Genomic DNA, 225,443 nt, shown 5'->3' with positions numbered 1-225,443 from the left:
TGTTGTAGCGGTGCAGCGTGGTCGGGTTCGACACATAGGCCTCCATGGTCACCGTGTGGGTGCCAGTGGTCACCGCAATGCCGGTCTGGTAGGTCATCACGGTGAAGCTGGTGGTCGACACCGGGGTGTTGAAGGGCGCGTTGATCGTCGCGCCGTCCACCTTGATCACGATGGCCGAGGGGTTGACGGTGGCCACACCGGCCACCTGGGCGTTGGCGTTGACCATGATGAAGCAGCCGGCCGTGGCAGTGCAGTTGACGGTCTGCGTGCTGCCATAGGGGTTGAAGCCGGAGACCAGCGCGGTGCCATTGGCATTGTTGGTCTCGAAGTAGGTCTTCAGCAGCTTCAGGCCGGCCGTGAAGGCCTGGGGCTGCACATTGGCCTTGGCGCTGGACACATCGGAGCCGGCCCAGGCGGACAGGCTCAGCAGGGCGGTGGCAGCCACCAGGGCGGGGGTGAAGGTCTTCATGAGGGTACTCCTGGAAACATCGTGGGTAGGGCTCGCCGCCGCGCTGAAAGCCGCAGCGGACGGCCGCAGTCTGTGCCCGCAGTGCGGCGGCGCCAAGGCCACAGTCGTGGGGGGGCGGATGGTCGCGGCCTTCCGTCTCCCTGGGAACCGGGCCTGGCGATCTGGCTTCGATCTAGGGGGGCGTGAGCCGCTGGGGTGACGGATCCGGCGTGAACCGGACACAAGGAGTCCACCATGCGCACCACCCGCTCTTCCTGGCAGTTCGACGCCAACGGCCTGTTCGGCGCCGCCGATGTCGGTCCCATGGACAACATCGTCGGCACCGAGGACGACAACTTCCTGGGCGACACCTCGGGCAACGACGTCATCTGGGGGCTGGGCGGCAACGACACCCTGCTGTCCACCCAGGGCTTCGACGTGCTGCTGGGCGGCAGTGGCGACGATCAGTACCTGACCAGTTCGGCCAGCTACACGCTGATCCAGGACGAGTCGGGTGACGATCTGGCCGGATTGGCGCTGGCCAACTCCGACACCGGCTTCACCCGGCTGGTGGTGCGCGACGGCGCGGGCGACCAGATCGCCGACCTGACCTGGCAGTCCGACCGCGCCACGATCGAGGCGGCCGACGCGGCCGGCGTGCGCTTCGACTTCATGCGCTGGAGCGGTGGCTCCTGGAACATCCAGCACCAGGTCGAAGGCGTCGAGCACTTTCAGGTCACCGGCAGCGACTCGAATGACCTGCTGCTGGCCCGCGGCAGCAAGGGGGTGGCCTTCGACGGCCGTGGTGGCTTCGACACCTTCGTGGCCAACTGGTCCAGCGCGACAGACGACATCAGCTGGGTCAACACGCCCACGCTGACCCAGACGGTCAACGGCATCCAGGTCGCCGGCGTGGAACGGCTGATCCTGCGCACCGGCAGCGGCAATGACACGATCGACAACCGCGGCAATGGCTCCAGCGCCGACGACCTGATCACCGGCGCCGGCAACGACTGGGTGGCGATCGACCAGGGCACGGTCGACACCGGCAGCGGCGACGACACGATCACCCAGGCCTGGGGCAGCGTGGATGGCGGGGACGACAGCGACACGCTGCACATGGGCGGCATCTACAACTCCGACACCGGCATCACCCGCCTGCTGGCCTATGACGCCAGCAACACCCTGGTGGGCGATCTGAGCACCAACAGCAGCCGCGCCGACATCGAGAACGCGCTGACCAGCGCCACCCAGTTCGACTTCACCAGCTGGTGGAGCGGCGGCTGGCGCACCCAGCTGCACACCGCCAACATCGAGCACTGGACGGTCAACGGCAGCAACACCGCCGACCTGATCGTCGCCCGGGGCGACGGCGACAGCTACGCCGGCAATGGCGGTTTTGACAGCTTCTACGCCGACTGGTCCGGCGCCAGCAGCGACATCAGCTGGGTCAACACGCCCGCCAGCGCGCAGACCGTCAATGGCATCAGCGTGTCGGGCTTCGAGCGCCTGATCCTGCGCACCGGCAGCGGCAATGACACGATCGACAACCGCGGCAATGGCTCCAGCGCCGACGACCTGGTCACCGGCGCCGGCAACGACTGGGTGGCCATCGACCAGGGCACGGTCGACACCGGCAGCGGCGACGACACGATCACCCAGGCCTGGGGCAGTGTGGATGGTGGCGACGACAGCGACACGCTGCACATGGGCGGCATCTACAACTCCGACACCGGCATCACCCGCCTGCTGGCCTACGACGCCAGCAACACCCTGGTGGGTGATCTGAGCACCAACAGCAGCCGCGCCGACATCGAGAACGCGCTGGCCAGTGCCACCCAGTTCGACTTCACCAGCTGGTGGAGCGGCACCTGGCGCACCCAGCTGCACACCGCCAACATCGAACACTGGACGGTCAACGGCAGCAACACCGCCGACCTGATCATCGCCCGTGGCGACGGCGACAGCTACGCCGGCAACGGCGGCTTCGATACCTTCTATGCCAACTGGTCTGGCGCCAGCAGCGACATCAGCTGGGTCAACACGCCCGCCAGCACGCAGACCGTCAACGGCATCAGCGTGTCGGGCTTCGAGCGACTGATCCTGCGCACCGGCAGCGGCAATGACACGATCGACAACCGGGGCCATGGCTCCAGCACCGACGACCTGGTCACCGGCGCCGGCAACGACTGGGTGGCGGTGGATCAGGGCACGGTGGACACCGGTGACGGCGACGACACCATCACCCAGGCCTGGGGCAGCGTGGATGGCGGCGCCGACAGCGACACGCTCGCCATGGGCGGCGTCTACAACTCCGACACCGGCTACACCCGACTGATCGCCTACGACGCCAGCAACACCCTGGTCGGCGATCTGAACTACACCAGCAGCCGAGCCAGCATCGAGAACGCGCTGGCCAGCGCCACCCAGTTCGACTTCACCAGCTGGTGGAGCAGCGGCTGGCGCACCCAGCTGCACGCCGCCAACATCGAACACTGGACCGTCAACGGCAGCAACACCGCCGACCTGATCGTCGCCCGTGGAGACGGTGACAGCTACGCCGGCAACGGCGGCTTTGACAGCTTCTACGCGGACTGGTCCGGCGCCAGCAGCGCCATCAGCTGGGTCAACACGCCCGCCAGCACGCAGACCGTCAACGGCATCAGCGTGTCGGGCTTCGAGCGCCTGATCCTGCGCACCGGCAGCGGCAACGACACGATCGACAACCGGGGCAACGGCTCATCCACCGACGACCTGGTCACCGGCGCCGGCAACGACTGGGTGGCCGTGGACCAGGGCACGGTGGACACCGGCAGCGGTGACGACACGATCACCCAGTCCTGGGGCAGTGTGGATGGCGGTGACGACAGCGACACGCTGACGATTGGCAGCCTGTACAACTCGGACACCGGCTACACCCGGCTGCTCGCCTACGACGCTGGCGGTGCGCTGCTGGGCGACCTGAACTACGGCAGCAGCCGCGGCGACATCGAGAACGCGCTGGCCAGCGCCACCCAGTTCGATTTCGTCCGCTGGAGCAGCGGCTGGCAGACCCAGCTGCATGCGGCCAACATCGAGCAGTGGAGCATCACCGGCAGCGCCACCAACGACCTGATCGTCGCGCGCGGTCAGGGCGGCAGCTACGCCGGCAACGGCGGTTTTGACAGCTTCTACGCCGACTGGTCCGGCGCCAGCAGTGGCATCAGCTGGGTCAACACGCCCGCCACCACGCAAACGGTCAACGGCACCAGCGTCTCGGGCTTCGAGCGCCTGATCCTGCGCACCGGCAGCGGCAACGACACGATCGACAACCGGGGCAACGGCTCATCCACCGACGACCTGGTCACCGGCGCCGGCAACGACTGGGTGGCGGTGGACCAGGGCACGGTCGACACCGGCAGCGGCAACGACACGATCACCCAGGCCTGGGGCAGCGTGGACGGCGGCGCCGACACCGACACGCTGACGATCGGCAGCCTCGCCAACTCGGACACCGGCTACACCCGCCTGCTCGCCTACGACGCTGGCGGTGCGCTGCTGGGCGACCTGAACTACGGCAGCAGCCGCGCCGCCATCGCGGCCGCGCTGGCCGGCGCCACCCAGTTCGACTTCGTCCGCTGGAGCAGCGGCTGGCAGACCCAGCTGCATGTGGCCAACGTCGAGCAGTGGAGCATCACCGGCAGCGCCACCAACGACCTGATCGTCGCGCGCGGTCAGGGCGGCAGCTACCACGGCGGCGGCGGCATCGACACCTTCTATGCCGACTGGTCGACCAGCACGAGCGCCGTGATCCTGGGCAGCACCGAGCTGCCCAACAGCGTGCAATGGAGCGGCTTCGAGCGCAGCCTGATCACCGGCAGCGTGTGGCGCGACCAGCTGGACCTGTCGGCCAACAGCGGCAGCGACGACGTGATGGCCGGTGCCGGCAACGACACGATCAGCGGCATCGGCGCGGGCGACACCGTGACCGGCGGCACCGGCAGCGACGTCTACCAGGTCACCGCCAGCGGGGCGGTGCTGGTGGAGGACGCGGGTGGCGGCATCGACGAGGTCTGGAGCACGGTCAACTTCACGCTGGGCGACAACTTCGAATCACTGCGCCTGCAGGGCAGCGCCGCGCTGGAAGGCACCGGCAATGCCCGCGCCAACGAGATCAGCGGCAACGTGGGCGACAACCTGCTGCGCGGCATGGCCGGCAACGACCTGCTGCTGGGCAACGCCGGGCTGGACCAGCTCAACGGCGGCGCGGGCGCCGACACCCTGCGCGGCGGCGCCGACAACGACCGGCTGGTCGGCGGCGCGGGGGTCGATCAGTTCGTGCTGGAAGCCAGCGCGGCGGCCAACGGCCTGGACAAGGTGCTGGACCTGCAGGCCGGCATCGGTGGCGATGTGGTCGACCTGAGCGCCTTCTTCGGGCCGGCCGGCGCCACCGCGCTGGACGGCAACCCCGGCGGCGGCACCAGCCTGGATGCGCTGGCGCCCCCGCTGACGCTCAGCGGCCAGCACCTGTTCGCCGTGGCCGGTGATTTCGGTGCCGATGGCCCCAGCGCCAAGGAGCTGGCCACGCTGCTGCAGGGCACGCGGGTCGACGACGGCAGCCACCAGGTCATCCTGGTGCAGGACCTGCTGAGCGGCCAGGGCCACCTGTTCTTCGTCGAGGAGCGCACCGGCGACGGCAACAACCGGCTGCAGGCGAGCGAACTGCACGAGGTGGCCCAGCTGACGCTGGAGGGCGGCCTGCCCAGCAGCGCGCTGTGGGCCGAGAACTTCCTGCTCCCCGCCATCGGCGGCTGAGCATCGGCCGGGCTCAGGCCGCGGCCGGCGTGCGGATCAGGTGGTCGAAGGCCGACAGCGCGGCCTTCGCGCCCTCGCCGGTGGCGATGATGATCTGCTTGTAGGGCACGGTCGTCGCGTCGCCGGCGGCGAAGATGCCGGGCACGCTGGTGTGGCCCTTGGCATCGACGACGATCTCGCCGAAGCGGCTCAGCTCGATCGTGCCCTTGAGGAACTCGGTGTTGGGCACCAGGCCGATCTGCACGAAGACGCCGGCCAGCGCGGGCGCATGCTCCTCGCCGCTGACGCGGTCCTTCCACTTCAGGCCGGTCATCTTCTGGCCGTCGCCGGTGACCTCGGTGGTCTGGGCGTTGAGGTGCACCGTCACATTCGGCAGCGAGCGCAGCTTGTCGACCAGCACCTGGTCGGCCTTGAGCTGATCGGCGAACTCCAGCAGGGTGACGCTGCGCACCACGCCGGCCAGGTCGATCGCGGCCTCGACACCCGAGTTGCCGCCGCCGATCACCGCCACGTCCTTGCCCTTGAACAGCGGGCCGTCGCAGTGCGGGCAGTAGGCCACGCCCTTGGTGCGGTACTCGGCCTCGCCGGGCACGTTCATGTTGCGCCAGCGCGCGCCGGTGGCCAGGATCAGGCTGCGGCCCTTGAGCGTGGCGCCGTTGTCCAGCGTCACCGTAGCGTAGCCGCCAGGCTGCGGGGCGGGGTCGATGCGCGCCACGCGCTGCAGCGTCATCACGTCCACACCGTACTGGCGCACATGCGCTTCCAGCGCAGCGGCGAACTTCGGGCCGTCGGTCTCCTGCACCGAGATGAAGTTCTCGATCGCCAGCGTGTCCATGGTCTGGCCGCCGAAACGCTCGGCGACGATGCCGGTGCGGATGCCCTTGCGCGCCGCATACACCGCGGCCGCGGCGCCGGCCGGGCCGCCGCCGATGATCAGCACCTCGTAGGGGGCCCTTTCGCTGAGCTTGGCGGCCTCACGCTTGGCGGCGCCGGTGTCGATCTTGGCCAGGATCTCGGCCACTTCCATGCGGCCATTGCCGAAGGGCTGGTCGTTGAGGAAGACGCTGGGCACGGCCATGATCTGGCGCTGCTCGACCTCGGCCTGGAACAGGCCGCCGTCGATCGCCACCGCACGGATGCGCGGGTTGAACACCGCCATCAGGTTCATCGCCTGCACCACGTCCGGGCAGTTGTGGCAGGTCAGGCTCATGAAGGTGTCGAAGGCGAAGTCGCCATCGATCGCGCGGATCTGCTCCAGCACCTCGGGCTCGACCTTGGGCGGGTGGCCGCCGGCCCACAGCAGCGCCAGCACCAGCGAGGTGAACTCGTGGCCCATCGGCACGGCGGCGAAGTGCACGCCCATGTCGTGGCCGACGCGGGTGATCTGGAAGCTGGGACGGCGCGCGAACTGGCCGTCGAAGCGGGCGCGGATCTTGTCCGGCGCGATGGCGGCGATCTCGGTGATCAGCTCGCGGATCTGCTGAGCGCCTTCGGAGTCATCGAGGCTGGCGATCAGCTCGATCGGCTGGCTGATGCGCTCGAAGTAGGCGGCGAGTTGGCCGGTGGTGGTGTCGTCCAGCATGGGGGCGCTCCTGGTGTGCGAGATGTCAGGGTGAGGTCGTCCGGACCCCGTTGACAACCCCCGCCCGGGCGTCCTGCCGGGGAGGCTGTCAACGGGGCCTGATCCGGGGATCGGGCCGGGGGGAAGAAGCGGGCCGCCGGCCCGCTTCGTCTGGTCGCATCAGGGGGTCAGATCTTGCCGACCAGGTCCAGCGACGGGGCCAGGGTCTTGGCGCCTTCCTTCCACTTGGCCGGGCAGACCTGGCCGGGGTTGGCCGCGGTGTACTGGGCGGCCTTGAGCTTGCGCAGGGTCTCCGACACGTCGCGGGCGATCTCGTTGGAATGCACTTCCATGGTCTTGATCACGCCGTCCGGGTTGACGATGAAGGTGCCGCGCAGCGCCAGGCCTTCCTCGGCGATGTGCACGCCGAAGGCGTTGGTCAGCGTGTGGGTGGGGTCGCCCACCAGCGGGAACTTGGCCTTGCCGACGGCCGGCGAGGTCTCGTGCCACACCTTGTGCGAGAAGTGGGTGTCGGTGGTGACGATGTAGACCTCGGCGCCGGCGGCCTGGAAGGCGGCGTAGTTGTCGGCGGCGTCCTCGATCTCGGTCGGGCAGTTGAAGGTGAAGGCGGCCGGCATGAAGATCAGGACCGACCACTTGCCCTTCAGGCTCTCGTCGGAGACGGTGATGAACTCGCCCTTGCCGGCGCGGTTGACGAAAGCCTGGGTCTTGAACGGCTGGACGGTGGTGTTGATCAGCGACATGGTGTTCCTCGTGGTTTCGGAATGTGCAGTGGTTTTCTGCGACGGGATGAATCTTAGTTGCGCCGCAGCATTCTGTGGATTGATTGATCGAATCTGGGCAATAGCAGTCGCCTATTGCCCGGTGCGTGCCACACTGGCGCCATGCTGCCCCCTGTCGTGCCCCCGCTGTCCACCGACCGCTGCCCGCGCTGCGGCGGCGGCTTCCATTGCGGGGCCCAGGACCCCGGCCCCTGCGCCTGCACCCGCCTGCAACTGACCCCCGAGGTGCTGCAAGCGATGCGCGCACGCTGGACCCGCTGCCTGTGCCTGGCCTGCCTGCAGGCCTTGTCCGAGGGGGCTCCGACCGATCCGCAGACGGCATCACGACCGACCCAGGGAGACTGAATGAGACGATTCGCGCGCTGGCTGGCAGGCCCCTGCCTGGCCCTGTGCATGGCCGGCAGCGCCCCGGCCCTGGCCCAGAACGCCCCGGCCAAGCCGGGGGTGGCGGCCAAGACCATCAAGGACGCCCGCAGCGGCTTCAGCTACCGGATCGAACCGGTACCGGCCTGGGTCGTGCCGGCGGTGGAACGCAGCGGCGTGACGGTGGCGCCGGCGGCCATGCACTACCGCGTGCTCGACGAGCAACTGCGCATCGACGAGCGCAGCCAGGAGGAGTCGGTGCACGTGGTGCGGGTGGTCAACGAGGCGGCGGGGCTGCAGGCCGCCTCACAGATCGAACTGGAGTTCGATCCCGGCTACCAGACCCTGGCCCTGCACCATGTGGACGTGATCCGCGCCGGCCAGCGCAGCACCCGGCTGAATCCGCAGCGCATCCAGCTGCTGCAGCGCGAAACGCAATTGGAGCGGCGCATGATCGATGGCCGCGTCACGCTGACGCTGCAGATCGAGGACCTGCGCAGCGGTGACCAGCTGGACTACGCCTACACCCTGCGCGGGCGCAACCCGATCTTCGGCGCCCGGGCGCTGCATGCCACCTGGATGGGCTCGTGGCGTGCGCCGGTGGCGACGATGCAGCTGCGCGTGCTGGCGCCCGCCGGGCGCCGCCTGGCCCGCAGCCCGGCACCGGCCGGCACCCAGGTCAGCGAGCAATCGTTGCGCGGCTGGCAGGAAACCCTGCTGCGGCGCGAGAACGCGCCTCAGATCAGCGTTGACGAGGGCGCCGGCTACGCCGCGGTGCTGGACCAGCAGGTGCAGCTCAGCGAGTTCGGCGGCTGGGCCGAGGTGGCCGAGTGGGGCCGCGGGCTGTTCGCCATCGACCCCCGCCAGCCGGCGCTGGAGCGCCTGGCCGAGTCGATCCGCAGCGCCCATGCCACGCCGGCCGAGCGGGCCCGCGCGGCGGTCGATTTCGTGCAGCGCGAGGTGCGCTACTTTGGCACCGAACTGGGCGTCAACAGCCACCTGCCGGCGCCGCCGGAGCAGGTGCTGGCCCAGCGCTTTGGCGACTGCAAGGACAAGACCGGCCTGCTGGTGGCGCTGCTGGGGCGGCTGGACATCCCGGCCCAGCCGGTGCTGGTGTCGCAGTCCTTGCGGCGCGACGCCGAGCGCTCGCTGCCCTCGCCGATGGCCTTCGACCACGCGATCGTGCGCGCCGAGGTCGACGGCCAGGTGCTGTGGATCGATGGCACGCGCCACCACCAGAGCGGGCCGCTGGCCAAGCGCCAGACGGTGGCCTTCCAGCGCGGCCTGGTGCTGGCGCCGGGCAGCCAGGCCCTGGCCACGCTCCCCGCGCCCTGGGACGAACTGCGCGCCCAGGTGCAGGACCTGTGGCGCGTGGAGCGCTTCGACCAGCCGCTGCAGCTGCAGGCCCGCATCACCTGGCGTGGCGAGATGGCCGACGGCTGGCGCGAGGCCCTGGCCACCCGCCAGGCCAGCGAGCTGCGCGAGGCCCTGGCCGAGCCCTACCTCAAGGCCTACCCCGGCGCCACGCTGACCGCGCCGCTGGGCATCGAGCATGCCAGCGACGACGACGCCGTGACCCTGGTGCTGAACCTGTCGGTGCCCGGCTTCTTCCGCTTTCCGGAGCAGCGCGCGATGGTCGGCGAGGTTCTGCTGTGGGCGCCGCTGCAGGCGCTGATCTGGCCCAAGGCCAGCAGCCGCCGCCAGCCGCTGATGGTGAGCCTGCCCGGGCGCTACGTGCAGGATGTGCGCATCGATTTCCCGGACGACATCGTGCGCGAGCCGGTCCAGCAGCGCTTCGAGGATGGCGTGGGCGGCGTGCGTCTGGAGACCCGGCTGCAGGTCACGGCACGTCGATTCGAGATGCACGGCGAGGTGCGCCTGGGCATGGACCGGGTGGAGCCGGCCGACTGGAGCGAGCACATCACCCGGCTGGCCAAGCTGACGCCGCGGCTGGGCGGCACGGTGTCGATGCTGCCCTTCAGCCTGGCCCGGGCACAGGCCCTGCAGACCCGGATGCGGGAGCTGGAAGAGGATATGAAGCGCGGCAAGCTGCCGGTGCGGACCAAGCGCCAGGCCGAGGCCCGCTTCCTGCGCGCGGTGCACGACGCCCAGGTCGATGGCGGCCGGCTGCCGCCCGCGCTGCTGGCCCAGGCGCTGCACCAGCGGGGCATCCAGAACGACCACCTCGGCGAGATCGAGGAGGCGCGCGCCGATTTCGCCCGCGCCCTGACGCTGCAGCCCGACGATGGCGAGTTCCTCAGTGCCGCGGCCACCAACGCCCTGGCCCGCGGCCGCCCCGACGAAGCCAGCGCGCTGGCCCGTCGCGTGCTGGAGCGCCAGCCGCGCCAGCCCGGCGCCCTGATGCTGCTGGCGCGCGCCCAGTTCGCCCAGCGCGACTACGCTGCGGCCGCAGGCACGCTCGAGCCGCTGCTGCAGGACGGTCCGTCCCTGCAGCGCGGCTACAGCCTGGTCTGGTGGGCGATGGCCCAGCGCCACCTGGGCCAGGCCACCAGCGCGCTGCTGGAGAAGCAACCCAGCAGCGGCTGGCCGCAGGACTGGCCGCGCCCGCTGATCGAGCATGTCGCCGGGCAGATCGACCTGGAGGCGCTGCTGGCGGCCGCGAAGCGCCAATCCCAGCCCCCCGAGGCGCTGACCGAGGCCCACTACGTGGCCGGCGAGCTGCTGGCCGCCGCCGGGCAGCGTGACGCCGCCCGCGCCCAGTGGCGCCGCGCCACCGACCTGGGCGTGGTCGAGTACGTCGAGTACGCGGCCGCCCAGCGCCGGCTGGCCGAGTGAGCGCTCAGGGCGTCTCGCGCACGTAGAGGTCGATCGACGAGCCCGGATCGCGCGGATCCAGGTTGGTGCCGGCCGACGAGAACACCACCACGCCGGGGTTCAGGCGGGCGATCACCGGGTCCATCGAGGCGCCGTTGGCGACCGTGCCGGCGTTGTTCTGCGACACCAGGCTCAGCTGGCCGGTGACGCGGTCGCGCCGGTAGACCTGCTGCTGCGTGCCGCTGCCGGCCACCAGGTTGGTGGCGAAGGAGTCGAACACCAGGAAGCGGCCGTCGTGGCTGGCCGAGGCCAGGAAGCTCATGCCGTTGCTGCCCAGGCCATTGGCATTGACCGACTCGATCGCCAGCGCGCCGGTGCCCAGGTCGCGGCTGAACATCGCCCAGCTGCTGAACGCCACCGGCGTCAGGCTGCTGTCCCAGGAGGCGAAGAACACCGTGCGGCCATCGCCGGCCAGCACCGGCACATCCGCCTGGGTGCCCACGCGCACCGTGGTGCCGGCCGCCAGGTCGCGCACGAAGGCGTCCTGCTGGCCATTGCCGTCGCCGTCGACCAGGTCATTGGCGGCGCTGACGAAGGCGATCTTCTGGCCGTCGGCGCTGAGGCTGGGCGGGCGGGTCATCAGGTAGGGCACGCCCTGGCTTTGCGCGCCACCGGTGTGCACCGAGACGCGCTGGGTCTGGCCGCTCTGGCGGTCGAAGGCGAACAGGTCGGCCGCGCCGTTGGTGTCGCCGGCCACCAGGTTGCTGGCCTGGGACACATAGGCGATCCAGCGGCCATCAGCGCTGATGTTGGGCGCCCGGCTGTTGCCGTTGCTGCCGGTGGTGACCAGGCTGGTCGTGCCGCTGCGCAGGTCGCGCACGAAGATGTCGGCGAAGCCATTGCCGTCGCCGGCCACCAGGTCGGACGCGCCCGACTCGAAGACCACGCTGCGGCCATCGCCGCTGATCGCGCCCCACATCGACAGGCCGTTGCCCGACACCCCGGCCGGGTTGGTCGAGACCAGCGTAAAGCTGTTGTTCAGGCGGTCGTGCAGGTAGACGTCGTAGACACCATTGGTGTCGTTCGAGACCAGGGTGGCTGCGGTGGTGAAGACCACATAGCGGCCGTCGGCACTGACCGAGGGGCCGCTGCCGCCATAGGCGCGCAGCAGCACGCTGGTGCTGCTGTCCAGGGCCAGCACGCTGCGGCTGTTGCCGGCGCGGCCGGGCGCGCCGGCGCCGTCGATGGCGCGCAGCGCATAGTGGTAGGTGGTGCCGGGCACGACGCTGGTGTCGACCCAGGCGGTGGCCTTGCCCGGGAGCGTGGTGAGCTGGCCGCCCAGGCTGGCGCACTGGCCGACGTCGGGCACGGCCACCAGCGCGCGGCAGACTTCGTAGCTGGCGGCCTTGTTGACGGCCGTCCAGTTCAGCTGCACCCGGCGGGCGCCGGCCTGCAGCTCCGGCGTGACCGGCGGCAGCTGCGGGACCAGCCACAGCGACAGCAGATCGGTGCTGGTGGCGCCCTGGTTGTCGGTGGCCAGCACCTGGAACACCACTTCCTTGAGGCTCTTGACGCCCGGCACGGTGTAGCTGATGCAGGTCTGGCCATCCTGCAGCACCAGGTTCTTCAGCGTCGGGCCGCTCAGTTGCGTCCACTGGCGCGAGACGATGGTGCCGTCGTAGTCGAAGCCGCTGGCGCAGCTCTGGCCGTTGGCGTACTTGTAGACGCTGCGGTTGGCACCGATGCTCAGCAGCGGCGGCATGTTGGACGCCGTGGCCCGCACCCGGATCACCACCTCGTCCGACTGCGTGGCGCCCTGGGCATCCACCGCCTGGAAGCGAAAGCGCAGGTCGGTGTCCTGCGTCACCGACGGCGCCACAAAGGTGGGGTTGGGCACCGTGGTGCTCGACAGCGTGACGGTCGGCCCGGCCAGCTGGGTCCACTGGGTGCCGCTCATCGGCAGGTTGTGCAGGTTCAGCGCACTGCCGGTCAGGCGGGTGGTCTGGCCGATGTTGACCTGCTGATCGATGCCGGCGTCGATGACAGCCGCCTTCACGGCGGCGGGAATCAGCAGCGCCAGCGCGGTGGCGCGAAGAAAGGCTCGGGGCATGGGCAAGGGTCCTGCGGGGTGATCCGGGGCGGGGCCCCACGCCCCGCACCGTCACCCGCTAACGCCAGCGTCGCCCGCCCGGAGGCTCACGCCGCCCGCCCCTTGTTCAAGGGGGTCAGCCGCACTGCCCCACGTAGCCGCAGGCGGTGCAGAAGTCGCAGCCGTCCTTGTGGATCATCGTGGCGTTGCCGCACTCGGGGCAGGGCTTGCCGGCCATCGGGGCCACCGTGACGGCGCCATCGGCCTTGGGGCGCGGGGCCTCGAGGATGCCCATCTCACGCAGCGGGAAGCCCTGCTCATCCAGCACACCCAGCATCGCGTAGCGGTGGATCACCAGGCGGGCGATGTAGGCCACGGTGGACGGCCAGGTCTGCTGGCGCTTCTCGCCGGGCACCGGTGCCATGAAGTGGCCCAGCGGCTCGCCGACGTTGAGCAGCTTGCGCAGCTTCATGCCGATCCAGGCCGGGTCGATCACCCGCATGTCCAGCGACAGCAGGCGCGCCAGGCCGTCGTAGGCCTTGGGGTAGTTGCCCGAGAAGCCCACGGCACAGGGCCGGGTGACATAGCCGGTGCCGACATCGGGCGCCGCCAGGGCCACCTCCTTGAGCGTCATCGTGAACGACTCCTGGGTGCCGGGGTTCTCGATGTCCACCGCCCAGGCCAGCGTGCCGGCCGAGCTGGTGCGCGGCTCCTCGCGGCTGAACATGGCGTCGAGCACCGGGGTCGGGCCGCCTTCTTCCAGCGCGCCGAGCTGTTCGCAGCGCCAGCGGATCACGCTGCCGGTGGCCGCCACCACGCCGGGGAACAGGCGCTTCTCGCCATGCGGCGGGAAGGCCATCTCGAAGCTGCGCTCCTCGGCCACGGTGGCCAGCGCATCCAGCTTGAGCTTGAGCCAGGCCGGGTCGTTGACGCGCATGTCCATCGACAGGGTCTTGGCCAGCGCGCCCAGGCCGCGCGGCTGCTCGGCGCCGTTGACCCACACCTCGAAGGGCAGGTTCTTGCCGAACAGGCCGCCGTCGGGGCCCTCGGCCGGCAGCTCGCCCACGAACAGCGCGAAGTCGCCGTGCGGGTGCTGGATCATGTAGCTCCAGGCCGGGTTGCCGCCGCGCAGTTCCGGCCGGCCCGGCCAGCGCAGCGAGGTCAGCACCGGCTTGGGCAGCTTCTCCAGCTTCAGGCGCTGGTTGGCGTGGTCGGCCACCAGCGGCGCCGGCTGGGCGGTGGTGGCGGGCTCGACGCTCAGCACCGAGCCCAGGATGGCGTTGGGCCGGTAGGTGGCCAGGCCCTTGAGGCCGCTCTTCCAGGCGGTGGTGTAGAGGTCCTGGAAGTCGGCGTAGGGGTAGTCGGCCGGCACGTTGACGGTCTTGGAGATCGCCGTGTCGATGCACGGCGCCACCGCGGCCACCATCAGCGCATGGGCCTCGGCGCTCATCTCCAGCGCGGTGACAAAGGCCTCCGTCAGCGGCGCGTTGTCGCCCTTGAGGTGGCGGTACAGGCGCCAGGCGTGGTCCTCGACCGCGTACTCTTTGAAGCTGCCGTCGGGCATGCGCTTCTTGCGGTTGTAGGTCCAGCTGAACGCGGGCTCGATGCCATTGCTGGCGTTGTCGGCGAAGGCCAGGCTGATCGTGCCGGTGGGCGCGATGGACAGCAGGTGCGAGTTGCGCAGGCCGTGTTCGCGGATGCGCTCCTTGACCGCCGCCGGCAGGCGGGTGGCGAAGCTGGCGCCACTGAGGTACATGTCGGCGTTGAACAGCGGGAAGGCGCCGCGCTCCTGGGCCAGGTCGACACTGGCGTTGTAGGCGCCGTCGCGCATCACCTCGGAGATATGGCGCGCCATGTCGCGGGCGGCGGGCGTGTCATAGCGCAGGCCCAGCATCACCAGCGCATCGCCCAGGCCGGTGAAGCCCAGGCCGACGCGGCGCTTGTTGGCGGCCTCTTCGCGCTGGCGCTCCAGCGGCCAGACGGTGACGTCGAGCACGTTGTCCAGCATGCGGGTGGCCACCTTGACCACGTCGGTGAAGGCAGCGTCGTCGAAGCTGGCGTCGGCCTCAAACGGGTTGCGCACGTAGTGCGTCAGGTCGATCGAGCCCAGGCAGCAGCAGCCGTACGGCGGCAGCGGCTGCTCGGCGCAGGGGTTGGTGGCGCTGATGGTCTCGCAGTAGGACAGGTTGTTGTCCAGGTTGATGCGGTCCAGGAACAGCACGCCGGGCTCGGCATGGTCGTAGGTGGAGCGCATCACCTGGTCCCACAGCGTGCTGGCCGCCACCTTGCGGTAGACCCACATCCCGTCGGCGCGCTGGTAGGCGCCGGCGGCCTTCTGCTTGTCGCCGGGCTCGGCGCGGTGCACCAATTCCACATCCGAGCCGGCCTGCACCGCCTGCATGAAGGCGTCGGTCACGCCGATCGAGATGTTGAAGTTGCGCAGGTCGCCTTCGTCCTTGGCGTGGATGAAGTCCTCGATGTCCGGGTGGTCGCAGCGCAGCACGCCCATCTGGGCGCCGCGGCGGGCGCCGGCCGATTCCACCGTCTCGCAGGAGCGGTCAAACACCCGCATGTAGCTGACCGGGCCCGAGGCGCTGGACTGGGTGGAGCCGACCCAGGCGCCCTTGGGCCGGATGCGCGAAAAGTCATAGCCCACGCCGCCGCCGCGGCGCATGGTTTCGGCGGCCTCGGTCAGTGCGGTGTAGATGCCGGGGAAGCCCTCTTCCACCGAGGCGATCGAGTCGCCCACCGGCTGCACGAAGCAGTTGATCAGGGTGGCGGTCAGGTCGGTGCCGGCGGCCGAGTTGATGCGCCCGGCCGGCACGAAGCCGCGGCGCTGGGCCTCGAAGAAGCGGGCCTCCCAGTGGGCCCGGTGCTCGGGCGCCTCGACCGCCGCCAAGGCGCGGGCGACGCGAGCGCGCACTTCGTCTACCGTGCGCTCGTCGCCTTTGGCGTATTTCTCGACCAGCACCTCTTCGCTGATCGGTTGGGCGGGCAGGCTGTCGAGCAGCGAGGGCTGGCGGGGGGCGGTGCGGGTTCGGCTCATGGGCGCAGGGGGGCGGTGGTCGCAAGACTGGAGAAATTCACAGCCCCGCATCATCCTCGAATTTGCCCGCGATGCAATCGGGGTGGCAACGACCGAAGGGCCATCCCCACCTGGGCTTGACACGTCGCAAACGGGAACGATGGAGCAGATCGGGATAGACCCGGATGATCGAGCGATTGGGGCCGCCGGGCACGACGCACAGTCGGATGGGTCCCCGTCCCTGGGTCGGGGTTAAATGTTTGCGTGCACTCACTTCGAGCAATGCCACCATCCGCACTGCCCATGACTGCTCCCCAAGCCTTCGCCCTGTCTCTGGCATTCGCCCTGGCGCTGCTGGCGTTGGCCCACTTCAGCGTCTGGCGCGCGATGCGCCAGGGCTGCTGGGCCGCGTTCGCCGCCACCTGCGGGCTGGCCACGCTGTATTTCCTGCTGGATCATCGGATGCCGGTGGTCGGCGACCGACCGAACCTGGTGGGCACGGTGGCCGGTTTCCTGCTGATGATGCTGGGCTGGTTGTCGGTGGGGGCCTACCTGGGCCTGCCACGCCGCGCCCTGATCCGTCTGGGTGCGCTGCTCGTTGCCCATGGCACGGTGGTGGCGGTGGCCGTGGCCGGCGGCTGGCTGAGCCGGCTCGGGCTGTTCGCCAACTATGCGCTGATGGCCTGGCTGGTGCTGGCCGCCGCCTGGCGCACCGGTGGCGATACGCGCCGGCAGTCGCGCGGCGTGGTCGCCAGCGCGGCGCTGCTCTACCCGGCCGTGGTCAGCGCAGCGGTGCTGGGTTGGCTGGAACCCCTGCACCTGCGCTATGCGATGTCGCTGCCGATGGTCATCGTCGGCACCGCGATGCTGGTCGAGGGCACGCTGATGGCCCAGCGCCAGGCGCAGGCCGCGGTCGAAGCCACACGCGCCGCGCAGGACCGCCTGCAGGCGGTGGTGCAGGCGCTGGCCGAGGGCTCGGGCCGGGTGGCCAGCACGGGCCAGACGATGTCCGAGGGCGCCCAGATGCTGGCCATGCGGACCGACGAGCAGACCAGCCACATCCGCGAGACCGCCGACGCGGTGCGCGGCGTGGTCACCCAGGTGCAGCTGACCAGCGCCCACGTGAGCGCCGTGGACGCCACCTGCCAGGCGCTGGAGCAGCAGGCGCGCCAGGGCAGCCAGGAGGTGCAGGACACGGTGGGCTCGATCGAACGCATCGACCAGCGCACCCGCGAGATGGACGAGGCGATCGTGCTGATCGAGGCGATCGCCTTCCAGACCAACCTGCTGTCGCTCAATGCGGCGATCGAGGCTGCGCGCGCCGGTCAGGCCGGGCGCGGCTTCGCGGTGGTGGCGTCCGAGGTGCGCACACTCTCCTCCCGCACCCGCGACGCCGCGGCCCAGGTGCGCGCCTTGATCGAGCGCGCGCGCCAGCAATCGGGCGACGGCGTGCAGCGCGTGCTGCATGTGCGCGAGACGCTGCAGCGCATGACCGGCTCGGTGCAGGACGTGGCGGCACGCATGCGCGAGGTCGCGGAGGATGCCAGCCGCCAGCGCGAGGCGCTGGACGGGGTGCTGGGTCACCTGGACGCACTGACCACGCTGACCGACGCCAACGCCAGCATGGTGGCACACAGCGTGATGGCCTCCGACGACATGAACGCCAGCGCGCGCCAACTGACCGAAGTGGTGGCGCGTGCCCAGGGTCAGGGCAGCGCGCCTCGGCCAGTTGTGGCGCCTGTGACGGCAGAGGCGGAGCCCGCGATCGAGTTCTTCTGAGCCCTCAGGGCTGGCAGATGCCCCGCTGCCGTGGCCGGCGCCGCGGCGCGCCGTCAGGTCCTGTCACCCGGCCACCACCACCCGGTCGCGTCCCTCCGCCTTGGCGCGGTACATCGCCCGGTCGGCGCGGTCGATCAGCGCCTGCGGTGAGGCCTCGCCCGGCAGCACCTGGGCCACGCCGATGCTCACCGTCAGCGGCTCGCCCAGCGTCTGCTGCGCGGCCTGGCGCAGGCTCTCGCGCAGGCGGTCGCAGGCCAGTTGCGCTGCGGCCAGGCTGCTGCCCGGCATCGACAGCAAGAACTCCTCGCCGCCCCAGCGGCCCAGGGTCTCGCCAACGCGGATGCGCGATTGCAGGTGACGGGCCACGAAGACCAGCACCTCGTCGCCGCGCGCATGGCCGTGGCGGTCGTTGATCGACTTGAAGTGGTCGACATCGATCAGCGCCAGTGACAGGCCGCTCATCTGGCGCTGGTGGCGCGCCCAGTCGACCGCCAGACCGTCCTCGGTGGCGCGGCGGTTGGGCAGGCCGGTCAGGTGGTCCTGCCGCGCGCTGGCGCGCCACTGGCTGATCAGACGACCCAGCAGCAGGAACAGGTAGCCGAAGTTGAACACCGCCGAGGCCACCAGCGAGGCCAGCACCTGCGGCACCCGGGCCGCCTGCTGCATCTGGCCCAGCGCCGGCGCGCCCAGCATCAGGTGCATCACGCCACTGGCCAGACCGGTCAGGCCGGTCAGTGCGCTGGGCAGCAGCACCGCCAGCGCGGCCAGCGTACCGGCACGCCGGCGCAGCGGCCGCCACAGCAGCGCCACGCTGGACAGCAGCAGCACGCCCAGGCCAAACGCATACGGCGTCTCCTGCCAGCGCCGCCGCAGGGCGGGGTCCTCGACCCACAGCGCGCTGAGCACGATCGGCAGCAGGGTCAGCACGGTCAGGGGCAGCAGCCAGCGGTCCAGCGTGGCGCGGCCGCGGGTGAACAGGTCGATGCCGCGGGTGGCAGCGACAAAGCCCAGCACCGACAGCACCAGGCTGGCCATCGGCGGCCGCAGGCCCTGCGCCATCGGCTCGGCAGCCAGCCAGGCAGAGGCCGCCTGCATCAGCGCGTAGGCCGCCCAGTGGGACAGCGCCGCCCGCTCCTCGGCCAGGTAGACCGCGGCCAGGGCCCAGCCCAGCCCGTAGAGCGCCAGCTGCAGTCCGGCAATCGCTTCGATCGGCACGCGGCCCCTCCCCGCCCCCGGCAGGCGGCGAAGGCCGCCCGAGCCCGGCGCGTCGTCAGGTTATCGGCGGCGCGGCTCGCGGGCTTGAGCTCAGGCGTACTCGAGACGCTCGGCCAAGCGGTCGCTGCGGTACTCGACGAACTCGAACTGCACACTGCCCTCGTCCACCAGGTAGGCGCTGCGGCGCACCGCGCTGCTACCGCCCCAGTGGTCGAGCGGCCAACCGGCGGCCTGCAGCCGCGCCACCACCGCCTCCACATCGGGGACGATAAAGCCCAGGTGCTTGACGCCCACCGCATGGCCCTGCCAGTCCAGGGCCTCGCCGTCGCCCTGCGATTGCAGCGCCAGGTACTGCTGCTCATCGCCCACATGCAGCCAGCGGATGCGGCGGCCGGACCAGTCCATCGTGCCCTCGCCGCGCACCCGCCAATGGGGCAGCGCGGTCAGGATGAAGTGCAGCGTGCGGTCCAGGTCGCGCACGGTGAGGTTGGCGTGTTCCAGGGTGATCATGGGGTCTGTCCTTTCAGGTTGCAGGGTGGCCGGCTTGCAAAGCGCCGGGGGCTGGCGCTATTCTCAAAGTTCAAGTGAACTTCAAGTCAAGAGGTGCGGCATGGCCACGAGCCCGGAGGACGGCTGGCTGACGATCGGCGAGCTGGCGCGACGCGCCGGCGTGGCGGCCAGCACGCTGCGCTTCTACGAGGCCGAGGGCCTGATCCGCGGCGGCCGCAGCAGTGGCAACCAGCGCCGCTACGCCAAGGACACGCTGCGGCGCGTGGCCTTCATCCGCGTGGCGCAGGGCGTGGGTCTGGGCCTGGCCGAGGTGCGCCAGGCGCTGGCCACGCTGCCCGACGCCCGCACCCCCACCGCGGCCGACTGGAAGCGCCTGTCCAGCGCCTGGCAGCCGCTGCTGCAGGCGCGCATCGACGCCCTGTGTGCGCTGCGCGACCAGCTCGAGAGCTGCATTGGCTGCGGCTGCCTGTCGCTCAAGGCCTGCCGGCTCTACAACCCCGGGGATGGCGCTGCCCGCTGGGGGGCCGGCCCGCGCTACCTGATGGGCAACCGCTCGTCGGATCTGGACAGCGCCGCCACCGAGTCTTGACGCCCATCAAGACCCCTGGTCGCGCGGCCACGACGCCTGGCTTGACAGTCCTCAAACATGCGCGTGGAATTCAGGTTTTGCCGCCGTCGCCGACCATGTCCAGCCGCACCATCCCGATCGCCGCCGCCTGTGAGCCGGGGGCTGAACCCAGCCGCTGCCAGGCCTGCGGTGGCGGCGAGATCGCGCCGCCCTGCGGTGCCTCGGTGCGCGGCCTGCCCTGCGCGGCACCGCGCCTGGAAGGCCCCAGCGACCTGCTGCAGCGGGTGATGGGCGAGCTCACCGAGGCCCTGGACCGCGAGAGCCGCGGCTGCGTCGCCGCCCGCGATTTCGTCCATCTGTTGCGGGTGCAGGACGGCGAGGCCGAACTGCGCCTGGGTGTGCACCCCGACCACGCCGGCATCCAGCTGATGGACACCGCCTTCCAGACGCTGCGCCGCCTGCTGCCCGACACCGACATCTACGTGCAGCAACTGGCCTGACGTCCGGCCAGCGCCGGCCGTAAGATCGGGGCAGGCCGGGGTCACCCGACAGCGGCCAGCCGCACTGGGAGCCAACGGTTGTTGTCCGCGCGCTTCGCTGAATCGGTCCACGGCCGCGTCACGGCCTGGGTCGTGCTCGCCGTCTCGGTGCTGATGACCGTGCTGGCCTGGCGCGCGGCCGAGCGCTACCAGGCCGACGATGCGCGCGGCCGCTTCGAGGCCGCGGTCGACGCCACGCAACTGCGCATTGTCGAGCGCCTGCGCAACTACGAACTGGTGCTGCGCACCGGCGCCGGCCTGTTCGCCGCCAGCCAGGAGGTCAGCGCCGACGAGTGGCGCGCCTTCACCGCCCGCATCGACCTGCAGCGCAGCTACCCCGGCCTGCAGGGCCTGGGCTACGCGGTGCTCACCGCGCCCCCCACACCCCAGGCGGCCGAGGGCCGCAGCGCCATCATCTACCTCGAGCCCCAGGACTGGCGCAACCAGCGCGCACTGGGCTTCGACATGCTGTCCGAGCCGGTGCGCCTGAGCGCGATGGCCCGCGCCCGCGACGAGGGTGGCGCCGCGCTGAGCGGCCGCGTCACGCTGCTGCAGGAAACCGTGGAGGACATGCAGCACGGCACGCTGATGTACTGGCCGGTCTACCGCAGCGGTGCGCCGCTGGACAGCGTGGCGGCGCGCCGTGCCGCGCTGCAGGGGTGGGTGTACGCGCCGTTTCGCATGCGCGACCTGATGGACGGCATCCTGCCCGCCCAAGGCCAGCAGGTGGCGTTCGCGCTGCACGATGGCGACCGCGTCGACCCGGCCCGCCAGCTGGTCGCCAGCGGCACCGCCCAGCCCGGCACCCGCTACCGCGCGCAGCGGCAGATGATGATCGCCGGCGCGGTCTGGACGGTCGATTTCTTTGCCACACCGGCCTTCGAGGAGGCCGCGCACAGCCTGCAGCCGGCGCTGATCGGCCTGGGTGGGCTGCTGGTCGACCTGCTGCTGTTCGGCGCGCTGCACGCGCTGGCGCGCAACGGGCGCCTGCTGGCCGAGCGCAACCTGGAGCTGCAGCGCAGCCGCGAGGCCCTGTCGCGCGAGCAGGCCGCGCTGCGCGAGCGCGAGCGGCGCTACCGCGGCGTCGTCGAGTCCACCCGCGAGGGCTTCCTGATGGCCGACCACCAGGGCCGCATCACCGAGGTCAATGACGCCTACCTGGCGCTCAGCGGCTTCCCGCGCGAGGCGCTGATCGGCCAGCCGATCGGCAGCGTCGATGCACAGCTGGACGCTGCGGCGCTGCAGGAGATCGCCCACCGTGTGCAGCTCCAGGGCCACCTGCGCTTCGAGACCCGGCACCGGCGCGCCGACGGCCCGCCCTGGCCGGTCGAGGTCTCGCTGAGCCGCCAGGCCGAGGACGGCGCGGTGTTCGCTTTCGTGCACGACCTGGGCGAGCTCAAGCGCCTGGAGGCCGAGCGACAGCAGGCCACCGAGCAGATCCGCCGCCTGGCCTTCCACGATGCGCTGACCCAGCTGCCCAACCGGCGCCTGCTGCTCGACCGGCTGGGGCAGGCGCTGTCCGCCGCGCGGCGCACGCGCCAGCACGGCGCGCTGCTGTTCATCGACCTGGACCACTTCAAGGCGCTGAACGACACCCACGGCCACGCCGCCGGCGACGAGGTGCTGGTGCAGTGCGCCCAGCGCCTGCAGGCCTGCACCCGTGCCGAGGACACGGTGGCACGGCTGGGCGGCGACGAGTTCGTGCTGATGATGGCCAGCGGCCTGCCCGAGGACCCGGCCGAGGCCCTGGCCCAGGTGCGGGTGGTGGCCGACAAGCTGCTGGCAACACTGGACCTGCCCTACGCGGTGGCGGACACGCAGCACCACTGCTCGCCCAGCATCGGTGCCACGCTGTTCCGCGACCAGGCGGCGGCCGAAGACGTCTTGCGGCAGGCCGACGACGCGATGTACCGTGCCAAGCGCGAAGGCCGCCGCGCGCTGCGTTTCGCCACCCTCTGACCCTGCCCTGCATGAGCACAGCGATCACCGACCTGCTGCACCGCCACGGCCACCGCCGCGATCGCCTGGTGCAGCTGCTGCACGACGTGCAAGCCCTGCAGGGCTGGCTGCCGCGCCCGGCGCTGGCCGAGCTGGCCGCCGGCCTGGGCCTGAGCGCCGCGGTGGTCGAGGGCGTGGCCGGCTTCTACCGCTTCTTCCACCTGCAGCCGGTGGGCCGCTACCACCTGCTGTTCGCCGACAACGTCACCGACCGTTTCGCCGGCAGCCGGGCGCTGGCCGCCGACCTGTGCCGCCGGCTGTGGCTGGAGCCCGGGCGCACCAGCGAGGACGGCCTGGCCCGGGTGGGCTTCACCTCCTGCACCGGCCTGGGCGACCAGGGCCCGGCGCTGCTGCTCAACCAGCAGCGGGTGATCACCCGGCTCGACGGCGGCCGCATCGCCGAGATCGCCGAGCTGGTGCGCGCCCAGGTGCCGGTGGCCGAGTGGCCCGCGGAGTGGTTCGTGGTCGAGCCCGGGGTGCGCCGGCCCGGCGTGCTGCTGAACGCGCCTGCGCCGCGCGGCGAGGCCATCGTCGCCACCCGCGCCCGCGGTGCCGCCGCCGCGCTGGACGAGGTGCAGGCCAGCGGCCTGCGCGGCCGCGGCGGGGCCGGCTACCCCACGCATGCCAAGTGGCGCGCCTGCCTGGCCGCGCCGCTGGCCGCCGGACAGACGCGGGTGGTGGTCTGCAATGCCGACGAGGGCGAGCCCGGCACCTTCAAGGACCGGGTACTGCTGATGCAGCACGCCCACGCGGTGTTCGAGGGCATGGGCGTGGCCGCCGAGGTGCTGGGCGCGCGCCAGGGCCTGGTCTACCTGCGCGCCGAGTACCGTTTCCTGCTGGAGGGCCTGCAGGCGGTGCTGGCCGAGCGCCGGGCGGCCGGCCTGCTGGGGCCGCACTTCGACATCGAGATCCACCTGGGCGCCGGCGCGTACGTCTGCGGCGAGGAGAGCGCGCTGATCGAGTCGCTCGAGGGCAAGCGCGGCACGCCGCGCATCCGCCCGCCCTTTCCGGTGGAGCGCGGCTACCTGGGCCAGCCCACGGTGGTCAACAACGTCGAGACCTTTGCCGCGGTGGCCTGGATCGCCCGCCACGGCGCCGCCGCCTGGGCGGCGCTGGGCACGCCCGAGAGCCGCGGCAGCAAGCTGCATTCGGTCAGCGGCGACGTGTCGCGCCCCGGTGTCTACGAGCTGCCCTTCGGCACCCCGCTGGCCGAGCTGCTGCGCGAGGCCGGCGCCCATGACGTGCAGGCGGTGCAGCTGGGCGGCCCGTCGGGCCTGCTGCTGGCGCCACCCGACTTCGAGCGCCGCCTGGGCTTCGAGGACCTGCCCACCGCCGGCGCGCTGATGGTGTTCAACCGCCAGCGCGACCTGCTGGAGGTGGTGCGCGGCTTCGCCCAGTTCTTCGCCCACGAGAGCTGCGGCTTCTGCACGCCCTGCCGCGTGGGCACCGAACTGGTCGTGCGGCGCCTGGACAAGCTGCATGCCGGCCACGGCTCGCCCTTCGACGAACGCGAGCTGCGCGACCTGGAGGCGCTGATGCACGGCACCACCCACTGCGGTCTGGGCGCCAGCGCCACCAACCCGCTGCGCGACCTGCTGCAGCGCTTCCCCGAGGCGCTGCGCAGCCGCTCGCCGCATGCCGGCTTCGTGCCCGGCTTCGACCTCGACGCCGAGCTGGCCTCGGCGCGCGCCGCCACCGGCCGCGACGACCGCCACGCCCACCTGGACCAGGTTCCCCGATGAGTGCCACCTTTGACCTCGACGGCCAGCCGGTGCCCTTCGAGCCCGGCGACACGCTGATCGCCGCCGCGGCGCGCGCCGGCCACCCCATCCCGCACCTGTGCTGGGACCCGCGCCTGGGCCCCAGCGGCGCCTGCCGGCTGTGCACGGTGGAGGTCGACGGCCGCCCCGCCGCCGCCTGCACCACCCGCGCCCTGGCCGGCCTGCGCGTGGCCTGCCGCACCGACGCGCTGCAGGCGCGGCGCCGCCAGCTGCTGCAGATGCTGTTCGTCGAGGGCAACCACTTCTGCCCCTCGTGCGAGAAGAGCGGCGGCTGCGCGCTGCAGAGCGCCGCCTACGACGCCGGCATGACCGGGCCACAGTGGGAGGAGTTCTACCCGCAGCGCGCGGTGGACGCCAGCCACCCCGAGCTGTGGCTGGACACCAACCGCTGCATCCTGTGCAAGCTGTGCGTGCGCGCCAGCACCGAACTCGACGGCAAGGGCGTCTTCGCCATCGGCGGCCACGGCATCCACACCCGGCTGATCGTCAACTCGCCCAGTGGCCGCCTGGCCGACAGCCAGCTCGCCCCCGGCGACGAGGCCGCGCAGATCTGCCCGGTGGGCGCGATCCTGCCCAAGCGGCGCGGTTTCGCGGTGCCGATCAGCGAGCGTGCGGAAGACAAGGGATGAAGCCCCCAAGCTCGCTGGCGCTCGCTCCCCCCCGAGGGGGCCGCCCACCAGCGGCCCGGCAGAGCCGGTTCCGCGGCGGGAACCCTGGTCTGACCCGCTCCGCCGCGGTTGGTGCGATGCACTTCGGAACACGAACATGAGCAAACCGCGGATCGCAACGGTGTCGCTGGCCGGCTGCTTCGGCTGCCACATGTCGCTGCTCGACATCGACGAGCGGCTCTTCGCGCTGGCCGAGCTGGTCGAGTTCGACCGCAGCCCGCTGACCGACCTGAAGGAGGTGGGTCCCTGCGACATCGGCCTGATCGAGGGCGGGCTGTGCAATGCCGAGAACGTCGAGGTGCTGCGCACCTTCCGCCGCCAGTGCCGCGTGCTGGTGGCCGTGGGCGCCTGCGCGATCAACGGCGGCCTGCCGGCACAGCGCAACGGCCGCGACATCGGCCGCCTGATGGCCGAGGTCTACCACGCCCGCCCCGGCCTGGCCGAGGGCAGCGGCATCCCCAATGACCCCGAGCTGCCGCTGCCGCTGGCGCGCGTGCACCCGATCCACGAGGTGGTCCACATCGACCACTGCCTGCCCGGCTGCCCGCCCTCGGCCGATGCGATCTGGGCCTGCCTCACCGCACTGCTGGATGGCCGCGATCCCGCCCTGCCCCGCCCACTGATCCGCTATGACTGAGCCCCTGCCCAGCGGCTTGCGCCGCGTCGCCATCGATCCCGTCTCGCGCGTCGAGGGGCATGGCAAGGTCACGCTGCTGCTCGACGATGCCCACCGCGTGCGCCAGGCGCGGCTGCACATCGTCGAGTTCCGCGGCTTCGAGGCCTTCATCGTCGGCCGCCCCTACTGGGAGGTGCCGGTGATGGTGCAGCGCCTGTGCGGCATCTGCCCGGTGTCGCACCACCTGGCGGCCAGCAAGGCGCTGGACGTGGCGCTGGGCCTGCAGGCGCCGCCCGCCGCGCAGGCGCTGCGCCGGCTGATGCACCACGCGCAGATCATGCAGTCGCATGCGCTGCACTTCTTCCACCTGTCCTCGCCCGACCTGCTGCTGGGTTTCGACAGCGAGGTGGCGCGGCGCAACATCGTCGGCATCGCCCAGGCCCACCCGGATGTCGCCCGCCAGGGCGTGCTGCTGCGCGCCTTCGGCCAGGAACTGATCCGCCTGACCAGCGGCAAGAAGGTGCACGGCACCGGCTCGATCCCCGGCGGCGTCAACCGCCAACTGACGGCCGACGAGGTGGCCCAGGCCCGCGCCCAGGTGCCGCAGATGCTGGCCTGGTGCGAACAGGCGGTGGACCTGGCCGAGCGGCTGTGGGCCGCCAACCGGCCGCTGCACGAGGGCTTCGGCGCGTTTCGCTCGTCCTTCATGGGCCTGGTGGCGCCCGATGGCACGCTGGACCTGTACGACGGCGCGCTGCGCGTGCGCAGTGCGGAGGGCGCCCGACTGCTCAATGACGTCAGCGTGCAGCAGTACCTGGACCACATCGAGGAGGCCAGCGAGCCCTGGAGCTACATGAAGTTCCCCTACCTGAAGGCGCTGGGCCGCGAGGCCGGCAGCTACCGGGTGGGCCCGCTGGCGCGGCTGCAGGTGGCCGATCGCCTGTCCACGCCGCGCGCCGAGGCGCGCCGCCAGGCCTTCCTGGCCGAGGCCCGGGACGGCGGCGTGTTCGGCTCGCTGGCCTACCACCGCGCGCGGCTGATCGAGATGCTGCATGCGATGGAGCTGATCGCCGACGGCCTGGACGACCCGGCGCTGCTGGGCGGCGAGCTGGCGCAGCCGATGCCGCGCCCGCAGCCCGGCCAGCGGCGCGAGGGCGTGGGCGTGATCGAGGCGCCGCGCGGCACGCTGATCCACCACTACGTGCTGGGCGACGACGACCTGGTGCAGTGGTGCAACCTGATCGTCAGCACCACCCACAACAACGCGGCGATGAACGAGGCGATCCGCCAGGTGGCCGACACCTATTTTGACGGCCGCGAACTCAGCGAGGGTCTGCTCAACCACGTCGAGGTGGCCGTGCGCGCCTACGACCCCTGCCTGAGCTGCGCCACCCATGCGCTGGGGCAGATGCCGCTGGCGCTGGACCTGGTGGGCGGCGACGGCACGCTGCGCCAACGCCTGGTGCGCGACAGCGACGGCCGCATCACCGACGCCGCGCCCGCGTGAGGCCGCCGCTGCTGATCGGCATCGGCAACCCGGCCCGGGGCGACGATGGCCTGGGCCCGGCGCTGGTCGAGGCGCTGCAGACCGAACCCGGCCTGGAAGCGATCGCCGTCTTCCAGCTGCAGGTCGAGGACGCGCTGCTGCTGGCCGACCGGCCGGCGGTGCTGTTCGTCGACGCTGCCCGGCCCGGCCATGCCGGCGACGGCGTGCAGTTGCGGCCGATCAGCGCGCAGCCGGACCGCGCCCCGATCAGCCACGCGTTGCAGCCCGAGGCGCTGCTGGCGGTGGCCCGCGACGTGCTGGGCCAGGCACCGCCGCCGGCCGCGCTGCTGGCCATCGAGGGCGAGCACTTCGGCCTGGGTGAAGGTCTCAGCGGGGTCGCTGCCGCCCGGATGCCCGTCGCGCAGGCGCTCGTGCGCGACTGGCTGACCCGCGCTGTGGCCTAATCTCGTCTTGCCCTGCGGCCCAACTTGCCGCCAGCAAAGACATGCCCCCAAGCTCACTTCGTTCGCTACCCCCCAAGGGGGCCGCCAGTCCCTTCGGAACGGCCGTGCGGGACTGACATGCTTCGCATCACCGAACTGCGCCTGCCGCTGAACCACGCCGAGGACGCGCTGCGCCCGGCCATCGTCGCCCGTTTGCGGCTGCCTGACGACGCCCTGCTCGGGTTCGAGGTCTTCCGCCGTGGCTATGACGCCCGCCGCAAGAGCGACATCCAGCTGGTCTACACGCTGGACTGCACGCTGGCCGACGAGGCTGCGGTGCTCAAACGCCTGCACGGCGACCACCACATCCGGCCGACGCCGGACACCCGCTATCGCTTCGTCGGCCACGCGCCGGCCGACTTCTACACGTCCGGCGAGCGGCTGCGGCCGCTGGTCATCGGCTTCGGGCCCTGCGGCATCCTGGCCGCCCTGATCCTGGCGCAGATGGGTCTGCGGCCGATCGTGCTGGAGCGCGGCAAGACGGTGCGCCAGCGCACCCAGGACACCTGGGGCCTGTGGCGGCGCAGCGAGCTCAACCCGCAGTCCAACGTGCAGTTCGGCGAAGGCGGCGCCGGCACCTTCTCGGACGGCAAGCTCTGGAGCCAGATCTCCGACCCGCGCCACCTGACGCGCAAGGTGCTGACCGAGTTCGTCAAGGCCGGCGCGCCGGAAGAGATCCTGTTCGTCAGCAAGCCCCACATCGGCACCTTCCGCCTGGTCAGCATGGTCGAGAAGATCCGCGCCGACATCGAGGCCCTGGGCGGCGAGATCCGCTTCGAGCAGCAGGTCACCGATCTGCTGATCGAGCGCGGCGCCGACGGCCAGCGCCATGTGCGCGGCGTCACGCTGGCCAGCGGCACTCAGCTGCGCGCCGACCACGTCATCCTGGCGCTGGGCCACAGCGCGCGCGACACCTTCGCGATGCTGCATGAGCGCGGCGTGCAGATGGAGGCCAAGCCCTTCTCGATCGGCTACCGCATCGAGCACCCGCAGGGCGTGATCGACCGCGCCCGATTCGGCCCCAGTGCCGGCCACCCGCTGCTGGGTGCGGCCGACTACAAGCTGGTGCACCACGCGAAGAACGGCCGCTCGGTCTACAGCTTCTGCATGTGCCCCGGCGGCACCGTGGTGGCCGCCACGTCCGAGCCGGAGCGCGTGGTCACCAACGGCATGAGCCAGTATTCGCGCAACGAGCGCAACGCCAATGCCGGCATCGTGGTGGGCATCTCGCCCGAGGACTACCGCCAGGACCGGGGCGGCAGCGGCCCGGTCAACCCGCTCGACGGCATCGCCTTCCAGCGGGTGTGGGAGTCGCGCGCCTATGAGCTGGGCGGCGGGCGCTACATCGCCCCGGGCCAGCTGGTGGGTGATTTCATCAAGCGCCAGCGCGGGCCGGCCGCGGGCTTCGGCACGGTGATGCCCTCGTACAAGCCCGGCGTGCACCTGACCGACCTGAGCGAGAAGGGGCGTGAGAGCCTGCCCCCCTACGCACTGGAAGCCATCCGCGAGGCCCTGCCCGCCTTCGAGCGCCAGATCAAGGGCTTCAGCATGGCCGACGCGGTGCTGACCGGCGTCGAGACCCGCACCTCCTCGCCGCTGCGCATCAACCGCGGCCGCGACTACCAGAGCCTGAACACCCGCGGCCTGTACCCGGCCGGCGAGGGCGCGGGCTACGCCGGCGGCATCATGAGCGCGGGCGTGGACGGCATCGAGGTGGCCGAGGCGCTGGCGGCCGCGGTGCTGGGCGTCCCGGCACCGGGCGTGAAGACGGCGGCTTGACGCCAGCGCCGGCGGGCGCGACGATCAGCGTTTTCAAGGCGCCGCGTCGGGCGCCCCGTCTTTGCCTGTCCCCGGTGTCCACCCTGCCCCCGTCGATGTTGCCGAACGCCTCCGGCAGCGGCCCCAATGCCGAGTTGCGCATGCTGCGCAACCTGCTGCTGGCCGGCTGCGTCGCGGTGCTCGTCAACGCGCTGCTGGAGTTCTCCCACGGGCGACTTTCGCCCTGGGACCGCTGGGCCTATCCGCTGATCACCGTCGTGTTCGCCTGCGGCGCGGCGATGCTGCAATGGCGACCGCGCTGGGAGCGGCTGGTGCGCCGGGTCACGGTGGTGACGCTCAACGTCTATCTGGGTGCCGCGCTGTACCTGGTGCTGCTGGCCCAGCACGGCCCGCCGGACCTGTACCAGTTGGTCAGCAACCTGTACTGGCTGCCGCTGACCTATGGCTGCGCCTTCATCTTCCTCAGCCGGCGCGACGCGCTGATCGTCTCGGCCTGCATGTACGTCACGCTGTTCGGCGGCATCTTCTGGCTGCTGCAGCACGGGGTGATCGACCCGGGCCCGGTGCCGCTGGGGGTGATCCTGTCCAACGTGGCGATCGCCCAGCTGATCTACGTGGTGCTGCTGCTGGCCATCTCGAACCTGCGCCTGGACTACCTGCGCACCCGCGAGCGCGCCGAGTGGATGCAGCAGATCGCCGCCTCCGACCCGCTGACCGGCGTGGCCAACCGCCGGGCGCTGAATGAGCGGCTGGTGGGCTCGATGGCGCTGCTGGAACGCCACGGCCAGCCGCTGTCGCTGCTGCTGCTCGACATCGACGAGTTCAAGCAGATCAACGACCAGCATGGCCACGCCTGCGGTGACGCGGTGCTGGTGGAACTGGCCGGGCTGATGTCCGAGCAGTTGCGCGTGTCCGACCAGCTGGGCCGCTGGGGTGGCGAGGAATTCCTGGTGCTGGCCGCCAGCACGCCGCTGGAGGCCGCGGTGGAGCTGGCCGAGCGCATCCGCAGCGCCACCCAGGCCCACCGCTTCAGCCACGGCCAGCCGGTGACGGTGAGCATCGGCGTGGCGCAGGCGGTCGCGGGCGAGCGGCCTGAACAGCTGGTGGCGCGGGCCGACGTGGCCCTGTACGAAGCCAAGCGGCGGGGGCGCAACCAGGTGCGGCTGCACCGCCTGGACACGCAGCCGGACACGCGCGCCGGCACCGACACGCGCTGACCCGGACCGGGCTGCGCCGGCGTGAGCGGCCTCAGGTCTGGAGCTGCCGGTGCGGGTGCGCCAGCACCTGCTCGACCATCTCGCCCCAGGCGCCCTGCGGGCTGCGGCGCAGTTCTTCCTCGCGCTGGCGCATCATCTCGATGAAGGCGTCGGAGGACTTGTCGGGATGGGGCGCCGCCACGCGGTCGGTGGCGCGGCGCTCGCCGCCCTGGACATGGGCCACCGCGCGGCGCACCACGGCGTGGTAGATCTGCGAGACGCGCGACGGCGTCACCTTCAGCGACTGGGCCACCTCGACCGGGGTCAGGCCGACGCCCAGGTAGGCGTCGATCACCATGCGCTCGCGCTCGGGCAGCTCGGCAAAGAACTTCTCCAGGCGGCGCAGCACGATGCCGGTGTCCACGCGGGCCTCGACCTCCTCGCGCGGCGTGGCCGGATGGAAGTGGCGCTGGCCCTCGTCGTCGGTCTCGTCCACCTGGACCTGGTGGCGGCCATGCTGGTCGGCCTGCAGCAGCGAGCCGATCTCGTCGGCGTCGATACCGGTGCTGCGGGCCAGCTCGCCCAGGCTGGGCTCACGGCCGCTGTCCTGGCGCAGGCGCTCGCGGGCGATCTGGATGACCTTGATCTTGCGGCGCTCGCCGCGGGTCAGGAAGTCCATCTGGCGCAGCTCGTCGAGCATCGCGCCCTTGACCCGCATGCGCGCGTAGCGCACGAAGGCCTCCTGGGCCTCGGCGGAGTCGCGGTCGCCGTCCCACTCGAAGCTCACCGCGGCCTGGGCCACGGCGATCAGACCGACCTGGATCAGATCGGCCCGCTCGACATTGGCGGGCAGGTGGCGCACCAGCGCCTGGGCCTGCTTGCGGACCCAGCTCTGGTTGCGGGCGATGAGGACTGACGGCACGCCGTCCATGGAAATCATGCGACGATCTTAGGAAGCCGGGCGCCTGGCCATGGGTTTTGAAGGCCTGCTTTTGGGCCCGATATCTGCGCCTGGGCGTCCCCCGCCCGGCTTGACAGCCCCGCCGGGCGCTGTCAGGCCGCTGCAATCCGGCGGTCGCACACTGGCCGCGTACCCCCGACAACCTGGATCTGAGGAGACTTCCATGACCGCTTCCCGTGACGTTTTCGTCGTCGGTGCCGCCCGCACCGCCATTGGCACCTATGGGGGTGCCCTGAAGGATGTGGCGCTGGCCGACATCGCCACGCTGGCGGTCAAGACCGCCGTCGAGCGCTCAGGCGCCGGTGCCGAGAGCGTCGGCCACCTGGCCATGGGCACGGTGGTGGTCACCGAGCCGCGTGACGCCTACCTCAGCCGCGTCGCCGCGGTGAACGCCGGCATCCCCAAGGAAACGCCCGCCTTCAACGTCAACCGCCTGTGCGGCTCGGGCCTGCAGGCCATCATCTCGGCCTCGCAGGCCATCCTGCTGGGCGACTGCGAGATCGCGGTGGGCGCCGGCGCCGAGAACATGAGCCGCGGCGCCTACCTGCTGCCGCAGGGCCGCTGGGGCGCCCGCATGGGCGACACGCCGATGATCGACATGGTGGTGGGCGCGCTGCACGACCCCTTCCACAAGATCCACATGGGCATCACCGCCGAGAACGTGGCCGAGCAGTACGGCATCACCCGTGAGCAGATGGACGCGCTGGCTGCCGAAAGCCACCGCCGCGCCGCCGCGGCCATCGCCGCCGGCTACTTCAAGGAGCAGATCGTCCCGGTGGTCACCGCCAGCAAGAAGGGCGACATCGTCTTCGACACCGACGAGCACGTGAAGGCCAGCACCACCGTCGAGTCGCTCAGCAAGATGCGCCCCGCCTTCAAGAAGGACGGCCATGTCACCGCCGGCAACGCCTCGGGCATCAATGACGGCGCCGGCGCCGTGGTGCTGGCCAGCGGCGAGGCGGTGAAGGCCCGTGGCCTCAAGCCGATGGCCCGCCTGGTGGCCTACGCCCACGCCGGCGTCGAGCCCACCATCATGGGCATCGGCCCGGTGCCGGCCACCCGCCTGGCGCTGAAGAAGGCCGGCCTGACGGTGGCCGACCTCGACGTGATCGAATCCAACGAGGCCTTTGCCGCCCAGGCCTGTGCGGTGGTCAAGGAACTGGGCCTGGATCCGGCCAAGGTCAACCCCAACGGTTCGGGCATCTCGCTGGGCCACCCGATCGGCGCCACCGGCGCAATCATCACCACCAAGGCCCTGTACGAGCTGCAACGCGTCGGCGGCCGCTACGCGCTGGTGACGATGTGCATCGGCGGCGGCCAGGGCATCGCCGCGATCTTCGAACGGGTCTGATAGGGCACCCGGCGCCGGGGGTACCCGGCGCCACCCGCCTGGCGGGTGGGCCGGGCGGCTTGGGGCGGCCCGGCGCTCGCCCGGCCACCCCGCCGCAACGCTCTTCGTCCCTCTGACCAGAGCCTCCCTCTCGGAGGGAGGCTGGAGGGAGCCCATGCCCATGCTGGAGCCCCTTCCCGGAGGGTGCTCGGGGAAGCCCAACGCATCGGCCGCAGGCCGGAACCGGGTGTGCGGCTCAGCCGCACACCCGGTTCCGGCCTTCGCGCTTGGCGCGGTACAACTCGCGGTCGGCGGCTTGCACCAGGTCCTCGGCCACCGGGTCGGCGGCATCGCCGGCCACGCCGATGCTCACCGTCACCCGGTTCAGCGTCGGGTGCAGGCCTTCCACATCCATGGTCGCCACCAGCCGGCGCAGCTTCTCGCACACGCCGCGCGCCGCCGCCAGCGGCGTCTCGACCAGCACGACCAGGAACTCCTCGCCGCCGTAGCGGCCGACCAGGTCGCCCTGGCGGCAGGTCTGCAGCAGCAGCCGGCCGATGCGGCGCAGCACCTCGTCGCCCACATGGTGCGAGCAGCGGTCGTTGATCGCCTTGAAGTGATCCAGGTCGATCATCGCCACCGCCAGCGGGTGGCCGTGGCGGCGGGCGCGCTCGCGCTCGCGCATCAGCATGCTGTCGAGCCAGCGTCGGTTGGCCACGCCGGTCAGGCCATCCTCGCGCGCCAGCTGGCGCAGCAACTCGGCCTGGTGGCGCAGCGCCCGCACCAGCTCGTCCTTGTGGCGGTCGCTGGCACGGGCGATGTCCAGCGCCTCGGCCAGCGCATCGCCGCGGCGGCGCTGGTGCTCGGCGTCGCGGTGCACCACCTTCAGCTCGCTGCCTGCCAACAGCGTGCGCAGGCGGCGCTGCACCGCCTGGCCCTGAACCCGCTGCAGACAGTCATGGAAGGCCTGGTGGTGGCGCAGCGCCGCCTCGAAATCGCGCTGCTGCTCGTGCCAGCGCGACAGCGCACGGTGCACCCGGCCGGCCAGGTGGTCGGCCTGCAGCCGCTCGGCGCCAGACAGGGCCTGCAGCAGCAGCGGCCGCGCGTCGCTGCTGTCGCCCTGGCGGCCGCGCAGTTCGCCCAGGCTCAGCAGCACCTCGGCCTCGGCCAGCGGCTGGCCGCCGCGGCGCGCCGCGGCCAGGGCCTCGTGCAGCAGCCACTCGGCGCGCTGCGGCTGGGCCAGGCCCTGGTGCGCCTGGCCCAGTGCATGCAGCGCCGAGGCCAGGTCGTCGATGCGGCCGCTGCGGTGGGCCACGGCCAGCGCGCGTTCCAGGTGGGACAGCGCCTCCTCGGGGTGGCCGGTGCGGGCCAGCAGCCGGCCCAGGCCGGTGCGGGCCGAGGCCTCCAGCGCCGGGTCGGGCCATTGCTCCAGCACCGCCAGCGCGCGCAGGTGGAATTCGGTGGCGCGGCCGGTCTCGCCCAGCTCGGCCAGCACGGTGCCGATGCTGGCCAGGGCATGCGCCGTGGCGCGCTCGTCGCCCAGGTCCTCGGCCAGCTCCAGGCTGGCGAAGAGGCAGGCCAGCGCGTCGGCGAACTGCGCGGTGTCGCGCAGCAGCAGGCCGATGTTGTTGAGCACGCCGGCTTCGCCGATGCGGTCGCCCAGGTCGCGCCGCACGCTCAGGCTGCGGTGGTACAGCGGCAGCGCCTGGGCGTGGGCGCCGCAGGCGGCATGCAGGTTGGCCAGGGTGTTGGCCGCCTCGGCTTCGCCGTGGCGGTCCTCCAGGCCGACGAACAGCTCCAGCGCCTGGCCCAGCCGCTCATGCGCCGCCTGCTGGTGCTGCTGGCGCGTGCCGCCGGCCGGGGCCACGGCCAGCGCGCTCAGACACTGGCCGGCGCGCAACAGGGCGCGCGCCAGATCGCCCTGTGAATCGAGCGCCCGCGCCAGCACCTCGGCCTGTTCGCACAGCGCCAGCGCCTCGGCGGGAAAGCGGCTGCGCAGGCTGCCGGCACGGGCCAGGTGCTGGGCCAGCTGGGTGCGCGCGTCCGTCGGCAGCGGGGGCAGGGGGGCCGTGGACGCGTCGTTCATGCTCAGCGGGCTGGCCGGTCCAGGGGTTGGCTCTGGGCCATCTGCTCGCGCCGGCGGTCGATCCAGCCGCGCAGGTCGGTCCACATCGCCGCCATCTCGTTGCCGGACACCTGGCGCGCGTTGCGCAGCTCCAGCGTGACCACCGGCACGCGGCGCACCACACCGCCATAGTTGCCCAGCGAGCCGGGGTAGATGCCCACCTGATCCAGGTGCAGGCTGCCCAGCTTCTCGGGCGGTGGCGGCGGGCCGTCGAAATCGAGCACGCCGTAGGGCGCGTGCACCGAGACGATCAGGTGCGGCTTGAACTGGTCGACCTGGGCCTGGACCCAGCGGGTCTCGGGCTCGGACATCGCGCTCGGGCCGGGAAAGCGGCGCGGGTCCTTGCCGGTGCGGCTGGCCCAGTAGGCCTGGGCGGCACGCTCCCACTCGGGCGTGGGGAAGTTGCGGTTGAGGTCCACGCCGCGCGCATTGACCCGGGTCGAGGGCTTGCGCATCAGGCCGTCGGGGTTGACCAGCGGCACCATGCGCCAGTGGATGCCGGGGTCGGCCGCCTTGACGGCCCGGTCCAGCCAGTCGAAGACGACATTCACGCTGGCCATCTCGTCGCCGTGGATACCGCCCAGCACCAGCACGCGCAGGCGTGGCGGTGCGGCCGGACGCACGTCACGGAACCACAGCGGCACGCCACGCACCGAGCGGCCATCGCCCGGCAGCAGCGCCGCCTGCTGGCAACGCGCCGCCGTCAGATCGACCAGGAAGCTGCTGACCTGGCGGCACCAGGCGGCGGCGTCGGGCGGCCGGGGGGCATCGTTGCGCGGCGCCGCGCTGGCCGCCGATGCCGCCGCCGCCGCGAGCACCGGCGCCGCGGCCTTGGCGGCGATCGGGGCCGAAGCCGCTGGCGCGGGGGCGGGCCGCGGCGCCGGTTTGGCTGCCGGCTTGGCCGGCGGCTTGGGCGCGGCCTTGGGTGCGGCCTTGGGCGCGGACGCCGAGGCGGATGGGGGCGCTGCCTTGGGCGCTGGCTTCGGCGCAGGCTTCGGCGCGGGTGTGGGCACCGGCTTCGGCGCCGGTCTGGGCGCCGAACCGGACGCTGACGCCGACGCCGGCGCCGCTGACGGCCCGGGCGCCGGCATCGCCAGCGGGACGCCGGCACCGCAGGCCAGGGCCAGCGCCAGGCAACCGTGGCGGATTCGTTGGCGGGTCGCGGAATTCATCTGTCGCGAGTGTAGGCGGCGCCCGCGACGGCCTGAACGCCGGGCTTGCCGAAGATCATGACTTGTCATCACCGGGGGCCACAATCGGTGCATGACGGACGCCCCCTTCTCCCCCCGCCAGTCCTTTGACGATGCCGACGCCGCACTGGCCTGTGTGCAGTCGCTGTACCAGACCCAGGTGACCCACCTGCGCCAGCAGTTGCAGGCCTACGTGCAGGGCCAGACACCGCCGCGCCGGGTGCGCGCGCTCTACCCCAGCGTGCGGGTGCACACCCACACGGTGGCGCGCGCCGACACCCGGCTGAGCTTCGGCTTCGTCGCCGGCCCTGGCGTGTTCGAGACCACGCTGACCCGCCCCGACCTGTTCGCCGACTACTACCGCGAGCAGTTCCGCCTGCTGCTGCGCAACCACGGCGTGTCGCTGGAGGTGGGCCTGGGCCACCAGCCGATCCCGGTGCACTTCTGCCTGGCCGAGGCCGACCACGTGGAGGGCTCGCTGAGCGCCGAGCAGCGGCTGCGCCTGCGTGACTTCTTCGATCTGCCCGACCTGGCGGCAATGGACGACGGCATCGCCAACGGCACCTACGAGCCCGGCCCGCGCGAGCCGCAGCCGCTGTCGCTGTTCACCGCACCGCGGGTGGACTACTCGCTGCACCGGCTGCGCCACTACACCGGCACCGCGCCCGAGCACTTCCAGAACTTCGTGCTGTTCACCAACTACCAGTTCTACATCGACGAGTTCATCCGCCTGGGCCATGCGCTGATGCAGGACCCGGCCAGCCCCTACGAGGCCTTCGTCGAGCCCGGCAACGTGCTGACGCCGCGCAGCGGCAGCGCGCGCAGCGCCGGCGGCACGCCGCCGGCGCGGCTGCCGCAGATGCCGGCCTACCACCTGGTGCGCCCGGGCAGCGGCGGCATCACGATGGTCAACATCGGCGTCGGCCCGGCCAACGCGAAGAACATCACCGACCACATCGCCGTGCTGCGCCCGCACGCCTGGATCATGCTGGGCCACTGCGCGGGCCTGCGCAACAGCCAGCAGCTGGGCGACTACGTGCTGGCCCACGGCTATGTGCGCGAGGACCATGTGCTCGACGAGGAACTGCCGCTGTGGGTGCCCATCCCGCCGCTGGCCGAGGTGCAGCTGGCGCTGGAGCAGGCGGTGGCCGAGGTCACCCAGCTGGCCGGCTACGAGCTCAAGAAGATCATGCGCACCGGCACCGTGGCCAGCACCGACAACCGCAACTGGGAACTGCTGCCGCACCCGGGTCCCGAGCGCCGCTTCAGCCAGAGCCGGGCGATCGCGCTGGACATGGAAAGCGCCACCATCGCCGCCAACGGCTTTCGCTTCCGGGTGCCCTACGGCACGCTGCTGTGCGTCAGCGACAAGCCGCTGCACGGCGAGATCAAGCTGCCCGGCATGGCCAACCACTTCTACCGCGAGCGGGTGGACCAGCACCTGCGCATCGGCATCCGCGCGCTGGAACTGCTGCGCGAAGCCGGCGCCAGCCAGCTGCACAGCCGCAAGCTGCGCAGCTTTGCCGAGGTGGCCTTTCAGTGAGCGACGGGGCGCGTCAGGGCGCGGTGTGCACCAGCAGTTCGCCCACCGAGTACAGGCCGTCGCCGTTGCTGGCGCTGATCCGGAAGTAGCGCACCGGCCCGGGCTGGAAGCCCAGGCCCTTGACGCGGTCCGGGTCGCCCTTGACGGTGGAGATCGTGTCCATGCCGAAGTTGATCTCGCTGTCGGCGGCGCGGATGTTCAGCACGCGGGTCCAGGTCTGGCCGTCGACCGAGGCCATCACCTTGTAGTCGTCGTTGTTGTCGACAGAAATGGTCAGGCCGGTCATGTCGACCACCTCGCCCAGGTCGATCTTCACCTTGGCCGCCGCGTCGCGCCACCAGGCGGTGTTGGTGGTCCAGTCCTGGCCTTGCGCGGGCCAATCGCCGTCGTAGGCGAACGAGCAGCCGGTGACCGGGGCGCTGCAGCTGACGGTGGCCGCCGCCGCCGGGAAGGCCAGGCACAGACCCAGGCCCACGCCCAGGAGAGAAGTGAACACGCGCATCAGGCATCCTCAGGTTGTTCAGGGTGGCCTGGAGTGTGGGCAGGCACGCCGGCTCCGCCCATCCCACATCGCGCTGTCCGGATTCGGGGCCGCAGACCGTTTTCCGGCGCGGATGCCTGATCTGTCTCAAGGGTCGCGCGACGGCGCTTGCGACCCGCGGGCCGCAGGCGTAGGCTGATCCGCACGAAAGATCCACGGCCCGCCCCTTCCGCGGCGCCATCGCGCCCCGGCGGGCCCGGACGAGGAGATGCCTCATGTCAAGCGCATCCTCGGCGGCCGCACTGGCCGCCATGCACGCGATCCGTACCCTGGCCCTGGTGGGCCCCGCCGCCGCCGGCAAGACCAGCCTGAGCGAGGCGCTGCTGGCCCAGGCCGGCGCGATCGGCGCCCCGGGCTCGCTGGAGCGCGGCACCACGGTGTCCGACTTCGACCCGATCGAGAAACGCCTGCAGCACTCGCTGGCCAGCAGTGTGATGCACCTGCAGCACCTGGACACCCGCCTCCACCTGATCGACACCCCGGGAGCGGCTGAACTGGCCGGTCAGGCCCTGCCGGCGCTGGAAGCGGTGGAGACCGCCGCGGTGGTGATCAACGCCGCCGCCGGCATCGAGGCCGGCGCGATCCGCATGATGGAGCACGCTGCGCGGCGCCATCTGGACCGGCTGATCATTGTCAACAAGATCGACGCCCCCGGCGTGGACCTGCAGGCCCTGCTGGGCCAGATCCAGGCCACCTTCGGCAAGGAATGCTTGCCGCTGAACCTGCCCTCGGCCGGCGCGCTGCGGGTGGTGGACTGCTTCTACAACAAGACCGGCTCGGCCGACTTCTCCAGCGTGGAGGCGGCCCACCGCGCGCTGGTGGAACAGGTGGTGGAGGTCGATGGCGACTTCGTCGAGCGCTACCTGAACGACGGCGATATCGACGCCAGCGAGCTGCACGCCCCGCTGGAGGAAGCGCTGCGCCAGGGCCACCTGATCCCGGTGTGCTTCGTCTCGGCACGCAGCGGCGCTGGCGTGAAGGAACTGCTCGACGTGATCGTGCGCCTGCTGCCCGATCCCACCGAGGGCAACCCGCCCGATTTCCTCAAGGGCGAGGGCGCCGAGGCGCAGCCGATGCACGCCACGCCCGATCCGTCGGCGCACGTGCTGGCCCATGTCTTCAAGGTGACCAACGACCCCTTCGTCGGCAAGATGGGCCTGCTGCGCGTGCACCAGGGCACGATCACCCGCGACAGCCAGCTCTACGTGGGCGACGGCCGCAAGCCCTTCAAGGTGGGTCACCTGTTCCGCCTGCAGGGCAAGGAGCACCAGGACGTGGACCGCGCGCTGCCCGGGGACATCGTGGCCATCGCCAAGGTCGATGCGCTCCACTATGACGCTGTGCTGCACGACGCCGCCGAGGACGACCACATCCATCTGGCGCCGCTGGCCTTCCCGCTGCCGGTGCACGGTCTGGCGATCGAACCCAAACGCCACGGTGACGAGCAGCGGCTGTGGGAGATCCTGCAGAAGCTGATCGACGAGGATCCCTGCCTGCGCATCGAGCAGCATGCCGGCACCCACGAGACCGTGGTCTACGGCCTGGGCGAGCTGCACCTGAAGCTGCTGCTCGAGCGCATGAAGGAGGTCTACCGCTTCGAGGTCGACACCCACCCGCCCAAGGTGGCCTACCGCGAGACCATCGGCGGCCGCGCCGAGGCGCAGTACCGCCACAAGAAGCAGACCGGCGGCGCGGGCCAGTTCGGTGAGGTGCACCTGCGGGTGGCGCCGCTGGGCCGCGGTGAGGGCTTCCGCTTCATCGACGCGGTCAAGGGCGGCACCATCCCGACCAACTTCATGCCGGCGGTGGAAAAGGGCGTGCGCGAGGCGCTGGACGGCGGCGTGCTGGCCGGCTACCCGGTGGTCGACATCGAGGTCACGGTCTACGACGGCAAGCACCACAGCGTCGACTCCAAGGAGATCGCCTTCGTCACCGCGGCGCGCAAGGCAACGATCGCCGCCATCCTGGAGGCGCAGCCGGTGCTGCTGGAGCCGATCGTCGATGTCGAGATCAGCGCGCCCGGCCACGCCACCGGCGACATCACCGGCGATCTGTCGTCGCGCCGAGCCCAGGTGGCCGGCACCGATGGCGGCGTGGGCCAGATGATGGTGGTGCGCGCCCAGGCCCCGCTGGCCGAGCTGACCGGCTACCAGACCCGCCTGAATGCGCTGACCGCCGGCCAGGGCCACTACACGCTGGCCTTCAGCCACTACGAGCCGGTGCCGCCGGCGCAACAGGCCAAGCTGGCGGCCAGCTTCAAGCGCATGGATGACTGAGCGAGTGCCCACACCCATCTGAGGCTTGATGCTGACACGGCCGCCCCGGGGGGCTCCCCTGGGGCGGCCGTGTGCTGTGGGCAGCTTGATCGGGGCTTGGCGGGGCCTGGCGGGGCCTTTCAATTGCCATTGCGAATCATTCGTATTTGTTATACGATGTGATCCAACGCCCCTCCTGCCCTGCCCGCCATGCCCACCACCGCCCCGGTTTCCGCCGCCGTCCTGCCCGACCTGGGCGGCGTGCTGCGCCAGGCCCAGCGGCACACCGGCCTGCCGCCGGCCGGCCGCCGCACGCTGGTGCTGGGCGTGCTGGCGGCCCATGGCGCGCTGGCCTGGGGTCTGTGGCAGCTGGACGGCGTCCGCCAGGCGGTGCAGACCGTGCTGCCGCTGCAGGTGAGCTGGATCGCGCCGCCCGCCCCGGTGCCGGTGCCGCCGCCACCGCCGTCGCCAGTGACCCCCCGGCCACTGCCGCGCCCGACGCCGGTGATCGCCGCGGCCCCCTCGCCGGCACCGGCGCCGGCGGCGGCCATCCGCGTGGCGCCTGAGCCGGCGACCGCCGAGCCTGCACCGCCTGCCCCGCCCGCCCCGGCTGCGGTGGCCGCCCCGGCGCCGCCGCCACCGGCCGCACCGGTCGCGCTGCCCAGCTCGGCGCTGCGCTACCTGGTGCCGCCTGCCCAGGTCTACCCGCTGACCTCGCGCCGCTTGCGCGAACAGGGCACGGTGCTGCTGCGCCTGGTGGTCGATGCCCAGGGCCTGCCGCAGCAGGTCAGCCTGCACCGCAGCAGCGGCTTCGCGCGGCTGGACGAGCAGGCGCTGCAGGCCATGCGCGCCGCCCGCTTCGCGCCCCACACCGTCAACGGCACCGCCGTCCCCTGGACCGCGCTGGCGCCGCTGGCCTACGAACTCGAGTGAACCCAGGACCTCAGATGGACACCCCCACCCCCTCCCTCGGCTTCGGCCACTTCCTTTCGCAGTCCGACGCCGTCGGCCAGACCCTGCTCGCGCTGCTGCTGCTGATGTCGGCCGCCTCGTGGGTGATCATCGTCGCCAAGGCGCTCAGCCACCAGCTGCGCCAGCGCCGGGCCAACGGTTTCCTGAACCACTTCTGGAATGCCAGCACGCTGGACGAGGTGCGCCACGAGCTGCAGACCCACGGTGCACGCGACCCCTTCGCCCACCTCTCGGCCCATGCGCTGCACGCCCAGGCACACCACGCGCGCCACGGCGCGGCCAAGCTGTCCGAGGCCGGCACCGCCAGCGAGTTCATCACCCGCACGATCAAGAAGGTGCTGGACGAGGAGACCACCCGCCTGGAAGCTGGCCTGACCACGCTGGCCACGGTGGGCGCCACCGCGCCGTTCGTCGGCCTGTTCGGCACCGTCTGGGGCGTGTACCACGCGCTGCTGGCGATCGGCCTGAGTGGCGCCGGCACGCTGGACAAGGTGGCCGGCCCGGTGGGCGAGGCGCTGATCATGACCGGCCTGGGCCTGGCCGTGGCCATCCCCGCGGTGGTGGCCTACAACGCCTTCACGCGCAGCAACCGGGTGCTCACCGGCCGGCTCGACGCCTTTGCGTTCGAGCTGCACAGCTTCCTGACCATGGGCGAAGCGCCGGGCGCGCAGACCCAGGCGCCAGCGCCGGTGCGCCAGCTCAAGCCCGCGGCCTGAGCCGGGAGCCCGCCATGGCCTTCGCCTCCTTCGACAAGCAGCGCGGCGCCGCCCCGCTGGCCGAGATCAACATGGTGCCGCTGATCGACGTGATGCTGGTGCTGCTGGTCATCTTCATCGTCACCGCGCCGCTGCTGACGCACGCCGTGAAGCTGGAGCTGCCGCGCGCCGACACCGCCACCAACACGCTGCTGCCCCAGACGATCGAGTTCGCGATCGACGCTGCCGGCCAGCGCTACTGGAACGGCGAGCGCATCGACCGCGCCGAGGCCGCACGCCGCTTCAGCCAGGCCGGCGCCACCGACCCGCGCACCGAGGTGCAGCTGCGCGCCGATGGCGACAGCGCCTACCGCAGCGTCGCCGAGACGCTGGCCGATGCCTCGCGCGCCGGCCTCACCCGCATCGGCTTCGTCAGCCAGCCCGACAGCCGCTGAGCGGCCCGTCCCACCCTGCCCACGCGGCCCTGCCAGGCGGCCGCGCGGGACCACGCATCCCCACGAATCCACATCGTCCACGGAGAACCCCATGCATGACCTGACCCGCCACACCCTGTTGCCGCTCGGTGCCCTGGCCGCCGGCTTCGGCGTCGCCAGCCTGGCGGTGGCCCAGACCGCCCCGCCGGACGCTGCAGCCAGCGAGACCGTGCTGCCCGTTGTCAAGCTCAAGGCCGCGGCCGAGCCCACGGCCAAGGACTCGGTGCAGGCCACCACCACCTCGATCGGCAAGGGCACGCAGGCGCTGCGCGACCTGGGCCAGTCGATCACCGTGGTCACCGAGAAGCTGATCGACGACCGCCACCTCGACACGATGAAGGACGTGCTGCGCAACACCGCGGGCATCACCTTCCTGGCGGCCGAGGGCGGCGAGGAGGACATCCGCCTGCGCGGCTTCCCGCTGCAGAGCACCGGCGACGTCTTCGTCGATGGCCTGCGCGACCCCGCCTTCTACGACCGCGACACCTTCTTCCTGGACCGGGTGGAGGTGCTGCGCGGCTCGGCCTCGATGCTGTTCGGACGCGGCTCCACCGGCGGCGCGGTCAACCAGGTCACGAAGACGCCGCGCCTGATCGACGAGCACCAGGTCGACCTCACCGTCGGCAGCCACGGCTATGTGCGCGGCGTGGGCGACTTCAACCTGAAGATGGGCGACAACGCCGCGCTGCGCCTGGGCACCATGGTCACCCAGGCCGACAGCAACGGTGCCGGCAGCGCGATCAACAAGACCGGCGTCGCCGCCGCCTACCGCTGGGGCATAGGCGAGCGCGACGAGTTCCTGGTCAGCGCCAGCGTGCTGGACAACCGCAACGGCATGAACTACGGCCTGCCGTGGATCCGGCCCAGCGCCAGCGCCACGGTCGACCGCACCACGCTGCTGCCGCTGGACCCCGACAGCTACTACGGCCTGGCCAGCGACTACAACGCCAGCGCGGCCACCCAGGTCACGCTCAGCCACACCCATCGCTTCGCGCCCCAGGTGCAGTGGCGCACCCAGCTGCGCAGCGGCCACTTCACGCGCGACCAGCGCGCCGGCACCGTGCGCCTGTGCGGGCCGCGCGCGGTCACGGCACCGGATGGCAGCGTCAGCTACACGCCCAACGCCGCCTGCCCCGACCAGCTGGTGCCGGTGACGCTGGAGAACTTCAGCGCCTCGACCGCCCTCACCCGCGGCACCAACCTGAAGATCCAGAACGTCGACACGCTCGCCCTGCAAAGCGACCTGAGCGCAGCCTTCGAGGCACTGGGCCTGCGCCACGAGCTGACCGCCGGCTTCGACGCGGCCCAGGAGCGCAAGCGGGTCTACGCCGCCCGCTCGGCCGCCCAGGGCGGTGTGACGATCGACAAGCCGGTGACCACGGTGGGCACACCCGACGATGGCGCCAGCGTCGACGAGTCCAGCCGCGTGCTGCGCCTGGCCAGCGCCTACACCTCGCAGGCCCTGGGCGTCTATGCGCAGGACCTGCTGCAGCTGGCGCCGAGCTGGAAGCTGCTGGCCGGCCTGCGCTACGACCACCTGCAGGGCGACTACACGCTCAACACCCTGCCGGCCAACGCCGCCGGCCCGCTCACCACCACCGCGTACCAGATGACGGTGTCGGAGTGGAGCCAACGCCTGGGCCTGCTGTTCCAGCCGAACGACCGGATGAGCTTTCACCTCTCGGGCGCCACCTCGTTCAACACCTCGGGCGACGCCTACTCGCTGAGCGCCGCCAACGCCGATGTGCCGCCCGAGCAGTCGATCAACCTGGAGCTGGGCGCCCGCCTGGAGTCGGCCGACGGCCAGTGGAGCCTGCGCACCGCGGCCTTCCGCTCGACCAAGCTGCACGAGCGCAACACCGACCCGGACAGCCAACTGGTCACGCTGTCGGGCCGGCGCCATGTGGCGGGGCTGGAGATCGACGTGGCCGGTCGGCTGACGCCGCAGTGGGAGGTGTTCGCCTCCTACATGTGGATGCCGGTGGCCAAGATCGACGAGGGCGTGGCGGGCTCCGAGGGCGAGGGCACCCGGCCCTCGCTGACCCCGCGCCACTCGGGCACGGTGTGGACCACCTACCAGCTCACGCCGCGCTGGCGCGTGGGGGGTGGCCTCAACGCCCGCTCCTCGCAGTCGCCCAACCGCAACCCGGGCTGGACCGCGCCCGGCTACATCACCGCCGACCTGATGGCCGAGGTGGTGGTGGTGCCCGAGCGCTTCACCGTCAAGGCCCACCTCACCAACGTCACCAACAAGCTCTACGCCGAGTCGCTCTACAGCGGGCACTACATCCCGGGCGCCGGCCGCCTGCTGATGCTGACCGGCAGCCTGAAGTTCTGAGACGGAGAGTCCCGATGCTGATCCGCATTCCCGGCCTGCTCGGCCCCGCCGCCCTGGCGCAGGCCCGGGCCCTGCTGGCCGACGCGCCCTGGGAGCCCGGCGCGGCCACCGCCGGCACCCAGGCGCGCCAGGTCAAGCACAACGAGCAGCTCGCGCCCACCGGCGCGCCGGCGCGGCAGATCCAGGCCCTGGTGCTGGGGGCGCTGCAGGGGCACCCGCTGTTCTTCTCGGCGGCACTGCCGCGCAGGATCTTCCCGCCGATGGTCAACCGCTACAGCGGCGCCACCAACCACTACGGCGCGCATGTCGACAACGCGGTGCGGGTGATCCCCGGCAGCGACGGCGAGCGGGTGCGCGCCGACATCAGCGCCACCGTCTTCCTGGCCGAGCCGCACGAGTACGACGGCGGCGAGCTGGTGATCGCCGACACCTACGGCGAGCAGCGCATCAAGTGGGCCGCCGGCGACATGGTGCTCTACCCGGCCAGCAGCGTGCACCGCGTGGAGCCGGTCACCCGCGGCGCCCGGCTGGCGGCCTTCCTGTGGGTGGAGAGCATGGTGCGCAGCGACGAGCAGCGCCGCCTGCTGTTCGACCTGGACCTGTCGCTGATGCGCCTGCGTGAGCGCCACGGCGATGACGAGGACACGGTGCGGCTGGCCGGCACCTACCACAACCTGCTGCGTCAATGGGCCAGCACCTGAGCCCCGCACCGGCGATGAGCGCCGACGAGTTCGCCCGGCGCGCGGCGGCGCGGCTGCCGTCGGCCTGCCGGGACTACATCGATGGCGGCGCCGCCGACGAGCTGACCCTGGCCGCCAACCGCGCCGACTGGGCCGCGCTGCGCCTGTGGCCGCGCGTGCTGCGCCCGCTGGGCACGGCCGACACCCGCACCCGCATCGGCCCGCATGCGGTGGCCCACCCGATCTGGCTGGCCCCGGTGGCCTTCCAGCGCCTGGCCCACCCGGATGGCGAACTGGCCAGCGCGCTGGCCGCCGCCGCCCAGGGCGCCGGCATGGTGCTGAGCGGCCAGAGCAGCGTCGAGGTCGAACGTGTGGCCGCCGCCTTCGCCCGCGAACCCGGGGCCGGCCCGCTGTGGTTCCAGCTGCACGCCCAGCCCGACCCGGGCCTGACCCGTGCACTGGCCCAGCGCGCCCAGGCCGCCGGCTGCCAGGCGATCGTGCTGACGGTGGACGCGCCGGTGCACGGCGTGCGCGACCGCGAGCGCCGCGCGGGCTTCCGGCTGCCCGCCGGCGTGCGCGCGGTGCACCTGCCCGAGGGCCCTGTGGCGCAGCACCCGATCGACGCGCTGCTGCAGGCCGCGCTCACCTGGGAGCAGCTGGACACGCTGCGCGCCGCCACCGGCCTGCCGCTGTGGCTCAAGGGCGTGCTGCACCCGGACGATGCGCGCCGCGCGCTGGACGCCGGCATTGCGGGCCTGATCGTCTCCAACCACGGCGGCCGCACGCTGGACACCGCGGTCTCCACCGCCTGGGCGCTGCCGCACATCGCACGCGCGGTGGACGGCCGCCTGCCGCTGCTGGTGGACGGCGGCATCCGCCGCGGCACCGATGTGCTCAAGGCGCTGGCGCTGGGCGCCCAGGGGGTGCTGATCGGCCGCCCGCAGGTGCATGCGCTGGCCGCCGAAGGGCCGCTGGGCGTGGCGCGGCTGCTGCGGATCCTGCGCGACGAGCTGCAGGTGGCGATGGCGCTGACCGGCTGCGCCCGCATCGCCGACATCACGCCGGCGCTGCTGGCCCAATAGCCCCAAAATCTGTCGGGACAAACCGTCCTGACGCAGAATCCCGGCTGTCGAAAGGGGAGTAGCCGGCACCGATCCCCTTGGTGTCGCGGCCCCCCGTCAGTACGGAGCACCGGCGCCTTGCCGGATCGCTCCCGGGACCGCACAGGGCGCCTGAGCCCTGGCAAGACCTTTCGGCGCGAACCCATCCACCCTTCCTTCCAGGAGAGTCCATGGACACCATCGCGCCGATCTGGCTGTGGTCTGTCTTCGTCGCCACCGTGCTGGTGGCCCTGTTCGTCGATTTTGTCGTGCTCAAGAAGCAGGGCGCGCACGCCGTGGGCGTGCGGGAGGCGGCCTGGTGGTCGCTGATCTGGGTCGCCGTCAGCCTGGCCTTCAACGGCCTGCTGTGGTGGGCCGTGCAGCAGGACCACGGCACCGCGCTGGCCAACGAGAAGTCGCTGGAGTTCCTCACCGGCTACCTCATCGAGAAGAGCCTGGCGGTGGACAACATCTTCGTCTTCCTGATGATCTTCACCTACTTCGCGGTGCCGCCGGCCTACCAGAAGCGGGTGCTGATGATCGGCATCATCGGCGCGATCGTGCTGCGCACGCTGATGATCCTGGCCGGCGCCTGGCTGATCCAGGAGTTCCACTGGCTGCTCTACGTCTTCGGTGCCTTCCTGGTGCTCACCGGCGTGAAGATGTGGTGGGCCGCCGGCCAGGACAACAGCCTGGACGACAACCCCGCGCTGAAGCTGCTGCGCCGCGTGCTGCCGGTGTCCAAGGGCTTTGACGGCGAGAAGTTCTTCACCGTCGAGAACGGCAAGCGCATCGCCACGCCGCTGATGCTGGTGATCGCGCTGGTGGGCCTGACCGACGTGATCTTCGCGGTGGACTCCATCCCCGCGATCTTCGCGATCACCACCGACCCGTTCATCGTGCTGACCTCCAACGTCTTCGCGATCCTGGGTCTGCGCGCGATGTACTTCCTGCTGGCCGCGGTGGCCGAGCGCTTCCACCTGCTCAGCTACGGCCTGGCGGTGGTGCTCGTCTTCATCGGCACGAAGATGATGCTGATCGACGTCTTCAAGATCCCGGTGGCGGTGTCGCTGGGCGTGGTGGCCGCGATCCTGGGCGTGACGATGTGGCTGAGCATGCGCACGGCGCCCAAGCCCAAGCTCAGCAGCCCGCAGGCCTGAGGCCGCCGCGGTCCGGTGCCGTGCTCACTGCTGACGCGGGGGCACGGGCCGGATCGCAGCGTCCAGCGCCGAGCGCGCGGCATCCCCCTCACGGGCCGCCTGCTCGGCGCTGCGGCAGCGGGTGACCGGGATGTTGCTGCCCAGGGGCGCTTCGCGGGTGCAGATCTGCTGCGACGCGCTGCCCGCCGGCGTCTCGGGGCTGGCACAGGCGGCCAGCAGGCCGGCGACGGTGATGGCGATCAGGACCTTGTCCATGGGACGTCTGCACCCCCTGCTGCATGCGTTCAACGCACTATAGCCTTCGGACGCCGCCGTGCCAGCCTTGGACCGTCTCGCCGTATCATGAGGGCATGACCGCCGTACGCGACGTGGCCGCGATCCGCCTCGACAACGCGCTGCTGCTGTTCGACGAATTCGTCCAGGCCACCGTCAAGCATCCCGATGCCGCCACGCTGCGCGGCCTGGAGCGCCGGTTCGCCGAGCGGCTGCAGATCCAGCCAAGCTACTGGAGCCAGATCAAGAGCCGCTCGCGCCAGATCGGCGAGCGGCTGGCCCGTCAGTTCGAACAGTGCAGCCACAAGCCCGCCTTCTGGATGGACGAGCCGCATGCGGCCGCGCCGGAACCGGTGGCCGCCGACGACCGCCTGGAGCCGCGCAACGACGACGAGCGCTTCATCACCGGCCTGGTGCTGGCCTACTACCGCCGCAACCCGCAGCGCGCCCGCACCAAGCTGATGGACCTGCTGGGCGAGGTGCTGGCGCCGCCGCCACCGGCGACCCAGCCGGCGCCGGTTGAACGGCCGCCGCGCCCCACCGCCGTGGCCAGCGCCCCGGCGGCCCCGGTCGCTGCGCCCGCGGCCGACCCGATGGCGCTGTGGCGCGCCTCACAGGCGGGCGTGGCGCCGCTCAAGAAGAAGCGCTGACGCCCATCGTGGGCCGGCCGCGGCCAGCAAGGCGCGACGGCGCGCAGCGCCTGGCCTGGGGGCCCACCGCGGGCCGCCGGGCCGCCCCAAGGCCCGCGGAGCCCCCTTGGGGGGCGAGTCCGGACGGGCGTCGTCCAGTGGACGAGGCCCGCCTGACGAGCGGGACGGCCGTCAGGCCGGCCGCGGCCTGCAAGGCGCGACGGCGCGCAGCGCCTGGCCTGGGGGCTCACCGCGGGCCGCCGGGCCGCCCCAAGGCCCGCGGAGCCCCCTTGGGGGGGCGAGTCCGGACGGGCGTCGTCCAGTGGACGAGGCCCGCCTGACGAGCGGGACGGTCGTCAGGCCGGCCGCGGCCTGCAAGGCGCGACGGCGCGCAGCGCCTAGCCTGGGGGCTCCAGTGTCATGCAGTGGCCATCACACTGAGACCCAGCTCCCGCATCATCAGCTCGCGCATGATGAATTTCTGCGGCTTGCCGGTCACAGTGACCGGCAGGTCGTCGACGAAGCGGATGTAGCGCGGCACCTTGTAGTGGGCGATCTGTTCACGGCACCAGTCGCGCACCTCGTCCTCGGTGCAGGACTGGCCCGGGCGCACGATGATCCAGGCGCACAGTTCCTCGCCATAGCGGCTGTCGGGCACGCCAAAGACCTGCACCGCGGCCACCTTGGGGTGGCGGAACAGGTATTCCTCGACCTCGCGCGGGTAGATGTTCTCGCCGCCGCGGATCACCATGTCCTTCACCCGGCCGACGATGTTGCAGTAGCCCTGGGCGTCGATCGTGGCCAGGTCGCCGGTGTGCATCCAGCCCTCACGCAGCGCGTCCGCCGTGCGCTCCGGGTCGTCCCAGTAGCCCAGCATCACCGAGTAGCCGCGGGTGCACAGCTCGCCCTTCTCGCCCACCGGCACGATGCGGCCGTCGATGTCGACCACCTTGACCTCCAGGTGCGGCAGCACCCGGCCGACGGTGGTGACGCGCTTGTCCAGCGGGTCGTCGGTGGCGCTCTGGAAGGACACCGGGCTGGTCTCGGTCATGCCGTAGGCGATGGTGACCTCGGTCATGTGCATCAAGGACTGCACACGGCGCATCACCTCGATCGGGCAGGGCGCGCCGGCCATGATGCCGGTGCGCAGCGTGGACAGGTCGAACTGCGCGAAGTCGGGGTGGTCCAGCTCGGCGATGAACATGGTGGGCACGCCGTGCAGCGCGGTGCAGCGCTCGGCCTGCACCGCGGCCAGCGTGGCGCGCGGCTCGAAGGCCTCGCCCGGGAACACCATGGCCGCACCGCTGCCCACGCAGGCCAGCACCGCCAGCACCATGCCGAAGCAGTGGTACAGCGGCACGGGGATGCACAGCCGGTCGGCCGGACCCAGCTGCATGCAGCCGGCCACCGCCAGCGCGTTGTTGACGATGTTGTGGTGCGTCAGCGTGGCGCCCTTGGGTGCGCCGGTGGTGCCGCTGGTGAACTGGATGTTGATCGGCTGGTGGGCCTCGAGCGCCGGCACCTCGGCCAGCACGGTGCGGTGCTGCGCCCCGTCGGCGCACAGCGCGGCCCAGTTCAGCATGCCGCGTGTGGGCTCGTCGCCCAGGCGCACCACCCGGCGCAGCGCCGGCAGGCGCGGCGCGCCGCCGCTGTCGCCCCAACCCAGGTTCTGCAGCAGGCCCAGGTAGTTGCTGGACTTGAAGGCCGCCGCCGTGACCAGCACGCTGACACCCACCTTGTTCAGCGCGTACTCCAGCTCGGCCAGGCGGTAGGCCGGGTTGATCGTCACCAGGATCGCGCCGATGCGCGCGGTGGCGAACTGGGTGACCAGCCACTCGGCGCGGTTCGGGCTCCAGATGCCCACGCGGTCGCCCGGCCGCACACCCAGGCGCCACAGGCCAGCGGCGGCGTCGGCCACCTGGGCGTCCAGCTCGGCCCAGGTCCAGCGCAGGCCCTGCTCGACGAAGACCGCCGCCTCGGCCGACGGCGCCTGATCGACCGCGCGGCGCAGCAGCTGGTCCACCGTCAGGCCGCTGAGCGGCTGGTCGGTCAGGCCGCGGACCAGGGAGCGGCCGGCATCGGGCAGGCGGGGATCATCCATGGGTGTCAGGGAACCAGTTGGTGCTGCCGCAGCGTCTGCGAGGGCAGCTCGTCGAACATCGCCTTGTAGTGGCGGGTGAAGTGGCTGGCGCTGGAAAAGCCCAGCATCGACGCCAGCTCGGTGATCGGCTTGCTGGCCGGGTCGCCGCACAGCTTCAGCGCGCGGCGCGCCTCGTTCAGGCGCAGTGCGCGCAGGTAGGCCTGCGGCGTGGTGTGCATGAATTCCTCGAAGCAGTACTGCAGGCTGCGCCGGCTGGCAAACGCCGCGGCGCAGATCTCGCCCACGCCGATGTCCTGCTCCAGGTGGGCACGCATGAAGTCGATCGCGCGCTGCACCACCTTCAGCCGGCTGTCGGCGCGGCGCGGGATGGTGCTGCCCTGCGGACCGCTGCGGTCGCCGCCCATGGCCAGCAGCACGGCCTGGTTCAGCGCCATCGCCAGCAGCTCGGACTCGCGCTTGTCGCTGGCCGGCTGGCCCAGGGCGTCCTCGGCCTCGCCGCAGACCGCCAGCAGCATCTGGCGGATCGCCTGCGCCGAGTCGGGCGACAGGCCCAGGTTGCGCTCGTTCTCGGCCTGCTGCAGCCATTCGCGCTTGGCCGGGGCCAGCGTGCGCTCAAGCATCTCGCGGTGCACCGCCAGGCCGATCAGGTCGAGCTCACCGGCCGAGACCACATCGACCTCGCGCCCGCCGGGCAGCACCATCAGCGTGTCGCGGTCCAGCGCGCGCCCGGCGTAGACCGAGCCGGGCTGCACCGCCAACGGCAGCGCCAGCACGACATGGTCATCGGGCGGCGCGATGTGCTCACGCAGCTGGCGGTTGGTCTGCTCGCGCACCAGAAAGCCGTCGCGCAAGGCCAGGTGCCACAGCTCGCCGCGGAAGCGGCCGCAGGACAACTGCTCGTAGTGCTGGTCCCAGCCGGTCAGGGCCTCGGCCTGGTCGTCGACGTCGTGCGCCGTGTGTCGGGTCAGTGCAGCCATTCGATCCTCCTCGATCTCCGGCATGTCATGTGCAGATGCTGTGCCAGCCGCGGCCGCTCGGCTAGCCCGGGATCACCCGCACGCCGGCGGCCCCGGCCAGCGCCAGCCGGCCATCGGGCAGCGGCACCGCACCGGTCAGCGTGCTGCGGTCGTCCAGGCGGCGGAAGTCCATGGCATCGGCGCTGGCCGCGCCCTGCAGCTGCGTGCCGTCGCCGCCCACCATCAGCACGCGCCCGGCGGCCAAGGGCACCACCGCGGTGATCGAGCCGGCCTGCTCGGCACGGTGCTGGGTCCAGCTGCGCCCGTCATCGGTGCTGCGCACCCAGTGGCCGCGCATGCCGCCGGCCAGCAGCGTGCCGCCGATGTCGGCGCCGCTCCACAGCGAACCGGCGTAAGCGGTCTTCACCGCGGCCCAGGTGTCGCCCTGGTCGGTGCTGCGCAGCACATGGCCGGATTCGGCCGCAATCAGCCAGGTGCCTGCGGCCGAGACGAAGACCCGGTTCAGGTGGCGCTCGCCCTCCTCGCCTTCGAGCAGCGTGGCGGGCTTCCAGCTGGCGCCGCCATCGCGGCTGGCCAGCGCGAAGCCGAAGCCACCCACCGCCAGACCGCGGCCGCCGGCGTCGACGCGGATCGACAACAGCACGTCCGGGCTCCTGGCCTCGCCGGCCACGCGCTGCCAGTGCTCGCCGGCGTCGTCACTGCGCAGGATGGTGCCGCCATGGCCGCAGGCCCACAGCTGGGTGGCGCTGCTGGCATGCAGTGCGGTGAGGGTCACGCGGGTGGGCACCGCCTGGGCCTGGCGCCAGTGGGCGCCCTGGTCGTCGGACAGCAGCACATGGCCGCGCTCGCCCACCGCCACCAGGCGCTGGCCGGCCAGCGTCAGGTCCAGCAGCGGCCCGCGGGCGGCCAGCGGCATCGTGCGGGCGGCGCCATCGGGCGCGAAGGCGGCGCTGGCGCGGCTGCCGGCCAGCATGGCCCCGGCCAGGGCCAGCCAGTGGCGTCGGTTCATCAACGGGTGCATCAGGGGGTGCATCAGGGGGTGCATCAGTGGGCTCCGAACGGACGGTGCACCGGCCCGCGGCGCGCGATCAGCAGGTCGATCACCACCGCCAGCGCGGGCAGCAGCGTGATCGCCATCACCATGTTGAGCATGAACATGAAGGCCAGCAGCAGGCCCATGTCGGCCTGGAACTTCAGCGGCGAGAAGACCCAGGTCGCCACGCCCACGCTCAGCGTCAGCGCGGTGAAGACGGTGGCGATGCCGGTCTCGGTCAGTGCGCGGTGGAAAGCCGGCACGATGGTCTGGCCCTCGGCCAGGTACATCTGCAGGCGGTTGTAGATGTAGAAGGCGTAGTCCACGCCGATGCCCACCGCCAGCACCATCACCGGCAGCGTGGCCACCGTCAGGCCGATGTCCAGCGCCTTCATGAACCAGTAGCCGACGAAGGTGGCCACGGTCAGCGGCAGGCAGCAGGCCAGCACCGCGCGCCAGTCCCGGTAGGTCAGGAAGACCAGCACCACGATGGTGGCGTAGACGTACAGCATCATCGGCAGCTCGGTGGCCTCCAGCACTTCGTTGGTGGCCGCCTGCACGCCGGCGTTGCCGCTGGCCAGGCGCACCTTCAGGCCATCGAAGGCGTTCTCGGCGCGCCAGGCCTTGACGGTTTCCACCGCGCGGTGAATGGTCTGCGCCTTGTGGTCGGACAGGTAGGCATGCACCGGCAGCACGGTGCAGCGCGGGTCGTACAGGCCCGAGCCCTCGCCCACCAGGCCGATGAAGCTGGCCATCGAGCGCTTGTCGCGCGGCAGGTCGCCCCAGCGCGGGTTGCCCTCGTTGAAACCCGCGGCGCCCAGCTTGACCAGCGCCGGCAGACCCGCGGTGCCGATCACGCCCTCGGTGTTCTGCAGCGACCAGGCCAGGTCGTCGATGGCGCTCATCGTCGTCCAGTCGTGGCAGGCGTCCTCGGGCGTCTCGCCCACCACGGTCAGCACGTCCAGGCCGACGGTGAACTTCTCGGCGATCGACACCGCGTCCAGGTTGTAGCGCGCGCTGTCGCGCAGCTCCGGCGCGCCCGGCTGCACATAGCCCACATGGCGGTCGCGCGAGCCCCACACCGCCAGGCCGAACAGCAGCACGCCCAGCAGCACGGTCCAGCGCGCGTTGCGCGGATCGGCCACGCGCGAGATCAGCGAGATCTGGCTCTCGCGCCGCGCCCGCATCACCTGCATGCGCTGGCCCCAGCCGCTGTCGAGCTTCACATAGGACGCGACGATCGGCAGCATCACCAGGTTGGTGACGATCTTGTAGGCCACGCCCAGCGAGGCGGTGATCGCCAGCTCGCGGATCATCGGGATCGGGATCACCAGCAGCGTGGCGAAGCCGACGAAGGCGGTGATCAGCGCCATCGTGCCCGGCACCAGCAGGCCGGCGAAGCTGGCGCGCGCGGCGTCGTGGACGCTTTGGCCCAGGCCGATCTCGCGGGTGATGTAATTGATCTGCTGCACGCCGTGCGACACGCCGATCGCGAACACCAGGAAGGGCACCAGCACCGCCAGCGGGTCCAGCCCGTAGCCCAGGATCTGCAGCGAGGCGAACTGCCACACCAGCGACACCAGCGAGCAGAACAGCGCGGTGGCGGTGAAGGCCACGCTGCGGCAGTACCAGTAGACCGCCGCCGCGGTCAGCACGAAAGCCAGCGCGAAGAACACCACCACGCCCTTGGCGCCCTCGGCGATGTCGCTGATCTGCTTGGCAAAGCCGATGATCTGCACCTCGACCTGCGCGTCCTCGAACTTGCCGCGGATCTCCTGCTCGATCTTCGGGCCCAGCGCGATGTAGTCCAGCGGCGCGCGGGTCTGCGGGTCGGCGTCGAGCAGGTCGGCGGTGACCATCGCACCGCTGAAGTCCGCCGCCACCAGCGAGCCCACGTAGCCGCCCTGCACCACGTTGTCGCGGATGCGGCCGATCACCGTGGCGTCAAGCTTGTCGGGGGTGACGTCGCCACCGATCACGTCGCGCGCCTCGTAGCCCTCCTCCGTCACCTGCATCACGCGGGTGTTGGGGGTCCACAGCGAGCTGACCGAGCGGCGGTCCACGCCGGGCAGGTACATCACCGCCTGGGTGACCTCGTTCAGGCGCTTGAGCGTGGCCGGCTGCCAGATGTCTCCCTGGCGCGCGCGCACCACGATGATCAGGCGGTTGGCGCCGAACAGCACGTCCTTGTACTGGACGAAGGTGTCGGTGTATTCATGGCCCAGCGGCAGTTGCTTGCCGAAACCGGCCGTCATGTGCAGGCGGGCCGCGAACACCGCCATCAGCGCAGTGGTCGCCAGCATCACCGCCAGCACCTTGGCGCGGTGGCCGAACAGCAGGCGCTCGGCCGCCTGCACGAGTTGGGTGAGCAGCATGGAAGAACCCGTCAGGGACGCGCCGCCCGCAAGGGCGGCGCGCCGGGGTCAGAAGTTGTAGGAGACGCTGGCCGAGACGTTGTCGCGGTCACGCAGCATGTTGCCCAGCCCGCCGCCGAAGAAGGCGGTGTAGCCCAGCTGCACCCGCCAGACGGCGCTGTTGTCGAACAGCGCGCCGACGAACAGCGACTTGCGTCCCTCGACGAAGGGCAGCGTGTTCGGCGAGATGCCCTTGACGTCGTGCGTGAACACGGTGGACTGGGTCAGGTTCCAGTCGCTGCCCCAGACGCGCGGGTAGCTCAGGTCGAACTCGATCGCGTAGCCGAAGGAGCTCTTGGTCGGGTTCTTGTACGAGGGGAAGATCAGGTAGGGCACCTGGCCGATCTTCAGGCTGGGGTAGTGGGTGAGGGCCACCTCGGCCAGCACCGTGCCCTCGGCCGCGCCCAGCGCCTTGACCAGCGCGCCCATCGGCGAGTTGACCTCGGTGAAGTACAGGCCGGTCAGGTGGGCCTGGATCTTCTTCTCTTCGGTGTAGCCGCGCACCGTGATGCGGCCGTTGGCGTCGGCATTGGCCGGGTCGAAGATGCTGTACTTGCCGGCGAAGGGCACGCTGCCGTCGATCGCCACCGAGTCGCGCGGCCGGTACGAGATCTCGCCCCCCACCGCGACCGGGCCGGCCTTGGTGTTGAAGCTGGCGCCGAACAGGTCCTTGTCGCGGCCGAACTCGTTGTAGTAGCCGATGCTCGCGACGTTGTGGGCCGCGTAGGCCGGGTCGGTGAACAGCGTGGTGAAGGGCAGCTTGTCGTGGTAGCGCTCGTAGTACAGCGCGAATTCCGTCTCCAGGCTGGCCGGCTTGAAGCGCATCGCCAGGCCGTACTGGCCACCGGTGGGCGGGCGCTTGTCACGCTCGAAGGGCACGACGTTGATGCCGGGCTGGATGCCGGTGCCGATGTCGCCGCAGGGCGTGGGCGCGGTGCACAGGCCGAAGGCGCTCAGCGACGAGCTGGGGATGTAGGCCGGGCGCTGGCCGGCCCCCGCCACATCGGCCGCCGAGAAGAAGGTGCCCACCGGGTCGAAGCGGAAGGCGTTCCAGGCGATCTGGTAGTAGGCCTCGGCGCTGACGCTGCTGCTCAGGCCGGTGTTCAGGCTGATCATCGGCGCCGGGCGCAGGATCTCCTTGACCTGGGTGCCGGGGGTGTGGAGCTTGCGCAGGTCGAAGGCGTTGATCGAGTTGATGCCGCCGATGACGAAGATGTCCTCGCCCCAGCTCAGCACCTGGTTGCCCAGGCGCACGGTGGCGGTGCGGTCGTCCAGCCACTTGAAGTCCTTCGAGACCCAGGCATCCAGCAGCGTCGCGTTGTGCACCGCGATGTTGCGCGCGGCCGAGGACAGGTCGGTGCGCTTGGTGTTGTCGGCAGCCGGGTCGTAGACCCAGGTGCCGCGGGCCAGCGCGCGCCAGCCGTCGGTGGTCTTCAGGCCGAACTCGTGGGTGCCCTTGACGGCGCTGGAGACCAGCTGGCCGCGCTTGTAGTTCAGGTTGCCGTCGTCGCCGTTGAGGACGTTGAAGTCCGGGTTGGCGGCGCCGTCGTTGCCGGCACCGTTGAGCTGAGAGCCCAGTGGCGCGCCGGTGGGCACCTTGCCGCCGTTGTCGTTGCCGATGGCCAGCGGATCAGGCTTCTGCAGCCGCCACTGCAGACCGAAGCTCAGCGTGGTGTTGAAGTCGATCTCGGTGCCGCCGTCGGTGGTGGTGCGCCAGGCGTGGGCCGGCGCGGCGGACAGCAGGGCCGCGGCGGCGGCCGCGGCCAGCGCGGTCTGGCGCCGCGCTGCGTGACGTGGGGTGGGTCGCATATGTACTTCTCCTCGCCGTGGGTCAGCGGGCGCCGGCGCGGCGCAGTTCGTCGGGGTTGAACTTGTTGGCGTCGATGCGGCCCTCGCGGCCCGCCAGCCAGTCGGTCTTGCCTTCCTGGGGCATGTTGTCGGCCATGTAGCGGCCCACGTTCAGGTCATAGACCGTGTAGCCCTGGTAGACGCAGGCCGGCAGTTCCCAGGCCACGTAGGGGTAGCTCTCCTGCACGCGCCAGACCTTGCCCTGGGCGTCGTAGATGTCGGCCGCGACCATCATCCAGCTGTCCTCGTCCAGGTAGATGGTGCGCTTGGGGAACTGGTGGCGCTGGCCGGCCTTGACGGTGGCCTCGATCTTCCAGACGCGGTGCGCCTCGTAGCGGATCAGGTCGCGCTTGGGGTACTCGGGGCCGAAGATGTCGGCCAGCTTCTTGCCCTGGTCATTGAAGCGGAAGGTGTTGTAGGGCACCACCAGTTCCTGCTTGCCCACCAGCTTCCAGTCGTAGCGGTCCAGGCGGCCGCCGAACATCGGGTACTGGTCCACCGCCAGCAGGTTCTCGTAGCCCGGCACCGGGTTGTCGTAGCTGAAGGTGGGGGCGCGGCGCACGCGGCGCTGGCCGGGGAAGTACAGCCAGGCGTCGTTGTCCTTGGCCAGGAAGTAGTGCACCAGGATCAGCTCGCCGGTGCGGGCGGCCGGGGCCACCACCTCGTTGAGCAGCTTGTACTCGGCGCCCTCACCGTCGGGGATGGGCTTGCCGCCCAGGTCACCGCCGGGCGTCACCGTCCACTGGTCCTGCACCAGCGGCACGAACTTGCCGTCGCCCGGTTGCGAGAAGACGGTGGAGTAGCGCTCGATGCGGCCCTCGCCCAGCCAGCGCAGCTTGTAGTTCCACATCGCCTCGGCGCCATTGGCCGGGATCGGGAAGGGGATGCCGCCGCTGACGGCCTTCTCCAGGTCGTAGCCGTTGGCGGCCAGCTTGGCGGTGGTGGCGTTCTTGCGGGTGTTGGTGTAGACCGCCTCAGGGTAGCCGCAGGTGCGCCGCGTGGGGTAGACCTCCATGCGGTAGTCCTTCTTGCCCTTGAGCAGGGCCAGCTGGCCATCGCTGAGCTTGTCCTTGTACTTGTCGGCGTTGCTGGCGTCGATGGTGAACAGCGGCTTGTCCGACGCGTAGGGGTCGGGGCGCGCCTGGCCCGGCTTCCAGCCCGGCGGGGCCTTGGTGTCGCCGCCGGTCCAGGCGGGGATGCTGCCGTCCTTGTTGGCGGCCTTCTCGCCGCCCAGCGGCGTCAGGTCCTTGCCCAGGGCCTGGGCCTGGGCGTCGGTGGCGGCGTGGGTGGCCGGTCCGCCGGCCAGCGCCAGCAGGGCCAGCAAGGCGGCCTGGGCCACGGGGTGGCGCATGCTCGTGGGGATCATCGTGGGGGCTCCTTCTCGTCGTACGGCTGTGGGTTGCTTCATGGCAGGGGCAGGCCCTGGGTGCGGGCCTGGGCCACCAGGCGATCCCGCGTGGCGGCCACGTCCAGCGGCGGGCTGGTGCGGGCGCGGCGGACCTCGTCGGCGGTGTAGGGCTGGTGCTGCGCCGGCACCGAGGGCGCGGCCAGCGTGGCCAGCACCCAGTTCGTGACCTCGGCCACCTGCGCGTCGTCCAGGCCCGAGCCCATCACGCCCGGCACCTGGATCAGAAACTGGCGGCCGCCGTCCAGGCGCAGGAAATGGCCGGCGCCGCGCATGTCGGGCACGCGGCCGACCTCGGAGCCGGCGCCATCGCGCCCGTGGCAGCCGGCGCAGTGCACCACGTAGAGGCTGCGCGCGCTGGTGGCGGTGGAGAGGACCTCGGCGTTGCTGCGCGGCGGCGGCATGCGGCCGGTGACCTGGGCCAGCGCCGGGACGGCGCACAGCAGGGCAGCGAACAGGACGGTCGGGCGCATGGCGGTCAGGGCAGCAGCGACTGGCGCTTCAGGCGGGTGGCGGGCGGGCTGCCGGCGGCGGCGCGCGCGGCGGTGAAGTCGGCCGCTGTCAGCGGTGCCGCATCGGCTGCGCCCTGCAGGCCGCGCAGGTGGTTGGCGATCAGCACCAGTTCCTCGTCCGGCAACTGGGCACCGAAGGCCGGCATGCTGCCCACGAAGCGCAGCGCGCCCACCTGGATCGGGCCCGACAGGCCGTGCACCAGCACCGTGGGCAGGTAGCTGCGATCGGCGCCCAGCCGGGTCCAGTGCTCGCCCTTGAGCGGCGGCGCCAGGCCCACGGTGCCCGAGGCATCGGCCTGGTGGCAGGCGGCGCAGTGGCGCTCGAACAGCTTGGCGCCATCCTCGGCCGCCAGCGCCAGCGTGGGCGCCAGCAGCGCGGCAGACAGCCAGGCACGCAGGATCACGCGGCCCCCACGATGATCGAGGTGGTGCAGTGGAACATCGAGCTGGTGTTGGCCATGCACCAGTTGATGTCGTTGTGCGCGCCGAGGCGGTAGCCGGGGCGCTCGCGCTCGTTGTTGTTGCACAGGCACTCGCCGCAGGCGCCCTTGCCGCAGCAGTCGTTGTAGGACACCAGGTAGTGGCGGCCGTCGGCGGGGTTCAAGCAGGTGCCGACCCAGCTGACCTTGGAGGCCTCGGTGCCCGGGGGGCAGGTGGTCAGCGAGCCGCCGCAGCAGGTGCACAGGTAGCCGTCGAAGGCGCAGTAGCGCCAGTACTCGCACTGCGTCGGGTCTTCCTTGGCGGGGGTCTTCTTGGCCGCCGCCGCGCCGCCATGGCCGGCGGCGTGCGCGGTGCCGAACTGGCCGCTGCGGTCGAAGGGCAGCATCGGCAGCACGGCGCCACCGACCATGGCCACGCCCAGGCGGGTCAGCAGGCTGCGGCGGCCGTGCTGCTGGGCGACGGTGCGCACGCGGCGCTCGGTGGCGCGGTCGATCAGGGAGGTGAACCAGGACATCGTCGGGCTCCCGGGGCTCAGGCGTGGGCCTGATGGTCGAGGAACTGCTGGATCGTGGGCGTGCCCATCTCCAGCGCGTTGAGCAGGCTGTCGAGCTGCTCGCGGGAATTGACCAGGCCCTTGGCGCGCACGATGCCCTGGTCGTCCAGCAGCACCGCATAGGGCAGGCGCGAGACGCGGTAGCCCATGCCCAGCTCGGGCGAGAGCAGGTAGGGCATGGCCTCCAGGCCCTGCTCACGCACGAAGGCCAGGTGCTGTTCGGGCGTGGCGCCGTCGCTGGCCAGCAGCACCCGCACGCGGGCGCCCTCGTCGCGGTTCAGCGCCTTGAGCACCGGGATCAGCTTCTTGCAGACCGGGCAGGTCGGTGCCAGGAAGAACACCAGCTGCGCGCGGCCCTGCGGCCCGCCGATCTCCACGCTCTCGGACTGCAGCCCGACCAGCGAGTAGTTCGGCGAAGGCGAACCCACCGGCGGACCGGCATCGGTCACCAGCGCGCCCATCGGCGCCACGCGCTCGAACAGCACGCCCACCTGGCGCGACAGCGCCCACAGCATCACGCCCAGGGCCAGCACGGCCAGCCACAGCAGCACCATCGAGATCGTCATCGCGTCCATCTCAGATCCTCCTCATGCGCACACCCACCTGGTGGCGCAGCAGTTCATTGAAAGCGGCGTAGAGCAGCGCAGCCAGCGGCACGCTGGCGGCCACCACCGCGAAGTCCCCCAGGCCCAGCGCGCGCTCGGCGTGCGGCGTGGCGGCGACCCCGGCCAGCAGGGCCAGCGCCGCATTGCGGGCCACCAGCGCCCAGGACACCGGCAGCGGCTCGCCGCCGCAGCCGCAGTCCAGCGCCAGGCCGCGGGCCAGGTGCCAGGCCATCGCGGCGGCATAGGCCAGCAGCAACGCAGCGGCCAGCGCCGCGCCGGCCCCCCGCCAGGGCGACAGCAGCGCCGCGGCGGTGACCAGTTCCAGCGCGGGCAGCGTGCGCAACAGCACGGTGCGCAGCGCATCGGGCAGGTGGTAGGCCGCCAGGTGCTGCTCGAACAGCGCCAGGTCGCCCCACTTGGCCACGGCCGCGTGCGCGAACAGCACGGCCAGCCAGGCGCTGGCGATCCAGCCAGCCAGCGGATCGGCGAGCAGGGCCTCAGTCATGGCTTTCCAGGTGCAGCGAGGCCTCACCTGCCTTGGCGACCTTGGTCATCAGCGTCAGCGCCGGCTTGGCCGGGTTCCACTGCCACACGTTCAGCGCGCCGGTCATGCCGTCCAGCGCCTGCAGCCGCTGGCCGTTGTGCGAGAAGGTCAGCGAGGCGCTGGCGTGGCCGGGCAGGCGCGCGGTGCGCTGGCCGGTGGCGGTGTCGACCACCCACAGCGACTTGGCCGGCATCTTGTGCGTGCCCTCGCTGCCCTTGTCGTGCATGGCCACCACCATCTGGCGGCCGTCGGGCGTGACCGCGAAGGCCTGGTAGCCGCCCGGGCGCCAGCCGGCCTTGGCGGCCGCGGCGTCGACAAAGGACTGCGAGCGCAGCAGCCGGGCCGCCGGACCCGACAGGTCCAGCTCGTTGAGCACGCCCTTGAACGACACATAGAACATGCGCTCGCCCACCACCTCGGCATGGTGGAACCAGGGGTCCTGGTCGGCGTCGAAGAGCTTGTCGCTGGCGGCACGGTCGGTGGCCTGGCCGGCATCGTCCAGCGTGATCGTCACCATCTTGCCGTCGCCGCACAGCGTGGCGAAGCGGTTGCTGTTGCCGATCGGCCAGACGCCCCAGCAGCCCGGCGTGGCGATCTCGCTGGCCACCTTGCGCTGTGCCAGATCGACCACGGTGACCGAGGTGGCCGGCGTGGCGTTCTGGACCAGCACGAAGCGGCCGTTGGTGGTGGCGCGCACCAGGCCGCGGTAGTTCAGCGCCTGGGCGCGGTGCGGCGGCAGCAGCACCTCGTACTTCAGGCCCAGCGTGCCGCTGTCCCACACCTCCAGCACGTCGGCGCGATCGCCCCGGCCGCCGCGGCTGAGGTAGGTGGTGGCCACGTAGACCTCGTCCGAGCGGGCGCTCAGCGCGAAGTTGCCGGCGAAGCCGGTGTTGACCATGCCCAGCAGCTTGCCGTCGCGGGCGCCGAAGACGCGCAGGCGGCCGTCGGTGATGTGGGCGATGGCCACGTCGGCCACGTAGATGCGCTCGCTGGGCGCGCTGGCCAGCGTGGTGCCGGTGAGCGTCTCGGCCGGCAGCTCGGGGGGCGGCGCCTTGGGCGCCGCAGGGGGTTTGGCGGCCTGTGCGGCGCCGGCCACCACGGCCAGCGCGCAGAACCACCTCAGGCGGTGTGTCATCCGTGAACTCCTCGAACGCCAGACCTTGGCGACGGTGTGGTGATGGGGCGCGAGTATGGAAACCGGCGACCGGTGGCGATAGCAAAAATCGGCAAGAAAGACTTGATCCGGGTTAGCCCTCAGCGACCCCCGACGGGGCGAACCAGCGCTGGTGCATGACCATGCCCACCCACAGGGCGCCGATCACCGCGACGAGGCCCAACACCCCCGCCAGCGCACCGAAGATGGGCGCTTCCAGCTCGGGCGCCGGGGCGGCGTGGGCGATCACCCAGCCCAGTCCGGCGATGGCCAGCAGTTGCAGCCATGGCGCCATCGGCGCCTTCCAGGGCCGCGCGGCGGACGGCGCCAGCCGGCGCAGGCGCAGCAGGCTGGCGTGGGCCAGCATGTAGCTGACCAGCCAGGCGCTGGCTGCGGCCACCAGCAGCGGCAGGATGCGGGTGACGTCGCCACCCGACCACAGCAGGCCCACCACCGGCAGCGCCGCCACGAACAGCGTGGCCACCCAGGGCACGCCATGGCGGTTCAGGCGGGTGAAGACCGGGAAGGCCTCGCCCGCGCGGGCCATGTCGCACAGCATGCGCGGCACCGCCGCCAGCACGGTGTTGATCAGGCTGGCGGTGGCGACGATGACCACCGTGGCGAACAGCAGTTTCACGCCCGGCCCGCCGATGGCCAGCGCGACGTCCAGGTGCGGCAGCGGCGCGGTGGCCAGCACCTCGCGCCCCACCAGGCCGGCGGCGCCCAGGCAGTACAGCGCGTTGACCACGGCCACCACGGTCAGGCCGATGAACATCGCGCGCGGCACGTCGCGCTCGGGCCGCGCCGCCAGCGCGGTCATCGGCGTGACGAACTCGGTGCCGATCAGCGAATACATCACCAGCGCCACCACCCCCAGCACGCTGGCATCGGCGCCCATCGCGGCAAAGCCCGCACGCGCCGGCGCCGCCACCGGGCCACCCAGCGCCCAGGCGCCACTGAGCGCCAGGAAGACCAGCATCGCGAAGGTCAGCACCGTCTGCACGCGGGCGAAGACATCGGTGCCGCGCAGGTTCAGCGCCACCAGCACCGCCAGCACGATCGCCGCCCAGCCCAGCGCCGGCAGCGCCTGCGGCAGCACCTGGTCCAGCACCGCGTCCACCAGCAGCAGCTCGGCCGCCGGGCCAAACAGCGCCGGGACGATGTAGCCGGCAAACACCGCGAAGATCGCCGGCAGCGGCCCGAGGCCGGCGCGGATGTAGGCGCTGATGCCTTCGGCGCGCGGCATCATCAGCGCCAGCTCGGCGTAGGTGGCGGAGTTGGCCATCATCAGCGCCCAGCCCAGCGCCATCGCGCCGATGAAGCCCCAGCCGGCGATGCCGGCGGCCTGCAGCAGCGAGACGATGGTGCTCTGCGCAACGATCACGCCGATCGCCACCGCAAAGAGCGGCGCCAGGCCCAGACGGGGGGAGTCGTTCATGCCAGGGCTCCTTCGATCACAGGTTCAGCCAGACCCAGCGCGCGCAGCGCGCGGCGGTAGGACCCGGCGGGGTCGCGCACGTCGAACGCCACCGCGGTCCAGCCGGCGCGCTGGGCGCCGGCGATGTTGCGGTCCTGGTCGTCGACGAACACGCAGTCGGCGGCGGCCAGGCCCAGCGCGTCCTGCACCGCGGCGTAGGCGCGCGCATCGGGCTTGAGGATGCCAGTGTGGGTGGCGTCGACGATCACATCGAACGCCTCCAGCAGCGGCAGCCGGGTGCGAAAGTCGGCGCCGTAGAACAGGTCCAGTTCGTTCGACAGGATGGCCAGCGGACAGCCGGCGTGCTTCGCGGCGGTGATGGCCGCCACCGCCTCGGGGCGGATCACCGCCGCCGGCTCAGCGCCGCGGGCGCGCTGCACGAACTGCTCCATGCGTGTCCAGCGCTCGCCCACCAGCGCGCCCACCTCCTGCGTGCGGGCCAGCCAATAGTCGCGCTCGCCGATCTGGTCGGCCTGCATGGCGCGCCACAGCGCGTCGGTGGACGGATCGAAGGGGCCGCGCCAGCTGAGTGTGCCGGCGGGCAGACCCAACGCGGCTTCGGTCATCGCATGGGTTTCAAAGAGCGTTCGGCTGATCACGCCGCCGAAGTCCAGGATGAGTGCCTTGGTCATGCCACCGCTCTGTGGATCAGGCCGCGTTCCAGCCAGTCGTCGAACACCGCCAGCGCCGCATCGGCAAACGCAGCATCGTTGATGTGGGCCGGCACCTCACGCAGGTCGATGCGGCCGGCGCCGGCGCGCAGCGCGCGCTGGAAGGCGGCCAGGCCCTCGGGGTCGTGCAGCGCCTCGCCGGGCCTGTCCCAGGCCTGCAGACCGGCGGTGGGCAGCAGCACGCAGGCCGGGCCGGTGGCGCCCGCGACACGGTCGATGATCTCGGCGGCGATGCGCTCGCGCAGCGCCGGTGTGGCCACAGTGCTGGCGATCAGGCGGTTGTGCGCATGCGCGGGCGCCGTCTCGTAGCCGGCGGGGGCGCCGGCCCAGGTGGGGAAGTCGATCATGTCGGCGGCGCCGGGGGCGACGATCTGCGGCACGCCGGCGCGGCCGGCGCCGCGCAGCCGGTCGGGGCCGGCGGTGACGCAGGAGCCGCCCACCTGGTTGGCCAGTTCCTGCAGGCTGAAGTCCATCACCGCGGCGAAGCGGCCCTCGGCGGCCAGGGCCTCGAAGGCGCGGCCGCCCATGCCGGTGGTGTGGAACACCGCCACCTCGAAGCCGCGCGCCTCCAGCGCGGGCTTGAGCCGCACCATGTAGGACAGGCAGCTCTTGCCCAGCGAGCTCATGCCCACCAGTGGCCGCTCAGGCCGCGGCGGCTCGGCCACGCGGGCCGCGCCCACCACCGCGCCCGCGGCCTGGCTGAGCGCCGAACGGCACAGGCTGTTCAGGCCATACAGACCGCCGGCCCACAGCACCATCATCAGGTCGGGGGCGATGCGCTCGGGCGGGATCAGGTGCGAGTAGGCCACCGTGGTCAGCACCAGCTTCGGGCAGCCCAGCGGCAGCGCCGCGGCCACGTCCAGCGCCAGGTCGGTGCCCATGGTGCCACCCAGCACCAGCAGGCCCTGGATGCGGCCGGCGCGCTGCAGCTGCGCGGCCAGCCTGGCCGCACCGCGCGCCATCAGCGCCATCGCGCTGTTCTCGTCGCCGCTGTCCAGCACCTGTTGCAGCGTGCAGCCGGCGGCGGCGGCGACCTCCGTGTTGGCGATGGCCGGTGCATAGGGCCCCGGGGCCAGCACGCCCACGTCCATCAGCAGCGGCGTGCCGCCCGCGGCCGTGATGCGCTCGCCCAGGTAGCGCAGCTCGTCGCTCTTGGTGTCGGCGGTGCCGACCAGCAGGATGGTCGGGTTCACAGCGACGCGCCCACCTCGTCGAACGAGGCCTCGAGCACCTCGCAGAGAAAGTCGATCTCCTCGGCGCTGATCGTCAGCGGCGGCGACAGGATCAGGTTGGGGCCGGAGATGCGCACCATCAGGCCACGGCGGTAGGCGGCGCGGGCCACGCGGGCGGGGATGTCGCTGGTCCGCGGCATGGGCGCGCGGCTGGCCTGGTCGGTGACCATCTCGATGCCGATCATCAGGCCGATGCCGCGCACATCGCCGACGAAGGCACAGCGCTGCGGCAGCCGGCGCAGCCGCTCCTGAAGGCGCGCGCCCACGCGGGCGGCGTTGCCCACCACGTCCAGCCGCACCAGTTCGTCGAAGGTGGCCAGCGCCGCGGCCGCCGCCACCGGGTGCGCGCTGTAGGTGTAGCCGTGGCTGACGGCGCCCAGGCCGCTGGTGTCGCTGAGGAAAGCGTCGGCCACCTTGGCGCCGATCGCGGTGGCGCCGAGCGGTACATAGCCCGAGGAGATGCCCTTGGCCAGGCACCAGATGTCCGCGTTGACACCCCACAGCCGGGTGCCAAAGAGCTCGCCGGTGCGGCCGAAGCCGGTGACCACCTCGTCGGCGATCAGCAGCACGCCGTGCCGGTCGCAGATCTCGCGCACCCGGGGCCAGTAGCTGGCCGGCGGCACGATCACGCCGCCGGCGCCCTGCACCGGCTCGGCGATGAAGGCGGCCACGGTGTCGGGGCCCTGGAAGACGATCTCGCGCTCGAGCAGTTCGGCGCAGATCTCGCTGAGGCGCTCGGGGTCGTCGGTGAAGGGGTTGCGGTACAGCCAGGGCGTGTCGACATGGAAGCAGCCGGGCAGCAGCGGCTCGTACGCGCGGCGGAAGTTGCTGTTGCCGTTGACGCTCATGCCCCCGAAGTGCACGCCGTGGTAGCCCTGGCGCAGGCTGATGAACTTGCTGCGGTCCTTCTGGCCGCGCAGCTTGTGGAACTGGCGGGCGATCTTCAGCGCGCCCTCCACCGCATCCGAGCCGCCGTTGCTGAACACCACGGCCTGCACGCCCTCGGGCTGCATCATCTCGACCAGGCGCGTGGACAGCTCGATCGCCTTGACATGCGTGGTGCCGCGGAAGGCGTTGTAGAAGGGCAGCGTGTCCATCTGCGCGACGATGGCGTCGCGCACCGCGCGGTTGCTGTGGCCCAGGTTGGCGCTCCACAGGCCGCCCACGCCGTCGAGCATCTTGTGGCCGTCGATGTCCCAGACCCAGCTGCCCTCGCCGCGGGCGATGATGTCGGGCGGGGTGTCGCGAATCGCCTGCGGATGCGCCATCGGGTGCCACAGGTGGCGGCCGTTGTGCTGCTTGAGTTGGTCGATGTCCATCGTCGTGGTGTTCAGTGCGTGGATCCGTCGGGCGTACCGACATAGACGGTCTTCAGGTCGGTGTAGGCCAGCAGGCCCTCGGCGCCCATCTCCTGGCCGTGGCCGCTGTCCTTCCAGCCGCCGAAGGGCATCTCGGGCTGCGAGATGCCGAAGTGGTTGATGCCCACCATGCCGGCCTCGATCTCCTCGGACAGGCGGTGCGCGGTGTGCAGGTGGGCGGTGAAGGCGTAGGCGCCCAGGCCGTAGCACGAGTCATTCGCCAGCGCGATGGCCTCGTCCAGCGTGTCGAAGCCGGCGATGGTGGCGATCGGGCCGAAGGGCTCGGTGGTGGCCAGGCGGCAGCCGGCGGGCACATCGGCGATCAGCGTGGGCTCGAAGAACCAGCCGGGGCGCTCGGCGCGCTGGCCGCCGCACAGGCGGCGCGCGCCGTGGTCCAGCGCGTCGTCCACCAGCGTCTGCATCTCGACCACGCGGCGCGCGTGGGTCAGCGGGCCCATCTGCGTGGCGGCATCCAGGCCCGGGCCCAGGCGCAGCGCGCGGGCGGCGGCGGCAAAGCGCTCGCTGAACGCGGCCAGCAGCGAGGCGTGCACATAGAAGCGGATCGGCGAGGCGCAGATCTGCCCGGCGTTGCGGTACTTGGCGGTGACCGAGGCCTTCACGGCAAAGTCCAGGTCGGCGTCGGCGCAGACGATCACCGGCGCATGCCCGCCCAGCTCGGGCGTGTAGCGCTTGACGCCGCGCGCGCACAGCTCGCCCAGGTGCCGCCCCACCGCCACCGAGCCGGTGAACGAGACCTTGCGGATCGCGTCGTGGCCGATCAGGAACGAGGATACCTCGGAGGGCTCGCCGCACACCAGGTTCAGCACATCGGGCGGCAGGCCGGCGTCCAGGAAGCACTGCACCAGCGCCATCGCGGTGGCTGGCGTCTCCTCGGCCGGCTTGAGCACCACGCTGCAGCCCGCCGCCAGCGCGCTGCCCAGCTTGCGTGCCGGCAGGTTCATCGGGAAGTTCCAGGGCGTGAAGGCCGCCACCGGGCCCACCGGCTGGCGCAGCACGGTCTGGCTGAGGAGGCCCGGCACGCGCGGCGGCACGGTGCGGCCGTAGAGGCGCTTGGCCTCCTCGGCCTGGAAGTCGATGATGTCGGCCGACAGCGTGACCTCGCGCAGCGCCTCGGCCAGCGGCTTGCCCTGCTCCAGCGTCAGCACGCGGGCGATGGCCGGCGCGCGTTCGCGCAGCAGATCGGTGGCGCGGCGGATCAGCGTGAAGCGCTCCAGCGCGCTGGTGCGGCGCCAGCTGGCAAAGCCGCGCTGCGCCGACTCGGCGGCTGCGGCCAGCTCGGCGGCGCCGGCCAGCGGCAGCTCGGCCAGCACCGATTCGTCGGCGGGGTTGATGACCGGGCGCTGGCCGCCGCTGGCCTGGGTGATCCAGCGGCCGGCCACGTGCAGGGCCAGGCTCGGGTAGTCGGGTGTGTGCATGACGCCGCCAGTCTGCGGCGCCAGGGGCTGCAGGCGTTATCGAAAAACGCTCACAGCGGGGGCAGGGTGAACCTCAGTCCGGCTCGGGCGGCCGCCGCGCCAGCAGCTCGGGCACCCGCTGCTCGTAGGCCGCGGCCACCTGCAGCAGCAGGGCCTCGCCCTGCGGCGGGCCGATCAGCTGCAGGCCCATCGGCCAGCGCCCGGTGGGGTCGAAGCCGGCGGGCAGGCTGAGGGCCGGCAGGCCGGCAAAGGTGGCGTAGAGCGTGGCTTCCATCCAGCGGTGGTAGGTGTCCATCACCCGCTCGCCGATGCGCTGCGGCCAGCGCCATTCCACCGGGAAAGGCCAGACCTGGGCCACCGGCAGCGCCAGCACCTGGTGGCGCTGCAGCGCGGCCAGCATCTTCTGGGTGAAGGCGCTGCGCGCCTGGCTGGCGGCCATGAAGTCGGCAAAGCTCAAGCCCACCGACTGGTCGTGTTCCCACAGCGCCTCGGGCTTGATCTGCTCGCGCGCGCCGGGGCGCGCCAGCAGCGGCGTCAGCCGGCTGCCGGTGAGCGCGCGGCGCCACACCAGCCAGGCGCGCCAGACCGCTTCCAGGTCGGTATCGAGCGCGGCCGTTTCGACCACGGTGCCGCCGTCCTCGAACACCCGCAGCGCCTGGGTGCAGACCTCGGCAATGCCGGGCTCCAGCGCCAGGTGGCCGCCCATGTTGCCCAGCCAGCCGATGCGCAGGCCACGCAGCGCGTGCGGGCGCACCGGCGCAAAGGCCGGCACCGGGCCGGCGATCGACAGCGGCTGGCGCGGGTCGTGGCCGCTCTGGGTTTGCAGCAGGCGCGCCAGGTCTTCAACGCAGGTGGCCATCGGGCCTTCGGTGCCCAGCTGGTCGACCCAGACATCGGCGACCGGCCAGAACGGCACCCGGCCCTGGCTGGGGCGCAGGCCGAAGACATGGTTCCAGCCCGCCGGGTTGCGCAGCGAGCCCATGAAGTCGGAGCCATCGGCCACGCTCAGCAGACGCAGCGCCAGCGCCACCGCCGCCCCCCCGCTGCTGCCGCCGGCGCTGACCGCCGGGTCCCAGGCATTGCGGGTGGCACCGAACAGCGCATTGAAGGTGTGCGAGCCCAGGCCCCACTCGGGCATGTTGGTCTTGCCGATGACGATGCAGCCGGCCGACTTCATGCGCGCCGCCATCAGCCCGTCGGTGGGCGCCACCGCATCTTTCAGCAGCGGGCTGCCGAAGGTGGTGGGAAACCCGGCGGCGTTTCCGGTGTCCTTGATCGCCTGCGGCAGGCCATGCATCCAGCCGCGCGAGCGGCCCTCGGCCAGCTCGGCATCGAAGGCGCGGGCCTGGGCCAGCAACTCGCCGTCCGGCGCCAGGTTGACGATCGCGTTGTGCAGCGGGTTGAAGCGATGGATGCGCGCCAGCGTGGCCTGCATCAGCTCATGGCAGGACAGCGCCCGCGCGTGGATCAGGCGCGAGAGCTGGTGCGCGGGCAGATCGGTCGGGTCGCTGGCGTCAGGGCTCAACGGCGGGGAGACTCACTGGGGTTGCAGGTTCACCGATTTCGCGATGGCGGTGTAGCGGGCGATCTCGGCGGTGTAGAAGCGCTGCAGCTCGGCCGGGTTCATCGGCTTGCCGACCACGTTGCCGGTGCCCTCGTAGGCCTTGCGGATGTCGGGATTCTGCAATGCCTGCAGCGCCGCCTTGTTCAGGGCTTCTACCGCTGCGTCGGGCACGCCGCGCGGCACTTCCAGGCCGGCCCAGAGGTCGAATTCGAAGTCGTCCAGCGCCTTGGTGCTGGTCAGCGTGGGCAGGTTGGGGAACAGCGGGTGGGGCGCCTTGGATGCCACGCCGAAGGCCTTGACCTTGCCCTCCTTGATCAGCCCCGGCACCGGGCCCGACAGCGGCATGAAGACGATGTCGATCTGGCCGCCCATCAGGTCGGTGATCAGCGGCGCGGCGCCCTTGTAGGGCACGTGCAGCATCTTCAGGCCGGTCTGCTGCGAGAACTTCTCGGCCACCAGGTGGTAGAGCGAGCCCGGGCCCACGCTGCCGAAGCTCAGCTCCTTGGCGCCGGGCTTCTTTTCCATGGCCACCAGTTCGTCCACGCTGGACGCGGGCAGGTCCTTGCGGGCCAGCATCACCATGGTGGTGGTCACCAGCAGCGCCACCAGGCGCATGTCCTCGGGCTTGAACTTCACCGCCGACAGGCCCAGCGGCGCCAGCACCAGCTCCATCGGCGAGGCCATGGTCAGCGTGTGGCCGTCGGGCGGCGCGGCGATCGCCTTCTGGATGCCCAGCGCACCGCCCACGCCGCCGACGTTCTCGACGATCATCTGCTGGCCTAGCAGCCGCGACAGCTCGGGCTGGATCTGGCGGGCGATGAAGTCGGACGGGCCGCCCGCCGGGTAGGGCACGATCATCGTCATCAGCTTGGACGGGAAGGCGTCGGCCGCGTGGGCGCCCAGGACCGCCGGACCGGCGGTGGCGCCCAGCAGGGCTTGCAGGATCTGGCGGCGGTGCAGCATGGTCGTCTCTCCGTGGGGTGGGTGTGGGCGTGCGGGCGAGCGGGCAAAGGTGGCCGGCAGGCTACGCGCCGCGCAGGCGGGGCGACTATCAGTTTTGCGCAAAAGGGGCCCGGTGTTTGTACCAGGGGCCGCACCGCGGCCGGGGTGCGGCGCGCAGAATCAGCGCCACCATGAGCGCCCTGCCCCGCCCGCCCGGCGACGCCCCGCCGGCCTGGCACCACCTGCTGGAAACCTCCGATCTGGACGAGCTGGCCGAGGGCCAGCCCGACTGGCAGCTGCGCTACCAGCAGCTCAGCGCCGGCAGCTTTCGCGGTGCGGTGCAGCACCTGCAGCTGCCCGGCCTGCGCCTGGTGCGCGAGCAGGTCAGCCAGGCGGTGCACCAGAAAGGCCACCTGGGCCAGGGAAACTATGGCTTCGCGATGATGCCGGCGCTGCAGGGCGAGGCCATCTTCAACGGCCAGCGCCTGGACGCCCAGGCCATCATGGTGGGCCGCAGCGACGACCTGGACCTGCTCAGCCCGGCCGGGTCCACCCTGATCGGCGTGGTGGTCAGCGAGGCGCTGCTGAACCCGCTGTGGGAGCGCATGTACCAGAAGCCGCTGGCGCGCTGGCTGGACAGCCAGATCGTGCTGCGCACCCGCCCCGCCGCCGCCCAGGCCGTGCAGCAGCTGCACCTGGCCACCATGGCCCACCTGGCCGAGCGCGGCACCGACGCCCTGGACGACACCACGCTGAAGCAGGCCCGCGACGCCGTGCTGATCGAATGGATCGAGGCCCTGCCCGCCACGGTGGACACCACCGAGCTGAAAACCGTGGGCGCCCGCCGCCGCGTGGTGGACCGCGCCTGCGAGCTGATGCTGGGCAACACCGCTGAACCCTTGAGCGTGCTGGAGCTGTGCCGCCAGGTCGGCGCCAGCCGCCGCAAGCTCAACTACTGCTTCCAGGACGTGCTGGGCACCAGCCCGCTGAAATACCTGCGCCTGGTGCGCCTGAACGGCGCCCGCCGCGAACTCAAGACCGGCCGCGACCGCGGCCTGACCGTGCAGGACGTGGCCAGCCGCTGGGGCTTCTGGCACCTGGGGCAGTTTGCGCTGGACTACAAGAAGCAGTTTGGGGAGTTGCCGTCGGTGACCTTGAGGGGCTGAGGACCGGACGCCACATCCCTTGGAAGAAGGATGTCCAGAGGCTGCCCTGGCCCTTGGCAGCCCCCACGCCGCGCTGCAGAATGGTTTGTAACAGGCGCCGGTTTTCGCGCCGAATTTAATACTGGATAAATATCCAGCACATCAGGGAGAAATGACAGATGCGACAGGCACTTGCGACTGCCAGTGGCAGCCATCTTAGGGCGCAGTGGTCCAATAGTGGCGCAGGCTGTTGATCCCCAAAACACGTTAGCCGCCTCAGGAGATCTCCAGTGGCAATCGAGAACGCACAGCAACTTAGAGAGGCCGCAGAGCGGGCTGGCGCATTGCTGCAGGAGATTCAAGATTACCTGGCAGCTCGCGACTTGCACCACACGGAGCGTCCCGAGGCCAAAGTGCGATTTCCGCGGGGCTTCATTCGGAGGGCCACCGAGCAACGTGCTCGGGTGCCCTTCATCGCTGACCGCGCCCTCAAGGACAACTTGGCCTACACGCTCATCCTTACCGATACCATCTTGTGGCTTCGCCTTCGAACAGATCTTTGGGGTACGCCCAAGGAAATGCTCACAAAGCTCTACGTCTTCTTGGTCGGAACGCTAGTTGAGAGCATCACCAAGGTGTACCTTGACGGTATCTGCGGCAAGAACTTCAAGAAGAGAAACGAGTACTTGGTCGCCAAGGGAATCATCACCGAGGAGTTGCAAGCGGATCTAGACTGGTTGTGGGATACCCGGAACAAGATGCACTTGTTCCAACTGGAGGAAGGCGAGTACGAGAATGAGTACAACCAAGAGTGCCATCGACATGCCGTCCGCACATTTCGTTCCCTCCTTGCTGCTCTCTCTGCTCAAGGTCACATCGGAGGCGGCTAACCCCTCCGTCAAGGGGACGTCCTGCGGCAAGCCGCAGGCCGCCCCTTACGTCGAACGTTGAGCGTCACCCCTCTCCCCTCTATGTCCGCTCCCACCAATCAACAACTCACACTCCGCGGCGTTGCGGCTTCAATCTTCGGGGCAACACTCGGCGTATATGCCGGCGCGAACGTTCTGGTCCCGGCAGTCGGAAGTGGTGCCGTTTGGTACATCGGCAGCAAGTTGCTGAAGCCAACCGACCCCAGATACCTCGGCGCAATGTCTGTCCTCGCGGGCCACACCCTTTGGCTTCTGGCGGGTATGGCCCTGCTCAATCAATGGGGCCTCAATACCATTGATCTCATAGTCTTTGGGGTTGGTGCGCTGTGGCTGTGGATGCGCCCCGGCCTAAAACCAGTCGTCGTGCTCACGGTTTTCGAGCTCATCGCTCTTGTCACGAACGCCTCGACCATCGCGTCTGAACAGCTTGGGTCCGACATGCACAAGGCGCTCGTGGTTCACATAGCACTTCGGGTCGCCGTCCTCGTTCTGCTTTGGGGCGCCTGGCTCAAGGCGCGACGCGACGTACCCAGTGGCACCTAACCACTCGGTCAACGCGACGTCCACGAGCTACGCACCAGGGCCGCGAGGCAGCCAGACATATCATTTCCCTCGCGGCCCTGGCGCTCCGCTGGCGGCTGCGCGTTACCTCCAACGTGAGGCGCCAATAACATCAACCTCGCTATGCACCGACTCCTGATTCCTATCTTGGCGCTCTTGTTGTCTGCCTGCGACCAACAGGCCATGTTCGATAGGTTTGTTCCAAAGGAAGAGGCTGCGCTCGCGAAGCAAGTGGTCTCGCAACTCGCGGCACGCGACTACGCGTCGGTCGAGGCGCAGCTGGATCCAAGCCTTCGGTCACCTGATCTTCGGAGCAAGCTGGAGGCGATGGCCGAACACATTCCTTCAGGCGAACACATCAGCGTCCGTACCGTGGGGGCGCATACGAACATCACCAACTCAGTCACAAGCTTCAATCTCACGTTCGAGTATCAGTACAAGGACTCCTGGCTGCTTGCCAATGTGGTTCTGGAGCGCCGCAATGGCAAGGTCCTGGTGCAGGGGATTCACGTCACGCCACGGTCGACCTCCCTGGAGGCGGAGAACGCATTCACGTTCGACGGCAAGAGTGCGCTGCACTACGCTGTGCTTGTCCTTGCGGTGGGCATTCCTCTCTTCGTGGTCTACGCGCTCATCGCATGTGTCCGAACCCAGATTCCAAAGCGCAAGTGGCTATGGCTGCTCTTCGTCGCTGTTGGCATGGTGCAGTTTCGATTCAACTGGACAACAGGTGCGTGGGGCGTCCACCCCATCAGCTTTGCGCTGCTGGGCGCAGGCTTCGCCAAGGCGGGGCCGGTGGCTCCGTACATCTTCACCTTGGCATTTCCGCTGGGAGCGTTCGTCTTCCTGATGAAGCGCCGTTCGTTTGCACAGCGCGCTGACGCCTGAGGAAGGTCTGTACATTGCCTGCGCGAACTGCTCCATCCACCACGCGAGCCGCGGCATGGCACGCTTGACCGACAGTCGCTGTTGTCTAGCCTCGGCCCCACGGCCAGGGCGCCATACCGCGTCGCGACGGTCAACGCTGCGTTAGGCGTCACACTGTGCGGTCGCATCTGCTCTTGGCTGTCCTCGTCGTCGCACTTGGTGCGTGTTCTGAAGCCACCAACGGCACGGGCGGCATCAGCAAGCACATCGGTGCCGCGGCTCGCGACCCGTCCGCCTCGGAAGTTGACCTTGGCAAGCTGACCAGCTTTGGCTGGGACAGGTTCTATGTGTTCAAGCCGGGCACCAGTCGCGAGCAGGTGTGTGCGTTCATCGGCGCGAATCGGAACCAGTGTGGTCGGATCATTCGCGTGCCCGAGCCGCCCGAGGGCCACGTCTTCATGATCTTTGGTCTCGGAAGCCAGCTCACGCATGTGGAGATGCACGCCCTGGCCAACGGCGAGTTCGACGTCGACTTCCCGGATGCCGGCATCTCCAAGGCCGCTGCCATCTTCAGAATCAGGCGCAGCACTTCTGGCAACTCCGAGCTCATTCGCCTGGAACCCAAGTGACGCCTCACCCGCTCATCGGGCGGACGTCCAGACGGCGCAGCTTGTTGGACGATGCTCATGTGGAACACCCACTCTCAGGGGCAGGCATGAAGCGTTCCGACCTGCGCGAACACATTCGAGCCGCCGCCGATCCTTCCAACTGAGGATGCACCTGAGGGCTTGATGACCTACAAAGCCGGCTCGTTCATCGGACAGGGGAGCCGGTCATGGGCATCAAGGCATCGATCGTTGCTGCCGCGCGCAGCGAGTGGGACCACTGGGGCCAGTCGGTCTGGGACCTGGTCAACCAGCGGCTGTCGATCCAGCACACCGATGACGAGAGTGCCTACGCGCAGTACGTGATCGACCGCTACTGCGCGGTGGGCGGCGGCCATCCGAGCCTGCACGATGTCATGGACGACCGCTATTACTGGTCGGCCGTGGGCATGTCGGCGATCATGAAGGCTGCGGGGCTGACCAAGGCGAGGTTTCCGTTTGCGCAGGCGCACTCGGTGTGGATTCGCCAGTTCATTGCGGCGCGCAAGGCTCAGGACAGCTCTGCGCTTTTCTGGGGCTACCGGGTTGGCGAGGCCGGCGGGGCCCCGCAGGTGGGCGATCTGGTGGCCTACAGCCGCGTGCCGGGCAGCAACCCGGCCAAGGCGGCCAAGCTGTTCGATGCAACGACCAGCTACCCCAGCCACTCCGACGTGGTGGTTGCCACCGGGCCCGGCTATGTCGAGGTCATCGGCTGCAACGTGCGCGACTCGGTGACGCTCAAGCGGCTGCCGGTTGACGACGCCGGTCACCTGCGCGACCCGGTTCACCCCTGGTTTGCGGTGCTGAAACTGCGCACCGACTGACTCGCAACGGGCCGGTCAGCGGGCCGGCCTTCCCTGAGGCCAGGGCGTGGCAACACGTCTCTGGGTTGACAGCATGAACCACCCGATCGCGCCTTACGAACGCCTCGTCCCCAGCCTGGATGGCTCGCCGCGGCTGCAGCGGCCGCTGGTCTACATCCTCGAACACCGGGTGCTGCCAAAGGCCGCCCACGAACGTCACCCGATGCTGTGTGAGGCCCTGGCCGGTGAGACCTTGTCGGCACTGAGCTTCCAGTACCTGTTCTTCCTCGCCGAAGCGCAGTGCGGGAGCATTCCGGGCTGGCCGGTCGGGCGTGACAAGCCAGCGTCCTGGCCCACCTACCTCGCCGATCTGATGGGGCAGGTCAGTGCCCGGCGCTACGCGCATGGCGAGCAGGTCAACTGGGTCATCCGCATGCCCACGCCGCTGGCCTCGCCGGAGGCCCATCTGGTGGCCATCTGGGGCCTGACACCGCGGGCCACGGAGCAGGCTGAACCGCCGCGCTACTTCGCGCTGGAGCGGGGCACGGCCCCGGACTCCTGCTACCTGTGCGAATGGGCCGACGGCAAGCACCTGAACCTGGGCGAGTCGCCATTGCTGAGCTCGGAGGCGTTCGACCAGCGCGTCGCGGAGATCGTCGGCGCGCCAGCGCGCGGCTGATTCCACCAGCGACCGCGCGGGCCTGCTGTTCAGGCCTGCCCTTCAAACCCGGCCAGGGCGCGGTCCAGGACTCACCACAGCGCCGTTGCGACGGCGCCCAGGCTGGTGAAGCCTGTGATGCCTCCCAGCAATCTGACGTCGCGCCGGTCGTTGCCGATGCGCCAGGCCTGGACCGTCGCGCCCAGAAGGGCAGCGGCCAATACAAGGAGCGACAGGGTAGCGAGGTCCATGGGTGGGCGAATGAATTGATCTGCACGCATGGTCACGGCGGGACGGCTTGGCATCAACCAGGTTGGATCGGGCAATGGGTGCGGGCTTTGCGAAGCTTGCCTGAACACGACGACGTCAGCACACTTGTGCCTGGGCACCGCGGGCCGCCCAGGCCGCAGCGCCGCCGTGACCGCGCAACGACACCCTTCCTCACCATGCCCCGTATCGCCTTGCTGGCGCCGGTCTTCGCCGCGCTAATGTTTCACGCAGCCGCCCACGCCGCACCGGTGAATAAGTGCGTGATCAACGGCAGCGTCACCTTCCAGGAAGCGCCCTGCCCGGCCACGCAGCCGCGGCGCGACCCGACGCTGGCGGAGCTGAACGCGGCCGAGAAGCAGCGCCGCGCGGCGGCAGCGTCGGCACCCGGCGCGGGGGCCAAGGTGCCCTGGCCGTCCACCGCGCCCTCACCCTCGCCGGGGCCTGCGGCGGCGCCGGCCCCGGCGCCCGGGGCCGCGCCGGGCGCCTTCCACTGCGACGGGCGCCAGTACTGCTCGCAGATGCGCTCATGCGCCGAGGCGCAGTACTTTCTGACGCATTGCCCGGGGGTCAAGATGGACGGCGACCACAATGGCATCCCCTGCGAAAAGCAGTGGTGCGGCCGTTGAACGCGGCCCGGCGGTCGGGCGCCCTCCGCAGACACGAACCCTCAGCGCCATGAAGATCGTCTTCACCAAGGGCTCCGCCAAGCACGACCTGATGGAGGTGTTCCAGGCCAGCGGCGCGCCGCAGCGGGTGGAGTGCCCGAAGCAGGGGATCATCCCGCACGACATGGTGCACTTCGCGGTGGAAAGCACGCTGCAGGCGCGCGGCTTTCTGGGCCGGGTGCGCGACGGCGAGACCGCCGGCTTCCGGATGGCGGCCGAGGCCGAGAGCGACGGGGTGGAGCGGTTGGTCGAGGTGATCCAGGGCGATGCCTGGTCGGGCGGCCAGACGCCGGCCACCGAGCTCCTGGCGATGTACCAGGTGACCTGCGCAGCGCGGCAGTGCCCCATGCTGGCCCTGGATGAGGCGGCGGTGGACGCGGTGCGCGCCTGCATGACCGATCTGTCGGCGCGCTGGGCGGGCCTGCCGGTGGGCGGGCGGCTGGAGCTGGTGCTCTGAGGCTGGCGTTTCTTGGCTGGCGCTTCATGGCTGACGCTCCAGGGTCAGCGATCAACGCTAACCCCTGGCCGCTTGTGCCAGCGCAAACATGCGGCGCGCCATCGTTCTACTGTGAAGACGTGGCCGCTGGGCGCCACGCCTTTGACGGAGACCATGATGCTGAAGACACCCGCCACGATCCTCGCGTGCTGCGCCCTGTGGCTGGGCCTGCCGGGACCGGTGCAGGGCCAGACCTTGCCCCGCTCGTATGTGGCTTCGCCCGATATCTACCAGGTCATTGCGCAGAACGAACAGTTCAAGGTGATCGCGGTCACCTGGAAGCCAGGGCAGCGTGACGTGCTGCATGCGCACCCGGCCAACGCGGTGTACTACCTCAGCGACTGCAGCCTGCGCATCCATGCGCCCGACGGCAGCACGCGCGACGCGCAGCCACGCGCCGGCGCGGCCATCGTGCAAGCGCCGATTCCGGGCCATGTGCTGGAGAACATCGGCAGCGCCGACTGCCGGCTGGTGATGTTCGAGCCGTCCTGAGCGCGCGCCGACTCTGCGATCATCGGCGGACTGATCGCCACGTGGCTGCTGGATCCGGCGGCCCGCCAGTCCACGTGCGCCCCTGCATCGCCGCCCGCCATTCGCCAGGACCCGCATGCTGCTCACCACCACCCCCAGCGTCGAAGGCCACCGCATCACCCGCTACTGCGGCGTGGTGACTGGTGAAGCCATCCTCGGCGCCAATGTGTTCAAGGACCTGTTCGCCGGCATCCGCGACATCGTCGGCGGTCGCTCGGCCACCTACGAGAAAGAACTGCAGCGCGCCCGCGACATCGCGCTGCGCGAACTGGAGGAGCGCGCCACCCAGCTGGGCGCCACCGCGGTGGTCGGCATTGACCTGGACTACGAGGTGCTGGGCCAGGGCAATGGCATGCTGATGGTGTCGGCCAGCGGCACGGCCGTGGTCATCGAGTAGCCACGATGCCCGACGCCGCTGTCCGCTTCGAGATCTGCATCAACGACCAGCCGCTGGCGACGATCGGCCTGGAGGACTGTGGCGTCCTGACGGCCCTGGTCAGCCGGGTGCGCCGCAGCCCGGCGCGGATCACCGAGGCCCATCGCCAGCAGCCCGGGTTCGACGAGGCCGAGTTCCTGCAGGACCGCTGCGAACTGTCGATGTCGGGGCTGGACTCGGGACGCGACCTGCACTGGCACTGGGGCTCGCGCGCGCTGGCGCCCGGCGACGTGGTGACGGTCCGCGTGCTCCCCGCCGGCCCGTGCGACCCGCCCCAGCAGGTGCAGACGGACGGTGCCGGTCCGCCGCGCTGACGGCTGGGCGGCGCGTGGGGTGGGTGTCGGCTGAGGCCATCGCGACCATCCTTCCTGACCGGGCGGCCCCCTGCGGGTCGTTGCATGCCGCGCTCGCGGGTCGGCCGCACTCCCCCGTGCTCGGCGACCATCAGGCCTGCGGCCAGGGGCATCGTGAACGACCTTGGGATGCCAAGGCGCGTCCATACAATCGGCGCACACAACAAGGAGGAGCGCTGTGCTGTTGTCGAGATGTGCCGTACCCATGGCGGCGGTGGCCCTGCTGGCGGGCTGCGCCACAGGCTATCAGGATGCCAGCCAGCCGCTGGTGGGATGGACCGGTGGGTACTGGGAGCAGAAGGGACCGGGGGAACTGATCAAGGTCGGCTTCAGCGGCAATTCGATCGTCACGCGCGAAAAGGTGGGAACCTATCTGCTCTATCGGTGCGCAGAGATTGCCCAGCGTGAGAGCAAGACCTACTTCGCCTTCTACCAGAGCCTCCCTGATGCCGTGATGGACAAGCGCAGCGCCGAAAAGACGGTCACCACGATCGTCCACAAGCCGGCGGTCTACGCCTACGTCCTGTTCTTTGATGCCCCCGGCCCGGGACTCCTGAGCAGCCCCGACCTGCTGGCGCGCCTGGCGCCGGAAGTCAAGGGAGGCGCGGAGAAATGAACACGTCCCGTCTCGCCCTGGCCCTGGCGGCCATCACCCTGGCCTCCGGTTGCGCCGTGGTGCCGGAATACCGCGCGCCGCAAGGCGCTGCCGTGGCCAGGCTCAACCTCAAGAGCCCAGGCAACAAGTGGATCTGCCTGGCCGGACAACGCCAGAGGCTTGTCGCGGATTCGACAGGTTATGCCGACATCCCGGCTGGCAACCGGGTGACCATCGGGTCCAGTTACTACAACTATGTGTACGGCGGCGTCTCCACGTCATGCAGCCCCAGATCCAGCATCATTCCGGAAGCGGGTCAGCGGTACTACATCGACTTTGAGATCGAGGCCGAGCGGTGTTTCGCCTTCATCTTCAAGGAGGACGCCACCCACAGAACCGGCTTGGCGCTGGACCCCACCTTCGGGCAATCGACGGATTGCTTCGGGAAGTGAGCCGGTCAGCGCGCAGGGCCACGCGGTCGGCATCGTGGACGACGGTGGCGGTGGGCCGGGTCCCGAGGCTGCTCGTGCCGATGGGCGCTCACTGAGGAGGTCAGGTCGATGGTGCACCCAGAGCGGATGACCGCGCGGATGGACGGCGAATTCGCCGTGTTCCTGATCGGCATGCGGGTCAACCGCCTGTGGGCCGTGCACCAGTGGCTGCCGGTTGCTGCGGCGATGCCGCGCATGCTGCGCGAGCTGTACGCGCGGCCCGAGCTGGGTCTGCTCAGCCACGAGATGTGGTTCTCGCGCACCGCGGTCCTGGTGCAGTACTGGCGCAGCCTGGACGCGTTGCTCGCCTACGCCACGGCGCGCGACTCGGCGCATCTGCCCGCCTGGCAGGCGTTCAACCGCGCCGTGGGCGTGGATGGCCGTGTCGGCATCTGGCACGAGACCTACCTTGCCCGACCCGGCAGCTATGAGAATGTCTACGTCAACATGCCCGCCTTCGGGCTGGGCAAGGCGGGAACCCTGGTGCCTGCCCGGGCCGGCTGGCAGTCCGCCAGGGGGCGGTTGCATGGCGGTGAGGGATGAGGTCCGCGCAGCGGCGCGGTCTCGCGGCGGCTCGCCGGCCGGCGCGTGCCCGTCAACGCCGATCTGGACAGAGGAACACCGTGCAGCGCACCACCGCCCCCAGCCATGAAGGCCACCGGATGACCCGCTGTGGTGGCGCGGTCGCGGGCGAGGCTCTCGCGGGCACCCAGGTCGTCCAGGACCGGGTCGCCGGCCTGCGCGGCATCGCACTGGGCGCGGGCAGCGGCATGCTGAGGCTGTCGGCCAGCGGCACGGCCGTGGTCACCGAATAGGCGCCGGCGCGCCAGCACGCGGACCAGCCCGACCCGATGCGCCCGCCGATCGAGCCCGACACCCCACGCCTGCGTCTGCGGGTGTGGCAGCCGCGGCACCTGGCGCCGTTCGCGGCACTGAACGCCGACCCGCTGGTGATGCGCTACTTCCCGGCCACGCAGACCGAGGCCCAGACGCGCGACACCGTGGCCCTGTGGAGCGCGCAGTTCGCCGAGCAGGGCTGGAGCAACTGGGCGGTGGAGCGGCGCGACAGCGGTGAGTTCATCGGCTTCATCGGCCTGACGGTGCCGCGGCGCACCCTGCCCTGCTCGCCCTGCGTGGAGGTGGGCTGGCGGCTGGCCCGGCAGCACTGGGGCCAGGGCCTGGCCACCGAGGGCGCGCGCGCCGCGCTGGCGGTGGCCTTTGGTGCGCTGGGGCTGGCGCAGGTGGTGTCGTACACCGCGCTGGTCAACCGGCCGTCGCGGGCGGTGATGGAACGCCTGGGCATGCACGACACCGGCCAGGACTTCGACCACCCGGCGCTGCCCGAAGGCCATGCGCTGCGGCGCCACTGCCTGTACCTGATCACGCGCGAGGCATGGTTGCAGGCCGGTGGCGTACCGGCTCCGGGACAGACGCCTTACCATGGCCCACCGTCTCCTGCCATGTGACCCAGACATCCTGCCTGCCATGCGCACCCTGGTCTTCACCCTCGGTAGTCTGACCCTGGCCCTGGCCGCCGCCTGGCACTTCGGCGCCCTGGCGCCACTGATGCCGGCGCTGCGCGGCGCCGCCGCATCGCTGACAGGCACACCGACGGCCGACCCGGCCCGCCCGGCCGCCACCACCGGGCCGGGCGGCCTGCGCAAGTGCGTGGCTGGCGAGCGGGTGCTCTACACCGACACCGCCTGCCCGCCGGGCTATGCCACCGCCACCGTGCAGGGCCATGTCAACGTGGTCGCGCCCGTCGCGCCGGTGGCGCCGGCCTCGGTGCCGGCCGCCAGGCCAGCGCCGGGCACCGCGACCGAGGGCACGCTGCGTGACCAGATGATCGACCGCGTCGTGAACCGCTGAGGAGCCACTGATGACCACCCCTGACATGTCCATTCCGGTGCTGCCCAGCCGGTCACTGCCGCGCACGATCGCGTTCTACGAACGGCTGGGCTTCGAGGGCGAACTGCTGGCCGGTGGCACCTACGCCATCCTCACCCGCGGCGCGCTGGAGCTGCATTTCTTTCCGCACCCGGCGCTGGACCCGGCCGAGTGCTATGCGGGCGCCTACATGCGCGTGGCGGCGGTGGACCCGCTGCAGGCGGCCTTTGCGCCGCTGGGCCTGCCGACGCAGGGCATTCCGCGCCTGGTGCCGGTGGAGGACAAGCCCTGGGGCATGCGCGAGCTGGCGCTGATCGACGAGGACGGCAACCTGGTCAAGTTCGGCCAGGTGCTGTGACGCAGGCGGCCTCTTCGCACCACGCGGAGACCCCCGATGACGATTGAGCGCATCTTCACCAGCCCGGCCGCCGGCGCGCCGCAGGTGGCGCACGAACGCATCACGCTGCGTGCCGGCCGGGGCGTGCTGGGCGACCGCAACGACGGCCAGGCCGACCACCCCGGCCAGAACCTGACCCTGGTGGAGGCTGAGGAGATCGAGCGCTTCTGCGCCCAGCACGCTCGCGCGCCGGACCTGTCGATCACCCGGCGCAACCTGGTGACGCGCGGCGTGCGGCTCAACGCGCTGGTGGGGCGCACCTTCACGGTCGGCGGCGTGCGGCTGCGCGGCGTGGAGCTGTGCGAGCCCTGCGCGGGCCTGGGCCAGGCCCTGGGCAGCGACACGCTGCCGCCAGCAGCGGTGGTGCGCCACTGGGTGGGGCGCGGCGGCCTGCGGGTGGATGTGCTGAGCGATGGCGAGATCCACCTGGGCGACCCGCTCGGGCCTCCGGACGCCGGATGAGCCAGGCCCTGCCGGCGCGCCGGCAGGACATCGAGGCGGTGCGGGTGCTGGCCGCCTTCGGCATCGTCTGGTTCCACGCCCATGCGCCGCAACTGGCGCTGGGCTATGCGGGGCTGGTGGTGTTCCTGGTGCTGTCGGTGTGGCTGTCGGCCGGCTCGCGCCAGGGCTGGGCGGCGGTGCGCCAGCGCGCGCGGCGGCTGCTGGTGCCGTGGGTGCTGTGGTTTGTCGTCTATGGCTGGTATGTGCACACGCTGCATCTGCCGGTGGTGGACACGCGCCACGGCCTGCTGGCCGGTGTGCTGGCGGGCAGCAACATCCACCTGTGGTACCTGCCCTTCATGTTCGGCCTGCTGCTGGTGGTCGACGCGCTGCGGCGCGTCCTGCCTGCACGCGGTCTGGCGCTGGCGGCGGGCCTGCTGGCCACCGCGCTGGCCCTGGGCATTCCGCTGTGGCGCCCGCTCACGCTGGGCACGTTCTACCCCCTGCGACAGTGGGCCGATGCGGCGCTGCCGGTGAGCTATGGACTGATGCTGCTGGGCGTGGGGGCATTGACGCCCCGGCAGCGCGCGGCGGCGCTGGCCGGGCCGGTGCTGGCGGCGGCTCTGGTGGCGCCGCTGGAGAGCTTCGGCCTGACCTGCGCCATCGGCCTGGGGGTGTGCGCCTGGCTGGCCTGGCGGCCGGCGCCGGCGCCCGGCGGCTGGTCAGTGCAGGGGCTGTCGGACCTGTGCATGGGCATCTACCTGGTGCACATCCTGGTGCTGGAAGCGCTGCTGCTGCGCACCCCGCTGCGCGGCGCGCTGCTGGCGGTGGCGGTGTTCGTGGTGTCGGCGCTGCTGGTGGCGGGCGGGCGGGCGCTGGCGCCGCGCTGGCGCGGGTGGTGGTCCTGAGCACCACCGGCGGGGGAGGCCGATCCGGGATACTCGGCGCATGACCCTGCTGTTTGTCTACGGAACCCTGAAGCAGGGGTTCCCGAACCACCACTTGAACACCGGCCGTCGCGTGCCGGGCGAGTACCGCACCGTGCAGCCACTGCCGCTGTATGTGGTACGCCTGCCGCAGGAGGAACGCGCCCCTTGGCTGATGCACCTGCCCGGCCAGGGCCACTGCGTCAGCGGCCAGCTGTTCGAGGTGCCGGACGATGCGCTGCCCTCGATCGACGCCTTCGAGGAGGTGGGCCTGCCCGATGGCTACGAGCGGGTGGCGTTGACGGTGGTGTCGCTGAGCGACGGCCAGCCGCTGCAGGCCTTTGCCTACCTGAAGCCCGAGCACCAGATGCACCGTTGCCTGGCGGTGGAAGGACCGTTTCCCGAGTACACGCTGGCGCTGGCCGAGGGCTACTGGATCACGCGCGGCTGAAGGCTGCCAGGCGACCCGGCATGATCAGCCGCCGTGCGCCTGCACCAGCGCCGCATGAAAGGCCGCGGCCAGCCGTGACGGCGCCGGCGAGCGCCGCTGCACCACGCTGAACTGGCAGGCGTAGTTCAGCACCTGCGGCGACACCGCCCGCAGCCGCCCCGCGCGCACGAAGGGCTCGGCGTAGTGATCGGGCAGGAAGCCCAGGTAGCGGCCCGACAGCACCAGCGTGGCCACCGCCTCCTGGTCGGACGCGGTGGCGCGGCGCTCCAGCCGGCGCGCATGGGTGAGCATCAGGTTGGGTGACTGGTAGCCCAGGCCCACCAGCGCCTCGCGGCGCAGCGCGTCCCACGATGGTGGCTTGCGCTGCGGGGCGAACCACGGGTGACCGCGGCCCGCGTAGAGGTACATGGTCTCGCCGAACAGCGGCGTGTAGTCCAGGCTCTCCGAGCGGCGGTGTTCGGGCACGATGCCCAGTTGGAAGCTGCCGTCGATCACGCCGCGCTCGATCATCGCGATCGTGCCCACGTGCATGTGCAGCGTGGCCTGTGGCGCGCGCGCCTGGAAGGCCGCCACCGCCTCGGCGATGCGCGCGTCGGGGTTGCTGGCGGTCTTCTCGAACACCGCCAGGTGCAGGTCGCCGGCCAGGCGGCGGTGGATCTCGTGCAGCTGGCCACGGAAGGCATCGGTGGCGCCCAGCAGCTGGGTGGCGGCGGCGTGCAGCTGCTCGCCCTCGGGGGTGAGCGCAAAGCCGGCGCGGCCGCGGCGGGCCAGCGTCAGGCCCAGGCGCTGCTCCAGGTCCTTCAGGTGGCGGCTGATGGTGGACAGCGCAATGCCCAGCTCGCGCTCGGCCGCCGCCAGGCCGCCGCAATCGGCCACCGCCTTGAACACGCGCAGCAGGCGCAGGTCGGCGTCACCGATCTGGCCGGGCAGCGGGGCCTCGTTCAGCTGCATGGATCGTCAAGTGACTGCGCAGAGACGCTCATTCTATTCAAGCGAGTTCTGAGGCACCATCCACGCTCTTGCGCCCCCAGGAGAGCCGCCGATGAACGCCCCCGAGATCTGGACCACCACCCACCCCGCCTCCACCGACGCCGGCTGGATGGACGCGCACTGGATGCCCTTCACCGGCAACCGCGACTTCAAGGCGAATCCGCGCCTGATCACCTCGGCCGAGGGCGTGCACTACACGATGGCCGACGGCACGAAGCTGTTCGACGGCCTCTCGGGCCTGTGGTGCTGCGGCCTGGGCCATGCGCGGCGCGAGATCGCCGAGGCCGTGGCGCGCCAGGTGAGCACGCTGGACTACTCGCCCGCGTTCCAGTTCGGGCATCCGCTGTCGTTCGAGCTGGCCAACCGCATCGTCGAGCGCATGCCCGCCGGCCTGAACCGGGTGTTCTTCACCGGCTCGGGCTCGGAGTCGGCCGACACCTCGCTGAAGATGGCGCGCGCCTACTGGCGTGCCAAGGGCCAGGCCAGCAAGACGCGGCTGATCGGCCGCATCAAGGGCTACCACGGCGTGAACTTCGGCGGCATCTCGGTGGGCGGCCTGGTGGCCAACCGCAAGACCTTCGGCCAGGGCGTCGAGGCCGACCACCTGCCCCACACCCAGCCGCCCGCCGGCAGCTTCTTCGCCGGCCAGCCGCCGGCCGAGGGCCCGCACGGCGTGGCGCTGGCCGATGAACTGCTCAACCTGATCGCGCTGCACGACGCCAGCAACATCGCCGCGGTGATCGTCGAGCCCTTTGCCGGTTCGGCCGGCGTGATCATCCCGCCGCAGGGCTACCTGCAGCGCCTGCGCGAGATCTGCACCGCGCACAACCTCCTGCTGATCTTCGACGAGGTGATCACCGGCTTCGGCCGCGCGGGCGCCTGGACCGGCGCCGAGGCCTTCGGTGTCACGCCCGACATCATCAACATCGCCAAGCAGGTGACCAACGGCGTGCAGCCGCTGGGCGCGGTGATCGCCAGGACCGAGATCTACGACACCTTCATGCAGGCGGGCGGCCCCGACTACATGCTGGAGTTCCCGCACGGCTACACCTACTCGGCCCACCCGGTGGCCTGCGCCGCGGGCGTGGCCGCGATGGACCTGCTGGCCCGCGAGGACGGCCCCGGCCGCGTGCGCGCGCTGGCGCCGCACTTCGAGCGCGCGGTGCACAGCCTCAAGGGCGCAAAGCACGTGGCCGACATCCGCAACTTCGGGCTGGCCGCCGGCATCACCGTGGCCAGCGCGCCCGGCGAGCCCGCCAAGCGCCCCTACCAGGTGGCGATGCGCATGATGAAGAAGGGCTTCTACGTGCGCTACGGCGGCGACACCATCCAGCTCGCCCCGCCCTTCATCAGCACGCCGGCGCAGATCGACAGCCTGGTCAACGCATTGGGCGAGACCTTCAACGAGGTGGAGTGACCCCCGGCGGCTTCCTGCCCACAGCGGCCGTAGGCCGCTGTGGGCAGAGCCCTCTTCCGTTGAGCTCCCCCCAGCCCCCCTCCAAGAAGGGGGCTCCAGCATGAGCTTCGGGCCGGCCTGCCGGCCGGCGTGGCGCTGGCACGCTTGGCGCACCACCTTTTGTGGTTCTGACTGGAGCCACCCTCTTGGAGGGGGGCTGGGGGGAGCCCAACGTTCGGGGCCTTGGCCCACAGCGGCCTACGGCCGCTGTGGGCAGAGCCCTGTCCTTCATCGCTTCGCCATCGCCCGCACCTTGTCACCGCCCGCCACCGAATAGGTCATCGGCACCTTGCGGGTGGCCAGGAACTGCGCCAGCGTTTCGCCGCGGAAGGCGGCGTAGACCGCGGGGTTGGGCACGCCCAGCACGGCCGCCATCTTCTCCAGCACGAAGAAGCTGACGCCGCGGCGGACCATCTCGATCCAGCGGCGCTCGCGGATCAGCGCCTGCTCCTCGGCGCTCAGGCCGTGCTCGGCGGCCAGGGCGTCGAAGTCGCTGAGGAAGCGCGCGCGGTGCGCCGGCTTCACCAGTTCGTGCAGGAAGCTGTTGAGGCGCAGGTTGGCGTGGCTGCGCTCGTGGGTGAAGGGGTAGGTGCCGGGCAAGGCACCGGCGCCGTCCAGTTCATGGCTGATGTGGGCGCGGTAGGCGGCCACCGCCGCGGGGTCGGGCTCGCCGCCCAGGTCCTCGAAGACCAGGGTGCAGATGTTGGTCACCGACGGGGCGTAGGTCTGCTTGTGCACCAGGCGCACCTGCTCAGAGAGAGCGCCGCGCATGATCAGCCACATGATGACCTCGGCGCCCTCCATGCCGCCCTTGGCGGCGTACTCGGCGATGCGCATGTTCACCAGTGTGTCGGGCGAGTGCTCCAGCAGGTCCAGGAACTCGCTGTCCCAGGCCTCGTTGAGGAAGCCCGCGCGCTCGCCATGCACCTGGTGCGACAGGCCGCCAGTGGCCATCACCGCCACGCGCAGGTCCTCGGGGTAGCTCTCAACAGCCTGGCGAAGCGTCTGGCCCAGCTTCCACATGCGCCGGGCGCTGGGGATGGGCAGCTGCAGCACACCCACCTGCAGCGGCACCACCTGGCCGGGCCAGGGGCCCTGCGCGTCGGCCAGCATCGACAGCGGTGACAGCAGCCCGTGGTCGACCGGCTTGCCCTGGAAGAAGGACATGTCGAACTCGTCGGCCACCAGCGACATCGCGATGTGCCGCGCCAGCCCCAGGTGGCCGATCGCCGGCGCCACCTCACGCGGGCCGCCACCCTCGTCGGCCGCCACATAGCGGTCATCGATGCCCAGCGCAAAGGCCGAGTAGTGGTCGAAGAAGAACGAGGTGATGTGGTCGTTGTAGATCACGAAGATCACGTCGATCTGCTGCGCCTTCACCCAGCCGCGGATCGCGTCAAAGCCGTCAAAGATCGGCTTCCAGGCCGGGTCCTGCTGCTTGCCGGTGTCCTTGGCGTAGCCGATGGTGGGAGAGTGCGAGGCGCCGATGCCGCCAATGATGCGAGCCATGGGGGGTGTCCTGTGCAATGAGGGGTGAAGTTCAGCGTGGCGCGGGTGTGCCGAAGGGCAGGCCGGGCGGGTCGCAGACCAGGCGGCCGTCGCGGGCCTGGCACTGCGCCTGGTATCCGCTGGCGAACAGCGGCGCGCCCAGCCAATCGGGGGTGGGCTCTTCCGGGCCCGGGTCGACCGGCGCGAAGTTCGCTGCCAGCGTGGGATCGCCGCCCTGGAAACGCGCCACCAGCGGGTACGGATACACCGGACGGGTGCGCGTGGTCACGCCGCTCGCCACCTGGGCCGTCATCAGGGCCTGGGGCGCCTGCCCGGTCTCGACCCAGGCCATCACCGGCGTCAGCAGGTCCACCTGGTCCGGGCCGTCGCCACCGCCGCAATGGCCCACGCCGGGCAGCAGATACAGCCGGGTGAAGGCATCGGCGGCGGCCGCGCCCATCTGTCGCCGCAGCGCCTGTGCGTAGGCGATGGTGGTGGTGGCCGCGATGTGCTCGTCACTCCAGCCATGCCACAGCAGCAGCTTGCCGCCGCGCGCCTGGAAGCGGCTCAGGTCGGGGTCCATCGCCGACAGGTAGACGGAGGTCTGCACCGTCTGCCAGAAGGCCTCGGCGGTGAAGCGCAGGTCGTCCACCGTCCAGGCCGGCAGCGCCTGGTTGAAGTGGGCCAGGTAGCGCACGAAGGGCGCGGCGGCGATCTGCTCGCTGAAGTTGAACGCGGCCTGCGGCGTGGGCGGCACGAACAGTGTCCACAGCCGCTCCGAGCCCAAGGGATGGGCGCCAGGGACTTCCAGGTAGTGGCCCTGGTCATCACGCGCGCCATCGTGCAGCGCCTGCACCGCGGCCACCGCTTCGGGGCTCAGGCAATGGGCCGGGTCCTGGCCGTCACGGCAGAGCAGGCGGCGGGGCTCGAAGGGGCAGCGCCGCGGGTCCTCGATCAGGCCATCGACCAGGCCGTCCAGACCATCGCAGGCGTCCAGCACCGCGGCGTGCAGCATCGGCAGCTGGCCGGCCAGCAGGCGGTAGCGGCCGCTGGCGTCGCGGTTGGCGCGCACGTTCCAGGCGTGGTGGAAGCTGTTCTGCACCACCATGTTGAGCGCCGGCGCGCCGGCCACGATGCCATCAAAGTCCTGCGGGTAGCGCTGCGCCTCCATCAGCGCCTCGCGCCCGCCATCGGAGCAGCCGATGAAGTAGCGGTGGCGCGCCGGCTGGCCGTAGAAGCGCGCCACCAGCGCCTGGGCGAGCTGCGCGGTGGCGTGCACGCCGCGGTAGGCGAAGTCGATCTGCGCCTGCGGCTGGCCTGCTGCCCAGGCGCCGGCCGGCGTGCCGCTGCCCTGGTGGCCCATGTCGGTGGTGGCGATGGCCACAGTGCCATCGCGCACCGGGACGCAGTCGGCGCCCTGGCCGGGGTCGATGCGGGCCGAGCCGCACAGGCCGCCGCAGCCGGTCTGCACATAGCGCTGCGTCCAGCCCTGGGTGGGCAGGCGCAGCACGAAGCCGATGGCCGGCGCGATGCGGCCGCGCACCTCGCAGTACGGCGCTGCGCCAGCCACCACCACGGTGGCGGCGCTGATCTCGACGGCGCCGTCGGTCACGCCGTCCAGCCGCAGCGCGGCCAGGTCGGCGCAGGCCATGACCGGCGGCAGCGCCGGCAGCGGGGCCAGACCGGTGGGCGCGGTGTCGGCCCGGGCGGGAACGGCACCCGCCAGCACCAGGGCCGCGACCACGCCACAGCGCAGCCAGGAATGGAACCGCAGCGCGAACAGCGACATGGCAGGTCTCCTCGCGGCCTCAGCCGCCCAGGGTGTTCACCAGCACCAGCGAGATCGCCGGAAAGCTCAGCAGCAGCACGATGCGCAGCAGGTCCGAGGCCAGGAAGGGCATCACGCCCTTGAAGGTCTCGACCAGCGGCACGTCCCTGGCCAGCCGGTTGATGATGAAGACGTTCATGCCCACCGGCGGATGCACCAGGCCGATCTCCACCACCATCAGCGCCAGGATGCCGAACCAGATGCTCTTGTCGGTGGCGCCCAGGCCGTGGAACTCCAGGCCCATGACCATCGGGTAGAAGATCGGGATGGTCAGCAGGATCATCGCCAGCGAGTCCATCACGCAGCCCAGCCCGATGTAGATCACCAGGATCGCCACCATCACCACCATCGGGTGCAGGCCGCTGTCCTTGACCCAGGCGGCCAGCTCCACCGGCATCTGGCTCAGCGCCAGCGCGGTGTTGAGCATGTCGGCGCCCAGCAGCACCAGGAAGATCATCGCCGTGGCCTGGGCGGTGCCCAGCGCGCTGTCAATCAGGCCCTTCAGGCGCATGCCGCCGCTGGCCACGGCCAGGACGCCGCAGGCCGCGGCGCCGATCGCCGCCGCTTCGGTCGGGTTGGCCCAGCCGCCGTAGATGCCGATGATCACCACCGCGAACACGCCCAGCACCGGCAGCACCTGGGCCAGCGCCTTGAGCCGCTCGGGCCAGGGCACGCGCGGGCCGGCGGGGCCGGCCTCGGGGCGCAGCGTGACGATGATCTTCACGACGACCATGTAGCCGACCATCGCGATCAGGCCCGGCAGCACCGCCGCCATGAACAGCTTGCCGATGGATTCCTGCGTCAGGATGGCGTAGATCACCAGCGGCACCGACGGCGGGATCATGATGCCCAGCGTGCCGCCGGCCGCCAGCGCGCCGGTGGCCAGCGCCCCCGAGTAGCCGTAGCGGCGCAGCTCGGGCAGCGCCACCTGGCCCATCGTGGCCGCGGTGGCCAGCGAGGAGCCGCAGATCGCGCCGAAGCCCGCGCAGGCGCCGATCGAGGCCATCGCGATGCCGCCCTTCAGATGCCCCATGAAGGCCGCGACGAAGCGGAACAGCGCGGCGCTCAGGCCGCCGTGGGTGGCGAACTGGCCCATCAGCAGGAACATCGGGATGACGATCAGGTCGTAGTTCGACAGCCGCGCATAGCCCACGTTCTTCCACACGCTCAGCAGCGGGGTGAGGCTGCCGCTCAGCCAGGCATAACCCAGCGAGCCCATCGTGAACATCGCCACGCCGATCGGCACCCGCAGGGCCAGCAGGCCCATCAGCAGCGCGAAGATCCACAGCCCGGTGGCGATGCCGCTCATGGCGTCACCTCCTGCACCGCGCCCACCGCCGGGCTGCGCAGGTGCGCGCCCACCATGTACAACCCGGCCAGCGCCATCAGCACGAAGCCGGGGATCATCAGCGCCTGCGCCAGCCAGATCGGCCAGCCCAGGATGATGCTGGTCTCGCCCGAGTCCTTCATCGCCAGCATGCCCGCGGTGCCGCGCCAGGCCAGCGCGGCGCCCATCAGGCCGAACAGCAGCGAGCCCAGCGCGTCCAGCGCATGGATGGTGCGAGCCGAGGCCTTGGCGGTGAAGAAGTCGACCTTCACATCGCCGCCGATCAGGTGGCAGTAGGCGAAGAAGCAGGCGCAGGCGAAGGCGGCGCTCATCTGCAGCAGCTCCACATCGCCCGGCACCGGCGCCGCGGCCAGTTTGCGGCCGACGATGCTGACGATGCTCATCGCCACCAGCACCACGAAGACCAGGCCGCCCGCCATGGCCAGCGCCTTGGACAGGGCCAGCAGCCGGTAGCCCAGCGGGCCGAAGCCAGGCAGGGTGCCCGCGACACGGGCCCCTGGAAGAGGTTCGTTCATCAGAGGTCTCCCAGGCGCACCGCCTCCCGGCGGGCGCCATCACATCAGGGGATCAGTGCCGGCTCACTGGCCAGCCTGGTACTTGGCGATCAGCGCGCGCGCAGCGTCATGGAGCTGCTTGCCGTTCGCGCCCTTGGCGTTGACGTCGGCGATCCAGCCGTCCACCACCGGCTGCCCGGCCTTCTTCCAGGCTGCCAGTTCCGAGGCCGGGATCACGTTGGTGGTGTTCTTGGCGGTGAGCTTCTTGCCCTCGGCATCGGCCGCCAGGAAGACCTTGCCGATCTGGCCCGACAGCGCCAGGCCGCTGTTGGCGTCGATCACCTTCTTCAGCTCGGGCGACAGGCTGGCGTACCGGTCCTTGTTCATCACGAACAGGAAGGTCGCGGTGTAGAGCGCGGGCTCGGCCGGGTCGGTCTCGGAGTGGTACTTGACGATCTCCTGGATCTTCACCGACGGCACCACCTCGTAGGGCACCACCGCGCCGTCGATCACGCCCTTGGACAGCGCCTCGCTGACCTGCGGCACCGGCATCGCCACCGGCGTGGCGCCCAGCGCGGCCAGGAAGCGGTTGGTCTGGCGGGTGGGGGCGCGCACCTTCAGGCCCTTGAGGTCGGCCATGCTGCGGATCGGCTTGTCGCGCATGTGGAACACGCCGTCGCCGTGCACATGGAAGGCGATCGGCTTGACGTCCTTGAACTCGGCCGCCGCGTAGGTGTTCGCGTACTCCCACAGCGCCTTGCTGGTGGCCTCGGGGCTTTGCATCATGAAAGGCAGCTCGAAGACCTCCATCAGCGGGAAGCGGCCGGCGGTGTAGCCCGACAGCGTCCAGACCACGTCGGCCACGCCGTCCTTGACCTGATCGACCAGCTGCGCCGGGGTGCCGCCCAGTTGCATCGACGGGTAGATCTGGCACTTCAGCTTGCCGGCCGAGTCCTTGGCGATCTTGTCGCACCAGGGCTGGATGAACTGCTGCTGGGCGTAGGAACCGGCCGGCAGGAAGTGGTGCACCTTCAGCACCACGGCGTCCTGCGCCAAGGAGGGTGTGGACAGCACGGCGGCAGTGGCCAGCGCGAGCAGGCGGTGGACGGTCTTCAAGGGCTTGTCTCCGGTCTGGGTGAAAACATCTGGTGTTGATCCAGCGCAAATCGCGGCCGCAGTCTAGGAATCCGCCCCCAGGCACCGGAAGATGCCGCCGGGCTTGGCGCGATAACGCTTGGTTATCATCCGGCCATGAAGCTCAGCGCCCTGCAGGCCCTGGTGGCCGCGGTTGACGAGGGCAGCCTGCGCGCCGCCGCGCGCCGGCTGGGGCTGACGCAGCCGGCGCTGACCAAGCAGGTGCGCGAGCTCGAGCGCGAGCTGGGCGCGCCGCTGCTGGAGCGCAGCACCACCGGCGTCACGCCCACCGCGCAGGGGCGCATCCTGCATGCGCGGGCCAAGGCCGCGGTGTGGGAGCTGGACGAGGCGGTGCAGCAGATCGGCCAGATGGGCGGCCGCATGGTCGGCCAGCTGGCCGTGGGCGCGGTGCCGCTGGCGCTGCTGCTGCTGATCCCTGAGGCGGTACGCACCTACAGCCGCGCCTTCCCGGCGATGATGCTGCAGCTGCGCGAGGAGCTCTACATCGGCCAGCTCGAGCTGCTGCGCCAGCGCCAGGTGGACCTGGTGGTGGGCCCGATCCCCGACGACCTGCCACCCGGCGAGTGCCAGGTCGAGCCGCTGATGCCCATCGAGATGGCGGTGGTGGTGGGCCGCGGCAACCCCAAGGCGCGCGCCCGCTCACTGCGCGAGCTGCAGGACTCGCGCTGGGTCTACACCAGCCTGAGCGGCCAGTCGGGCTACGCCAAGCTGCTGTTCGAGCGCCACGGCCTGCAGCCGCCGGCGCCGGCGGCGGTGGTCAACTCCACGCTGGGCCTGCTGTCGCTGATCAGCCATGGCGATTGCGTGGGGCTGATGCCGCTGCCGATCGCCCACCACCCCGCGGCCGCACCGTTCATGCAGGTGCTGAAGCTGCGCGAAGGCCCGCTGCCGCTGACGCTGGGCGCCATCGCGCTGAGCAGCGTGGCCGTCAAGCCGGCGGTGCAGCAGTTCATCAACCACCTGCACCGCGCGGCGGCGCAGGTGGGCGCGGCCTGAGTCAGGTGCGCGCGCCCCAGCGCAGCGCGCCCGGCAGCGGCACCGCACGGCGCAGCACGTCCTCGGCCAGCCAGCGTGCGCTGGCGCGGGCCCGCTCGGCGACAAAGGGCAGCGGCAGCTGCTGGTAGTCGTCGTTGAAGACCTCGAAGCTGTAGTCGCCGCGGTAGCCCATCGCCCCCAGGCGGCGCACCAGTTCGCCCAGCACCTCGGAGTGCACGCCCTCGCCCGGGAAGACGCGGAAGTGGCGCGCGGTCTCCAGCCGTTCCTCGGGCGTGCGGGTTTCCTGCCACAGGAAATCGGACAGCTGCACCAGGAAGATCTTCGCCGGGTCGATCTCCTCCAGGAGGTCCAGCGCGGTGGCCGTGGCCAGGAGGTGGTACGAGTCGATGCCGATGCCCAGGTTGGGCATGTCGGCGCGCGCCACCGCCTCCCAGGCCTGGTGCACCTCGCTCAGGTGACGGCCCCAGGACAGCGCCTCGAAGGCCACGCGCAGGCCATGCGGCAGCGCCAGCATCGCCAGCTGGCGCAGGTCGCGTGCGATGTGGTCGGCGTCGTCCGACGCGTGGCGCGAGGTGGAGCTGCAGGCCAGCAGCACGCGCGCACCCAGCGCGCGCGCCATCAGCACCATCTGCTGGGCGATGTCGACCTTGTAGCCGTGCAGGTGGCCGGACAGCCCCTCGAAGTCGCGCAGCACCTGGAAGCCGGTGACGCGCAGGCCCGAGGCCCGCACCGCGGCCACCGCCGCGTCCACGCCCTGCGGATGGCCGACGATGTCGCGCGCGGACAGCATCACCTGGATGAAGCCGGCCGCCTTCATCGCCGCCAGCTTGGCCTCCAGCGGGCCGGCCAGCGTGATCGTGTCCATGCCGAAGTCGGCGATGCGGGCGTCGGCGGCCTGGCGCAGCAGGGTCTTCATCGCGGGCTTTCGTCAGCGCGGGTCGCGCACGAACTCGAAGCTCGGGCCGGTGTCCGACGGGCGGGTCACCGCGCCGGCACGATCGGTGCGTACACCGCCGCTGGATTCGACGAACTCGACGCCGCGCGCCTTCAGCGCGGCCACGGTGGCCAGCACATCGGGCGTGGCGAAGGCGATGCGCTCGAGCATTTCCTCGGTGTCGACGTCGACCGCATCGATCGCCGGCTCGATCAGCTGCCAGTGCAGCGTGCCGCAGGGACTGGCCAGGATGCGGCCCTGGGTCAGCACGCCGAAGTGGGCCTCGGGCGGTAGCTCGGCAAAGCCCAGCAGCTCGGCGTAGAAGGCCGACCAGTCGGCCAGGCGCTCGAAGCCGATGTACTGGACCACGCCGAACAGCTTCATGTCGCCCAGCGCCGGGGGCCGTGGGTCGACGCCGGGGATGGGCACGAAGTCCACGTCATAGATCGAGAACTCGCCCACCCGGTCGACGAAGTACAGGCGGCTGTCGCCGACACCATGGATCGCCGGGATGTTCAGCTCCATCACCTCCACCTGCGTGGGCACCGCCCAGGCGCCGCGCTCCAGCGCCCGCCGGTAGGCGCTGGCGGCGTCGCGCACACGCAGCGCCACCGCGGCGATGCGGGCGCGATCGGGCAGGGGCGGCGCCTCGGGCGGACGGTGCGCGTTGACGACGATGTTCATGTCGCCCTGGCGGTACAGCAGCACCTCGCGCGAGCGGTGGCGGGCCACCGGGCGAAAGCCCAGGCGCTCCAGGCTGTGGCCCAGCGTCTGCGGGCGCGCGGTGCTGTACTCGATGAACTCGACGCCCAGCAGGCCCATCGGGTTGGGCAGCTCGCCCAGGGCCTCGCGGTCGGGGGTGGCGGTGGTCGGCATGGTCACCTCGGCAGGGGAATCAGCATTCGCCGCGCTGGCGCAGCGCGACCAACTGGCGGAAGTGGTGTTCCACGCGGTCGGCATCGGCGGTCAGTCCGGTGAACAGCTCGAAGGCGCCCAAGGCCTGGCCGACCGCCATGCCGCCGCCGTCGGACACGGCGCAACCGCGGGCGCGGGCCTCGCGCAGCAGCGCGGTGTCCAACGGGAAATACACCACCTCCGAGACCCACTGGCCGGCGTGCAGCAGGCCCGCGTCCAGTGGCAGACCGGGCAGCTTGGCCATGCCGGTGGGCGTGGCGTGGATCAGGCCGGTGGCCCCGGCGAGCGCCTGGGCCGCGTCGGCGGCCGCGCGGGCGCGCGGGCCCAGCTCGGCCGCCAGCGCGGCGGCGCGGGCCGGGTCGGCGTCAACGATGCGCAGCTCGTCCGCCCCCAGCCGCAGCACCGCATGGGCGATGGCCGCGCCGGCGCCGCCGGCGCCCAGCAGCGCCACGGCGCCCAGGTCGGCCTGGGGCAGCGCGCGGCGAAAACCACGGGCCCAGCCCGAGCCGTCGGTGTTGTGACCGATCAGGCGGCCGTCGCGGATCACCACGGTGTTGACCGCGCCCATCTCGCGCGCCTCGTCGGACAGCTCGTCCAGGTGCGGGATCACCGCCTGCTTGCAGGGGTAGGTGATGTTCAGGCCGCCGAAGCCGATGGCCCGCACGGCGCTGAGCAGCCAGGGCAGATCGGCGGCGCTGCCGCCAAAGCGGTCGAGGTCGATCAGCTGGTAGTGCAGGCGCAGCCCGTGGTGCCCCGCCTCCTGCTGGTGCAGGGCCGGGGTCAGCGACTGGCCGATGCCGCTGCCGATCAGGCCCAGCAAGCCTTGCGGCGTGGCCGGGGTGAGCAGCGTCAGCGCCGGGTCCGAGACCGTGGCGTTCATCGTGGTGACTCCTTGCGTCCTGGCGCGGACGGCTTACTTGCGCAGCTTGGCCAGCTCGGCCTGCAGCTCGGCCACGGTGGCGGCGATGGCCGCGCCGTGCTTCTCGACCACCGGCTTGAGCTTGTCGCGCAGCTTGGCCTGCTCGGCGGGCGAGAGTTCACTGACCGTCATGCCGGCGCGCTTGAGTTCGTCCAGATCGTCGGCCGACTTGTCGCGGTTGACCTTGCGCTGGAACGCCGAGGCCTCGACGGCGGCGTCCTTGATCAGCTTGCGGTCGGCGTCAGTCAGGCTGTCCCAGACCTTGCGGCTCATGATCAGCGACTGCGGGTTGTACTGGTGGTTGGTGACCGTCAGGTACTTCTGCACCTCGTAGAACTTGTTGGCCAGGATGACCGACAGCGGGTTCTCCTGGCCGTCGATCGCCTTCTGCTCCAGGCCGGCGTAGACCTCGGGGAAGGCCATCGGCGTGGGGTTGGCGCCCAGCGCCTTGACCCAGTCGATGTTGATCGCGTTGGGAATGACGCGCAGCTTCAGGCCGGCGATGTCATCGACCGTGCTGATCGCCTTGCGGCTGTTGGTGATGTTGCGAAAGCCCAGCTCGACGAAGGCCAGGCCGACGATGCCCTTGTCCAGCAGGCGCGCATGCAGCTTCTGGCCGAAGGGGCCGTCGACCACCGCGTCGGCCTCCTTGGCGTTGGCGAACATGAAGGGGAAGTCGAAGACCTCGAAGTCCTTGATCTGCGAGGCCAGGATGCCTGAGTTCAGCTGCACGAAGTCGATCGTGCCGCCCTGCAGCGCCGACACGTTGGGCGCGTCGCCGCCCAGCGTGCCGCCGGGGAAGACACTGACCTTGAAGCGGCCCCCGCTCCTGGCAGCCACCAGCTCGGCGAACTTGCTGGCACCGATCTCCAGCGGGTGGCCCTTGGGGTTCTGCAGCGCCAGCTTGAATGTGCGCTCCTGCGCCTGGGCGGGCAGCAGCGCGGTGCACAGGCTGGCGGCGGCCAGGGCAAGGCCGAGCGCGCGGCGGGTCAGTCGGGTCATGGCAGGTCTCCGGGTGTCGTTGGGGGGGAACGGGGGCGTCAGTGGCTGAACCAGCGGGCCGGCACGGTGACCAGCTCGGGCACCAGCACCATCAGGAACATCACCGCGAGCTGCGCCAGCATGAAGGGCAGCACGCCGCGGGTGACGTCATCCATCTTCATCTTGCCCACGCCGGCCACCACGTTGAGCACGGTGCCCACGGGCGGCGTGATCAGGCCGATCGCGTTGTTGATGATGAACAGCACGCCGAAGTAGACCGGGTCGATGCCCGCGGCCTTGATCACCGGCATCAGCACCGGGGTCATGATCAGGATCGTGGGCGTCATGTCCATCGCCGTGCCCACCGCCATCACCAGCACCATGATGGCGATCAGCAGCAGGGTCTGGTTGCCCATGAAGGGCTCGAGCAGCGCGATCATCTTGCTGGGGATGTCGGCCACGGTGATCAGCCAGGCGCTGACCATGGCGGCGGCCACCAGCAGCATGATCACCGAGGTGGTCTTGGCCGCGGCCACGAAGACCTCGTGCAGCTGCTTCCACTTCAGTTCGCGGTAGACCAGGGTGGACACCAGCAGCGCGTAGACCGCCGCCACCACCGCCGCCTCGGTGGGCGTGAACACGCCCATCTTCAGGCCGACCACCACGATCACCGGCAGCACCAGCGCCCAGGTCGATTCCTTCAGCGCGTGCAGGCGCTGGGCCAGCGTGGCCTTGGGCGGCGGCGAGATGTTCTCGCGCTTGGCCACCCACCACCACGCCGCAGCGATCGCCAGGCCCATCAGCAGGCCCGGCACGATGCCGGCGAGGAACAGCTTGGAGATCGACACGCCACCGGCCACGCCGAAGACGACGAAGCCGATCGACGGCGGGATCACCGGCGCGATGATGCCGGCCGAGGCGATCAGGCCGCCGGCACGTGCCTTGTCGTGGCCGGCCGCCACCATCATCGGCAGCAGCAGCGAGGCCAGCGCGGCGGTGTCGGCCACCGCCGAGCCCGACAGCGCCGCCAGCAGGCAGGCGGCGACGATGGCCACGAAGCCCAGGCCGCCGCGCAGGTGGCCCACCAGCGTCAGCGCCAGGTGCACGATGCGGCGCGACAGGCCGCCGACGTTCATGATCTCGCCGGCCAGCATGAAGAAGGGCACGGCCAGCAGCGGGAAGCTGTCGGCACCGTTGACGGTGTTCTGCGCCAGGATCTGCGCGTCGAACATGTCCAGATGCAGCATCAGCGCCACGCCCGACAGCAGCAGCGCGTAGGCGATGGGCACGCCCAGGGCCATCACGGCCAGCAGTGATCCCAGGAAGATGAAGACGGTCATGACAAACGCTCCCGGGGTGGATCAATGCTTCTTGAAGGTGTGTGAGCGGTCGAGATGCAGGTCCTCGATCTGCGCCAGGTCCTCGCTCTCCTGGACCATCACCAGGTCCTGCTCGCTCAGCTGGCCGCTGAGCGTGCGCCACAGCTCCAGCAGCAGCATGACCCCGGTGGAGACGGCAAAGACGACCCCCGCGGCGTAGAAGAGGCCCACCGACGCGCCAGTCACCGGGGCTTCGACCTCCAGGTTGATCTGCACCTGTTCCCACGAGCCCTTCAGCAGCAGCCAGGTGGCGAAGAGCATCAGGCCCTGACCCAGCGCCAGGCAGACGCGCTTGCCCAGCGGGCCCAGGCGGCTGACCAGCATGTCCGAGCCCAGGTGGGCGCGCTCACGCAGGCCGACGATGGCGCCCAGGAAGGTCAGCCAGACGAACAGCCAGCGCGAGAGTTCCTCGGACTCGGTGATGCCGCTGTTGAAGCCGTAGCGCGCCACCACGTTGCCGAACACCAGCAGCACCATCAGCGCCAGCAGTGCCACCAGCAGCCACTCCAGCAGGCGGCAGTAGCGACCGAGCAAGTTGTCCATGTCTGTGTCTCCTTCGAGGGGCCACGCCGGCTGTGCAGGCCGCGCGGACCGAATAATGTACGAACTGGTTAGTTTTTTTATCGGGTCAAACCCTGATCCATCGGGTTCGACCGCGCCTCAGCGGCGCACGTGCCGCACGATCATCTCGACGATGCTCTCGCGCCGCGCCGCAACAGCGGCCGGCGAGTCCAGCTCGCGGCCGAAAATCAGCGAGAAGGTGTGGCGGTTCGAGACGTTGAAGAAGCACAGCGCCGAGATCGACATGTGCAGGTCCACCGGATCGACATCGGGCCGGAAGGCACCGCTGGCCACCCCGCGGCGGTAGACCTCCTCGACCGCCGCGATCGCCGGCACGTTGAGCCGGCGGATCGTGGTGGAGCGCGCCAGGTACTCGCCGCGGTGCATGTTCTCGTTCATCACCAGGCGGATGAAATCGGGGTTGGCCAGCTGGTAGTCGTAGGTGAACGCGACCAGCGTGCGCAGCGCCCGCTCGGGCTCGAGGTTCTCCAGGTGCAGCTCCGACTCGATGCGGCGGATGCGCGCATAGGCCGCTTCGAGCACGTGGACGTACAGCCCTTCCTTGCTCTCGAAGTAGTAGTAGATCATCCGCTTGCTGGTGCGCGTCAGCGCGGCGATCTCGTCGATGCGGGCACCGGCCAGGCCCTTGGCGGCGAACTCGGCGGTCGCCACCTCCAGGATGTCGGCCATCGTGCGCTCGGGGTCGTTGGTGCGCCCGCTGTCGGCAGCGTCGGCCGGCACGGCGGCGGGGCGGCCGCGCTTGCGGGCCGGCTTCGGGGCGGGATGTACTGTCTGGTTCATCAAGGCGCGAGCATACGCCGGGAAACGCGTGGCCGGCTGGGCGGCAGCCCGGCCGGCCCCTGCGCGCGCAGGTCCGCTCAGAGCAGGCCGGTCTCGTCGACGTGGCTGCCGTTGAAGCGGTCGTCGCGGCTGCTCCACTCCAGCTTCAACAGGCCGTAGGCCAGCGTGGCCTGCGGCGGCAGCACGATCTTCTGCACCTGGCCGCCGCCCACACCGCCGCCGATGGACACCGACAGGATGCCACCCACGTCGACGCTGGCGTTCACGCTGGCGCTGGCGGTCAGGCCCTCGGCCAGGCTGGCTTCCAGCGCGATGATGATGCTGTGCACGATGCGGCCATCCGAGCCATAGCCGTGGATCGCGTCACGCGCCTTGGGCGCGCCATTGACAGCGTCGACCATCGGCGTCTCCAGGACGTAGAGCTGGACGAGCTTCAGGTGGCCGACCTTGAAAGCGTCGTACATCGCGCTGGTCGAGCCGGAGAAGCCCGCCACCACCAGGTTGGCCGCCACGCTGCCGGTGAAGTCGGCCTTGGTGGTGCTGGCAGTGTCGAGCAGATAGGGGCCGGCGCTGCGGATCTTGTCCTCGAAGCGGTCCTGCGCCAGCTGCCCCTTGGGCTCGAGCTTGCCGACGCTCCCGATGAGCCCGGCCTTCTCGCCATGCGTGCCCAGCTTCACCAGCTGTGCGTTGTCCATGAAGTAGCCGCTGCCGTTGAACTTCAGGGCGTGCTTCTCGATGCTGATACCGGTCATGGTGATCTCCCGTGGTCAGGAAAAGGGGTGGATGAATCGGGCGGCTGCTCGCCACCCACCCTGGAAGACGGACTGCAGCGCCGCCATCCGGACCGCCAACATCGGGAGATCGTCCCCCCATGGTGAGGGAGTGCCTGCGCGTCAGCGCGCCGCCAGCAGCCCCCACAGCCGCGCCAGGTCGGCCACCGGGCCGGCGGGGCCGGCGGCCAGCGCGCGCCACTCGCTGCGTGCGGCCTCGGCGTGGCCGGCCTGCCAGCGCGCCACCGCCAGGCGCAGCCGCGCCTCGTCGGGCTGGCGCAGGCCGCCGCGGGCCAGGCCCTCGGCCATGCGCTGCAGGCCGGGCTCGGTCTGGCCCATCGAGACCATCGCCTGGCCGAGGCTGAACAGCGCCTGGCCGTCGGGGGCGCGGCGCGCGTCGGCCTCGCTGCCGGCCAGTCCGGCCTGGTCTTGCGCCAGCGCCCGCTGCAGCGCCGGGCGGCGCGCGACCTCGGCCGAACTGGCGCTCAGCAGTCCGCGGCTCTGCGCCTCGTCCAGCACCGCCAGCGCCTCGCCCGGCAGGCCGGCCTGCACCGCCAGCCGCAGCAGCTCGGCAGCGTCGTCCGCATCCAGCAGCGCGCCGGCCTGGCGCGCCAGGCGCCAGGTGTCGAGCAGCAGCCGTGGCGGAAAGCCCGGCGCGGCGCGCAGCCGCGCCAGCCGGTCGGCCCAGTAGGCGGGCTGCGGGTGGTGTCGCAGCAGGTGCTCCAGCGTGGTCGCATAGCCAGCGGCGTCGACCTGGCGCAGCTGGGTGGCGGCCAGCAGCTTCAGCGGCGCCTCGGCCGTGGGCCGGCTGGCGGCCTCGTCGTCGGCCACCAGGCCCTGCAGCGCCTGGACCACGCCGGCATCGTTCTTCAGCGTGGCCTGGGCCTGGGCCAGGGCCAGCCACAGGCGCGGCTCGCGCGCGCCTTCGACCTGCTGGGCACGGACCACGCGCACCACGGCGGCGGGGTCGTTGGCGCGCTGCGCGGTCTGCAGCAGCACCTGCCACAGCGCCGGGCGCTCGGCCGCCGGCAAGCGGTCGCTGGCCAGCACGGCCTCGAAGTCCGCCACCGCCTGGCTGTGTTCGCCCGCCAGCGCCGCGGCCGGCGCGCGCAGGCGCAGGATCAGGTAGCGCTCCTGCGCGTTGGGCTGGGGCACCGCCTCGGCCTCGCGCACGCGGGCCAGCGCCTGGGCGCCCTGGCCGGCGCGGATGGCCTCCTGCGCCGCCTGCAGTGGCTTGGCCACCTCGGGGCGCAGCGGTTCGGGCGCGGGCTGCGCCGACAGCGCCGACGCGCCCAGCAGCCAGGCCAGCGCGAACAGGCGCGCAAACACACGCAGACGCATCAGCACCTCCGATTCAGACGAAACGGTTGACCAGGTTCTCGAGCCGCTCCTGGCGGCCCGAGCGCGGCTGCGGCGACAGGTCCTGCGCCTGTACGCGCTGGGCCAGCGTCTCCAGACTGGCGCCGCCCAGGATGGCCTGGCCCAGTTCGCCCTGCCAGCCGGCATAGCGCTGCTCCACCGCGCGTTCCAGCTCGCCCGAGGCCTGCAGCTCGGCCGCGCACAGGAAGGCGCGCGCCAGCGTGTCGATGCCGCCGATGTGGCCGATCAGCAGGTCCTCGGGGTCGATGCTCTGGCGGCGCACCTTGGCGTCGAAGTTCATGCCGCCCTGCCCCAGGCCGCCATGGCGGATGATCTCCAGCATCGCCGGCACCAGCTGCACATGGTTGTTGGGGAACTGGTCGGTATCCCAGCCCAGCTGCTCGTCGCCGCGGTTGGCGTCGATCGAGCCCAGCAGGCCCAGCGCAGCGGCGGTGGCCACCTCGTGCTCGAAGCTGTGGCCGGCCAGCGTGGCGTGGTTGACCTCCAGGTTGAGCTTGACCTCGCCCTGCAGGCCGTAGCGGCGCAGGAAGCCATCCACCGTGGCGCTGTCGTAGTCGTACTGGTGCTTGGTGGGCTCCTGCGGCTTGGGCTCGATCAGGATGGTGCCGGTGAAGCCGATCTTGTGCTTGTGCTCGACCACCGCCGCCAGGAAACGGCCGTACTGGTCCAGTTCGCGCTTCAGGTCGGTGTTGAGCAGGCTCTCGTAGCCTTCGCGGCCGCCCCACAGCACATAGTTGGCGCCGCCCAGGCGGTGCGTCCACTCGATCGCATGCTTGACCTGCGCGGCGGCGTAGGCGAAGACCTCGGGATCGGGGTTGGTGGCGGCACCGCTCATGTAGCGCGGGTGGCTGAACAGGTTGGCCGTGCCCCACAGCAGGCGCACGCCGCTGTCCTGCATCTGGCGCGCGGCGCGCTCCAGCACCGCATCGAGCAGGGCGTTCGATTCGCTCAGCGTGGCGCCTTCCGGGGCCACATCGCGGTCATGGAAGCACCAGAAGGGCAGGCCCAGACGGCGGAAGAAGTCGAAGGCGTTGTCCAGCTTCAGCTGCGCTGCGGCCAGCGGCGCGCCGCTGAACCAGGGGCGATCAAACAGCGGGCCACCCAGCGCGAACGGGTCCTGCCCGCCCCAGCAGAAGCTGTGCCAGTAGCAGACCGCCGGGCGCAGGTGCTCGGCCAGGGTCTTGCCCAGCACCACGCGCTGGGCGTCGTACCAGCGGAAGGCGAAGGGGTTGGTGGAGGACGGACCTTCGTAGCGGACCGTCGGCAGTTCCGAAAAGACAGTGGACATGGCATCTCGCCCTGGGGGCGCCTCGCAGAGGGGTGCGGCAGCTCAGCGCGACTGGCGCGCATCGCGTTCGCTGGCCAGCTGGGCCTGGATGGCCTGCATGATGGACAACACCTCGGCGCTGGCCTCGACCGGGTGCAGCGGATGCCCGGTGGCACCCGCCAGGATGGCGGCATTGACGGCGCGGAACATGGGCACATAGCCGGCGCCCTCGCGCGGGAAGTCCAGCTGCTCCACCTGGGGCGGCGCAGGCGGCTGGCCAGTGATCAGCTTGAAGCCCGCCGGTGAGAACAGCGGCTCCAGGAAGTCGATCGCGCCCCGACGGCCGCTGAGCCAGCCGCGCGGCGGGATCAGCGACGTGATGGAGGTGCTCAGCTGGGCCAGCGCGCCACCGGCGTAGCGCAGCGTGATGGCCTCCTCCAGGTCCACGCCGTCAGGGCGCATCGTGCCGGTGACCGAAATCTCGGCCAGCTCGCCCAGAAACATCTGCGCCAGCGTGATCGTGTAGACACCCATGTCATACAGCGCGCCGCCCCCCAGCGCCGGGTCCCAGAAGCGCGCCGGGCCATCGGGCGGCACCGGGTAGCCCAGGCCGGCCTGCAGCAGCCGCGGCTCGCCGATGGCGCCGGCGGCGACCAGCTCGACCGCCTTGCGCATGGCCGGGCTGAACTTCATCCACATTGCCTCCATCAGAAAGGCGCCGTGCGCCCGCGCCAGCCGGCCGAGCTCGCGGGTCTCGTCGGCGGTCATCGTCAGCGGCTTCTCGCACAGCACATGCTTGCCGGCACGCAGCGCCTGGCTGGCCAGTGCGAAGTGGGTGGCGTGCGGGGTGCCGATGTAGAGCGCGTCGACCTGGTCGCTGGCGCACAGCTGCGCGAAGTCGTCGAAGGCCAGCGGCAGGCCATGCGCCTGCGCGAAGGCCTCGGCGCGCTCGCGCGAGCGCGAGCAGATCGCCACCACCTGCGCCCCGTCGCACAGGCGCAGGTCGCCCACGGTGCGGCGGGCGATGCCGCCGCTGCCGACCACGGCCCAGCGCACGGGCGTGTGTTGTGTCATGGCCTGTTCCTCCTGGTTCGTCAGTGCGCCGCGGCGGGCACGGGGGTTGGCGGCACGGCGGGCAGCCGCCAGGCCAGGCCCATGCTCAACAGCAGCAAGCCCATCAGCACCGGCAGCGCCTGCAGCAGCGTGCGCGGCGTGAAGGCCTGGCCGGGTCCGCTGGGCAGCAGCGCCGCCACCAGCGCGATCGCCAGCACCGCCGCGAACTGCCGGCCCGCGTTGACCGCCCCCGAGGCCCCACCGGCCTGCGCACGCGGCACCGACTGCAGCGTGACCGCGGTCAGCGGCGGCCCGATGAAACCCACGCCCAGGCCCAGCAGGCCCTGCGCCAGCAGGCCCAGCGGGGCCAGCACCTGCTGCACCGGCTCGCCCAGCCCGCCGGCGCTGATCACCGCCATCAGGGCGATGCCCAGCGCCTGGATGCCCAGGCCCAGGCCGATGCAGCGGCCGCCCAGGCGCTGGAAGGCGATGCGGCCCAGCGTGCTGACGCTGAGCATCACGCCCAGCGCAATCGGCATCGACAGCAGCGACATCTGCGTCGCGCTGAGGCCGGCGCCCAGCTGCCAGGCCAGGGTCATCACGAACAGGTAGGCCGGCAGCACACCGGTGCACAGCAGCGACAGCCCCAGCCCGAGCCGGTAGCCGCGGTCCTCCAGCAGCGAGGGCTGCACGATCGGCTGCCCGCCGCGGGCCTCCAGCCGGCGGCAGTGCTGCCACAGGCCGAGCGTGAAGCCGGGCGCACAGGCCAGCAGCGCGAACAGCGGCAGCGTCCAGCCCTGCTCGGGCCCCTGCACCAGCGGCACCGCCCAGGCCACCGCCGCCGCCAGGCACCACAGCGTGCCGCCCAGGTCGAGCACGGTGCCGGGTTGCGGAGGGTCCTGCGGCAGCAGGCGCAGCGCGCCGGCGATCGCCAGCAGCCCCACCGGCAGGTTGATCAGGAACACCAGCCGCCAGCCCAGCCCCGCCAGGTTGGCGTCCACCATCAGCCCACCGACCACCGGCCCCAGCGCCGACGACACGCCGCCCAGCAGACCGAAGATGGTGAAGGCGCGCATGCGTTCGTGCGGCGCATACATCGCCTGCATCAGCGTCAGCACCTGCGGCACCATGATGGCGGCACAGGCGCCCTGCGCCAGCCGCGCCAGCACCAGCGCATCGGCCGAACCCGCCAGGCCACAGGCCGCCGAGGCCAGCGTGAAGCTGCCCACGCCCCACAGGAACATCGTGCGGTGGCCGTACAGATCGCCCAGCCGGCCGCCGATCACCAGCAGCACGGCAAAGGCCAGCGCATAGCCGGCGACGATCCAGGCCACCTGCGCCTGCCCGGCCTGCAGCGACCGGCCGATGGCCGGCAGCGCCACGTTGACGATGGTGACGTCCAGCAGGTCCATCACGAAGGCGATGGCGACGATGGCGAAGGCCCAGGTGCGGCGCCGGCCCACCAGGGGCGGCGCAGTGCTGGACAGGTTGGGCAGGCTCATGGATCAGGCAAAGGCGTGGCCAGCCCCCGGCCGCAGCCGGGAGGCCAGGGACATTCAGCAGGGACGCCCGCTCAGCGCGCCGGCACCAGCATCGCGCGCCGGTGGCTCAGGCCCTGGCTCAGCGCGATGACGATGCAGATCAGGCCGCAGACCACGAAGGTGTTGAGCAGGCTGCCGGCCCAGCCGCGCACGAAGGTCACGAAGAAGGGCGAGACGAACTGGCCCAGGAAGAAGGCGCTGCACCACCAGCCCATGCCGCGGCCGCGGAAGCGCTCGGGCAGCTCGCGCAGGCTCCAGCTGATCAGCACCGGGATCACCATGCCGGCGCCCAGCTGCTGCACGAAGGCGCAGGCGATTGCCGGCTCCAGGCCCAGGTTCAGGCCGATGCCCACCATGCCCAGGCCCAGCAGCGAGAAGACGACGGTGAACTGCGCCGCGTTGCTGCGCTTGGAGACCAGTTTGAACAGCAGCGCTCCGACCGGCACGCCGATGCTGGCCACCGCCGTGTAGTTGCCCAGCTCGCTGCCCTTCTTGACGCCCATCTCGTCAAGCGCCAGCGAGAACTGCAGCGTGTAGACGAAGTACAGCGCCGACAGCGCGAACGTGGACGCCGCGATGCGCACCATCAGTCCGCTGGGGAAGGCCATCATCGTCGCCGTGCCCGGCTCGTTCACCGCCTGTTGGCCGCTGCGGTCGGGCTCGTAGGCGGTGAAGAAGGCGAAGAAGGCCAGCAGCAGCGCCAGGCCGTAGATCAGGAAGGGCAGGTTCCATTCCAGCATCGACAGGCGGCCACTGGTGGTGACCAGGAAGACGCCGGCGGCCGGGCCGGTCAGGCTCTGCCACATCAGCCACTTGGCGCGCTCTTCCTTCTCGAAGTAGTCGCCCAGCAGCGCGTTGCCCACGGTCAGGATGAAGGCCTCGCCCACGCCCAGCAGCAGCCGGCCGGCGAACAGCGCCTCGAAGCTGGTGATGAAGTAGGGCAGCACGCCGCCCAGGCCGTAGAGCGTGGTGAAGATCAGCAGCAGCCGGCGTCGCCCGATGCGGTCGGTCAGCGTGCCGGCGAAGGGCGAGAACAGCGCCACGCACAGGCCCGGCGCCGACAGCACCAGCGGCGCCAGCGTCTGGATGCCCTGCACATGCTGGAAGTTCTTCACCAGCGCGGGGACGATGGGCATCAGCGTGACGATCGCCATCATCGGCAGCAGGCCGATCAGGATGATCACCAGCCCTTGGGCGATGCCGGCGCGGCGTGGCGTGTTCATGGCTGTCTCCGTTCTATGGGTCTCAGGCGCGCAGCTCGGCCGAGTGGCCGTACTCGCTGGCAATGTAGGCGCAGGCGCGCGCGGTCAGCGCCATCGTGGTCAGCGTCGGTCCGCAGGTGCCGTTGGTGACGAAGCAGCTGCTGTCGGTGACGAACACATTGGGCGCGCCCCAGACCTGGTTGTGCGCATTGAGCACCGAGCTGGCCGGATCGCTGCCCATGCGGGCGCCGCCGCACTCGTGGATCGCGCCGCCCACCGCCACGCTGCGCTTGTAGGCCAGGCGGAACATCAGCCGCTCGTACCACTTGTTGTTCGGCATGAACGGGCCGTCCGAGCCGATGCCCAGCGGGCTGATCAGGAAGTCGGGCGACAGGCCGGCCTCCTGCATCATCGCCTTCTGCGTGTCGACCTGGTCGCGCAGCAGCTTCAGGTCGTTGTCGCGCAGGCGCACGCTGACCGAGGGGATGGGCACGCCCAGGCGGTCGCGGCGGGCGGCCAGGCGCACCTGGTTTTCGGCGTGCGGCAGGATCTCGCCGTGGCCGGTGAGGCCGAAGACCGAGTCCATGTGCGGCGGCAGCATCGGCCGACCGACGATGCCCTGGATGTTGAAGCCGCCGGCATAGCCCAGCTCACCGGGCTGGCGCAGTTGCCGGAAGCGAGGGATGTAGACGCCGCCGTGGTTGTCGGCCGGCGAGGTGCCGTCCACCAGCTCACCGCCCTTGAAACCCGGCACGGTGCCGAAGCCCAGCGTCAGCATCTGGTCCATGAAGTAGCGCCCGACCAGACCCGACGCATTGCCCAGGCCGTGCGGGTGCTGGCCGCCACCCGAGTTCAGCAGCAGGCGGATGCTCTCGATGGTGGAGGCGCACAGCATCACCACGTTGGCACGCGCCTCGTGGCGTGTGCCGGTGGCCTTGTCGATGTAGGTGACGCCGGTGGCGCGGCCGGTGCGTGCGTCGGTGTTGACGCGCTCGACCGGCGAATGGGCGCGCAGCGTCAGCCGCCCGGTGGCGGCCGCAGCGGCCAGGGGCACGGTGGTGCGGTGGCCCTTGGCATCGACCGGCGTGGCTTCCTTGCGCACATAGCGCCAGGCCATGACCTTGGCATCGCCCCAGCGCGCCTCGACGCGCTGCTTGAACTGCTGCTCGGCGCGGCTCAGGCCGGCGGCCTTGGCATAGCTGCCCGACGGGCAGTAGTCGATGCCGTCGTCGTTGCCCACCACGCCCAGCGTGCGCTCGACCCGCTCGTAGTAGGGCGCCAGGTCGGCGTAGCTGATCGGCCAGTCGAAGCCCTGCCCTTCATGGCTCTTGAACTTGAAGGTGTAGTCCGACATGCGCAGCGCCACCCGCCCCCAGGACAGGAAGCGGCCGCCCACCTGCTTGCCGCGCAGCCACAGGTAGAAGTCCTGCGGCGACTCGTAGGGGTGCTCGTTGTCGTTGACGAACAGGAAGGCCTTCTCGGGCGAGTAGAACGAGGTCAGCGCCTGCTTGTGCTGGCCGCTCAGGCCGGCCTTGATGCGGGCCCAGGAGCCGATGGCGGCGAACTGGGCCTTGGCGGCGGCTTCGAACTGGGCCTCGGGCAGCGGGCCGCCGGCTTCCAGCACCAGCACGTTCAGACCGGCCTCGGTGAGTTCCTTGGCGGCGATGCCGCCGGTGGCGCCGGAGCCGACGACGATCGCGTCGAAGTGTTCTTGGGTCATGGGCAACAGCCGTTCAGGCGGCGGGGGTCTCGGGGTCGGTGTCGTAGGGCGCGGGCGGACGCGGCACCACGGCCTGCGCGGTCTGGGTGCTGTAGGCCTGGTAGAAGTCCTCGGCGGGCCGGTCGGTGTCGGGCAGCCACACCGGCTTGCCGTCGTGACCGAAGTAGGCCAGGTTCTCGTGGAAGCGCTGGAAGTCCGGGACGGCCTCGGTGCAGGCGGCAAAGTCGATCCAGTTGCGGCCATAGGGCGCGCGGAAGACCTCGAAGCAGCGGAAGCGCCAGATCTTCCAGACGCCGTCCTGCAGCAGCGCATGCATCTCGTACTTCATGGCCACCCAGTGGGCCCAGACCTTCTGGCCGTTGACCAGGTCCTTCTCGTACAGGAACTCGGGCGCGTTGGCGGCCTGGGCGGGATCGGTCAGTCCCGACTCCACCCCACCGACGATCCAGATGCCGCGCGCGCTGCGGCCATCGGCCGCCACCTGGATCGACGGCGTGGTGCTGTAGTGCAGCAGCAGCTTGCCCACCGGCGAGGGGCGGCCGCGGTGGTATTCGGTGATCGTCTCCCAGCTGGTGTAGATGCCCTTGTTCGAGTACTGCGCGCGCATGCCCGGCGTGCCGGGCTTGACCCACATGTCGATGATCCGGGCGTCCTCGTAGCCGTTGTGCAGGTGCATGTAGTTGGAGAACAGGTTCTCCACCTCGCCGCGCGCTTCGGCGCGGGCGACGCGGGCTTCCAGGGCGGCGATGTGGGCGGCCAGATCGGCGCTGGCAGGCAGGGGCGTGTTCATGCGTGGGTGTTCCTTGGCGGGCTCACAGGCCCAGGTGGCGGCGCGTCAGCGCCAGTGATTGATCGATCGGCAGCGTGGGCAGGTACTCCAGCCCGATGGCGCCGGTGTAGCCGCGCTGGCGCAGCAGGGGCAGCAGGCCCAACCAGTCCAGCTGGCCGGTGCCGGGTTCGTGGCGGCCTTCGACATCGGCCACCTGCACATGGCTGATGAGTTCGGTGCGGTCGGCGAAGGCCTGGGCGAAGGTCTCGCCACTGACAGCGCCGTGGTAGACGTCGGCCAGCAGGCGCAGCGCCGGGTGGTCCACCGCCTCGACGATGTCCAGGCCCTGGCGCACGGCGTGCACCGCCATCAGGTTGCCGCCGATGACCATGTGCACCGGCTCCAGCAGCAACTCGACGCCGCCATCGGCGGCGATGCGGGCGGCCTCGCGCAGCACGCCGACGATGTTGGCGCGCTGCTCGGCCTCGGCCAGGCCAGGCACCGAGAAGCCCGAAGCCAGGATGATGCGGGCGGCCGGACCGGCACCCTTCAGTTGGCTATTCACGCGCCGGGCCACCGGCACCGCATCACGCACCGCGCCCAGCACGGTGGCGTGCTCGGCCGGTTGGACCAGGCTGGCGCGCGGGTCGGCGCACAGGCTGAACACCTGCACGCCGGTCTCGGCCACCACATCGACCATGGCATCGATCGGCTTGTCGCGCCACAGCCAGGTGTCCACGGCGTCGAAGCCGTCGGCTTGGGCCGCGCGGAAGCGGTCGAGGACGTCGGGATGCTCGGCCTTGTAGAGCATCTCGATGCAGGGGATCAGCTTCACGCCGCGGCCCCCGCGATGCCGAAGACCTCGCGCGTGCGCTGCAGCGAGGCCAGGGTGCCGTTGCTCGGGCGGTACTCCAGGCCGATGTCACCGGTGTAGCCGGCGGCCTTCAGGTCGGCCAGCCAGGTGGCCCAGGCGATGGAGCCAGTGCCGGGTTCATGCCGGCCGTTGGTGTCGGCCACCTGCACATAGCCGATCAGGTGGGCGCGCTGCAGGATCTGGCGGTGGTCCTCGCCCATCACTGCGGCGTGGTAGGCGTCGTACAGCAGACGCACCGCCGGGTGGTTCACGGCTTCGACGATGTCCAGGCCCTCGATGGCCGAGGCCATGAAGAAGCCCGGGTGGTCGACGCGGGTGTTCAGCGGCTCGAGCAGCAGGCGCATGCCGGCCGCGGCGGCGACCGGGGCCAGGTGCTTCAGGTTGTGCACCATCGCATCATGCTGCTCGGCGGCCGACGCGTCCTTCAGCGCCGGGCCACCGGCAATCACCATGTCGGTGGCGCCCAGGCGCCGGCAGGCGACGATGGTGCGCTCCAGCGCCTCCACGATGAAGTCGGTCTTGCTGCGGTCCACGCAGCCCACCCGCGGGCCCACGGTGATGCTCTTCAGCTGGACGCCGGTCTCCTGCAGCGCAGCCGCGACCGCGTCGAGGTCGACCTGGTTCCACATGTGGAACTCGACCTTCTTCAAGCCGGCCGCAGCGGCGGCGCGGATGCGCGCCGGCAGGTCACCGGCCTCGTTGAACATGTACAGGTCTTCAATGACCGCGCAGAGTTGCATGGTGTGTTCTCGTTCGTGAAGGTGTCAGGCCAGCAGCGGCTGCAGCACATGCCGCACCGTCCAGGCGTTCTGCATCATGGCCGCGGCCTGGGGCGCCGGGCCCTTGTCGCTTTCGACGATCAGCCAGCCGGCGTAGCCGGTCTCGCGCAGCGCCGTCATGAAGCCGGTCCAGTCCACCAGGCCGCTGCCCAGTTCGCCAAACCAGCGGGGAACAGCGCGCTGGCCGCCAGCCAGCATCAGCGCGCGCTCGGCGTTGGGGGCGCGGTATTCGCCCTCGGTGTCGACCGCCAGTGCATCCTTCAGGTGGATGTGCCAGACGCGCGCCTGGAAGCGCCGGTACCAGGCCGTCACGTCGTGCCCGGCGATGGTCAGCTCGGCGGTGTCCAGCGCCAGGCCCACGGTGGCGGGGTCCAGCTGCTGCAGCCAGCCCTCGACCTCGTCCATGCTGCGCAGCGCCGACAGCGCGTCCAGGTGCAGCACGGTCTTCACGCCCAGCGCGGCGGTCATGGCCCCCACCGCGTTCCAGCAGGCCGCGGCGGCTGCTTGCTGTTCGGCGCTGAGGCCGCCATGACGACCAAAGGGCGGCAGCGCGCGCACCACCAGCACCTCGCCACCGACCTCGGCCAGGAAGCGGGCGAACACATCGGCCTGCTGCAGCAGCAGCGCCTGGTGATCGGGCTCGCTGCAGTCCAGGCCGTGGTGCAGCTCCTCGAAGCTCATCTGCAGCGGGTCGAGGAACAGGCTGGCCACACGGCGGATGCCCCAGTCGCGCAGCTTCAGCTTGAAATGGTCAACCGAGCCGAAGTTGATGACGATGTTCTCGGGCCGGCCCATCGGGTCCCAGCGGCCGGTGCCGGCGCTGAGCTCGATGGCGTCGAAGCCGCAGGCAGAGGTCACCTTCAGCGCCCGTTCGTGCTGTTCCAGCCGGGCGAAGCCGGTGAAGCCGGCCTTCCACTGGTTGATGGCGTAGGCCCAGCGTGGGGTGCGTGGTTCAGTCATGGATGGGCCTCAGCACGTTGCGCAGGTACCAGGCCGCTATGGCCGTGCTCTCGGGGTAGTTGCCGCCGCCGACGTCGGCCTTGTCGTGCTCCACGCCCACCCAGCCGGCCCAGGCGGTGTCCTTCATCGCGCCATACAGCGCCGGGAAGTCGACCAGGCCGCCCTCGGTGCCCATCTCGTAGAACCAGCGGTCGGTGGTGGGCGCCATCACCTCGGCGTCGGGCTTGCGGCGGTAGTCGCCGTTCAGATCGACGTGGTGGGTGTCCTTCAGGTGGAAGGCAGCCACGCGCTCGCGGCGCTCGATGAACAGCTGGACCGGGTCGACGCCAGCGATCACGTGCTGCGCCGTGTCCAGGCACAGGAAGACATAGCGCGGGTCGGTCCAGTCGTAGAACTTGCGCAGCTGCTCGGCGCTGCGGATGCCGCAGAAGAACTCGTGGTGGCAGCAGGTCTTGACGCCGTAGCCCTCCAGCGTCATCTGGCCGATGCGGTTCCAGAGTTCGGCGCAGGCGCGGATCTTGTCGTCGGTGACCGGCTCCACGTCGAAGTACAGGCCAGCCGGCATGACGATGAAGTTCTGCACGCCCAGGCCGGCGCTGCTCTTCATGATGTACTCGGCATAGCCCGCCATGCGGTCGTGCGTGGCGCGCACGTGCGGCGTGCTCTGGCGCGCGTCGTACATCACCGCATGGAACAGGCTCAGCACGCGGTCGATGCCGCGGCTTTGCATGTGGGCGCGCGCGGCCTCGAGCGAGCCGAACAGGTCGCGCAGCACCGGCAGGTGGAAGTCGAAGGTCTCGATGGCCTCGTAGCCCACGCCGGCGATCTGCTTCAGGAAGGCATCGAAACGCTCCACCGAGCTGTACTGCGACAGCGGACCCTGGGGCGTGTCGACGCGCCAGTGGTCCATGTACGCATAGCGCAGCGACCGCCCCGCGAGCGGTACTCCTATCTGGCTCACGCGGCGGCTCCGGTGTGCTTGGCGATCACGCGCCGCGCCTGCGCCTGGTGCTTGGCCACCATCTCGAAGGCATCGACGTTGCGCATGTAGAGGTGGCCCTCCCACTCGCTGGACATGAAGCCGGTGAAGCCGCCGTCGTGGAACACCGGCAGGATGCTGTTGTAGTCGATCGAGGCCTCGTCGCCGTTGTCGTCGAAGTCGTAGAACTTGCCGTGCACGTGCACCACCTGCGGCATGATCTCCTTCCACATCTCGGCGGTGCCGGGGCTGAGGATGTTGAACATCACCGCCAGCGCGCTGACATCGGCCGGGTCGGCGTTCAGCGGCTCCACGCGGCGGGCGAACTCCTGGCGCTTCCAGCCGGCGTCCTTGGGCAATTGCCACACCTCCAGCGCCAGCTGGATCAGGTCTTCGGGCAGCTCCTGGCGGCGCAGGTTGGCGATGTAGGTGGCGGGCAGCCGGCTGGCGCAGCAGCCGAAGTCGGGCACGAAGCCCAGCAGCGGCGAATTGGCCTTGGCATAGGCCTCGCGCCAGGCCATCACCGGCGGCGAGCTGGGGTTCAGCGGCGCGTGCACTTCCGGGCCGATCTTGATGCCGTGCTTCTCCAGCAGCGGCAGCAGGCGGATGATCACCTCCACCGGCGCGGCGAACTGGCAGCGGATGGTCGGGAAGCCCATCTTGGCGGCGGCCTCGATCTGCGGCGCGTGGTAGGCCACGGCCTCGTCGATGCTCATCATCGTGCCGCGGCGGATGGCCATGTCGGCGTTGATGCTCAGGCAGCTGGGCGTCAGGCCGTACTTCGCCATCAGGTCCTTGAAGCGCGCCGCGAAGTCGTCGCTGACGTTTGGAAAGCCGCGGATGCTGGAGAAGCCGATCAGCTCCAGGCCTGGGCCCAGCTGGCGCTTGGCCACTTCGGCGATCAGGTCCTCGAAACCGTAGCGGCGCTCATGCCACTCGTTGGTGAAGCTGTACAGCGTGGAGCCAAGCTGGAAGCCCTTGGGCGCGGCGGTGGTCTGGGGTGCGTTCATGGTCAATGCGTCTGTGCGGTGGAGGTGGCGCGCCCTCAGGCGGCCTGGACGTGTGCGTCACCGCGGGTCACATGGGTCAGCATCGGGATGTAGGGCGGGTACAGGTTCAGCGTGACCACCACGTGGTGCGGGCCGCTGGCCAGCGGCTGGGGCGTGGGCACATGCAGCAGCACCGAGTCCTGGATGAACCAGGACACGCCGGTCTGCTCGGGCAGCTCGGCCAGCGTGTAGCGCCGGCCTTCATATTCGACGGTGGCGCCGTCCAGCGGCACGGTCTGGCCGTCGACCAGCAGCTGGGTGGGCATCACCACCGACAGCGGCAGCGAGCGGTACCAGGGCAGGCGCAGGTCCAGCACCAGGCCCTCGGGCGTGATGCGCGAGTCCTCGGGGGTGATCAGGTAGTCGCTGAAGGCGTTCTTGAAGAAGCGGGCCATGGCAGTGTGTTCGTGTGGTGGCGGGTCAGACCGCCAAGGTGAGGGGTCGGCCGGTGCGGGTGGTCGGCACGAAGGGCAGGTAGGAGACGCGGTAGCGGATCGCCAGATCCACCTGGTGCGCGCCGGGCGCGAGGCCGCCCGGGCGCGACACGATGACGCGGGCCTTCTCGCCGAAGTTCCATTTCTCGTCGAAGCAGCGCTCCATCTCGTCGAGACTCCAGCTGCGGCCGCGCAGCGCCAGGCGCACGGCCTCGCGCGGCACGGCCTGGCCGTCAATGACGATGGCAATGTCCTCGACCATCGACAGGCCCAGACCGCGGTAGTAGGGCAGGCGCGCCAGCAGCGCGAAGCCGGTGGTGTGATCGCCCTTGACGACGTTCTCGAAGCCGTCGTCGCAGAGCATGTGCTGATCCATCATGATGGCGTTCTCCGTGGGGATCAGGCCCGCAGCGCGGCCGGAATGGGTTCGTCCAGCAGCCGGCACAGCATCCGGTGCTGGCGCCTGACCTGTTCGACCGATTGCACCGGGTGGGCGTCCTCGATCCAGCGGTTGCCTTCGTACTCGGAGCAGATGTAGCCCTGGTAGCCGCCCTGCCTCAGCACCGCGACGATCTCGTCGTAGGGGATGGAGTACTCCACGTCGTCCTCGGTCATCTCGTAGAACTTGCCGTGGATGTTGTGGATGCGGTGCATGAAGTCGAGCATCCGCTTCGGCTCGAAGGCGGCGTTGTGGCGCAGGGTTTCGGCCATCGCGATCGAGGGTCCGGTGCCGCCCATCTGCTGCACATCCAGCAGCACGTACTCGCTGAGCACGCGGTCCTGGTAGGCCTGCTCGATGTAATCAGCGATGTGCCGGGGCACGCCATTGCGGATGAAGCGCTCCTTCCAGACCCGCGGGAAGCGGTGCACGAACATGCCCATGTCGGGCAGGAAGCCCAGAGCCCGGGAGCCGGACTGTTCGTAGGCCTCGGCGTGGCGGACGATCCAGGGGTGGTCGAAGTGCAGCGGCGCGTGCACCTCCAGCAGGATGGTGATGCCCTTGTCCTCGGCATAGCCGGCGCAGGCCACCAGCACCTCGGGGGCGACGGACACCAGCGAGCGGATGTAGCGCATGCCCAGCGCGGCGCCGAAGTCGATGTCCTTCTTCACGCTGGCCACCTGCTCGGCAAAGGGCATCACCTGGCCCTTGACGCGCTTGTAGTCCAGCATGAAGTCGTGGCAGACCGGGGTGGTGCCGTAGCGCTCCATCAGCGCGTGCCAGTGGGCGATCTCGGCGGTGGGCATGCCGACCTCGGGCCAGCCGGTGAAGCTCTGTTCACCCACGACCTCGATGCCCAGCGCGCCGATCTCGGCGCAGGTGCGCACGCAGTCCTCCAGCGTCATGCGGCGCAGGAAGGTGTCGTTCTGGAAGCTGTAGAGGCTGACCCCACGCCGGATCTGGTGGCTCATAGTGGTGCTCGTTGGAGGGGTGGGAGGCGTCACGGCGTCGGCAGCTTGACCCAGCGGCCGCCTTGCCGCGAGGAGCGCTGCACCGCCTCGATGAACTGCACGCCGCGCAGGCCGTCGTCGATGGTCGGGAAGTGGCTGGCCTTGTCGGGCTTGCCGGGCTTGCCGCCGCGCGCGGCGCGCAGGTGCTGGGCGACTTCGCTGTAGATCGTGGCAAAGGCTTCCAGGTAGCCCTCGGGGTGGCCGCCCGGGATGCGATTGACCCGGGCGCCGGCCTCGCCGAAACCGGCCCCGCCACGCTCCAGCAACTGCGTGGGCTGGCCGAAGGGCGTGAAGCGCAGCTGGTTGGGCTGCTCCTGCGACCACTCCAGGCCGCCACGGCTGCCGTAGACCCGCAGGCGCAGGCCGTTCAGGTGGCCCGGCGCCACCTGGCTGGCCCAGATCGCGCCGCGCGCGCCGTTGGCGTAACGCAGCAGCACCTGGGCGTTGTCATCCACCGCGCGGCCAGGCACGAAGCTGCTCAGCTCGGCGCACAGCTCGGCCAGCGCCAGGCCGCTGACGTAGTCGGCCAGGTGCCAGGCGTGCGAGCCGATGTCGCCGATCGCCCCGCCGCCAGCCTGGACCGGGTCGGTGCGCCAGGCAGCCTGCTTCTGACCGGTGGTTTCCAGGGGCTCGGTCAGCCAGTCCTGCGGGTACTCGGCCTGGACCACGCGAACGTCGCCCAGCCGGCCGTCCTTCACCATCTGGCGCGCCAGGCGCACCATCGGGTAGCCGCTGTAGTTGTGGGTGACCGCGAAGATCAGGCCCTGCTTTCTGGCCAGCGCGGCCAGCTTCCTGGCGTCGGCGCTGTGCACGGTCACCGGCTTGTCGCAGATGACGTGGATGCCGGCCTTCAGGAAGGCGGTGGCGATCGGCGCGTGCAGGTGGTTGGGGGTGACGATGGCCACCGCCTCGATGCCGTCGTCGCGCGCAGCCTCGGCGCGCGCCATGGCCTCATAGCTGTCGTAGATGCGCTCGTCGGCCAGGCCCAGTTCGCGGCCCGAGGCCAGCGCCTTGTCGGGCGAGGCCGACAGCGCGCCGGCCACCAGCTCGTACTGGTCGTCCAGGCGTGCCGCGATCCGGTGCACCGCGCCGATGAAAGCGCCCTGCCCGCCACCCACCATGCCCAGGCGGATCCTGGCCGGCTTGCGGCCCGCAGTGCTCTTGCTGGCAGCCACCATGTCAGTTCAACCCGAGCATGCGGCGCAGTTGAGCGGGATCGGCGGCGCCGCCGGCGAAGTCGTCGAAGGCCTTCTCGGTGACGCGGATGATGTGGTCGCGGATGAAGGGCGCGCCTTCGGCGGCCCCCTGCTCCGGGTGCTTCAGGCAGCACTCCCACTCCAGCACCGCCCAGCCCTTGAAGTCGTACTGGGCCATCTTCGAGAACACCGCCTTGAAGTCCACCTGGCCGTCGCCCAGCGAGCGGAAGCGCCCGGCCCGGTCCTGCCAGGACTGGAAGCCGCCGTAGACGCCCTGGCGGCCGGTGGGGCGGAACTCGGCGTCCTTGACGTGGAAGACCTTGATGCGGTCGTGGTAGAGGTCGATGAACTGCAGGTAGTCCAGCTGCTGCAGCACGAAGTGGCTGGGGTCGTAGGCGATGTTCAGGCGACGGTGGCCGCCCACGCGCTCGAGCAGCATGTCAAAGGTGACACCGTCGTGCAGGTCCTCGCCGGGGTGCAGCTCGAACGCGATGTCCACGCCCGCCTCGTCGTAGGCGTCGAGGATCGGGGTCCAGCGCTTGGCCAGCTCGTCAAAGGCGGCCTCCACCAGGCCGGCCGGCCGCTGCGGCCACGGGTACAGGAAGGGCCAGGCCAGCGCGCCGGGGAAGCTGATGCTGGCGTTCAGGCCCAGGTGCTGCGAAGCCTTGGCCACCTTCAGCACCTGGTCCACCGCCCAGCGCTGGCGCTCGGCGGGCTTGCCGCGCAGCGCCTCGGGGGCGAAGGCGTCGAAGGCCTCGTCGTAAGCCGGGTGCACCGCCACCAGCTGGCCCTGCAGGTGGGTGGACAGCTCGGTGATCGCCACGCCGTTCTCGCGCGCGATGCCGGCGAACTCGTCGCACCAGGTTTTCGATGCGGCGGCGCGGTCCAGGTCGAACAGGCGCGCATCCCAGGTGGGCACCTGGACGCCGCGGTAGCCCAGCGAGGCGGCCCACTGCGTGATCGCGGGCCAGGAGTTGAACGGCGCCTGGTCACCGGCGAACTGCGCCAGGAAGATCGCCGGTCCTTGGAGGGTGGTGCTCATGGAAATGGCCTTGGGGAAAAGGCGGCCCCGGCGGGTTGCCGGGGCCTGGTCACGCATCAGAAGCTGTAGCTGGCGCGGACGCCGTAGGTGCGCGGGTCGCCGATGAAGAAGCTGCCCGGCACGCGGCTCTCGATCGTGATCTTGTCCTCGATGTTCTTCACGAAGAGCTGGACCTGGGTCTTCTGGTCGGGGCTGGTCCAGCCGAGGCTGGCGTCGCTCTTGCGGAACGAGGGCTGGCCGTAGCGCACGCCGGCGGCCGGATCGCTGATCGTGTAGCCCGAGTTCAGTCGGGTCCCCACGGTGGCGGTGATGTCGGCGCCGGACTCCAGGTTGAAGCGGTGGCTGTAGCCCAGGCTGACCACGCTGCGCGGCGCGCGGTCCAGACGCTGACCGCTCCAGTCATCGGTGGCGTTGGGCTTGTAGGTGCCGAACTTGGCGTCGGTCAGCGCCACCGAAGCACGCAGCTGGCCGTTGTCGCTGACCAGCCAGCGGGACTCGATCTCGGCGCCGTTGATCTTGGAGCTGGCCGCGTTGGTGGTCACCGAGCCGCAGGTCGACGGATCGTTGGTGCGGCAGACCACCGAGTTCAGCTGCATGTCCTTGTAGTCGTAGTGGAAGAGGCTGGCGGTCAGCTGCAGGCGGTCCTGCATCAGCTTGCTCTTCACGCCCAGCTCCACCGCGGTCAGGTTCTCGGGCTTGTAGGTGCCGGCGGTGACCTGGTCGTTGAAACCGCCGGCCTTGTAGCCGGTGGCCACCGAGCCGAAGACCATGGTGCCGGGCGTCAGGTCGTGGTCCACACCCAGCTTCCAGCTGGTGTTGCTGAAGGCCACGCCGGTGGAATAGGCCGCGGGGCTGGAGGTGGCTGGCGGCGTGGCGGGCGTGCCGGCCAGGGTGTCGGAGCCGGTCTTGTCGTCCTTGGTGTAGCGCAGACCCATGGTCAGTCGGGTCTCGGGCTGCAGCGCGTAGGTGGCCTGACCGAACACCGCCTTAGACTTGTTGCGCACGTCCACGTTGAAGGGCACGGTCACCGTGAAGCTGCCGAAGGGCGCGGTGATGAAGGTGCGGTAGATGGTGTCGCGGTGCACCTTCTCGTCGAACAGGTAGGCGCCGGCCACCCAACGCAGCGGGCCGCTGCCCTGCGAATTCAGGCGCAGCTCATGCGAGGTGGATTCGGCGGTGCCCGGCACCTCGCCGCGGAACGGGAAGCCGAAGTAGACGCCGTTCTGGACCTCGTCGACCTGGCTCTTCATGTAGGCCAACTGGTAGGTCAGCTCTGCAAAACCCAGGCTGCGCTTGTATTCGGCGCGCAGCGCGTTGGCGTCGTTGTCGCGGTGGGCATCCGTGGCCTGGAAGCGCAGGCCGGTGGTGCGCTGGGCGGCCGAACCGCGGTCGATGTAGACCGGGTTCTGGATGTTGTTGCCGGTGTCGGGCGGCGAGAAGGGCAAGCGGTCGATGTAGGTGCCGGTGAAGAAGTTGCCCATCGGCACCGGCGTGGCGCCATTGCCGCCCTGATGGCTGGTCTCGGCGGTCAGCAGCAGCGAGCTGTCGGCCGAGATCTTGGCCAGCAGGTGCACGCGGCCGGCGTAGTCGCTCTTGCTTTCCAGCGGGATGTCGGTGTTGGGGCCGGGGTTCAGGTAGGTGTCGCGCTGGGTCTTGCTGGCAGCGGCGCGCAGCGACAGCACATCGTTGATCGGCACATTGATCATGCCCTCGATGCGGCGCGCCCCGTAGTTGCCGATCTCACCCTCGATGCGCGCACCGAAGAGCTTGGCGGGCTTGGCCGTGATCAGGTTGATCGCGCCGGCGGTGGCGTTGCGACCGTACAGCGTGCCTTGCGGACCACGCAGCACCTCGATGCGGTCCAGGTCGAGGAAGGCGCCCATCTGGGCTTCGAAACGGGCGACATAGGCGCCGTCGACGTTGAAGGCCGCCGAGGGGTCGCCCTTCTCGGTCATGTCCAGGCTGACCACGCCGCGGATGGCGATCTGCAGCTTGCCGCTCTCCTGCCCCATCTGCAGGTTGGGCGTGACCTCGGCCAGGCCGCGGGCGTCGGTGATGCCGGCGTCCTTCAGGTCGTCGGCACTGACCACCGACAGGGCCACCGGCGTCTTCGACGCCGGCTGGGCGGTCTTCTGGGCGGTGACCACCACTTCCTGGATCACGCCGGCCTTGCGGTCGGTGGTGTTGGCGTCCTGGGCCCAGCCAGGCAGGCTGGCGGCCACCAGGCCGGCGGCCAGGAGCACCTGGCTCAGGGGAGTGAGTTGCTGCTGCGACATCGGTTTGTCTCCTAGGGGTGTCGTGGCGGTCGATTGCCGGTGTCGGGCGCGCCGTGCATCGACCGTGGGCGGGGATCAATCAGCGGAACGAAAGGTAAGCGCTTTCCCCGTTTTCCCACACTAGGGTTTCTACTTTTGTCATAGGTAGATTTCCTGAGTGACCGGCGAGACGTTTGGACAGCAAGTCACCAGATCAGGCAGAATGGGAAAGCACTTTCCAGCCGCTGCGCGCGGCACGCCCCATGAAGAACCTGCCCTCCATCGACGAGGTCGCCCGCCTGGCGGGGGTGTCCATCGCCACCGTCTCGCGGGTGATGAACAACAGCAAGCCGGTGAACCCCGAGACGCGCAAGCGCGTGGAGCGTGCGATCGCAGCCACCGGCTACCGCGGCAATGCCGCCGGTCGCAGCCTGGCCATGGCGCAAAGCCACCTGCTGATGGTGCTGGTGCCCGACTTCGCCAATCCGTTCTATGCGCAGATCGTGCAGGGCGTGGAGTCGGTGATCCGGCCGGCGGGCTACAAGCTGCTGCTGACCGACGCCGCCGGCGACGAGGCCCCGCACACCACCGCGCTGGATGCGATCTACAACCGCCTCGCCGACGGCGTGATCAACCTGGCCCACCTCAATGACGACGGCACGCTGCTGGGCGAGCTGCGCAACCTGCCCTGGGTCAACTGCTCGGAGTACCTGCCCAAGGCCGGTCCGCCCTACGTCAGCATCGACCACCGCCAGGCGGCGATCGACGCGGTGCAGTTCCTGCTCAACCGCGGTCACCGCCGCATCGGACTGATCACCGCCGACGAAACCTACCGCTGGGCGCAGCTGCGCCATGAGGGCTACGAGATGGCCATCGAGCGTGCCGGTCTGAAGCCGGATGCGCAACTGGTGCGGCTGGCCGCCAGCCTGGACTACGACGCCGGCGCGCAGGCCGCCGGTGGACTGCTGGCGCTGCTGGAGCCGCCGACCGCGGTCTTTGCGGTGTCGGACACACTGGCGATTGGCGCGATCAAGGCCTTCCGACGCGCCGGTCGGCGCGTGCCCGAGGACATCGCGGTGGTGGGCTTTGACGACCTGCCGCTGTCCGCCGTGTTCGAGCCGGCGCTGACCACGGTGTCGCAGCCGATGCGCGAGCTGGGCGCCACCGCCGCCGAGATCCTGCTGGCGCGGCTGAGCGGCCAGCGCCCGGCCTCCCGCACGCTGGGTCATCAACTGGTCGTGCGCGATTCGGCTTGAAGGCCTGCAGCCCCGATCAGCCGAAGCGGATGCGCTTCTCGTCGTGGTTGACGCTGGGAAAGGGCATGTAGGAGATGCGCAGGCGCTGCTGCAGCGCCAGCGTGTGCTCGCCCCGGGGAAAGCCGCCCGGCAGCGCCACGCTGATGGTGGCGGGGGCGCCGAAGGCCCAGCGGCGCTCCAGCGCGGTCTCCATCTGGTCCAGGCTCAGCGGGCCGGGCCCCTCGTCGAAGGTGATGGCCTCGCGCGGCAGCGCCTGGCCGTCGATCGAGACCTTCAGGTCCTCCACCATCGACAGGCCCAGGCCGCGGTAGTAGCCCAGCTTGCTGGTGAAGGAAAAGCCGGTGGGCGCGTCGGCCGGCCCGGTGTTGGCCACCGACGCTGGGTCGATGATGTACTTGTCAAACATCACTGGGCTCCTGCTGGCTGCGCCTGCTCGGCCTGGGCGATCAGCCGCTCGAACATCACGTGCTGGCGGCGCACCTGCTCGCGGCTGTCCACCGCCTGCACGTCCTGGATCCAGCGGTTGCCTTCGTACTCGGACGACAGCGTGCCCTCCCAGCCGACCTTCACCAGCTCGGGAATCACCGCCTCGTAGTCCAGTGACGGGTCGCGGCAGTCCTCGGTCATCTCGTAGAACTTGGCCTGGATGTGGCGGAAGTAGGGCGCGAAGTCGCCGATGCGCCTGGGGTTCGCGTAGGGGTTGTGGCGCAGGCTCTCGGCCATCGCCACCTCGGCCTTGTTGCCCTGCATCTTCACCGCCACCTCGTAGATCGTGTACTCGCACATGATCTTCTGCTCGTGGCTGTCGACGATGAACTGCGTCACCTCGGGCCGCGCGCCCTGGCGCTCATAGCGCGCGCGCATCACCGGCGGGTAGTGCTTCATGAAGATGCCCATGTCGGGCAGGATGCCCAGGTGCCGGGTCTTCAAGCGGTCGGCCACCTCGATCGTGCGCTGGATCCAGGCGTGGTCCAGGTACCAGGGCGCATGCACCTCGACGCCCATGTGCACGTCGAGCTGCTCGGCCAGCGGCACGCAGCGCTCCAGGATGTCCGGGCGCACGAAGATGAGAATGCGCATGTTGCGGATGCCCAGGCGGTGGCACAGGCGCAGGTCGCGGTGGATGCTGTCGACCTGCTCGTCGTCGGTGAGCAGCCGGTCCTTGTGGCGCTTGGTGTCCAGGAACATGTCATAGCACGAGAAGTGCGCCCCGTGGCGGGCCAGCATCTCGTGCCACTGGGCGATCTGCGCGTCGCTGATGTTCGGGAAGGTGGGCATGTTCTGCTCGGGCAGGATCTCCACCGCGCGGGCGCCGATGCTGGCGCTGAAGGCGATCACGTCCTCCACGCTCATCTGGCCCAGAAACATCTCTTCCTGGAAGCTGTAGAGGCTGATGCCTCGCTGGATCTTGGAACGCATCAAGCGGTCTCCGTAGGCAGGGAATGGGCACAGACCGACCGGCCGGTCTCGTCAAAGCCCCAGTGTTCGACGATGCGGCCGGCGTCGATGCGGAACAGGTCCAGGCGCTGGTGGCGATCCGTCCCTGAGCCGACCCAGGTGTGCACCACCGCGCGGTCGCCGTCCAGGAAGACACGCTCGACCTCGACGAAGAAGTCGGGCTCGGCCAGCTTGCGCGCCAGCATCTCGATGGCCGCCTGGCGGCCGCCGGGGCGTGACGGGTCATGGTCACGGAAACCGGTGCGCACCACGCAGGACTCGAAGGCCGCGCGCACCTGGCGGCGGCGGTAGAGCAGGTCGACGAAGCGCTCCATCAGCTGGCGCGGATCATCGCCCAGGCCAGACGGCAGCGGCGGTGCCACGGGTGGTGCCACCGGCGTCCGGTTCGAGCCCGAGGACAGCGCCAGGTGCTGCCCGGCGCCCAGCAGGCGCACCCTCGTCACGGCGCCCCCGCCGCCACCACGCGCTGGTCGATCGCACCGAAAGGGCCGGGGCGGCCATCGGCGTGGCAGGCCTGCAGGCGCACGCGGTCGCCAAAGCGCATGAAGCCGCTGCGGATCTCGCCGTGCGCCAGCTTCTCGATCATGCGGCGCTCGGCAATGCAGGCCGAGCCTGCGCCGCGCTCGGCGTTGGACACCGTGCCCGAGCCGACGATCGTGCCGGCGCTCAGCCGCCGCGTGCGCGCCGCGTGGGCGATGAGCTGGCCGAAGTCGAAGTTCATCTCGCTGGCCGAGGGTTCGCCGAAGCGCTCGCCATTCCACTGCACGTGCAGGCGCAGGTTCAGCCGGCCGGCCTGCCAGGCCGGGCCCAGCGCTTCGGGGGTGACGGCGATCGGCGCGAACGCGGTGCTGGGCTTGGCCTGCAGGAAGCCGAAGCCGGTGCGCACCTCGTGCTGGCCCAGCGCGCGCAGGCTCCAGTCGTTGAGCTGCACCACCAGGCGCACGGCGGCCAGCGCCTGGGCCGGCGTGGCGCCCATGGGCACAGCGTCGACGATGACGCCGAACTCGCCCTCGAAGTCGATGCCGTGGGCCTCGGAGGGCAGCGGCACGTCCTGATGCGGCCCCAGGAAATCGTCGCTGGCGCCCTGGTACATCACCGGCACGGTGTCGAAGTCGGGGATCGGCGGCGTGCCGAAGGCGCTCTCCATCAGCCGGCCGTGGTTCAGGAAGGCCGAGGCGTCCAGCCACTGCGGCGCGCGCGGCAGCGGCGCGGCGCAGGCCGCAGGATCGAAGGCGAAGCCGCCCTCGCCTGCGTCCAGCGCGGCGGCCGCAGCGCGCAGCGCGGGCTCGGCGGTGGCCCACTGCTGCAGCGCGCCGATCAGCGTGGTCCAGGGGGCGGGGGCGTGGGCGGCGCGGGCGCCGTCGCTTGCAACGATGATCAGGCGGCCATCCAGGCTGCCGTCGTTCAGGGTGGCCAGTCGCATGGCGTCAGTCCTCGAAAATGGCCACGGCGCGGGTCCAGCCGGCCGACGCGCCACGGATCTTGTGCGGGAAGCAGCTGACCAGGAAACCGTGCGCAGGCAGCGCCTCCAGGTTGTGCAGCTTTTCCAGGTGGCAGTAGCCGATGTCGCGGCCGGCCTTGTGGCCTTCCCAGATCAGCGCCTTGTTGCCGGTCTCGGCCACCTTCTTTGCGGTGTACGAGAAGGGCGCGTCCCAGCTCCAGGCGTCGGTGCCGGTCAGGCGCACGCCGCGCTCGAGCAGGTACATCGTGGCCTCGTAGCCCATGCCGCAACCGGCACCCAGGTAGTCGGGGTGGCCGTAGCGCGAGCCGGCGCGGGTGTTGACCAGCACGATGTCCAGCGGCTGCAGCGTCCAGCCGATGCGCGCCAGTTCGGCCTCGACGTCGGCCGCGGTGGCCACATAGCCATCGGGGAAGTGGCGGAAGTCCAGCTTCACGCCAGGCTGGTAGCACCACTCCAGCGGCACCTGGTCGATCGTGATGCTGGGCCGCGCACCGCCGTTCTTCGCGTCCTGCGTGGAATGGAAGTGCCAGGGCGCGTCCAGGTGGGTGCCGTTGTGAGTGGTCAGCGTCACCCACTCGGCGGCAGCGGCCTCGCCCTCGGGATAGTCCTCCGGCGTGGTGCCCGGGATCATCGCCATGAACTCGGGCAGCGTGTCCTGGTGCTTCTGGTAGGTGATCTTCGGCGCCAGCGGCGGCGGGTCGGAGAGCACATCGTTCTCCAGGTAGATCGACAGATCCACCAGGCGGCGGGGGCGTTGCAGCGGTCGCATCGTCGGCGGCTCCCGTCTCAGGTCGGCTGCGCCAGCGCCATCAGCGAGGTGCGCATGATGTGGGCGTGCTCGTCCTTGTCGCCGCCCTCCATCTCGATCTGGCCCAGGCGGGCCGAGTTGTCGACCACCATGCGGCAGCGCTCATAGCGGCGGGCCTGGAAGGCGGCCAGCGACTCGGCCACGCTGGCGTGGCGCGCCAGCTCATCGGCCAGCACGATCGCATCCTCGATACCGATGCAGGCGCCCGAGGCCAGGTGCGGCGTGGTGGCGTGCACCGTGTCGCCGATCAGCACTACGCGGCCGCGGTACCAGTCGCCGCGCACCAGCATGCCCTCCAGCGGGCGAAAGACGATCTGCGACGCGGGGCTGATCTGGGCGCGCAGCGCCTGCAGCATCGGGTCGGGAAACGGGGCCAGCAGCGCGCGCAGCGTGTCGGCGAAGGTGGCCGGGTCGACATGGTCGTTGGTCGGGCGGCGCTCGGTGACGAAGAGGTAGAGCTCCTCGGCCGAGACCGGGTTGACACCGGGCTTGACCGCGCCGCCCATCCACATGGTGATGGTCTTGAGTTCGTCGGGCCGCGGCAGCACCGCGCGCCATACGGCCTGGCCACTGTAGGCGGGCCGCGGGGCGTCGGGCAGCAGGGCCTCGCGCACCTTGGAATACAGGCCGTCGCTGCCGATCACCAGGTCGTAGCGCTGGCGCTGGCCGTCGGTGAAGCTGACCTCCACGCCCTCGGCATCCTGCTCGATCGACGTGAAGGTGCAGCCCAGGCGCACGGTGGCGCCGCTGGCGCGGGTGGCGTCGGCCAGGATGCGGGCCAGCACCGGGCGCATGATCGCGCCGCCGCCGGGCACGTCGGGGCCGGCGATGCGCGGCGTGGGCAGCTCGCCGATCGGCTGACCGTGCGGCAGGCGCAGCTGCACGCCGTCGCTGGCCGCGCCCTGCTGCAGAAAGGCGTCCAGCACGCCGAGCTGGCGGAAGGCGCGCAGCGTGGCGCCGCCCAGGCTGATGCCGGCGCCGTAGTTGCGCCATTCGGGGTCGATCTCGACCAGGTCCACGTCAGCGCCGTGCTTGCGCAGTTCGATCGCGGCGGACATGCCGGAGAAGCCGCCGCCGATGATCAGGATGCGTTGGGCTGCGAGGGTCATGGGATGTCTCCTGGGGGCCGGCGAGGTGGTCCTCGCCTGGGGGTGGGTGGTGCGTACAGCGAGCGGCTCAGCGGGGACCGCCGGCCCCGGGGGGCGGGCCGCCGCCGGGGAACCACTTGTCGCGCGGCTGGAACAGGAAGGCCTGCGAGGCATCGGCGCTCAGCGGCACGCTGCGGGCGGTCCAGGCGTCGTCGTGGCGGTCCATGTCGGCGTCGTACTCGACATGGGTGGCCAGCGGGCTGTTGAAGTACCAGAACCAGTTCGAGCCCATCTTGTGGCGGCCCGGCCCCCAGAACGACTGGTAGCCCTTGGCCACCAGCCGGTAGCCCGATTGCAGCACCGCGGTGGGGCCGCTCATGTGGAAGGTGAAGTGCTCGACGCCCTTCATGAACGGCGGCGTCTGGATCAGGAACAGCGTGTGGTGGTCGTCGGTGCCCGCCGGGCGCAGGAAGGGGCCGGCGCCCTCCAGCCGATCGGTGCAGCGAAAGCCCAGGCGCTGGGTGTAGAAGGCGGCGGCGCGCGGCTCGTCGGGCACGAAGTAGACGACGTGCGACAGCGTCAGCGGCCGGTGCGGCATGTCCTCGGCCACGGCCACCACGTTCAGACCGCGCGCGGGCTGACCCGGCGTGTTGGCGGCCTCGCCGGCCACCCGCAGCGGGCGCCGCACGGTGAGCTGGAAGCCCAGCACGAAGCCCATGTCGTCCGCGGCCTCGATCGAGCCGTCGGGCAGCTGGCGCACCTCGCGGTCGCGGCCCAGCTCCTCGGCGATCGCCGCCAGCGTGGCGGCGTCCTTCACGCCGTAGACGGTCTTGCGCAGCAGGCTGGCGGTGCCCATCGGCGGTGGCAGCGCCGGGTCGTCGGCACGGGCGATGACCACGGCGGTGCCGTCCTCGGCCTCGAAGCGGCCGCCGGTCTCGGTGAGGCCGACCGGCGTCAGGCCGTAGTCGGTGAGGAACTGCGCGCAGGCGGCGACGTCGTCGACGCCGAAGACCAGCGCATCGGGTCCGATGATCTGCATGGTGGGGTCCTTGGTGCTCAGGCGCCGGTGCGGCCGCCCAGGGTCTCGGCCACCCAATCGGCGATGTAGTGGCCGGCGTTGATGCTGTTGTCGAAGCTGGCGTGCTGGCTGCCGCCCTCGCGCTCGGTGAAGACCTTCAGCTCGCGCTTCGGACTGTTCACCAGCTGTTCGTAGGTGCGCTCGGCCCACTTCAGCGGGATCTGCGAGTCGTTGGCACCGTGGGTGACCAGGAAGGGCACGCGGATCTTCTCGACCACGCCGTCGAGGTGCACGTCCTCGGCGATGCGCATGAAGTCCTCGATGTCCTTGGCGCCCCAGACCCAGCACACATGGGCCCAGTAGTGCGGCACCGGGAAGTTGCCTTCCTTCTCCAGGCGGCGCTTCTGCACGTCGCGCCAGTCGTGGTTGGCGCCCCAGGCCACGCCGCAGGCGAAGCGCGGCTCCATCGCCACCGCGCGCGGGCAGTAGTAGCCGCCCAGCGAGACGCCCTCGCAGCCGATGCGCGCGGCATCCACCTGCGGGTGCTGCTCCAGCCAGTCGACGACGCGGCTGGCCCAGTGCTCGGTATCGAAGCGCGCGGTCAGGCCGTGCAGGCGCAGCGCCTCGCCGGTGCCGGGCTGGTCCACCACCAGCGACGAGACGCCGCGCCGCGCCAGCCAGGCCGGCAGGCCGACCAGGACCTTCATCTCCTTGGTCGAGTCCAGGCCGTTGAGCTGCACCAGGATCGGTGCGCGCTCGCCGGGGCGCAGGCCCTCGGCCGGCCGGTACAGCGCCGACAGCGTCTGGCCTTCGTAGGGAATCTCGACCCGCTGCACCGGGTCGCCCAGCAGCGCCGAGCCTTTCTGGAACAGCGCCAGCTCGCGCTGGTACAGCGCCAGGCGGCCAGGGGCGTGGTGCGCCTGCAGACGCTCGGCGGTCAGCAGGTAGCTGGCGGCGCGGCGGTATTTCTCGCCGGCGCTGAAGCGGCGGCCGCGCGCCTCGTCCTCCTCGGCCAGGGCGCAGAGCTGGTCGGCCATGCGCACCCAGGTCTCGCGGAAGGCCTGCGTGCCGGCGGCATCGGGCGCCTTGGCGGCCTCCTGCAGCGGGGCGCACATGGCCTCGATCTCGCCGATGCGCGCGCCCATCTCGATCGCCAGATCGACCGACAGGTTCCAGACGTAGTTGGTGGGGAAGTACCTGAACATGGGGCGCAGTCTTGCGGCCCGGACGCGTTTGGAAAAGCGGATTCGATCCATGTCATGATTCGATGAAACCGAATCATCAAGGGTTATCCCTCGGATCCATCGATGCGATTCAACCGCCTGGACCTGAACCTGCTGGTCGCGCTGGACGCGTTGCTGACCGAGCGCAGCGTGACGCGCGCGGCCGCGCGGCTGAACCTCAGCCCCTCGGCCACCAGCGACGCGCTGGCCCGGCTGCGCGAGTACTTCGACGACGAGCTGCTGGTGCAAGTGGGTCGCAAGATGGAGCCCACGCCGCGCGCCGAGGCGCTGCAGCAGCCGGTGCGCGACGTGCTGGTGCGGGTGGACAGCACGATCGCCACCCAGCCCGATTTCGACCCCGCGCGCAGTGAGCGGGTGTTCCGCGTCTTCGCGTCGGACTACACGCAGATGGTGATCGGCCCCCAGGTGATGGCGCTGGCCGCCGGCCAGGGCGCGAGGGTGCGCATCGACTTCCTGCCGCAGATCGCCCAGCCGCACCGCAGCCTGGAGCGGGGCGAGGCCGATCTGCTGGTGCTGCCGCAGGCCCTGCTGTCGGCCGATCACCCCAGCGAGGTGCTCTACCAGGAGCGCTTCGTCTGCGCGGTCTGGCAGGACGGCGCGCTGGCCCGCGGCGCACTGACCCGCGCGCGCTACCTGGCCGCCGGCCATGTGGTGATGCATCCGCAGGACGCCGCGTCGGCCTCGTACGAGGACTGGTTCATCACCCGGCTGGGCGTGACGCGGCGCATCGTGGCCTCCAGCTACGGCTTTGCCACGGTGCCGGGGCTGCTGGTCGGCACCGACCATGTGGCGACGATGCACGAGCGCCTGGCGCGCCTGTTCCTGTCGGTGTGGCCGCTGGTGGTGCGGCCCTGCCCGATCGAGATCCCGCCGATGCAGCAGGCCGTGCAGTGGCACAAGTACCGCCGCCAAGACCAGGGCATCGCCTGGCTGCGCAGCCTGTTCACCCAGGCCGCGGCGGTGCTGCCGCCGTCGCAGCGCGAGCCCGCCTGAATCGCCGACGGCACGGATGTTGCTGCCGGCGGGTGGGTCGATGAAATCCGCCCTGTCCTTCCTGAAGGCTGCCAAGCGCAGCGAGATCGCCAGCCTGCGCCGCCTGGTGCTGACCGGCGCCCTGGTCAACGCCGTGGGTCGCCTGGTGCATGCGCTGCAGCGCGAGCGCGGCCTGAGCAACCTGTTCCTGGGTTCGCAAGGGCGCCACTGGGCCGATGAGCGCCTGGCCCAGGTGGCCGGCAGCCAGGGCCTGCAGGAGGAGGTGCTCTACGCCTTCGAGCAGCTCGACACCGACACCGGGCCCAGTGGCCACCGCGCCCGCCTGTTCGCCGCCATCGCCTACGCGATGCAAGGCCTGGCAGCGCTGGGCACGCTGCGCGAGCAGGTGCAGGCGCGCCACTGGTCGGCGCCGCGCGCCACCGAGGCCTATGTGCGGGTGATCAGCGCGCTGCTGGCGGTGGTCTTCGAGGCGGCGGACAGCGCCCTGGACCCGGACATCTCGCGCCACCTGGTGGCCTTCTTCAACTTCCTGCAGGGCAAGGAGTTCGCCGGTCAGGAGCGAGCGGCGGGCTCGGCCCTGTTCGCCGCCGGCCGCGCCGAGACCGACAGCCAGCAGCGCCTGCTGCACCTGATCGAGTCGCAAGAGCGCTGCCTGCAAGTGTTCGCCGATGTCGCGGGCCCCGGGCTGTCCACCACCTGGCAGCAGTTGCAGCGCCCCGACCACCTGCTGCCGCTGGAGCGCCTGCGGCGCGTGCTGTGCACCACGCCCGCCGACGGCCCGCTGGACACCGGCCTCAGCCAGGTCTGGTTCGACGCCTGCACCGCCCGGCTCGACGCGATGAAATCGGTCGAGGACGCGCTGGCCAGCGAGTTGCAGGCGCTGTGCGGCCAGCGCCTGCGCGCCACCGAGCAGGAGCTGGCCGAGCTCGAACGCCTGGGCGACCAGCTGCGCGCCGCCGGGCCCAGCGGGCAGGACAGCGCCTTCTTCGACGAGCCGACCGCGGCCGCCGGCCTGCCGGCCAGCCTGGCGGTCGGCCCGCCGGTGGACGGCTCGGTCCTGGCCCTGGTGCGCGACCAGGCGCGGCGCCTGCAGGCGATGGGCGACGAGCTCGACACCGTGCGCGCCAGCCTGAACGAGCGCAAGACCATCGAGCGCGCCAAGGGCCTGCTGATGGCGCACCGCCAGCTGGGCGAGGACGAGGCGCACAAGACCATGCGCCAGATGGCCATGAACCAGAGCCGCCGCCTGGTGGACGTGGCCGAGGCCGTGCTGGCCATGGCCGCGGTGCTGCCGCCCCCGCCCGGCCGTTGATGCACTGCCGCAGTGCCTGCGGGCGCTGACGCACCAGCCTCGTGCGTGGCCGATGGGCCGACCCGCGCACCACGCTCCTGAAGATTCCCCAGGAAATTCAAGGACTTGCCGCGCCACCCCGGGTGAACCCTGGGTCTGGCACGGGTTCTGCTGAGAAGCGTTCAAGGCACCGCGGCCAATGGCGGTTGTGGTGCGATGAAGTCTTCCCGGACACGGACAACGGCGTCCATTGCCGGCTTGCACCCGCAGGCCTGGCGATGGGCGCCGTTGTCGTTTTCCGACCCCGTTTCTTTTGGCCTCAGGAGTTGCCCATGACCACCCGCACCCCCGATCCGTCGCGCCGCGATGTGCTGAAGAAGGGCGCCGCCGTCGGCGCCGCCACCGTGTTCTCCAGCCTGGGCCACAGCGGCGTCTGGGCCGCCGGCTCGGACAAGCCCGAGAAGGAAGAAGTGAAGATCGGCTTCATACCGCTGACCGACTGCGCCAGCGTGGTGATGGCCAGCGTGCTGGGCTTCGACAAGAAGTACGGCGTGACCATCGTGCCCAGCAAGGAAGCCAGCTGGGCCGGCGTGCGCGACAAGCTGGTCAGCGGCGAGCTGGACATGGCCCACGTGCTCTACGGCCTGGTCTACGGCGTGCACCTGGGCACCGCCGGTCCGAAGAAGGACATGGCCGTGCTGATGAACCTGAACAACAACGGCCAGGCCTTCACGCTGTCGAAGGCGCTGGCCGACAAGGGCGCGGTCGACGGCCCGTCGCTGGCCAAGCACATCGCCGCCAACCCGCGCGAATACACCTTCGCCGGCACCTTCCCCACCGGCACCCACGCGATGTGGATGCACTACTGGCTGGCCAGCTTCGGCATCAACCCGCTCAGCGGCGCCAAGCTGATCACCGTGCCGCCGCCGCAGATGGTGGCCAACATGCGCGTGGGCAACATGGACGGCTTCTGCGTCGGCGAGCCCTGGAACCACCGCGCCATCATGGATGGCATCGGCATCACCGCCAACACCACCCAGGACCTCTGGAAGGACCACCCGGAAAAGGTGCTGGGCACCAGCGCCGACTTCGTCAAGAAGTACCCCAACACCACGCGCGCCGTGATGATGGCCGTGCTCGAGGCCAGCAAGTGGATCGACGCCGGCCTGCAGAACAAGATGAAGATGGCCGAGACGGTGGCGCAGAAGGCCTACATCAACACCGGCGTCGACGCGATCAACCAGCGCATCCTGGGCCGCTACCAGAACGGCCTGGGCAAGACCTGGGACGACCCCAACCACATGAAGTTCTTCAACGACGGGCTGGTGAACTTCCCCTTCCTGTCCGACGGCATGTGGTTCCTGACCCAGCACAAGCGCTGGGGCCTGATGAAGACCCACCCCGACTACCTGGCCGTGGCCAAGCAGGTCAACCAAGTCGATCTGTACAGGTCGGTCGCCAGCGCCATGGGCATCAGCGTGCCCAAGGACCCGATGCGCAGCAGCAAGCTGATCGACGGCAAGGTCTGGGACGGCAAGGACCCGGCCAAGTACGCCGATTCGTTCGCCATCAAGGCCTGAGGCCGAAAGGGACGCCACCATGGTCGCTGCCATCTTCCATTCGCCGATCGAGGCCGCCGCGGCCCCGGTCCCGCCGGCCGCTGCGCCGGCGCCTGCCAAGTCCGCCCCGCTGGAGAGCGCGCCCGCGCCCACGCCGCGCCGTCCCCCGCGCGACTGGCGTGGCCTGTGGATGGCGGTGCTGCCGCCGATCTTCGGCCTGGGCCTGCTGGTGCTGGTGTGGCAGGGCATTGCGTCCACCACCGGCAGCGGCATCCCCAAGCCCGCCGAGACCTGGGCGCAGGCGGTGAAGGTCTTCTCCGACCCGTTCTACAGCAACGGCCCGAACGACCAGGGCATCGGCTGGAACATCCTGTCCTCGCTCAAGCGCGTGGGGATCGGCTTCGGCCTGGCGGCGCTGGTGGGCATCCCGGCGGGCTTCGCGATCGGCCGCTCGGTGTTCCTCTCGCGCATGTTCAACCCCTTGATCAGCCTGCTGCGCCCGGTCTCGCCGCTGGCCTGGCTGCCGATCGGTCTGCTGGTCTTCAAGGGCGCCAACCCGGCCGCCATCTGGACGATCTTCATCTGCTCGATCTGGCCGATGATCATCAACACCGCGGTGGGCGTGCAGCGCGTGCCGCAGGACTACCTGAACGTCGCCCGCGTGCTCAACCTGAGCGAGTGGAAGGTCTTCACCAAGATCCTGTTCCCCGCGGTGCTGCCCTACCTGCTGACCGGCGTGCGCCTGGCGGTGGGCACGGCCTGGCTGGTGATCGTGGCCGCCGAGATGCTGACCGGCGGCGTGGGCATCGGCTTCTGGGTCTGGGACGAGTGGAACAACCTGAATGTCTCGTCGATCATCATCGCGATCTTCGTGATCGGGGGTGTCGGCCTGCTGCTGGAGGCCGCGCTGATCCGCCTGGCCTCGCTGTTCACCTACGAGGAGGTCAAGGCATGAACACCGCCAAGTACATCGAGATCCAGGGCGTCGCGCAGACCTTCAAGACCAAGCAGGGCCTGTTCCCCGCACTGCGCGACATCGACCTCCACGTCGCCCAGGGCGAGTTCGTCGCGCTGATCGGCCACTCGGGCTGCGGCAAGTCCACGCTGCTGAACCTGATCGCCGGCCTGACCGCGCCCACCGAGGGCGTGCTGCTGTGCGCCGACAAGGAGATCAAGGGCCCCGGGCCGGAGCGTGCGGTGGTGTTCCAGAACCACTCGCTGCTGCCCTGGCTGACCTGCTTCGAGAACATCCACCTGGCGGTGGAACGCGTGTTCGGCGGCCGCGAGAGCAAGGCGCAGCTGAAGGCCCGCACCGAGGCCGCGCTGGCCCTGGTGGGCCTGGGCCATGCCGCGGGCAAGCGCCCCGGCGAGATCTCGGGCGGCATGAAGCAGCGCGTGGGCATCGCCCGGGCGCTGTCGATGGAGCCGCAGGTGCTGCTGATGGACGAGCCCTTCGGCGCGCTGGATGCGCTCACCCGCGCCAAGCTGCAGGACGAGCTGCTGGAGATCGTCGCCAAGACCCGCGCCACCGTGGTGATGGTGACCCACGACGTGGACGAGGCCGTGCTGCTGTCCGACAAGATCGTGATGATGACCAACGGCCCCGCCGCCACGATCGGCGAGGTGCTGCACGTCGAGCTGCCGCGCCCGCGCAGCCGCGTGGCGCTGGCCGACGACGCGCAGTACCAGGCCTACCGCAAGGCGGTGATCGACTTCCTCTACACGCGGCAAGGCCATGTGGAGAAGGCGGCATGAGACACCCCGCCATGGCCCCGCACACCCATCTGGTCGTCGCCGGCAACGGCATGGTCGGCCACCGCTTCGTCGAGGAACTGCTGCAGCGCATCCCCGACCTGCCGGCCGCCGGTCTGCAGGTCACGGTGCTGGGCGAGGAGCCGCGCGCCGCCTACGACCGCGTGCACCTGAGCGAGTTCTTCGCCGGGCGCAGCGCCGACGATCTGTCCCTGGTCACGCCCGGCTTCTACGAGCGCCCCGGCCTGACGCTGCGCCTGGGCGCGCGGGTGGCCAGCATCGAGCGGCGCGAGCGCACGCTGCGCCTGGCCGACGGCGAGCAGCTGCACTACGACCAGCTGGTGCTGGCCACCGGCTCGGTGCCCTTCGTGCCACCGATCCCGGGCCGCGACCGCGACCATTGCCATGTCTACCGCACGATCGAGGACCTGCAGGCGATGCAGGCCTCGGGTGCGGTGTCGTCCAGCGGCGTGGTCATTGGCGGCGGCCTGCTGGGGCTGGAGTGCGCCAAGGCATTGCGTGACATGGGCCTGGGCACCCACGTGGTGGAGTTCGCGCCGCGCCTGATGGCGGTGCAGATCGACGAGGCCGGCGGCGCACTGCTGCGCCGGCGCATCGAGGGCCTGGGCGTGCAGGTGCACACCAGCCGCCAGACGCTGGAGATCACCGACGGCGCCACGGCGCGCCACCGCCTGGTGTTCGCCGACGGCACCCACCTGGAGACCGACATGCTGGTCTTCTCGGCCGGCATCCGCCCGCGCGACGAGCTGGCGCGCCAGTGCGCGCTGGCCGTGGGCCCGCGCGGCGGCGTGGTGATCGACGACCAGTGCCGCAGCAGCGACCCGGCGATCTTCGCGATCGGCGAGTGCGCCGCCTGGAACGAGCAGGTCTTCGGCCTGGTGGCCCCCGGCTACGAGATGGCGCGCGTGGTGGCCGCGCAGGTGGCCGGCGAGGCCACGGCGGCCTTCCGCGGCGCCGACCTGTCGACCAAGCTCAAGCTGATGGGCGTGGACGTGGCCAGCATCGGCGACGCCCAGGGCCGCACGCCGGGCTGCCGCAGCATCGCCTTCAGCGACGAGCCCAAGCAGCTCTACAAGCGCCTGGTGCTGAGCGCCGATGGCAAGACCCTGCTGGGCGCGGTGCTGGTGGGCGATGCCAGCGAGTACGGCACGCTGCTGCAGTACGTGCTCAATGGCCTGGCGCTGCCGGCCGCGCCCGAGCAGTTGATCCTGCCCGCCGGCGACGGCGCCCCCGTGGGCCTGGGCGTGGACGCGCTGCCCGACACGGCCCAGATCTGCTCCTGCAACAACGTCAGCAAGGGCCAGCTCTGCGGCGCCATCGCCGAGGGCGTGCACGAGCTGGGCGCGCTCAAGGCCTGCACCCGCGCCGGCACCTCCTGCGGCGGCTGCGTGCCGCTGGTGCAGCAGGTGCTGAAGGCCGAGTTGAAGCGCCAGGGCGTGGCGGTGACCAACCATGTCTGCGAGCACTTTCCGCACTCGCGCCAGGAGCTGTACCACCTGGTGCGCGTCGGTGGCATCCGCAGTTTCGGCGATCTCATCGCCAAGCACGGCCGCGGCCATGGCTGCGACATCTGCAAGCCGGCGGTGGCCAGCATCCTGGCCAGCTGCTGGAACGACTTCGTGCTGGCCCCGAAGCACCTGCCGCTGCAGGACACCAACGACCGCTTCCTGGCCAACATCCAGAAGGACGGCACCTACTCGGTGGTGCCGCGCGTGCCGGCCGGCGAGATCACGCCGCAGCAGCTGATCACGATCGGCCAGATCGCGCAGCGCCACAAGCTCTACACCAAGATCACCGGCGGCCAGCGCATCGACCTGTTCGGCGCCCAGGCCCATGAGTTGCCGCAGATCTGGCGCGAGCTGGTCGACGCCGGCTTCGAGTCGGGCCACGCCTACGGCAAGGCGCTGCGCACCGTCAAGAGCTGCGTCGGCTCCACCTGGTGCCGCTACGGCGTGCAGGACTCGGTGGGCATGGCGCTTCGGCTGGAGCACCGCTACAAGGGCCTGCGCGCGCCGCACAAGATCAAGTTCGGCGTTTCGGGCTGCACCCGCGAGTGTGCCGAGGCGCAGGGCAAGGACGTCGGCGTGATCGCCACCGAGCGCGGCTGGAACCTGTATGTGTGCGGCAACGGCGGCATGAAGCCGCGCCACGCCGAGCTGCTGGCCAGCGACCTGGACGAGGCCGGTCTGATCCGCGCGATCGACCGCTTCCTGATGTTCTACATCCGCACCGCCGACCGCCTGCAACGCACCAGCACCTGGCGCGACAACCTGGAAGGCGGCCTGGACTACCTGAAGGCGGTGGTGATGCAGGACTCGCTGGGCATTGGCGAGGAGCTGGAGGCCGCGATGGCCCAGGTCATCGGCGCCTATGCCTGCGAGTGGAAGGTGGCGCTGGAGACACCGGCCACGCTGCAGCAGCTGCGCACCTTCGTCAACAGCGAGGCGGGTGATGCCAACGTGGTGTTTGTCGAGGAACGCGGCCAGCCGCGCCCGGCCACGCCCGAGGAAAAGCGCGCGCTGCAGTCGCAGCCCGCCGCCGAAGCCACCCCCGTCTGAGGAGCCCCCGATGGACCAGCCCCACGCCGCCTGGCAGCGCATCTGCGCACTGGACGACATCCTGCCCGAGACCGGGGTCTGCGCGCTGCTGAGCGGCCGCCAGATCGCCGTCTTCCGCCTGGCCGATGACCGCCTGTTCGCGCTCGACAACCACGACCCGAAGAGCGGCGCCAACGTGCTCTCGCGCGGCATCGTCGGCGACCTGGGCGGCGAGCCGGTGGTGGCCTCGCCGGTCTACAAGCAGCACTACGCGCTGCGCAGCGGCGCCTGCCTGGAAGACGCCGGCACCACGCTGCAGACCTTCGAGGTGCAGGCCCGCGACGGCGCGGTCTGGCTGCTCGCCTGAGAGGCCGCGCGATGGACGAGGTGCGCAGCGTCTGCCCCTACTGCGGCGTGGGCTGCGGCATCGTGCTGGAGCGCGACAGCGAGCAGCGCATCATCCGCGTGCGCGGCGACGAGCAGCACCCGGCCAACCGCGGCCGGCTGTGCACCAAGGGCCAGACCTGCGCCGTGCCGCTCACCGCGCCGGGCCGCATGGACAGCGCCTACCTGCGCCACGACCGCTCGCACGAGCCGGTGCGCGTGCCCATGGACAGCGCGCTGCGCGAGACCGGCCAGCGCCTGCGCGCGCTGATCGACCGCGACGGCCCCGACGCGGTGGCGCTGTATGTCTCGGGCCAGATGTCGATCGAGGCGCAGTACCTGGCCAACAAGCTGGCCAAGGGCTACATCGGCACGCACCAGATCGAGTCCAACTCGCGCCTGTGCATGGCCAGCGCCGGCGCCGGCTACAAGGCCTCACTGGGCGCCGACGCGCCGCCGGGCAGCTACGAGGACATCGACCAGGCCGAGCTGTTCCTGGTGATCGGCTCGAACATGGCCGACACCCACCCGATCCTGTTCCTGCGCCTGATGGAGCGGGTGCAGGCCGGCGCGAAGCTGATCGTGGTGGACCCGCGCCGCAGCGCCACCGCCGACAAGGCCCACCTGCACCTGCCCATCCGCCCCGGCAGCGACCTCGCGCTGCTGGCCGGCTGGCTGCGCTGGCTGCAGCAGCACGGCCACACCGACCCCGGCTTCATCGCCCAGCACACCGAGGGCTGGGACGCGGTGAGCGCCGCGGTTGCGCCCTATGACCTGGCCCGCGTGGCCGCGCTCACCGGCCTGGCGGTGGCAGACCTGGAGCGCGCCGCACAGTGGATCGCCCAGGCCGGCACGCGCTGGGTGAGCTGCTGGACCATGGGCCTGAACCAGAGCAGCCACGGCACCGCCAACACGCAGGCGCTGTGCAACCTGCACCTGGCCACCGGCGCGATCGGCCACGCCGGTGCCGGGCCGCTGTCCCTGACCGGCCAGCCCAACGCGATGGGCGGCCGCGAGATGGGCTACATGGGCCCGGGCCTGCCGGGGCAGCGCAGCGTGATGGTCGAGGCCGACCGCCGCTTCACCGAGGACGTCTGGGGCCTGCCGCCCGGCACGCTGCGCGCGCGGGCCGGCGACGGCACGGTGGCGCTGTTCGAGCGCATGGCCGCCGGCCAGGTGGCCGCCTGCTGGATCATCTGCACCAACCCGGTGGCCAGCGTGGCCGACCGCAGCACCGTGATCACGGCCCTGGCGCGCGCCGAGCTGGTGGTCTGCCAGGACGCCTTCCTGGACACCGAGACCAGCCGCCACGCCGACATCCTGCTGCCCGGCGCACTGTGGGCCGAGGGCGATGGCGTGATGGTCAACTCCGAGCGCAACCTGACCCTGGCGCCGGCGGCCACGCCGGCGCCGGGCGAGGCCCTGCCCGACTGGCTGATCATCTGCCGCGTCGCGCAGGCCATGGGCTATGTGCAGGGCTTCAGCTTCAGCAGCGCGGCCGAGGTCTTCGACGAGCTGGCGCGCTTCCACAACCCGGCCACCGGCTACGACCTGCGCGGCGCCAGCCATGCACGGCTGCGCGAGGGCCCGCTGCAATGGCCCTGCCCGCCCGGGCGCAGCGAGCGACGCCATCCGCAGCGCGACCGGCAGGGCGGCGTGCTGCGCTTTCCCACGCCCAGCGGCCGCGCCCGCTTCATCCCCTGCCCGCACCGCGAGCCGGCCGAGGCCACCGACGCCGAGTACGGCTGGCTGCTCAACACCGGCCGCGTGCAGCACCAGTGGCACACGCTGACCAAGACCGGCCGCGTCGCGGTGCTGAACAAGCTGGACCCGGGCCCGTTCATCGAGATCCACCCGGACGACGCCGCGGCGCTGGACATCCGCGCACGCGACCGCGTCGAGCTGCGCTCGCGCCGCGGTCGCGCGGTGCTGCCGGCGCGGCTGAGTGACCGGGTGCAGCGCGGCCAGTGCTTCGCGCCCTTCCACTGGAACGACCTGTACGGCGAGGACCTGGCGGTCAATGCGCTGACCAGCCCGGCGGTGGACCCGGTGTCGCTGCAGCCCGAGTTCAAGCTCAGCGCGGTGGCGCTGCGCCTGTTCGAGCGCGCCACCGCTGAACCCGCCCCGCGCAGCACCCTGCCCGAGTCCGAGGGCGATGGCCCGCCGCTGACGGTGCTTTGGGCCTCGCAGACCGGCCGCGCCGAGGACGCCGCCACCGAGGTGGCGCGCCGCCTGCGCAGCGCCGGCTGGCGCGTGCGCCTGTGCGGCATGGACGCCTGCCAGCCCACCGACCTGCCCGCCGGCACGCCGCTGCTGCTGCTGGCCAGCACCTTCGGTGACGGCGATCCGCCCGACGGCGCGCGCGCCTTCTGGCAGGCCTTGCAGGACCCGTCGGCCGCGCACCTGGCCAGCAGCCCGTTCGCGGTGCTGGCCTTCGGCGACCCGCGCTACGCGCAGTTCTGCGGTTTCGGCCGGCAGTTGGAAGCGCGCCTGCTGGCCCTGGGCGCGCTGCGCCTGGCGCCGCGCGTGGACTGTCCGCCCGAGCACGCCGCGCCGATGCGGCGCTGGCTGACCACGGTGGCGCAGGCCCTGCAGGCCCACCGCCCCGCTGATGCACGCCAGCCCGCGCTGGCGCTGTTCGATGCCGACGACGACGCGCCCGAGGCCCCGGCCGCAGCCGTCCCCGGCACGCGCGCCCATCCGCTGCCCGCGCCGCTGCGCCACAACCGCCTGCTCAGCGGCCCGGGTGCCGGCAAGGAAGTGCGCCAGTTCGTCTTCGACCTGGCCGACAGCGGCCTGCACTACGAGGCCGGCGACGCGCTGGGCGTGTGGCCCACCAACTGCCCGGCCCTGGTGGCCGAGTTGCTGGGGCTGCTGCAGCTCAGCGCTGCGGCGCCCGTCCGCCTGGACGGCCTGGGCGAGCTGCCGCTGGCCGAGGCGATGCTGCGGCACCTGGAGATCACCCGCCTGACGCCCGAGCTGCTGGCCGGCGTGGCCGAGCGCAGCGGCAGCGTGGCGCTGCTGGCGCTGGTCCAGCCGGCGCAGGCGGCCGCGCTGCAGCGCTGGCAATGGGGACGCCAGCCCGCCGACCTGCTGCGCGAGCACCCGGCACGTCTGGGCGCCCAGGAATGGGTCGATCTGCTGCCGCGGCTGCAGCCGCGCCTGTACTCGATCGCCTCCAGCCCGCGCGCCCATGCGGGCGAGGTGCACCTGACGGTGTCGACCGTGCGCTACCGCCATGGCGACCGGCTGCGCGGTGGCCTGTGCTCGACCTTCCTGGCCGACCGCACCGCGGCCCAGCCGGTGCCGCTGTTCGTGCAAGCCAACCCGCGCTTTCGCCTGCCCGAGGAGGGAGACCGCCCGGTGGTGATGATCGGCCCGGGCACCGGTGTGGCGCCCTTCCGCGGCTTCCTGCACGAGCGGCGCGCGCGTGGCGCCCGGGGCGCGAACTGGCTGTTCTTCGGCGAGCAGCATGCCGCCACCGACTTCTACTACCGCGACGAGCTGCAGGCGATGCAGCGCGACGGCACGCTGCAGCGCCTGAGCCTGGCCTTCTCGCGCGACCAGGCCGACAAGGTCTATGTGCAGCACCGCATGCGCGAGCAGGGCGGCGCGCTGTGGGCCTGGCTGCAGGACGGTGCCCACCTGTACGTGTGCGGCGACGCCAGCCGCATGGCGCGCGATGTGGACCAGGCGTTGCGCGACGTGGCGGTGCAGCACGGCGGCCTGACGCCCGACGCGGCCGCCGACTGGCTGGCCACGCTGACGCGCCAGCGCCGCTACCTGCGCGACGTTTACTGAATCAGGCGCTGCGCCACCGCCAGCGCCTGGCGCGCATAGCCGCCACCGAACAGGCGCGCGTGGTTCAGCAGGTGCACCAGCTGGTAGACCGGGCGCCGCCGCACATAGCCGCCGTGCAGCGGCGCCGCTGCGCGGTAGGCCGGCCAGAACGCAGGCGGCGGCGCACCGAACAGCTCCATCATCGCCAGCTCGGCCTCGGCGTCGGACACCGACACCGCGGGGTCGAAGACCACCGGCGTGCCGTCGGCCAGCGCGCCCCAGTTGCCGCTCCACAGGTCGCCGTGGATCAGCGACGGGCGCGGCACGTGGCCGTCGTCGAACAGCGCCGGCAGGCGAGAGATCAACCGCTCGACCGCATCCACCAGCGCCGCGTCCAGGCCCTGGGCCAGCGGGCGCAGCCGGCGCGTGGCCAGGAAGCCCAGCCAGTCGGCCAGGCCGTCGCCAGCGCTCCAGGCGTTGTCCTGCGGCGTGGCGCCCAGCCAGTTGCCGCGCGACCAGCCGTAGCGCGCCGGCGCCTCGGCGGTGTGCAGCGCGGCACCGAAGGCCGCGCCGCCGACATCGCCCAGCGGCTTCAGGTCCAGCCACTCCAGCGCCAGCACCGCCGTGCCTTCATGCAGGAACACGCCGGCCACGGCAGGCACGCGCAGCGCGCGCGCCGCGGCCAGCGCGCGCAGGCCGTCGGCCTCGGCGTCCAACACCGCGGCGCGGGCCTGCGGCAGCGTCTTGATGAACAGTCGCGCGCCCTGGGGGCCTTCGGCGCGCCAGGTCTCGCACAGGCCGCTGATGTTCAGCGCCTGGCAGCGCCAGTCGCCCGGAAAGTGCTCGGACAGCGCGCGGTGCAGCATCAGGCTTCCAGGGGGGGATCCTGGCGCAGCGCGGCGGTGCGGCGCTGGAACTCCTGGCGCAGCTCCTTGCGCACGACGGCCGCCGCATGGCGCCGCTTCTCGTCGGGCGTGAACGGGCGCAGCGGCGGCACCGGCACGGGCTTGCGGTCATCATCGACCGCCACCATCGTGAAGAAGCAGCTGTTGACGTGGCGCTGGCTCTGCGAGCGGATGTCCTGCGCGATCACCTTGACGCCCACCTCCATCGAGCTGGTGCCGGTGTGGTTGACCGCGGCCAGGAAGGTGACCAGCTCGCCCACATGCACCGGCTCGCGGAACACCACCTGGTCGACCGACAGCGTCACCACATAGCGCGCCGCATAGCGGCTGGCGCAGGCATAGGCCACCTGGTCGAGCAGTTTCAGGATGGTGCCGCCGTGCACGTTGCCGGCGAAGTTGGCGGTGTCGGGCGTCATCAGCACCGTCATCGACAGTTGGTGGGCGGGCAGGTCCATCGGGGCTCCAGGGCAGGCATCAGGGCTGGCATCGTCGCAGCTTTCGTGCCACGGCGGCGATATCGCCCCCGGCGCTCAGGCCTTGTGGGTGGACAGCAGGATGCTGGTCTCGGTGGTGGCGATGCCCTCGATCTGGCGGATCTCGCCCAGCACCTGGTCGAAGGCCTCCAGCGAATCGGCGGCCAGCTCGGCAATCATGTCCCAGCGCCCGTTGGTGGTGTGCAGGGCCACCACGTGGGGGTGGCCGCGCAGCGTGCGGCGCACCGCCTCGCCCACATGGCCGTCCACCTCGATCGAGGTGAGTGCGCGGATGCGCTGGCCCTCGACCTCGGGCTTCAGGCGCACCGTGTAGCCCACGATGGTGCCGCTGGCCTCGAGCTTGGCGATGCGGTTCTGCACCGTGGCGCGCGCCACCTTCAGGCGCCGCGCCAGCGCCACCACCGGCATCCGGGCATCGGCGCGCAGCAGCGCGATCAGTTGGCGGTCGACATCGTCCATATTGATCAGAGTGCCAAGTAGGGTTGGCGATTTGCCAAGCAAACAGCATAACCTGACAAGTTGCTCTCTTCAATCTGGCAGCACTCCCGGGAACAATGGCGGGACCGGCTGGACCGGACAAGGAGACAACATGACCCGCTTCATCGATGTGCCCACGATGTCCCGCCTCGTTCAGGCGGTCGGCCTGGAGCGCTTCATCGGCGAGCTGGCCGACACGCTGCGCGAGGACTTCATCCGCTGGAACGACTTCGACAAGTCGGCCCGCGTGGCCAGCCATTCCGAGATCGGCGTGATCGAGCTGATGCCGGTGGCCGATGCGCACCACTACGCCTTCAAGTACGTCAACGGCCACCCCAGCAACACCCGCCAGGGGCTCTACACCGTGATGGCCTTCGGCGTGCTGGCCGAGGTGGCCACCGGCTACCCGGTGCTGCTGTCGGAGCTGACCGTGGCCACCGCGCTGCGCACCTGCGCCACCTCGCTGATGGCGGCGCGCGCACTGGCCCGGCCCGATGCGCGCCGCATGGCGCTGATCGGCAACGGCGCGCAGAGCGAATTCCAGGCGCTGGCCTTCCATGCCCACCTGGGCATCGAGGAGATCGCGGTGTTTGATGTCGACCCGGCCGCCACCGACAAGTTGCTGCGCAACCTTTCCGTCTATCCGGGACTGCGGCTGCGCCGTGCCAGCTCCACCGCCGACGCGGTGCGCGGCGCCGACATCGTCACCACCGTCACCGCCGACAAGACCTACGCCACCATCCTGACGCCCGAGATGATCGAGCCGGGCATGCACCTCAACGCGGTGGGCGGCGACTGCCCCGGCAAGACCGAGCTGCATGCCGACGTGCTGCGCGGCGCCCGCGTGTTCGTCGAGTACGAGCCGCAGACCCGCATCGAGGGCGACATCCAGCAACTGCCCGCCGACTTCCCGGTGGTGGACCTGTGGCGCGTGCTGGCCGGCCAGACCGTGGGCCGCGAGAGCCCGCAGCAGGTCACGGTCTTCGACTCGGTGGGCTTCGCGCTGGAGGACTACTCGACGCTGCGCTACGTGCTGCAGCAGGCCGAGGCCCACGGCCTGGGCCAGCCGGTGGCCCTGGTGCCCGAGGCCGAGGACCCGAAGGACCTGTTTCGCTTCACCCGGCCCGGCGCCTCGCGCGCGGTGATGCGGCGCGTGGCCTGAACCCGGCGGGCGCTACCATCACGCCCAGATCCACTCGCCCCGGAGCTGTCATGAGCCTGGTTCGTTCCGTCCGTGCGTCGGCCACCGCTGCCCTGCTGGGCGGCCTGGCGCTGTCAGCGCACGCCGCCCCTGCTGCCTGCCCTTACAAGCCGGAAGATCTGGCCAAGGTGATCGGCGTCGGCTTCGCCGCCGGCCAGGAAGAGCCTGGCATCGGCGGCACCGGGTGCAAGTACAAGACACAAGGCGGCTCCATGAAAGCCGGCACCGACTTCAGCCTATGGGTGCTGGTGCTGGCGCCCGGCCCCAACCAGGACATGATGCGCACGATGACCGCCGGCGGCCCGAAGGTGCGCTTCGACGCCATCGCCGGTGACCCTGACGGCGCCGCCCGCGTGCGCGGTGCCGCCGATGACGGCCTTCTCGACATCAGCTACAAGCGTGGTGGCTACGTGGTCTTCCTGCGGGCGCTGGGCCAGGGCAAGGAGAACCACGAGGCGCTGGCCACCAAGCTGCTGAAGCTGCCCCGGCTGCCCTGAGCACGGCCGATCCGGCGCAGGCCGCCCCCCCTTGTCTGCACGGGTGGTGCCCTGCGCTGGCTGACCGTACCATCCATCGCGATCCGACTGAAGAGCCGTTCACGATGCCCTGGACCCCACTCTCCCGACCCGGCCGGCCGGCACGACCGGTCCTTGCACTGACACTGGTGCTGGCTGGCGCCGCAGGGGCCGTCGCCGCGCCGGTGGCGCACACCCAGCTGCAGCGCTGCCCCTACACCGCCGAGGAGCTCAGCGCTGCCACCGGCCTGAAGATTGAGCTGGTGCCGCTGATGACCTTCGCCGGCGCCCCCAAGCCGATGACCGAGCCGGTCAACGGTGAGATGTTCCTCAGCTGCAGCGCAACTGATGGCGCGGTCTCGGCCTCGCTGCTGGTGTCGCAGCGCTGGTTCGACCCCAAGACCGCCGCCGTGCGGATCAAGGCCCTGCAGTTGCGCGACCTGAAGGACGCCAAGCCCCTGCCAGGCGACGCCGACGGTGCCCTGTGGCTGAGCGAGCGCGAGGGCGCCAAGCAGGCGCTGCACTACGTTCGCGGCGGCAACGTGATGGTGATGGTGTCCATCAACGGCGTGCCCCAACCCCTGGTCAACGGCATGCAGGCCAAGCTGCTGAAGTTGCGCCGCGTGCCCTGATCCCCCCGGGACGGCACCTGCGCCGTCCACCATTCCCGGAGTTCCGAGCGATGAGACGATGGAGTGTGTTCACCGCGGGCTGCCTGTTCGCCGCCACGGTGCTTGGCCAGGGGCAGCCGGTGGCCGCGCCCGGCGAGGGTGTCTTCAACCTCGACCCGGCCAAGGCGATCGACTTCAAGGGCGGCAAGCTCTACCTGGTGCAGGGCGAGGTCAAGGCCGACAAGCCCGAGACGCTGGAGCTGGGCGGCCTGAGCGTGATGCAGCCGGTGGCGGTGCATCTGGTGACGCGGCCGGCCACGCCAGGCGTTGCACTGACGCTGTTCAAGCCCCTGGGTGGTGACCGCGCCCGGCGGGTGGTGACCACCCAGGCCTCGGGCCAGGTGGGCAGCGCCTTCCGCGCCCAGGGCGAGACGCAGCTGCGCATCGGCGGAAAGCCCGGCGCCACGCCCGCAGGGGTGCGGTACCAAATGTCGATCTGGGTGGCGCCCGAGGCAGTGCCCGAACTGGCGCCGCCGTTTCGCGCCGTGAGCGCCGAGTCGCTGCAGAAGGGAGGCAAGCCATGAAGCGTCTGCTGATAGCCAGCGTGCGCATCCTGGTCGGGGCCGCCTGCGTGATGCAGCTGGGCTCGGCCGCCGCACAGTCGCTGAGCGGCGACTTCGGTGGGCTGTGGGAGGAATGGCGCACCCAGCCCGGGTCGGCCGACCCGATGCGTCGTCAGCAGGCCGGGCTCGACCAGGCTCGCCAGGAGGGCGAAAGGTTCCGCCGCAACGAGCAGATCGAGGATGCCGCCAAGAAGGGCGCCAAGGAAGGTTTCGAGCGCGCCGGCGCGATCGCCGAGAAGACCAGCGAGCTCCTCGGCTGGGCTTCCGACAACGGCGGCGAGCAGCTGGAAGAACTCGCCCGCATGCTGCGCGACAGCGGCTGGGGCCGCTCGGCCGACGCCACGCGTGCGGTGCGCAAGGCCCTGGAGCGGGCCGGTCTGGTCGACCCGGATGACAGCGGCAACGAACCCAGCGGCGCGCCCGATGGGCAGCCTGGCGTCCCGTCGGCCTGCGCGGCGGTCGACGGTGGTGCGGCCAGTGGCGGGCGCCGCACGCACAAGCCGGGCGCGGCGCGCGCCCCCGGCGCCGCCGGCCACCCCTGCGAGGCCTGCTACACCAAGGCCATCAATGCGCTGGACAGCACGCGCACCCGGCTCGAGAAACTGCGGGCCATCTACAGCAGCACCTACAAGTCGGCCAAGGCGCAGATGGCCTTTGCCGACAGCGTGTCCGGCGTGCATGGCGTGTCGGGGCTGGCCTGGCAGACCCAGAAGATCAAGATCATGCAGAGCGTCAAGAACCTCGACAAGGCCTACGACGCCAAGTACGCCGAGCTGATGCAGGCGCTGCTGAAGGACCTGCAGCAGTACAGCGAATGCGAAGAGACGATCATGAAGGTGCCCAGCTGGTATGACCGCTTCGGCTTCGTCTACTACCAGTTCATGAAGGACCACTACAAGAGGCCGGTGCTGTGAGCGCGGCAGCGGCATGGGGCGCCTGGGCCCAGGCCTTGCGGCTGTTGCGCCGCCCGGCCACGCAATGGCCCGCGTTGCCGCTGAGCGCGCCGGGGGCCGGCTGGCGCTTCACCCTGCCGCTGATGCTGGTGGGCGTGCTGGCCGCGACGCTGGGCTTCAGTCTGGTCGGTCTGCGCAGCGGCGACTTCAGCACCCGGTTCCTGCCGATGGCCGCGCTGCGCGAGGCAGTGGGCGCAGCGCTGCTGGCGCTGGTGTTTGCGCTGCTGCTGGCCGAGTCTGCGCTGCGCTGGGCGCCGCGCTTTGGCGGCCAGTCGTCCCGCACCGCGCTGGTCAGCGCCGCGCTGTATGCGTTGGGGCCGCTGTGGCTGTGGTCGCAGACGCTGTTGTGGCCGCTGCTGTGGTGGGCCTGGCCCCTGGCGCTGGCCGCTGTGGTGTGGCAGGTGCACGCCGGCCTGCGCCAGGCGGCGCAGCCGTCGGACTCGCGCGCGCTGGCCTACACCGCGACCAGCGTGATCACGGCGGCCGCGGTCCTGCTCCTGCTGGCCAGTCTGGCGCGATGCAGCGGCCTGCCCGCGGCGCCCACCGTGCCGCCCTTTCCCTGGTCGGCCCCGCCTGAGTGGTCCGACGCCGCCGCCTCAGCGGCGCGCTCGGGCACTGGCGCCGTGGCGCGACCTGATGAAAGCGGCCAGGGCGGCCCCGGCGAGCGTGTCGGCCTGGTGCCGCCGGACGGCGCCGGCAGTGGCGCAATGACCCTGCCACCCGGCACGGCAGCCAGTGCCACGGCCGACCTGGAGCGCTGGGTGCGCTCGGGCCAGCCGACGGAGCCACTCACCCGCACCGTGCTCCAGGACCTGTTGCCGGGGCCGATCGACGGCTTCGATCGGCGCATCACCGAAAGCTATGCCCACGCCCCGGGCGCCAGCGACGCGATGCGCCAGGTCCTGACCACCGGCGCCATGGCCCGGGTCGAGAACGTCGCCCGCCAGGACAGGTCGCGCTACCTGCACCTGACGATCGAGGATCTGGGAGGCCATGGCAGCGCGCTCGCCGCCAAGCTGCTCAGCGAGATCGCCAGCGGCAGCGGTCTGCAGGGTGACGAGCGCACGCAGCGCAGCATGAGCGCTGACGACAGCAGCATATCTCGCCTGGAGTGCGATCTGCCCACGCGTGAGTGCAAGCTGGAGGTGCTGGTCGGCGAGCGCTACCACGTGCGCGCCGAAAGCGGCCAGCTGCCTGCCGACGAGCTGCGCCGCTATGTGGCCCGCGTCGACCTGGGCGCGCTGGCCGCGCGCGCCAAGGCTAAGCGGCCGATCGAGTGAGGGCTACTGCCAGAGCACCTTCTGCTTGTCCGCGTACCAGCGGTCCAGCTCGGAGGCGATCATCTTCTCGATGCCGGCGCGCTTGATCTTCATCGTGGGCGTCAGGCAGCCGTTCTCGATGCTCCAGGGCTCGCGCACGACGACGAACATCTTCAGCTGCTCGTAGTCGGCGACGCTGGCGTTGATCTCGTCGAGCAGTCGGGTCAGCTCGGCCGTGACGTGCTGACGCAGCTCGGGCTCGTGCTGGCGCGGGCGCAGGGTCTCGCTGAGCAGCACCATCGCATAGGCCGCCGGCTGGCCCACGCCCGAGACCAGCGACAGCTCCACCATCGGGTGGGCGTTGATGCGGTTCTCGATGGGTGCGGGCGCCACGTACTTGCCCTTGGCGGTCTTGAACAGCTCCTTGGCGCGGCCGGTCAGCTTCAGCAGGCCCTGCGGGTTCAGCTCGCCCAGGTCGCCGGTGCGGAAGAAGCCGTCCTCGGTGAAGACCTCGGCGTCGAGGTCGGGGCGCTTGTAGTAGCCCACCAGCTGGCCCGGGCTCTTGATCAGGATCTCGCCCTCGGCGCTCAGCCGCATCTGCACGCCCGGCAGCGCCACGCCCACATAGCCCGGCGCGTTGTACTGCGCGTTCGAGGTGAAGGAGTAGGCACAGTCCTCGGTCATGCCATAGCCCTCGTAGAGCGGCAGGCCGATGCGGCGGTACCAGGCGATCAGGTCGGGCGGGATCGGCGCCGAGCCGCTGCCGGCCATCAGCACCGCGTCCAGGCCCAGCCCGGTGCGCACCTTCTTCGCGACGATCTTGCCCAGGATCGGGATCTTCAGCAGCCGCTCCAGCTTGGCCGGCGGCATCTTGGCGAACACGCCCTGCTGGAACTTCAGCCACAGCCGCGGCACGCTGATGAACAGCGTGGGGCGGGCGCGCTGCAGGTCGGCCAGGAAGGTGTCCAGCGCTTCGGCGAAGAACATGTGGGTGCGGCCGTCCACCAGCGCAGCGCCTTCGATCCACGAGCGCTCGAAGATGTGCGACAGCGGCAGGTAGGACAGCACCCGGTAGGGCGCGTCCTGGCCGATGCGGCGGCGCAGGTCCTCGCGGATGCCCACCGCCGCGGCGCTGAAGCGCTCGAAGCTGTGCATCACGCCCTTGGGCGTGCCGGTAGAGCCGGAGGTGTACATCAGCACCGCGATGTCCTGAGGCGCGCGAGCGGGCTGGCCGGCCATCGGCGCGTTCCGGGCCGTGATCTCGTCCCAGCTGGGCAGGCCGTGGCCCTCGGGCGCCAGCGGGAAGGCGATGCAGGGCAGGCTGTCGGGCACGCCGGGCTTCTGGTGGGCCCAGGTGTCGAGCTTGCCGACGAACAGCAGGCTGGCCTCGCTGTGCGAGAGCACGTAGTTCACCGTCTCGGCGGTCTCGGTGGGGAAGATCGCCACCGTGGTGCAGCCGGCCATCCAGATGGCCAGTTCGGCCATCACGAAGTGCGCGCAGTTCTTGGACAGCATCGCCACCCGCGCCCCCGGCTCCAGGCCCAGCGCCTGCAGGTGGGTGGCCATGCGGCGCGCCTGGTCCAGCGTCTGCGCCCAGGTGTAGTTCACGACCTGGCCGTTGCCGATGGGCTGGGTCATGAACACCCGGTCGGCGAAGTTCTTCTCGTGGGCGTAGACGTGGTCGAGCAGCAGTTGCGGCGAGGACGCCATGACAGGGTCTCCAGTGTCAGGATGGGGCGACGATAGCGACAGCCGGGCGCGCCGTCGTCGGGGGATTCCAGCGCTGCGGCTGGGGGCTTGCACCTAACTTGACGCGCGTCAGCAGAGCACAGAGCATCACGACGCCTTCCGGGTTCCCTGCGCCATGCCACTTCGTCCCATCCCCCTGCTGAGCCTGGGTCTGTTGCCCCTGACCCTGCTGCTGCCGGCCTGCCGCAGCACGCCGCCGCTGCCCCCCGAGCCCGCGCCGCAGGCCGTGGCCTGCCCCGAGGGCCTGCCGGCCGGCAGCCGCTGCCTGGGCGGCCGCGACAGCGCCGGCGCCCACATCCTGATCGCCCTGCCGCCGGGCTGGACCGCGGGCCGCGGCGACCTGGTCATGCACGCCCACGGCGGTCCGCTGCTGGGCGAGCCGCGCGCCGAGCGGGTGGCCGAGGACCTGCACCGCTGGTCCATCACCGTGCGCGCCGGCTACGCCTGGGCCGGCAGCAGCTTCGCCCAGGGCGGCGTGCAGGTGCTGGCCGCGGCCGACGACACCGAGCGCCTGCGCCGCCTGTTCGTCGAGCATGTGGGGCCACCCCGGCGCACGCTGCTGCACGGGCAGAGCTGGGGTGCCAGCGTGGCGGCGCGGCTGGCCGAGCGCCTGCCCAGCGCCTATGACGGCGTGCTGCTGACCAGCGGCGTGCTGGGTGGCGGCTCGAAGAGCTACGACTTCCGGCTGGACCTGCGGGTGGTCTACCAGTTCCTGTGCGGCAACCACCCGCGCCCCGACGAGCCCGCCTACCCGCTGTGGATGGGCCAGCCCGCCGGCTCGACGATGAAGCAGAGCGACCTGGCCGCCCGCGCCCGCGAGTGCCTGGGGTTGGGCCTGCCCGCCGCCCAGCGCAGCGCCGAGCAGTCGGCGCGGCTGAAGACGCTGCTGTCGGTGATCCGCATCCCCGAGCGCAGCGTGCAGGGCCACCTGAACTGGGCCACCTTCCACTTCGCCGACATCGCCCGCCGCAGTGGCGAGCGGCCGGTCTTCGGCAACCAGGGCGTGCGCTACAGCGGCTCGCCCGACGACGCCGCGCTGAACGCCAGCGTGCTGCGCTACCGCGCCGACCCTGACGCGCGCCAGCGCTTCGCCGCCGACACCGATCCCACCGGCCGCATCGCCGCGCCGGTGCTGACCGTGCACGCGCGCCAGGACCCGGTGGCCTTCCCCGAACTGTCGGGCGAGTTCGGCCGCACGATGGCGCGCGCCGGCCAGGCCGACCACCTGGTGCAGGTCTACACCGACCACGACGAGCACAGCTACCTGGCCGACCCGGTCTATGTGGCCCTGCTCGAGGCCCTGCAGACCTGGGTGGACCGCGGCCAGAAACCCGACCCGGCCGCAGTGGCCGCGCGCTGCGAGGCCGCCCGCGCCCGCTTCCCGGGCGAGTGCCGGATGCTGCCGGACTGGACGCCGCCGCCGCTGGCCAGCCGCGTGCCGCCGCGCCACTGAGCGCCTGGGGCCTCAGGGGTCGGCGCCGGGCTTCCCGAACGACGCCCGCAGCGGCTGGATCGCCCGGCGCAGGCAGTGCATCGGCTCGTTGAAACGGCGGCAGGTTTTGCACCGCACGGTCGGGGCGCTGCCAGGCCGGCGGCCTGATCGTCACCTCAACCGGCAAAGCGGCCGCGGGCCTGCAGCGCCATCACACCGGGTGAGTGCAGGTCCAGCAGGGTGAGGAAGTCGATAGTGCGGAACTCGCGGTCGATGGCTGGCGGCCCGCAGATCTCCGCGCCAAGCGCCAGGTAGGCCGACAGCAGGCGCGGCAGACGGGGCGCAGCGGCCGGCTGCGGCGAGTGCGGACAAACGAAGGCGTTCCTCGGCTGCGTGCGCCAGGCCGGCGGCGCCAGGTGACGGGCCATCGCGCGGTAGGCGGCCCAGCCTTCACCGGCATCCTGCGAGTTCAGCGAGCTGCAGCCCACCAGGTATCGCGCCCCCTGCTCATGCGCATAGCTGGCAATGCCACTCCACAACAGGTTCAGCACCGCGAAGTGGCGGTGCCGCTGGTGGATGCAGGCGCGGCCGAGTTCCAGGATCAGTGGCCTGGCGGCCTCGAAGGGCGAGAAGTCGAACTCCCGCTCGCTGTAGTAGCCGCGGGCCGCGCCGGCCCTAAGGCCGGTCTGCAGGCGGTAGGTGCCGACGATGGCGCCGCTCTGCGCGTCCTCCACCAGCAGGTGATCGCAGACCTCGTCGAAAGGGTCGGCATCCAGCCCGGTGTCGTAGGACTGCGGCAGGCCCTCATTGAGTTCGAGGTTGAACACCGCAAAGCGCAGCGCCTGCGCGGCGCGCACATCGTCTGCACCGTCGGCCAGGCGCAGCCGGTAACGCGGTGTGGGTCGTTGTTCTGGTAACGCTGTGGTCTCGCTGAGGTGGTAAGAGGCTGGCGTGGGGCTCATGGCGATGTCCTGTGGGGCTGGCCATCACTTGGTCGCACATCGCGCTGCGGCATTACAGCGATCTGTAATGAATCGCCGTCTGGGCCGACTGACCACGGTGAGCACAGCCGCGAACCCAGGACACATGAACATGAACCGCAGCATCACGGTGACGACAGCGCGCCAGCGATGGGGCCTGTGCCACCGCGTCGGAGGACCGGCGCGCGCTCCAATGCGCGTCGCGCTGGAGCCCGCATGCTGAGCGGCCTGGCGGAGTGGCTGGCGTGGAGCCAGGCAGTGCTGTCGGGCATGGCCACGCCCGCCGTCATCGCCGGTGTGCTGGCACTGACCACGCTGCTGCTGGAAGACCTGGCCATCGCTGCCGGTGTGGCGCTGGCCACCCAGGGGGCGATCTCCTGGGCGCTGTCGTTCAGCGCCGTGGCGCTGGGTATTGCGCTGGGCGATCTGGGGCTGTATGCGCTGGGCCTGGGCGCGCGGCGCCTGCCGGCCTTGCGTCGCCGTCTGGTTGGCGAGCGTGCCGACTGGGCGCGCCGTCAGATCGAGCAGCGCCTGCTCACCGCGGTGCTGCTGGCGCGCGTGATCCCCGGGCTGCGACTGGCCACCTACACCGCCTGCGGTTTTCTGCGCGTGCCGTTCGTGCCCTTCACGGCCTGGGTGCTGCTGGCGGTCACGCTGTGGACGCTGGGGCTGTATGCGCTGAGCGCGGCCCTGGGCCAGGCGCTGGCGCAGCAGCTGGGGCTGCCCGCGCCGATCGCAGTGGCCCTGCCCATTCTTGTGCTCGCACTGGCGGTGCCGCTGGTGCGCAGCGTTCGCCAACGCCTGGCTGCTAGATCGACCCGCCCATGACGCTTCCTGCCCCACCCCAGTCCCTGCCCACCCCGCCGTTCCGTCCGCACCAGGGCATGCCCCCGCTGGACCAGGACGGCCCGCCGCTGAGCTTCTTCGAGTTCTGGCCGATGTGGGCCTTCTACCCGCCAGTGATGGCCTATGCCGCCTGGCTGATGCTGCGTTTCCGCGGCGTGTTGCTGCCCACCGCCGCCAACCCCTCGTTTCCCGGCGGTGGCTTCTATGGTGAGTCCAAGGCCGAGATCCTCGCGCTGGCGGTGCGCCACGCGCCGCAGTGGGTGGCGCCCTTCATCCGCCTGGAGCGGCCGGCGTCGCCCACCAGCGATGCACACGCCGAGTGCCGCGCCGCACTGCAGGCGCTGCATGCGGCCGGTCTGGACCTGCCGGTGGTGGCCAAGCCCGACCTGGGCTGCCGCGGCGCAGGCGTCCAGCTGATCCGCACGACCGAGGCCCTGAGCGCCTACCTGCAGGCCTTTCCGGCCGGTGCGGCGCTGGTGCTGCAGCAACTGGTGCCCTTTGAGGGCGAGGCAGGCATCTTCTACTGCCGCCGGCCCGGGCAGGCGCAGGGGCGCATCGTGTCGATCACGTTGAAGTACTTCCCGTACGTTATTGGTGACGGGAAGCGCAGCCTGCGCCAGCTGATCCTGGACGACCCGCGCGCAGGCCGCCTGCCACACCTGTACCTGAGGCGCCACCTGACGCGGCTGGACGAGGTGGTGCCCGAGGGCCAGCCGGTGCGCCTGGCCTTTGCAGGCAGCCACAGCCGCGGCGCCATCTTCCGCAACGGCACGCACCTGGTCACGCCGGCGATGGAGGCGCGCTTCGAGGCCATCGCGCGCAGCCTGCCGGAGTTCCACTTCGGCCGCTTCGACGTGCGCTTCGACAGCTTCGCGCAGGTGCAGCAGGGCCAGGGCTTCACGATCGTCGAGATCAACGGCGCCGGCGCCGAGAGCACCCACATCTGGGATCGCCGCACCGGTCTGCTGCAGGCCTGGCGCGATCTGATGCGGCAGTACCGCTGGCTGTTCGAGATCGGCCATGCCAACCGCGCGCGCGGCTTCCAGCCCATGAGCTGGGCCGCCTTTGTGCGGGCCTACCGGCGCGAGAAAGCGCTGACGCCGCATTACCCAGCGACCGATTGAGTGGCGCGTACCGAACCTGCGTAAGGTCCGCCGCCCCTGGATCGACACACACCCAATTCCCACCGCTTCGCACCCCATGCCCACCCCGACCAGCCCACGCCCGGATGCCCCTCCCCTGCTGGTGTTCAACCACCAGGTGCTGGACCAGTGCCTGCGCGTGGTGAGCGCCCATGCCGGACCCGAGCGGCCACGCTACGCCGGACCGGTGGGGTCCCACCTGCGCCACGCGATCGAGCATTGGCAGGCGCTGGTCTGGCCGGCGCAGCCGGGCTGCGTGGACTACGACGCCCGGCCGCGTGAGGCCGAGCTGGAGGCCAGTCCAGCGCTGGCCCAGACCCGCCTGAAGGACCTGCAGCAGCAACTGGCCACATGGTGCGCCGACACGCTGTCAGCGCCCGTGCAGGTGCGCGGCCAGTGCGGCCTGACCGGCGAGTTCGATTTCACCGTGCCCTCGACGCTGGGGCGCGAGCTGGCCTTTGTCGCCAGCCATGCCGTGCACCACCTCGCCCTGATCCGGCCGCATTGCCTGGCGCAGGGCATTGCGATCGAGGCCGACCTGGGCAAGGCCCCCGCCACCGTGGCGCACGAGCTCGCCAACGCCCGCGCCAGCACCCCCACCTTCTCCACCGACACCCCACCGACCCACCACCAGGAGACCTGATGACCCCCGCCACCCCCTCCCCTCGCCTGATGCGCCTGTTCATGGGCGCGCTGCTCGCCTCGCTCGCCTGGCTGGCCCTGCCCGCCCAGGCGGCCGAGCCCCCGGTCAACACGCTGAAGAACAGCCTGTTCGGCGGCCGCACCGACACCGCGATCAACGGCTACGACACGGTGGCCTACTTCACCGAACGCAAGCCGGTGAAGGGCAGCGAGGCCTTCGTCCAGGAATGGATGGGCGCGAAGTGGAAGTTCGCGAGCCAGGCCCATCTGGACCTGTTCAAGGCCAACCCCGAGAAGTACGCGCCCCAGTACGGCGGCTACTGCGCCTATGGCGTGGCGCAGGGCTCGCTGGTCAAGGTGGAGCCCGATCAGTTCACGATCCGTGACGACAAGCTCTACCTGAACTACGACGCCGATGTCCAGGCCAAGTGGCTCAAGGACCCGGCCGGCTTCATCAAGACCGCCGATGGCCGTTTCGGCGCGCTGCTGAAGAAGTGACACCCACCACCACCCCACCCCCCTTGGAGGAGTCCCCCATGTCCTGGCTCAAGAAACACGGCCACTGGCTGCTGACGCTGTATGTGGCCTTCGTGTTCATCCAGTCGCTGTTCTTCAAGTTCACGGGCTCGCCCGAGACGGTCTACATCTTCCAGGTCAAGCTCGACCCCTGGGCCGCGTCGCTGGGCTTTCCTGGCCTGTTCGCGCCGGGCGGCATCTTCTCGGCCAAGGTGGTGGGCAGCGTCGAGCTGATCGCCTCGGTGCTGCTGCTGGCCGGCGCGGCGATCAGCACGCAGCGCGCGGTGCAGGTGCTGGGCGCGGCCCTGGGCCTGGGCGTCATCAGTGGCGCCATCTTCTTCCACCTGTTCACGCCGCTGGGCGTGGCGGTGGTCAACGCCGATGGCAGCAGCGATGGCGGCGAGCTGTTCATGCTGGCCTGCGGCGTGTGGTTGAGCTGCGCGCTGCTGTTGTGGCTGCGGCGCGCGCTGTGGCTGGGATGGCTGGCCCGCCTCCGCGGCCGATGAGCCCGGTGGCCCGGCCATGAACCCGATGATCGCGGGCACGGCCTTCGTGCTGGCGCTGCTGTGCGCGGCGGCCATGGGGCTGGCCATCCAGCGCGGCACCACCTGCACCGTGGCCGCCGTGGAGGAGTGGCGCACCAGCCGCCGCACCACGCGGCTGGCGGCGATGGTGGAGGCCTCGCTGTGGGTCTGCGCCGGCGTGATGCTGGCGCGTCAGCTGGGGCATGCGGGCGCCTGGCCGGCCGGCTATGCGGTGTCACGCTGGACCGGGATCGGCGCTGCGCTGCTGGGCCTGGGTGCGGTGCTCAACCAGGCCTGCGTGTTCGGTACCGTGGCCCGGCTGGGCTCGGGTCAGTGGGTGTACGCGGCCACGCCGCTGGGCTTCTACCTGGGCTGCGTCAGCGTGGGCGCGGTCTTCTCGCCGCCGCGCCCGCTGCCAGTTGACTCGCCACTGGCCGGTGCACCTCCCTGGTGGCCTGGCCTGCTGATGGCCGGGCTGCTGGGTCTGGTGCTGTGGCGCGCATGGCGGGCGCGGGCGGCGCAGCGCATCGCGCTGAGCGGCGCCTGGTCGCCGCACACCGCGACCACGGTGATCGGCTTGAGCTTCGCCGGACTGCTGCTGCTGGCCGGCGCCTGGACCTACACCGACGTGCTGCAGGACCTGGCCCGCGGCATGGCCGCCAGCCTGCTGGCGCGCGCGGCGCTGGGCCTGGCCGTGTTGGTGGGGGCCATCGTCGGCGGCTGGTCCAGCGGCACGCTGCGGCCCGGCCGCTTCCGCGCCAGCGCACTGCTGCGCTGCGCGGCCGGCGGCCTGCTGATGGGCTGGGGTGGTGCGCTGATACCGGGCGGCAATGACGGCCTGGTGCTGCTGGGCATGCCGATGCTGTTGCCCTATGCCTGGGTGGCCTTCGGCACGATGGTGGCGGTCATCGCGGCCGCACTGCAGGTGCTGGCGCCGCGATGACGCGCCGGTGGGTGGCTCAAGCCTGGGCCGCGTCGCGGCGCGGCAGCGTCCAGCCGGGTCGCACCCGGTGGCAGGTGTAGCCCTCAGGGTAGCGCTGCAGGTAGTCCTGGTGTTCCGGCTCGGCCTGCCAGAACGGGCCGGCCGCCTTCACCTCGGTGACCACCTTGCCCGGCCACAGGCCCGAGGCGTCAACATCGGCAATCGTGTCCAGCGCCACCGTGCGCTGCGCCTCGCTGGTGACGTAGATGCCCGAGCGGTACGACGTGCCGCGGTCGTTGCCCTGCCGGTTCAGCGTGGTCGGATCGTGGATCTGGAAAAAGAACTCCAGCAGCTCGCGGTAGCTGATCACGGCGGGGTCGAACACCACCTCGATCGCCTCGGCATGCGTGCCGTGGTGGCGGTAGGTGGCGTTGGGCACATCGCCGCCGCTGTAACCCACGCGGGTGCGCACAACGCCGGGCCGCTTGCGGATCAGGTCCTGCATGCCCCAGAAACATCCTCCCGCGAGGATGGCCGTGTCGGTCGTGGTCATGGTGTTCTCCGTCTCGTGGTGCCGCGCGGCACCGTGCTGCCGGGGCAGGATCGCCCCACAGCGCATCAGTCGAACACGGGCAGCCTGCCTTACACCCCGGCCGCGCCAGCGTGACCCCGTGCCGCAACGTTGACGATGGGGGGCTGGACACGACCCTGCGGCCCAAGGCAAAGGCCCGTCCGACCGACAGCCGGTGGCTCAGCCGGGCACGAGAACACCGGGCGGCCGAGCGCCGGCCGGGCCGCTCAGCGCTGCGCGCGCCGCGCCGGGTCGGCGAACACCAGGTCGCGGGCCGGCACCACCGCGCTGGCCGGCACGCCGCTGAGCAGGACCAGGGGCTTCCACTTCGCGCTGGGGCCGGCGCCGTCGGTGTCGATCTGCAGCAGCGCGCCCTTGGCGCTGTCCTTCAGGCGCACGACGCCGTCGCCGATCGGGTCCGACCCGGTGTAGCCGATGCTGGCCAGCAGCGCGCGCAGATCGATGCGGTCCGAGCCCGGCGTAAAGTCCAGGATGGTGTCGCGCGCATCGCTCATCGCGGTGTAGGTGAAGACATCGTCGCCGGCGCCGCCGGTGAGCTTGTCGGCACCGCCGCCGCCGATCAGCTGATCGTCACCCGGCGTGCCCACCAGCCGGTCCTTGCCCGAGCTGCCTGCGATCACCTTCACCAGGTACAGGCCCGCGACCACCGGATCATGGTCCGACGAGCGGAAGGCCGTGGCCGTGTAAAGGTCGGGGCCGCAGCTGCCGCACTGCGGCTGCTTGAACTCGGTGTTGTAGTCGATCACCGAGGGCTCGTCGGCATTGATGTGCCACGGAGCGACATCGGTCAGCCGGGTCGCCAGCGTGGGCGTGGCCAGCGCGTGGTCCAGGCGACCGGCGGCGCCGTCGAACACGTAGGAATAGCCGAAGCGGTTGAAGCGCGCGATCTGGTCTGCGTAGCCGGCGTCGGCCAGGGCGATGATCGGATCTTCCTGGGCGTAGGCGTTCAGGTCGCCCAGCAGCAACGCAGCGTCGGTGCCGGCGCTGCCTGCGAGGCTGGCCACCCAGCTGGCCGTGCGCTGGGCCTGGGCCACGCGGCGGGCGTTCCAGCAGCCCTGGCCGTCACCACTGTCCAGGTTGCCAGCGGCGTCCGGGTCGGTGGCGCCGGGGCAGCCGCCCTTGCTCTTCAGGTGGTTGACCACCAGCGTCAGGCGCTCGCCGTTGGTGGCCTCAAAGGTCTGGGCCAGCGGTGGGCGGTTATGCACCGCATCCACGTCGCTCTGGGCCTCGGCCGCGCGCTGCAGGCGGGCAGGCTTGTAGATCATGGCCACCTTGATCGCATCGCTGCCGCTGCCCTGCGCGGGGTCGGGCACCGCAGCGTAGGTGCCGGCGCCGAGTTGGGCGTTGAGACCGTCGACCAGGTTCTGCACTGCGGTGGCGCCGTTGTTCTGGATCTCGATCAGGCCCACGGCGTCGGCATTGATCGCCGACAGTGCAGCCACGATCTTGGCGCGCTGGCGCTGGAACTCGGCCAGGTTGTCGGCACCGCGGCAGTTCTGCGGCAGGCTGACGCCATCGAGCGTGCAGCCCTGGCCGCTCTGGCCGAAGGCGTCGGTGCCATCGGTGAAGGTGGTGAAGTAGTTCAGCACATTGAAGCTGGCCAGCACCAGGTTGCCGGGCAGCGGCGGCGGCGCGTCGGTGCGCGGGTTGGCGCGGGTGAAGGCCACCGGTTCGGTCGGGTGCAGGCGGTAGTCGCCTGGGCCCGACGAGCTGCTGGTGGCCAGGCCGTAGTCGACCACGCCGGTGATCGCCGCCACGGTGTCACCGGCCCGCAGCGTGTCGCCCTCGCCCAGGTAGGGCGTGGGGTTGGGGTTCTGCTGGCTGCTGCCGTCGTCCAGGATGATGCGCCGGCGGGCGTTGGCGTCGGCCAGGGCCTGCGCCTCGGCCGAGCCGGGACGGTGGCGGTTGGTGGGGGTTTCCAGGCGGCCATCCGCCGACAGCGTGACCTGGCCATAGCGCCCCTGGAAGTAGTTCTGCGAGGCGGTGAGCGGACCGACGATCGTGACCAGCATGCCCTCGACATGCTCCAGGTCGTCATTGACCCCTTCGGGGAAGGTGATCACGGTCGGCGAGATCACCTGGCCGCTGGCCTGCACCACCAGGCCGCTGATGCCGGTCAGCTCGGTCACGGTGTGGGCCGCGGTGTCGGGGTTGCTGGCCGCACCGGTGTTGAACTCGGTGACGGTGCCCACCAGCTGCACCGCCTGGCCGGCGCTGACCGTGGGCGCAGCGCCGGTGAAGACGAAGACGCCGTCGGAGGTGAGCGGGTCGCCGTCACCCAGCGGGTCCTGCAGGAAGAAGCCGTTGTTGTTGACGCGGGTGACCACGCCCGAGGTGCTGACCTGCTGGCCCACGAAGGGACTGGTGGACCCGCTGCCCTGGATCTCCATGATCGTGTGGCTGGGCGGCGTACTGGTGCCACACGACCCCAGCGGCGCTGCGGTGTTGCGCGGATTCGGCGGGGCGACGGCGAAGTCGGCGTTGTTCTGGTCGGTGTCGGTGCAGCCACCGGCCGCGCGCTGGTCGGCGGTGGTGTTGGACGGCGCCGGTGCCGCGCCGGTGCCTTCGAAGTAGTTGGCCGAACCGAAACCCACCAGGTCGACGATGGCTGCGGACACCGGCTTGTCACCCACCAGCGGTGTGAGGTTGCTGACCAGCGCCACCTTGCCGCCGGTCGAGCCCATCGCGATGCTGCCGATCGCGTCCGGGGTGGGCAGGTCCTGCGTACCGCCCGCGCCCTGCGCCTCCTGGACCAGGTAGTACTGGCGCGGCTGCAGCACGACGCTGCTGAGGTCGGTCTTCAACCAGGTGCCGGTGCCGGTGGTGGAGTTGTACTGCACCGACCAGCCCGCCAGCGACACCGGCGAGGCGCCGCCGTTGAACAGCTCGATGAAGTCGTTCTTCAGCGTCGCCCCCGAGTTGCCGCCACCGCCATAGACCTGGCTGATGACCACGCCTGTCGCCGAGGCGGCCGCCAGGCCCGTGGCACAAGCCAGGGCCAGCGCGGCGCACAGCGGAAGGAGTCGGGGCTGGAATCGGTGGGGCATGGCGGGCCTCTCTGGATGGGGTCGATCGGATGTCCCTGGGTGCCCGTCGCAGCACACCTCGCCGACGTTGCGCCGGGCCAGGGACGGCGCAGCTTCGCAAGCCACGATGTCCTGGCCGTGTCAGACGCTTGACAGACCTGTCACGCGGGCAAGGGAACCGCAGCGGGTGTCAACCCGAGGGACGGCTGGGGCTGCGGCGGCAGCGCCCGGGAGGCCGCACCCGGGGGCGCTACACTGCGCGCCGGGTGCACGGCCGCATCAGGCGCCGCTGCAGGTTCACGCGCTGGTCGGGCCGCCACGCGGCCCTGGCACGTCCTTGCCCACCATGACCACGCCCACGATCGACCTGATCGCCGCCGTCCTCTTCGGCGTCGCTGTTCTGCACACCTTCTCGGCCAAGCTGTTCGAGCGCCTGGCCCACCGCTACCCGCGCCACGCCGGCCTGCTGCACCTGCTGGGCGAGGTGGAGGTGGTGTTCGGTTTCTGGGCCATCGTGCTGGTGCTGGTGATGGCGCTGGTGACGGGCGGCAGCAGCGCACTGGACTACGCCGAATCGCGCAACTACACCGAGCCGCTGTTCGTCTTCGTGGTGATGGTGGTGGCCGCCTCGCGCCCGGTGATGCAGACCGTGCTGCGCGTGGTGGACACGCTGGCGCGCTGGCTGCCGATGCCCGCACCGCTGGCCACCGCCTGGCTGGGCCTGGCCGCGGTGCCGCTGCTGGGCTCGCTGATCACCGAGCCGGCGGCAATGACGCTGGCCGCGCTGCTGCTGGCGCGCCTGGTGTTCCGCCCCGAGGTGCCCGAGCGCGCCAAGTACGTGGCGCTGGGGGCGCTGTTCGTGAACGTGTCGATCGGTGGCACGCTCACGTCCTACGCGGCGCCGCCGGTGCTGATGGTGGCCGGCACCTGGCAGTGGGACAGCGCCTTCATGCTGGCCACCTTCGGCTGGAAGGCGGCGCTGGCGGTGCTGGTCAACGCCTCGCTGGCCACGCTGATGCTGCGCCGGCACCTGCAGGCGCCGCTGAACGCGGCCGAGGCCGCCGGCAGCGCCGCGGTGCCGTGGGCGGTGGTGGCGGTGCACCTGGTCTTGCTGGCCGGTGTGGTGATGCTGGCCCACCACCCGGTGGCCTTCCTGGCGCTGTTCCTGCTGTTCCTGGGCTTCACGCAGGCCTACAGCCGGCACCAGGACCCGCTGATCCTGAAGGAGGCGCTGCTGGTGGGCTTCTTCCTGGCCGGCCTGGTGGTGCTGGGCGGGCTGCAGCGCTGGTGGCTGCAACCCATCGTCGCGGGGCTGGAGCCGCTGGCGCTGTTCTTCGGCGCGCTGGGCCTGACCGCGGTGACCGACAACGCCGCGCTGACCTACCTGGGCTCGCTGATCCAGGGCATCAGCGACGAATCGAAGTACATGCTGGTGGCCGGTGCGGTGGCCGGCGGCGGCCTCACCGTGATCGCCAACGCGCCCAACCCGGCCGGCGTGGCGCTGCTGCGGCGCGGCTTTGCCGACGAGTCGATCGGCGCCGGCGGGCTGCTGCTGGGCGCGCTGGTGCCCACGGTCGTGGCCGCCGCGGCCTTCCTGCTGCTCTGAGCGGCTGTGCCCGCACGCGGACGCGGCGCTGCACCGCCCCCCACGATCGCAGCCGTTGGGGGTCCGTGGGCCGCTTGAGGCGGTGCAGGCGGCTGGCTATCCTCGTTCGGCGGGCCGATGCCCGCGCACGCCGAAGGAGACCCCATGCCGACGCCGCTTCCCGCCGCCTACGCCTGGCTCGACGCCGAACCCGGCCCGCGCCTGCTCAAGGAGTTCCTGAAGATCTTCGGCACCGCCGAAGACCTGGGCCCCGGCTCCAACCCCACGATCCTGGACTGGGCCCGCAGCATCGGCCTGGACCGCGTGTACCGCGACGACGCCACCGCCTGGTGCGGCCTGGCCATGGCCTATGTGGCCGGCCAGGCCGGCTGGGACAACGCGCCCCGCGGCAACGCGCTGCTGGCCCGCAACTGGCAGGCATGGGGCAACCCGGCCGACACCCCGATGCTGGGCGACGTGCTGGTCTTCTGGCGCGGCGCGCGCAACGGCTTCCAGGGCCACGTGGGCGTCTACGTGGGCGAGGACGACAGCGCCTTCCACGTGCTGGGCGGCAACCAGGACGACCGCGTCAGCATCAAGCGCCTGGGCCGCGACCGCCTGCTGCAGGCGCGGCGCTGCCCCTGGCGCATCAACCAGCCGGCCAACGTGCGGCGGGTGCGGCTGGCGGCGAATGGGCGGCTGTCGCAGAACGAAGGCTGAGCGGCGTGGACGGGGGCCCGGGCGCGCCCCGGGCCGCCCGCCGCTATGATGGCTCGCAGACCAACGAGCTCAACGGCCTGGGAGGGCAGCGATGCGGCGGGTGATCACTCACGGGCGATGGCTCCTGCTGAGTGGCGTGGTGGCGGCGAGTGCCACCGGCGCCCTGGCGGCGACCAACACGGCGACCAACACGGCCCCCGGCGCCACCAGCAAGGCCCCCACGGCCCAGGCGCTGATGGCCGAGTATGACGCCGACGTGGTCCAGCACATCGTGGAGTGGACCGAGCGCGAGATGCTGTTGCCCGGCAGCATGGCGCTGGACCCGGCGCTGCGTGCCAGCGTGAGCGAATCGACCCAGGCGCTGTCTCGCCGCCTGAGGACGATGGTGCCCACCTGGATCGCCGAGGAGCGCGCGGCCCAACGGGATCCGGCGCTGCGCGGGTCGGCGCTGACCCAGGCGCTGCTTCTGCGCTCGGTCAACGAACTGCTGATCGGCTTCGTCGAGAGCACCGGCCCGGCGCATGACGAGGCCTGGTTGCAGGCCGCGCTCGCGCCCACCGCCTGCCAGACCCATGAGCCGCTGTTCTATGCGCGCCGCATTGCCATCGTCCAGGCCGCGCCGGAGGAGGTGCGGCCCGCGTTGCTCGCCGCCGAACAGGCCCTGCTGGCGCGCTGGGGCACGACGCGGTCGGGCCTGCCCCCACGCCCGGCCGATGCCGACATGCTGGCCGGGGCGCAGGCCGCCGCACAGCTGCGCGAGGGCCTGCCGGTCACGGCCGCGCCCATGACGCCCTTCCTGGCCCGCATGGTGTTTGCACGAGATCGGCGGCCCGACGCGCCGGACCGCCGGGAACGCTGCGCGATCAGCCAGTGGTGGCTGCAGACCCAGCTGGCCACCCCCGGCACCGACCGCGCCAAGGCGCTGCAAGTGTTCCGCTACTCGCTGCTGCCGGATGTCGAGGAACTGCTGCCTGAGCAGGTGAAGGCCGACACCAGCGGCGACAGCAGCTACCCGCGCGCCGCGCGCCACTTCGGCGTGCAGGGCAGCACCACCGTGCGTGCCCGGGTGGACGCGCAAGGCCAGGTGCAGCGCGCCGAGGTGGTGGCACGCTACATCAGCGTGCCGGGCATCCGCGGCCACCGGCCGCTGGCCTTCGAAGCGCTGCTCGACGGCGCCGCACTGGCGAAGATGCGCGAGCGCCGCTTCAGCGCCCAGCCAGAGCAGGAGGTGCGTCTGGAGTTCGTCTGGAAACTCGAGGGAGATGAACGTGGTGCACGTTGACGGCCTGCGCTGCCTGCGCGCCCTGCTGGCCTCGGGCCTGCTGAGCCTCGCTGCACTGAGCCACGCCCAGCCCACCGCACCGGCGGCTTCGGTGCGGGACCAGGCGCGCGAGGCGCTGCGCTTCGGCGACTTCGCCGCGCTGGAGCGTCTGTACGCCAGCGCCGCCCGACCAGGCGCGCGCGCACCACAGACCGGGACCGAGCTGGTCACGCAGTTCTGGCGCGGCGTCGAGTCGATCAGCGACGACGACCTGCCTGTCAGCGAGGGCTACTTCACCCAGCTTGACCTGCTGACCCAGCAGTGGGCCCAGGCCCACCCCCAATCCGCGATGGCGCAGCTGCTGCACGCGCAGGTTCTGCGGCAGCACGCGTGGTATGTGCGCGGCACCGGCACCTACGAGACCGTCTCGAGCACGGCGCTGCCGCGCTTCGAGACCCTGCTGAAACGGTCCTTCGAGCAACTGCAGCGCCACGAAACCCTGCTGGCCCAGGACAGTTCGTGGAACCTGATGGTGATCCAGGTCGGCCGCGGCCTGGGTCTGGGCCACGCGCGCCTGATGCCGATCTTCGACAACGGCATCGCCAGGAACCCCGACCATGACGAGCTCTACGTCGAGATGCTCACGACCATGCTGCCCCGCTGGGGCGGCAGCGTCGACATCATCGAACGCTTCATTGCCCGGGCGGCACAGGCGACGCGCGACACCCGCGGCCTGGAGATGTACGCGCGGCTCTACAGCGAGCTCAGCGACCGGGAGGTGAAGCAGCGGCTGTTCAGCGCCACCCGTGCCTCGTGGCCGTCCATGAAAGCCGGCTTCGAGGACCGTCTGTCACGCCACCCGCACGTCGACCACCGCAACGCCTACGCCTACTTCGCCTGCATGGCCCAGGACCGCGACGCCCTGCAGGAACAGCTGCGGTTGCTCAACGGCAGCTACGTGCGCCGCTTCTGGGGCGGCACGCCCGATCGCACCTACGACGACTGCAAGGCGCTGGCGCGGCAGTTGTAGGGCCGGGAGGGGTCGGGGCTGATGCGCTGCGCGCAGGGCCTCGCCGTCACGGTCGCAGTACAGGCACGCGCTTGTGGTCTCTGCTCAGGTGGCCCTGGTGATCAGGCTGGGCCGATAGCGTGGGACGCCGCCCGCATCGGCGGCCGGCGCTCGAAGAATCCCCACCGCAGCACACGCGGGTGGCAAATCGCCGCCAGCGGCGCCGACACCACGGCCCCCACAGCGCCCGCCGACTCCCTGACGCAGCAGCGACAATGCCCGCTGTTGCTGCAGGGGGGATGAAACGTGAGCATCGACGACGCCTACGTCGAACTGGGCCTGGCGCCCGGCGCCACCGACGCTGAGGTCAAGCAGGCCTGGCGGCGGATGGTGTCGCGCTGGCACCCGGACCGCAATGCGTCGGCCGAGGCCGCGGCACTGATCCAGCGCATCAACGGCGCCTACGAGCGCATCCGCCTGGCCACACTGGCGCCGGTGGACGATGCCGACGAGGCCCCTGCGACTGAACCTGCGGCCACCGAGGGCCGCGTGGTGCGCCGCCGCGTGCGCCTGTCCATCGAAGAGGCCGTGCAAGGCGCCACGCGCGACCTGCGCGGCCGCCTGGTCGACCCCTGCCTGCCCTGCGACGGCCGCGGCGTGCTGGGTGAGCCGCAGCCCTGCCCCAGCTGCCGCGGCAGTGGCCGGCAGCGCCAGGACTGGTGGCTGACCTGGCCGGCCACCGACAAGGCCTGCGAGGATTGCCAGGGCAGCGGCCAGCGGCAGACCAGCTGCCCCACCTGCGACGGCGCCGGCCAGCAGACCTGGCGCTACCGCTGCAGCGTGCGCCTGCCCGCCGGCTTGCGCCAGGGCGACATGCTGATGGCCGACGGCGGCGGACGGCACCGCGGCGGCTTCGACGGCCGGCTGGAGCTGCGCATCGAGCTGGCACCGCACCCGCTGTTCCAGTGGAGCGACGACGGCACGCTGCGCTGCCAGCTGCCGGTGGACGGCTTTGCCTGGCTGGCCCAGCAATGGATCGAGGTGCCTGCCCCCACCGGCCTGCAACAGATGCGCCTGCGCCGCGGCCGCCTGGTCTACCGCCTGCCCGGCCAGGGCCTGCCGCTGGCGCGCGGCAGCGCCGAGCGCGGCGACTACCTGGTCACGGTGGAGCCCACCTTCCCGTCACACCCCGATGCCGAACAGCAGGCCCTGCTGGAGCGCCTGGCGGCGATTGCCGACGCCCACCCCGAGAAGGCGCTGCAGGCCTGGCGCCAGCGGCTGCAGGCCTGGGAGCGCGGGCGACGGGTGGGGCGTTGAGGCGTCTGCGCGGCGATCTCCTGCCGCTGCGGTGGACGGGGCGGCGCCGTGCAGCGGTCGCTGCGCCGTCGGCCCTGAGCTCACCCCCGTGACTCCAACAAGTACGGCTCGTCGAAGTCGGACTGCTCGCAGATTGAGGCACCACCAGGCCCAAGAAGGGCGCCGACGTGTCGACTCTCATGTCCTATGCAGGGCCACTTGGCAGCGGTTGCAGTCGGTCGATGCTGGGTCGCTCATCGCCTGCTACCGGCCAGGGCGGTCCTCCGGCTCACTGCCCGACAACAGTCATGCGGGCGTCTCTGTGAAGCGTGTGCTGGAAGATCGATCGTTCGGAATTGGTCCGACGAAACCCGGGAACTGGCGACTCGAGTCGCGGCCGTCTATCGCAGCTGGCGTTCCACGTCGGCGCCAACATCCTGCACAGCATCGGGCAGCTCCAGCATCACCACGCCGTCGATGACTCGAACGGCATGCTTCCTGGCTTGCAGCATGGGTGGGCCCGGAGGGCATGCCGGATCGAGCTCGAACGTCAGCCCATGCACCGGGCAGCGCACACGCGTCCCACTCAGCCTGCCATTGGCGAGCGAGGCGCCGGCATGGGGGCAGGAGTCGTCGACGGCGTACGCGGAATCACCGACCCTGAAGACCGCCAGGTCCAGCCCGTCGCGGCAGACCCGCAGGCCTCGGCCGACCGGCAGCGCGCTGAGTGCGATCAACGGGATCGGGGCGGGCATCAGATCACCATGCCGCCGTTCGGGCTGATGACCTGCCCGACCAGATAGTGCCCACCGGCCGCAAGGAAGACCGCGACGTTGGCGTATTCCTCGGGCGCGCCGAGGCGCCCCGCCGGGACCATCTGGAACAGGCTGTTGCGCTGGGCCTCGGTGGCGGCGGCGAGGTAGGCCTCGAAGGGCGGCGTCATCACGCCACCACAGGCGATCGCGTTGACGAAGATGTTGGCGCCGGCGACGTCGTAGGCCGTTGTCCGGGTCAGGCTGATCACGCCGGCCTTGCTGGCCGAGTAGCCCGGGCTGTGCACGCTGGCAGCACCCAGCGCGGACACCGAGGCCACGTTGATGATCTGGCCCGAGCGCTGCGGCTCCATGAAGCGCAATGCCGCGCGCGTGCACCAGAACACGCCATGCATGTTGACGCCCCACCACTTGAGCCAGTCGTCGTCGCTGAGCGACGCGACGATGCCCAGCGACCGGCGCGGCACTGGCGTGGTGGCGTAGGCGTAATGCCTGTTGCGGCGCTCGGCCTCCTCGGGCGAGCCCGGCACGCGGGCAGCGTTGTTCACGAGGATGTCGACGGTGCCGAATCGGTTGCCGGCCTGCTCGAACATCGCATCGACCGCGGCGCGGTCCGAGACGTCGCAGCGCAGGGCCAGGCACTCGGCACCGAGCGCCGTGACGGCAGCGCGGGTCTCGTCGAGCGCCTCGGTGTCGAGGTCGCAGAGCACGAGGCGAGCACCCTCGCGGGCATAGGCGCGTGCGATCGTCCCGCCGAGGCCGCGGCCGGCCCCGGTGATCAGGGCCACGCGGCTGGCCAGTCGAGCGGCGCTCATGCGGCTCGAAGCATCGGTGCACCACGTTCGCCGGGCTGGCGATTGGGCGAGTAGCCGAGCCTGGCCAGTGTCTCGTCCGTGCTGCGGTACTGCGTGCCGATCTGGTAGATCTCTCGCGCCTGTTCGCCGGTGGCCACCTCGCGATACAGCTCGCGCGCGATGCGAACCATCTGCTCGACCTGCTGGACGCTGGTGATGCGTTCACCCTTGCGGCCCCACAGGTTGTCCTCGATGCCAACGCGCACATGCAGGCCCATCGCAATGGCCATGGCGTTCAGCGGAAGCACGGTGCGCATGATGCCCTCGATGGTCAGCACGGCGCCGGTCGGCACGCGGCGAATGAACTCCAGCATGTTGGTGGGGTTGGGGCCGTCCATGCCGCCCCCGATCATCACGTGGTTGAGCACCAGCGGGCCGTGGTAGTGGCCACGGCGAATCAGGCGCTCCACGGTCTCGAGCTGGCCGACGTCGCCGAGCATGAAGTGCGGCTGGATGCCTTTGGCCTGCAGGCGCCTGAGGTGTTCGGTGACGAAGGCCGGGCCAGACGGGATGGTCATCTCGCTGTAGGCCGCCTGGTAGGCCGGCAGCGCCAGCGAGGTGCCGGCCACGTCGTCGGCGCTCATCAGTTCGCAGACGTTCATCTGGTTGGTGTTGATCGCGATCGTGACCTGATCGGGCTTCGGCGTGAGCTCGGCCAGCATGTGCCGCGTGTCGTCGTTCAGCCACTGGGCCCCGGCGCCTTCGCCCTCGGGCGCGAAGGAGATCGAGCCGCCCACCTGCAGCAGCATCTTCGGCACGGCTTCGCGCAACCGGGCCAGCATCTCGTTGAACTTCGACAGCCGCTTGCTGCCTTTGCCGTCTTCCTCGCGCACGTGCACGTGCAGCACTGTGGCGCCAGCGTTGTAGCAGTCGACGGCCTTTTGGATCTGCGCGTCCATGGACACCGGGATGTCGTCGGAGTCGCCGGGCAGGAATTCGGGGCCGTACGGAGCGACCTGGATCACCAGGGGTTGCTGATTCTCGGGAAACAGCGAGTCGTCGAGGAAATGCATGGCGGTTGTCCTTGGGGTGAGCGGGTGCCGGAAACCTGCGGGCGGGCCCTGCGTCGTTGGGCAGGGTCCGCCGCGGTGCCGATGCGTGCGCCGCATGTCCGATCGGCAGGGGAGATTCTTCGGCGCTCGCGTTCCAGGAGATGCAAACCCGGGACATGCGAGTGCATTTTCGGGACACACTCGGGATATCCCGATCTCCTCAGATGACTCGACGTCAACGCAAACGGCGGCGGGTGCGCGGCGGCGGCGTCACCGAGTGCCGACGCATCCAGTGGGACAGCCCGCTGGCCGAATTCAGTCCGACGAGTTCAGCGATCTCACTGTGCTTGCGATGGCCACCGAGGTAGGTCGTGACGAGGATCAGGCGCTTGTCCTCCATCAACTGGCGGAAGCTCGTCGACGCGTCGGCCAGGCGCCGATGAAGCGTGCGCCGCGTCATGCCCAGATGCGCCGCTACCGCGTCGGCGTTGCACTGTCCGGTGGGCAGCAAAGCCACGATGACTTCACCGACTTCCTCGCTGATCGAGCGTGCCCGACCGCGGATCAACTGGTCGATGTGGTCCTGCAGGTAGCTCAGCAGCACGGGGTCGGGCGCGTCGAAGGCCACGTCCAGGTCGGAACGCGCCAGCACGAGGCCATCGAAGTCTGCCCGGAAGGCAGGAGAGCAGCGGAACAGGTCGCGATGCATGGTCGGGCCTCGCGGCGGCAGGTGGCGGAACATCACCGAACGCGGCCGCCAGCCCGTCTGCATCACGGCCTGGATGTAGCGGCACAGACCGCCGAAGATGAGCTCGCTGACCTGCCGCGAGCCCACGCGGTCCGCGAGGTCGATGTTGCCGCGGAGGACGGCGACGTCGCCCTCTTCCTCAACCAAGAGCGACAACGGGCCGATGTTCAGCGACTGGTAGTGACAGACCACGGCCAGCATCTGGCGCAAGGACGGCTGCATGCTCGCGAGCAGCGCCATCGGGCCCATGTTGGACATGCGCCGCTTGTCGGCCAGTCGCAGGCCGAAGTCCTCGACGCCGGTGCGGGCCGCGGCGAGATCCAGCAAGGTGGCCACGCTGCTGGCCGCCACGAGCAGGTCCGGCTGCGTCAGTGCCTGGGCGGGCAGGCGCGCCTGCGCTGCCAGTTCGACCGGGTCCAGCCCGTAGCCGCTGACCAGATCCGAGAACCCGGACAAGCCGGCACTGCGGGTTAGTTGGGTCATCAGTTGTCACTGTTTTTCAACTACTTGTCGCAATCCTACATGTGAACGGAGCTCCCAGCGTCTTCAATGCGGCCTTCGGTGGTTGCCGCTTCGAGCGGCCCGCCGACCGCCAGAGCCAGCACGCGCCGGCCGCCCCAGCACCGACGACTCGCGACAAGGAGACGAGACAATGGAACAGAAACACACGTACACCGGAACTGCCCGTTCCAAGGGCCGGACCGCGGGCGAAGCCCTGGTCTGCGACATGAACCTCAGCTGGGCGCCTTGCTCCGTTGTCAACGACGGCACGATCCGCGCCTTCGGCAACAAGCTCAACGGCCAGAGCGTCAAGGACAAGATCGTCGTCTACCCGACGGTGACCGGGTCGACCTCGGGATCGTTCGGCCTGCTGTTCAAGGTCAAGGAAGCGCACACCGGACCAAAGGCGCTGATCTGCCGCGACGTGCACTACATCGACATCGCAGGTGCCATCGCCAGCGACATCCCCGCCATCGACGGCCTGAATGCGGATCCGCTGGAAGTCATCCAGTCCGGCGACTGGGTCGAGATCGTCGCCGACGAAGTCGGCAAGCCCGCCACCGTGACCGTCACGCGTCATCGCGCGGCGAACGCCTGAACCTCAAGGAGACGATCATGAGACTCAATACCTACGAACAGGAAATGCTCGAAGGCAAGCACGGCAAGGGCAAGCGCTTCGCGATGGAGAAGCTGGTCGACTTCGGCCGTGCGGTGGGCGCCGAGGAGATGGTGCCGCTGACCTTCGTGCACTACATCGGCTGCGTCAAAGACCTGCCGCGCGACACGCCGGAGTACCAGCAGTTCGAGTGGGGCCAGGGCCTGCAGCTCGAGCCGCTGTTCGAGATGGGCGCCAAGGTGACCGACGACCCGCGCGTGACGTGCTCGACCGACCCGTTCCTGCACCAGCTCGACCGTTTCGACGAACCCGGCACGCCTTGGAACAACAAGTACTACAAGCTGCCGAAGATCGTGCACGAAGCGTCGGTGCGCGGCTACGAGGCGATGAAGGACGCGGGCTGGGTGCCCACGCACTCGTGCACGCCGCAGTTCAACACCGTTAGCCCGAAGCGCGGCGAATACGCGGCCTCGTGCGAATCGAGCTGCGCCGCCTACCTGAACACCATCATGGGCGTGAAGACCAACCGCGAGAACGCGGTCACCGGCATGTACGCCGCCTATGCCGGCGTGCTGCCGAAATACGGCATGCTGCTGGAAGAGAACCGGCGCCCGAAGGTGATCTTCGATCTGGCCGACGAGATCAAGCAACACATCGTGGACGACCCGGCCGACTGGGCGGCGCTCGGCGGAGCCATCGCGATGAAGGTCAACAACCGCGGCATCCCGGCTGTGACCAACATGCCGGACCGGCTCACGACCTCCGCAGCCAAGGCCCTGACGGCCTGCGCGTCGCCCGGCATGAACGACCCCATGCTCCACCTCATCGGCATCACGCCGGGATCCGACACGCTGGAGCAGGCCTTCGGCGGTGCGGTGCCGGCCAATGTCGAGCGCATCCCCATCACGCTGGCCGACGTCCGTGCGGTCTACGAGCACCTGCGCACCGCCAAGACCGACAAGGTCGACATCGTGCACATGGGCTGCCCGCACCTGACCTACGAGGAAATCCGGATGATCGCGCGTGCGATCGAGGGCAAAAAGGTTCACCCCGACGTGATGATGTGGGCGCAGACCGACACGCCGTCGTACAACATGGCCAAGCACTACGGCGAAGCCAAGATCATCGAGGACGCAGGCGGCAAGATTTATCACCAGACCTGCGCCGGCATGAACATGCTCAGCAAGGACTGGGGCAGCAACTTCACCGTGGCCACAAGCAGCTTCAAGCAGATCAAGATCTTCGGAGGCCTCGGCCACAGCCTGATCTTCGCGAGCCTTCCCGAGCTGATCAACGCTGCTGTGACGGGCCGCTACACACCATCGCGCTGGGCTCGATAGGACGTAGACAAGGACAGAGGAACGGCCTCGACGGCCCGGCAACGGTCCGGGTCGCAGGCCCCCCGCCATCAAGGAGACAAGACCATGAAGCAGTTCCATCACCTCGGCCGTCGCATGTTCCACCGCGCGGCTTTCGCCACCGCGATCGGCTCGACGCTGGGCCTCCTCGCGCCAGCCGCCGCCGCTCAGACCTGGCCCGAAAAGACCATCCGCCTGATCGTCCCGTCGCCGGCCGGCAGCGGCCTGGACCAGGTAGCGCGCATCCTGTCCGAGCGCCTGTCGCCGGCGCTGGGCCAACAGGTCATCGTCGAGAACAGGCCCGGCGCCGCGGGCATCATCGGGGCCGCCGAGGTGCTCAAGTCGCCGCGCGACGGCTCGACCTTCATGGTCATGATCAACGGGTTCGCGTCCGAGATCCCGCATGCGGTGAAGATGCCGTTCGACCCGATGACCAGCTTCCGTCCGCTGGTCCAGCTCGCCACCTACGGTCTGGTCCTGACCACGCATCTGCAGGTGCCCGGTAACGATCTGGCAGGCTTCATTGCCTATGCCAAGGCGAACAAGGGCAAGGTCAACTTCGCGTCCTACAGCGCGGGCACGGTGTCGCACACGCTGGGCCTGGAGCTCAACAAATTGGCCGGTCTGGACATGTTGCACGTGCCATACAAGGGCTCGCCGCCTGCGCTGCAGGACCTGATGGGCGGGCAGGTGCAAGCCATGTTCGACGCGTCGAGCAACGTGCAGCCGTTCGCGAAGGCGGGCAAGCTGAAGGTGCTGGCCACCACGGCGCCGCAGCGCCTGGTGTCGTTCCCCGACGTGCCCACGTTCGCGGAGCTGGGCTACAAGGAACTCACCGAGACGGCATGGGCTGGCTTGTGGGCCGCCGCCGGCGTGCCTGCCAACATCCAGCAGAGGATGCGCGACGAGACCCTCAAGATCCTGCAGGATCCCAAGGTGCGCGAGACCTTCGTCTCGACGATGGGCTGGGGCCTGGGATCCGGCGCCACGCCTGATGAGCTGGTCGCCTCGCTGCGCGCCGCGTCGGACCGCCAGGCCGCGATGTTGAAGGCCATCGGCTTCAAGCCCGACTGACGAGGGCGGGCCGCCAGGCCCCTTCACCGTCCCCGTTCAGACACCGACGGGCGGCAGCGCACCATGCGATGCCGCCCGGCACCGCCCCACGACCCCAGGAGTCCGTCATGCGCTGGAAAGACAAGCCCAACGGCGTGCTGATCGCCCTGCTGGCCATCCACGTCATCGCCCACATCGACCGCAACATGCTGCTCGGCTTCTCGCCGCAGATCACGCGGGACCTGGCGCTCAGCAACGCGCAGTACGGCTTCCTGGCCGGGGCGGTCTGGGTGCTGAGCTATGGCCTGATGGCCGTCTTCATGGGCAGCCTGGCCGATCGTTTCAGCCGCACCCGGGTCATGGCCGCGGGCATCCTGATCTGGAGCGCCTGCACCGCGGCCTCGGGTGCCGCACAGAGCTTCGAGCAGATGGTGCTCGCGCGCTTCCTCGTCGCCTCCGGCGAGGCGGCGCTGGTGCCGGCCGCGGTGTCGCTGCTCGTGGAGCTGTTCCTGGCCCGCCGCGCGGGCACCGCGGTGGGCGTCTTCTTCATGGGCATCCCGCTGGGTATCGGCCTGAGCTTCCTGCTCGCCGGCACGCTCGGTGCGGCCCAAGGATGGCGGAGCACCTTCTACCTGCTGGGCATCGTCGGGGTGATGATCGGCGTGCCGATGCTTGCGCTGAAGGATCGCCGAGACAACGTCGACGAGACCCGCCGCGGAGTGGCCTTCCTGCCGCAGATCAATGCGGCACTGGCCTCGCTGCGAGGCAACCCGACGGTCGTGCACACCATCGTCGGCTTCGTGCTGGTGCACATGGCGTTTGCGGGCTTGTCGTTCTCGCAGCTCTGGCTGGTGCGCGAGCGCGGCTTCGACGCCGCCGCGATCGCGCGCCAGATCGGCGGGCTGCAAATCGTCTTCGGCATCCTGGGCGCGGGTGTCGGCGGCGTGCTCAGCGACCGTTTGGACCGGCACATGAGGGGCGGCCACGCCGGCTTCGCCATGCTGCTGATCGTCCTGTGCGGACCGCTGATGCTGGCCTACCGGTTCGCCACGCCGGGCTCCCTGCTCTTCTACGTGGGCATGTGTGCGGGCTTCTTCCTGCCGCTGGCCACGTACGGCCCGTCGATGGCCTTGATCCAGGGGCTGACGCCGGACCGCGTGAGATCCACGGTCACGGGCATCGCGATGCTGCTGATCAACGTGTTCGCGATCGCCATCGGCAACCTCGCCATCGGCGCGGTGAGCGACCGGATGAACACTGCCGGGGCGACCAACGGCCTGACGCTGTCGCTGCTGGCCACTGACGTCCTGGCGATCTCTGCAGCCCTGTTCTTCGGCCTGGCGGCTCGCGGGACCCGGTTGCACGCCGCGCCGGCATCCGTCGCCCCCGCCCATTGAGCGCCCGCCCCGCCCTACCAACCTCCGTCAAGGACCCCATCCCATGCTCGGACAAATGATGCAGCAGCCGCTGCTGATCTCTTCCCTGCTCGTGCACGCCGAGCGCCACCACGGCGAACAGCAGGTGGTGTCGCGCCGCGTGGAGGGCGACCTGCACCGCCAGACCTTCCGCGAGCTGGCGGCCCGCTCGCGCCGCATGGCCAACGCGCTGAAGGCGCTCGGCGTGGCCGACGGCGAGCGCGTGGGCACGCTGGCCTGGAACGGCCACCGCCACATGGAGCTGTACTACGCCGTCAGCGGCATGGGCGCCGTGCTGCACACGCTCAACCCGCGCCTGCACGCCGAGCAGTTGGCCTGGATCGCCAACCATGCCGAAGACCGCGTGGTGTTCTTCGACCTGACCTTCCTGCCGCTGGTCGAGGCTGTCGCCCCGCACCTGCCGCAGGTGCGCCAGTTCGTGCTGATGACCGACCGCGCGCACATGCCAGCAAGCAGCACGATCGCCCACTTGCTGTGCTACGAAGACTTGCTGGACGCCGCGAGTGACCGCTTCGACTGGCCGCGCTTCGACGAGAACCGCGCCAGTTCGCTGTGCTACACGAGCGGCACGACGGGCAACCCCAAAGGCGCGCTCTACAGCCACCGCTCCACCGTTCTGCACACCTACGCGGTGGCGCTGCCGGACTCGCTCGGGCTGTCGTCGCGCGACGTGATCCTGCCGGTGGTGCCGATGTTCCACGTCAACGCCTGGGGCCTGCCGTACGCAGCCTGCATGGTGGGCGCCAAGCTGGTCTTTCCAGGGCCGCACCTGGACGGCAAGAGCCTGTACGAGCTGTTCGAGAGCGAGCAGGTGACCGTCTCGGCAGGCGTGCCCACCGTGTGGCAAGGGCTGCTGGCCCACGTCCAGGCGAACCAGCTGCGCTTCGGTTCCATGACACGCACCGTCATCGGCGGCTCGGCCTGCCCGCCGGCGATGATGCGGACCTTCCAGGAGACCTATGGCGTGACGGTGCTGCATGCCTGGGGCATGACGGAACTGAGCCCGCTGGGCACGGTCGGCGTGCTCAAAGGCCACCAGGAGAGGCTGGACGCGCAGGCGCGCATGGCGATCCAGTCCAAGCAGGGCCGCGGCATCTTCGGCATCGACATGAAGATCGTCGGCGAGGACGGCGAGGAACTGGCCTGGGACGGCAAGACCTCGGGCGAGTTGATGGTCAGGGGCCCGTGGGTCATCCAGCAATACTTCAAAGGCGAGGGCGGCGACCCACTGCGGGAAGGCTGGTTCCCCACGGGCGACGTCGCCCTCATCGACGCGGACGGCTTCATGCAAATCACCGACCGCAGCAAAGACGTCATCAAGTCAGGCGGCGAGTGGATTGGCTCAATCGAACTCGAGAACATCGCGATGGCCCACCCCGCGGTGGCGATGGCGGCCTGCATCGCCGCGCGCCACCCGAAATGGGACGAGCGCCCGCTGCTGGTGGTCATGCGCAAGGCCGGCGCCGAGCTCACGCGCGAAGGCCTGCTGCAGTTCTACGAAGGCAAGATCGCCAGGTGGTGGACGCCTGACGACGTGGTCTTCGTCGATGCGATCCCGCTCGGGGCCACCGGCAAGATGCAAAAGAACAAGCTGCGCGAGATGTTCAGGGACCACCGTCTGCCAACGGCCTGAGCTGTGATCGACATGCTGAACGCACTCGCCCGGGCCGCGAGCCCTGCACAGCTCCGCGCGCTGTTCCCCGGCGCGATGGCGTGCGCCGTGGTCGCCGCCGCGGCAGGTTTTCTGGGGCAGCACTACGGTGCGCCGGTGCTGCTGTTCGCGCTGCTGCTGGGCTTGGCGATGAACTTCCTGGCTGCCGAAGGCCCGTGTGGCCCCGGTATTGCGTTCTGCTCGCGCGGCCTGCTGCGCGCGGGCGTGGCCCTGCTGGGCCTGCGCATCACGGCCGGGCAGGTGCTGGCGCTGGGCTGGGGGCCGTTGGCGATGGTGCTGCTGTGCGTGGCGCTGACCATCGGGCTGTCGATGCTCGCCGCGCGCGCAATGGGCTTCCAGGGCCTGTTCGGTCTGCTCACGGGTGGGGCCACCGCCATCTGCGGCGCCTCGGCCGCGCTGGCGCTCTCAGCGGCCTTGCCGGCGCATCCGCAGAAGGAACGCGCGACGTTGTTCACCGTGATCGGCGTCTCGGCGCTGTCCACGCTGGTGATGGTGGCCTACCCGATGCTGGTGCGATCGCTTGGGCTGGACGCTCGCCACGCGGGCATCTTTCTCGGCGCGACCATCCACGACGTGGCGCAGGTGGTCGGCGCGGGCTACAGCGTGTCCAGCCAGGCCGGCGACGTCGCCACGCTCGTCAAGCTGCTGCGCGTCGCGATGCTGCTGCCGGTGATCATGCTGGCGTCGGCCGTCACCCGGGTGCGCCTGGCTGCGGCCGAGCCCGGCGCGCAAGCGGGGCCGCGTCCGCCGCTGCTGCCCGGCTTCGCGCTGGCCTTCGCGCTGATCGTGGCGGTCAACAGCACTGGATTCGTTCCCACGTCCATCCAGTCCCTGGGCAGCGAGTGCTCGCGCTGGTTCCTCGTCGCCGCGATCGCCGGCATCGGCATGAAGACCGAGCTCAAGCAGCTCGCGACCGTGGGTCTGCGGCCCGTCATCCTGATGGTCGGCGAAACGGCCTTCCTCGCCGCCTTGACCCTCGGGCTGATGCGATGGATGACCTGACCTCGGCGTCGACCGCCTTCGCTCGAATGTCCACTTCGACAAACGCGCAATGACTGCTGAGGGTCGATAGCCACCGATCGAGAGACACCCGGCGACCGACTGCAGTCGGCCACGGTCACTCCACCGTCACCGACTTGGCCAGGTTCCTGGGCTTGTCCACATCCGTCCCCCGCGCGCACGCCGTGTGATACGCCAGCAACTGCAGCGGCACCACATGCAGGATGGGGCTGAGCGCGCCGTAATGTTCGGGCATGCGGATGACGTGCAGGCCTTCGCCGCTGTCGATGCGGGTGTCGCTGTCGGCGAAGACGAAGAGTTCGCCGCCGCGGGCGCGGACTTCCTGCAGGTTGCTCTTGAGTTTTTCCAGCAGCGCGTCGTTCGGGGCCACGGTGACCACCGGCATCTCGGCGGTGACCAGGGCCAGCGGGCCGTGCTTGAGCTCACCCGCGGGGTAGGCCTCGGCGTGGATGTAGCTGATTTCCTTGAGCTTGAGCGCGCCTTCCAGCGCGATCGGGTAGTGCAGGCCGCGGCCCAGGAAGAGCGCGTTTTCCTTGCGGGCGAAGGCCTCGGCCCAGGCCACCACCTGGGGCTCCAGCGCCAGCACGGCCTGCAGGGCCACCGGCAGGTGGCGCATGGCCTTGAGGTGCTCGGCCTCCTGGGCAGGGGTGATGGTGCCGCGCACCTGGGCCAGTGCCAGCGTCAGCAGGAACAGGCCGGCCAGTTGGGTGGTGAAGGCCTTGGTGCTGGCCACGCCCACTTCCACGCCGGCGCGGGTGATGTAGGCCAGTTCGCACTCGCGCACCATGGCGCTGGTGGCCACGTTGCAGATGGTCAGGGTGTGCGGCATGCCCAGTGACCGCGCGTGCTTCAGCGCGGCCAGGGTGTCGGCGGTCTCGCCGCTCTGGCTGATGGTGACCACCAGGGTGCGCGGGTCGGGCACGCTGTCGCGGTAGCGGTACTCGCTGGCGATCTCCACGCTGGTGGGGATGCGGGCGATGCTCTCCAGCCAGTACTTGGCGGTGCTGCCGCTGTAGTAGCTGGTGCCGCAGGCCAGGATCAGCACGCGGTCGATGTCCTGGAACACGCGGAAGGCGCTGTCGCCGAACAGTTCGGGCGTGATGCCCTCCACGCCCTCCAGCGTGTCGGCAATCGCGCGCGGCTGCTCGAAGATCTCCTTTTGCATGTAGTGGCGGTAGGGGCCCAGCTCGGCGGCGCCGCTGTGGGCCTGCACGGTCTTGACCTCGCGCTGCACCGGCTTGAAGCCGCCGCCGGGCTGGCGCGTGACGATCCAGTGCTTGCCCAGCTGCAGGTCGACCACGTCGCCCTCTTCCAGATAGACGATGCGGTCGGTCACGCCGGCCAGCGCCATCGCGTCCGATGCCAGGTAGGTGGCGCCCTCGTCGGCGCCGGTGCCCACGCCCAGGATCAGCGGCGAGCCCTCGCGCGCGCCCACCACGCGGTGCGGCTCGTCGCGGCTGAACACGGCGATCGCGTAGGCGCCCTTCAGCCGCGCCACGGCCTGCTGCACGGCCTCGAAGAGGTCGCCGTCGTAGAGCTGGTGCACCAGGTGGGCGATGACCTCGGTGTCGGTCTGGCTCTCGAAAACGTAGCCCTTGGCCTGCAATTCGGCGCGCAGCTCGTCGTGGTTCTCGATGATGCCGTTGTGGACCAGCGCGATGCGCCCGTTGCTGAAGTGCGGGTGGGCGTTGTGCACCGCCGGCGCGCCGTGGGTGGCCCACCGGGTGTGGGCGATGCCGGTGCCGCTGGCCACGCCGTCGGTGTCCACCTGCGCCTGCAGCTCGGCCACGCGGGCGGTGGAGCGGCTGCGCCGCAGCTCGCCGTCCTGGTGCACCGCCACGCCGCAGCTGTCATAGCCGCGGTACTCCAGCCGCTGCAGGCCCTGGACGAGGACGGGGACGATGTTGCGCGTGCTGACCGCGCCGACGATGCCACACATGGGGGTTCACCTGGAGGTTGGACTGGGCGGCATCGTAGTCAGGCCCGGAAGAAAGATGTTTGCCAGATGTTGATCTGAATGGAATTTTTGATCACGATCATCCAGAATTGGCAGATTCATTCAAACTTGATTACACCTTGGAATTTTCCATCGAGCTGGATGCGATCGACTGGCGCCTGCTGGACCTGCTGCAGGCCGATGCCAGCCTGACCAACCAGGCGCTGGCCGAGGCGGCGCACGTCTCACCGGCCACCGCGCTGCGGCGCGTCAAGCGCCTGCGCGAGGCAGGCGTGGTCGAGCGCTTCACCGTGCTGCTGGCCCCGGCCTTCGCCGGCCGCGGGCTGACCGCGCTGTGCGAGGTCAGCCTGGACCGCCAGGGCGCCGAGCACCTGGACGCCTTCGAAGCCCGCGTGGTGGCCGAAGCGGCGGTGCAGCAGTGCTGGCGCGTCTCGCCCGGCCCCGACTTCATGCTGGCCGTCTGGGCGCCCGACATGCCGGGCTACCTGGCGCTGAGCCAGCGCCTGTTCACCCAGGACGCCAATGTGCGCAACGTGAAGGCCTTCTTCGCCACCAGGCGGGCGAAGTTCGCGCCCACCGTGCCGGCGCCCGACCGGCCGGCCCGTTAACCGCGCCATGCCCAGCACGCTGGCCGGGCCTGCACGGGCCGAGCAGTTGATCCGCAAGAGCCGTTTCATTGGCTGCGTGCAGCCGGTGGCCAACCGTGCCGAGGCACTGGCGGTGGTGGCCGCCCTGCGGGCGGAGCACCCGGGCGCGGCCCATGTCTGCTGGGCGCTGATGGCCGGCGGCCAGAGCGCCGCGGTGGACGATGGCGAACCCAGCGGCACTGCGGGCCGGCCGATGCTGGAGGTGCTGCGGCACCAGGACCTGGACGGCGTGCTGGCCACCGTGGTGCGCTACTTTGGCGGCGTGAAGCTGGGCGCCGGCGGCCTGGTGCGTGCCAAGGGCCTGTTCACACTACCGGAAGGGATTGCGTTGGTGCCCAGAATGGCCGCAGGCAAGGCGCACACCGCAGCCGGGTTGGATACCCGGCGAGGATGTGCAACGCCGCATGCGGCCATTCTGGGCATCAACCCTTCGGGAAGGCCTGCCAAATCGGGCCACTCGTCGTTGCACCGCTTGCCCGCACGTCAGTGCGGGCGGCGCGCTGCGCCTAGATTGGCCCGATTTGGCAGGCCTTCGCAACCCTTCCGGTAGTGTGAACAGGCCCTAAATGTGAAGAGTCAAGAGGTTCTTTCGTGATCGCTTGATTCGGGACATCGGTGGTTGGCAGCCGATTCCGTGATGAGGGCGGTGCCAGTTGTAGAAGTGATTCCAGGCCGGCAAGGCGGCGCGGCGGACTTCGGACGTGGCATAGACCCGTCCGTAGGCCCATTCACGAAGAGCTGACTGGATGAATCGCTCGGCCTTGCCATTGGTCTGCGGACGATAGGCTCGCGTGAACTTCTGCTTGATGCCGAGCTCATGACACGCGCCCCTGAAGGCGAACGAGTGGAAGGCCGGTCCGTTGTCGGTCAGCACGCGTTGCACCGAGACGCCGAGCTTTGCGAAGTACTCAACTGCCTCTCGCAGGAAGCTCTCAGCGCTGTCCTTGCGCTCGTCGGGCCGCATGGCAGTGAAGGCCACCCTAGCGTGATCGTCGACGGCAACGAACAAATATTCGTAGCCCAGACCCCGCGTCCGCTTGGTGTAGTCGCCAGTGATTCGATGGCCGACATCCGAGAACTTGCCCAGCTTCTTGATGTCGATGTGAAGCAGGTCGCCTGGCGCGTCACGCTCGTACCGCTGAACGGCGTCGACCGGCGCCAGGTCGCTGAATCTCGACAGACCTGCTCGACGAAGGACGCGGCTGACCGTGGCCTTGGATACGCCAAGATAGGTTGCGATACGCGATTGGGTGAACAGCTTTCGCCGTAGCTCGATGATGGCCAGCGCGACGCTGGGATCGATGGCGCGCGGTGACCTCGAAGGTCGCGATGACTTGTCTGCAAGTGCTTCGACGCCGCCGGCCAAGTAGCGCCCGAGCCACTTCCTTGCCGTGACCGCACTGACGCCTTGCGCGGCCGCTGATTCGGCGGCGGACAAGCCACGCTTGGTGATGTCCTCGACCATCTCTAGTCGCCTCAGAAACGTCAATCGGGCATGCTTATGGGTGTTCATCCGGACTCCGGCTTGGGTTTGACAGGGCGTTTGGCGATTCCCAGTCTCTCAAAACCACTCCGGGTGAACACCCGCAACAACCTATTGAAGCTTCACACCTAAACCGACACCATCGCCAGCGCGCTGCTGGGCGCCATCCGGGTCCCGCGCCAGGCCATGGCCCACCGGACCTGCACCCTGCCCTATGCGCTGGAAGGCTGGCTGCGCCGCCAGCTGGACGCCCATGGCGCCACGCTGGACGCGGTGGACCACGGCGACCTGGTGCGCGTGCGCTTGAGCCTGCCCGAGGCCGCCCTGCCCGCGCTGCGCCACGCCCTGGACGAGGGTGGCCGCGGCCTGCTCACCTGGGCTGCCGACGCCGACGTCGATTGAGCGTCTACGCTGGGCGTCGCCTCAGGCCAGCGCCTGCACCGCGTCTGCCGCCTGCGTCAGCGCGTTGGGCGCGGCTGACAGGCGCTCGCGCCAGACGGCGCAGGCCTGGGCGGTGCGCGGGTCGGACTGCAGCTCGCTCAGCGCGCGCGCCAGCACGGTCGCCGACTGGTGCTTGCGCACCCAGCGCGCCACGCCCAGGTCCTGCAGCCGCTGGGCGTTGTCGAACTGGTCGTGGTGCAGCGGCAGCGCCAGCTGGGGAATGCCGGCGCGCAGCGCCTGCGCGGCGGCGCCGATGCCGCCCAGGTGGACCAGCGCGGCACTGCGCGGCAGCAGTTCCTCGAAGGGCACGAAGTCGCGCTGCAGCACGCCCGCAGGCAGCGGGCCCAGCGCCTGCAGGCCGTCGCGGTCGCGGCTGATCAGCACCGCGCGGCGCACCGGGCTGCCGGGTTCACGCACCAGCGCCAGCGCGCGGCCCAGGAAGACGCGCGCATCGCGCCGCGCCGACGCCGGATAGAACACCACCGGCGGCGGGCCGTCCTGCAGGAACTGCAGCAGCTCGGGGTCGTCGGCCAGGCAGCGGGCGTCGGCGCGCGGCGGATCGAACAGCGGAAAGCCCAGCTGCTGCACCGCCAGGCCCGGCGGCGGCAGCACCGGCGCGAAGGCCGGCGGGAACAGCGCCACCGCGCCATCGGGTGAATGCAGCCAGCGGCCCAGCACCCGCTGCACCGGCGGCAGGCCCCATTCGGCGCGCAGCGCGTTCACGCCGGGCGCCACCACCGGATCGAACAGCCAGCGCTCGGCCCAGCGGATCGTCGCCGGACGCCAGCGCTGCGGCCACCAGGCGGGCATCTGCAGATCGCCCAGGCGCACCGCCAGCGTGTCGCTGGGCACCACCGCCGGCGAGAGGTGCACGGTCAGCAGCCGCAGGCCGCGCAGCTCACGCAGCAGCGGCCCGGCCAGCGCGAAGCTGCCGGCCACCAGCACCGGCCGCGGGCCGTCGGCGGGCCAGCGGTCCAGCCAGGCCAGGGCCAGCGGCAGGCTGGCGCGCGCGGCCTGCAGCACGCGGCGCCACAGCAGCGGCGCGGGCCACAGCCCCGGGCCGTGCACGGCCTGGGGAGGCAGCGCGTCGGTGTCCACCGCCTGGGCGTCCAGGCCCAGGCGCTGTGCCGCGCCCAGGTGCAGCCGGCCGCACAGCACCTGCACCGGGTGGCCGCGGTCGGCCAGACGCCGGGCCAGGCCCAGCAGCGGATGCACGTCACCGGCCGAGCCGTGGCACAGGACCAGGATCGGCGCCTTGGGCATCGCGGGCGCGGCCTGGCTCAGCGCCGCAGCAGCGCCAAGCCCTTGAGGTACTCGCCCTCCGGGAAGCACAGCGTGGTGGGGTGGTCGCTGGAGGCTTCCAGGCGCTGCATCAGGTAGGCATCCACACCGGCGTCCAGACCGGCGCCGGCGACGATCTTGTGGAACAGCTCCGCGCCGATGCCGCCCGAGCAGCTGAAGGTCAGCAGCAGGCCGCCGGGTTTCAGCAGCTTCAGGCCCAGGCGGTTGATGTCCTTGTAGGCGCGGCTGGCGCGGTCGGCGTGGGCCGCGCTGGGGGCGAACTTGGGCGGGTCCAGCACGATGGCATCGAACTGCCGGCCGTCCTTGAGCAGCTGGCGCAGCGTGCCGTTGACGTCGGCATCCATCGAGGTGTGGTGCGCCGGGTCGAAGCCATTGAGCAGCACATGGGCGTCGGCGCGCGCCAGCGCCGGGCCCGATGAATCGACGCTGATCACCTCGGTGGCGCCGCCGGCCAGCGCCGCCACGCTGAAGCCGCCGGTGTAGCTGTAGCAGTTCAGCACGCTCTTGCAGCCGAGCTGCCGCACCAGCCGGGCGAAGAGCGCGCGGTTCTCGCGCTGGTCCAGGTAGTAGCCGGTCTTGTGGCCTTCCTCCACGTCCACCGTCAGGCGGATCGCGTGTTCCTGCAGGGTCACGGTGGTGGACCCCTCGCCACGCAGCCAGCCCTTGGCGGGCGCCAGGCCCTCCATCTGGCGCACGCCCGAGTCGCTGCGCTCGAACAGGCGCTGGCAGCCGGTGACCTGCAGCAGCGCGTCGGCGATCACGTCCTTCCAGCGCTCGGTGCCGGCCGAGAGGAACTGCACGCTGAGGATGTCGTCGTAGCGGTCGACGATCAGGCCCGGCAGGCCGTCGGCCTCGCCGTGCACCAGGCGCACGCCATTGCTCTGGATGGCCAGGCGCTGGCGCATCGCCACCGCGGCCTGCAGGCGGCGCTGGAAGAAGCCGGCGTCGATGCGCTCGGCCTCGTCGAAGCTCCAGGCGCGCACGCGGATCATGGAGCTGGGGCTGAACGCGGCCCAGGCCAGGAAACGGCCGTCGTCGGCCTCCACGCGCACGGTCTCGCCAGGGTCGGCCTTGCCCTTGGCCACGCTGCCGGCGAACACCCAGGGGTGCTGGCGCAGCAGCGAACGTTCCTTGCCTTCTCGCAAGCGGATGACTTTCATGCCCCGATTGTCGCCCGCTGCGCCGACAATCGCGCCCTGGCGCCGTCCGCGCCAGCCCTTCACCCCGGGAGCCGCCATGTCGCCGAGAACCGCTCTTCTGGTCCTGGCCCTGACCGGTCTGGCTGCGGGCGCGCAGGCGGCCACCGAGCTGGTGATTGCCACGGTGGACAACGCGCACATGCTGGAGATGCAGAAGCTCTCGCCCGCGTTCGAGCGCAGCCACCCGGACATCCGCCTGAAGTGGGTCACGCTGCCCGAAGGCGCCCTGCGCGAACAGGTGAGCGCCGACATCGCGCGCAAGGGTGGGCGCTTCGATGTGATGACGATCGGCATGTTCGAGACACCGATCTGGGCACGCAAGGGCTGGCTGCAGCCGATCGCCACCGACGCCGCCTACGACGTCGACGACCTGCTGCCCGCGGTGCGCGGCGGGCTGAGCGTGGGCGGCAAGCTCTACGCCGCCCCCTTCTACGGCGAGGGCTCGCTGCTGATGTACCGCAAGGACCTGGCCGAGCAGGCCGGCCTCCCCCTGCCCGACCGCCCCACCTGGGACCAGGTGAAGGCGCTGGCCGCGCGCCTGCACGACCCCCAACGCGGCCGCTACGGCATCTGCCTGCGCGGCAAGCCCGGCTGGGGCGAGAACATGGCGCTGCTGAGCACCCTGGTCAACACCCATGGTGGCCAGTGGTTCGACATGGGCTGGCGGCCGCAGATCGACAGCCGCCCCTGGCGCGAGGCGATCGGCCTGTATGCCGACCTGATGAAGCGCTACGGCCCGCCGCAGCCCTGGACGCTGGGCTACAACCAGCTGCTGGCGCTGTTCAGTGCGGGGCGCTGCGGCGTGTGGGTCGACGCCTCGATCGCGGCGTCCGCCATCACCGATCCCCAGCGCTCGCGGGTGGCCGCTCAGGTGGGACTGGCGATGGCGCCCACCGCCGTCACCCCCAAGGGGGCGGGCTGGCTGTGGAGCTGGAATCTGGCGGTGCCGGCCGGCTCGACCAAGGTGGCGCAGGCGATGCGCTTCGTCACCTGGGCCACCAGCAAGGACTACGTGCAGCTGGTGGCGCGCCACCGCGGCTGGGCGCACGTGCCCACCGGCACCCGGCGCAGCACCTATGCCAACCCCGAGTTCAAGCGGGCGGCGCGCTTTGCCACCGCCGAGCTGGCCGCCATCGAGCTGGCCAACCCGCAGGACGCGACGCTGCCGCGCAGCCCCTACGTGGGCGTGCAGTTCGCCTCGATCGCCGAGTTCCCGGCGGTCGGCAACGAGGTGGGCCGGCAGATGGGCCTGCTGCTGGCCGACCAGCTCACGCTGACCGAGGCGCTGAAGGCCTCGCAGGTGGCGGCCGAGCGCGAGATGTCCCGGGCCGGCTACTACCGCTGAGCCGGCACCACCCGCAGCGCCGCCGGGCGCACGCGGACCTCCACCACCCGGGCCGGCGCCACCGGCTCGCCATCCAGGGCCAGCGGCAGCGGCGCATCGCCCTCCAGGCGCAGGTGCCGGAAGGGCAGCAGCCGGATGCGCGGGTGGTGCAGGTGCCAGCCCGCCAGCAGCAGCGGCAGCGCCAGCAGCGTGCCGACCCGCCCCAGCGCGGCGGCCCGCACCAGCGATAGCCGGCCGTCGTCGATGCGCGCGCCCGGCGCCACCGGCATGCCGCTGGCATAGGTCGGCGTGTTCAGCGAGGACGCGAACAGGCAGGGGCCGGCCGGTCCGGGGGCGCCATCCACCTGCAGGCGCAGCGGGTAGCGCTGCAGCCGCGCCAGCGTGCGCAGCGTGGCCCACAGGTAGCGCGGCATCCCGCGCAGCCTGCGCGGGCCGGACAGCGCCGCCGCGCCCACCGCCGCGTCAAAGCCGACGCACAGGCTGGAGGCGAAGGGCTGCGGCGCGCCGCCGTCGGCGCACAACTCGCCCAGATCGATCGGCCGCGCCGGTGCCTGCAGCGCCCCCTGCAGCGCGGCGCGCCAGTCGCCGCGGCGCAGGCCCAGTGCCCGCGCCAGGTCGTTGCCGGTGCCGCAGGGCAGCAGCGCCAGCTCATGGTCCCCCGCGAGCACGGCGGACAGCAGGTGCTGCAGTGTGCCGTCGCCGCCCGCCACCAGCACCCGGCTGCCGGCGGGCAGCGCGGCAATCTCGGCGCGCGCCGCGGCCACGCTGGACGGGCAGCGCAGCGGCGGCCCGCCGGCCGCGTGCAGGGCAGCCTCCAGCGCCGGCGCCAGCGCGGCGCCGCGGCCGCCGGCCGCGTGCGGGTTCAGCAGGCACAGGCGCGCCGGGCTCACGGCTCGGCGCCGTCGCCCAGCTGGGCGCGCCACTGCATCGCGTTGAAGACGCGGGTGCGGGTGCTGGGATGGTCGAAGAAGATGAATTCCTCGATCGGGCCGGGGTCGGGCTTGCGGTATTCGACCAGCTTGAGCAGCACCTCGGCCTCGGCCAGCGGCTCACGCGCCAGGTTCAGGCCCCACAGGTCGGCCTCGACCTCGTGCACGCGGATGATGGTGTTGAGCAGCGGCGTGGCCAGGAACATCCAGGTGGCGAACACCGCGGCCAGCAGCGGCAGGCCGCCGACGTCGGCCATGCCCTGGATGCGCCAGCGGGTGCCCCAGCGCGCCAGCAGCGCGCGCATCACCGCGTCGCAGAACAGGAAGCCCGCGGCGATCAGCACGCCGAATTCCAGCAGCATCTTCGGGATGTGGTTCAGCGCGTAGTGACCGATCTCGTGGGCCATCACCGCCACCACCTCATCGGGGCTGGCGCGGTTGAGCAGGTTGTCGTTCAGGCGCACGGCGGCGGTGCCCATCAGGCCCGCGACGTTGGCACTGACGCGGGTGCTCTGGCGCGAGGCGTCAAAGACCAGGACGTTGTCCACCGGCACGCCGTTGGCCTGCGCCATGCGCAGCAGCTGGTCCTTCAGCAGGCCCTCGGGCATCGGCTTGTAGGTGTTGAACAGCGGCTCGATGAACACCGGTCCGATGGCGATGGTCACCGCCATCACGCTGGTCATCGCCACCGCGCCCCACAGCCACCAGCGCGCCCCGCTGGCGCGCAGCACCGCATACAGCAGGCCGATCGCCAGGCCGCCCAGCAGCAGGCTGATGCCGGTCTGCATCAGCTGTTCGCCGAACCAGGCCCCGAAGTCCTGCGTGGCCAGGCCGTAGGCGCGCTCGCGCACGAAGCCCTGGTAGAGGCTCAGCGGCAGCGTCAGCACGGTGCCGGCCAGCAGGTACAGCGCGCCGTAGGCGGCGTCGGCCAGGAAGGGCCGGCGCAGCCGCTGGCGCAGCGCATCGCGCCAGCGCGTGGACCAGGGCGTGAACAGCAGCAGCGCGGCCACCGCCAGGCCGAGCAGGAAGTTCCACAGCTGCAGCCAGTAGCCGCCCTCGAAGTAGGCATTGGCGCGCGCCTGGACCTCGGGCGGGATGCGGGCCATGAACGCATTGGTCGCGGCCTGCGGGTCCATCGGCAAGGCCTTGAACCAGGCGTCGTCGACCGGCGTGATCTGGAAGCTCGGCTCGGCGGCGCCGGCCAGGCCGGCGATTGCCAGCACCGCGGCGCCCAGCGCCCATCGCCATCTCTGCTGCATGCCTGTCCCCTTGATGCGCGGCGATGTTAGGCGCCCGGGCCGGTGCGCCCGATCCGGCTCAACCCTTGCGCCGGGCGCGCGGATGCGCCGCGTCGTAGACCTTGGCCAGGTGCTGGTAGTCCAGCCGCGTGTAGACCTGGGTGGTGCTGATGCTGGCGTGGCCCAGCAGCTCCTGCACCGCACGCAGGTCGCCGCTGGACTGCAGCAGGTGCGAGGCGAAGCTGTGGCGCAGCATGTGCGGGTGCACCGGCGTGGGCAGACCGGCCTGCAGCGCCAGGCGGCGCAGGCGCGAGCGCACCTGGCTGTCGCTCAGGCGCTGGCCACGCTGGCCGACGAACAGCGCGGCCTCGCCGTCGGCGGCCAGGCCGGCGCGCTGGGCCAGCCAGGTGCGCAGCGCCGTCACCGCCGCCTCGCCGATCGGCACGCTGCGCCGCTTGCGGCCCTTGCCCAGCACATGCGCGGTGCCATCGGCCAGGTCGACCCAGCCCGCCGCCTGCGGCCCGGCCGCGCAGTCCAGGCCGACCAGCTCGCCCACGCGCAGGCCGCCGCCGTAGAGCAGCTCGGCGATCGCGTGGTCGCGCGCCGCCAGCGCCGGGTCGTCGGCGGCATCCTCATGGGCCGCCAGCGCCACCGCCTGGTCCACCGGCAGCGCCTTGGGCAGCGGCTTGGCGGCCTTGGGGGCCCGCACACCGTCCACCGGGTTGGCCGCCACCGCGCCTTCGCGGCCCCACCATCGGAAGAAGCCGCGCCAGGCCGACAGCTGCAGCGCCAGGCTGCGCGGCGACAGCCCGGCCCCGTGCAGCGAGGCCACCAGCCCGCGCACATGGTGCGGCTGGGTGCGCGCCAGCGGCACCTCTTGTGCGGCCAGGCCATCGGCCAGGCGGCGCAGCGCGTCTTCGTACAGCGCCAGCGTGCGCGCCGCCACCCGGCGCTCGACGCGCAGGTGCGTCAGGTAGCGCGGCAGCGGGTCGGGCAAGGCGGCACGCGGATCCATGTCAGTGCGCCTGCCTGGGGAGGCCTGGGACGTCGTGCGCGCGCCGGTGCATGTCAGCGCGGGAACAGCCGCGCCAGTGCAGCGCTGGCAATGTCGCCCAGTTGCTCGAGGAACTCGGTGCCCATGTCGGCCTGGTAGCGCAGCGCATCGGGCGAGCCCAGCACCAGCAGACCGAAGCATGCGCTGCCGGCGCCGGCGCGGCGCAGCGGGATCATGGCCATCGACTGCGCCGGCGCGCCGCCCAGCCACTGCGCCGCGGCAAAGCCCGAGTTCAGGCCGCAGTACGGCACGTTCAGGCTGGCAGCGAAGGTGTGCAGGTCCTCGTCGGTGCCCTCGGTCCAGGGACGGCCCCCGCCGTCGACACCCCACAGGCGCAAGGCCACCTGGGGGATCAGGAACTGCTCCTTCAGGCCGTCGACCACCGCGTCGTGCAGCGCGTCCGGGTCGGTGGCGCGCATCAGCGCGCAGGTCCAGCCATGCATGCGGCGGGCGATCGAGGCGTTGTCATTGCCGGCCCGCACCATGTCCATGAAGCGGCGCTCCATGCCCTTGATGCGCTCGCGCAGCATGTCGATCTGGCGCTCCTGCAGCGACACCGCCCGCCCGCCATGCGGGCTGGCCAGCTGCACCGCAGCCAGCAGTTCGGCGTGGCGCTCGAAGAAGCCCGGCGTGTTGGCCAGGTAGTCGGCGATGTCGTCCTCGGTGATGCCCTGCACCCGCTCCGGCGTATTGCTCACAGCTCGATCTCTCCTTCAAAGACGGTCACGGCGGGGCCGGTCATCAGCACCGGGGCGTCGCCGCCCGCCCATTCAATCGTCAGGCGGCCACCGCGGGTTTCAACGTCCACCGTGGCGTCCAGCCAGCCCAGTCGGATGCCGGCCACCACCGCGGCGCAGGCGCCGGTGCCGCAGGCCAGGGTCTCGCCGGCGTCGCGCTCGAACACGCGCAGCGCGATCTGCCCGCGGTCGATGACCTGCATGAAGCCGGCATTGACCTTGCGCGGGAAGCGCGGATGGGCCTCGATCAGCGGGCCGAGTTCGGCCACCGCGGCGGTGCGCACGTCCTCGACGCGCTGCACTGCATGCGGGTTGCCCATCGACACCAGCGCCACCTCCACCGTCGGGCCACCCGGCAGCGACAGCGGCCACAGCTGGGCCTGGCCCTGGCTGCGCGGTTGCAGGCCGGTGGTGTCGAAGGGCAGCGCCTCGGGCTCGAAGCGCGGGCGGTTCATGTCCACGGTGACGCGGCCGTCGGCCTGCAGGCGCAGCTCGAGCCGGTTGTTGATCGTGGCCACGCGCACCACCGGCTTGTCGGTCAGGCCGTGGTCACGCACGTAGCGCACGAAGCAGCGTGCACCGTTGCCGCAGTGCTCGACCTCGGTGCCGCTGGCCCCGTTGAAGATGCGGTAGCGGAAGTCGACGCTGTCGTCAGGCGCGGGCTCGACGACGAGGATCTGGTCGGCACCGACGCCGAAGCGGCGGTCACCCAGCTTCTGCAGCTGGCGGGGCGAGAGCTTGAGCGCGGCGCGGGTGGCGTCGAGCACGACGAAGTCGTTGCCGGCACCCTGCATCTTGGTGAACTTGACGAGCATGGGCCGGATTATCAGGCGTCCGACGCGCTCGGCGGGCGGCGGGGGCGTGCCGCCTCGCCGCGCTCAGCGGTACAGCGACGGCTCGCCGGGCGGGCGGGTCTTGAAGCGCCGATGCACCCACAGGTACTGCGCCGGGTTGCGCAGGATCTCCTGCTCGATCCAGGCGTTGATGCGGCGCGTGGCGGCGAGGTCATCGTCGCCGGGGAAATCGGTCCAGGGCGGCAGGAAGCGCACGCACCAGCCCTGGCCGCCGGGCAGCATCTCGGCCACCACCGGTTGCACCGCCATCTGCAGGCTGCGCGCCATGCGCGCGGGCGCCAGCAGCGTGGCCGCAGGCACGCCGAAGAAGGGCACGAAGGCCCCGTCCTTCAGGCCGAAGTCCATGTCCGGCAGGTTCATGAACGCGGCGCCACGCTTGACCGCCCGCACCAAGGGCAGTGCGCGCTCGCCATGGCGAGAGAACAGCTCGCCCTGGCCGTAGCGCAGCCGCCCGGCGCGCATCGCGCGGTCGAAGACCGGGTTGGACTGCTCGGCGTAGATCGAGACCACCCAGCGCTTCTGGAACAGCTGCGAGGCCGCGCCGGCCACCTCCAGCGCCAGGAAGTGCGGCACCAGCCACATCACCGCACCGGGCTGGCGTTCGGCGAAGTCGACCTCGCCCTCGACCCGGATCAGCCGGCGCAGGCGCTCGGGGCTGGCGTACCACAGCATGCCGCGCTCCAGGATGCTGCGGCCCAGCCAGCCGAAGTGCTCGCGGGCGATCGCCTCGCGCTCGGCCGCTGGCCGCTCGGGAAAGCACAGCGCCAGGTTGCGCAGCGCGGTGCGCTTGCGCGAGCCGCCGATCCACCACAGCAGCCGCCCCAGGCCGCGGCCCAGCGCATCCTGCGCGCCCATCGGCAGCCAGTGGATCAGCCAGACCAGCGCCAGCACGAGGCGCGCGCCGGCATTGGCCATTCCGTTGTCGCTGCGGCCACTCATCCGGGCGTCCCCGGTGCCGCACGCGGGCGCTTGTAGCGGTGGTAGCCCCACAGGTACTGGTGCGGCCAGCGGGCGATGACCATCTCCATCGTGCGGTTCACGATGCGGGCGGCCTGCACCTGGGCGGCCTCGTCGCTGCCGGCGGGCAGGGGCTCGACCAGGTCCAGCAGGTGCACCTCGAAGCCCGCCGCGCCGGGCAGGCGCTCGCAGCACAGCACCAGCACCGCGGCGCCGGTCTGCTGCACCAGGCGGGCGGCCAGCGTCATCGTGTAGGCGGGCTGGCCGAAGAACGGTGCCCAGACGCCCTGGCCCTCGGGCGGCACCTGGTCGGGCAGCAGGCCGACCATCTCGCCCTTCTTCAGCGCGCGCAGCATCTGGCGCACGCCGCTGAGGTTGGCCGGCGCGGTGGCCAGGCCGGGGCGGTGGCGGGCGGTCTCTTCCAGTTCGCGCAGGAACGCGTTGCGCGCCGGCCGGTACAGCACGGTCAGCGGCTGCTGCGCCCCCCAGCGCTCGACGATCGCGCGGGCCGACACCTCGAAGCTGCCCAGGTGCGGCGTCAGCAGCACCAGGCCGCGGCCGGCGGCGATCGCCGCGTCCACCTTCTCGGCGCCCTGCCAGCGCACCCGCGGCAGCACCTGGCCCTCGGGCGGCATCAGCCACAGCCAGGGCACCTCGCCGACCATGCGGCCGGCCTCGGACACCGAGCGGCGACGGTCGGCGGCGCTGACGCCGGCCAGGTCGGCATTGGCGCGCACACGGCGGCGGTAGCTGGGCGAGGCCAGCCAGGTCAGCCAGCCCAGCAGCGCGCCCAGCGCGTGCAGCGCGCCCAGGGGCCAGCGCGACATCCAGCGCAGCAGGGCCATGCCGATCGTTGGTAAAATGTCCGACATCGCCGAGTTAACAGGACAACTTGCGGGGCGATGCGGGGCTGTTCATCAGACCACGCCGGTGGGGTTCAACTGAGAATCGCACTGATCAAATGCCGCTAAAGCGTTCGCCGCTCACCCAGGTTGCCGAGCCGGTCGAAGCTTCGATAGACCGCGCAACCGTTTCTGCAGTGAGCACCATGGCGAACGATTATCTCTTCACCTCCGAATCGGTCTCGGAAGGCCATCCCGACAAGGTCGCCGACCAGATCTCCGACGCCATCCTGGACGCCATCTTCGCCCAGGACCCGCGCAGCCGCGTGGCCGCCGAGACCCTGACCAACACCGGTCTGGTCGTGCTGGCCGGCGAGATCACCACCAACGCGCATGTCGACTACATCCAGGTCGCGCGCGACACGATCAAGCGCATCGGCTACGACAACACCGAGTACGGCATCGACTACAAGGGCTGCGCGGTGCTGGTGGCCTACGACAAGCAGAGCAACGACATCGCCCAGGGCGTGGACCACGCCAGCGACGACCACCTGAACACCGGTGCCGGCGACCAGGGCCTGATGTTCGGCTACGCCTGCGACGAGACGCCCGAGCTGATGCCCGCGCCGATCTACTACGCGCACCGGCTGGTCGAGCGCCAGGCGCAGCTGCGCAAGGACGGCCGCCTGCCCTTCCTGCGCCCGGACGCCAAGAGCCAGGTGACGATGCGCTACGTCGACGGCAAGCCGCACAGCATCGACACCGTGGTGCTGTCCACCCAGCACAGCCCCGACCAGTCCGAGACGCCCACCAAGATGAAGGCCAGCTTCACCGAGGCGGTGATCGAGGAGATCATCAAGCCGGTGCTGCCCAAGGAGTGGCTGCAGGACACCCGCTACCTGATCAACCCGACCGGCCGCTTCGTCATCGGCGGCCCGCAGGGCGACTGCGGCCTGACCGGCCGCAAGATCATCGTCGACACCTACGGCGGCGCCTGCCCGCACGGCGGCGGCGCGTTCTCGGGCAAGGACCCGACCAAGGTCGACCGCTCGGCCGCCTATGCCGCCCGCTACGTGGCCAAGAACATCGTCGCCGCCGGCCTGGCGCGCCAGTGCCAGATCCAGGTGGCCTACGCGATCGGCGTGGCGCGGCCGATGAACATCACGGTCTACACCGAGGGCACCGGCGTCATCCCCGACAGCGAGATCGCCAAGCTGGTCGAAGCCCACTTCGACCTGCGCCCCAAGGGCATCATCCAGATGCTTGACCTGCTGCGCCCGATCTACCAGAAGACCGCGGCCTACGGCCACTTCGGCCGCGAAGAGCCCGAGTTCAGCTGGGAGCGTACAGACAAGGCTGCGGCCCTTCGAGCCGCAGCGGGCCTGTAACCCCCCCGGGCGCGCAGCGCGCGGCTTGGCTGTGCGCGGGCGACGCTCATGTCGCGCAGCGACGTGAGCCGAGACCAGAGAACAGACCACAAGGCCGCGGCGCTGCGTGCAGCGGCCGGGCTGTCAGGCCCGGCGTTCGCGTCAGCGAACCCTGGGCTTTGGGGCGAAGTTCATGTCCGCGCAGCGGACGTGAACGCAGACCACAAGGCCGCGGCGCTGCGTGCAGCGGCCGGGCTGTCAGGCCCGGCGTTCGCGTCAGCGCCCCCGCATCCAGCGGCAGGCCGCAGGCGTCTTCGTCCCCGGCAGCCGCACCCACGGGCGCAGTTGCTCGCACAGCATCCGTGGCGACAGCCGCGGGCGCGACACCGTCGCCGGCGCCTGTGCGCCTGACACCGGCGTCAGCAGGAAGGCTTTCGGGTTGCCGGCGGCATCGGCGCCATTGGCCACGATCTGACCCTTCGGGTTGATGTCGACGGCCTCATAGAGCAACCAACCGGCCGGCACATCGCTGAGTTGGTTCAGGTCGTGGACCTGGTTGCGGCCGGTCCACAGAACGGCCCGGTAGTCGGCGTCGCCGGGCGTCGCCGCCCAGCCCACGATCGCGCCATGGGTGTTCACGCCCAGCGCCCCCGCTCCACTGCCACCCAGCCCGGCCAGCGGCACGGTCAGGCCATTGCGCAGGTGGTGGTAGAAGGCCACCGAACCGCTGCCGGCGTTCACATCGCTGACGCCCACCACCCGTTGGCTGTCCATGGCCACGGCCTCGTTCGACAGGCCACTGCTGATCGGCGCGATCCACTGGATCACGGTCGAGCCCGGTGCGGCGCTGAACGCCCACCACTGGTCATCCCCGCTCAGCGGGTCGGTGTGCCACAGCGTGCCAGCGACCTCGCCTTGGCTGTTGATGGCGTTGACGCTGCCCTGGCCCAGCTCCAGCTCGGAGCCGCCGCTGAAGACCTCGGCGTTCGGCGGCGCCTCGCTGGCATAGCCCACAGCCACCCCCTGCCGGTTGGCGTCGCGCACGATCGGCGGCAGCGTGTGCGGCGGACCCACCACCGTCACGTCGCCGGTGCGCAGGTCAAAGAGGCCCGGTCTCTGACGGCCGTCGCCGTTGTCCACCAGCACACCCACCCGGCCATCGCTGGACACTCGGCTGCCGCTGCCCATCGGCACGGGGATCAGCACACCCTTGACCCAGCCAGCCGTGCCGCCACCCACGTCATCCGCAGCCAGACTCACGTCGCCGCGCGCATTGAGTCCGTAGGCCATGCTGTTGCCGCTGGACAGTGCGGTGGCGCTGTAGCGTGCGGGCGCGGCATGGGCAGCAGCGCAGGCCAGCGCCAGCACGGACAGCGCCATCAGCCAGGCGGCGCGTCCACGGCCAGGCGGTCCGAGAAGATCAATCATGGGCCCCTCCGAACGATGCAGTCTCCCCGGCGCCGAGCTTCGCGCAGGCGCCCATGCGTCGCCATACCGCGTTCATGGGGCGGCCCGAACTGCGCCAGCCGCGTGACACGGTGTTGCGCGACCGGCGAGAGGCGCGGTCCTCGCCCGGCGCGCAGGGCCGCCGGCAGGCCCGGCGCGGCGCCCAATGCATGACATGCATCAAGACAGGCCAGCATCAACCGGCTCAAGCTCTGCACTGGCCCCGGACTTGCAACGTGGCCGCGTTGTCCGCCAGCGGTTGGCGGGCATGAGACCTGGAGGAGACATGCCTGTGTTCCCCATCCGCTCCGGCGCACGTCGTGCGCTGGGCGCCGCCCTGCTGGGCCTGGCCGCGGTCGCCGCGTCGGCCCAGGACATGAACGGCGGTACCGACATCGCGCGCCGCGCGATCCACGTCTGCGCAGCCTGCCACGGCGAGGGCGGCCGCAGTGCCAGCGCGGCCTACCCGTCACTGGCCGGCCAGCCGGTGCAGTACACGGCGCGCCAGCTGAAGGACTTCCGCGCCCAGCAGCGCGCCGAGGCCGACAACAAGGCCTACATGTGGGGCGTGTCGGCCCTGCTCGACGACGACACCATCCAGGCCCTGGCCGAGTACTACGCGGTGCAGGCGCCGGCGCCCGGCCGCGCCCGTGGCCCCGACCGCCTGCTCAAGGAAGGCCGTCGCCTGTTCGAGGACGGTGTGCCCGGCTCGGGCATCCGCGCCTGCGCCGGCTGCCATGGCGAGCGGGCCGAGGGCGCCGCGGGCTTCCCGCGCCTGGCGGGCCAGCATGCCGACTACCTGGAGCGCCAGCTCAAGGGCTTCAGCACCCGGCTGCGCCCGCACGGCGTGCTGATGCGTGCCGAGACGGCCGGCATGTCCGCGCAGCAGATGAAGGCCGTGGCGGCCTACCTGCAGTCGCTCTGACGCGCGCGCGCACCTGACGGCCGGGCCGCGTGCGGCTTCCGGCCGTTTTTCCGCCCTTCATACTGGCCGGATCGCGCCGATAAACGGAGACCCCCTACCCACGGGGGCATCCGTGTCGTGACCGCGCCTGCCCTGCCATCCTCTGTCGCCCCCCTTGGCCGCCCCCTGCTCAGCCTGGGCCGGGCGTCGCGCGTGTTCTTCGGCCTGGTGACGGTGGCCCTGCTGGTGCACGGCCTGTTCCTGCTGGTCATCATGCGGGCCTACAGCGACGCGGGCGAAGCCGCCGTGCGGCGCGACGCCGCCCTGAAGGTGGTGGACGACCTGCACCACGAGACCAACCGGCTGTCGATGCTGGTGCGCAGCTATGTCGACACCGCCCACCCCCGCTACCTGCGCTACTACTACGACATTCTGGCCATCCGCCAGGGCGAGAAGCCGGCCCCGGACGATGCCAACGGCCTGTACTGGGAGCAGGTGGTCGCCGGCCAGCGCGAGCATCGGCTGCCCGAGGGCCAGCGCGGCGTGTCGCTGCAGGCGCATCTGCGGCAGTTGCAGGCCGATGCCGCGGAGCAGCAGGCGCTGCAGGACATCGTCGATGCCACCGAGGCCCTGGGCCGCTTCGAGCAGGTTGCCTTTGCCGCCACCCAGGGCCTGTACGACCCGGCGCGCCAGGAGTTCGTCTCGGACGGTCGACCGGACACCGCATACGCGCGGGCTGTCGTGCACTCGCGCGACTACGAGCTGGCGCATGCCCGTCTGGTGGAGCAGGTCCTGCGTCTGGAGCAGCTGACCGACGCCCGCACCCAAGGGGCGGTGGACACCGCCTCGACCCGGCTGCGCCAGCTGATCGTCGCGGCGCTGATCGTCGACCTGCTGGTGATCCTGGCCATGGGCCGCGCCTGGCGCGGCATCCAGCGCGGCCTGCTGGACCCGGTGGCCGAACTGGCCTACACCGCCGAGCGCCTGGCCGGCGGCGACTACGCCGCGCGCGTGCCACGCGGCACCGACCACCTGCGCGAGGTGGCCGCGCTGTCGGCCACGCTGGACCTGATGGCCGACAGCATCGAGCGCGACCTGGCCGCCCGCAGCGAACACCAGCGCGAACTGGAGCAGGCGCGCCGCCAGGCCGAGTCCGCCACCCAGGCCAAGAGCATGTTCCTGGCCAACATGAGCCACGAGATCCGCACGCCGATGAACGCGATCATCGGCATGACCCACCTGGCCCTGGGCACCGCGCTGGACGCCCAGCAGCGCGACTACCTGGACAAGGCCCACGGCGCAGCGACCATGCTGCTGGGCGTGCTCAACGACATCCTGGACTTCTCGAAGATCGAGGCCGGCAAGCTGACGCTGGAGTCGGTGCCCTGCCGCATCGAGGACGTGGCCGCGCAGGCACTGCTGATGGTGCGTGAGCGCGCCCAGGCCAAGCGCATCGAGCTGTTGTGCGATGTGCGGCACCCGGCCCTGCTGGGCAGCGCCGGGGCGATCTGGGGCGACCCGCTGCGCCTGGGCCAGGTGCTGGTGAATCTGCTGACCAATGCCGTGAAGTTCACCGAACAGGGCCAGGTGCGCCTGGCGCTGGACCTGGACGGCAGCGCATCACCGCAGCCGGGTGAGCGCGCCCTGTTGCGCCTGTCGGTCGCGGACACCGGCGTGGGCATGGACGCCGAACAGTGCGCGCGGCTGTTCCAGGAGTTCACGCAGGCCGACGGCTCCACCACGCGCCGCTATGGCGGCACCGGCCTGGGCCTGTCGATCTCGCGCCGGCTGGTCGAGCTGATGGGCGGCCACATCGATGTCGACAGCACGCCCGGCCAGGGCTCGACCTTCCGCATCGAGCTGCCGGTGCGCCTGGCCGCCACCCCGACGCCGATCGACGACCAGACCTTGGCGCGCCAGCGCGTGCTGGTGGTCGACGACCAGGTCGCCACGCGGCAGAGCGTGCTGGAGCAACTGGCCGCGCTGGGTGTGGGCCGCGAGGGTCTGCTCGAGGCCGTGGCCGACGGCCAGACCGCGCTGCAGCGCTGCCACGAGGCCGCCCGCATCGGCCAGCCCTTCGACCTGATGCTGCTCGACTGGGTGATGCCCGACCTGCGCGGCGGCGAGGTGATCGAGCGGCTGCGCGCACTCGGCCCCGAGGCACCGCGGGTGGTGGTGATGTCGGCCTATGGCAGCGACGCGCTGCGCCGCGAAGCCGCCGCCGCGGGTGCGCTGTACTTCATCGACAAGCCGGTGCTGCCCAGTGCGCTCAAGCGCCTGCTGCAGGCCGAGTCGCCGGCGCCGCCGCCGGCCCCGGGCATGCTGCTGCCGCTGGCGGGGCTGCGCGCGCTGCTGGTCGAGGACAACCCGGTCAATCGCCAGCTGGCCACCGAGCTGCTGCGGCGCGCCGGCGCGCTCATCAGCTCGGCCGAGGATGGCCAGCAGGCACTCGATCGCCTGGAGCGCGACGGTGCCGAGGCCTTCGACGTGGTGCTGATGGACCTGCAGATGCCGGTGATGGACGGCTACGAGGCCACGCGCCGCATCCTGGCCCATCCGCAGTGGCGCCGCCTGCCGGTGGTGGCGATGACGGCGCATGCGCTGGTCGAGGAGCGCGAGCGCTGCCTGGCGATCGGCATGGTCGGCCACATCCCCAAGCCGATCGATCCGCCGGCCATGCTGCGCGAGCTGGCCCGCTTCCTGCCGGCCCACCCGGCGGCCGACGCCGCCATCGCCGCGGCCGCGCCGATCGATGAGCCCGGCCTGCCGTGGCCGCAGTGGCCCGGCATCGACCTGCACACCGCGCTGGCGCGCTGCGGCGGCGAGACCCTGCTGCGCAACGGCCTGGCGCATTTCGTCGAGCACATCGACAACCGGGACACAAGCCTGTCGGCACAGGCGCGCGACGGCGCCGGTCCGGCGCTGGCCCGCGAGGCCCACACGCTCAAGGGGCTGGCGCGCCAGCTGGGCATGGGTGCGCTGGCCGATGCCGCGCAGGCGCTGGAACACGCCCTGCCAGCGGGCGATGGGGTGATCGCCGCGGCCGACCAGGCCGAGGCGGAACTGGCCACGCTGGTGGCCGCCCTGCGCGCCGAACCACCCTGGCCGGCACGCGAGCGCCCTGCGGCGGCCCCGGCCAGCCCCGAGATCCGCGCCACGCTGCGCCGCCTGCTGGCCGACGCCGACAGCGAGGCCCTGGCGCACTGGCACAGCCACCGCGACGCGCTGCGCGCCGGGCTGCCGGTGGAACACGCGCTGGCGCTGGACCAGGCCATCCAGGCCTGCGATTTCGACGCCGCACTGGCGCTGCTCGATCGGGAGGTCCGCTGATGGGGGCATCGGAACACCGCGCCACGCTGCTGGTGGTGGACGACACCCCGGCCAACCTGAACCTGCTGGCCGGCCTGCTCAACAGCGAGCACCGCGTGAAGCTGGCCAACACCGGCGCCCGCGCGCTGGAGCTGGCGCTGCGCGAGCCGCCCGACCTGATCCTGCTCGATGTGATGATGCCGGAGATGGACGGCTTCGAGGTCTGCCGCCGCCTCAAGGCCGACCCGCGCACGCGCGAGGTGCCGGTGATCTTCGTCACCGCGATGAGCCAGCCCGAGGACGAGGCGCGCGGCTTCGAGGTCGGCGGGGCCGACTTCATCCACAAGCCGATCAGCCCGCCGATCGTGCGCTCGCGGGTGCGCACCCACCTGCAGGTCAAGGCCTCGCGCGATGCGCTCAAGCGGCGCAACGCCGGTCTGGCCGAGGCGCTGGCCGCCCAGGTCGACCAGGTCGAGCGGCTGCGCGACGCCACGATGTTCGTGATGGTCTCGCTGGCCGAGTTCCGCGACCAGGACACCGGCAACCACGTCAAGCGCACCCAGGAGTATGTGCGCACGCTGGCCGAGTACCTGAGCGAACACCCCGGCGATGACGCCGACGCGGCGCGGCTGGACGCCGGCTCGATCGAGCTGCTGGCCAAGAGCGCGCCGCTGCACGACATCGGCAAGGTGGCGATCCCCGACCACATCCTGCTCAAGCCCGGCAAGCTCGACGCCGCCGACTTCGAGGTGATGAAGACCCACACGCTGCAGGGCTGGGAGATCCTGCAGCGCGCCGCGCAGCGCATGGGCGGCGCCTCGGATTTCCTGGACTTCGCGCGCCAGATCGCCCGCCACCACCACGAGCGCTGGGACGGCCGCGGCTACCCGGATGGCCTGGCGGGCCGCGCGATTCCACTGGCCGCGCGCCTGATGGCGGTGGCCGACGTCTACGACGCGCTGATCAGCCGTCGTCCCTACAAGGACCCGCTGCCCCACGCCGACGCCATGGCCATGCTGGCCGACGGCGCCGGCCAGCACTTCGACCCCCGGATCGTCGCCGCAGCCCAGGCCTGCGAAGACCGCTTCATCGAGATCGCCCGCGCCTGGAAGGACTGAGCCCATGACACCCCACTTTGCACGCCGCCTGGGCGTTCTCACCCTGGCCGCCCTGTTGCTGGCCGGCGCTGCCCGTGCCGACGAGGCCGATGCGGGCGGCCCGCGCCTGAGCTGGTCGGCCTTCGGCACGATCGGCCTGACGCAGAGCGACCAGTCCTTCACCTACCAGCGCTTCATCAAGGACCACGCCACCGCCGAGCGCGACAGCGTGCTGGGCGTGCAGCTCGATGCGCAGTTCAGCCCCGAATGGTCGGCCACGGTGCAGCTGCGCCTGGGCCCGTCAGAGGACCATGACGCGCGCTGGAGCCTGCGGCCGAGCTGGGCCTTCGTGGCCTGGCGTCCCGACAACGACTGGCTGCTGCGCCTGGGCCGCATGCGGGTGCCCTTCTTCCTGCGCAGCGAGCAGCTCGACGTCGGCCAGACCTACGACGAGGCGCGCCTGCCCACCGAGTTCTACTCGCTGGCACCGACCAGCGACTTCAATGGCCTGAACCTCTCGCGCAGCCTGTGGCTGGCCGATGGCGAGCTGAGCATCGACGGCTACGTCGGCCAGACCACGCTGGCCAAGCGCAGCTGGCAGCGCGAGGCGGTGCCCTCGCCGGTGCCGGGCCAAGCGCCGCTGGTCAGCGCCGGGCCGCAGTTCCGCAGCGCGGATGTCGACGCCCTCGGCGGCGTGCTGACCTGGCGCACGGCCGACACCACGCTGCGCGCCGGCCTGCACCGCCTGACCGTGGGCCTGTCGGACGGCAGCGGCCTGCTGGTGCGGCCGGTGTGGGCACCGCTCGGCCCCGGCCTGGGCTACTGGCAGACCAGCAACCAGCTGCCGGGCCCGGGGGTGCAGGAGGCCAGGCACTTCCGCGAGTGGCTGTACGCCGTGGGCGTGGACCACCGCTTCGACGAGCGCTGGCGTGTCGCGGCCGAGCTGATGCGGCTGCGCCAGTCCGGCACGGTGATGGCGGTCGACGCCTGGGCCGCCGCCGCCACGGTGTCGCGCCAGTGGGGCGCCTTCACGCCCTATGTGTCGCTGGCCGCGGCGCACAGCACCGCCGACGGCACCGCCGTGGCGCGGGCGCTGGACAGCACCCGACTGCCCGATGCGCTGCCCGGCGCGCCGCTGCTCAACGGCAGCATGCGCAGTGCGGCCGACCAGACGCTGATCTTCCGACAGACCTCGCTGGCGCTGGGCAGTTCGTGGGCGCTGGACGCGCGCAGCAAGCTCAAGCTGGAGTGGATGCACACCCAGGCGCAGCAGTCACAGCTGATCGATGTGCCCGCGGGCGAACCCCTGGCGCGGCCGCGGCACGTCAACGTGCTGTCGCTGTCCTACAGCTTCGTCTACTGAAGGGGGCGCCATGCAACGACGCCACTTTCTGCTGGGCGGTCTCGCCGCCGCGCTGCCCACGCTGCTGACCGGACCGGTCCACGCGGCCGACGAGGGCCTGGCCGTGATCGCCCATCCGGGCCTGAAGGGCCTGGACGCCGAAACCATCCGCCGGGCCTACACCGGCCGCGCCGTGGAGCTGGATGGCCAGGCCCTGCGGCCGGTCAACCTGCCCTCGGCCCACCCGCTGCGCCAGCGCTTCCTGAAGGCCCTGCTGCAGCAGGACGATGAGGCCTACCTGGCCTACTGGACGGTGCGCCGCTACATCGGCAAGGGCGTGCCGCCGGCCGAGCTGCGCTCGACCGCCGAGGTGCTGGACCATGTGGCCCGCACGCCCGGGGCGATCGGTTATGTCGATCCGGCCGAGCTGCGCGCCGGCGTGGCGGTGGTGCTGCGCCGCTGAGCGGCGTGGTCAGGGGCGCGGGCCGCGGCCGCCGGGGCCACCGGGGCCACGCGAACCACCCCGCGGGCCACCGCGCGCCTCACCGCGCGCATCACCGCGCGGACCCCGTCGCTCGTCGCGGCCATCGCGGCGCTCCGGCCGCGGCGGCGCCGCTGGCCGCTGCGCTTCCCAGGCAGCGATCTCGGCTCGGATCGTGGCCAGCAGGCCGTCAAGCTGGTCCTCGGCGATGCCCTTGAGGGCACAGAAGTTCGCCTTGGTCAGCGTGGTGTGCTCGTAGTCGCGCACCAGCGAGAAACGCTGCCGACGGGCGTCGTCCTCGGCCGCACGCCGCTCCTGGACGATGGCCTTGCGGCGCGCCAGTTCGTCGCGCGCGGCCTGGCGGTGTTCCTCGGCCAGCTCGCCGGCGGGCTGGCCGTCCAGGTCGTAGCGGTGCGTGGCCTTGGCCAGCGCCAGCAGGTAGCTGGTGTGCGTGGTGTGGCGGTGCAGGAAGATCGACAGCGCCTTCTTCGTGAACACGCCCGGGGCGCGCTGCTGGATGTCGGCCTGGATGCGCAGCTTGATCGGCTTGGGCTGCTCGCTGAACAGCGCCGGGAAGCGCTGGCGCAGCTCGCGCGTGCAGGCGTTCAGGCTCATCTCGGGCGCCTTCGGGGCCTGCGGCGCGGGCGCCGCAACGGCCTCGGTCAGGACGGCCGAGGCGGCCTCGCTGACGTTCTCATGGACGGCCTCATGGACGGCCTCGGCGGGCGTGACGGCGGCGGGCGGCTCGACCGGCGACGCGCTGTCGCCGGGCTGCGGTTGTTCAGTGGACATGGGCGGGGGATACCGGCGCCCGGCGGGCGCGAGGCCGGTATTGTCGCTCAGCGGTCCAGGTCGGCCCAGAGGACGGTGCGCACGGTCTCGTAGGCGCCATCGCCGTTGGCGTCGACCGACAGGCGGGCCTGCGTGGCATTGAGCGCGTCGACCTTCAGCACCGAGCCGGCGGCACCGACGAACTTCATCGTGCCGGCCGACGGGTAGTCGTCGGCGTAGCGCTGCACCACGTCGACCGGCGTGGTGACCTGGACCCGGTAGCTGTCCAGGCCCGTGCCCGAGAAGGTGCCGGTGACGCGCTGCACCGAGGCATCGCCGCGGTCCACCACATGGGCCACGTAGCTGGCCAGCGCGAAGCGGTAGCTCACACCGCTGCGCGAGGCCTGCAGCACGATCGACGGCGAGCTCAGATCCAGCGTGTTGCCCCCGCTCAGCTGCACCGCGAGCTCGCCGTCCAGGCGCACCGAGCCCTCGGCGGTGGTGGTCTGCAGCCCGGCAAAGGCCATCGTGAAGCCGAAGTTGCGGGCATCGGTGAAGCTGCCCAGCGTCATCGTGAAGCTGCCATTGAGCGTGAAGCCGCTGCCGTCGTCGCAGGCGCTGGCCGAGACACTGATCGACTCGCCGGTGGCGTCGAACAGGCCGTTGGCATTGCTGTCGCTGAAGTTCACGCTGACCGACCCGGACACCGCGCAATCGACCACCGCGGCGGCCTGCGGCTGCACGCGCGACGCGGCCTTCAGGCCCAGCGCCTGGGCGCGGCGGCTGACCAGCGCCACCACCTGGCTGGCCGAGCCGGTGGCGCCCAGGCCGGTGCCGAGGTTGGCGGCCAGCGGGCCCACCGAGGTGCTGGCCAGCCCGACGCGGGCCACCGCGTCGGCGTTGGCGTCGGTGATCGCCAGGTCGGTGGCCACCGGCGGCTCGCCGCCATCGCCGCCGCCGCCGCCGCCACAGGCGGCCAGGCTGGCCAGCGCCAGCAGCGTCAGCGCACGGCGGGTGTTCAGGATCGAAGTGTTCATGTGTGTGCTCCCTGGTTGAAAGAAGAGGCGGTGCTCAGACCTGGCGCGGACGGACCTTGCCGGCCGCCAGCCTGGCCTGCTGCCGGGCGGTGTCGACATCCTGGTCATGCACCAGCGCCACGCCCATGCGGCGCTTGGTGAAGCTCTCGGGTTTGCCGAACAGGCGCAGCTCGCTGTGGGGCACCGCCAGCGCGTCGGCCACGCCATCGAAGGCGATGCCTGCCGCATCGACGCCGCCATAGATCACCGCACTGGCGCCCGGGCTGCGCATCGAGGTGTCCACCGGCAGGCCCAGGATGGCGCGCGCGTGCAGCTCGAACTCGCTCTGCCACTGCGTGACCAGGGTCACCAGGCCGGTGTCGTGCGGGCGCGGGCTGACCTCGCTGAACCAGACCTGGTCGCCCTTGACGAACAGCTCCACGCCAAAGAGGCCCAGGCCGCCCAGGTCGGCGGTGACCATCTCGGCGATCAGGCGCGAGCGCTCCAGCGCCGCCTCGCTCATGCGCTGCGGCTGCCAGCTCTCGACGTAGTCGCCCGCCACCTGCTTGTGGCCGACCGGCTCGCAGAAATGGGTGTCGACGCCGCCACTGGCGTTCATCGCGCGCACGGTGAGCAGGGTGATCTCGAAATCGAAATCGATGAAGCCCTCGACGATGACGCGGCCCTTGGCCACGCGGCCGCCGGCCATCGCGTAGTCCCAGGCGGCGGCCACGTCGGCGGGGGTGTCGATCTTGCTCTGGCCCTTGCCCGAGCTGCTCATCACCGGCTTGACCACGCAGGGGTAGCCGATCGGCGGCTGGCCGTCGCTGCCGTCGATCGCCGCCTGCAGCTCGGCCAGCGAGTCGCAGAAGCGGTAGGGGCTAGTGGGCAGGCGCAGGGTCTCGGCGGCCAGGCGGCGGATGCCCTCGCGGTCCATCGTCAGGCGCGCGGCGCGGGCCGTGGGGATGACGCGCACGACACCCTCGGCCTCAAGCTTCTCCAGCTCCTGGGTGGCGATGGCCTCGATCTCGGGCACCACCAGCATCGGCCGCTCGGCCTCGATCAGCGCGCGCAGCTGGGCCGGATCGCTCATCGTGATCGTGCGGGCGTGGTGGGCCACCTGCTGGCCGGGGGCGTTGTCGTAGCGGTCGACGGCGATCGTCTCGACGCCCAGGCGCTGCAGGGCGATCAGCACCTCCTTGCCCAGCTCGCCGCTGCCAAGCAGCATCACGCGGGTGGCGGACGGGGACAAGGGGGTACCGAGGGTCGTCATGGCGCGGAATTCCTGCTGGGGCGGGGGTGACTGGCCGACATTGTCGCAGCGCCGCCGGACGCGGCCTTTGACGACTGCCAAGCCTACTGCCAGGCGAAACGCGGCTGGTCGAAGTGGGCCACCCGCGTGGCCTCGCCGCGCAGGCACCACTGGGCGAACTGGTAGAGGAAGGCGCCGGTGGGCGCAGCGATCCAGCTGTGACCGATCGGCATGCGCAGCGCCGGGTGCTCGCCGTGCGGCGTCTGGTTGAGCAAGGGCGCGTCCGGGCGCAGCAGCTCGGCCACCGGGATGCGGTGCAGGCTGGCCACCTCGTCGGGGTTGGCCTGGGCGTCCCGGGCTGCGCCGGCCCACACCACGATCGGCGTGATCACGTAGCCGCTGCGGGTGGCGTAGTCGTCCAGCCGACCCAGCACCGCATCGGCCGCCAGGGCCAGGCCCACCTCCTCGTGCAGTTCGCGCAGCGCCGCCTGCTCGGGGCTCTCGCCCTCGTCCAGCCGGCCACCCGGCAGCGCCCACTGGCCGGCGTGGGCGCGCAGGTGGGCGGCGCGGCGGGTCAGCAGCAGCGCCGGCTCGGCCTGCCACCGGGCATGGGCGGGCAGGCCGGCAGCGTCGGCGCCGTGGCCCGCCTCCACCACCGCCAGGGCCACCGCGGCCCGGCGCCGGCCCTCATCGGGCAGCGCGCGTGCGCCGGCCGTTTGCAGGCGGGCCTGCCACAGCGCGCGGGGGTCGGGGCTGGTGCTGTCCATGGTGCGAGGATAGCCGCCGCGCCGCTATGCTGCCGCTCATGCCTGCCACGCCCACGCTCGACGACCTGACACGCTACGCGATCGCCCGCAGCCTGGGCCGCCCGTCCACGCTGCCGGCCGCGCTCCAGCGCCTGGGCTTCGTGCAGGCCGACCCGATCCGCGCCCCGGCCCGCGCCCAGGACCTGACGCTGCGCCACCGCGTCAAGGACTACCGCGCCGGTGAGCTGGAACAGCGCTACCCGCGGCTGAAGGTGGAGGAGGACTTCTTCATCAACTACGGCTTCGTGACGCCGACCCTGCACACGCTGATGCACCCGCGCCAGGCGCGCCAGGCCTGGCCGGCCAGCCGCTGGACGCAGGCCCGCGAGGTGCTGGCCTTCGTGCAGGACCGCGGCGTGGTGCACCCGAGGGAGGTGGACGCGCATTTCCAGCACGGCAAGACCCGCAACTGGTTTGGCGGCTCGTCCAACGCCAGCACCCAGCTGCTCGACGGCATGCACTACCGCGGCCTGCTGCGGGTGGCGCGGCGCGAGGGCGGCATCCGCCTGTACGCGGCGCGCCCGGTCACGCCGCCCCATGAGGACCCCGCCGCGGCGATGGACGCCCTGGTCGACGTGGTGGTGGGCAAGTACGCGCCGCTGCCGGCCACCACGCTGAGCCACCTGGTGGCCCGGCTGGTGTTCGGCGCGCCGCAGTGGCAGGCCGAGCGCGCGGCGGCGCTGCGCCGCGCCAAGGCGCGCCTGGCCTCGGCCGAGGTCGAGGGCACGCGCTGGTACTGGCCCGCCGGCGAGAACCCCACGGCGCGCCGCTGGGCAGCGGACGAGGCGCTGCGCCTGCTGGCGCCCTTCGACCCGATCGTCTGGGACCGCCCGCGCTTCGAGCGCTTCTGGGGCTGGGGCTACCGCTTCGAGGCCTACACCCCCGCGCCCAAGCGCCAGCGCGGCTACTACGCGCTGCCGATGCTGTGGCAGGGCCGGGTGATCGGCTGGGGCAACCTGGCGGTGGCGGACGGCCGGCTGCAGGCCGAGCTGGGCTACGTTGACAAGCGCCCGCGCGGCGCGGCCTTCACGGCGGCGCTGGACGACGAGTTGCAGCGCCTGGCTCAGTTCCTCGGGCTGGACTGAAGCAGGCGCGCCACCACCTCGGCGAAGCCCTGCCCGCGCTCGCCGCGCGTGACCCAGCGCGGCCGGTGCAGCAGCTGCGGCCAGAAGCGCGCGATGTTGGCCACGCCCACGCTCAGCGGCATCTGCTGGAACATGGTCTGGTCGTTGGTGGAGTCGCCCACGTAGAGCCAGTCGGCCGTATCGAACACCCGGCCCAGCGCGGTCTCGACCGCCCAGCACGCCGCGGTCCACTTGCTGTGCGCGCCGATCCAGCCGTTGATGTGGATCGAGCTGACGGTGGCGCTCAGGCCGTGCGCGCGCATCACGGCCACCACTTGGGCGATCTGCGCCTCATCCAGGTGGGCGAACTCGCTGTGGTCGATGGCGATGTCGGTCTGCCGGCCGGCGCTGTCGCGCGCCAGCGTGGCGCCGGGCACCCGCGCCAGCACATCGGCGGCGCAGGCGGCCAGGCGCTGCGCGTTGGCAGCGCGGGTGGGCGCGTCCTGGGTGAAATCGTGGCGCAGCCGGTTGCCGTCGCGGCGCAGCATCACGGCGCCGTTCTCGGCCACGATCGCGGCCACCGGCCAGGCCATCGCGAAGGGTTCGCTCCAGCCGGCCGGGCGGCCGGTGATCGCGATGCAGGGCCGGCCGGCGTCGGCCAGCGCCTGCAGCGCGGCCAGCGCGGCGGGCTCGATCGCGCCGTCGCGCGTCAGGGTGTCGTCGATGTCGGTCAGCACGCCGCGCACCGCGGCCAGCGCGGCGCCCGGGGCCTCGTCCCAGCGGCAGGAATCCATGCCCCAGTGTCCCATGGCCCTCACGCTGAACAAGTCCCTCGCGGCGTGCGCATCCCTGCTTCGGGCGGACCGCGGCGTTGCACATCCCGAACCCAGCGCGCGCCCATCCGCGGCGACTTGTCCAGCGTCGCCTTAAAGCTTGATGCCGCTCAAGTCACGCAAACGCCATCGTTCCATCATCGACTGTTCCAGGGACTTCCCCACACACCACCGCACCATGGCCACCCGCACCACCGCCGCCAAGAAGACGCCCGCCGCCAACCGCCCCCGTCCCGCCAGTGGCGGCGACGTGACGCCCCGCAAGACCGCCGCCGGCCGCCGCAACTACACCGCCGCCGAGTCCACCCGCGCCAAGCAGATCGTGCAGGCCGAAGTGATCAAGGGGGTCGTGGGCTCCGATGCGCGCCCCTCCGAGGTGCTGTCCCAGGTCAAGGCCCTGATCGGCGGCGCGTCGCCCGACGACCGCAAGGCGCTGCGCCAGGTGCTGGCCAAGCCGCCGCGCGTCACGACGCCCGGCGTCGACCCCGACACCGAGCTGGCCGCCGGCTGGCGCGAGGGCGCCTACCCGTACAAGAACCTGCTCTCCCGCAAGAGCTACGAGAAGCAGAAATACAACCTGCAGGTCGAGTTGCTGAAGCTGCAGGCCTGGGTCAAGGAGACCGGCCAGCGCGTGGTGATCGTCTTCGAGGGCCGCGACGCCGCCGGCAAGGGCGGCACGATCAAGCGCTTCATGGAGCACCTCAACCCCCGCGGCGCGCGCGTCGTGGCGCTGGAGAAGCCCAGCGAGGTCGAGCGTGGCCAGTGGTACTTCCAGCGCTACATCCAGCACCTGCCCACGGCCGGCGAGATCGTGCTGTTCGACCGCAGCTGGTACAACCGCTCGGGCGTCGAGCGGGTGATGGGTTTCTGCACCCAGCACGAGTACGACGAGTTCCTGCGCCAGGCGCCCGAGTTCGAGCGTCAGCTGGTGCGCTCGGGCGTGCACCTGTTCAAGTTCTGGTTCTCGGTCAGCCGCGCCGAGCAGCGCCGCCGGTTCAAGGAGCGCGAGATGCACCCGCTCAAGCAGTGGAAGCTCAGCCCCATCGACAAGGCCAGCCTGGACAAGTGGGAGGACTACACCCGCGCCAAGGAGGCCATGTTCCTGCACTGCGACACCTCCGACGCGCCGTGGACGGTGATCAAGAGCGACTGCAAGAAGCGCGCGCGCCTGAACGCGATGCGCTATGTGCTGCACCGCCTGCCCTATGGCGGCAAGAACCTCAAGGCGATGGGCGCGGTCGATCCGCTGATCGTGGGCCGCCCCTCGCTGGTGCCCAGTGTGGGCGACGATCAGCTGGCGTCCAGCAACGCCGGCTGATCGCGGCCGCCCTGGACCGCCCGGGGCGTCTGCCCGCCCCGGCGCACAGGCAGACGCCCGCGGAGAAACCGTGAATTGAGCCGGTCTGGCCGAGCTGTTGCGGCGCCCGCGGGCGCCGCTTTCGCTAGAATCACGGGATTCCGAGGAGCGTTGCAAGGTCAGCCGCCATGAGATGGCAGACCCCAGGCTCGGAATCTTCATATTGCAACGGCGCTCACCCGCATCGCGTCTGGCCGACCGTGGGTGAGTGGGGTGTCTCCCTTCCCCTGGTGGTGTCTTTCGCGCGGCGGGTTCTCGTTCCACGCCGAACCGAAGGACCGCACCCATGAACGCACCCGAGACCCTGAAGCTGGCCGATTGCGCCATCGCCGACATCACGCTGGCCGACTGGGGCCGCAAGGAAATCCGCATCGCCGAGACCGAGATGCCCGGTCTGATGGCCATCCGCGAGGAATTCGCCGCCAAGCAGCCGCTCAAGGGCGCGCGCATCACCGGCAGCCTGCACATGACGATCCAGACCGCGGTGCTGATCGAGACGCTCAAGGCCCTGGGCGCCGACGTGCGCTGGGCCTCGTGCAACATCTTCAGCACCCAGGACCACGCCGCCGCCGCGATCGCCGCCGGCGGCACGCCGGTGTTCGCCATCAAGGGCGAGACCCTGGTCGACTACTGGGACTACACCCACCGCATCTTCGACTTCGGGCCCCAGGGCACGCCGGGCGAAGGCCCCAACATGATCCTGGATGACGGCGGCGACGCCACGCTGCTGATGCACCTGGGCCAGCGCGCCGAGAAGGACGCCTCGGTGCTGGCCAACCCGGGCAGCGAGGAAGAGCGCATCCTGTTCGCCGCGATCAAGGCCAAGCTGGCCGAAGACCCCACCTGGTACAGCCGCAAGAGCGCCGAGATCATCGGCGTCACCGAGGAGACCACCACCGGTGTGCATCGCCTGAAGGAGATGAGCGCCAAGGGCACGCTGAAGTTCCGCGCCATCAACGTCAACGACTCGGTCACCAAGAGCAAGTTCGACAACCTCTACGGCTGCCGCGAGAGCCTGGTGGACGGCATCAAGCGCGCCACCGACGTGATGATCGCCGGCAAGGTGGCGGTGGTCTGCGGCTATGGCGACGTGGGCAAGGGCTCGGCCCAGGCGCTGCGTGCCCTGAGCGCCCAGGTCTGGGTCACCGAGATCGACCCGATCAACGCGCTGCAGGCCGCGATGGAAGGCTTCAAGGTGGTGACCATGGAGTGGGCCGCCGACAAGGCCGACATCTTCGTCACCACCACCGGCAACCGCGACGTCATCACCTTCGAGCACATGGCGGCGATGAAGGACCAGTCCATCGTCTGCAACATCGGCCACTTCGACAACGAGATCCAGGTCGCCCGGCTGGAAGAGCACTGCCAGTGGGAGGAGATCAAGCCGCAGGTCGACCACGTCATCTTCCCTGACGGCAAGCGCATCATCCTGCTGGCCAAGGGCCGCCTGGTGAACCTGGGCTGTGGCACCGGCCACCCCAGCTTCGTGATGTCGAACTCGTTCGCCAACCAGACCATCGCCCAGATCGAGCTGTTCTCGCACCCCGAGGGCTACGACGTGGGCAAGGTCTATGTGCTGCCCAAGCACCTGGACGAGAAGGTCGCGCGCCTGCACCTGAAGAAGGTGGGCGCGATGCTGACCGAGCTGAGCGACGAGCAGGCGGCCTACATCGGTGTACCGAAGCAAGGCCCCTACAAGCCCGACACCTACCGCTATTGAGGGCCCCCACGCTCGCTGCGCTCGCTGCCCCCCGAGGGGGCGCGGCCGACCTTGGGGCGGCCCGGCGGTCGGCCGGCCGCCGCCTCGACGCGAGCGTCCTACCCACCCGGGCTTCTTCCTTCACCGTCATGCGCGCTGATCAGCTGATCGTTCAAATGGGACTGGCCCCGAGCCGGTCGGCTGCGCAGCGGCTGATCGAGACCGGCGCGGTGCGCTGGCTGGGTCCCAAGGGCTGGCAGGTGCCGACCAAGGCGGGTGAAGACCTGCCCGAGGGCTGCCAGATCGAGGTGACCGACCACGCCGAGCTGCGCTGGGTGTCGCGCGGCGGGCTCAAGCTGGAGGGCGCGCTGCGCATCACCGCCCTGGACCTGGCCGGCGCGGTGGCGCTGGACGTGGGACAGAGCACCGGCGGCTTCACCGACGTGCTGCTGGCCGCCGGCTGCGCGCAGGTGTTTGGCGTGGACGTCGGCCACGGCCAGCTGCATCCGCGCCTGGCCGCTGACGAGCGCGTGCACGCTGTCGAGGGCGTCAATGCGCGCCACCTGAGCCTGGCCGACCTGGGGCCGCAGGCGCCGGCGTCGGGGTTCGATCTGATCACCGGCGACCTGTCCTTCATCTCGCTGACCCTGGTGCTGCCGGCCCTGGCGCCGCTGCTGGCGCCGGGCGGCACCTTGCTGATGCTGGTCAAGCCGCAGTTCGAGCTGCAGCCGGCCGAGATCAACAAGAAGGGCCTGGTGAAGGACGCCGCGTCCTACCCGCACGTCGAGCGGCGCCTGCGCAAGGCCTGCGGCAAGTGCGGCCTGGTGGTGCGCGCCTGGCTGGACAGCCCGGTCACCGGCGGCGACGGCAACCGCGAGTTTTTCGTTCAGGCGCAACGTGCCTGAACCCTGGAGCACAGACACGATGAACCCCGACTTCCCGATCAGCCTGGAATTCTTCCCGCCCAAGACGCCCGAGGGCGTGACCAAGCTGGCCGCCGTGCGCCAGCAGCTCTATGCGCTGGACCCGCTGTTCTGCTCGGTGACCTATGGCGCCGGCGGCAGCACCCAGGACGGCACGCTGCAGGCGGTGCAGGCCATCCTGGATGAGGGGCGCCAGGGCGCCTCGCATTTCACCTGCATTGGTGCCACGCGCGACTCGGTGCGCGAGAAGCTGGCGCTGTTCCAGGGCATGGGCCTGAAGCGCATCGTCGCCTTGCGCGGCGACCTCCCAAGCGGCTATGGCGGCTTTGGCGAGTTCCGCTATGCCAGCGACCTGGTGGCCTTCATCCGCGCCGAGACCGGCGACCACTTCCATATCGAGGTGGCCGCCTACCCCGAGACCCACCCGCAGGCCAGGAGCCCGCAGGCCGACCTGCAGGCCTACGCCGCCAAGGTGAAGGCCGGCGCCAGCGGCGCGGTGACGCAGTTCTTCTTCAATGCCGACGCCTACTTCCGCTTCGTCGACGAGACCCGCGCGCTGGGCGCCGACATCCCGGTGGTACCCGGCATCATGCCGATCACCAATGCCAGCGGCATCCTGCGCTTCGCCGACAACTGCGGCGCCGACGTGCCGCGCTGGGTGCGCCTGCGGCTGCAGAGCTTTGGCGACGACAGCGCCAGCATCAAGGCCTTCGGCCTGGATGTGGTGACCGCGCTGTGCGAACGCCTGCGCACCCAGGGCGTGCCCGGGCTGCACTTCTACACGATGAACCAGTCGGCCACCGTGCTGGAGATCTGCCGCCGGCTCGGTCTGGCCTGAGCTTTCGGCTCAGGGCAGCGTCATCCTCAGAGTGACGAAGGGGAATTCGGGTTCGAAAAACACCTCAAGCTGGTCAGCGGCCGTGTTGCCGATCATCACGCCTTCCAGGGTGATGTTGGTCGTGATGCGGATACGGTCGCCCTCGGCGAGGCTCCTCATCGGTTTCTTCTTGAGTGGCACGATGTCCTGGTAGTACACGTTGCCACCGGTATCGCCGATCGCCTGTTCTTCCCAGCCGCTGGTCAACTTCACCTTGGCGCCAGTGGCGGCTGGAATGAGCACCACGTTGGACCGCGCGGTGTAGCGGCCATCAGCGGCGCCGGTCAGCACGATGCGGCCATGGGGCGCCCCACGATCGATCCACTGTTCGCAACCACCCGCCAAACTGGCTCGGAGGTCGGCCCACAGTTGCGAACCGGCCACCATCACCGACTCGGCGCGAAAGTCTGCCGCCAGTGAGCGTGATGTACCACCGTCGACATCACCAGCCATCCGCAACAAGGCGAGATCCTTGACCTTGAGTTCCATCCAGTGGGTGCGGGACCGGGTGCAGGCGCTCGCGGCGCTGCACGCCAGGCCCACGATGACCGCCGCAGCCACCTGGCGGGCCGGGGGCCACGAACAACGGTGCCCAGACAGTGCTTGATCCGTATGCATCAAGAGCCTCCATTCATCGTTAAACAACAGAGAACGCCTGCGTCCGTCAGCCCTCAGGGAATCCACACCTCGATGTAGGGCGTGGTGCCCGCCCAGTTGTAGAGCGACTGCACCTGGTCGGCCACCCAGCCATCGATGATGGTGCCGCTGGCCTGGGCCTTGCCGGTCAGGCGCAGCACATCGCCCGCCACCAGGGCGCGCATCTGCTTCTTCTTCAGTTCGGCGTCGTGCGGGTGGGTGACGAAGCCCCCGGTGTCACCCGCCGCGCTGTCGCGCCAGGTGTGCATCTTCTGCTTCAGGCCGGTGCTGGCCGGAATCCACTGCAACTGGTTCTTGGCCGAGTAGCTGCCGCTGGCGATGCCCATCAGGACGATGTTGCCGCCGCCGGCATGGTGGATCCACTGGCTGCAGCCGCCGGCAATGCTGGCGGCGATGTCGTCCACCAGGGCCTGGGTCACGACCAGCTCGGCCCGGTAGCTGCCCCCATCCGTCTTGGTGCCGTTGTCGACGTGGCCCACCATGCCGACCTGCGCCGGCTCGCTCACCGAGGGCGTCATCAGGTGCAGGCGCTGCACGGTACAGGCCGAGGCCAGCGGCGTCTGGCCGAGCAGGACGGCGGCGGCAGCGGCGGCTGCCAGGCGGGGGGCGAGGTCCATCGACATCACAGACAACTCCTGTTGCTCCAGGCCCGCCGGACGGCTGGCCTGGCGAGCGAGCTTAGCGAGAACGGCCGCGCCGCACCATGGCCGCGCGGACTTCGAGCATGGGGGGAGCGGTCGCCGGGCACTGTTGCGTGAACGCATCAGCCTCGCGGCGCGAGTTTGACCAAGGTCAGGTGGCCGCCCGGGCTGGCCGGGACCGCGGCCGGCAGTTTGCGCGACAGCAAACTCGACCTGGTCACCAGACGTTGCAATGACCCCATCCGCCGCACCAGCGCGGTCCGGTTGTTTTCAAGTCAATGCAACGAAGAAGGAGTTCCTCCATGCGCAAGTCGCTGATCGCTGTCGCCACCCTGGCCGCTCTGGCCGCCCCGCAATTCGCCGCCGCCCAGGACAGCGGCAACTGGATCGTCCGCGTGCGCGCGACGCATCTGGATTCGGCCAACACCAATGACAGCGTGCTCAAGGGCACGCTGGCCGCCGTCGTCGCCCCGGGCACCGTGGCGTCGATCAACAACAAGTGGCTGCCCGAGCTGGACATCAGCTACTTCTTCACGCCGAACATCGCGGCCGAGCTGATCCTGACCTACCCGCAGAGCCAGGACCTGTCGCTCAGCGGCGTGGGCAAGATCGGCAGCTTCAAGCACCTGCCGCCCACCCTGACCGCCCAGTACCACTTCACCGACCTGGGCGCGCTGCGTCCCTACGTCGGTGCCGGCGTGAACTACACCAACATCTCCGACGTGAAGTGGGATCCGGCCGTCGCGGCGCTGAGCCTGAACCTCAAGCGCAACAGCTACGGTCTGGCGGCCCAGGTCGGCGCCGACTACGCGCTGGGCGGCGGCTGGCTGCTGAACGTGGACGTCAAGAAGGTCCAGATCAAGACCGACGTCCTGTCGGCCGGCACCAAGGTCGGTACCTTCAAGGTCGACCCGCTGCTGGTCAGCGTCGGCGTGGGCATGCGTTTCTGATCCAGGCTCCAAGAAGCACACCGGCGCACCGGCCACAAGCCGGCGCGCCCGTTGGGAATCAGGCGACCAGTCGGTCGCCTTTTTTGTTGTTCTGGTTCCTGCCCTGACCGGCCGTTGGGTTGACTGCGACGGTGTGGCGCGGCGGCCGAGGGGGAGTTCGCTCGTCCTCATGTCCCCCGGCCTACGGCCTCCTCCTTGACTTCGGCCAAGCGAACTCCCCCTCGCCCGCTACCAACGTTCTCGCAGTGCTCGCGCGAGCAGTCCCGAAACGGTGACCAGCGAGGTGGGGGAAAGGGGTCGAACGAAGTCAAGGAGGAGGCCGCAGGCCGGGGGACATGAGAGAGACCCCTTTCCCCCACCTCGCCCCAACCACATCTGCGGGTGACGACTGCCACTGGCAGGAGACGGAATCTAGGTCGTGAGTGTCACTGCCGCGGGCAGATACGCCGCACAGAACTCCGGTGGCATGCGGCGCGCCTGGCCGCTGCTGATCTCGATGCAGACCAGTTGCCAGCGGCCGCGCAGGACGGTGGCGCCGTCGCGCAGGCGGCGCAGCTGGAAGCGGCGCTCCATGCGCAGGCGGCCGTCGCCGGGCAGCAGCCAGGTGGCCAGTTCCAGCGCGTCGCCCAGCTGGGTGGGCAGCAGGTAGTCGTACTCGCCGCGGTGAATGGCCATGGCGCGGTCCAGGCGGCGGTAGTCGGCGATCGACAGGCCCAGGGCTTCGGAGTGGGCCCAGCCGGCCTGCTCGCACCAGCGCAGGTAGACGGCGTTGTTGGTGTGGTCCAGGCCGTCGATGTCGGCGGGTTCAGGCGCCACGCGCAGCAGGAAGGGGCGGGGCAGGTCCCAGTCGTCCATGGTCTTCAGCGCCGGGCGCACCAGCTGTCCAGGTGGGTTTCGAAGACCGGGCCGCCGTCGACGATGTCGATGTGGTGGCTGTAGCGGAAGCCCGCGTCGGCCAGCGTGTCCATCCACACGCGGGCCGAGGGCGCGGCCTGGGCCATGGCCGCCTGCGCGGCGGGGCTCAGGAAGGAGGCATAGACCACCTGCCGCGGCATCAGGGCGGCCAGCTGGGCACGGCCGTCCAGGCCCAGGCGCTGCAGCACGGCGTCGGGGTCGCCAGCGTGGAAATGGCGGCCCAGGCCTTGCCAGAACGGCGAGCGGCCCTGGGCGTCGCGCAGGCCGGGCAGTTCGGCGATCACCCTGCCGCCCTGCAGCGCGCGGGTGGCCTGCAGGTGCTCGCGGGCGGCGTCCAGCAGGGCGCGCCAGGCCGAGGCCTGGGCGGCCGCGTCCAGGCCCGGCGCATGCGCGCGCTCGGCCAGCTCGCTGGCGCCGGTGTGGTCGTTGCCCAGCAGCAGCGTGTGCTGGCGGTGGAACAGCGACAGCTCGGGCGCCGCATGCACCACACAGCCCACGTGGTACCAGTGGCGCGGCCGCTGCAGGCCGATCGGGCCGCGCACGCGCAGACAGGCGGCCGGGCCCTGGGCGCCTTCGGCCAGCAGCCAGGCGGCGGCGGCGTCCGGGCGCGGCAGCATGGTGTCGGCCTGGGCGGGCAGCCAGGGGCGCAGCGCCGACAGGTCGGCCGCTTGCACGGGGCGGACGGTCCAGCGCATCGTCAGGTGCCGTCCGGGCCGTCCAGAGCGGCCACGCAGAGGCTGTCGCCCACGGCCAGGCCCAGCAAGGCGGCTTCGTCGTCGCGCAGCGCCACCGCGGGCGCGGTGGCGTCCAGCGCCAGCAGCGTGGCGCGCCAGTGCTGCAGCCGCCGACCGGCGGCCAGGTGGGTGGCGTGGCCGCCGCGCGCGGCGCGCGGGGCGGGCGGCAGCACGCCCACGCTGCGCAGACGGCGCGCGGTCTTGAGCATCGGCAGCCGAGCCTCCATCGTCGGGCCGCCGTCGAAGACGTTGAGCCAGGTGTCGGCGTCAAAGCCCTCGTCCAGCAGGATCGAGAACGGCCGCTCGGCCACCGGGTGGAGCTGGCCCAGCGCCCACTGCGTGGCCTCGTCCAGCAGCGGCACGTAGATCGGCGACTGCGGCAGCAGCTCGGCCAGGAAGGCGCGGCCCTGGCCGCTGGCCAGGCGCTCGGCCGCCGGGTAGTCGAGGTGGAAGAAGCGCCGGCCCACCGCGTCCCAGAACGGGCAGGCGCCCGACTCGTCGGCCAGGCCCGGGTGCTCCGAGACGATGCGGTCGGTGAAGCGCTCGGGGAAGCTGGCGATGAACAGCAAGCGCCCGCGCGACAGCAGCTGGGCGCCGGGGCCGTCCTCGTGGGCCGGATCGATGTGAAAGCCGGTGAGCACCGTGGCGCCGGTCAGGTCGTGGCACAGGTGCAGCGTGTGGATGCGGTTGCGCACCCCCAGCGCGGGGCTGGCGTGCACCGTGAATTCATTGCGGTAGCTGTAGAAGCGATCGCCAGCCCCCGCACGCGCCGCGATGCCGCCGGTGCCCACCAGCGCCCCGGCCTGCTGACGGTCTTCCAGCACGAAGAGGTAGTGGGCATCGGGCTCGTCGCCATCGGCAAAGCTGCGCTGCGAACGGACGATGCGCTCGCGCAGGGCCTCGCGGTCGGCCGGCAGCGAGCTGATGCCGATCGCGCTGGCACCGGCCAGGCGCTCCAGGCCCGGCAGGTCGGCCAGGGCGGCCGGCCGCAGCAGGTAGCGCGGGGCGTCGGCCATGCTCAGGCGCTGCGCTCGTCGCGGGCCGCGTTGCCGGGCGCGGGCTCGGTGGCAGCGGCTTCGCGCCAGGCCTGGGCGCGCAGGCCGCGCTCATCGCGCGGCGTGCGGCCGAAGTGGGCGCGGTAGGCGTTGGAGAAATGCGGCCCGCTGGCAAAGCCGCAGGCCAGGCCGATCTGCAGGATCGACTGCGGCGTCTGGCGCAGCAGGGCCTGGGCGCGCTCCAGGCGCAGCCCCAGGTACCAGCGCGAGGGCAGCGCGTCCAGGTGCTGGCGGAACAGCCGCTCCAGGTGGCGGCGCGACACGCCCACCAAGCGCGCGATGTCTTCGGTGGGCAGCGGCTCGGACAGGTTGGCCTCCATCAGCGCCAGCGCCTCGGCCAGCTTGGCCGAGCCGGCGCCGCCGCGGCCGCTGCCGGGCACGCGCTGGCGCTCGTCCGCCGGGCGCGGACCGGGCAGCCCGGCGTGCGCGGCCAGCTCCTGCGCCAGCCGATCGCCATGGTGGTGACCCAGCCAGGCGATCATCAGGTCGCGGGCGGCCTCGCCACCGGCGCTGCTCAGGCGCTGGCGGTCGATCTCGAAGCGCTGCTGCGACAGCACCACCCCCGGGTGGCGCTCGGCCAGCGCCGCCAGGTGCGGCCAGTGCAGCGTGGCGCGGTGGCCCTGCAGCAGACCGGCCTCAGCCAGCCAGGCGGCACCGGTGCCCACGCCGCCCAGGCAGGCACCGGCCGCGGCCTGCTCGCGCAGCCACTGCAGCACCGCCGGGCCCAGGGGATCCTGTTCGTGCCAGGGCAGGTCGCTCACCACCATGGCCAGCTGCAGCGGCGGCGCGGCACGCAGCTCGGTGCAGACCACCCACGCGCCCGCGCCGGCGCGCACCGGCCGGCCATCCAGCGAAAGCATCACCGGCTCGGGCATGCGGCCCGGCTGCAGCGCGGCCGCCTGCGCCAGCGGATCGATCACGCCCGCCAGCGTGCCCAGCGAGAAGCCCGGCAGCAGCAGGCAGCCAACGCGGGCCGAGCTCATGCCAGCGGGCCCCGTGGCAACATCACTTCAGCCCCCCGCTGAGGAACTGGCGCAGCCGTTCGCTGCGCGGGCGCACCAGCACCTCGCGCGGCACGCCCTGTTCCTCGATCAGGCCCTGGTGCAGGAAGATCGCGTGGCTGGCCACTTCGCGGGCGAACTCCATCTCGTGCGTGACCACCAGCATGGTGCGGCCCTCGGCGGCGAGTTCGCGCATCACCTTCAGCACCTCGCCCACCAGCTCGGGGTCGAGGGCCGAGGTGGGCTCGTCGAACAGCATCACCTCGGGGTCCACGGCCAGCGCGCGGGCAATCGCCACGCGCTGCTGCTCGCCCCCCGACAGCTGCGCCGGGTAGACCTGCAGGCGGTGCGACAGGCCCACGCGCGCCAGCAGCTGCTCGCCGCGTTCCACCGCCTGGGCGCGCGGCTGGCCCAGCACATGGATCGGCGCCTCGATGACGTTCTCCAGCACCGTGCGGTGCTGCCACAGGTTGAAGCTCTGGAAGACGAAGGCCAGGCGGGCGCGCCAGCGGCGCAGCTGGGCATCGTCCGAAGCCGTCAGGCTGCCGTCGCGGTCGCGCTTCAGGGCCAGGGTTTCATCGCCCAGGCGCAGCGTTCCTTCGTGCGGCTGCTCGAGCAGGTTCAGGCAGCGCAGCAGCGTGCTCTTGCCCGAGCCGCTGGAGCCGATGATGGCCACCACGTCACCGGGCTTCGCGCTGAGCGAGACGCCGCGCAGCACCTCGCGCTCACCGAAGCGCTTGTGCAGGTTGTCGACCGTCAGGCCCAGGTGTGCACTCATGGCAGCCCCCTCACACCGACAGCAGCGAGCCGCTGCGCCGCGCGTCCACGCCGGCCACCTTGCCCAGCGCCATGCCGGCCACCGCGAAGCGGCGGTTCTCGCGGGCGAAGAACAGGCCCGTGGTGCCGGCGCCCAGCGTGCTGACCTGGCCGGTGATCGGGTCGATGACGTCGACGATGGGTTCGCCCTCGACCACTTCGGCGCCGGGCTCCTTCAGGAACACCACCATGCCGCCATGCGGCGCCACCAGCGGGATCGAGCCGGCCAGCGGCGTGGGCTGGCAGCGCAGCGGCGGGATGTCGGCCGCGGCGTCGTCGCGCACGATGCCGCGCGCCACCAGCAGGCGCAGGATGCCGGCGGCGTCCTGCGCGGCCAGCTCGTGGCGCACATCGCCCTCGCCGCGCAGCTCGATCGTGGCGGCCAGGCAGGACGGCGGCAGCGGAGTGCCCGCGGGCAGACGCGCAGCGATCTGCGGCCAGACCATCGAGCAGGCTTCATCAAACGGGTCGCCGCCCGAGCGCTCGGCGATCAGCGCCACGCGGGCATCGATGCAGCGCACCAGCAGCTCGGCCTGGTCCCAGGTGGCGGGCGTGGTGTAGATGTGCAGCAGGCCTTCACCGTCAGAGTGCAGGTCCAGCACCAGCTCGGCGTCGATCGCCAGGCCCAGCAGCAGGCGGCGCAGGTCCTCCAGCGGCGTGGTGGCGCTCAGTTCGGCGGCGGCCTCGCGCAGCGCGGCGCGCACCAGCGCGACGTTGGTGGCGGCGTCCGGCCCCAGGCGGTCCTGCACGCGGGCCAGCGCGGGCTCGCTGAGGTCGGCGAAGTGGCGGTTGAAGTTCTCGCCGCTGGTGAACTCGAAGCGGCCCTGGTAGCCACGCAGATGCCACTGGCGCAGGCCCAGCGGGTTGGCGGCGGGCACCAGCACCACCTCGCCCAGCAGCCGGCCCTCGGCCTCGGCCGTGGCCAGCAGGCCGCGCAGGTGGTGGGCCACCAGCAGGCCCGGCACCTCGTCGGCGTGCAGCGCGCCCTGGATGTAGACCTTGCGGCCGCCCGGCGTGCCGTAGTGCAGGCTGACCAGTTCGTGGCGGGTGCCGGGGGTGGCGGCCAGCAGGGTGTGGTGTTGGGTTCTCATCGTCAGCGGGCGCCCATGGGCTGCAGCCAGCGCCGCTCGGCGGCGCGGAAGATCGTCACCAGCACCGCCGTGATCGCCAGGTAGAACACGGCGGCGGTGAGGAAGGCCTCGAAAGGCAGGTAGTGGACCGAGTTGACCTCGCGCGCGGCACCGGTGAGGTCGGCGATCGTGACCACGCTGGCCAGCGAGGTGCCGTGCAGCATCAGCACCACCTCGTTGCCATAGGCTGGCAGCGCGCGGCGGAAGGCCTGCGGCAGCACGATGCGGCGCAGCGTCAGCCAGCGGCCCATGCCCAGCGCGCGCGCGGCCTCGACCTCGCCGGCGGGCACCGCCTTCATCGCGCCGTGCAGGATCTCGGTGGTGTAGGCGCAGGTGTTGAGGGCGAAGGCGGCGATGGCGCAGAACCAGGCCGAGGACAGCAGCGGCCAGGCGGCGCTCTGGCGCACCCACTCGAACTGCGCCAGCCCGTAGTACAGCAGGAACAGCTGCACCAGCATCGGCGTGCCGCGGATGACGTAGGTGTAGAGCCACACCGGCTTGCTCAGCCAGGGGTTGGACAGGCTGCGCAGCATGGCCAGCGGCAGCGCACCGGCCAGGCCGGCGGCCAGCGCCAGCACCAGCAGCTGCACGGTGACCACCGCGCCGCTGGCATACAGCGGCAGGCTGTCGGCGATGACGCCCCAGTCCAGCATCACAGGCTCACCCGCCGCACGCCGATCGACAGGCGCCGCGACAGCCAGGCAAAGCCCAGCTCCGAGGCACTGGTGAACAGCAGGTACAGCCCGGCCACGGCCAGGTAGAAGACGAAGGGCTCGCGCGTGGCGCCCGCCGCCTGACCGGCGCGCGCCATCATGTCGTGCAGGCCGATCACCGAGACGATGGAGGTGCTCTTGATCATCACCAGCCAGTTGTTCGACAGGCCCGGCAAGGCGTGGCGCAGCATCTGCGGCCCGACCACCCGGCGCAGCACCTGGCCGCGGGTCATGCCGAAGGCCAGCGCCGCCTCGCGCTGACCCGGCGGCACCGCCAGGAAGGCGCCGCGCAGCACCTCGGCCAGGTAGGCGCCGAAGACGAAGCCGATGGTCAGCACGCCGGCCACGAAGGGGTCGATGTCGACATAGTCCCAGCCCAGGCGCTCACCCAGCGCATTGACGGCCATCTGGCCGCCATAGAAGACCAGCAGCATCAGCACCAGATCGGGCACGCCGCGGATCAGCGTGGTGTAGGCCAGCGCCAGCGCGTTCAACAGGCGCGAGCGCGCCAGGCTGGCCAGCGCGCCGGCCAGCCCCAGCAGGAAGGCGATGCCCAGGCTGCCCAGGGCCACCGCCAGCGACAGCAGCGCGCCCTGCAGCAGGCTGGCGCCGTAGCCGTACAGCATCAGCGCTTACTTGCCGTAGATGTCGAAGTCGAAGTACTTGTCCTGGAGCTTCTTGTAGGTGCCGTTGGCACGCACCGCGGCGATGGCCGCATTGAACTTGTCGAGCAGCGCGGTGTCGGCCTTGCGCATCGCGATGCCCGAGCCGGTGCCGAAGATCTCGGGGTCGTCCACCGGGTTGCCCAGCACCGCGAAGCCCTTGCCGGCGGGCTTCTTCAGGAAGCCTTCGCTGCCCGCGACCTGGTCGCACAGCGTGGCGTCGAGCCGGCCCGCGGCCAGGTCCAGGAAGATGTCGTCCTGCTTGGCGTAGCGCACGATCTCGCTGCCGGCGTAGTACTTGGTGGCGTAGCGGTCGTGGCTGGTAGTGCGCTGCACGCCGATCTTCTTGGCCTTCATCGCCGCGGGCGAGATGTCGCGCGGCGCGCCCTTGCCGATGAAGGCCGGCGGCGTGTTGTAGTACTTGTTGCTGAAGTTGACCTGCTTCTGGCGTTCGGGCGTGATCGCCATCGAGGCGATGATGGCGTCGAACTTGCGCGCCTGCAGCGACGGGATCATGCCGTCCCAGTCCTGCTGCACCAGCACGCATTCGGCCTTCATCTCGGCGCACAGGGCCATCGCGATGTCGATGTCGAAGCCCTTCAACTTGCCGTCCGTGCCCACCTCCGAGAACGGCGGGTAGGCGCCCTCGACGCCGATGCGCACCTTTTTCCAGTCGGGCGCCTGGGCGTGGGCGGTCAGGGTGAGGCTGGCCAGCAGGGCCAGCAGGGCGATCAGGGGACGGCGGGTCATCGAGGGGTCTCCGTTCAACGCGGGGTCCAGGGGGTGAACATCGGTCGGGCGATGCGCACGGGGGCGATGTCCAGGTACAGGCTGGCGACGGTGTACTCGTCCGCGCCCAGCTCGTCAGAGTACCAGCCGACGCTGTCCTTGCCCTTGTACAGGCGGAACGAGAAACCCAGGTCGGCCACGGCCTCGCTGGGCGCGGCCTTGGGGTCGAAGGCCAGGCCGCGGGCCTCGGCCTGCCGGCTGTCGATCAGCTCGGCCATCGCGTTGTAGATGGTGGAGTCGCCGAGCATGTCGGTGTAGTAGGCCTCGCGCAGGAACTCCGGCTTGAAGTCGGGCGTGCCGGCCTGCAGCCGCTGGCCGCGCAGCTTGCGCGCCGAGGGCAGGATCTTGTGCAGGCCCAGGTCGTAGCGGTCGCCGCGGTCCAGGTAGGTCAGGCGCGCGTTCTGCACATTGAAGGCGCCGAGCTTGGCGTCGGTGCGGGCCTCGCGCAGGTCCACCAGCAGCGCGCCCTTGGCGCCGATGACCTCGACCATGTCGCCCTGCACCACCGCGGCGGAGTTCTCGTCAATGCCCAGGCCCAGCTTGTAGCCGCGCGCCATCATCAGCGGCAGCATGCGGCCGAAGCGCCCGCGCTTGAGGAAGTGCTGGTCGACGAACAGGTTGGGGCCGACGAAGCCCAGGCCGCGGTCGACCTCCTTGCCGTCGCGCAGCTGGCCCTTCATCACGTTGATCACGCTCAGCGCGTCGCGAAACATCACGGTGCTCATCACCGCCGCACCGGCCGAGGTGCCGGCGATCACGCCGCCGCGCTGGTAGACGCCCCAGATCGCCTTGAGCATCGGCGTGGGCCGCCCGCCCGGGCTGAAGGTGTCGATGATGCGCTCCTGGGCGCCGCCGCTGAAGAAAATGCCCTGGGCGTTGTTGACCAGCTCCAGCAGTGACGGGTCGCGCACCGCCTTCTCCAGGTCGACCCACTTCAGCTGCGGGGCCACGGGCACGATCTCGGCGGTGGCGCCGCGCAGCTCCAGCAGGTCGGCCAGGCGCCGGGCGGTCTTGTCGGGCGTCTGCGAGGCGGTGCCGAAGACCACCCAGCGCGAGCCCTTGCCGCCGGACAGTTCCACCAGGCGGCGCCAGACGTCCTCGTTGTCGCCCTTGAGGGCGCCGCCGATGACCACCGCATAGCCCTTGATCGGGCCGTCGGTGACCGCGCCCGGGGCTGGCACGCCGGCCGTCAGCGGGGCCGAGGCGGCGGCGTCGGCCGGTTCGGGCGGCGCCAGCTGGGCCAGGGCCCAGGTCGGGGCCAGGGCCAGCAGCACGGCGGCGAGCCGGCGGCGGAGGAAAAGATGACTCATGGCGCGATGGTTCATGTCCCTGAAATGGC

210 protein-coding genes and 1 riboswitch (1 of these 211 cut by a window edge) are annotated in these 225,443 nt (G+C 70.9%); of the genes, 98 read left to right on the top strand and 112 right to left on the bottom strand.

Annotation, left to right across the window (positions count from 1 at the left end; all coding sequences use genetic code 11):
* Positions 1–469, bottom strand: partial view of a hypothetical protein gene (locus tag KAK03_RS03210; protein WP_210851720.1) — the 5' portion only. Its footprint begins 23 nt before the window's first position; the window shows 469 of its 492 coding nt (coding positions 1–469); its start codon is at positions 467–469; its stop codon lies beyond the left edge, outside the window.
* A 234-nt stretch (positions 470–703) separates the two neighbouring features.
* Between KAK03_RS03210 and KAK03_RS03205 the strand changes: the two genes are divergently transcribed.
* The gene (locus tag KAK03_RS03205) at positions 704–5,242 is read left to right on the top strand and encodes a beta strand repeat-containing protein (protein WP_210851719.1); all 4,539 of its coding nucleotides are present in this window, start codon (positions 704–706) and stop codon (positions 5,240–5,242) included.
* 13 nt (positions 5,243–5,255) lie between these two features.
* On the opposite strand, the gene ahpF is transcribed toward KAK03_RS03205, so the two are convergent.
* On the bottom strand, positions 5,256–6,824 hold the full coding sequence (gene ahpF, locus KAK03_RS03200) for an alkyl hydroperoxide reductase subunit F (RefSeq protein WP_210851718.1): 1,569 nt from the start codon (positions 6,822–6,824) through the stop codon (positions 5,256–5,258).
* Positions 6,825–6,991: 167 nt separating this feature from the next.
* Positions 6,992–7,567, bottom strand: coding sequence for an alkyl hydroperoxide reductase subunit C (gene ahpC / locus KAK03_RS03195; RefSeq protein WP_210851717.1), 576 nt, complete (start codon positions 7,565–7,567; stop codon positions 6,992–6,994).
* A gap of 141 nt (positions 7,568–7,708) precedes the next feature.
* Here ahpC and KAK03_RS03190 point away from each other — a divergent pair, with 141 nt between their 5' ends.
* Positions 7,709–7,951: a cysteine-rich CWC family protein gene (locus KAK03_RS03190; protein WP_210851716.1), complete on the top strand. Its 243-nt coding sequence runs from the start codon at positions 7,709–7,711 to the stop codon at positions 7,949–7,951.
* A complete protein-coding gene (locus tag KAK03_RS03185; protein ID WP_210851715.1) occupies positions 7,952–10,765 on the top strand; it encodes a DUF3857 domain-containing transglutaminase family protein in 2,814 nt (937 codons plus the stop codon). It abuts the gene before it with no gap.
* A gap of 4 nt (positions 10,766–10,769) precedes the next feature.
* Here KAK03_RS03185 and KAK03_RS03180 read toward each other — a convergent pair whose 3' ends face one another.
* A complete protein-coding gene (locus tag KAK03_RS03180; protein ID WP_210851714.1) occupies positions 10,770–12,854 on the bottom strand; it encodes a PKD domain-containing protein in 2,085 nt (694 codons plus the stop codon).
* 115 nt (positions 12,855–12,969) lie between these two features.
* Positions 12,970–15,879 (bottom strand): adenosylcobalamin-dependent ribonucleoside-diphosphate reductase, encoded by a 2,910-nt coding sequence (locus KAK03_RS03175; protein ID WP_210851713.1) that lies wholly within the window; start codon positions 15,877–15,879, stop codon positions 12,970–12,972.
* Between the two features lie 282 nt (positions 15,880–16,161).
* Here KAK03_RS03175 and KAK03_RS03170 point away from each other — a divergent pair, with 282 nt between their 5' ends.
* Entirely contained in the window at positions 16,162–17,637 is a 1,476-nt protein-coding gene (locus KAK03_RS03170) for a methyl-accepting chemotaxis protein (RefSeq protein ID WP_210851712.1), read from the top strand.
* A gap of 63 nt (positions 17,638–17,700) precedes the next feature.
* Here the strand turns inward: KAK03_RS03170 and KAK03_RS25330 are convergent, their stop codons facing one another.
* Complete coding sequence (locus KAK03_RS25330) at positions 17,701–18,852, bottom strand: GGDEF domain-containing protein (protein ID WP_210851711.1); 1,152 nt, start codon at positions 18,850–18,852, stop codon at positions 17,701–17,703.
* Positions 18,853–18,942: 90 nt separating this feature from the next.
* Entirely contained in the window at positions 18,943–19,362 is a 420-nt protein-coding gene (locus KAK03_RS03160; protein ID WP_210851710.1) for a VOC family protein, read from the bottom strand.
* Between the two features lie 100 nt (positions 19,363–19,462).
* Here KAK03_RS03160 and soxR point away from each other — a divergent pair, with 100 nt between their 5' ends.
* The 10 genes from soxR (at position 19,463) to KAK03_RS03110 (ending at position 30,517) form a co-directional block, all read left to right on the top strand.
* Positions 19,463–19,951, top strand: a complete 489-nt coding sequence (gene soxR, locus KAK03_RS03155; protein WP_210851709.1) for a redox-sensitive transcriptional activator SoxR — start codon at positions 19,463–19,465, stop codon at positions 19,949–19,951.
* A 95-nt stretch (positions 19,952–20,046) separates the two neighbouring features.
* The gene (locus tag KAK03_RS03150; protein ID WP_210851708.1) at positions 20,047–20,430 is read left to right on the top strand and encodes a hypothetical protein; all 384 of its coding nucleotides are present in this window, start codon (positions 20,047–20,049) and stop codon (positions 20,428–20,430) included.
* Between the two features lie 81 nt (positions 20,431–20,511).
* Positions 20,512–22,428: a sensor domain-containing diguanylate cyclase gene (locus KAK03_RS03145; RefSeq protein WP_210851707.1), complete on the top strand. Its 1,917-nt coding sequence runs from the start codon at positions 20,512–20,514 to the stop codon at positions 22,426–22,428.
* A gap of 11 nt (positions 22,429–22,439) precedes the next feature.
* Positions 22,440–24,209: an NAD(P)H-dependent oxidoreductase subunit E gene (locus KAK03_RS03140; protein ID WP_210851706.1), complete on the top strand. Its 1,770-nt coding sequence runs from the start codon at positions 22,440–22,442 to the stop codon at positions 24,207–24,209.
* Positions 24,206–24,877 (top strand): 2Fe-2S iron-sulfur cluster-binding protein, encoded by a 672-nt coding sequence (locus KAK03_RS03135; protein ID WP_210851705.1) that lies wholly within the window; start codon positions 24,206–24,208, stop codon positions 24,875–24,877. Before KAK03_RS03140 ends, KAK03_RS03135 begins: the two co-directional genes overlap by 4 nt.
* Positions 24,878–25,013: 136 nt before the next feature.
* Positions 25,014–25,553, top strand: coding sequence for an NADH-quinone oxidoreductase subunit B family protein (locus KAK03_RS03130; RefSeq protein WP_210851704.1), 540 nt, complete (start codon positions 25,014–25,016; stop codon positions 25,551–25,553).
* Entirely contained in the window at positions 25,546–27,039 is a 1,494-nt protein-coding gene (locus KAK03_RS03125) for a Ni/Fe hydrogenase subunit alpha (protein ID WP_210851703.1), read from the top strand. Before KAK03_RS03130 ends, KAK03_RS03125 begins: the two co-directional genes overlap by 8 nt.
* Positions 27,036–27,482: a hydrogenase maturation protease gene (locus KAK03_RS03120; RefSeq protein ID WP_210851702.1), complete on the top strand. Its 447-nt coding sequence runs from the start codon at positions 27,036–27,038 to the stop codon at positions 27,480–27,482. The genes KAK03_RS03125 and KAK03_RS03120 overlap by 4 nt, the downstream gene beginning before the upstream one ends.
* A gap of 117 nt (positions 27,483–27,599) precedes the next feature.
* Positions 27,600–29,300 (top strand): NAD(P)/FAD-dependent oxidoreductase, encoded by a 1,701-nt coding sequence (locus KAK03_RS03115; protein WP_210851701.1) that lies wholly within the window; start codon positions 27,600–27,602, stop codon positions 29,298–29,300.
* Between the two features lie 74 nt (positions 29,301–29,374).
* Positions 29,375–30,517 (top strand): GGDEF domain-containing protein, encoded by a 1,143-nt coding sequence (locus tag KAK03_RS03110; protein ID WP_210851700.1) that lies wholly within the window; start codon positions 29,375–29,377, stop codon positions 30,515–30,517.
* 31 nt (positions 30,518–30,548) lie between these two features.
* On the opposite strand, the gene KAK03_RS03105 is transcribed toward KAK03_RS03110, so the two are convergent.
* Complete coding sequence (locus KAK03_RS03105; RefSeq protein WP_210851699.1) at positions 30,549–31,436, bottom strand: sigma-70 family RNA polymerase sigma factor; 888 nt, start codon at positions 31,434–31,436, stop codon at positions 30,549–30,551.
* Between the two features lie 184 nt (positions 31,437–31,620).
* On the opposite strand from KAK03_RS03105, the gene KAK03_RS03100 reads away from it, so the two are divergent.
* Entirely contained in the window at positions 31,621–32,808 is a 1,188-nt protein-coding gene (locus KAK03_RS03100; protein ID WP_210851698.1) for an acetyl-CoA C-acyltransferase family protein, read from the top strand.
* A 235-nt stretch (positions 32,809–33,043) separates the two neighbouring features.
* Here the strand turns inward: KAK03_RS03100 and KAK03_RS03095 are convergent, their stop codons facing one another.
* Together KAK03_RS03095 and KAK03_RS03090 are read right to left on the bottom strand one after the other, a co-directional pair.
* Positions 33,044–34,873 carry a GGDEF domain-containing protein gene (locus KAK03_RS03095; protein WP_210851697.1) on the bottom strand — a complete coding sequence of 610 codons (1,830 nt, stop codon included), beginning with the start codon at positions 34,871–34,873 and terminating at the stop codon, positions 33,044–33,046.
* A gap of 2 nt (positions 34,874–34,875) precedes the next feature.
* Positions 34,876–36,084 (bottom strand): M14 family zinc carboxypeptidase, encoded by a 1,209-nt coding sequence (locus tag KAK03_RS03090; RefSeq protein WP_247660874.1) that lies wholly within the window; start codon positions 36,082–36,084, stop codon positions 34,876–34,878.
* A gap of 91 nt (positions 36,085–36,175) precedes the next feature.
* On the opposite strand from KAK03_RS03090, the gene KAK03_RS03085 reads away from it, so the two are divergent.
* Entirely contained in the window at positions 36,176–37,645 is a 1,470-nt protein-coding gene (locus KAK03_RS03085; protein ID WP_210851696.1) for an AMP nucleosidase, read from the top strand.
* A gap of 13 nt (positions 37,646–37,658) precedes the next feature.
* Here KAK03_RS03085 and KAK03_RS03080 read toward each other — a convergent pair whose 3' ends face one another.
* Positions 37,659–38,141, bottom strand: a complete 483-nt coding sequence (locus tag KAK03_RS03080) for a discoidin domain-containing protein (protein ID WP_210851695.1) — start codon at positions 38,139–38,141, stop codon at positions 37,659–37,661.
* A gap of 260 nt (positions 38,142–38,401) precedes the next feature.
* On the opposite strand from KAK03_RS03080, the gene fusA reads away from it, so the two are divergent.
* From fusA to KAK03_RS03040, 8 genes are all read left to right on the top strand, one after another.
* Positions 38,402–40,462: an elongation factor G gene (gene fusA, locus KAK03_RS03075; protein ID WP_210851694.1), complete on the top strand. Its 2,061-nt coding sequence runs from the start codon at positions 38,402–38,404 to the stop codon at positions 40,460–40,462.
* A 189-nt stretch (positions 40,463–40,651) separates the two neighbouring features.
* Positions 40,652–41,374 (top strand): energy transducer TonB, encoded by a 723-nt coding sequence (locus KAK03_RS03070; RefSeq protein WP_210851693.1) that lies wholly within the window; start codon positions 40,652–40,654, stop codon positions 41,372–41,374.
* Between the two features lie 14 nt (positions 41,375–41,388).
* Complete coding sequence (locus KAK03_RS03065) at positions 41,389–42,129, top strand: MotA/TolQ/ExbB proton channel family protein (RefSeq protein WP_210851692.1); 741 nt, start codon at positions 41,389–41,391, stop codon at positions 42,127–42,129.
* Positions 42,130–42,143: 14 nt separating this feature from the next.
* On the top strand, positions 42,144–42,563 hold the full coding sequence (locus tag KAK03_RS03060; RefSeq protein WP_210851691.1) for an ExbD/TolR family protein: 420 nt from the start codon (positions 42,144–42,146) through the stop codon (positions 42,561–42,563).
* 91 nt (positions 42,564–42,654) lie between these two features.
* Positions 42,655–44,940 carry a TonB-dependent receptor gene (locus tag KAK03_RS03055; RefSeq protein ID WP_210851690.1) on the top strand — a complete coding sequence of 762 codons (2,286 nt, stop codon included), beginning with the start codon at positions 42,655–42,657 and terminating at the stop codon, positions 44,938–44,940.
* A 14-nt stretch (positions 44,941–44,954) separates the two neighbouring features.
* Positions 44,955–45,641 carry a Fe2+-dependent dioxygenase gene (locus KAK03_RS03050; protein WP_210851689.1) on the top strand — a complete coding sequence of 229 codons (687 nt, stop codon included), beginning with the start codon at positions 44,955–44,957 and terminating at the stop codon, positions 45,639–45,641.
* The gene (locus KAK03_RS03045) at positions 45,626–46,702 is read left to right on the top strand and encodes an alpha-hydroxy acid oxidase (RefSeq protein ID WP_210851688.1); all 1,077 of its coding nucleotides are present in this window, start codon (positions 45,626–45,628) and stop codon (positions 46,700–46,702) included. Before KAK03_RS03050 ends, KAK03_RS03045 begins: the two co-directional genes overlap by 16 nt.
* A 209-nt stretch (positions 46,703–46,911) precedes the next feature.
* A complete protein-coding gene (locus KAK03_RS03040; protein ID WP_210851687.1) occupies positions 46,912–47,880 on the top strand; it encodes a TerC family protein in 969 nt (322 codons plus the stop codon).
* A 24-nt stretch (positions 47,881–47,904) separates the two neighbouring features.
* On the opposite strand, the gene KAK03_RS03035 is transcribed toward KAK03_RS03040, so the two are convergent.
* Positions 47,905–48,135 carry a hypothetical protein gene (locus KAK03_RS03035; RefSeq protein WP_210851686.1) on the bottom strand — a complete coding sequence of 77 codons (231 nt, stop codon included), beginning with the start codon at positions 48,133–48,135 and terminating at the stop codon, positions 47,905–47,907.
* Positions 48,136–48,230: 95 nt separating this feature from the next.
* On the opposite strand from KAK03_RS03035, the gene KAK03_RS03030 reads away from it, so the two are divergent.
* On the top strand, positions 48,231–48,803 hold the full coding sequence (locus KAK03_RS03030) for a hypothetical protein (protein ID WP_210851685.1): 573 nt from the start codon (positions 48,231–48,233) through the stop codon (positions 48,801–48,803).
* Between the two features lie 397 nt (positions 48,804–49,200).
* Here the strand turns inward: KAK03_RS03030 and KAK03_RS03025 are convergent, their stop codons facing one another.
* The 19 genes from KAK03_RS03025 to KAK03_RS02935 form a co-directional block, all read right to left on the bottom strand.
* The gene (locus KAK03_RS03025; RefSeq protein ID WP_210851684.1) at positions 49,201–50,883 is read right to left on the bottom strand and encodes an AMP-binding protein; all 1,683 of its coding nucleotides are present in this window, start codon (positions 50,881–50,883) and stop codon (positions 49,201–49,203) included.
* Between the two features lie 5 nt (positions 50,884–50,888).
* Positions 50,889–51,860, bottom strand: coding sequence for a helix-turn-helix domain-containing protein (locus tag KAK03_RS03020; RefSeq protein WP_210851683.1), 972 nt, complete (start codon positions 51,858–51,860; stop codon positions 50,889–50,891).
* Positions 51,861–51,921: 61 nt separating this feature from the next.
* Complete coding sequence (locus KAK03_RS03015) at positions 51,922–52,905, bottom strand: WD40/YVTN/BNR-like repeat-containing protein (protein ID WP_210851682.1); 984 nt, start codon at positions 52,903–52,905, stop codon at positions 51,922–51,924.
* Entirely contained in the window at positions 52,905–55,265 is a 2,361-nt protein-coding gene (locus KAK03_RS03010) for an efflux RND transporter permease subunit (RefSeq protein WP_210851821.1), read from the bottom strand. Before KAK03_RS03010 ends, KAK03_RS03015 begins: the two co-directional genes overlap by 1 nt.
* A 51-nt stretch (positions 55,266–55,316) precedes the next feature.
* Positions 55,317–57,116: a DUF1302 domain-containing protein gene (locus KAK03_RS03005; RefSeq protein WP_210851681.1), complete on the bottom strand. Its 1,800-nt coding sequence runs from the start codon at positions 57,114–57,116 to the stop codon at positions 55,317–55,319.
* A 22-nt stretch (positions 57,117–57,138) separates the two neighbouring features.
* A complete protein-coding gene (locus tag KAK03_RS03000) occupies positions 57,139–58,521 on the bottom strand; it encodes a DUF1329 domain-containing protein (RefSeq protein WP_247660872.1) in 1,383 nt (460 codons plus the stop codon).
* Between the two features lie 38 nt (positions 58,522–58,559).
* On the bottom strand, positions 58,560–59,033 hold the full coding sequence (locus KAK03_RS02995) for a c-type cytochrome (protein ID WP_210851680.1): 474 nt from the start codon (positions 59,031–59,033) through the stop codon (positions 58,560–58,562).
* Between the two features lie 5 nt (positions 59,034–59,038).
* Complete coding sequence (locus tag KAK03_RS02990) at positions 59,039–59,476, bottom strand: c-type cytochrome (RefSeq protein ID WP_210851679.1); 438 nt, start codon at positions 59,474–59,476, stop codon at positions 59,039–59,041.
* Positions 59,473–60,027: a methylamine dehydrogenase (amicyanin) small subunit gene (gene mauA / locus KAK03_RS02985; protein ID WP_210851678.1), complete on the bottom strand. Its 555-nt coding sequence runs from the start codon at positions 60,025–60,027 to the stop codon at positions 59,473–59,475. The genes KAK03_RS02990 and mauA overlap by 4 nt, the downstream gene beginning before the upstream one ends.
* Before the next feature lie 17 nt (positions 60,028–60,044).
* A complete protein-coding gene (gene mauD, locus KAK03_RS02980) occupies positions 60,045–60,641 on the bottom strand; it encodes a methylamine dehydrogenase accessory protein MauD (protein WP_210851677.1) in 597 nt (198 codons plus the stop codon).
* Position 60,642: 1 nt separating this feature from the next.
* Positions 60,643–61,176, bottom strand: coding sequence for a MauE/DoxX family redox-associated membrane protein (locus KAK03_RS02975; protein WP_210851676.1), 534 nt, complete (start codon positions 61,174–61,176; stop codon positions 60,643–60,645).
* Positions 61,169–62,350 (bottom strand): amine dehydrogenase large subunit, encoded by a 1,182-nt coding sequence (locus KAK03_RS02970; RefSeq protein WP_210851675.1) that lies wholly within the window; start codon positions 62,348–62,350, stop codon positions 61,169–61,171. The genes KAK03_RS02975 and KAK03_RS02970 overlap by 8 nt, the downstream gene beginning before the upstream one ends.
* Positions 62,351–62,462: 112 nt before the next feature.
* Positions 62,463–63,806 (bottom strand): APC family permease, encoded by a 1,344-nt coding sequence (locus tag KAK03_RS02965; protein WP_210851674.1) that lies wholly within the window; start codon positions 63,804–63,806, stop codon positions 62,463–62,465.
* Complete coding sequence (locus KAK03_RS02960; RefSeq protein WP_210851673.1) at positions 63,803–64,477, bottom strand: HAD family hydrolase; 675 nt, start codon at positions 64,475–64,477, stop codon at positions 63,803–63,805. The genes KAK03_RS02965 and KAK03_RS02960 overlap by 4 nt, the downstream gene beginning before the upstream one ends.
* Positions 64,474–65,709: a Tm-1-like ATP-binding domain-containing protein gene (locus tag KAK03_RS02955; RefSeq protein ID WP_310738447.1), complete on the bottom strand. Its 1,236-nt coding sequence runs from the start codon at positions 65,707–65,709 to the stop codon at positions 64,474–64,476. Before KAK03_RS02955 ends, KAK03_RS02960 begins: the two co-directional genes overlap by 4 nt.
* The gene (locus KAK03_RS02950; protein WP_210851672.1) at positions 65,706–67,067 is read right to left on the bottom strand and encodes an aminotransferase class III-fold pyridoxal phosphate-dependent enzyme; all 1,362 of its coding nucleotides are present in this window, start codon (positions 67,065–67,067) and stop codon (positions 65,706–65,708) included. Before KAK03_RS02950 ends, KAK03_RS02955 begins: the two co-directional genes overlap by 4 nt.
* An 11-nt stretch (positions 67,068–67,078) precedes the next feature.
* Complete coding sequence (locus KAK03_RS02945; protein WP_210851671.1) at positions 67,079–68,542, bottom strand: NAD-dependent succinate-semialdehyde dehydrogenase; 1,464 nt, start codon at positions 68,540–68,542, stop codon at positions 67,079–67,081.
* Between the two features lie 73 nt (positions 68,543–68,615).
* Complete coding sequence (locus KAK03_RS02940) at positions 68,616–70,067, bottom strand: amidase (protein ID WP_210851670.1); 1,452 nt, start codon at positions 70,065–70,067, stop codon at positions 68,616–68,618.
* Positions 70,068–70,079: 12 nt separating this feature from the next.
* Complete coding sequence (locus KAK03_RS02935; protein WP_210851669.1) at positions 70,080–71,069, bottom strand: Bug family tripartite tricarboxylate transporter substrate binding protein; 990 nt, start codon at positions 71,067–71,069, stop codon at positions 70,080–70,082.
* A gap of 170 nt (positions 71,070–71,239) precedes the next feature.
* On the opposite strand from KAK03_RS02935, the gene KAK03_RS02930 reads away from it, so the two are divergent.
* From KAK03_RS02930 to KAK03_RS02900, 7 genes are all read left to right on the top strand, one after another.
* On the top strand, positions 71,240–72,214 hold the full coding sequence (locus KAK03_RS02930; protein ID WP_210851668.1) for a helix-turn-helix domain-containing protein: 975 nt from the start codon (positions 71,240–71,242) through the stop codon (positions 72,212–72,214).
* Between the two features lie 269 nt (positions 72,215–72,483).
* The gene (locus KAK03_RS02925) at positions 72,484–73,083 is read left to right on the top strand and encodes a hypothetical protein (protein WP_210851667.1); all 600 of its coding nucleotides are present in this window, start codon (positions 72,484–72,486) and stop codon (positions 73,081–73,083) included.
* An 81-nt stretch (positions 73,084–73,164) separates the two neighbouring features.
* Positions 73,165–73,665 (top strand): hypothetical protein, encoded by a 501-nt coding sequence (locus KAK03_RS02920; protein ID WP_210851666.1) that lies wholly within the window; start codon positions 73,165–73,167, stop codon positions 73,663–73,665.
* 141 nt (positions 73,666–73,806) lie between these two features.
* Positions 73,807–74,571, top strand: coding sequence for a hypothetical protein (locus tag KAK03_RS02915; protein ID WP_210851665.1), 765 nt, complete (start codon positions 73,807–73,809; stop codon positions 74,569–74,571).
* 173 nt (positions 74,572–74,744) lie between these two features.
* A complete protein-coding gene (locus KAK03_RS02910; RefSeq protein ID WP_210851664.1) occupies positions 74,745–75,179 on the top strand; it encodes a hypothetical protein in 435 nt (144 codons plus the stop codon).
* Between the two features lie 206 nt (positions 75,180–75,385).
* Positions 75,386–76,018: a DUF2272 domain-containing protein gene (locus tag KAK03_RS02905; protein ID WP_210851663.1), complete on the top strand. Its 633-nt coding sequence runs from the start codon at positions 75,386–75,388 to the stop codon at positions 76,016–76,018.
* A gap of 73 nt (positions 76,019–76,091) precedes the next feature.
* A complete protein-coding gene (locus tag KAK03_RS02900; RefSeq protein ID WP_210851662.1) occupies positions 76,092–76,676 on the top strand; it encodes a hypothetical protein in 585 nt (194 codons plus the stop codon).
* Positions 76,677–76,747: 71 nt separating this feature from the next.
* Here the strand turns inward: KAK03_RS02900 and KAK03_RS02895 are convergent, their stop codons facing one another.
* Complete coding sequence (locus tag KAK03_RS02895) at positions 76,748–76,906, bottom strand: hypothetical protein (RefSeq protein ID WP_210851661.1); 159 nt, start codon at positions 76,904–76,906, stop codon at positions 76,748–76,750.
* Between the two features lie 195 nt (positions 76,907–77,101).
* On the opposite strand from KAK03_RS02895, the gene KAK03_RS25325 reads away from it, so the two are divergent.
* The 15 genes from KAK03_RS25325 (at position 77,102) to KAK03_RS02820 (ending at position 84,594) form a co-directional block, all read left to right on the top strand.
* Positions 77,102–77,551: an excalibur calcium-binding domain-containing protein gene (locus tag KAK03_RS25325; protein WP_210851660.1), complete on the top strand. Its 450-nt coding sequence runs from the start codon at positions 77,102–77,104 to the stop codon at positions 77,549–77,551.
* Positions 77,552–77,600: 49 nt separating this feature from the next.
* Complete coding sequence (locus tag KAK03_RS02885; RefSeq protein WP_210851659.1) at positions 77,601–78,047, top strand: hypothetical protein; 447 nt, start codon at positions 77,601–77,603, stop codon at positions 78,045–78,047.
* 156 nt (positions 78,048–78,203) lie between these two features.
* Complete coding sequence (locus tag KAK03_RS02880) at positions 78,204–78,578, top strand: cupin domain-containing protein (RefSeq protein WP_210851658.1); 375 nt, start codon at positions 78,204–78,206, stop codon at positions 78,576–78,578.
* Between the two features lie 115 nt (positions 78,579–78,693).
* A complete protein-coding gene (locus KAK03_RS02875; RefSeq protein WP_210803616.1) occupies positions 78,694–79,014 on the top strand; it encodes a heavy metal-binding domain-containing protein in 321 nt (106 codons plus the stop codon).
* A 5-nt stretch (positions 79,015–79,019) separates the two neighbouring features.
* Positions 79,020–79,367, top strand: coding sequence for a hypothetical protein (locus KAK03_RS02870; RefSeq protein WP_210851657.1), 348 nt, complete (start codon positions 79,020–79,022; stop codon positions 79,365–79,367).
* A 244-nt stretch (positions 79,368–79,611) separates the two neighbouring features.
* Entirely contained in the window at positions 79,612–80,022 is a 411-nt protein-coding gene (locus tag KAK03_RS02865) for a CC0125/CC1285 family lipoprotein (RefSeq protein ID WP_210851656.1), read from the top strand.
* The gene (locus tag KAK03_RS02860; protein WP_210851655.1) at positions 80,019–80,453 is read left to right on the top strand and encodes a hypothetical protein; all 435 of its coding nucleotides are present in this window, start codon (positions 80,019–80,021) and stop codon (positions 80,451–80,453) included. Before KAK03_RS02865 ends, KAK03_RS02860 begins: the two co-directional genes overlap by 4 nt.
* Positions 80,454–80,591: 138 nt before the next feature.
* A complete protein-coding gene (locus KAK03_RS02855; protein WP_310738446.1) occupies positions 80,592–81,035 on the top strand; it encodes a DUF4188 domain-containing protein in 444 nt (147 codons plus the stop codon).
* An 80-nt stretch (positions 81,036–81,115) separates the two neighbouring features.
* Positions 81,116–81,307 carry a YbjQ family protein gene (locus KAK03_RS02850; protein ID WP_210851653.1) on the top strand — a complete coding sequence of 64 codons (192 nt, stop codon included), beginning with the start codon at positions 81,116–81,118 and terminating at the stop codon, positions 81,305–81,307.
* A gap of 36 nt (positions 81,308–81,343) precedes the next feature.
* Positions 81,344–81,958 carry a GNAT family N-acetyltransferase gene (locus KAK03_RS02845; protein ID WP_210851652.1) on the top strand — a complete coding sequence of 205 codons (615 nt, stop codon included), beginning with the start codon at positions 81,344–81,346 and terminating at the stop codon, positions 81,956–81,958.
* Between the two features lie 19 nt (positions 81,959–81,977).
* Positions 81,978–82,361, top strand: coding sequence for a hypothetical protein (locus KAK03_RS02840; RefSeq protein ID WP_210851651.1), 384 nt, complete (start codon positions 81,978–81,980; stop codon positions 82,359–82,361).
* A gap of 10 nt (positions 82,362–82,371) precedes the next feature.
* Positions 82,372–82,737 carry a bleomycin resistance protein gene (locus KAK03_RS02835; RefSeq protein ID WP_210851650.1) on the top strand — a complete coding sequence of 122 codons (366 nt, stop codon included), beginning with the start codon at positions 82,372–82,374 and terminating at the stop codon, positions 82,735–82,737.
* A gap of 36 nt (positions 82,738–82,773) precedes the next feature.
* Positions 82,774–83,238, top strand: coding sequence for an MOSC domain-containing protein (locus KAK03_RS02830; RefSeq protein ID WP_210851649.1), 465 nt, complete (start codon positions 82,774–82,776; stop codon positions 83,236–83,238).
* Positions 83,235–84,125 (top strand): acyltransferase family protein, encoded by an 891-nt coding sequence (locus KAK03_RS02825; RefSeq protein WP_210851648.1) that lies wholly within the window; start codon positions 83,235–83,237, stop codon positions 84,123–84,125. Before KAK03_RS02830 ends, KAK03_RS02825 begins: the two co-directional genes overlap by 4 nt.
* A 40-nt stretch (positions 84,126–84,165) precedes the next feature.
* Positions 84,166–84,594, top strand: coding sequence for a gamma-glutamylcyclotransferase family protein (locus KAK03_RS02820; RefSeq protein WP_210851647.1), 429 nt, complete (start codon positions 84,166–84,168; stop codon positions 84,592–84,594).
* 24 nt (positions 84,595–84,618) lie between these two features.
* On the opposite strand, the gene KAK03_RS02815 is transcribed toward KAK03_RS02820, so the two are convergent.
* Positions 84,619–85,545, bottom strand: a complete 927-nt coding sequence (locus tag KAK03_RS02815) for a LysR family transcriptional regulator (protein WP_210851646.1) — start codon at positions 85,543–85,545, stop codon at positions 84,619–84,621.
* Positions 85,546–85,636: 91 nt separating this feature from the next.
* Here KAK03_RS02815 and aptA point away from each other — a divergent pair, with 91 nt between their 5' ends.
* Positions 85,637–87,001 carry an omega-aminotransferase AptA gene (aptA, locus tag KAK03_RS02810; RefSeq protein ID WP_210851645.1) on the top strand — a complete coding sequence of 455 codons (1,365 nt, stop codon included), beginning with the start codon at positions 85,637–85,639 and terminating at the stop codon, positions 86,999–87,001.
* A 267-nt stretch (positions 87,002–87,268) separates the two neighbouring features.
* On the opposite strand, the gene KAK03_RS02805 is transcribed toward aptA, so the two are convergent.
* The 5 genes from KAK03_RS02805 to KAK03_RS02785 form a co-directional block, all read right to left on the bottom strand.
* A complete protein-coding gene (locus KAK03_RS02805) occupies positions 87,269–88,549 on the bottom strand; it encodes a gallate dioxygenase (protein WP_210851644.1) in 1,281 nt (426 codons plus the stop codon).
* Positions 88,550–88,580: 31 nt separating this feature from the next.
* The gene (locus KAK03_RS02800; RefSeq protein ID WP_210851643.1) at positions 88,581–90,317 is read right to left on the bottom strand and encodes a tannase/feruloyl esterase family alpha/beta hydrolase; all 1,737 of its coding nucleotides are present in this window, start codon (positions 90,315–90,317) and stop codon (positions 88,581–88,583) included.
* A gap of 19 nt (positions 90,318–90,336) precedes the next feature.
* Positions 90,337–91,665: a TRAP transporter large permease gene (locus tag KAK03_RS02795; protein ID WP_210851642.1), complete on the bottom strand. Its 1,329-nt coding sequence runs from the start codon at positions 91,663–91,665 to the stop codon at positions 90,337–90,339.
* Complete coding sequence (locus tag KAK03_RS02790) at positions 91,662–92,219, bottom strand: TRAP transporter small permease (protein ID WP_210851641.1); 558 nt, start codon at positions 92,217–92,219, stop codon at positions 91,662–91,664. The genes KAK03_RS02795 and KAK03_RS02790 overlap by 4 nt, the downstream gene beginning before the upstream one ends.
* 63 nt (positions 92,220–92,282) lie before the next feature.
* The gene (locus tag KAK03_RS02785) at positions 92,283–93,314 is read right to left on the bottom strand and encodes a TRAP transporter substrate-binding protein (protein WP_210851640.1); all 1,032 of its coding nucleotides are present in this window, start codon (positions 93,312–93,314) and stop codon (positions 92,283–92,285) included.
* A 135-nt stretch (positions 93,315–93,449) separates the two neighbouring features.
* Here KAK03_RS02785 and KAK03_RS02780 point away from each other — a divergent pair, with 135 nt between their 5' ends.
* Positions 93,450–94,349 (top strand): LysR family transcriptional regulator, encoded by a 900-nt coding sequence (locus KAK03_RS02780; protein WP_210851639.1) that lies wholly within the window; start codon positions 93,450–93,452, stop codon positions 94,347–94,349.
* Position 94,350: 1 nt separating this feature from the next.
* Here the strand turns inward: KAK03_RS02780 and KAK03_RS02775 are convergent, their stop codons facing one another.
* From KAK03_RS02775 to KAK03_RS02650, 26 genes are all read right to left on the bottom strand, one after another.
* Entirely contained in the window at positions 94,351–95,265 is a 915-nt protein-coding gene (locus tag KAK03_RS02775; protein ID WP_210851638.1) for a sugar phosphate isomerase/epimerase family protein, read from the bottom strand.
* Positions 95,266–95,277: 12 nt separating this feature from the next.
* Positions 95,278–96,159 (bottom strand): 4-hydroxyphenylpyruvate dioxygenase, encoded by an 882-nt coding sequence (locus KAK03_RS02770; protein ID WP_210851637.1) that lies wholly within the window; start codon positions 96,157–96,159, stop codon positions 95,278–95,280.
* 19 nt (positions 96,160–96,178) lie between these two features.
* Positions 96,179–97,078 (bottom strand): shikimate dehydrogenase, encoded by a 900-nt coding sequence (locus KAK03_RS02765; RefSeq protein WP_210851636.1) that lies wholly within the window; start codon positions 97,076–97,078, stop codon positions 96,179–96,181.
* Positions 97,079–97,111: 33 nt separating this feature from the next.
* Positions 97,112–98,119, bottom strand: a complete 1,008-nt coding sequence (locus KAK03_RS02760; protein ID WP_210851635.1) for a TRAP transporter substrate-binding protein — start codon at positions 98,117–98,119, stop codon at positions 97,112–97,114.
* Positions 98,120–98,157: 38 nt separating this feature from the next.
* Positions 98,158–99,438: a TRAP transporter large permease subunit gene (locus KAK03_RS02755; RefSeq protein WP_210851634.1), complete on the bottom strand. Its 1,281-nt coding sequence runs from the start codon at positions 99,436–99,438 to the stop codon at positions 98,158–98,160.
* A gap of 21 nt (positions 99,439–99,459) precedes the next feature.
* Positions 99,460–100,020 carry a TRAP transporter small permease gene (locus KAK03_RS02750; protein ID WP_210851633.1) on the bottom strand — a complete coding sequence of 187 codons (561 nt, stop codon included), beginning with the start codon at positions 100,018–100,020 and terminating at the stop codon, positions 99,460–99,462.
* A 117-nt stretch (positions 100,021–100,137) separates the two neighbouring features.
* Positions 100,138–100,839 carry a TetR/AcrR family transcriptional regulator gene (locus KAK03_RS02745; protein WP_210851632.1) on the bottom strand — a complete coding sequence of 234 codons (702 nt, stop codon included), beginning with the start codon at positions 100,837–100,839 and terminating at the stop codon, positions 100,138–100,140.
* 77 nt (positions 100,840–100,916) lie between these two features.
* The gene (locus tag KAK03_RS02740) at positions 100,917–101,591 is read right to left on the bottom strand and encodes a hypothetical protein (protein WP_210851631.1); all 675 of its coding nucleotides are present in this window, start codon (positions 101,589–101,591) and stop codon (positions 100,917–100,919) included.
* A 141-nt stretch (positions 101,592–101,732) separates the two neighbouring features.
* Positions 101,733–102,950: a hypothetical protein gene (locus tag KAK03_RS02735; RefSeq protein WP_210851630.1), complete on the bottom strand. Its 1,218-nt coding sequence runs from the start codon at positions 102,948–102,950 to the stop codon at positions 101,733–101,735.
* Positions 102,951–102,963: 13 nt separating this feature from the next.
* The gene (gene xylA, locus KAK03_RS02730) at positions 102,964–104,277 is read right to left on the bottom strand and encodes a xylose isomerase (protein ID WP_210851629.1); all 1,314 of its coding nucleotides are present in this window, start codon (positions 104,275–104,277) and stop codon (positions 102,964–102,966) included.
* Positions 104,278–104,319: 42 nt separating this feature from the next.
* Positions 104,320–105,330, bottom strand: coding sequence for a Gfo/Idh/MocA family protein (locus KAK03_RS02725; RefSeq protein ID WP_210851628.1), 1,011 nt, complete (start codon positions 105,328–105,330; stop codon positions 104,320–104,322).
* Between the two features lie 20 nt (positions 105,331–105,350).
* Positions 105,351–106,811, bottom strand: coding sequence for an MFS transporter (locus KAK03_RS02720; protein WP_210851627.1), 1,461 nt, complete (start codon positions 106,809–106,811; stop codon positions 105,351–105,353).
* A gap of 71 nt (positions 106,812–106,882) precedes the next feature.
* Entirely contained in the window at positions 106,883–108,073 is a 1,191-nt protein-coding gene (locus tag KAK03_RS02715) for an MFS transporter (protein WP_210851626.1), read from the bottom strand.
* Positions 108,074–108,095: 22 nt separating this feature from the next.
* A complete protein-coding gene (locus KAK03_RS02710) occupies positions 108,096–109,772 on the bottom strand; it encodes a GMC family oxidoreductase (protein ID WP_210851625.1) in 1,677 nt (558 codons plus the stop codon).
* Positions 109,773–109,785: 13 nt separating this feature from the next.
* Positions 109,786–110,562 carry a nuclear transport factor 2 family protein gene (locus KAK03_RS02705; protein ID WP_210851624.1) on the bottom strand — a complete coding sequence of 259 codons (777 nt, stop codon included), beginning with the start codon at positions 110,560–110,562 and terminating at the stop codon, positions 109,786–109,788.
* A gap of 22 nt (positions 110,563–110,584) precedes the next feature.
* Positions 110,585–111,376: a TIM barrel protein gene (locus KAK03_RS02700; protein ID WP_210851623.1), complete on the bottom strand. Its 792-nt coding sequence runs from the start codon at positions 111,374–111,376 to the stop codon at positions 110,585–110,587.
* Positions 111,373–112,155 (bottom strand): TIM barrel protein, encoded by a 783-nt coding sequence (locus KAK03_RS02695; protein WP_210851622.1) that lies wholly within the window; start codon positions 112,153–112,155, stop codon positions 111,373–111,375. The genes KAK03_RS02700 and KAK03_RS02695 overlap by 4 nt, the downstream gene beginning before the upstream one ends.
* 24 nt (positions 112,156–112,179) lie before the next feature.
* A complete protein-coding gene (locus KAK03_RS02690) occupies positions 112,180–113,154 on the bottom strand; it encodes a sugar phosphate isomerase/epimerase family protein (RefSeq protein WP_210851621.1) in 975 nt (324 codons plus the stop codon).
* Positions 113,147–114,064, bottom strand: coding sequence for a sugar phosphate isomerase/epimerase family protein (locus KAK03_RS02685; RefSeq protein ID WP_210851620.1), 918 nt, complete (start codon positions 114,062–114,064; stop codon positions 113,147–113,149). Before KAK03_RS02685 ends, KAK03_RS02690 begins: the two co-directional genes overlap by 8 nt.
* 47 nt (positions 114,065–114,111) lie before the next feature.
* Positions 114,112–115,143, bottom strand: a complete 1,032-nt coding sequence (locus KAK03_RS02680; protein ID WP_210851619.1) for a sugar phosphate isomerase/epimerase family protein — start codon at positions 115,141–115,143, stop codon at positions 114,112–114,114.
* A 35-nt stretch (positions 115,144–115,178) separates the two neighbouring features.
* Positions 115,179–115,577 (bottom strand): C-glycoside deglycosidase beta subunit domain-containing protein, encoded by a 399-nt coding sequence (locus KAK03_RS02675; protein ID WP_210851618.1) that lies wholly within the window; start codon positions 115,575–115,577, stop codon positions 115,179–115,181.
* A gap of 25 nt (positions 115,578–115,602) precedes the next feature.
* Positions 115,603–115,995, bottom strand: coding sequence for a C-glycoside deglycosidase beta subunit domain-containing protein (locus KAK03_RS02670; RefSeq protein WP_247660870.1), 393 nt, complete (start codon positions 115,993–115,995; stop codon positions 115,603–115,605).
* Positions 115,996–116,015: 20 nt separating this feature from the next.
* The gene (locus KAK03_RS02665; protein WP_210851617.1) at positions 116,016–117,026 is read right to left on the bottom strand and encodes a sugar phosphate isomerase/epimerase family protein; all 1,011 of its coding nucleotides are present in this window, start codon (positions 117,024–117,026) and stop codon (positions 116,016–116,018) included.
* A 29-nt stretch (positions 117,027–117,055) separates the two neighbouring features.
* Positions 117,056–118,243, bottom strand: coding sequence for a Gfo/Idh/MocA family protein (locus KAK03_RS02660; protein WP_210851616.1), 1,188 nt, complete (start codon positions 118,241–118,243; stop codon positions 117,056–117,058).
* Position 118,244: 1 nt separating this feature from the next.
* Positions 118,245–119,303, bottom strand: a complete 1,059-nt coding sequence (locus KAK03_RS02655; RefSeq protein WP_210851615.1) for a sugar phosphate isomerase/epimerase family protein — start codon at positions 119,301–119,303, stop codon at positions 118,245–118,247.
* A 56-nt stretch (positions 119,304–119,359) separates the two neighbouring features.
* A complete protein-coding gene (locus KAK03_RS02650; RefSeq protein WP_210851614.1) occupies positions 119,360–121,579 on the bottom strand; it encodes a TonB-dependent receptor in 2,220 nt (739 codons plus the stop codon).
* A 242-nt stretch (positions 121,580–121,821) separates the two neighbouring features.
* Between KAK03_RS02650 and KAK03_RS02645 the strand changes: the two genes are divergently transcribed.
* A complete protein-coding gene (locus KAK03_RS02645) occupies positions 121,822–122,814 on the top strand; it encodes a LacI family DNA-binding transcriptional regulator (protein WP_210851613.1) in 993 nt (330 codons plus the stop codon).
* A 16-nt stretch (positions 122,815–122,830) separates the two neighbouring features.
* Here KAK03_RS02645 and KAK03_RS02640 read toward each other — a convergent pair whose 3' ends face one another.
* From KAK03_RS02640 to KAK03_RS02605, 8 genes are all read right to left on the bottom strand, one after another.
* Positions 122,831–123,220, bottom strand: coding sequence for a C-glycoside deglycosidase beta subunit domain-containing protein (locus KAK03_RS02640; RefSeq protein ID WP_210851612.1), 390 nt, complete (start codon positions 123,218–123,220; stop codon positions 122,831–122,833).
* Entirely contained in the window at positions 123,220–124,233 is a 1,014-nt protein-coding gene (locus tag KAK03_RS02635; protein WP_210851611.1) for a sugar phosphate isomerase/epimerase family protein, read from the bottom strand. The genes KAK03_RS02640 and KAK03_RS02635 overlap by 1 nt, the downstream gene beginning before the upstream one ends.
* The gene (locus KAK03_RS02630; protein WP_210851610.1) at positions 124,233–124,715 is read right to left on the bottom strand and encodes a nuclear transport factor 2 family protein; all 483 of its coding nucleotides are present in this window, start codon (positions 124,713–124,715) and stop codon (positions 124,233–124,235) included. The genes KAK03_RS02635 and KAK03_RS02630 overlap by 1 nt, the downstream gene beginning before the upstream one ends.
* A complete protein-coding gene (locus tag KAK03_RS02625) occupies positions 124,712–125,695 on the bottom strand; it encodes a fumarylacetoacetate hydrolase family protein (RefSeq protein WP_210851609.1) in 984 nt (327 codons plus the stop codon). Before KAK03_RS02625 ends, KAK03_RS02630 begins: the two co-directional genes overlap by 4 nt.
* A 4-nt stretch (positions 125,696–125,699) precedes the next feature.
* Entirely contained in the window at positions 125,700–126,503 is an 804-nt protein-coding gene (locus tag KAK03_RS02620) for a cyclase family protein (RefSeq protein WP_210851608.1), read from the bottom strand.
* Positions 126,504–126,520: 17 nt separating this feature from the next.
* Complete coding sequence (locus KAK03_RS02615; protein ID WP_210851607.1) at positions 126,521–127,651, bottom strand: FAD-dependent oxidoreductase; 1,131 nt, start codon at positions 127,649–127,651, stop codon at positions 126,521–126,523.
* Positions 127,652–127,718: 67 nt separating this feature from the next.
* Entirely contained in the window at positions 127,719–128,669 is a 951-nt protein-coding gene (locus tag KAK03_RS02610) for a VOC family protein (protein ID WP_210851606.1), read from the bottom strand.
* Between the two features lie 17 nt (positions 128,670–128,686).
* Positions 128,687–129,853, bottom strand: a complete 1,167-nt coding sequence (locus KAK03_RS02605; protein WP_210851605.1) for an alpha/beta hydrolase family protein — start codon at positions 129,851–129,853, stop codon at positions 128,687–128,689.
* Positions 129,854–129,955: 102 nt separating this feature from the next.
* Here KAK03_RS02605 and KAK03_RS02600 point away from each other — a divergent pair, with 102 nt between their 5' ends.
* The 8 genes from KAK03_RS02600 (at position 129,956) to KAK03_RS02565 (ending at position 142,230) form a co-directional block, all read left to right on the top strand.
* A complete protein-coding gene (locus KAK03_RS02600; protein ID WP_210851604.1) occupies positions 129,956–130,885 on the top strand; it encodes a LysR family transcriptional regulator in 930 nt (309 codons plus the stop codon).
* 40 nt (positions 130,886–130,925) lie between these two features.
* The gene (locus KAK03_RS02595; protein ID WP_210851603.1) at positions 130,926–132,197 is read left to right on the top strand and encodes a nitrate regulatory protein; all 1,272 of its coding nucleotides are present in this window, start codon (positions 130,926–130,928) and stop codon (positions 132,195–132,197) included.
* Positions 132,198–132,508: 311 nt separating this feature from the next.
* The gene (locus KAK03_RS02590) at positions 132,509–133,756 is read left to right on the top strand and encodes an ABC transporter substrate-binding protein (RefSeq protein ID WP_210851602.1); all 1,248 of its coding nucleotides are present in this window, start codon (positions 132,509–132,511) and stop codon (positions 133,754–133,756) included.
* Between the two features lie 19 nt (positions 133,757–133,775).
* Positions 133,776–134,690 carry a nitrate ABC transporter permease gene (gene ntrB / locus KAK03_RS02585; protein ID WP_210851601.1) on the top strand — a complete coding sequence of 305 codons (915 nt, stop codon included), beginning with the start codon at positions 133,776–133,778 and terminating at the stop codon, positions 134,688–134,690.
* On the top strand, positions 134,687–135,490 hold the full coding sequence (locus tag KAK03_RS02580; protein ID WP_210851600.1) for an ABC transporter ATP-binding protein: 804 nt from the start codon (positions 134,687–134,689) through the stop codon (positions 135,488–135,490). The genes ntrB and KAK03_RS02580 overlap by 4 nt, the downstream gene beginning before the upstream one ends.
* On the top strand, positions 135,487–138,066 hold the full coding sequence (gene nirB, locus KAK03_RS02575) for a nitrite reductase large subunit NirB (protein WP_247660869.1): 2,580 nt from the start codon (positions 135,487–135,489) through the stop codon (positions 138,064–138,066). Before KAK03_RS02580 ends, nirB begins: the two co-directional genes overlap by 4 nt.
* 10 nt (positions 138,067–138,076) lie before the next feature.
* Positions 138,077–138,412 (top strand): nitrite reductase small subunit NirD, encoded by a 336-nt coding sequence (gene nirD, locus KAK03_RS02570; RefSeq protein WP_210803567.1) that lies wholly within the window; start codon positions 138,077–138,079, stop codon positions 138,410–138,412.
* A gap of 11 nt (positions 138,413–138,423) precedes the next feature.
* Positions 138,424–142,230: a bifunctional nitrate reductase/sulfite reductase flavoprotein subunit alpha gene (locus tag KAK03_RS02565; protein ID WP_210851599.1), complete on the top strand. Its 3,807-nt coding sequence runs from the start codon at positions 138,424–138,426 to the stop codon at positions 142,228–142,230.
* Here the strand turns inward: KAK03_RS02565 and KAK03_RS02560 are convergent.
* From KAK03_RS02560 to KAK03_RS02550, 3 genes are all read right to left on the bottom strand, one after another.
* Positions 142,224–143,075 (bottom strand): fructosamine kinase family protein, encoded by an 852-nt coding sequence (locus KAK03_RS02560; RefSeq protein ID WP_210851598.1) that lies wholly within the window; start codon positions 143,073–143,075, stop codon positions 142,224–142,226. The genes KAK03_RS02565 and KAK03_RS02560 overlap by 7 nt on opposite strands.
* On the bottom strand, positions 143,075–143,569 hold the full coding sequence (locus KAK03_RS02555; RefSeq protein WP_210851597.1) for an acyl-CoA thioesterase: 495 nt from the start codon (positions 143,567–143,569) through the stop codon (positions 143,075–143,077). Before KAK03_RS02555 ends, KAK03_RS02560 begins: the two co-directional genes overlap by 1 nt.
* Positions 143,570–143,644: 75 nt before the next feature.
* Entirely contained in the window at positions 143,645–144,067 is a 423-nt protein-coding gene (locus KAK03_RS02550; protein WP_210803564.1) for an Lrp/AsnC family transcriptional regulator, read from the bottom strand.
* A 130-nt stretch (positions 144,068–144,197) separates the two neighbouring features.
* Between KAK03_RS02550 and ocd the strand changes: the two genes are divergently transcribed.
* The 6 genes from ocd (at position 144,198) to KAK03_RS02520 (ending at position 149,268) form a co-directional block, all read left to right on the top strand.
* Positions 144,198–145,247 (top strand): ornithine cyclodeaminase, encoded by a 1,050-nt coding sequence (ocd, locus tag KAK03_RS02545; RefSeq protein WP_210851596.1) that lies wholly within the window; start codon positions 144,198–144,200, stop codon positions 145,245–145,247.
* Between the two features lie 50 nt (positions 145,248–145,297).
* A complete protein-coding gene (locus tag KAK03_RS02540) occupies positions 145,298–145,783 on the top strand; it encodes a hypothetical protein (RefSeq protein ID WP_210851595.1) in 486 nt (161 codons plus the stop codon).
* 104 nt (positions 145,784–145,887) lie between these two features.
* Positions 145,888–146,433 (top strand): hypothetical protein, encoded by a 546-nt coding sequence (locus tag KAK03_RS02535; protein ID WP_210851594.1) that lies wholly within the window; start codon positions 145,888–145,890, stop codon positions 146,431–146,433.
* A 50-nt stretch (positions 146,434–146,483) separates the two neighbouring features.
* Positions 146,484–146,996: a hypothetical protein gene (locus KAK03_RS02530; protein ID WP_210851593.1), complete on the top strand. Its 513-nt coding sequence runs from the start codon at positions 146,484–146,486 to the stop codon at positions 146,994–146,996.
* The gene (locus KAK03_RS02525; protein WP_210851592.1) at positions 146,993–147,949 is read left to right on the top strand and encodes a hypothetical protein; all 957 of its coding nucleotides are present in this window, start codon (positions 146,993–146,995) and stop codon (positions 147,947–147,949) included. Before KAK03_RS02530 ends, KAK03_RS02525 begins: the two co-directional genes overlap by 4 nt.
* Positions 147,946–149,268: a hypothetical protein gene (locus KAK03_RS02520; RefSeq protein ID WP_210851591.1), complete on the top strand. Its 1,323-nt coding sequence runs from the start codon at positions 147,946–147,948 to the stop codon at positions 149,266–149,268. The genes KAK03_RS02525 and KAK03_RS02520 overlap by 4 nt, the downstream gene beginning before the upstream one ends.
* A 3-nt stretch (positions 149,269–149,271) precedes the next feature.
* Here KAK03_RS02520 and KAK03_RS02515 read toward each other — a convergent pair whose 3' ends face one another.
* A complete protein-coding gene (locus KAK03_RS02515; RefSeq protein WP_210851590.1) occupies positions 149,272–150,957 on the bottom strand; it encodes an AMP-binding protein in 1,686 nt (561 codons plus the stop codon).
* 154 nt (positions 150,958–151,111) lie between these two features.
* On the opposite strand from KAK03_RS02515, the gene KAK03_RS02510 reads away from it, so the two are divergent.
* A complete protein-coding gene (locus KAK03_RS02510) occupies positions 151,112–152,449 on the top strand; it encodes an alpha/beta hydrolase (RefSeq protein WP_210851589.1) in 1,338 nt (445 codons plus the stop codon).
* Between the two features lie 155 nt (positions 152,450–152,604).
* Here KAK03_RS02510 and KAK03_RS02505 read toward each other — a convergent pair whose 3' ends face one another.
* A complete protein-coding gene (locus tag KAK03_RS02505) occupies positions 152,605–153,390 on the bottom strand; it encodes a GNAT family N-acetyltransferase (protein WP_210851588.1) in 786 nt (261 codons plus the stop codon).
* Between the two features lie 234 nt (positions 153,391–153,624).
* On the opposite strand from KAK03_RS02505, the gene KAK03_RS02500 reads away from it, so the two are divergent.
* From KAK03_RS02500 to KAK03_RS02475, 6 genes are all read left to right on the top strand, one after another.
* On the top strand, positions 153,625–154,236 hold the full coding sequence (locus KAK03_RS02500) for a DedA family protein (protein WP_210851587.1): 612 nt from the start codon (positions 153,625–153,627) through the stop codon (positions 154,234–154,236).
* A gap of 56 nt (positions 154,237–154,292) precedes the next feature.
* Positions 154,293–155,378, top strand: coding sequence for a hypothetical protein (locus KAK03_RS02495; RefSeq protein ID WP_210851586.1), 1,086 nt, complete (start codon positions 154,293–154,295; stop codon positions 155,376–155,378).
* A 76-nt stretch (positions 155,379–155,454) separates the two neighbouring features.
* Positions 155,455–156,039: a hypothetical protein gene (locus tag KAK03_RS02490; protein WP_210851585.1), complete on the top strand. Its 585-nt coding sequence runs from the start codon at positions 155,455–155,457 to the stop codon at positions 156,037–156,039.
* Positions 156,039–156,536 (top strand): YHS domain-containing (seleno)protein, encoded by a 498-nt coding sequence (locus KAK03_RS02485; RefSeq protein ID WP_210851584.1) that lies wholly within the window; start codon positions 156,039–156,041, stop codon positions 156,534–156,536. The genes KAK03_RS02490 and KAK03_RS02485 overlap by 1 nt, the downstream gene beginning before the upstream one ends.
* A gap of 38 nt (positions 156,537–156,574) precedes the next feature.
* A complete protein-coding gene (locus tag KAK03_RS02480) occupies positions 156,575–157,060 on the top strand; it encodes a hypothetical protein (protein ID WP_210851583.1) in 486 nt (161 codons plus the stop codon).
* A gap of 16 nt (positions 157,061–157,076) precedes the next feature.
* Positions 157,077–158,021 (top strand): YeeE/YedE thiosulfate transporter family protein, encoded by a 945-nt coding sequence (locus KAK03_RS02475; RefSeq protein ID WP_210851582.1) that lies wholly within the window; start codon positions 157,077–157,079, stop codon positions 158,019–158,021.
* Positions 158,022–158,037: 16 nt separating this feature from the next.
* Here the strand turns inward: KAK03_RS02475 and msrA are convergent, their stop codons facing one another.
* Together msrA and KAK03_RS02465 are read right to left on the bottom strand one after the other, a co-directional pair.
* Positions 158,038–158,553, bottom strand: a complete 516-nt coding sequence (gene msrA / locus KAK03_RS02470) for a peptide-methionine (S)-S-oxide reductase MsrA (protein WP_210851581.1) — start codon at positions 158,551–158,553, stop codon at positions 158,038–158,040.
* Between the two features lie 245 nt (positions 158,554–158,798).
* Positions 158,799–161,639, bottom strand: a complete 2,841-nt coding sequence (locus KAK03_RS02465) for an ExeM/NucH family extracellular endonuclease (protein WP_210851580.1) — start codon at positions 161,637–161,639, stop codon at positions 158,799–158,801.
* A 325-nt stretch (positions 161,640–161,964) separates the two neighbouring features.
* Here KAK03_RS02465 and KAK03_RS02460 point away from each other — a divergent pair, with 325 nt between their 5' ends.
* From KAK03_RS02460 to KAK03_RS02440, 5 genes are all read left to right on the top strand, one after another.
* Complete coding sequence (locus tag KAK03_RS02460) at positions 161,965–163,224, top strand: putative Na+/H+ antiporter (protein ID WP_210851579.1); 1,260 nt, start codon at positions 161,965–161,967, stop codon at positions 163,222–163,224.
* Positions 163,225–163,368: 144 nt separating this feature from the next.
* On the top strand, positions 163,369–163,923 hold the full coding sequence (locus tag KAK03_RS02455; RefSeq protein WP_210803558.1) for a TIGR02594 family protein: 555 nt from the start codon (positions 163,369–163,371) through the stop codon (positions 163,921–163,923).
* A gap of 139 nt (positions 163,924–164,062) precedes the next feature.
* Positions 164,063–165,205, top strand: a complete 1,143-nt coding sequence (locus tag KAK03_RS02450; protein WP_210851578.1) for an energy transducer TonB — start codon at positions 164,063–164,065, stop codon at positions 165,203–165,205.
* On the top strand, positions 165,186–166,214 hold the full coding sequence (locus KAK03_RS02445) for a DUF4034 domain-containing protein (protein ID WP_210851577.1): 1,029 nt from the start codon (positions 165,186–165,188) through the stop codon (positions 166,212–166,214). The genes KAK03_RS02450 and KAK03_RS02445 overlap by 20 nt, the downstream gene beginning before the upstream one ends.
* Positions 166,215–166,499: 285 nt before the next feature.
* Positions 166,500–167,510, top strand: coding sequence for a DnaJ C-terminal domain-containing protein (locus KAK03_RS02440; RefSeq protein WP_210851576.1), 1,011 nt, complete (start codon positions 166,500–166,502; stop codon positions 167,508–167,510).
* A gap of 380 nt (positions 167,511–167,890) precedes the next feature.
* Here KAK03_RS02440 and KAK03_RS02435 read toward each other — a convergent pair whose 3' ends face one another.
* The 4 genes from KAK03_RS02435 to KAK03_RS02420 all read right to left on the bottom strand — a co-directional run bounded on the left by KAK03_RS02435 (position 167,891) and on the right by KAK03_RS02420 (position 171,339).
* Positions 167,891–168,244: a Rieske (2Fe-2S) protein gene (locus KAK03_RS02435; protein ID WP_210851575.1), complete on the bottom strand. Its 354-nt coding sequence runs from the start codon at positions 168,242–168,244 to the stop codon at positions 167,891–167,893.
* Entirely contained in the window at positions 168,244–169,050 is an 807-nt protein-coding gene (locus KAK03_RS02430; protein WP_310738445.1) for an SDR family NAD(P)-dependent oxidoreductase, read from the bottom strand. Before KAK03_RS02430 ends, KAK03_RS02435 begins: the two co-directional genes overlap by 1 nt.
* 23 nt (positions 169,051–169,073) lie before the next feature.
* Positions 169,074–170,129 (bottom strand): beta-keto acid cleavage family enzyme, encoded by a 1,056-nt coding sequence (locus KAK03_RS02425; protein WP_210851573.1) that lies wholly within the window; start codon positions 170,127–170,129, stop codon positions 169,074–169,076.
* Between the two features lie 214 nt (positions 170,130–170,343).
* The gene (locus KAK03_RS02420) at positions 170,344–171,339 is read right to left on the bottom strand and encodes an AraC family transcriptional regulator (protein ID WP_210851572.1); all 996 of its coding nucleotides are present in this window, start codon (positions 171,337–171,339) and stop codon (positions 170,344–170,346) included.
* 169 nt (positions 171,340–171,508) lie between these two features.
* Between KAK03_RS02420 and KAK03_RS02415 the strand changes: the two genes are divergently transcribed.
* From KAK03_RS02415 to KAK03_RS02390, 6 genes are all read left to right on the top strand, one after another.
* Positions 171,509–171,955 (top strand): aconitase X swivel domain-containing protein, encoded by a 447-nt coding sequence (locus KAK03_RS02415; protein ID WP_210851571.1) that lies wholly within the window; start codon positions 171,509–171,511, stop codon positions 171,953–171,955.
* 17 nt (positions 171,956–171,972) lie between these two features.
* Positions 171,973–173,313, top strand: coding sequence for an aconitase X catalytic domain-containing protein (locus KAK03_RS02410; RefSeq protein WP_256441141.1), 1,341 nt, complete (start codon positions 171,973–171,975; stop codon positions 173,311–173,313).
* Positions 173,314–173,397: 84 nt separating this feature from the next.
* On the top strand, positions 173,398–174,405 hold the full coding sequence (locus tag KAK03_RS02405) for a Bug family tripartite tricarboxylate transporter substrate binding protein (RefSeq protein WP_210851569.1): 1,008 nt from the start codon (positions 173,398–173,400) through the stop codon (positions 174,403–174,405).
* A 107-nt stretch (positions 174,406–174,512) separates the two neighbouring features.
* Positions 174,513–175,781 carry an MFS transporter gene (locus KAK03_RS02400; RefSeq protein ID WP_210851568.1) on the top strand — a complete coding sequence of 423 codons (1,269 nt, stop codon included), beginning with the start codon at positions 174,513–174,515 and terminating at the stop codon, positions 175,779–175,781.
* A 43-nt stretch (positions 175,782–175,824) separates the two neighbouring features.
* A complete protein-coding gene (locus tag KAK03_RS02395; RefSeq protein ID WP_210851567.1) occupies positions 175,825–177,453 on the top strand; it encodes a 3-(methylthio)propionyl-CoA ligase in 1,629 nt (542 codons plus the stop codon).
* A 12-nt stretch (positions 177,454–177,465) separates the two neighbouring features.
* Positions 177,466–178,494, top strand: a complete 1,029-nt coding sequence (locus tag KAK03_RS02390) for a YeiH family protein (protein ID WP_210851566.1) — start codon at positions 177,466–177,468, stop codon at positions 178,492–178,494.
* A gap of 115 nt (positions 178,495–178,609) precedes the next feature.
* On the opposite strand, the gene glmS is transcribed toward KAK03_RS02390, so the two are convergent.
* Positions 178,610–180,451 carry a glutamine--fructose-6-phosphate transaminase (isomerizing) gene (glmS, locus tag KAK03_RS02385; RefSeq protein WP_210851565.1) on the bottom strand — a complete coding sequence of 614 codons (1,842 nt, stop codon included), beginning with the start codon at positions 180,449–180,451 and terminating at the stop codon, positions 178,610–178,612.
* Positions 180,452–180,588: 137 nt separating this feature from the next.
* On the opposite strand from glmS, the gene KAK03_RS02380 reads away from it, so the two are divergent.
* On the top strand, positions 180,589–181,077 hold the full coding sequence (locus KAK03_RS02380; protein WP_210851564.1) for an Lrp/AsnC family transcriptional regulator: 489 nt from the start codon (positions 180,589–180,591) through the stop codon (positions 181,075–181,077).
* 7 nt (positions 181,078–181,084) lie between these two features.
* A complete protein-coding gene (locus tag KAK03_RS24800; RefSeq protein ID WP_247660868.1) occupies positions 181,085–181,666 on the top strand; it encodes an IMPACT family protein in 582 nt (193 codons plus the stop codon).
* Between the two features lie 12 nt (positions 181,667–181,678).
* Here the strand turns inward: KAK03_RS24800 and KAK03_RS02370 are convergent, their stop codons facing one another.
* The gene (locus KAK03_RS02370) at positions 181,679–182,629 is read right to left on the bottom strand and encodes an IS481 family transposase (RefSeq protein ID WP_210851563.1); all 951 of its coding nucleotides are present in this window, start codon (positions 182,627–182,629) and stop codon (positions 181,679–181,681) included.
* A 156-nt stretch (positions 182,630–182,785) separates the two neighbouring features.
* Between KAK03_RS02370 and KAK03_RS02365 the strand changes: the two genes are divergently transcribed.
* Positions 182,786–183,001, top strand: a complete 216-nt coding sequence (locus KAK03_RS02365) for a DUF1949 domain-containing protein (protein ID WP_210851562.1) — start codon at positions 182,786–182,788, stop codon at positions 182,999–183,001.
* Between the two features lie 21 nt (positions 183,002–183,022).
* Here KAK03_RS02365 and KAK03_RS02360 read toward each other — a convergent pair whose 3' ends face one another.
* Positions 183,023–184,303 (bottom strand): nucleotide disphospho-sugar-binding domain-containing protein, encoded by a 1,281-nt coding sequence (locus KAK03_RS02360; protein WP_210851561.1) that lies wholly within the window; start codon positions 184,301–184,303, stop codon positions 183,023–183,025.
* A 17-nt stretch (positions 184,304–184,320) separates the two neighbouring features.
* Positions 184,321–185,502 (bottom strand): class I SAM-dependent rRNA methyltransferase, encoded by a 1,182-nt coding sequence (locus KAK03_RS02355; protein WP_210851560.1) that lies wholly within the window; start codon positions 185,500–185,502, stop codon positions 184,321–184,323.
* A 76-nt stretch (positions 185,503–185,578) separates the two neighbouring features.
* On the opposite strand from KAK03_RS02355, the gene KAK03_RS02350 reads away from it, so the two are divergent.
* Positions 185,579–186,886: an ABC transporter substrate-binding protein gene (locus KAK03_RS02350; RefSeq protein ID WP_210851559.1), complete on the top strand. Its 1,308-nt coding sequence runs from the start codon at positions 185,579–185,581 to the stop codon at positions 186,884–186,886.
* On the opposite strand, the gene KAK03_RS02345 is transcribed toward KAK03_RS02350, so the two are convergent.
* The 7 genes from KAK03_RS02345 to KAK03_RS02315 form a co-directional block, all read right to left on the bottom strand.
* On the bottom strand, positions 186,877–187,776 hold the full coding sequence (locus KAK03_RS02345; protein ID WP_210851558.1) for a diacylglycerol/lipid kinase family protein: 900 nt from the start codon (positions 187,774–187,776) through the stop codon (positions 186,877–186,879). The two genes, KAK03_RS02350 and KAK03_RS02345, sit on opposite strands and share 10 nt — an antisense overlap.
* Positions 187,773–189,074 (bottom strand): M48 family metallopeptidase, encoded by a 1,302-nt coding sequence (locus tag KAK03_RS02340; RefSeq protein WP_210851557.1) that lies wholly within the window; start codon positions 189,072–189,074, stop codon positions 187,773–187,775. The genes KAK03_RS02345 and KAK03_RS02340 overlap by 4 nt, the downstream gene beginning before the upstream one ends.
* A gap of 58 nt (positions 189,075–189,132) precedes the next feature.
* Complete coding sequence (locus KAK03_RS02335; RefSeq protein ID WP_210851556.1) at positions 189,133–190,068, bottom strand: tyrosine-type recombinase/integrase; 936 nt, start codon at positions 190,066–190,068, stop codon at positions 189,133–189,135.
* Positions 190,069–190,121: 53 nt separating this feature from the next.
* Positions 190,122–190,805, bottom strand: coding sequence for a DUF484 family protein (locus KAK03_RS02330; RefSeq protein ID WP_210851555.1), 684 nt, complete (start codon positions 190,803–190,805; stop codon positions 190,122–190,124).
* Entirely contained in the window at positions 190,802–191,659 is an 858-nt protein-coding gene (gene dapF / locus KAK03_RS02325; protein WP_210851554.1) for a diaminopimelate epimerase, read from the bottom strand. Before dapF ends, KAK03_RS02330 begins: the two co-directional genes overlap by 4 nt.
* Before the next feature lie 63 nt (positions 191,660–191,722).
* The gene (locus KAK03_RS02320) at positions 191,723–192,637 is read right to left on the bottom strand and encodes a lysophospholipid acyltransferase family protein (protein WP_247660867.1); all 915 of its coding nucleotides are present in this window, start codon (positions 192,635–192,637) and stop codon (positions 191,723–191,725) included.
* Positions 192,634–193,500 (bottom strand): lysophospholipid acyltransferase family protein, encoded by an 867-nt coding sequence (locus KAK03_RS02315; protein ID WP_210851553.1) that lies wholly within the window; start codon positions 193,498–193,500, stop codon positions 192,634–192,636. The genes KAK03_RS02320 and KAK03_RS02315 overlap by 4 nt, the downstream gene beginning before the upstream one ends.
* Before the next feature lie 203 nt (positions 193,501–193,703).
* Between KAK03_RS02315 and metK the strand changes: the two genes are divergently transcribed.
* Positions 193,704–194,885 carry a methionine adenosyltransferase gene (gene metK, locus KAK03_RS02310; RefSeq protein ID WP_210851552.1) on the top strand — a complete coding sequence of 394 codons (1,182 nt, stop codon included), beginning with the start codon at positions 193,704–193,706 and terminating at the stop codon, positions 194,883–194,885.
* A gap of 255 nt (positions 194,886–195,140) precedes the next feature.
* On the opposite strand, the gene KAK03_RS02305 is transcribed toward metK, so the two are convergent.
* Positions 195,141–196,292 (bottom strand): hypothetical protein, encoded by a 1,152-nt coding sequence (locus tag KAK03_RS02305; RefSeq protein ID WP_210851551.1) that lies wholly within the window; start codon positions 196,290–196,292, stop codon positions 195,141–195,143.
* A 304-nt stretch (positions 196,293–196,596) separates the two neighbouring features.
* Here KAK03_RS02305 and KAK03_RS02300 point away from each other — a divergent pair, with 304 nt between their 5' ends.
* From KAK03_RS02300 to KAK03_RS02280, 5 genes are all read left to right on the top strand, one after another.
* On the top strand, positions 196,597–197,235 hold the full coding sequence (locus KAK03_RS02300) for a c-type cytochrome (RefSeq protein ID WP_210851550.1): 639 nt from the start codon (positions 196,597–196,599) through the stop codon (positions 197,233–197,235).
* 192 nt (positions 197,236–197,427) lie between these two features.
* A complete protein-coding gene (locus KAK03_RS02295; RefSeq protein WP_210851549.1) occupies positions 197,428–200,544 on the top strand; it encodes a hybrid sensor histidine kinase/response regulator in 3,117 nt (1,038 codons plus the stop codon).
* Positions 200,544–201,641: an HD-GYP domain-containing protein gene (locus KAK03_RS02290; protein ID WP_210851548.1), complete on the top strand. Its 1,098-nt coding sequence runs from the start codon at positions 200,544–200,546 to the stop codon at positions 201,639–201,641. Before KAK03_RS02295 ends, KAK03_RS02290 begins: the two co-directional genes overlap by 1 nt.
* A gap of 4 nt (positions 201,642–201,645) precedes the next feature.
* Positions 201,646–202,983 carry a hypothetical protein gene (locus KAK03_RS02285; protein WP_210851547.1) on the top strand — a complete coding sequence of 446 codons (1,338 nt, stop codon included), beginning with the start codon at positions 201,646–201,648 and terminating at the stop codon, positions 202,981–202,983.
* A gap of 10 nt (positions 202,984–202,993) precedes the next feature.
* Complete coding sequence (locus KAK03_RS02280) at positions 202,994–203,425, top strand: hypothetical protein (protein WP_210851546.1); 432 nt, start codon at positions 202,994–202,996, stop codon at positions 203,423–203,425.
* Positions 203,426–203,434: 9 nt separating this feature from the next.
* Here the strand turns inward: KAK03_RS02280 and KAK03_RS02275 are convergent, their stop codons facing one another.
* The 4 genes from KAK03_RS02275 to KAK03_RS02260 form a co-directional block, all read right to left on the bottom strand.
* The gene (locus KAK03_RS02275; RefSeq protein ID WP_247660866.1) at positions 203,435–204,235 is read right to left on the bottom strand and encodes a ProQ/FINO family protein; all 801 of its coding nucleotides are present in this window, start codon (positions 204,233–204,235) and stop codon (positions 203,435–203,437) included.
* A gap of 47 nt (positions 204,236–204,282) precedes the next feature.
* A complete protein-coding gene (locus KAK03_RS02270; RefSeq protein WP_210851545.1) occupies positions 204,283–205,251 on the bottom strand; it encodes a hypothetical protein in 969 nt (322 codons plus the stop codon).
* Between the two features lie 34 nt (positions 205,252–205,285).
* Positions 205,286–206,503 carry a formate-dependent phosphoribosylglycinamide formyltransferase gene (purT, locus tag KAK03_RS02265; protein WP_210851544.1) on the bottom strand — a complete coding sequence of 406 codons (1,218 nt, stop codon included), beginning with the start codon at positions 206,501–206,503 and terminating at the stop codon, positions 205,286–205,288.
* Between the two features lie 83 nt (positions 206,504–206,586).
* On the bottom strand, positions 206,587–207,249 hold the full coding sequence (locus tag KAK03_RS02260; RefSeq protein WP_210851543.1) for an NUDIX hydrolase: 663 nt from the start codon (positions 207,247–207,249) through the stop codon (positions 206,587–206,589).
* A gap of 38 nt (positions 207,250–207,287) precedes the next feature.
* Here KAK03_RS02260 and KAK03_RS02255 point away from each other — a divergent pair, with 38 nt between their 5' ends.
* Positions 207,288–208,373, top strand: coding sequence for a DNA glycosylase AlkZ-like family protein (locus KAK03_RS02255; protein ID WP_210851542.1), 1,086 nt, complete (start codon positions 207,288–207,290; stop codon positions 208,371–208,373).
* Here KAK03_RS02255 and KAK03_RS02250 read toward each other — a convergent pair.
* Complete coding sequence (locus KAK03_RS02250) at positions 208,352–209,146, bottom strand: HAD-IIB family hydrolase (protein WP_210851541.1); 795 nt, start codon at positions 209,144–209,146, stop codon at positions 208,352–208,354. The two genes, KAK03_RS02255 and KAK03_RS02250, sit on opposite strands and share 22 nt — an antisense overlap.
* Positions 209,147–209,363: 217 nt before the next feature.
* Here KAK03_RS02250 and ppk2 point away from each other — a divergent pair, with 217 nt between their 5' ends.
* The 4 genes from ppk2 (at position 209,364) to metF (ending at position 214,002) form a co-directional block, all read left to right on the top strand.
* The gene (gene ppk2 / locus KAK03_RS02245) at positions 209,364–210,503 is read left to right on the top strand and encodes a polyphosphate kinase 2 (protein ID WP_210851540.1); all 1,140 of its coding nucleotides are present in this window, start codon (positions 209,364–209,366) and stop codon (positions 210,501–210,503) included.
* Positions 210,504–210,639: 136 nt separating this feature from the next.
* Positions 210,640–210,726, top strand: a riboswitch (S-adenosyl-L-homocysteine riboswitch).
* A 102-nt stretch (positions 210,727–210,828) separates the two neighbouring features.
* Positions 210,829–212,262: an adenosylhomocysteinase gene (gene ahcY / locus KAK03_RS02240; protein ID WP_210851539.1), complete on the top strand. Its 1,434-nt coding sequence runs from the start codon at positions 210,829–210,831 to the stop codon at positions 212,260–212,262.
* A gap of 128 nt (positions 212,263–212,390) precedes the next feature.
* A complete protein-coding gene (locus KAK03_RS02235) occupies positions 212,391–213,146 on the top strand; it encodes a TlyA family RNA methyltransferase (protein ID WP_210851538.1) in 756 nt (251 codons plus the stop codon).
* A gap of 19 nt (positions 213,147–213,165) precedes the next feature.
* Positions 213,166–214,002, top strand: coding sequence for a methylenetetrahydrofolate reductase [NAD(P)H] (metF, locus tag KAK03_RS02230; RefSeq protein ID WP_210851537.1), 837 nt, complete (start codon positions 213,166–213,168; stop codon positions 214,000–214,002).
* 9 nt (positions 214,003–214,011) lie between these two features.
* Here the strand turns inward: metF and KAK03_RS02225 are convergent, their stop codons facing one another.
* Together KAK03_RS02225 and KAK03_RS02220 are read right to left on the bottom strand one after the other, a co-directional pair.
* A complete protein-coding gene (locus KAK03_RS02225) occupies positions 214,012–214,530 on the bottom strand; it encodes a hypothetical protein (protein WP_210851536.1) in 519 nt (172 codons plus the stop codon).
* A gap of 182 nt (positions 214,531–214,712) precedes the next feature.
* The gene (locus KAK03_RS02220) at positions 214,713–215,315 is read right to left on the bottom strand and encodes a hypothetical protein (RefSeq protein ID WP_210851535.1); all 603 of its coding nucleotides are present in this window, start codon (positions 215,313–215,315) and stop codon (positions 214,713–214,715) included.
* Positions 215,316–215,641: 326 nt separating this feature from the next.
* On the opposite strand from KAK03_RS02220, the gene KAK03_RS02215 reads away from it, so the two are divergent.
* Positions 215,642–216,289, top strand: coding sequence for an OmpW/AlkL family protein (locus KAK03_RS02215; protein WP_210851534.1), 648 nt, complete (start codon positions 215,642–215,644; stop codon positions 216,287–216,289).
* Positions 216,290–216,700: 411 nt separating this feature from the next.
* Here KAK03_RS02215 and KAK03_RS02210 read toward each other — a convergent pair whose 3' ends face one another.
* The 10 genes from KAK03_RS02210 to KAK03_RS02165 are packed head-to-tail and all read right to left on the bottom strand — an operon-like array spanning position 216,701 to position 225,414.
* Complete coding sequence (locus tag KAK03_RS02210; RefSeq protein ID WP_310738442.1) at positions 216,701–217,165, bottom strand: acyl-CoA thioesterase; 465 nt, start codon at positions 217,163–217,165, stop codon at positions 216,701–216,703.
* Positions 217,150–217,899, bottom strand: a complete 750-nt coding sequence (locus KAK03_RS02205; protein ID WP_210851533.1) for an arginine N-succinyltransferase — start codon at positions 217,897–217,899, stop codon at positions 217,150–217,152. Before KAK03_RS02205 ends, KAK03_RS02210 begins: the two co-directional genes overlap by 16 nt.
* Before the next feature lie 2 nt (positions 217,900–217,901).
* Positions 217,902–218,954: an arginine N-succinyltransferase gene (gene astA, locus KAK03_RS02200; RefSeq protein ID WP_210851532.1), complete on the bottom strand. Its 1,053-nt coding sequence runs from the start codon at positions 218,952–218,954 to the stop codon at positions 217,902–217,904.
* Between the two features lie 2 nt (positions 218,955–218,956).
* Positions 218,957–219,976 carry a GlxA family transcriptional regulator gene (locus tag KAK03_RS02195; protein WP_210851531.1) on the bottom strand — a complete coding sequence of 340 codons (1,020 nt, stop codon included), beginning with the start codon at positions 219,974–219,976 and terminating at the stop codon, positions 218,957–218,959.
* 22 nt (positions 219,977–219,998) lie between these two features.
* Complete coding sequence (locus tag KAK03_RS02190; RefSeq protein ID WP_210851530.1) at positions 219,999–220,772, bottom strand: ABC transporter ATP-binding protein; 774 nt, start codon at positions 220,770–220,772, stop codon at positions 219,999–220,001.
* 10 nt (positions 220,773–220,782) lie between these two features.
* Positions 220,783–221,901 (bottom strand): succinylglutamate desuccinylase/aspartoacylase family protein, encoded by a 1,119-nt coding sequence (locus tag KAK03_RS02185; RefSeq protein WP_210851529.1) that lies wholly within the window; start codon positions 221,899–221,901, stop codon positions 220,783–220,785.
* A gap of 2 nt (positions 221,902–221,903) precedes the next feature.
* A complete protein-coding gene (locus tag KAK03_RS02180) occupies positions 221,904–222,593 on the bottom strand; it encodes an ABC transporter permease (protein WP_210851528.1) in 690 nt (229 codons plus the stop codon).
* Positions 222,593–223,279: an ABC transporter permease gene (locus tag KAK03_RS02175; protein WP_210851527.1), complete on the bottom strand. Its 687-nt coding sequence runs from the start codon at positions 223,277–223,279 to the stop codon at positions 222,593–222,595. Before KAK03_RS02175 ends, KAK03_RS02180 begins: the two co-directional genes overlap by 1 nt.
* A gap of 6 nt (positions 223,280–223,285) precedes the next feature.
* A complete protein-coding gene (gene aotJ / locus KAK03_RS02170) occupies positions 223,286–224,065 on the bottom strand; it encodes an L-arginine-binding protein AotJ (RefSeq protein WP_210851526.1) in 780 nt (259 codons plus the stop codon).
* A 14-nt stretch (positions 224,066–224,079) separates the two neighbouring features.
* The gene (locus KAK03_RS02165) at positions 224,080–225,414 is read right to left on the bottom strand and encodes a cyanophycinase (protein ID WP_210851525.1); all 1,335 of its coding nucleotides are present in this window, start codon (positions 225,412–225,414) and stop codon (positions 224,080–224,082) included.
* Positions 225,415–225,443: the final 29 nt, after the last annotated feature.

The sequence above is a fragment of the Ideonella alba genome (genome assembly GCF_018069845.1).
GTDB classification, from domain to species: domain Bacteria; phylum Pseudomonadota; class Gammaproteobacteria; order Burkholderiales; family Burkholderiaceae_C; genus Ideonella; species Ideonella alba.
The sequence above is the reverse complement of the archived record's forward strand: the minus strand, read 5'-3'. Positions and strand labels throughout refer to the sequence as shown.

Bases quoted from the DNA above. Each gene is read 5' to 3' on its own strand.
- ocd (WP_210851596.1), top strand. From the start codon at position 144,198: ATGACCCGCTTCATCGATGTGCCCACGATGTCCCGCCTCGTTCAGGCG.
- KAK03_RS02740 (WP_210851631.1), bottom strand. From the start codon at position 101,591: ATGACCGGTATCAGCATCGAGAAGCACGCCCTGAAGTTCAACGGCAGC.
- KAK03_RS02845 (WP_210851652.1), top strand. From the start codon at position 81,344: ATGCGCCCGCCGATCGAGCCCGACACCCCACGCCTGCGTCTGCGGGTG.
- KAK03_RS02945 (WP_210851671.1), bottom strand. From the start codon at position 68,542: ATGCACACACCCGACTACCCGAGCCTGGCCCTGCACGTGGCCGGCCGC.
- aptA (WP_210851645.1), top strand. From the start codon at position 85,637: ATGAACGCCCCCGAGATCTGGACCACCACCCACCCCGCCTCCACCGAC.
- fusA (WP_210851694.1), top strand. From the start codon at position 38,402: ATGTCAAGCGCATCCTCGGCGGCCGCACTGGCCGCCATGCACGCGATC.
- KAK03_RS02435 (WP_210851575.1), bottom strand. From the start codon at position 168,244: ATGCCCGCCCCGATCCCGTTGATCGCACTCAGCGCGCTGCCGGTCGGC.
- KAK03_RS03070 (WP_210851693.1), top strand. From the start codon at position 40,652: ATGCCCACCACCGCCCCGGTTTCCGCCGCCGTCCTGCCCGACCTGGGC.
- KAK03_RS02535 (WP_210851594.1), top strand. From the start codon at position 145,888: ATGCCCTGGACCCCACTCTCCCGACCCGGCCGGCCGGCACGACCGGTC.
- KAK03_RS02800 (WP_210851643.1), bottom strand. From the start codon at position 90,317: ATGTCGCTGTTCGCGCTGCGGTTCCATTCCTGGCTGCGCTGTGGCGTG.
- KAK03_RS03025 (WP_210851684.1), bottom strand. From the start codon at position 50,883: ATGGATGATCCCCGCCTGCCCGATGCCGGCCGCTCCCTGGTCCGCGGC.
- KAK03_RS03160 (WP_210851710.1), bottom strand. From the start codon at position 19,362: ATGATCACCCTGGAACACGCCAACCTCACCGTGCGCGACCTGGACCGC.
- KAK03_RS02300 (WP_210851550.1), top strand. From the start codon at position 196,597: ATGCCTGTGTTCCCCATCCGCTCCGGCGCACGTCGTGCGCTGGGCGCC.
- KAK03_RS02490 (WP_210851585.1), top strand. From the start codon at position 155,455: ATGCCCACCCCGACCAGCCCACGCCCGGATGCCCCTCCCCTGCTGGTG.
- KAK03_RS02880 (WP_210851658.1), top strand. From the start codon at position 78,204: ATGCTGAAGACACCCGCCACGATCCTCGCGTGCTGCGCCCTGTGGCTG.
- KAK03_RS02235 (WP_210851538.1), top strand. From the start codon at position 212,391: ATGCGCGCTGATCAGCTGATCGTTCAAATGGGACTGGCCCCGAGCCGG.
- KAK03_RS02670 (WP_247660870.1), bottom strand. From the start codon at position 115,995: ATGATGGATCAGCACATGCTCTGCGACGACGGCTTCGAGAACGTCGTC.
- KAK03_RS02930 (WP_210851668.1), top strand. From the start codon at position 71,240: ATGAGCGCCCTGCCCCGCCCGCCCGGCGACGCCCCGCCGGCCTGGCAC.
- KAK03_RS02185 (WP_210851529.1), bottom strand. From the start codon at position 221,901: ATGAGAACCCAACACCACACCCTGCTGGCCGCCACCCCCGGCACCCGC.
- KAK03_RS02625 (WP_210851609.1), bottom strand. From the start codon at position 125,695: ATGCGACTGGCCACCCTGAACGACGGCAGCCTGGATGGCCGCCTGATC.
- KAK03_RS02840 (WP_210851651.1), top strand. From the start codon at position 81,978: ATGCGCACCCTGGTCTTCACCCTCGGTAGTCTGACCCTGGCCCTGGCC.
- KAK03_RS02260 (WP_210851543.1), bottom strand. From the start codon at position 207,249: ATGGACAGCACCAGCCCCGACCCCCGCGCGCTGTGGCAGGCCCGCCTG.
- KAK03_RS02710 (WP_210851625.1), bottom strand. From the start codon at position 109,772: ATGACCCAAGAACACTTCGACGCGATCGTCGTCGGCTCCGGCGCCACC.
- KAK03_RS02650 (WP_210851614.1), bottom strand. From the start codon at position 121,579: ATGTCGCAGCAGCAACTCACTCCCCTGAGCCAGGTGCTCCTGGCCGCC.
- KAK03_RS02860 (WP_210851655.1), top strand. From the start codon at position 80,019: ATGAACACGTCCCGTCTCGCCCTGGCCCTGGCGGCCATCACCCTGGCC.
- KAK03_RS02360 (WP_210851561.1), bottom strand. From the start codon at position 184,303: ATGCCCAAGGCGCCGATCCTGGTCCTGTGCCACGGCTCGGCCGGTGAC.
- dapF (WP_210851554.1), bottom strand. From the start codon at position 191,659: ATGCTCGTCAAGTTCACCAAGATGCAGGGTGCCGGCAACGACTTCGTC.
- KAK03_RS02390 (WP_210851566.1), top strand. From the start codon at position 177,466: ATGCTGAACGCACTCGCCCGGGCCGCGAGCCCTGCACAGCTCCGCGCG.
- ntrB (WP_210851601.1), top strand. From the start codon at position 133,776: ATGGTCGCTGCCATCTTCCATTCGCCGATCGAGGCCGCCGCGGCCCCG.
- KAK03_RS02165 (WP_210851525.1), bottom strand. From the start codon at position 225,414: ATGAGTCATCTTTTCCTCCGCCGCCGGCTCGCCGCCGTGCTGCTGGCC.
- KAK03_RS02315 (WP_210851553.1), bottom strand. From the start codon at position 193,500: ATGGCCCTGCTGCGCTGGATGTCGCGCTGGCCCCTGGGCGCGCTGCAC.
- metF (WP_210851537.1), top strand. From the start codon at position 213,166: ATGAACCCCGACTTCCCGATCAGCCTGGAATTCTTCCCGCCCAAGACG.
- KAK03_RS02790 (WP_210851641.1), bottom strand. From the start codon at position 92,219: ATGAACGAACCTCTTCCAGGGGCCCGTGTCGCGGGCACCCTGCCTGGC.
- KAK03_RS02590 (WP_210851602.1), top strand. From the start codon at position 132,509: ATGACCACCCGCACCCCCGATCCGTCGCGCCGCGATGTGCTGAAGAAG.
- aotJ (WP_210851526.1), bottom strand. From the start codon at position 224,065: ATGACCCGCCGTCCCCTGATCGCCCTGCTGGCCCTGCTGGCCAGCCTC.
- KAK03_RS02675 (WP_210851618.1), bottom strand. From the start codon at position 115,577: ATGGCCCGCTTCTTCAAGAACGCCTTCAGCGACTACCTGATCACCCCC.
- KAK03_RS03180 (WP_210851714.1), bottom strand. From the start codon at position 12,854: ATGCCCCGAGCCTTTCTTCGCGCCACCGCGCTGGCGCTGCTGATTCCC.
- KAK03_RS02870 (WP_210851657.1), top strand. From the start codon at position 79,020: ATGCCCGACGCCGCTGTCCGCTTCGAGATCTGCATCAACGACCAGCCG.
- ahcY (WP_210851539.1), top strand. From the start codon at position 210,829: ATGAACGCACCCGAGACCCTGAAGCTGGCCGATTGCGCCATCGCCGAC.
- KAK03_RS02900 (WP_210851662.1), top strand. From the start codon at position 76,092: ATGAACCACCCGATCGCGCCTTACGAACGCCTCGTCCCCAGCCTGGAT.
- ahpF (WP_210851718.1), bottom strand. From the start codon at position 6,824: ATGCTGGACGACACCACCACCGGCCAACTCGCCGCCTACTTCGAGCGC.
- KAK03_RS02725 (WP_210851628.1), bottom strand. From the start codon at position 105,330: ATGACACAACACACGCCCGTGCGCTGGGCCGTGGTCGGCAGCGGCGGC.
- KAK03_RS02695 (WP_210851622.1), bottom strand. From the start codon at position 112,155: ATGCAACTCTGCGCGGTCATTGAAGACCTGTACATGTTCAACGAGGCC.
- KAK03_RS02655 (WP_210851615.1), bottom strand. From the start codon at position 119,303: ATGAGCACCACCCTCCAAGGACCGGCGATCTTCCTGGCGCAGTTCGCC.
- KAK03_RS02755 (WP_210851634.1), bottom strand. From the start codon at position 99,438: ATGACCGTCTTCATCTTCCTGGGATCACTGCTGGCCGTGATGGCCCTG.
- KAK03_RS02770 (WP_210851637.1), bottom strand. From the start codon at position 96,159: ATGCCGACCACCGCCACCCCCGACCGCGAGGCCCTGGGCGAGCTGCCC.
- ahpC (WP_210851717.1), bottom strand. From the start codon at position 7,567: ATGTCGCTGATCAACACCACCGTCCAGCCGTTCAAGACCCAGGCTTTC.
- KAK03_RS03140 (WP_210851706.1), top strand. From the start codon at position 22,440: ATGAGCACAGCGATCACCGACCTGCTGCACCGCCACGGCCACCGCCGC.
- KAK03_RS02505 (WP_210851588.1), bottom strand. From the start codon at position 153,390: ATGAGCCCCACGCCAGCCTCTTACCACCTCAGCGAGACCACAGCGTTA.
- KAK03_RS02615 (WP_210851607.1), bottom strand. From the start codon at position 127,651: ATGACCCTCGCAGCCCAACGCATCCTGATCATCGGCGGCGGCTTCTCC.
- KAK03_RS02595 (WP_210851603.1), top strand. From the start codon at position 130,926: ATGAAATCCGCCCTGTCCTTCCTGAAGGCTGCCAAGCGCAGCGAGATC.
- metK (WP_210851552.1), top strand. From the start codon at position 193,704: ATGGCGAACGATTATCTCTTCACCTCCGAATCGGTCTCGGAAGGCCAT.
- KAK03_RS02225 (WP_210851536.1), bottom strand. From the start codon at position 214,530: ATGGAACTCAAGGTCAAGGATCTCGCCTTGTTGCGGATGGCTGGTGAT.
- KAK03_RS03190 (WP_210851716.1), top strand. From the start codon at position 7,709: ATGCTGCCCCCTGTCGTGCCCCCGCTGTCCACCGACCGCTGCCCGCGC.
- KAK03_RS03020 (WP_210851683.1), bottom strand. From the start codon at position 51,860: ATGGCTGCACTGACCCGACACACGGCGCACGACGTCGACGACCAGGCC.
- KAK03_RS02305 (WP_210851551.1), bottom strand. From the start codon at position 196,292: ATGATTGATCTTCTCGGACCGCCTGGCCGTGGACGCGCCGCCTGGCTG.
- KAK03_RS02175 (WP_210851527.1), bottom strand. From the start codon at position 223,279: ATGCTGTACGGCTACGGCGCCAGCCTGCTGCAGGGCGCGCTGCTGTCG.
- KAK03_RS02335 (WP_210851556.1), bottom strand. From the start codon at position 190,068: ATGGATCCGCGTGCCGCCTTGCCCGACCCGCTGCCGCGCTACCTGACG.
- KAK03_RS02415 (WP_210851571.1), top strand. From the start codon at position 171,509: ATGGAACAGAAACACACGTACACCGGAACTGCCCGTTCCAAGGGCCGG.
- KAK03_RS02765 (WP_210851636.1), bottom strand. From the start codon at position 97,078: ATGAACGCCACGGTCTCGGACCCGGCGCTGACGCTGCTCACCCCGGCC.
- KAK03_RS02395 (WP_210851567.1), top strand. From the start codon at position 175,825: ATGCTCGGACAAATGATGCAGCAGCCGCTGCTGATCTCTTCCCTGCTC.
- KAK03_RS02665 (WP_210851617.1), bottom strand. From the start codon at position 117,026: ATGAGCCACCAGATCCGGCGTGGGGTCAGCCTCTACAGCTTCCAGAAC.
- KAK03_RS02635 (WP_210851611.1), bottom strand. From the start codon at position 124,233: ATGCGTTCCAAGATCCAGCGAGGCATCAGCCTCTACAGCTTCCAGGAA.
- KAK03_RS03065 (WP_210851692.1), top strand. From the start codon at position 41,389: ATGGACACCCCCACCCCCTCCCTCGGCTTCGGCCACTTCCTTTCGCAG.
- KAK03_RS02270 (WP_210851545.1), bottom strand. From the start codon at position 205,251: ATGAACACTTCGATCCTGAACACCCGCCGTGCGCTGACGCTGCTGGCG.
- KAK03_RS02550 (WP_210803564.1), bottom strand. From the start codon at position 144,067: ATGGACGATGTCGACCGCCAACTGATCGCGCTGCTGCGCGCCGATGCC.
- KAK03_RS02280 (WP_210851546.1), top strand. From the start codon at position 202,994: ATGCAACGACGCCACTTTCTGCTGGGCGGTCTCGCCGCCGCGCTGCCC.
- KAK03_RS03005 (WP_210851681.1), bottom strand. From the start codon at position 57,116: ATGCGACCCACCCCACGTCACGCAGCGCGGCGCCAGACCGCGCTGGCC.
- KAK03_RS02620 (WP_210851608.1), bottom strand. From the start codon at position 126,503: ATGCGACCGCTGCAACGCCCCCGCCGCCTGGTGGATCTGTCGATCTAC.
- KAK03_RS02685 (WP_210851620.1), bottom strand. From the start codon at position 114,064: ATGGACCACTGGCGCGTCGACACGCCCCAGGGTCCGCTGTCGCAGTAC.
- KAK03_RS02855 (WP_310738446.1), top strand. From the start codon at position 80,592: ATGGACGGCGAATTCGCCGTGTTCCTGATCGGCATGCGGGTCAACCGC.
- KAK03_RS02340 (WP_210851557.1), bottom strand. From the start codon at position 189,074: ATGCAGCAGAGATGGCGATGGGCGCTGGGCGCCGCGGTGCTGGCAATC.
- KAK03_RS03205 (WP_210851719.1), top strand. From the start codon at position 704: ATGCGCACCACCCGCTCTTCCTGGCAGTTCGACGCCAACGGCCTGTTC.
- nirD (WP_210803567.1), top strand. From the start codon at position 138,077: ATGGACCAGCCCCACGCCGCCTGGCAGCGCATCTGCGCACTGGACGAC.
- KAK03_RS02640 (WP_210851612.1), bottom strand. From the start codon at position 123,220: ATGTTTGACAAGTACATCATCGACCCAGCGTCGGTGGCCAACACCGGG.
- KAK03_RS03035 (WP_210851686.1), bottom strand. From the start codon at position 48,135: ATGGACAAGGTCCTGATCGCCATCACCGTCGCCGGCCTGCTGGCCGCC.
- KAK03_RS02715 (WP_210851626.1), bottom strand. From the start codon at position 108,073: ATGAACACGCCACGCCGCGCCGGCATCGCCCAAGGGCTGGTGATCATC.
- KAK03_RS02690 (WP_210851621.1), bottom strand. From the start codon at position 113,154: ATGACTGAACCACGCACCCCACGCTGGGCCTACGCCATCAACCAGTGG.
- KAK03_RS03055 (WP_210851690.1), top strand. From the start codon at position 42,655: ATGCATGACCTGACCCGCCACACCCTGTTGCCGCTCGGTGCCCTGGCC.
- KAK03_RS02255 (WP_210851542.1), top strand. From the start codon at position 207,288: ATGCCTGCCACGCCCACGCTCGACGACCTGACACGCTACGCGATCGCC.
- KAK03_RS02400 (WP_210851568.1), top strand. From the start codon at position 174,513: ATGCGCTGGAAAGACAAGCCCAACGGCGTGCTGATCGCCCTGCTGGCC.
- KAK03_RS02745 (WP_210851632.1), bottom strand. From the start codon at position 100,839: ATGAACCAGACAGTACATCCCGCCCCGAAGCCGGCCCGCAAGCGCGGC.
- KAK03_RS02645 (WP_210851613.1), top strand. From the start codon at position 121,822: ATGAAGAACCTGCCCTCCATCGACGAGGTCGCCCGCCTGGCGGGGGTG.
- KAK03_RS03100 (WP_210851698.1), top strand. From the start codon at position 31,621: ATGACCGCTTCCCGTGACGTTTTCGTCGTCGGTGCCGCCCGCACCGCC.
- ppk2 (WP_210851540.1), top strand. From the start codon at position 209,364: ATGGCCACCCGCACCACCGCCGCCAAGAAGACGCCCGCCGCCAACCGC.
- KAK03_RS25325 (WP_210851660.1), top strand. From the start codon at position 77,102: ATGCCCCGTATCGCCTTGCTGGCGCCGGTCTTCGCCGCGCTAATGTTT.
- KAK03_RS02555 (WP_210851597.1), bottom strand. From the start codon at position 143,569: ATGGACCTGCCCGCCCACCAACTGTCGATGACGGTGCTGATGACGCCC.
- KAK03_RS02735 (WP_210851630.1), bottom strand. From the start codon at position 102,950: ATGCGTCTGCGTGTGTTTGCGCGCCTGTTCGCGCTGGCCTGGCTGCTG.
- KAK03_RS02965 (WP_210851674.1), bottom strand. From the start codon at position 63,806: ATGAACGACTCCCCCCGTCTGGGCCTGGCGCCGCTCTTTGCGGTGGCG.
- KAK03_RS02795 (WP_210851642.1), bottom strand. From the start codon at position 91,665: ATGAGCGGCATCGCCACCGGGCTGTGGATCTTCGCGCTGCTGATGGGC.
- KAK03_RS24800 (WP_247660868.1), top strand. From the start codon at position 181,085: ATGCCCAGCACGCTGGCCGGGCCTGCACGGGCCGAGCAGTTGATCCGC.
- KAK03_RS02420 (WP_210851572.1), bottom strand. From the start codon at position 171,339: ATGACCCAACTAACCCGCAGTGCCGGCTTGTCCGGGTTCTCGGATCTG.
- KAK03_RS02290 (WP_210851548.1), top strand. From the start codon at position 200,544: ATGGGGGCATCGGAACACCGCGCCACGCTGCTGGTGGTGGACGACACC.
- KAK03_RS02485 (WP_210851584.1), top strand. From the start codon at position 156,039: ATGACCCCCGCCACCCCCTCCCCTCGCCTGATGCGCCTGTTCATGGGC.
- KAK03_RS02425 (WP_210851573.1), bottom strand. From the start codon at position 170,129: ATGCATTTCCTCGACGACTCGCTGTTTCCCGAGAATCAGCAACCCCTG.
- KAK03_RS03175 (WP_210851713.1), bottom strand. From the start codon at position 15,879: ATGAGCCGAACCCGCACCGCCCCCCGCCAGCCCTCGCTGCTCGACAGC.
- KAK03_RS03040 (WP_210851687.1), top strand. From the start codon at position 46,912: ATGGACACCATCGCGCCGATCTGGCTGTGGTCTGTCTTCGTCGCCACC.
- nirB (WP_247660869.1), top strand. From the start codon at position 135,487: ATGAGACACCCCGCCATGGCCCCGCACACCCATCTGGTCGTCGCCGGC.
- xylA (WP_210851629.1), bottom strand. From the start codon at position 104,277: ATGTCCACTGTCTTTTCGGAACTGCCGACGGTCCGCTACGAAGGTCCG.
- KAK03_RS02515 (WP_210851590.1), bottom strand. From the start codon at position 150,957: ATGGCGTCCTCGCCGCAACTGCTGCTCGACCACGTCTACGCCCACGAG.
- glmS (WP_210851565.1), bottom strand. From the start codon at position 180,451: ATGTGTGGCATCGTCGGCGCGGTCAGCACGCGCAACATCGTCCCCGTC.
- KAK03_RS02600 (WP_210851604.1), top strand. From the start codon at position 129,956: ATGCGATTCAACCGCCTGGACCTGAACCTGCTGGTCGCGCTGGACGCG.
- KAK03_RS03115 (WP_210851701.1), top strand. From the start codon at position 27,600: ATGCTTCGCATCACCGAACTGCGCCTGCCGCTGAACCACGCCGAGGAC.
- KAK03_RS02580 (WP_210851600.1), top strand. From the start codon at position 134,687: ATGAACACCGCCAAGTACATCGAGATCCAGGGCGTCGCGCAGACCTTC.
- KAK03_RS03060 (WP_210851691.1), top strand. From the start codon at position 42,144: ATGGCCTTCGCCTCCTTCGACAAGCAGCGCGGCGCCGCCCCGCTGGCC.
- KAK03_RS02195 (WP_210851531.1), bottom strand. From the start codon at position 219,976: ATGAGCTCGGCCCGCGTTGGCTGCCTGCTGCTGCCGGGCTTCTCGCTG.
- KAK03_RS02370 (WP_210851563.1), bottom strand. From the start codon at position 182,629: ATGAACACCCATAAGCATGCCCGATTGACGTTTCTGAGGCGACTAGAG.
- KAK03_RS02805 (WP_210851644.1), bottom strand. From the start codon at position 88,549: ATGGCTCGCATCATTGGCGGCATCGGCGCCTCGCACTCTCCCACCATC.
- KAK03_RS03090 (WP_247660874.1), bottom strand. From the start codon at position 36,084: ATGAATTCCGCGACCCGCCAACGAATCCGCCACGGTTGCCTGGCGCTG.
- KAK03_RS02760 (WP_210851635.1), bottom strand. From the start codon at position 98,119: ATGACCCGACTGACCCGCCGCGCGCTCGGCCTTGCCCTGGCCGCCGCC.
- KAK03_RS02975 (WP_210851676.1), bottom strand. From the start codon at position 61,176: ATGACTGAGGCCCTGCTCGCCGATCCGCTGGCTGGCTGGATCGCCAGC.
- KAK03_RS02475 (WP_210851582.1), top strand. From the start codon at position 157,077: ATGAACCCGATGATCGCGGGCACGGCCTTCGTGCTGGCGCTGCTGTGC.
- KAK03_RS02410 (WP_256441141.1), top strand. From the start codon at position 171,973: ATGAGACTCAATACCTACGAACAGGAAATGCTCGAAGGCAAGCACGGC.
- KAK03_RS03050 (WP_210851689.1), top strand. From the start codon at position 44,955: ATGCTGATCCGCATTCCCGGCCTGCTCGGCCCCGCCGCCCTGGCGCAG.
- KAK03_RS02495 (WP_210851586.1), top strand. From the start codon at position 154,293: ATGCCCCCGCTGGACCAGGACGGCCCGCCGCTGAGCTTCTTCGAGTTC.
- KAK03_RS02460 (WP_210851579.1), top strand. From the start codon at position 161,965: ATGACCACGCCCACGATCGACCTGATCGCCGCCGTCCTCTTCGGCGTC.
- KAK03_RS03015 (WP_210851682.1), bottom strand. From the start codon at position 52,905: ATGCACCCCCTGATGCACCCCCTGATGCACCCGTTGATGAACCGACGC.
- purT (WP_210851544.1), bottom strand. From the start codon at position 206,503: ATGACGACCCTCGGTACCCCCTTGTCCCCGTCCGCCACCCGCGTGATG.
- KAK03_RS02750 (WP_210851633.1), bottom strand. From the start codon at position 100,020: ATGGACAACTTGCTCGGTCGCTACTGCCGCCTGCTGGAGTGGCTGCTG.
- KAK03_RS03125 (WP_210851703.1), top strand. From the start codon at position 25,546: ATGACTGAGCCCCTGCCCAGCGGCTTGCGCCGCGTCGCCATCGATCCC.
- KAK03_RS02950 (WP_210851672.1), bottom strand. From the start codon at position 67,067: ATGGACATCGACCAACTCAAGCAGCACAACGGCCGCCACCTGTGGCAC.
- KAK03_RS03030 (WP_210851685.1), top strand. From the start codon at position 48,231: ATGACCGCCGTACGCGACGTGGCCGCGATCCGCCTCGACAACGCGCTG.
- KAK03_RS02960 (WP_210851673.1), bottom strand. From the start codon at position 64,477: ATGACCAAGGCACTCATCCTGGACTTCGGCGGCGTGATCAGCCGAACG.
- KAK03_RS02350 (WP_210851559.1), top strand. From the start codon at position 185,579: ATGTCGCCGAGAACCGCTCTTCTGGTCCTGGCCCTGACCGGTCTGGCT.
- KAK03_RS02835 (WP_210851650.1), top strand. From the start codon at position 82,372: ATGACCACCCCTGACATGTCCATTCCGGTGCTGCCCAGCCGGTCACTG.
- KAK03_RS02205 (WP_210851533.1), bottom strand. From the start codon at position 217,899: ATGCGCTGGACCGTCCGCCCCGTGCAAGCGGCCGACCTGTCGGCGCTG.
- KAK03_RS02885 (WP_210851659.1), top strand. From the start codon at position 77,601: ATGAAGATCGTCTTCACCAAGGGCTCCGCCAAGCACGACCTGATGGAG.
- KAK03_RS02365 (WP_210851562.1), top strand. From the start codon at position 182,786: ATGGCCCACCGGACCTGCACCCTGCCCTATGCGCTGGAAGGCTGGCTG.
- KAK03_RS03095 (WP_210851697.1), bottom strand. From the start codon at position 34,873: ATGAACGACGCGTCCACGGCCCCCCTGCCCCCGCTGCCGACGGACGCG.
- KAK03_RS02510 (WP_210851589.1), top strand. From the start codon at position 151,112: ATGCCACTTCGTCCCATCCCCCTGCTGAGCCTGGGTCTGTTGCCCCTG.
- KAK03_RS02445 (WP_210851577.1), top strand. From the start codon at position 165,186: ATGAACGTGGTGCACGTTGACGGCCTGCGCTGCCTGCGCGCCCTGCTG.
- soxR (WP_210851709.1), top strand. From the start codon at position 19,463: ATGGCCACGAGCCCGGAGGACGGCTGGCTGACGATCGGCGAGCTGGCG.
- KAK03_RS02180 (WP_210851528.1), bottom strand. From the start codon at position 222,593: ATGCTGGACTGGGGCGTCATCGCCGACAGCCTGCCGCTGTATGCCAGC.
- KAK03_RS02565 (WP_210851599.1), top strand. From the start codon at position 138,424: ATGGACGAGGTGCGCAGCGTCTGCCCCTACTGCGGCGTGGGCTGCGGC.
- KAK03_RS02775 (WP_210851638.1), bottom strand. From the start codon at position 95,265: ATGAAGACCCTGCTGCGCCAGGCCGCCGACGCCCGCATCGCCGACTTC.
- KAK03_RS03170 (WP_210851712.1), top strand. From the start codon at position 16,162: ATGACTGCTCCCCAAGCCTTCGCCCTGTCTCTGGCATTCGCCCTGGCG.
- KAK03_RS02355 (WP_210851560.1), bottom strand. From the start codon at position 185,502: ATGAAAGTCATCCGCTTGCGAGAAGGCAAGGAACGTTCGCTGCTGCGC.
- KAK03_RS03130 (WP_210851704.1), top strand. From the start codon at position 25,014: ATGAGCAAACCGCGGATCGCAACGGTGTCGCTGGCCGGCTGCTTCGGC.
- KAK03_RS02220 (WP_210851535.1), bottom strand. From the start codon at position 215,315: ATGGACCTCGCCCCCCGCCTGGCAGCCGCCGCTGCCGCCGCCGTCCTG.
- KAK03_RS03085 (WP_210851696.1), top strand. From the start codon at position 36,176: ATGACGGACGCCCCCTTCTCCCCCCGCCAGTCCTTTGACGATGCCGAC.
- KAK03_RS02865 (WP_210851656.1), top strand. From the start codon at position 79,612: ATGGCGGCGGTGGCCCTGCTGGCGGGCTGCGCCACAGGCTATCAGGAT.
- KAK03_RS02455 (WP_210803558.1), top strand. From the start codon at position 163,369: ATGCCGACGCCGCTTCCCGCCGCCTACGCCTGGCTCGACGCCGAACCC.
- KAK03_RS02480 (WP_210851583.1), top strand. From the start codon at position 156,575: ATGTCCTGGCTCAAGAAACACGGCCACTGGCTGCTGACGCTGTATGTG.
- KAK03_RS02780 (WP_210851639.1), top strand. From the start codon at position 93,450: ATGAAGCTCAGCGCCCTGCAGGCCCTGGTGGCCGCGGTTGACGAGGGC.
- KAK03_RS02895 (WP_210851661.1), bottom strand. From the start codon at position 76,906: ATGGACCTCGCTACCCTGTCGCTCCTTGTATTGGCCGCTGCCCTTCTG.
- KAK03_RS02285 (WP_210851547.1), top strand. From the start codon at position 201,646: ATGACACCCCACTTTGCACGCCGCCTGGGCGTTCTCACCCTGGCCGCC.
- KAK03_RS02560 (WP_210851598.1), bottom strand. From the start codon at position 143,075: ATGCTGCACCGCGCGCTGTCCGAGCACTTTCCGGGCGACTGGCGCTGC.
- KAK03_RS02610 (WP_210851606.1), bottom strand. From the start codon at position 128,669: ATGCAGATCATCGGACCCGATGCGCTGGTCTTCGGCGTCGACGACGTC.
- KAK03_RS02970 (WP_210851675.1), bottom strand. From the start codon at position 62,350: ATGACACACCGCCTGAGGTGGTTCTGCGCGCTGGCCGTGGTGGCCGGC.
- KAK03_RS02525 (WP_210851592.1), top strand. From the start codon at position 146,993: ATGAAGCGTCTGCTGATAGCCAGCGTGCGCATCCTGGTCGGGGCCGCC.
- KAK03_RS02320 (WP_247660867.1), bottom strand. From the start codon at position 192,637: ATGAGTGGCCGCAGCGACAACGGAATGGCCAATGCCGGCGCGCGCCTC.
- KAK03_RS02820 (WP_210851647.1), top strand. From the start codon at position 84,166: ATGACCCTGCTGTTTGTCTACGGAACCCTGAAGCAGGGGTTCCCGAAC.
- KAK03_RS03045 (WP_210851688.1), top strand. From the start codon at position 45,626: ATGGGCCAGCACCTGAGCCCCGCACCGGCGATGAGCGCCGACGAGTTC.
- KAK03_RS02935 (WP_210851669.1), bottom strand. From the start codon at position 71,069: ATGCTGCACCGCCGCCAGATCCTGCAAGCCCTGCTGGGCGCCACCGCC.
- KAK03_RS02995 (WP_210851680.1), bottom strand. From the start codon at position 59,033: ATGCGCCCGACCGTCCTGTTCGCTGCCCTGCTGTGCGCCGTCCCGGCG.
- KAK03_RS02275 (WP_247660866.1), bottom strand. From the start codon at position 204,235: ATGTCCACTGAACAACCGCAGCCCGGCGACAGCGCGTCGCCGGTCGAG.
- astA (WP_210851532.1), bottom strand. From the start codon at position 218,954: ATGGCCGACGCCCCGCGCTACCTGCTGCGGCCGGCCGCCCTGGCCGAC.
- KAK03_RS02500 (WP_210851587.1), top strand. From the start codon at position 153,625: ATGCTGAGCGGCCTGGCGGAGTGGCTGGCGTGGAGCCAGGCAGTGCTG.
- KAK03_RS02530 (WP_210851593.1), top strand. From the start codon at position 146,484: ATGAGACGATGGAGTGTGTTCACCGCGGGCTGCCTGTTCGCCGCCACG.
- mauA (WP_210851678.1), bottom strand. From the start codon at position 60,027: ATGTCCTGGTTCACCTCCCTGATCGACCGCGCCACCGAGCGCCGCGTG.
- KAK03_RS03000 (WP_247660872.1), bottom strand. From the start codon at position 58,521: ATGATCCCCACGAGCATGCGCCACCCCGTGGCCCAGGCCGCCTTGCTG.
- KAK03_RS03135 (WP_210851705.1), top strand. From the start codon at position 24,206: ATGAGTGCCACCTTTGACCTCGACGGCCAGCCGGTGCCCTTCGAGCCC.
- KAK03_RS02250 (WP_210851541.1), bottom strand. From the start codon at position 209,146: ATGGATTCCTGCCGCTGGGACGAGGCCCCGGGCGCCGCGCTGGCCGCG.
- KAK03_RS02660 (WP_210851616.1), bottom strand. From the start codon at position 118,243: ATGGTGGCTGCCAGCAAGAGCACTGCGGGCCGCAAGCCGGCCAGGATC.
- KAK03_RS02920 (WP_210851666.1), top strand. From the start codon at position 73,165: ATGTCCGCTCCCACCAATCAACAACTCACACTCCGCGGCGTTGCGGCT.
- KAK03_RS02915 (WP_210851665.1), top strand. From the start codon at position 73,807: ATGCACCGACTCCTGATTCCTATCTTGGCGCTCTTGTTGTCTGCCTGC.
- KAK03_RS02405 (WP_210851569.1), top strand. From the start codon at position 173,398: ATGAAGCAGTTCCATCACCTCGGCCGTCGCATGTTCCACCGCGCGGCT.
- KAK03_RS02705 (WP_210851624.1), bottom strand. From the start codon at position 110,562: ATGAACACGCCCCTGCCTGCCAGCGCCGATCTGGCCGCCCACATCGCC.
- KAK03_RS02465 (WP_210851580.1), bottom strand. From the start codon at position 161,639: ATGCCCCACCGATTCCAGCCCCGACTCCTTCCGCTGTGCGCCGCGCTG.
- mauD (WP_210851677.1), bottom strand. From the start codon at position 60,641: ATGGACGCGATGACGATCTCGATGGTGCTGCTGTGGCTGGCCGTGCTG.
- KAK03_RS02830 (WP_210851649.1), top strand. From the start codon at position 82,774: ATGACGATTGAGCGCATCTTCACCAGCCCGGCCGCCGGCGCGCCGCAG.
- msrA (WP_210851581.1), bottom strand. From the start codon at position 158,553: ATGACCACGACCGACACGGCCATCCTCGCGGGAGGATGTTTCTGGGGC.
- KAK03_RS02720 (WP_210851627.1), bottom strand. From the start codon at position 106,811: ATGAGCCTGCCCAACCTGTCCAGCACTGCGCCGCCCCTGGTGGGCCGG.
- KAK03_RS02875 (WP_210803616.1), top strand. From the start codon at position 78,694: ATGCTGCTCACCACCACCCCCAGCGTCGAAGGCCACCGCATCACCCGC.
- KAK03_RS02680 (WP_210851619.1), bottom strand. From the start codon at position 115,143: ATGAACGCACCCCAGACCACCGCCGCGCCCAAGGGCTTCCAGCTTGGC.
- KAK03_RS02825 (WP_210851648.1), top strand. From the start codon at position 83,235: ATGAGCCAGGCCCTGCCGGCGCGCCGGCAGGACATCGAGGCGGTGCGG.
- KAK03_RS02190 (WP_210851530.1), bottom strand. From the start codon at position 220,772: ATGAGTGCACACCTGGGCCTGACGGTCGACAACCTGCACAAGCGCTTC.
- KAK03_RS02815 (WP_210851646.1), bottom strand. From the start codon at position 85,545: ATGCAGCTGAACGAGGCCCCGCTGCCCGGCCAGATCGGTGACGCCGAC.
- KAK03_RS02215 (WP_210851534.1), top strand. From the start codon at position 215,642: ATGCGCAAGTCGCTGATCGCTGTCGCCACCCTGGCCGCTCTGGCCGCC.
- KAK03_RS02540 (WP_210851595.1), top strand. From the start codon at position 145,298: ATGAGCCTGGTTCGTTCCGTCCGTGCGTCGGCCACCGCTGCCCTGCTG.
- KAK03_RS02905 (WP_210851663.1), top strand. From the start codon at position 75,386: ATGGGCATCAAGGCATCGATCGTTGCTGCCGCGCGCAGCGAGTGGGAC.
- KAK03_RS03185 (WP_210851715.1), top strand. From the start codon at position 7,952: ATGAGACGATTCGCGCGCTGGCTGGCAGGCCCCTGCCTGGCCCTGTGC.
- KAK03_RS03150 (WP_210851708.1), top strand. From the start codon at position 20,047: ATGTCCAGCCGCACCATCCCGATCGCCGCCGCCTGTGAGCCGGGGGCT.
- KAK03_RS03105 (WP_210851699.1), bottom strand. From the start codon at position 31,436: ATGATTTCCATGGACGGCGTGCCGTCAGTCCTCATCGCCCGCAACCAG.
- KAK03_RS02605 (WP_210851605.1), bottom strand. From the start codon at position 129,853: ATGTTCAGGTACTTCCCCACCAACTACGTCTGGAACCTGTCGGTCGAT.